General features: G+C 70.0%; 153 protein-coding genes, 1 tRNA gene, 1 pseudogene and 1 riboswitch. Of the genes and pseudogenes, 86 read left to right on the top strand and 69 right to left on the bottom strand.

Going from position 1 to position 161,544, the window contains the following annotated elements; genetic code table 11:
- Positions 1 to 159: 159 nt before the first annotated feature.
- On the bottom strand, positions 160 to 1,092 hold the full coding sequence (locus ACGFNP_RS55840) for a LysR family transcriptional regulator (protein ID WP_393332556.1): 933 nt from the start codon (positions 1,090 to 1,092) through the stop codon (positions 160 to 162).
- A gap of 97 nt (positions 1,093 to 1,189) precedes the next feature.
- Between ACGFNP_RS55840 and ACGFNP_RS55835 the strand changes: the two genes are divergently transcribed.
- Together ACGFNP_RS55835 and ACGFNP_RS55830 are read left to right on the top strand one after the other, a co-directional pair.
- A complete protein-coding gene (locus tag ACGFNP_RS55835) occupies positions 1,190 to 1,414 on the top strand; it encodes a DUF6158 family protein (RefSeq protein ID WP_219533279.1) in 225 nt (74 codons plus the stop codon).
- Positions 1,414 to 1,650: a hypothetical protein gene (locus tag ACGFNP_RS55830; protein WP_358318143.1), complete on the top strand. Its 237-nt coding sequence runs from the start codon at positions 1,414 to 1,416 to the stop codon at positions 1,648 to 1,650. Before ACGFNP_RS55835 ends, ACGFNP_RS55830 begins: the two co-directional genes overlap by 1 nt.
- 55 nt (positions 1,651 to 1,705) lie before the next feature.
- Here the strand turns inward: ACGFNP_RS55830 and ACGFNP_RS55825 are convergent, their stop codons facing one another.
- The gene (locus ACGFNP_RS55825; RefSeq protein ID WP_393332552.1) at positions 1,706 to 1,867 is read right to left on the bottom strand and encodes a hypothetical protein; all 162 of its coding nucleotides are present in this window, start codon (positions 1,865 to 1,867) and stop codon (positions 1,706 to 1,708) included.
- Complete coding sequence (locus ACGFNP_RS55820) at positions 1,864 to 3,495, bottom strand: sodium:solute symporter family protein (RefSeq protein WP_358318145.1); 1,632 nt, start codon at positions 3,493 to 3,495, stop codon at positions 1,864 to 1,866. The genes ACGFNP_RS55825 and ACGFNP_RS55820 overlap by 4 nt, the downstream gene beginning before the upstream one ends.
- A 75-nt stretch (positions 3,496 to 3,570) precedes the next feature.
- On the opposite strand from ACGFNP_RS55820, the gene ACGFNP_RS55815 reads away from it, so the two are divergent.
- The gene (locus tag ACGFNP_RS55815) at positions 3,571 to 4,350 is read left to right on the top strand and encodes a putative hydro-lyase (protein WP_393332549.1); all 780 of its coding nucleotides are present in this window, start codon (positions 3,571 to 3,573) and stop codon (positions 4,348 to 4,350) included.
- On the opposite strand, the gene ACGFNP_RS55810 is transcribed toward ACGFNP_RS55815, so the two are convergent.
- Positions 4,347 to 4,931: an AAA family ATPase gene (locus tag ACGFNP_RS55810; RefSeq protein ID WP_358318147.1), complete on the bottom strand. Its 585-nt coding sequence runs from the start codon at positions 4,929 to 4,931 to the stop codon at positions 4,347 to 4,349. The genes ACGFNP_RS55815 and ACGFNP_RS55810 overlap by 4 nt on opposite strands.
- Before the next feature lie 88 nt (positions 4,932 to 5,019).
- On the opposite strand from ACGFNP_RS55810, the gene secY reads away from it, so the two are divergent.
- Positions 5,020 to 6,309 (top strand): preprotein translocase subunit SecY, encoded by a 1,290-nt coding sequence (secY, locus tag ACGFNP_RS55805; RefSeq protein ID WP_358318148.1) that lies wholly within the window; start codon positions 5,020 to 5,022, stop codon positions 6,307 to 6,309.
- On the opposite strand, the gene ACGFNP_RS55800 is transcribed toward secY, so the two are convergent.
- From ACGFNP_RS55800 to ACGFNP_RS55785, 4 genes are all read right to left on the bottom strand, one after another.
- Positions 6,310 to 6,960 (bottom strand): response regulator transcription factor, encoded by a 651-nt coding sequence (locus tag ACGFNP_RS55800; RefSeq protein ID WP_214643784.1) that lies wholly within the window; start codon positions 6,958 to 6,960, stop codon positions 6,310 to 6,312.
- Between the two features lie 68 nt (positions 6,961 to 7,028).
- Complete coding sequence (locus ACGFNP_RS55795) at positions 7,029 to 8,558, bottom strand: sensor histidine kinase (protein ID WP_393332545.1); 1,530 nt, start codon at positions 8,556 to 8,558, stop codon at positions 7,029 to 7,031.
- 48 nt (positions 8,559 to 8,606) lie between these two features.
- Complete coding sequence (locus ACGFNP_RS55790; protein WP_358318150.1) at positions 8,607 to 8,996, bottom strand: PPOX class F420-dependent oxidoreductase; 390 nt, start codon at positions 8,994 to 8,996, stop codon at positions 8,607 to 8,609.
- 33 nt (positions 8,997 to 9,029) lie between these two features.
- Entirely contained in the window at positions 9,030 to 9,938 is a 909-nt protein-coding gene (locus ACGFNP_RS55785) for an aryldialkylphosphatase (protein ID WP_393332542.1), read from the bottom strand.
- 162 nt (positions 9,939 to 10,100) lie between these two features.
- On the opposite strand from ACGFNP_RS55785, the gene ACGFNP_RS55780 reads away from it, so the two are divergent.
- Together ACGFNP_RS55780 and ACGFNP_RS55775 are read left to right on the top strand one after the other, a co-directional pair.
- Positions 10,101 to 10,556, top strand: a complete 456-nt coding sequence (locus ACGFNP_RS55780) for a TIGR02611 family protein (RefSeq protein WP_393332539.1) — start codon at positions 10,101 to 10,103, stop codon at positions 10,554 to 10,556.
- A 54-nt stretch (positions 10,557 to 10,610) separates the two neighbouring features.
- A complete protein-coding gene (locus tag ACGFNP_RS55775; protein ID WP_393332536.1) occupies positions 10,611 to 11,630 on the top strand; it encodes a hypothetical protein in 1,020 nt (339 codons plus the stop codon).
- On the opposite strand, the gene ACGFNP_RS55770 is transcribed toward ACGFNP_RS55775, so the two are convergent.
- Together ACGFNP_RS55770 and ACGFNP_RS55765 are read right to left on the bottom strand one after the other, a co-directional pair.
- Entirely contained in the window at positions 11,627 to 11,920 is a 294-nt protein-coding gene (locus ACGFNP_RS55770) for a co-chaperone GroES (protein WP_214643809.1), read from the bottom strand. The genes ACGFNP_RS55775 and ACGFNP_RS55770 overlap by 4 nt on opposite strands.
- 76 nt (positions 11,921 to 11,996) lie before the next feature.
- Complete coding sequence (locus ACGFNP_RS55765; RefSeq protein ID WP_393332533.1) at positions 11,997 to 12,968, bottom strand: endonuclease/exonuclease/phosphatase family protein; 972 nt, start codon at positions 12,966 to 12,968, stop codon at positions 11,997 to 11,999.
- 66 nt (positions 12,969 to 13,034) lie between these two features.
- Here ACGFNP_RS55765 and ACGFNP_RS55760 point away from each other — a divergent pair, with 66 nt between their 5' ends.
- The gene (locus ACGFNP_RS55760; protein WP_358318155.1) at positions 13,035 to 14,288 is read left to right on the top strand and encodes an ArgE/DapE family deacylase; all 1,254 of its coding nucleotides are present in this window, start codon (positions 13,035 to 13,037) and stop codon (positions 14,286 to 14,288) included.
- Here ACGFNP_RS55760 and ACGFNP_RS55755 read toward each other — a convergent pair.
- A complete protein-coding gene (locus ACGFNP_RS55755; RefSeq protein WP_393332529.1) occupies positions 14,239 to 15,534 on the bottom strand; it encodes an FAD-dependent oxidoreductase in 1,296 nt (431 codons plus the stop codon). The two genes, ACGFNP_RS55760 and ACGFNP_RS55755, sit on opposite strands and share 50 nt — an antisense overlap.
- Before the next feature lie 96 nt (positions 15,535 to 15,630).
- Positions 15,631 to 15,945: a rhodanese-like domain-containing protein gene (locus tag ACGFNP_RS55750; RefSeq protein ID WP_393332526.1), complete on the bottom strand. Its 315-nt coding sequence runs from the start codon at positions 15,943 to 15,945 to the stop codon at positions 15,631 to 15,633.
- A gap of 93 nt (positions 15,946 to 16,038) precedes the next feature.
- Between ACGFNP_RS55750 and ACGFNP_RS55745 the strand changes: the two genes are divergently transcribed.
- Positions 16,039 to 16,614: a helix-turn-helix domain-containing protein gene (locus tag ACGFNP_RS55745; protein WP_358318158.1), complete on the top strand. Its 576-nt coding sequence runs from the start codon at positions 16,039 to 16,041 to the stop codon at positions 16,612 to 16,614.
- On the opposite strand, the gene ACGFNP_RS55740 is transcribed toward ACGFNP_RS55745, so the two are convergent.
- Positions 16,583 to 19,579, bottom strand: coding sequence for an AAA family ATPase (locus ACGFNP_RS55740; protein ID WP_393332576.1), 2,997 nt, complete (start codon positions 19,577 to 19,579; stop codon positions 16,583 to 16,585). The genes ACGFNP_RS55745 and ACGFNP_RS55740 overlap by 32 nt on opposite strands.
- A 248-nt stretch (positions 19,580 to 19,827) precedes the next feature.
- Here ACGFNP_RS55740 and ACGFNP_RS55735 point away from each other — a divergent pair, with 248 nt between their 5' ends.
- The gene (locus tag ACGFNP_RS55735; protein ID WP_358318159.1) at positions 19,828 to 20,349 is read left to right on the top strand and encodes an RICIN domain-containing protein; all 522 of its coding nucleotides are present in this window, start codon (positions 19,828 to 19,830) and stop codon (positions 20,347 to 20,349) included.
- A 27-nt stretch (positions 20,350 to 20,376) separates the two neighbouring features.
- On the opposite strand, the gene ACGFNP_RS55730 is transcribed toward ACGFNP_RS55735, so the two are convergent.
- Genes ACGFNP_RS55730 through ACGFNP_RS55720 form a run of 3 tightly spaced genes read right to left on the bottom strand, consistent with a single transcriptional unit; the run spans position 20,377 to position 23,200 of the window.
- Entirely contained in the window at positions 20,377 to 21,189 is an 813-nt protein-coding gene (locus ACGFNP_RS55730) for an ABC transporter ATP-binding protein (RefSeq protein ID WP_393332521.1), read from the bottom strand.
- Positions 21,189 to 22,196, bottom strand: coding sequence for an iron chelate uptake ABC transporter family permease subunit (locus ACGFNP_RS55725; RefSeq protein WP_358318161.1), 1,008 nt, complete (start codon positions 22,194 to 22,196; stop codon positions 21,189 to 21,191). The genes ACGFNP_RS55730 and ACGFNP_RS55725 overlap by 1 nt, the downstream gene beginning before the upstream one ends.
- Entirely contained in the window at positions 22,193 to 23,200 is a 1,008-nt protein-coding gene (locus ACGFNP_RS55720; protein ID WP_393332516.1) for a FecCD family ABC transporter permease, read from the bottom strand. The genes ACGFNP_RS55725 and ACGFNP_RS55720 overlap by 4 nt, the downstream gene beginning before the upstream one ends.
- A 134-nt stretch (positions 23,201 to 23,334) precedes the next feature.
- Here ACGFNP_RS55720 and ACGFNP_RS55715 point away from each other — a divergent pair, with 134 nt between their 5' ends.
- On the top strand, positions 23,335 to 24,333 hold the full coding sequence (locus ACGFNP_RS55715) for an ABC transporter substrate-binding protein (protein WP_393332513.1): 999 nt from the start codon (positions 23,335 to 23,337) through the stop codon (positions 24,331 to 24,333).
- Here ACGFNP_RS55715 and ACGFNP_RS55710 read toward each other — a convergent pair.
- Both ACGFNP_RS55710 and ACGFNP_RS55705 read right to left on the bottom strand, forming a co-directional pair.
- A complete protein-coding gene (locus ACGFNP_RS55710) occupies positions 24,317 to 26,740 on the bottom strand; it encodes a helicase-associated domain-containing protein (protein ID WP_393332510.1) in 2,424 nt (807 codons plus the stop codon). The genes ACGFNP_RS55715 and ACGFNP_RS55710 overlap by 17 nt on opposite strands.
- A gap of 79 nt (positions 26,741 to 26,819) precedes the next feature.
- Positions 26,820 to 27,326, bottom strand: a complete 507-nt coding sequence (locus ACGFNP_RS55705) for an ATP-binding protein (RefSeq protein WP_393332507.1) — start codon at positions 27,324 to 27,326, stop codon at positions 26,820 to 26,822.
- A gap of 221 nt (positions 27,327 to 27,547) precedes the next feature.
- Between ACGFNP_RS55705 and ACGFNP_RS55700 the strand changes: the two genes are divergently transcribed.
- The 6 genes from ACGFNP_RS55700 (at position 27,548) to ACGFNP_RS55675 (ending at position 30,932) form a co-directional block, all read left to right on the top strand.
- Entirely contained in the window at positions 27,548 to 28,369 is an 822-nt protein-coding gene (locus tag ACGFNP_RS55700) for a helix-turn-helix transcriptional regulator (protein ID WP_214643811.1), read from the top strand.
- The gene (locus ACGFNP_RS55695; protein WP_214643800.1) at positions 28,370 to 28,606 is read left to right on the top strand and encodes a DUF397 domain-containing protein; all 237 of its coding nucleotides are present in this window, start codon (positions 28,370 to 28,372) and stop codon (positions 28,604 to 28,606) included.
- Positions 28,607 to 28,693: 87 nt separating this feature from the next.
- A complete protein-coding gene (locus tag ACGFNP_RS55690; RefSeq protein WP_219533256.1) occupies positions 28,694 to 28,951 on the top strand; it encodes a hypothetical protein in 258 nt (85 codons plus the stop codon).
- A gap of 47 nt (positions 28,952 to 28,998) precedes the next feature.
- A complete protein-coding gene (locus ACGFNP_RS55685) occupies positions 28,999 to 29,757 on the top strand; it encodes a hypothetical protein (RefSeq protein ID WP_393332503.1) in 759 nt (252 codons plus the stop codon).
- 21 nt (positions 29,758 to 29,778) lie between these two features.
- Positions 29,779 to 30,666: a hypothetical protein gene (locus tag ACGFNP_RS55680; RefSeq protein WP_393332500.1), complete on the top strand. Its 888-nt coding sequence runs from the start codon at positions 29,779 to 29,781 to the stop codon at positions 30,664 to 30,666.
- Complete coding sequence (locus ACGFNP_RS55675) at positions 30,666 to 30,932, top strand: sigma factor (RefSeq protein WP_358318168.1); 267 nt, start codon at positions 30,666 to 30,668, stop codon at positions 30,930 to 30,932. The genes ACGFNP_RS55680 and ACGFNP_RS55675 overlap by 1 nt, the downstream gene beginning before the upstream one ends.
- Before the next feature lie 55 nt (positions 30,933 to 30,987).
- Here ACGFNP_RS55675 and ACGFNP_RS55670 read toward each other — a convergent pair whose 3' ends face one another.
- Positions 30,988 to 31,572 (bottom strand): histidine phosphatase family protein, encoded by a 585-nt coding sequence (locus ACGFNP_RS55670; RefSeq protein WP_393332497.1) that lies wholly within the window; start codon positions 31,570 to 31,572, stop codon positions 30,988 to 30,990.
- 59 nt (positions 31,573 to 31,631) lie between these two features.
- Here ACGFNP_RS55670 and ACGFNP_RS55665 point away from each other — a divergent pair, with 59 nt between their 5' ends.
- Positions 31,632 to 32,600 (top strand): zinc-binding dehydrogenase, encoded by a 969-nt coding sequence (locus ACGFNP_RS55665; protein WP_393332495.1) that lies wholly within the window; start codon positions 31,632 to 31,634, stop codon positions 32,598 to 32,600.
- Here ACGFNP_RS55665 and ACGFNP_RS55660 read toward each other — a convergent pair.
- Both ACGFNP_RS55660 and ACGFNP_RS55655 read right to left on the bottom strand, forming a co-directional pair.
- On the bottom strand, positions 32,590 to 33,501 hold the full coding sequence (locus tag ACGFNP_RS55660; RefSeq protein ID WP_393332492.1) for a TIGR03621 family F420-dependent LLM class oxidoreductase: 912 nt from the start codon (positions 33,499 to 33,501) through the stop codon (positions 32,590 to 32,592). The genes ACGFNP_RS55665 and ACGFNP_RS55660 overlap by 11 nt on opposite strands.
- A 1,062-nt stretch (positions 33,502 to 34,563) precedes the next feature.
- Positions 34,564 to 35,361 (bottom strand): hypothetical protein, encoded by a 798-nt coding sequence (locus tag ACGFNP_RS55655; RefSeq protein ID WP_393332490.1) that lies wholly within the window; start codon positions 35,359 to 35,361, stop codon positions 34,564 to 34,566.
- Positions 35,362 to 35,584: 223 nt separating this feature from the next.
- Between ACGFNP_RS55655 and ACGFNP_RS55650 the strand changes: the two genes are divergently transcribed.
- Positions 35,585 to 39,790, top strand: a complete 4,206-nt coding sequence (locus ACGFNP_RS55650; RefSeq protein ID WP_393332488.1) for an HAD-IC family P-type ATPase — start codon at positions 35,585 to 35,587, stop codon at positions 39,788 to 39,790.
- Positions 39,791 to 39,891: 101 nt separating this feature from the next.
- Positions 39,892 to 40,017 (top strand): hypothetical protein, encoded by a 126-nt coding sequence (locus ACGFNP_RS55645; protein ID WP_358318174.1) that lies wholly within the window; start codon positions 39,892 to 39,894, stop codon positions 40,015 to 40,017.
- Between the two features lie 9 nt (positions 40,018 to 40,026).
- Here ACGFNP_RS55645 and ACGFNP_RS55640 read toward each other — a convergent pair whose 3' ends face one another.
- The 4 genes from ACGFNP_RS55640 to ACGFNP_RS55625 all read right to left on the bottom strand — a co-directional run bounded on the left by ACGFNP_RS55640 (position 40,027) and on the right by ACGFNP_RS55625 (position 44,568).
- Positions 40,027 to 41,667 (bottom strand): hypothetical protein, encoded by a 1,641-nt coding sequence (locus tag ACGFNP_RS55640; RefSeq protein WP_393332485.1) that lies wholly within the window; start codon positions 41,665 to 41,667, stop codon positions 40,027 to 40,029.
- Positions 41,664 to 42,779 (bottom strand): exo-alpha-sialidase, encoded by a 1,116-nt coding sequence (locus ACGFNP_RS55635; RefSeq protein ID WP_393332482.1) that lies wholly within the window; start codon positions 42,777 to 42,779, stop codon positions 41,664 to 41,666. Before ACGFNP_RS55635 ends, ACGFNP_RS55640 begins: the two co-directional genes overlap by 4 nt.
- A 170-nt stretch (positions 42,780 to 42,949) precedes the next feature.
- Positions 42,950 to 43,843, bottom strand: a complete 894-nt coding sequence (locus ACGFNP_RS55630; RefSeq protein WP_393332479.1) for a dihydrodipicolinate synthase family protein — start codon at positions 43,841 to 43,843, stop codon at positions 42,950 to 42,952.
- 47 nt (positions 43,844 to 43,890) lie between these two features.
- Positions 43,891 to 44,568, bottom strand: a complete 678-nt coding sequence (locus ACGFNP_RS55625) for a GntR family transcriptional regulator (protein ID WP_358318178.1) — start codon at positions 44,566 to 44,568, stop codon at positions 43,891 to 43,893.
- A 167-nt stretch (positions 44,569 to 44,735) separates the two neighbouring features.
- On the opposite strand from ACGFNP_RS55625, the gene ACGFNP_RS55620 reads away from it, so the two are divergent.
- The 7 genes from ACGFNP_RS55620 to ACGFNP_RS55590 all read left to right on the top strand — a co-directional run bounded on the left by ACGFNP_RS55620 (position 44,736) and on the right by ACGFNP_RS55590 (position 52,259).
- A complete protein-coding gene (locus ACGFNP_RS55620) occupies positions 44,736 to 46,094 on the top strand; it encodes an MFS transporter (RefSeq protein ID WP_358318179.1) in 1,359 nt (452 codons plus the stop codon).
- A 132-nt stretch (positions 46,095 to 46,226) separates the two neighbouring features.
- Positions 46,227 to 47,105, top strand: a complete 879-nt coding sequence (locus ACGFNP_RS55615) for a hypothetical protein (RefSeq protein ID WP_358318180.1) — start codon at positions 46,227 to 46,229, stop codon at positions 47,103 to 47,105.
- Between the two features lies 1 nt (position 47,106).
- A complete protein-coding gene (locus ACGFNP_RS55610) occupies positions 47,107 to 48,819 on the top strand; it encodes a PQQ-binding-like beta-propeller repeat protein (RefSeq protein WP_393332475.1) in 1,713 nt (570 codons plus the stop codon).
- A 1-nt stretch (position 48,820) separates the two neighbouring features.
- Positions 48,821 to 49,045, top strand: coding sequence for a hypothetical protein (locus ACGFNP_RS55605; RefSeq protein WP_393332472.1), 225 nt, complete (start codon positions 48,821 to 48,823; stop codon positions 49,043 to 49,045).
- Between the two features lie 60 nt (positions 49,046 to 49,105).
- Positions 49,106 to 50,236: an acyl-CoA dehydrogenase family protein gene (locus ACGFNP_RS55600; RefSeq protein WP_393332469.1), complete on the top strand. Its 1,131-nt coding sequence runs from the start codon at positions 49,106 to 49,108 to the stop codon at positions 50,234 to 50,236.
- Complete coding sequence (locus tag ACGFNP_RS55595) at positions 50,233 to 51,066, top strand: PhnD/SsuA/transferrin family substrate-binding protein (RefSeq protein ID WP_358318183.1); 834 nt, start codon at positions 50,233 to 50,235, stop codon at positions 51,064 to 51,066. Before ACGFNP_RS55600 ends, ACGFNP_RS55595 begins: the two co-directional genes overlap by 4 nt.
- Complete coding sequence (locus ACGFNP_RS55590) at positions 51,063 to 52,259, top strand: hypothetical protein (protein ID WP_393332466.1); 1,197 nt, start codon at positions 51,063 to 51,065, stop codon at positions 52,257 to 52,259. The genes ACGFNP_RS55595 and ACGFNP_RS55590 overlap by 4 nt, the downstream gene beginning before the upstream one ends.
- Here ACGFNP_RS55590 and ACGFNP_RS55585 read toward each other — a convergent pair.
- The 4 genes from ACGFNP_RS55585 to ACGFNP_RS55570 form a co-directional block, all read right to left on the bottom strand.
- Positions 52,252 to 52,737, bottom strand: coding sequence for a rhodanese-like domain-containing protein (locus ACGFNP_RS55585; protein WP_358318185.1), 486 nt, complete (start codon positions 52,735 to 52,737; stop codon positions 52,252 to 52,254). The genes ACGFNP_RS55590 and ACGFNP_RS55585 overlap by 8 nt on opposite strands.
- Positions 52,676 to 54,409, bottom strand: coding sequence for a selenocysteine-specific translation elongation factor (selB, locus tag ACGFNP_RS55580; protein ID WP_393332462.1), 1,734 nt, complete (start codon positions 54,407 to 54,409; stop codon positions 52,676 to 52,678). The genes ACGFNP_RS55585 and selB overlap by 62 nt, the downstream gene beginning before the upstream one ends.
- The gene (gene selA, locus ACGFNP_RS55575) at positions 54,400 to 55,680 is read right to left on the bottom strand and encodes an L-seryl-tRNA(Sec) selenium transferase (RefSeq protein WP_393332459.1); all 1,281 of its coding nucleotides are present in this window, start codon (positions 55,678 to 55,680) and stop codon (positions 54,400 to 54,402) included. Before selA ends, selB begins: the two co-directional genes overlap by 10 nt.
- Positions 55,681 to 55,711: 31 nt before the next feature.
- A tRNA-Sec gene (locus ACGFNP_RS55570) sits at positions 55,712 to 55,805 on the bottom strand.
- Positions 55,806 to 55,823: 18 nt separating this feature from the next.
- Between ACGFNP_RS55570 and selD the strand changes: the two genes are divergently transcribed.
- From selD to ACGFNP_RS55510, 12 genes are all read left to right on the top strand, one after another.
- Positions 55,824 to 56,819: a selenide, water dikinase SelD gene (gene selD, locus ACGFNP_RS55565; RefSeq protein ID WP_393332456.1), complete on the top strand. Its 996-nt coding sequence runs from the start codon at positions 55,824 to 55,826 to the stop codon at positions 56,817 to 56,819.
- A 141-nt stretch (positions 56,820 to 56,960) separates the two neighbouring features.
- On the top strand, positions 56,961 to 57,509 hold the full coding sequence (locus ACGFNP_RS55560; RefSeq protein ID WP_393332453.1) for an RNA polymerase sigma factor: 549 nt from the start codon (positions 56,961 to 56,963) through the stop codon (positions 57,507 to 57,509).
- On the top strand, positions 57,502 to 58,608 hold the full coding sequence (locus tag ACGFNP_RS55555; RefSeq protein ID WP_393332450.1) for a hypothetical protein: 1,107 nt from the start codon (positions 57,502 to 57,504) through the stop codon (positions 58,606 to 58,608). The genes ACGFNP_RS55560 and ACGFNP_RS55555 overlap by 8 nt, the downstream gene beginning before the upstream one ends.
- A 45-nt stretch (positions 58,609 to 58,653) precedes the next feature.
- The gene (locus ACGFNP_RS55550) at positions 58,654 to 59,415 is read left to right on the top strand and encodes a phytanoyl-CoA dioxygenase family protein (protein ID WP_393332447.1); all 762 of its coding nucleotides are present in this window, start codon (positions 58,654 to 58,656) and stop codon (positions 59,413 to 59,415) included.
- A 15-nt stretch (positions 59,416 to 59,430) separates the two neighbouring features.
- On the top strand, positions 59,431 to 60,387 hold the full coding sequence (locus tag ACGFNP_RS55545; RefSeq protein ID WP_358318191.1) for a phosphotriesterase-related protein: 957 nt from the start codon (positions 59,431 to 59,433) through the stop codon (positions 60,385 to 60,387).
- Positions 60,384 to 61,586 carry a cytochrome P450 gene (locus ACGFNP_RS55540; protein WP_393332443.1) on the top strand — a complete coding sequence of 401 codons (1,203 nt, stop codon included), beginning with the start codon at positions 60,384 to 60,386 and terminating at the stop codon, positions 61,584 to 61,586. Before ACGFNP_RS55545 ends, ACGFNP_RS55540 begins: the two co-directional genes overlap by 4 nt.
- On the top strand, positions 61,583 to 62,398 hold the full coding sequence (locus ACGFNP_RS55535) for an SDR family NAD(P)-dependent oxidoreductase (protein WP_393332440.1): 816 nt from the start codon (positions 61,583 to 61,585) through the stop codon (positions 62,396 to 62,398). The genes ACGFNP_RS55540 and ACGFNP_RS55535 overlap by 4 nt, the downstream gene beginning before the upstream one ends.
- Before the next feature lie 35 nt (positions 62,399 to 62,433).
- Positions 62,434 to 63,294, top strand: a complete 861-nt coding sequence (locus tag ACGFNP_RS55530; RefSeq protein ID WP_358318194.1) for a Gfo/Idh/MocA family oxidoreductase — start codon at positions 62,434 to 62,436, stop codon at positions 63,292 to 63,294.
- Between the two features lie 7 nt (positions 63,295 to 63,301).
- Positions 63,302 to 63,422: riboswitch (cobalamin riboswitch) on the top strand.
- Positions 63,423 to 63,493: 71 nt separating this feature from the next.
- Entirely contained in the window at positions 63,494 to 64,441 is a 948-nt protein-coding gene (locus ACGFNP_RS55525) for an ABC transporter substrate-binding protein (RefSeq protein WP_393332436.1), read from the top strand.
- A 14-nt stretch (positions 64,442 to 64,455) separates the two neighbouring features.
- On the top strand, positions 64,456 to 65,454 hold the full coding sequence (locus tag ACGFNP_RS55520; protein WP_358318196.1) for an iron ABC transporter permease: 999 nt from the start codon (positions 64,456 to 64,458) through the stop codon (positions 65,452 to 65,454).
- Positions 65,451 to 66,365 carry an ABC transporter ATP-binding protein gene (locus ACGFNP_RS55515; protein WP_393332431.1) on the top strand — a complete coding sequence of 305 codons (915 nt, stop codon included), beginning with the start codon at positions 65,451 to 65,453 and terminating at the stop codon, positions 66,363 to 66,365. The genes ACGFNP_RS55520 and ACGFNP_RS55515 overlap by 4 nt, the downstream gene beginning before the upstream one ends.
- Positions 66,366 to 66,375: 10 nt before the next feature.
- The gene (locus ACGFNP_RS55510; protein WP_393332428.1) at positions 66,376 to 67,035 is read left to right on the top strand and encodes an adenosylcobinamide amidohydrolase; all 660 of its coding nucleotides are present in this window, start codon (positions 66,376 to 66,378) and stop codon (positions 67,033 to 67,035) included.
- A gap of 24 nt (positions 67,036 to 67,059) precedes the next feature.
- Here the strand turns inward: ACGFNP_RS55510 and ACGFNP_RS55505 are convergent, their stop codons facing one another.
- Complete coding sequence (locus ACGFNP_RS55505; RefSeq protein ID WP_393332425.1) at positions 67,060 to 68,931, bottom strand: hydantoinase B/oxoprolinase family protein; 1,872 nt, start codon at positions 68,929 to 68,931, stop codon at positions 67,060 to 67,062.
- On the bottom strand, positions 68,928 to 70,955 hold the full coding sequence (locus ACGFNP_RS55500) for a hydantoinase/oxoprolinase family protein (RefSeq protein WP_393332422.1): 2,028 nt from the start codon (positions 70,953 to 70,955) through the stop codon (positions 68,928 to 68,930). Before ACGFNP_RS55500 ends, ACGFNP_RS55505 begins: the two co-directional genes overlap by 4 nt.
- A gap of 106 nt (positions 70,956 to 71,061) precedes the next feature.
- Here ACGFNP_RS55500 and ACGFNP_RS55495 point away from each other — a divergent pair, with 106 nt between their 5' ends.
- From ACGFNP_RS55495 to ACGFNP_RS55475, 5 genes are all read left to right on the top strand, one after another.
- A complete protein-coding gene (locus ACGFNP_RS55495; protein WP_358318201.1) occupies positions 71,062 to 72,585 on the top strand; it encodes a hypothetical protein in 1,524 nt (507 codons plus the stop codon).
- The gene (locus tag ACGFNP_RS55490; protein WP_358318202.1) at positions 72,585 to 74,093 is read left to right on the top strand and encodes a serine/threonine-protein kinase; all 1,509 of its coding nucleotides are present in this window, start codon (positions 72,585 to 72,587) and stop codon (positions 74,091 to 74,093) included. Before ACGFNP_RS55495 ends, ACGFNP_RS55490 begins: the two co-directional genes overlap by 1 nt.
- Positions 74,094 to 74,181: 88 nt before the next feature.
- Positions 74,182 to 76,266 (top strand): DUF6421 family protein, encoded by a 2,085-nt coding sequence (locus ACGFNP_RS55485; RefSeq protein ID WP_358318203.1) that lies wholly within the window; start codon positions 74,182 to 74,184, stop codon positions 76,264 to 76,266.
- On the top strand, positions 76,263 to 76,892 hold the full coding sequence (locus ACGFNP_RS55480) for an SDR family NAD(P)-dependent oxidoreductase (protein WP_358318204.1): 630 nt from the start codon (positions 76,263 to 76,265) through the stop codon (positions 76,890 to 76,892). The genes ACGFNP_RS55485 and ACGFNP_RS55480 overlap by 4 nt, the downstream gene beginning before the upstream one ends.
- A complete protein-coding gene (locus tag ACGFNP_RS55475; RefSeq protein ID WP_393332419.1) occupies positions 76,889 to 77,935 on the top strand; it encodes a threonine aldolase family protein in 1,047 nt (348 codons plus the stop codon). Before ACGFNP_RS55480 ends, ACGFNP_RS55475 begins: the two co-directional genes overlap by 4 nt.
- 69 nt (positions 77,936 to 78,004) lie before the next feature.
- On the opposite strand, the gene ACGFNP_RS55470 is transcribed toward ACGFNP_RS55475, so the two are convergent.
- Together ACGFNP_RS55470 and ACGFNP_RS55465 are read right to left on the bottom strand one after the other, a co-directional pair.
- Positions 78,005 to 79,411 carry a phytoene desaturase family protein gene (locus ACGFNP_RS55470; protein WP_393332416.1) on the bottom strand — a complete coding sequence of 469 codons (1,407 nt, stop codon included), beginning with the start codon at positions 79,409 to 79,411 and terminating at the stop codon, positions 78,005 to 78,007.
- A gap of 140 nt (positions 79,412 to 79,551) precedes the next feature.
- Entirely contained in the window at positions 79,552 to 80,193 is a 642-nt protein-coding gene (locus ACGFNP_RS55465; protein WP_358318207.1) for a DUF305 domain-containing protein, read from the bottom strand.
- 121 nt (positions 80,194 to 80,314) lie between these two features.
- Between ACGFNP_RS55465 and ACGFNP_RS55460 the strand changes: the two genes are divergently transcribed.
- The 3 genes from ACGFNP_RS55460 to ACGFNP_RS55450 all read left to right on the top strand — a co-directional run bounded on the left by ACGFNP_RS55460 (position 80,315) and on the right by ACGFNP_RS55450 (position 82,739).
- Positions 80,315 to 81,028 carry a DUF3105 domain-containing protein gene (locus tag ACGFNP_RS55460; RefSeq protein ID WP_393332411.1) on the top strand — a complete coding sequence of 238 codons (714 nt, stop codon included), beginning with the start codon at positions 80,315 to 80,317 and terminating at the stop codon, positions 81,026 to 81,028.
- A gap of 379 nt (positions 81,029 to 81,407) precedes the next feature.
- Positions 81,408 to 81,629, top strand: a complete 222-nt coding sequence (locus ACGFNP_RS55455) for a hypothetical protein (protein WP_393332408.1) — start codon at positions 81,408 to 81,410, stop codon at positions 81,627 to 81,629.
- A gap of 870 nt (positions 81,630 to 82,499) precedes the next feature.
- Complete coding sequence (locus tag ACGFNP_RS55450) at positions 82,500 to 82,739, top strand: hypothetical protein (protein ID WP_393332405.1); 240 nt, start codon at positions 82,500 to 82,502, stop codon at positions 82,737 to 82,739.
- 18 nt (positions 82,740 to 82,757) lie between these two features.
- Here the strand turns inward: ACGFNP_RS55450 and ACGFNP_RS55445 are convergent, their stop codons facing one another.
- The 3 genes from ACGFNP_RS55445 to ACGFNP_RS55435 form a co-directional block, all read right to left on the bottom strand.
- Positions 82,758 to 83,633, bottom strand: a complete 876-nt coding sequence (locus tag ACGFNP_RS55445) for a recombinase family protein (RefSeq protein WP_393332402.1) — start codon at positions 83,631 to 83,633, stop codon at positions 82,758 to 82,760.
- A 282-nt stretch (positions 83,634 to 83,915) separates the two neighbouring features.
- Complete coding sequence (locus ACGFNP_RS55440; protein WP_393332399.1) at positions 83,916 to 84,476, bottom strand: RICIN domain-containing protein; 561 nt, start codon at positions 84,474 to 84,476, stop codon at positions 83,916 to 83,918.
- Between the two features lie 176 nt (positions 84,477 to 84,652).
- Entirely contained in the window at positions 84,653 to 84,970 is a 318-nt protein-coding gene (locus ACGFNP_RS55435; RefSeq protein WP_393332397.1) for a hypothetical protein, read from the bottom strand.
- Between the two features lie 155 nt (positions 84,971 to 85,125).
- Here ACGFNP_RS55435 and ACGFNP_RS55430 point away from each other — a divergent pair, with 155 nt between their 5' ends.
- Both ACGFNP_RS55430 and ACGFNP_RS55425 read left to right on the top strand, forming a co-directional pair.
- Positions 85,126 to 87,108 (top strand): histidine kinase, encoded by a 1,983-nt coding sequence (locus ACGFNP_RS55430; protein WP_393332394.1) that lies wholly within the window; start codon positions 85,126 to 85,128, stop codon positions 87,106 to 87,108.
- Positions 87,086 to 87,745, top strand: a complete 660-nt coding sequence (locus tag ACGFNP_RS55425) for a response regulator transcription factor (protein WP_393332391.1) — start codon at positions 87,086 to 87,088, stop codon at positions 87,743 to 87,745. The genes ACGFNP_RS55430 and ACGFNP_RS55425 overlap by 23 nt, the downstream gene beginning before the upstream one ends.
- 880 nt (positions 87,746 to 88,625) lie before the next feature.
- Here ACGFNP_RS55425 and ACGFNP_RS55420 read toward each other — a convergent pair.
- Positions 88,626 to 89,786 carry a lactonase family protein gene (locus tag ACGFNP_RS55420; RefSeq protein ID WP_393332389.1) on the bottom strand — a complete coding sequence of 387 codons (1,161 nt, stop codon included), beginning with the start codon at positions 89,784 to 89,786 and terminating at the stop codon, positions 88,626 to 88,628.
- 673 nt (positions 89,787 to 90,459) lie between these two features.
- On the opposite strand from ACGFNP_RS55420, the gene ACGFNP_RS55415 reads away from it, so the two are divergent.
- Positions 90,460 to 90,924 carry a dienelactone hydrolase family protein gene (locus tag ACGFNP_RS55415; protein WP_393332387.1) on the top strand — a complete coding sequence of 155 codons (465 nt, stop codon included), beginning with the start codon at positions 90,460 to 90,462 and terminating at the stop codon, positions 90,922 to 90,924.
- Between the two features lie 172 nt (positions 90,925 to 91,096).
- On the opposite strand, the gene ald is transcribed toward ACGFNP_RS55415, so the two are convergent.
- Positions 91,097 to 92,218, bottom strand: a complete 1,122-nt coding sequence (gene ald / locus ACGFNP_RS55410; RefSeq protein WP_393332384.1) for an alanine dehydrogenase — start codon at positions 92,216 to 92,218, stop codon at positions 91,097 to 91,099.
- 249 nt (positions 92,219 to 92,467) lie between these two features.
- On the opposite strand from ald, the gene ACGFNP_RS55405 reads away from it, so the two are divergent.
- Complete coding sequence (locus ACGFNP_RS55405) at positions 92,468 to 93,391, top strand: excalibur calcium-binding domain-containing protein (protein WP_393332381.1); 924 nt, start codon at positions 92,468 to 92,470, stop codon at positions 93,389 to 93,391.
- Between the two features lie 118 nt (positions 93,392 to 93,509).
- Here ACGFNP_RS55405 and ACGFNP_RS55400 read toward each other — a convergent pair whose 3' ends face one another.
- A complete protein-coding gene (locus ACGFNP_RS55400; protein ID WP_358318217.1) occupies positions 93,510 to 94,253 on the bottom strand; it encodes an NAD(P)H-binding protein in 744 nt (247 codons plus the stop codon).
- Between the two features lie 82 nt (positions 94,254 to 94,335).
- Between ACGFNP_RS55400 and ACGFNP_RS55395 the strand changes: the two genes are divergently transcribed.
- On the top strand, positions 94,336 to 94,827 hold the full coding sequence (locus ACGFNP_RS55395; protein WP_393332379.1) for an RrF2 family transcriptional regulator: 492 nt from the start codon (positions 94,336 to 94,338) through the stop codon (positions 94,825 to 94,827).
- Positions 94,828 to 94,848: 21 nt separating this feature from the next.
- Here the strand turns inward: ACGFNP_RS55395 and ACGFNP_RS55390 are convergent, their stop codons facing one another.
- The 3 genes from ACGFNP_RS55390 to ACGFNP_RS55380 all read right to left on the bottom strand — a co-directional run bounded on the left by ACGFNP_RS55390 (position 94,849) and on the right by ACGFNP_RS55380 (position 98,748).
- Entirely contained in the window at positions 94,849 to 96,234 is a 1,386-nt protein-coding gene (locus tag ACGFNP_RS55390) for an NCS2 family permease (protein WP_358318219.1), read from the bottom strand.
- Between the two features lie 88 nt (positions 96,235 to 96,322).
- Positions 96,323 to 96,553, bottom strand: a complete 231-nt coding sequence (locus tag ACGFNP_RS55385; RefSeq protein ID WP_358318220.1) for an EF-hand domain-containing protein — start codon at positions 96,551 to 96,553, stop codon at positions 96,323 to 96,325.
- A 29-nt stretch (positions 96,554 to 96,582) separates the two neighbouring features.
- Entirely contained in the window at positions 96,583 to 98,748 is a 2,166-nt protein-coding gene (locus ACGFNP_RS55380) for a molybdopterin cofactor-binding domain-containing protein (RefSeq protein ID WP_358318221.1), read from the bottom strand.
- Between the two features lie 93 nt (positions 98,749 to 98,841).
- On the opposite strand from ACGFNP_RS55380, the gene ACGFNP_RS55375 reads away from it, so the two are divergent.
- From ACGFNP_RS55375 to ACGFNP_RS55355, 5 genes are all read left to right on the top strand, one after another.
- The gene (locus tag ACGFNP_RS55375) at positions 98,842 to 100,341 is read left to right on the top strand and encodes a PucR family transcriptional regulator (RefSeq protein WP_393332375.1); all 1,500 of its coding nucleotides are present in this window, start codon (positions 98,842 to 98,844) and stop codon (positions 100,339 to 100,341) included.
- 334 nt (positions 100,342 to 100,675) lie between these two features.
- Positions 100,676 to 101,959 (top strand): helix-turn-helix transcriptional regulator, encoded by a 1,284-nt coding sequence (locus tag ACGFNP_RS55370; RefSeq protein ID WP_358318223.1) that lies wholly within the window; start codon positions 100,676 to 100,678, stop codon positions 101,957 to 101,959.
- A 44-nt stretch (positions 101,960 to 102,003) separates the two neighbouring features.
- Positions 102,004 to 102,618: a copper resistance protein CopC gene (locus ACGFNP_RS55365; RefSeq protein ID WP_393332372.1), complete on the top strand. Its 615-nt coding sequence runs from the start codon at positions 102,004 to 102,006 to the stop codon at positions 102,616 to 102,618.
- Positions 102,615 to 104,591 carry a bifunctional copper resistance protein CopD/cytochrome c oxidase assembly protein gene (locus ACGFNP_RS55360; RefSeq protein ID WP_358318225.1) on the top strand — a complete coding sequence of 659 codons (1,977 nt, stop codon included), beginning with the start codon at positions 102,615 to 102,617 and terminating at the stop codon, positions 104,589 to 104,591. Before ACGFNP_RS55365 ends, ACGFNP_RS55360 begins: the two co-directional genes overlap by 4 nt.
- A 205-nt stretch (positions 104,592 to 104,796) precedes the next feature.
- On the top strand, positions 104,797 to 105,186 hold the full coding sequence (locus tag ACGFNP_RS55355; protein ID WP_358318226.1) for a hypothetical protein: 390 nt from the start codon (positions 104,797 to 104,799) through the stop codon (positions 105,184 to 105,186).
- On the opposite strand, the gene map is transcribed toward ACGFNP_RS55355, so the two are convergent.
- The gene (gene map, locus ACGFNP_RS55350; protein ID WP_358318227.1) at positions 105,173 to 106,021 is read right to left on the bottom strand and encodes a type I methionyl aminopeptidase; all 849 of its coding nucleotides are present in this window, start codon (positions 106,019 to 106,021) and stop codon (positions 105,173 to 105,175) included. The two genes, ACGFNP_RS55355 and map, sit on opposite strands and share 14 nt — an antisense overlap.
- 32 nt (positions 106,022 to 106,053) lie before the next feature.
- On the opposite strand from map, the gene ACGFNP_RS55345 reads away from it, so the two are divergent.
- The 3 genes from ACGFNP_RS55345 (at position 106,054) to ACGFNP_RS55335 (ending at position 108,294) form a co-directional block, all read left to right on the top strand.
- Positions 106,054 to 106,230 (top strand): hypothetical protein, encoded by a 177-nt coding sequence (locus ACGFNP_RS55345; RefSeq protein WP_214637972.1) that lies wholly within the window; start codon positions 106,054 to 106,056, stop codon positions 106,228 to 106,230.
- 393 nt (positions 106,231 to 106,623) lie between these two features.
- Positions 106,624 to 106,974: a hypothetical protein gene (locus ACGFNP_RS55340; RefSeq protein WP_358318228.1), complete on the top strand. Its 351-nt coding sequence runs from the start codon at positions 106,624 to 106,626 to the stop codon at positions 106,972 to 106,974.
- Positions 106,975 to 107,292: 318 nt separating this feature from the next.
- Entirely contained in the window at positions 107,293 to 108,294 is a 1,002-nt protein-coding gene (locus tag ACGFNP_RS55335) for an NAD(P)-dependent alcohol dehydrogenase (protein ID WP_393332366.1), read from the top strand.
- Here ACGFNP_RS55335 and ACGFNP_RS55330 read toward each other — a convergent pair.
- Together ACGFNP_RS55330 and ACGFNP_RS55325 are read right to left on the bottom strand one after the other, a co-directional pair.
- Complete coding sequence (locus tag ACGFNP_RS55330; RefSeq protein ID WP_393332363.1) at positions 108,269 to 108,913, bottom strand: cyclase family protein; 645 nt, start codon at positions 108,911 to 108,913, stop codon at positions 108,269 to 108,271. The two genes, ACGFNP_RS55335 and ACGFNP_RS55330, sit on opposite strands and share 26 nt — an antisense overlap.
- Positions 108,910 to 109,161, bottom strand: coding sequence for a hypothetical protein (locus ACGFNP_RS55325; protein WP_358318231.1), 252 nt, complete (start codon positions 109,159 to 109,161; stop codon positions 108,910 to 108,912). The genes ACGFNP_RS55330 and ACGFNP_RS55325 overlap by 4 nt, the downstream gene beginning before the upstream one ends.
- Positions 109,162 to 109,233: 72 nt before the next feature.
- On the opposite strand from ACGFNP_RS55325, the gene ACGFNP_RS55320 reads away from it, so the two are divergent.
- Entirely contained in the window at positions 109,234 to 110,190 is a 957-nt protein-coding gene (locus ACGFNP_RS55320) for a LysR family transcriptional regulator (RefSeq protein ID WP_358318232.1), read from the top strand.
- 84 nt (positions 110,191 to 110,274) lie between these two features.
- Here ACGFNP_RS55320 and ACGFNP_RS55315 read toward each other — a convergent pair whose 3' ends face one another.
- Complete coding sequence (locus ACGFNP_RS55315; RefSeq protein ID WP_358318233.1) at positions 110,275 to 110,853, bottom strand: hypothetical protein; 579 nt, start codon at positions 110,851 to 110,853, stop codon at positions 110,275 to 110,277.
- 211 nt (positions 110,854 to 111,064) lie between these two features.
- Here ACGFNP_RS55315 and ACGFNP_RS55310 point away from each other — a divergent pair, with 211 nt between their 5' ends.
- A complete protein-coding gene (locus ACGFNP_RS55310) occupies positions 111,065 to 112,213 on the top strand; it encodes a lipase family protein (RefSeq protein ID WP_393332359.1) in 1,149 nt (382 codons plus the stop codon).
- On the opposite strand, the gene ACGFNP_RS55305 is transcribed toward ACGFNP_RS55310, so the two are convergent.
- Positions 112,210 to 113,175: a LysR family transcriptional regulator gene (locus ACGFNP_RS55305; protein ID WP_393332356.1), complete on the bottom strand. Its 966-nt coding sequence runs from the start codon at positions 113,173 to 113,175 to the stop codon at positions 112,210 to 112,212. The genes ACGFNP_RS55310 and ACGFNP_RS55305 overlap by 4 nt on opposite strands.
- A 93-nt stretch (positions 113,176 to 113,268) precedes the next feature.
- Between ACGFNP_RS55305 and ACGFNP_RS55300 the strand changes: the two genes are divergently transcribed.
- Positions 113,269 to 114,468, top strand: a complete 1,200-nt coding sequence (locus ACGFNP_RS55300; RefSeq protein WP_393332353.1) for a cysteine desulfurase-like protein — start codon at positions 113,269 to 113,271, stop codon at positions 114,466 to 114,468.
- 87 nt (positions 114,469 to 114,555) lie between these two features.
- On the opposite strand, the gene ACGFNP_RS55295 is transcribed toward ACGFNP_RS55300, so the two are convergent.
- Entirely contained in the window at positions 114,556 to 115,908 is a 1,353-nt protein-coding gene (locus ACGFNP_RS55295; RefSeq protein ID WP_393332352.1) for a cellulase family glycosylhydrolase, read from the bottom strand.
- Positions 115,909 to 116,104: 196 nt separating this feature from the next.
- Here ACGFNP_RS55295 and ACGFNP_RS55290 point away from each other — a divergent pair, with 196 nt between their 5' ends.
- From ACGFNP_RS55290 to ACGFNP_RS55270, 5 genes are all read left to right on the top strand, one after another.
- Positions 116,105 to 116,587, top strand: coding sequence for an RHS repeat-associated core domain-containing protein (locus tag ACGFNP_RS55290; protein WP_393332350.1), 483 nt, complete (start codon positions 116,105 to 116,107; stop codon positions 116,585 to 116,587).
- A gap of 646 nt (positions 116,588 to 117,233) precedes the next feature.
- Positions 117,234 to 117,731 (top strand): hypothetical protein, encoded by a 498-nt coding sequence (locus ACGFNP_RS55285; RefSeq protein WP_358318239.1) that lies wholly within the window; start codon positions 117,234 to 117,236, stop codon positions 117,729 to 117,731.
- 283 nt (positions 117,732 to 118,014) lie between these two features.
- Positions 118,015 to 118,563, top strand: a complete 549-nt coding sequence (locus ACGFNP_RS55280) for a hypothetical protein (protein ID WP_393332347.1) — start codon at positions 118,015 to 118,017, stop codon at positions 118,561 to 118,563.
- 39 nt (positions 118,564 to 118,602) lie between these two features.
- Positions 118,603 to 119,043 (top strand): hypothetical protein, encoded by a 441-nt coding sequence (locus ACGFNP_RS55275; RefSeq protein ID WP_393332344.1) that lies wholly within the window; start codon positions 118,603 to 118,605, stop codon positions 119,041 to 119,043.
- Positions 119,044 to 119,232: 189 nt separating this feature from the next.
- Positions 119,233 to 119,595 carry a hypothetical protein gene (locus ACGFNP_RS55270; protein ID WP_358318240.1) on the top strand — a complete coding sequence of 121 codons (363 nt, stop codon included), beginning with the start codon at positions 119,233 to 119,235 and terminating at the stop codon, positions 119,593 to 119,595.
- A gap of 91 nt (positions 119,596 to 119,686) precedes the next feature.
- Here the strand turns inward: ACGFNP_RS55270 and ACGFNP_RS55265 are convergent, their stop codons facing one another.
- Both ACGFNP_RS55265 and ACGFNP_RS55260 read right to left on the bottom strand, forming a co-directional pair.
- Positions 119,687 to 120,994: an FAD-binding oxidoreductase gene (locus ACGFNP_RS55265; RefSeq protein WP_393332341.1), complete on the bottom strand. Its 1,308-nt coding sequence runs from the start codon at positions 120,992 to 120,994 to the stop codon at positions 119,687 to 119,689.
- Between the two features lie 32 nt (positions 120,995 to 121,026).
- Positions 121,027 to 121,536 (bottom strand): nuclear transport factor 2 family protein, encoded by a 510-nt coding sequence (locus tag ACGFNP_RS55260; RefSeq protein WP_393332338.1) that lies wholly within the window; start codon positions 121,534 to 121,536, stop codon positions 121,027 to 121,029.
- Between the two features lie 125 nt (positions 121,537 to 121,661).
- Between ACGFNP_RS55260 and ACGFNP_RS55255 the strand changes: the two genes are divergently transcribed.
- On the top strand, positions 121,662 to 122,555 hold the full coding sequence (locus ACGFNP_RS55255; protein WP_393332335.1) for a LysR family transcriptional regulator: 894 nt from the start codon (positions 121,662 to 121,664) through the stop codon (positions 122,553 to 122,555).
- Positions 122,556 to 122,647: 92 nt separating this feature from the next.
- Here ACGFNP_RS55255 and ACGFNP_RS55250 read toward each other — a convergent pair whose 3' ends face one another.
- Positions 122,648 to 123,118, bottom strand: a complete 471-nt coding sequence (locus ACGFNP_RS55250; protein WP_393332332.1) for a DUF5946 family protein — start codon at positions 123,116 to 123,118, stop codon at positions 122,648 to 122,650.
- Positions 123,119 to 123,388: 270 nt separating this feature from the next.
- Here ACGFNP_RS55250 and ACGFNP_RS55245 point away from each other — a divergent pair, with 270 nt between their 5' ends.
- The 5 genes from ACGFNP_RS55245 (at position 123,389) to ACGFNP_RS55225 (ending at position 126,705) form a co-directional block, all read left to right on the top strand.
- A complete protein-coding gene (locus ACGFNP_RS55245; RefSeq protein ID WP_358318245.1) occupies positions 123,389 to 124,348 on the top strand; it encodes a DJ-1/PfpI family protein in 960 nt (319 codons plus the stop codon).
- Between the two features lie 23 nt (positions 124,349 to 124,371).
- On the top strand, positions 124,372 to 125,133 hold the full coding sequence (locus tag ACGFNP_RS55240; RefSeq protein ID WP_393332329.1) for a hypothetical protein: 762 nt from the start codon (positions 124,372 to 124,374) through the stop codon (positions 125,131 to 125,133).
- 224 nt (positions 125,134 to 125,357) lie between these two features.
- Positions 125,358 to 125,831, top strand: coding sequence for a hypothetical protein (locus tag ACGFNP_RS55235; protein ID WP_358318247.1), 474 nt, complete (start codon positions 125,358 to 125,360; stop codon positions 125,829 to 125,831).
- A gap of 6 nt (positions 125,832 to 125,837) precedes the next feature.
- Positions 125,838 to 126,101, top strand: coding sequence for a DUF3817 domain-containing protein (locus ACGFNP_RS55230; RefSeq protein ID WP_393332325.1), 264 nt, complete (start codon positions 125,838 to 125,840; stop codon positions 126,099 to 126,101).
- Positions 126,102 to 126,261: 160 nt separating this feature from the next.
- On the top strand, positions 126,262 to 126,705 hold the full coding sequence (locus ACGFNP_RS55225; RefSeq protein ID WP_358318249.1) for a hypothetical protein: 444 nt from the start codon (positions 126,262 to 126,264) through the stop codon (positions 126,703 to 126,705).
- Between the two features lie 50 nt (positions 126,706 to 126,755).
- Here the strand turns inward: ACGFNP_RS55225 and ACGFNP_RS55220 are convergent, their stop codons facing one another.
- The 4 genes and pseudogenes from ACGFNP_RS55220 to ACGFNP_RS55205 all read right to left on the bottom strand — a co-directional run bounded on the left by ACGFNP_RS55220 (position 126,756) and on the right by ACGFNP_RS55205 (position 132,736).
- Positions 126,756 to 128,171: a hypothetical protein gene (locus tag ACGFNP_RS55220; RefSeq protein ID WP_358318250.1), complete on the bottom strand. Its 1,416-nt coding sequence runs from the start codon at positions 128,169 to 128,171 to the stop codon at positions 126,756 to 126,758.
- Positions 128,172 to 128,276: 105 nt separating this feature from the next.
- The gene (locus ACGFNP_RS55215; protein ID WP_393332321.1) at positions 128,277 to 129,566 is read right to left on the bottom strand and encodes an RNA-guided endonuclease InsQ/TnpB family protein; all 1,290 of its coding nucleotides are present in this window, start codon (positions 129,564 to 129,566) and stop codon (positions 128,277 to 128,279) included.
- 6 nt (positions 129,567 to 129,572) lie between these two features.
- Positions 129,573 to 129,968 (bottom strand): annotated as a pseudogene (tnpA, locus tag ACGFNP_RS55210) (IS200/IS605 family transposase).
- 224 nt (positions 129,969 to 130,192) lie between these two features.
- Positions 130,193 to 132,736, bottom strand: a complete 2,544-nt coding sequence (locus ACGFNP_RS55205) for a M14 family zinc carboxypeptidase (RefSeq protein WP_393332318.1) — start codon at positions 132,734 to 132,736, stop codon at positions 130,193 to 130,195.
- 109 nt (positions 132,737 to 132,845) lie between these two features.
- Here ACGFNP_RS55205 and npdG point away from each other — a divergent pair, with 109 nt between their 5' ends.
- A complete protein-coding gene (gene npdG, locus ACGFNP_RS55200) occupies positions 132,846 to 133,496 on the top strand; it encodes an NADPH-dependent F420 reductase (RefSeq protein ID WP_358318253.1) in 651 nt (216 codons plus the stop codon).
- Between the two features lie 3 nt (positions 133,497 to 133,499).
- Here npdG and ACGFNP_RS55195 read toward each other — a convergent pair whose 3' ends face one another.
- Genes ACGFNP_RS55195 through ACGFNP_RS55170 form a run of 6 tightly spaced genes read right to left on the bottom strand, consistent with a single transcriptional unit; the run spans position 133,500 to position 139,030 of the window.
- Positions 133,500 to 134,108: a response regulator transcription factor gene (locus ACGFNP_RS55195; RefSeq protein ID WP_358318254.1), complete on the bottom strand. Its 609-nt coding sequence runs from the start codon at positions 134,106 to 134,108 to the stop codon at positions 133,500 to 133,502.
- Positions 134,105 to 135,187 (bottom strand): sensor histidine kinase, encoded by a 1,083-nt coding sequence (locus tag ACGFNP_RS55190; RefSeq protein ID WP_393332314.1) that lies wholly within the window; start codon positions 135,185 to 135,187, stop codon positions 134,105 to 134,107. Before ACGFNP_RS55190 ends, ACGFNP_RS55195 begins: the two co-directional genes overlap by 4 nt.
- Positions 135,188 to 135,197: 10 nt before the next feature.
- Positions 135,198 to 135,923 carry an ABC transporter permease gene (locus ACGFNP_RS55185; protein ID WP_358318257.1) on the bottom strand — a complete coding sequence of 242 codons (726 nt, stop codon included), beginning with the start codon at positions 135,921 to 135,923 and terminating at the stop codon, positions 135,198 to 135,200.
- On the bottom strand, positions 135,920 to 136,807 hold the full coding sequence (locus ACGFNP_RS55180; protein ID WP_393332311.1) for an ABC transporter ATP-binding protein: 888 nt from the start codon (positions 136,805 to 136,807) through the stop codon (positions 135,920 to 135,922). The genes ACGFNP_RS55185 and ACGFNP_RS55180 overlap by 4 nt, the downstream gene beginning before the upstream one ends.
- A gap of 45 nt (positions 136,808 to 136,852) precedes the next feature.
- The gene (locus tag ACGFNP_RS55175; RefSeq protein WP_393332308.1) at positions 136,853 to 137,539 is read right to left on the bottom strand and encodes an alpha/beta hydrolase; all 687 of its coding nucleotides are present in this window, start codon (positions 137,537 to 137,539) and stop codon (positions 136,853 to 136,855) included.
- Between the two features lie 57 nt (positions 137,540 to 137,596).
- Entirely contained in the window at positions 137,597 to 139,030 is a 1,434-nt protein-coding gene (locus ACGFNP_RS55170) for a PLP-dependent aminotransferase family protein (protein ID WP_393332305.1), read from the bottom strand.
- A gap of 60 nt (positions 139,031 to 139,090) precedes the next feature.
- Between ACGFNP_RS55170 and ACGFNP_RS55165 the strand changes: the two genes are divergently transcribed.
- Together ACGFNP_RS55165 and ACGFNP_RS55160 are read left to right on the top strand one after the other, a co-directional pair.
- Positions 139,091 to 140,266 carry an aminotransferase class I/II-fold pyridoxal phosphate-dependent enzyme gene (locus ACGFNP_RS55165; RefSeq protein ID WP_358318261.1) on the top strand — a complete coding sequence of 392 codons (1,176 nt, stop codon included), beginning with the start codon at positions 139,091 to 139,093 and terminating at the stop codon, positions 140,264 to 140,266.
- A 24-nt stretch (positions 140,267 to 140,290) separates the two neighbouring features.
- Positions 140,291 to 141,223 (top strand): serine/threonine dehydratase, encoded by a 933-nt coding sequence (locus ACGFNP_RS55160; protein WP_358318262.1) that lies wholly within the window; start codon positions 140,291 to 140,293, stop codon positions 141,221 to 141,223.
- A gap of 46 nt (positions 141,224 to 141,269) precedes the next feature.
- On the opposite strand, the gene ACGFNP_RS55155 is transcribed toward ACGFNP_RS55160, so the two are convergent.
- The 3 genes from ACGFNP_RS55155 to panB all read right to left on the bottom strand — a co-directional run bounded on the left by ACGFNP_RS55155 (position 141,270) and on the right by panB (position 144,707).
- On the bottom strand, positions 141,270 to 142,508 hold the full coding sequence (locus ACGFNP_RS55155; protein WP_358318263.1) for a S8 family serine peptidase: 1,239 nt from the start codon (positions 142,506 to 142,508) through the stop codon (positions 141,270 to 141,272).
- A 110-nt stretch (positions 142,509 to 142,618) separates the two neighbouring features.
- Positions 142,619 to 143,806 (bottom strand): AAA family ATPase, encoded by a 1,188-nt coding sequence (locus ACGFNP_RS55150; RefSeq protein ID WP_358318264.1) that lies wholly within the window; start codon positions 143,804 to 143,806, stop codon positions 142,619 to 142,621.
- A 70-nt stretch (positions 143,807 to 143,876) separates the two neighbouring features.
- Positions 143,877 to 144,707, bottom strand: coding sequence for a 3-methyl-2-oxobutanoate hydroxymethyltransferase (panB, locus tag ACGFNP_RS55145; protein WP_358318265.1), 831 nt, complete (start codon positions 144,705 to 144,707; stop codon positions 143,877 to 143,879).
- Positions 144,708 to 144,841: 134 nt separating this feature from the next.
- Between panB and ACGFNP_RS55140 the strand changes: the two genes are divergently transcribed.
- The 6 genes from ACGFNP_RS55140 to ACGFNP_RS55115 all read left to right on the top strand — a co-directional run bounded on the left by ACGFNP_RS55140 (position 144,842) and on the right by ACGFNP_RS55115 (position 152,209).
- Positions 144,842 to 146,065 carry an MFS transporter gene (locus ACGFNP_RS55140; protein WP_358318266.1) on the top strand — a complete coding sequence of 408 codons (1,224 nt, stop codon included), beginning with the start codon at positions 144,842 to 144,844 and terminating at the stop codon, positions 146,063 to 146,065.
- 90 nt (positions 146,066 to 146,155) lie between these two features.
- Positions 146,156 to 147,706 (top strand): MFS transporter, encoded by a 1,551-nt coding sequence (locus tag ACGFNP_RS55135; protein WP_358318267.1) that lies wholly within the window; start codon positions 146,156 to 146,158, stop codon positions 147,704 to 147,706.
- 7 nt (positions 147,707 to 147,713) lie between these two features.
- Entirely contained in the window at positions 147,714 to 148,322 is a 609-nt protein-coding gene (locus ACGFNP_RS55130) for a TetR/AcrR family transcriptional regulator (protein ID WP_393332296.1), read from the top strand.
- A gap of 82 nt (positions 148,323 to 148,404) precedes the next feature.
- Positions 148,405 to 150,510, top strand: coding sequence for a right-handed parallel beta-helix repeat-containing protein (locus ACGFNP_RS55125; RefSeq protein ID WP_393332294.1), 2,106 nt, complete (start codon positions 148,405 to 148,407; stop codon positions 150,508 to 150,510).
- 56 nt (positions 150,511 to 150,566) lie between these two features.
- Positions 150,567 to 150,944 (top strand): hypothetical protein, encoded by a 378-nt coding sequence (locus ACGFNP_RS55120; protein ID WP_393332291.1) that lies wholly within the window; start codon positions 150,567 to 150,569, stop codon positions 150,942 to 150,944.
- Positions 150,941 to 152,209, top strand: coding sequence for a hypothetical protein (locus ACGFNP_RS55115; protein WP_393332288.1), 1,269 nt, complete (start codon positions 150,941 to 150,943; stop codon positions 152,207 to 152,209). Before ACGFNP_RS55120 ends, ACGFNP_RS55115 begins: the two co-directional genes overlap by 4 nt.
- Positions 152,210 to 152,313: 104 nt before the next feature.
- On the opposite strand, the gene ACGFNP_RS55110 is transcribed toward ACGFNP_RS55115, so the two are convergent.
- The 3 genes from ACGFNP_RS55110 to ACGFNP_RS55100 form a co-directional block, all read right to left on the bottom strand.
- The gene (locus ACGFNP_RS55110) at positions 152,314 to 152,904 is read right to left on the bottom strand and encodes a TIGR03086 family metal-binding protein (RefSeq protein ID WP_393332285.1); all 591 of its coding nucleotides are present in this window, start codon (positions 152,902 to 152,904) and stop codon (positions 152,314 to 152,316) included.
- Positions 152,905 to 152,994: 90 nt separating this feature from the next.
- On the bottom strand, positions 152,995 to 154,767 hold the full coding sequence (locus ACGFNP_RS55105; protein ID WP_393332282.1) for an NAD+ synthase: 1,773 nt from the start codon (positions 154,765 to 154,767) through the stop codon (positions 152,995 to 152,997).
- A 57-nt stretch (positions 154,768 to 154,824) separates the two neighbouring features.
- Entirely contained in the window at positions 154,825 to 156,036 is a 1,212-nt protein-coding gene (locus ACGFNP_RS55100) for an MFS transporter (RefSeq protein WP_358318274.1), read from the bottom strand.
- A 60-nt stretch (positions 156,037 to 156,096) separates the two neighbouring features.
- On the opposite strand from ACGFNP_RS55100, the gene ACGFNP_RS55095 reads away from it, so the two are divergent.
- On the top strand, positions 156,097 to 157,068 hold the full coding sequence (locus tag ACGFNP_RS55095) for a DUF5937 family protein (RefSeq protein ID WP_358318275.1): 972 nt from the start codon (positions 156,097 to 156,099) through the stop codon (positions 157,066 to 157,068).
- A gap of 26 nt (positions 157,069 to 157,094) precedes the next feature.
- On the opposite strand, the gene ACGFNP_RS55090 is transcribed toward ACGFNP_RS55095, so the two are convergent.
- The gene (locus ACGFNP_RS55090) at positions 157,095 to 158,075 is read right to left on the bottom strand and encodes a terpene synthase family protein (protein WP_358318276.1); all 981 of its coding nucleotides are present in this window, start codon (positions 158,073 to 158,075) and stop codon (positions 157,095 to 157,097) included.
- Positions 158,072 to 158,617, bottom strand: a complete 546-nt coding sequence (locus ACGFNP_RS55085) for a hypothetical protein (RefSeq protein ID WP_358318277.1) — start codon at positions 158,615 to 158,617, stop codon at positions 158,072 to 158,074. Before ACGFNP_RS55085 ends, ACGFNP_RS55090 begins: the two co-directional genes overlap by 4 nt.
- 152 nt (positions 158,618 to 158,769) lie before the next feature.
- Here ACGFNP_RS55085 and glnA point away from each other — a divergent pair, with 152 nt between their 5' ends.
- The 3 genes from glnA to ACGFNP_RS55070 all read left to right on the top strand — a co-directional run bounded on the left by glnA (position 158,770) and on the right by ACGFNP_RS55070 (position 161,432).
- Positions 158,770 to 160,131 (top strand): type I glutamate--ammonia ligase, encoded by a 1,362-nt coding sequence (glnA, locus tag ACGFNP_RS55080; protein ID WP_358036185.1) that lies wholly within the window; start codon positions 158,770 to 158,772, stop codon positions 160,129 to 160,131.
- 368 nt (positions 160,132 to 160,499) lie between these two features.
- Positions 160,500 to 160,982, top strand: a complete 483-nt coding sequence (locus ACGFNP_RS55075; protein ID WP_393332277.1) for a hypothetical protein — start codon at positions 160,500 to 160,502, stop codon at positions 160,980 to 160,982.
- 60 nt (positions 160,983 to 161,042) lie between these two features.
- Positions 161,043 to 161,432 carry a hypothetical protein gene (locus ACGFNP_RS55070; protein ID WP_393332274.1) on the top strand — a complete coding sequence of 130 codons (390 nt, stop codon included), beginning with the start codon at positions 161,043 to 161,045 and terminating at the stop codon, positions 161,430 to 161,432.
- Positions 161,433 to 161,544 lie beyond the last annotated feature (112 nt).

Genomic DNA, 161,544 nt, shown 5'->3' with positions numbered 1-161,544 from the left:
GTTCCCATTCTGCGTTCGTTAAATCACCACGACCCATACACCAATCGTGACAACATCACCACAATTAGTCAGCAGATCTAAGAAACAGCTCTTAGCCGCTCGGGACCGGGAAGCGGGAGAGGGGAGCGGTTGGATGCGCTCCCCGGCCCTGTCCGTGCGCTAGGGAGTGGTGCCGAATCCGGTGTTCCGCACCAGCCAGTCCTGGTAGACGGGGCTTCGCCGTACCACCTCGGCGTGTGTCTGTTTGGCCTGTTCCATGACCCAGGTGGCGTCGGGGGCGGCGGGGTGGTGGCCGAGGAGTTGCCGCCAGCGCAGCGGCGCGCCGGCGAGCGGGATCATGGCCAGGCCGGGGGCGGCCTGGTGGGTGGCCTGGCAGAGCACCACGGCCCGGCCGACCCGCGCGAGGTGGGTGCAGGTCGCCACGTCGGTTTCGTAGATCGTTCCAGGGGTGAAGCCGGCGCGGGCGCAGGCCGTGGCGAAGCAGTCGGCGAAGCAGCCGTCGCCGGGGGTGACGGCCCAGCTTTCCGGGGCGAGTTCGGACAGTTCCAGCTCCTTCTCGCCGGCCAGCGGGTGGGTGTCGGCGACCAGGGTGAAGACCGGGTCGTAGCTGATCGTCTCCCAGCGCAGCGAGCCCATGGGCGTGCCGCCGTCGCCGCAGGCGCCGGTCAGCACGTAGTCGAGCCGGCCGAGCTCGGCCATGGTGGTGAGCTCGCCGGCCGACCATGAGGTGTACGTGCTCACCGTCCGTTCCGCGGCGAGCCGGTCGACGAGGCCGCCGAGTATCGGCCCGTTGGTGGCGCCGATGCGGAAGCCGGGGGAGGGGGCGTGAGCGAACCGTACGGCCTCATCCTGCAGTTCCTTGGCCGCCGGGAGGAGTACCCGGGCCCGGGCGAGCACCAGCTCGCCGAGCCGGGTGGGCCGGGCGCCGTGCCTGTCGCGCTCGAACAGGGTGCCGCCGAGCACCCTCTCGATGCGTTTGAGCTGTGCGGTGAGGGCCGGTTGCGCCAGCCCGAGCAGGGACGCGGCCTTGCTCACACTTCCCGCGTCCGCGACCGCGCGAACGATCCTGAGGTGCCTGAGCTCAAGGTCCATAACGGGAAGGTAAGGCGGTCATCTCCTTCCGACAATGCCCTTATGTCATGAAATGTGACAGATATTGTCGGGTGTCTTCTGGGGTAGGGGGTAGGCCATGACGACGATGGGAATCGATCCAGCGCAACTCGAGGACGACGACCTGCTGCGTGAGCTGCGGCAACTGCACGCGACACGTACCGACGCCCTGCTGCACGGCTCGGCCGCCGCGTTCGCCCGCCACACCTCGCGGACCAACGAACTGGAGACCGAGTATCTGCGCCGCTACCCGGAACGCGACGTCGACCCGGGCAGGCTCAGAGACGGGGCGAGGCGGCGCTGATGGCCGGAGAACACGACGTGCAGGCACTGTCCGACGTCGACATCCACGTGTACGAGGCGCTCGCCTCGCAGGCGGTCGAGTCCGGCGGCGCGGAGCTTCCGGCGCTCGTCCGCGCGACCGGCCTGGAGGAGGACGAGGTACGCCGGAGCCTGGCGATGCTGGTCGAGCAGGGGTACGTGGTGCCGAAAGGAGGGGGGTTCGGCCTGGGCGCCCATACGTTCGGGCTCGATTACTGAAAGTTTCACGACCGGGACAGGGGCGGCGGGCCATCGGGCCGGCCGCCCCCGGGCGTCAGACGCGCTTGACGCGGGCCCAGATCACGAAGGCGCCGCCGAAGATCGCCATGGCCAGCCCGGTCCACAGGTTGACCGCCGCCCCCACCACCCCGGCGACGATGAGGATCACCCCGTAGATCAGGAACAGCCCGCCGATCACCATTCTGATGTCACTCACAGGATCACTCCGTACAGCGCGGCGGCTATGACGATCGCGCCCGTCCCGAGGATCACGGGCGAGCGGTACCACTTCTTGTCACCGGCCAGGGCGTCGTCCGACAGGTCGGCCGCGCTGAGGCCGTACACCAGCCCGCGCAGCTCCTCCTCAGGCTTGGCCGTGGTCACCAGGGTGACCAGCACCGAGACGATCACGTCGACCACGAAGGCCACGCCCGCGCCCCAGAAGCTGGCGTTCAGTTCGGTGCCGAAGTCGAGGATCCCGGCCTTGTACGAGATGTACGAGGCGAACCCGGACCCGATCCCCGCGAGCAGGCCCCAGAAGCCGGCCCACGGCGTCATCCGTTTCCAGAACAGCCCGACGATGAAGGTCGCGAACAGCGGCGCGTTGAAGAACGAGAACAGCGCCTGCAGGTAGTTCATGATGTTGGAGTAGCCGGCCGCGATGAACGCGGTGCCGACGCCCAGCGCGACGCCCGCGACGGTGGCGATCCTGCCGACCCGCAGGTAGTAGTCGTCCGGGCGGTCCTTGGCCAGGTGCGCCTGCCAGATGTCGTTGGTGAACACCGTGTTGAACCCGCTGATGTTGGCCGCCATCCCGGCCATGAACGAGGCCAGCAGCCCGGTCACCGCCACCCCGAGCACCCCGTTGGGCAGCAGGCTCCCCATGAGCAGCGGGATCGCGTTGTTGTAGGCCTGGCCCTTACCTAAGTCCTTGAACAGGACAAGAGCGATCAACCCTGGCAACACGGTCACCAGCGGGATGAACAGCTTCGGGTAGGCCGCGATGATCGGGGTGAGCCGGGCGGCGTTGGTGTTCCTTGCGGATAAGGCCCGCTGCACCTCGGCGAAGTTCGTGGTCCAGTAGCCGAAGGACAGGATGAAGCCCAGGCCGAACACGATGCCGAGCCAGTGGGCCTCCATCGGGTTCTTGCCCGCGGTGTCGGCCCAGGTGTGCAGCCCGGCCTCGCCGAGCGCGCTCTGCCGTACCTTGTCGAACAGCCCGGAGACGCCGCCCACCTGGTTCAGCCCGAGGATGGTCAGCGGGATCAGCCCGGCCAGGATGACGAAGAACTGCAGGACCTCGTTGTAGATCGCCGACGACAGCCCGCCGAGCGTGATGTACGACAGCACGATCACCGCCGCCACCACCACCGACACCGGCAGCGGCCAGCCCAGCAGGGCCTCCATGACCAGCGCGAGCGCGTAGAGGTTGACCCCGGCGATGAGGATCTGGGCCACGGCGAAGGAGATCGCGTTCAGCAGCTGGGTGGCGCCGTTGAAGCGGCGCCCCAGGAACTCGGGGACGCTGCGTACCTTCGAGCGGTAGTAGAACGGCATCATCACGATGCCGAGGAACACCATCGCCGGCACGGCGCCGATCCAGTAGTAGTGCACGGTCATGGCGCCGTACTGGGCGCCGTTGGCGGCCATTCCCAGGATCTCGATCGCACCCAGGTTGGCCGAGACGAAGGCCAGACCGGTGATCCACGGCGGGAGTCCACGGCCGGCCAGGAAGAAGTCGAGGCTCGAACTGATCCGTCGCTTCGCGGCGAACCCGATGCCGAGCACGGTCGCGAAGTAGATCGCGATGAGCGCGTAGTCGAGGAGGTTCACATCAAGGCGCACGGCGTTCGTTACTACCCCGATAGATCGGATTATGCCGGAGATTGCGGCCCCGGTTTCCCGGCGTACTGTCGAAGCGTGGATGTCGCAGACCTGACCCCGGCGCAGGCGCGGGAGCGCTTCCGCGCGGGCGAGCGGGTGCCGACCGCGGGCTGGTGCGCCGGGTGGACGCAGGCCAACCTGATCGCCGTGCCCAGGGAGCTGGGGTACGAGCTGCTGCTGTTCGCGCACCGGAACGCGCAGGCGTGCCCGGTGCTGGACGTGGGGGAGCCGGGGGCGTGGTCCACCGCGCTGTTCCCCGGCGATCTGCGTACCGATCTGCCCGGGTACCGCCTCTATCGCGACGGTCAGGCCGTCGCTGACCTCGACGACGTGGTCGGCGAGTGGCGTGACGATCTCGTGGCGTTCCTCATCGGCTGCAGCTTCACCTTCGAGCAGGCGCTGCTGCGGTCCGGGGTGCCGATCAGGCATCTGGACATGGGGACGAACGTGCCGATGTACCGGACGAACGTGGCGTGCCAGCCGTCCGGCACGCTGTCCGGCCCGCTCGTCGTGTCGATGCGGCCGGTCCCGGCGGCGCTGGTGGACGTCGCGATCGAGGTCACCCGCCGCTATCCGCAGGTGCACGGGGGGCCCGTGCACGTGGGTGACCCGGCCGCGATCGGGATCGCCGACCTCGGCCGCCCCGACTTCGGCGATCCGGTGGAGGTGCGGCCCGGCGAGGTGCCGCTGTTCTGGGCGTGCGGCGTGACGCCGCAGGCGGTGATCATGGCCAGCGGCGTCGACTTCGCCATCGGCCATCTGCCGGGTCACATGGCGATCATCGACGCGCGTGACGACGATTATCGAGTGCCTTAAGTGGATATCGGCCGAGTTTGCGGCGGCAGGCCCGCCGCCGTGAGCTGCGCGCCGACCGGCGGCGCGCCACGCCGGTTGTCGATCTCCAGGTACGGTACGGCCGGCGGCTCGGACACCCGGATCGCCGCCAGGTAGGCGTCGAACGCCGCCAGCTTGCCCGCGTCCTTCTCGAACCCCCTGGCCACCAGGCGCTCGCGCAGGGTCGGCCCGTCGGAGCGGACCCAGATCAGCCTGATCGGGGGACCACCCAGCTCATCGGCCCACCTGTCCCACAGCTCCGCCGAGTGCACCTGCGTGGTGAACGGGCCGTCGAGCAGCACCGGGCAGCCGTGCTCGCGGATCTGCCTGGCCGTCCTGGTGAGGCCCGCGTACTCGTGCACCTTGATGTGCTCGTCGTACCACGGGCCCTCGCGCTCGCCGTGGTGGCGGCCGTACCCCTGGAGGATCTCGGCGGCGAAGCCGCCGTACACGGTGTCCTTGTCGAGCAGGGCGGGGGGTGGGTCGAGGCGGGCGAGCAGTTCCGCCGCGACGGTGGACTTGCCCGCCCCCGGCGGCCCGCTGATGACCCATAGCGTGCTCATGTGATCAGTCTCGCGTACGCGGATTTGCGTAGGCGGGTGCCGCTCCTCGGCGGACGACCTCCGGCGGGGGCGCCGACAGACTCGGCTCATGCTGACCGTGCTGTTCAGGGCGTTCCGGGTGCCGGATCTCCGTAAGAAGTTGCTGTTCACGCTGGCCGTCATCGGGCTGTTCCGGCTGGGGCAGATCATGCCGTCGCCGGGGGTGGACGTCGTGGCGGTCCAGCAGTGCCTGGGGACGGCGCGCGGCGGGTTGTTCGACATGGTTCAGCTGCTCAGCGGGGGCGCGATGCTGAAGCTGTCGGTCTTCGCGCTGGGCGTCATGCCGTACATCACCGCCAGCATCGTGATGCAGCTGCTGGCCGTCGTCGTGCCGCGACTCGAAACGCTCAGGAAGGAGGGGCAGTCGGGGCAGGCGAAGATCATCCAGTACACGCGGTACCTGACCGTGGGGCTGGCGGTGCTCAACGCCACCACGGTCGTCGCGCTGGCGCGCGGCGGGCAGCTGCTGCCGGGGTGCGCGCGGCCGCTGCTGCGCGACGAGAGCCTGCTGGGCGTCGCGGTGGTGGTGTTCACCATGGTCGCGGGCACCAGCATGGTGATGTGGCTGGGCGAGCTGGTGACCGACCGGGGGATCGGGAACGGGATGTCGATCCTGATGTTCACCCAGGTCGTGGCCTACTTCCCGTCGTACATGTCGACCATCTTCATGCTCAGCCCGTTCGCCTTCGTGGTGATGCTGGTGACCGGGGTGTTCCTGGTGGCGGCCGTGGTGTTCATGGAGCAGGCGCAGCGGCGCATCCCCGTGCAGTACGCCAAGCGGGCGGTGGGGCGGCGCGTGTACGGCGGGACCAGCACCTACATTCCGCTGAAGGTCAACCAGGCGGGCATCGCGCCGGTCATCTTCGCCACGTCGCTGCTGTACCTGCCGACGCTGCTCGCTCCGATGCTGGGTGACGAGGTCGGCGGGTGGCTGTCGCGGAACCTCACCGGCGGGACGCACCCGCTCTACATGATCGGATTTTTCCTGCTGATCGTGGGATTCGCGTACTTCTACGTGTCGATCACCTTCAATCCCGTCGAGGTGGCGGACAACATGAAGCGGTACAGCGGTTTCGTGCCCGGCTTGCGCCCGGGCAAGCCGACCTCGCGGTACCTGGCGTACGTGCTGTCGCGGCTGACCGCGCCCGGCGCCGTCTACCTGGGGGTGCTGGCGCTGCTGCCGCTGCTGGCCTTCGCGATCCTGCGGGATCCGGGTACGCAGCAGAACTTCCCGTTCGGGGGCACCAGCATCCTGATCATGGTGGGGGTGGGGCTCGACACGGTGAAACAGATCGAGGCACAGCTCCAGCAGCGCAACTACGAGGGCTTCCTCAGATAGTCACGTCGGTACGGCCAGCCCCGCTCTCATGGCGAACACCACCAACTGGGCGCGGTCGCGGGCGCGCAGCTTGACCATGGCCCGGCTGACGTGCGTACGGACGGTGTCGGGGCTGATCACCAGCTCCTTGGCGATCTCCTCGTTGGACCTGCCGGTGGCCACCCAGGCGACGAGTTCGCGTTCGCGGGGCGTGAGGGTCTCAAGACCCTCGACCGGCTCGGTGCCGTGCCGGCCGAACAGGCCGATGACCTTCCTGGTGATCGCGGGCGACAGCAGCGCCTCGCCCGCGGCCACCACCCGCACCGCGCCGGCCAGCTCGTCCGGGGCACTGTCCTTGAGCAGGAACCCGCTGGCGCCGGCCTGCAGCGCGGCGAAGACGTACTCGTCCACCGCGAACGTGGTCACCACCACGATCCTGGTACCGCTCAGCTCACGATCACCGGCGATGGCCCGCAGCGTCGCCAGGCCGTCCATGCCGGGCATGCGGATGTCGAGCAGCAGCACGTCCGGCCGGGTGCGGCGGATGAGCTGGAGCGCCGCCGCGCCGTCGGCCGCCTCACCGACGCACTCCAGCCCCGGCTCCCGCTCCAGCAGCGCCCTGAGCCCCATCCGCACGACGGCCTGATCATCGGCGACGGCCACCCGGATCACCGGGCCGCTGGTCTGTTCGGCCGGCGGGTCGGGTTCGGCGGGGGGTGGAGGAGCGGAGTAGGGCCCGGTCACGTCAGGTCTGCCGGGGAGTCGACGCTGTTCAGACGATCTGACGCGTCCTGGTGATCTACGGCGCCCTGGAGTGTGGCGCTTTGGGATGCGGCGCGCTGGGGCGTGGTGCTCTCGGGGAACGTGGCGAGGACCTGGAAGCCGCCGCCGTCCCGCGGGCCCGCGGTGAAGTGGCCGCCCGCCGCGGTCACCCTGGCCCGCATCCCGGCCAGCCCCCGGCCCTCGGCCGTCCCTGACCAGCCACGCCCGTCGGCCGAATCCGACCGGCCGCGCCCGTCGGCATCACCCGACCGGCCGACGCCACGGTCGGCGATCTCCAGGACGAGCCCGGCCGGGTCGCCGGACAGCCGTACGAGCGCTCTGGTCGGGCCGGCGTGGCGCAGCACGTTGGTGAGCGACTCGCGCACCACCCCGTACACGGTCGCGCTGAGGTGAGCGGGCACGGCGGCATCGGCGGGCTCCACGTCCACCGGCAGCCCCGCGGCCCGGACCCCGTCGATCAGGCTCGGCAGATCGTGGACACCGTTGCCAAGGCCGTGGGTGCTGTCGCGCGGGTCGAGGCGGTCGAGCGCCGCGCGTAGCTGGGTGAGCGCCGTCGTGCTGGTCTCCTTGATCGCCAGCAGCGAGGCACGCGCCTGCTCAGGGTCGTCGTCGAGCGTGATGAGCGCGAGCCCGGCCTGCATGGCGATGGCCGCCAGCCCGTGCCCGGCGGCATCGTGCACCTCCCCGGCGATCCGCGCCCGCTCAACGGCGAGCACATCCGCCGCCGCCCACCCGCTCGCCTGGTTCGCGCCTTCTTCGTACGGCCAGGAGGTCGCGTCTCCCTCATAGGGCGACGAGGTCGCGTCTCCCTCGTACAGCCAGGAGATGGCCGGAGCCGAGATGCCCTCGTCAAGCGCGCGGACCCCAGCCCCGTCGCAGGGTGCCCCGCCAGTCGTCGGTGGCACGACTTGTCCGTGGCACGGCCGACCGACAGCCACGTCCTCGTCGTGGAGCGGCTGTACGGCGGTGGCGGTGTCGTCGTGGAGCGACTGGACGGCGGTGGGGGCGTCTTTGCGGAGCGACCGGACGGCGGTGGGGGCGTCGTCATGGAGCGGCCAGACGGTGGAAACGGCGGCGCCGTCGTCGCAGGGCGCCCACCCGGGCTCGGCTGCCTGGCCCCCGTCACCCGGTGCGTCGTCACGGGAGGCACGGACCGTCCGGGGCGCCGGAGCGACGCTGTGGGCCGGGATGCCCCAGGCCATGGCGGGTGTCGCACTCCCGAGCGTGCCACCCCGTAAGACGTCGACGCTCGCGAGCACGCCGCCCCGTACGGCGTCGGAGGAGACGGCCGGTGGCGGTTCGGCCTCCGCGGCGGCGGCGGCAGCGGCCGCGCGAGCCTGGGCCAGGCCGCTGAACGACCACGGGACGGCCAGCCAACCGGCCCAGGCCAGCATGACCACGACCGGGATGTCACCCAGCCGGGCCATCCGGGACAGCGCTTTGAACGGCCTACGACGGCCACCACCGCTGTGCGTGTGCTCGGTCACCGTCCCCCCACCTGGCCAGGCTGGCTCAGCCCCTAATCCTAGCCAGTTTCAGGCCTTCCGGTTGGCGGGCGGACCGCCCAGGCCCCACGAGATGATCTTGTTGGGGGTGATCCGGATCAGCTCGGCGCTGAAGCCGGGGAACGGCGGCTGCTGGTCGGCGAGCGCCTGCGCCGTTCCCCTGATCTCGACCCCGCGTACCACCCACGGGTCGGTGGAGGCCAGCTCGTCCACGACGAAGGCGACCGTGCTGCCCGCCGCGATGTTCCGATATTTCTTGGACTTGCCGAGATTGTGGCCGCCGATCGTGATCGCGCCTGCTTCGGCGTCCACGAAAAAGCCGACGGGGCTGTTCTGTACCTGTCCCTCGGGCGAGATCGTGGCCAGCCGGCCGAGCCGCTGGGTGGCGAGGTAGTCCAGCTCTTCCTGGGTGAATGTCATGAGAGGAGAGTGCTACCTCAAGCGCGGTTCAGGTCAAGCTGATCCGCTGGTGAGCCAGCGCAGCGGGTTGGCGCGGGTGACCAGGTCGATCGTGTCCTCGCCGACCCCCGACTCGCGCAGGCGCGGCAGCAGCGTGTGGAAGAGGTGGGCGTAGCCGGGCCCGCCGTACCGGTTGACCTGCGCGATCCGGCTCACGCCGGTGCTGAGCAGGAGGCGGTCGGCGTGGCCGTCCTCGATGAGGTCGAGCGCGATCCTGGCCGACTGGTCCGGGCCGGAGCCGAGCGAGCCCAGGCTGACGTACGCGCCGGCCTCGGCGATCTTGCGGGCGATGACCGGGTCGGCGCCCGCGTAGCCGATGCTCACCCGGGCGCCGGGCAGGCCCTCGCCAAGGAGGATCTCCAGCATGGCCAGCCCGTTGTGCCCGTACGTGGCGACGGGCAGGCGCGAGGCCAGCGCGGCGCGGGCGGCGGCGATCAGGCCGCGTTCCTCGGCCGCGGTGGGCTCGGTGCCGCAGCAGCCGACCTGGCCGATCACGCCGGGGAACACGCCGACGCCGTCGAGACCGTCGGAGATCTCGCTCATCAGCCGTTTCGTGAGCGTCTCGACGTCCGCGTCAGGAGAACCGGTGAACGGTCCGGCGAACAGGCCGGTCGAGGCGATCACCGGGACCCGGCTGCCGACCGCGATCCGGGCCAGGGCGGCGGCGTCGCGGCCCATGCCCAGGCAGGTGAGGTCGACGACCAAACCGAGCTGGTCGGATTGGCGCAGCTCGAGGAGTTCGGCGGTGACGGTCTGATCCTCGTCGAGCCAGCGGTAGGGGTCGGAGTCGATGCCGACCGCCCAGCGCATGTCGGTGCGCAGGTGCTCACGGGATAGGACAGGACCGTCGATGGCGGTCGCGGGAACGGGACCGGTGACGGTACGAAGCAGGGCCTCGGGCATAGGAGACGTTAACCGATTTTTGCCCGAAGTCGCCGATAGAAGCACGAAATTTTACGTTTGTGGTGGTTTGTGGATAGGGCGGGTTGTGGGCTTGATATGGGAGCCTATAACGGGTTCTGGGGCCGTATTCTTGGGGGCACATCGACCATGCGGGGGAGTACGTTGCCGATCCAGGACTCCGAGACCGGAGACGCCGACGCGATCAAGGACGAGTCGGCCGACCGTTCCAGCATGCCCGAGCGCCGTTCGGGCATCCACGGCTGGCTGGACGGCGTCCGGTCCACCCGCGCCGGCCGGCTCACGCTGAAGATCGTCATCGGCACCATCGGCGCGATCATGGTGGTGGGCGGGCTGATCATGGTGCCGTTCCCCGGTCCGGGCTGGCTGATCGTGTTTGCGGGACTGGCCGTGCTGGCCACCGAGTTTCACTGGGCGCGCCGGGCGCTGGAGTTCGGCAAGCGGCTGCTGCACGACTGGACCGAATGGTACAAGCGGCAGGGCTGGCTGATCCGCGTCATCGTGCTCATCGTGACCGTGGCCGCGGCGGCCGTGATCGTCTATTTCGGGCTCAGGACGCTGGGCATCGATCTCATCGAACTGGCTCGGCGCATTATCTAGATCGGGTCGTTATCGCTGCCGGAAACGGCGCCGTGCGCGGCCTATCCTGCGGGCGTGATCGCCCACATCGCCGTCGCCCTGTCGCTCACCCTGCTCGCTCCGATCGCCGAGCCCCCGGCAGCCGCCGAGCCCCCGGCAGCCGCCGAGCCCCCGGCAGCCGCCGAGCTCCCAGCAGTCGCGAAGCTCCCGGCCGCCGAGCTCTCCACCGCCCAGGCGGACACACTGCCCCTCCCCGGCGTCAGTGTGAAATATCTGGAAAAAGCGGGTGATCCCGTACGGCTCAGCACCTACGGCCTGGGCACCAAGAGCACCTACCTCAGGGCCAGGACCGGCAACACATTCGCCCAGCAGCCGACCCTGTCGGAGGCGGCGGTCTCGCCCGACGCCGCCACGGTCGCCGGCGTCCCGAAGTCCTACCGAGCCGGCTACGACTCCCTGCTCCTCACCGACCGCGCGAGCGGCAAGGGCAAGCGGGTGCGCACGGTCAAGAAACCGCTGGCCGCCTCGTACATCTCCTGGTCGCGCGACAGCAAGCGGGTGGCGCTCACCGTCGAGCAGAAGGTCGGCGGGAAGTGGCGCGCCGTCGGCTTCACCGTCGTCGACGTGGTGACGGGCACCGCGCGCACGGTCCGTCCCGCCGGGCTCGACGGGGCAGCGGACTTCTGGTGGAGCCCCGGCGGCGACCTCGTCGCCAGGTTCGGTGACGGCCTGCGGACCTACCGGGCCAGTGACGGCGCGACGCTACGCACGTTCGCGGGCGTCGGGCTGCCGACCGGCCCGGAGGACGCCTATTCGCCGTCGGGCAGCCGCCTGACCACGTGGTGCCCGTCACGCTTCAAGGAGCAGCTCTGCCTGGTGAACCCGGCCACCGGCAAGATCGCGAGCCGGGTGGCCGTCAGTCCGGAGATGCTGTTCGGCTGGTGGGACGAGAGCCATGTCATCGCGGTCATGGCCCATCAGGGCGCCTACCGGTTGTCGGTGGTCGACCTGACGGGCAAGGTGACCCGGGTGCTGGCCGCCATCCCGTCCCAGACGTGGAAGGCGAACCTCTGGCTTACCTTCCGTCGGGGCTAGAGGTAGAGGCCGGTGCCGTGGTCGGTCTCCTGGGTGGCGACGGCGTGCAGATCGCGCTCGCGCATGACGAGGTAGACCTGCGAGTGCAGCTCCACCTCGAACTGGTCCTCCGGGTTGAGCAGCACCTTGTCGCCCACCTTGACCGCGCGCACGTTCGAGCCGACCCCGCAGACCTCGCCCCAGGCCAGCCGGTTGGCCATCTTGACCGTCGCGGGGATGACGATCCCGGAGCCGCTGCGCCGCTCCTCGGTCTCTTGCTCCAGCCGGATCATCACCCGGTCGTTCAGCATCTGTATCTCGAACTTGGGTGCTACCACGCGCCCAGTTTACGGTCAGCCGGGCCCCCGCTGCCCGGCAACTGGGCCGTCAGGGCAGCGTGAGCTCGGCGAAGACGGCCCGGTGGTCGGTGCGCTCCAGCCGCTCGACCGTGAACGCGCGCACCCCCATCCCGGCGGAGGCCAGCACGTGGTCGATCACCACGCCGGGAGCCCGCCCGCCCTTGGGCCAGTACGTCGCGGTGAGCCCCCGCCCGGTGACGTCCGCCGCGTCGCGGTAGCCGGCGGCCAGCAGGTCGCGCATCGGTACGTGGTCGAGCGTGGCGTTGAAGTCACCCGCGAGCACCCGCGTGACCCCGCCGCCGCGCGGCAGGGCGACCAGCCCCTGCCGCCAGCAGAGCGTCGGCCCGACGTACTGGGGCGCGCACGGGTGCACGGACACCACCTCGATCTTCGTCCCGCCCGGCGCCGTGAGCACCGCTCTGGCCTGCCCGAACGCGCCGAACTGGATGGCCGGCCCCGCCGTGAGCGGATAGAGCGAGTAGACGCCGGAACCGCCCACGCCGGGCAGCGCGCGGACCACGGCCTGCGGCAACACCTTGCGCAGCCCCGCCTGCTCCAGGGCCGCCGCGGCCTTCGGCGTGAGCTCCTGCAGCGTCAGCACGTCCGGCCGGAGCCTGGTGACCAGCTCCATCAGCCCTGCCGGGTCACCCGAGCCCACCATCAGGTTGGCCGCCAGCACCCGCAGCGTGCGCCCTCCCGCGACCGGCTCGCCGCTGCCGCTGCCGCTGCCGGTCGCGGTGGCGACCTCGGCGTCGGCGTCGGAGAACCAGCGAGGCAGTACGGCCAGCGCCAGCGCCGCCACGGTGACGAGCGCGACCGCTCCCGCCACCCGCCGCCGCAGCGCTCCGGCCAGGACGAGCCCAAGCACGGACGCCGCCGCCGCGTACGGCGTGTACGCCACGATCGGCACCCATGGCCACAACCCGTCGTACGGGCTCCACCGCAGCGCCGCCCATACCGCGAACGGAGCCACCACCAACCACACCAAAGCGCTTCGCACACGCACCTCCTCTCTTGTATTGCCACGAATAACTACCTGAGTTCACGTCATGAGATCGTGTGCTTCATGCGCGACGCGGAAGCCAGGGTCCTCCAGGCCATCGACGACACCGAGACCGTGAATCTGCTGGCCGAGACCGTCAGAGTGCCCAGCGTGACCGGGACCGACGCCGAATCCGATCTGCAGCACCGCCTCGCCCGCGTGCTCACCGAGGCGGATCTGGACGTGGACGTCTGGAAACTGGACCTCGACGCCCTCGGCCGCCGCACGGGCTTCCCCGGCACCGAGGCCCCCAGGACCGAGGGCTATGGCGTGGTGGCCGTGACCGGCGGCGAAGGCATCCCGGCACTGGCGCTGCAGGGCCACGTCGACGTGGTGCCCATCGGCGACCCGGCCAAGTGGGCGGGCAACGACCCGTTCGCCGCCCGGATCACCGGCGACACCCTGCACGGCCGCGGCGCCTGCGACATGAAGGCCGGGCTGGTGGCCAACCTCGCCGTCGTCCGCGCGCTCAAGAAGGCCGGCGTACGGCTGGCCAGGCCGCTCGCCGTGCACTGCGTGATCAGCGAGGAGGACGGCGGCCTCGGCGCGTTCGCCACGCTGGCCAGGGGCCACACGGCGGAGGCGGCGGTCATCACCGAGCCGACCGGCGGCGCCGTCATCACGGCCAACGCGGGGGCGCTGACGTTCCGGCTGGAGGTGGCCGGCCGGGCCGCGCACGGGGCCACCCGGTACGAGGGGGTCAACGCGGTCGAGGTGTTCTGGCCGGTGTTCGAGGCGATCCGGCGCCTGGAGGCCGAGCGCAACCGTGACGTGCCGGCCCTGTTCGACGGGAACGCGATGCCGTACCCGATCGAGATCGGCACCGTGCGGGCGGGTGACTGGGCGAGCAGCGTGCCCGACCTTCTCGTCGCGGAGGGCCGGATGGGGGTCAGGCTCGGCGAGGATCCGGCGGCGGCGCGGGCCGCGTTCGAGGCGGCGGTGCTGGCGGTCGCGCACCCGTGGCTGCGCGACCACCCGCCGGCGATCACCTGGCCGGGCGGGCAGTTCGCCAGCGGACGGCTGCCCGAGGCGCACCCGCTGCTGGCGGAGGTGGCCGGGGCCGTCGCCGACACGACGGGCACGCGGCCGATCGAGAAGGCCGCGCCGTACGGGAGCGACCTGCGGCTCTACGCCGCGGGCGGGATCCCGGCGCTGCACTACGGCCCTGGCGACGTGCGGTACGCGCACGCCCCCAGGGAGCAGGTCGAGCTGCGGGAGCTGCGCGAGGTCACACGAGCGCTGGCAACGCTCGTGGTGCGCCGTTGCGGAACACTCTGAGCAGCGCCCCCGGACTCATCAGCGACGGCGGCGCGTCCATCAGGTTCGCCACCCGGAGGAAGCGCCTGGCCAGGTCGGCGTCGTGTGCCGCCGCCGCGTGGAAGCGCTCCAGATAGGCGTTGACCATCCGGATCTTCGGTGTGAGCTCCCCTTCCACGCCGGGCAGCCGCAGGTCCCCGCCGACCACGATGTCCCAGGGCGCGTCGAGCACCTTGGTGATCCGCCTGAAGAACGGCAGCGGACGCAGGTCGGGGTCGAGCAGGGCCTTGGCCTCCAGCGCGGCGACCGACATGCCCTGGCCGTAGAACGGGTTGAACGCGCAGAGGGCGTCCCCGACGACCAGCAGGCCCTCCGGGAAGCGGGAGAGCCGCTCGTAGCGGTACCTGACGCTGGCCGGGGTGTGGTACGAGCGCGGCTCCCCGATCGGCTCCGCGACGGTGATCAGCCGGTGCAGGTCGGGGGCGGTCAGTGTCTCGGCGAAGGCGGCGAACTGCCGCAGCGGCAGCTCCGGTCCGGCGCCGCCGTATCCGGCCATGGTCACGACCCAGCGGTCGTCCTCCAGCGCCAGCGCCACCCCGCCGCGCGGGATCTCGGGCGTGGGCACCACCACGAGGACCAGATCGCCGTCGAGCTGGTCCGGCCGGCGACGGAACTCGCGCGTGCCGTACCTCAGATCGATCGTCACCCGCTCCTCGGCGGGCCGGTCGTAGCCGAGCTCGGACAGCCAGAACGGCGTGCGCGAGCCCCGCCCCGAGGCGTCGACGACCAGGTCGGCGGGCATCGGGTCGCCGTTCGCCAGCCGCACGCCGGTGACCCGGCCCTGCTGGGCGAGCAGGCTGGTGACGGCGCGGTCGTCCAGCACGCGCACGCCGGGCAGGGCGGTGACACGGCGGCGGATCTGGCCTTCGAGCAGCGTCCGGCTGAGCGACAGCCCGAGCAGACCGCTCTCCGCGCGGGCGAGCGGCTGCCCGCCGTGGATCCAGCGGGCCTGGCTCTGCAGGTCGCCCAGGAGCGCGCCCTGCGCGACGAGTTCGGCGGTGAGCCCGGGCAGCAGCTCGTCCATGACCTCACGGCCCCTGGCGAGCAGGCCGTGCGCGTGGCGGCTCTGGCCGACGCCCTTGCGATGGACGTCGACGGTGGGCAGCGTGTCGCGATCGATCACGGTGACCCTGGCGTACCTGCGGTGGAGCGCGGCGGCGGACAGCAGGCCCGCCATGCTCGCGCCGATGACGACGGCGTGGTCCATGGTTGATTCCCCCTGAAGAAAGATCTGGCTTTCCAGAGGGTCACCCAGGCCGCAGGTCCGGTTCCACGTCCTTTGGCACGCTCCAAGAACGATGTTCTACGAGGATTCCACGGGCAGGCCCGCCCCGACCCAGTCCTCGATCCCCTCGACGTACCTGCGCACGTTCGTGTAGCCGAGCGCGGTCAGGCGGCGAGCGACGGCCTTGCTGTTGTTGCAAGCCGGATTCGAGCAGTACGTGATGATCGGCGCGTCCTTGTCGGGCAGCAACGCGGGAGCCCGCTCGGCGACCTCGCTCTCGACCAGCGCGATGGCGCCGGGCAGATGCTGCTGGGCGTAGTAGCCGCCGCCCAGCGTGTCGAGCACGGTGACCGTGCCGAGTGCCGCATGGAGCTCTTCACGGGTTATGGTCATTGTGGCCTCCGGTTCAAATGGACTACAGTCCGGTTTGTGGATCGCTCGAAAGCTAACGGACCGCGGTCCGGTTCGTCAAGGCAGCCGCTGGAAATGCTCCACGGCCGTCAGGTCAACGAACGCGCGGACGCGGCGCGCAACAGGGGGAAGATCTTGTCCGCCGCGGCCAGGCTGTTCGCCGAGAAGGGGGTCGAAGCGGTCTCCATGGACGCGATCGCCGCCGAGGCAGGGGTGGGGAAGGGGACCTTGTTCCGCAGATTCGGTGACAAGTCCGGGCTCGCGGTGGCGCTGCTCGACGAGCGCGAACGGGTGCTGCAGGAACGCATCCTGTCCGGCCCGCCGCCGCTGGGTCCCGGCGCGCCCGCCCGCGACCGGCTCACCGCCTTCGTCGACGCCTATCTGGACTATCTGTTCGCCCACCTCGACCTGGTACGCATGTCCGAGACGGCCAGTCCGGGCGCCCGCTACCGGATCGGGGCCTATCGCTTCTGGCACCGCCACACGGCCATCCTGCTGGCGGCGTCGCGTCCGGGGTCCGACGCCGACGTGCTGTCGCACGCGCTGCTCGCGGCCACCGCGGCCGAGGTGGCGGGCGTGCTCAGGCAGGAGTACGGCGAGGCTCGCGCACGCGACGCGATCACCGCCCTGGTCGGGGCCCTGGTGGGATGAGCGCAGGATGAGACGGGGCGAGCCGGTGGACCAGGGCGGCGGCCTCGACCCGGCCGGTCACGCCCAGCTTGGCGAGGATGTTGGACACGTGCACGCTCGCCGTTTTGGGACTGATGAACAGCTCCGCCGCTATCTGGGAGTTGGACCGTCCGGCGGCGAGCAGGCCGAGGACCTCGCGCTCACGCTCGGTCAGGCCGAACTGCGCCATCGGATCCGGTGAGGTGGGCGCCGGCTCCTCGGAGACCTCGTCGCTGAGCACCAGCCGGGCCCGCCTGGCCAGGGCGTCGATCTCGGCGGACAGCGGTTCGGCGCCCAGCCTCGCGGCCAGCCGGGACGCCTCGGCGGCCGCCCGCACCGCTTCGCCCCGATCACTCGTGGCGCACTGCCGCTCCGCCAGCCGGAACAGGCAGTAGGCCAGCATGTACGGCTCGTCCGCGGCCCGCCAGGCCGTGACGGCGCCATGCCACTCCTGGCTGGACGGGGGACCAGCCGTTGGGAGCCGGGTCTGCTCGGCCGCGATCATCAGGGCGTACCCCTGGTCGGCGGGGGTGATCACGGGAAAGTCGCCGACCATGGCGACCAGCTGTTCGACGATCTCGTCGGATGGGCCGGCCTTTCGCCTGTCGCGGGCAAGGATGGCCCGGTCGATCCCGATCCTGGTGCCCAGCCAGATGAGCGGCAGGGAGAAGCGGGCCAGATGGGCGTGGCCGGGATGCCGGAGCGCCTCGGTGATCGTCGCGAGGGCGGCGTCCAGGTCACCGGCCAGGCGCTGCGCCTCGGCCAGGTCACCGGCCAGCGGGTGCAGGAACTGGGGCTCGTTGGAGTCGATCACCATAGCCCTGGCCTGGCCGGCGATCCGGGCGGCCTCCTCGCCCCGCCCGCTCAGCACGGCGATCTGCGCCGCTCTTTCGAGCAGCGCCGCGGAGAACAGCCCTTCCGGCTCGCTGCGCAGTGCCTGCGCGATCGCCCGCCGCGCCTCCTGCCAGTGTCCGAGGTGCACCATGGACTCGATCATGTTCCCGGCCAGGTAGGCGCCGTGAGTGCGGACGCTGCCGGTGCGCCGGGCCAGCTCCAGGCCCGCGTTCGCGCTGTCGATGGCCTCCTGGTGGCGGCCGAACATCTCCAGCGCGTCACTGGAGTTGGTCCAGCCGCGCATCGCCGTCTCCACCGCGCCGATCTGCTCGGCCAGCCGCAGTCCGTCCATCAGCGTGGCGATGCCGGCCTCGGCCTCGCCGAGGAACGCCCGCACCCAGCCCAGGGTGATCAGGGCCTCGGCCTGCTCGGTGTGCGCACCCACCGCCGTGGCCACGGCTACAGCGCGTTCGGCGACGGTCGCCGCCTCCTGCATGGAACCGTCGCGCATGTACGTTGCGGCGAGCGGGGTCAGCAGCGCGGCGTGGGCGTACTCCAGCGGCTCGGCGGGCAGTAGGTCGAGCGCCGCCCGCAGGATCGAGATGCTCTCGTCATGCTGTCCGAGGTCGAGCAGCGTGCGCCCGCGGCGCCACATGAGCAGAGCCCGCCGGGAGACCGAGCCGTTCTCGCCCAGCTCGGCCAGCGCCTGGCCCACCAGGGAGCGTGACCGGTCCACCGATCCGGCCCGGTAGGCGGCGTCCCCGGCCTCCGTCAGCACCTCGATCAGGTCGGTGCCGGTCAGCGCGGCGGCGTCCGGCACCCGGGGCCAGATCTCCAGAGCCCGTTCCAGGTGCGTGAGCTGCTCGGCCGGCGCGTACATCGCCGACGTCTTGGCCGCTGCCAGCAGCGCGGGGAGCGCCGCGGGCAGGTCGAGCGCGGCCAGCCAGTGATGAGCCAGCGCCGCGGGCGCTCCCGCCTGATCGGCGGCAAGATCGGGATTGGACGACAGCGCCTGCGCGTACGCCACGTGCCAGCCGGCCCGTTCGCCGGGCAGCATGTCGTGATAGACCGCGTCCCTGGCCAGGGCGTGCCGGAAGGCGTACCCCTGGCCGCCCTCGTCCACCAGCAGCAGATGGTTCTCCACGAGTTCGCGCAGCGCCTCGAACAGCGCCGCCGGCTCCCCTCCGGCCACCGCCGCCAGCAGCCGCTCGGGCACCTGCCGTCCGGCCGCCGACGTCGCACGGAGTAACCGCTGGGCCGCCGCCGAGCGAGCCTCGGCGCGGATCAGCAGCAGGTCGCGCAGCGTCGGGGACAGCCCGGCGGCATCGCCGCCGCCGTCGCGTACCACCTCGACCATCTCCTCGACCAGGAAGGCGTTCCCCTCGGAACGATCCAGTACCAGGTCGAGCGTGCCGGGGTCGGCGGGCCGGCCGAGGATGGCCGCGACCTGGGCGGCCACCTCGTCGCGGCGGAACCTGACCAGTTCCAGGCGGCGCGCCTGGCGCATCCGCTCCCAGCCGCTCAGCAGCGGGCGCAGCGGGTGCCTGCGGTGGATCTCGTCGGACCGGTAGGTCCCCACCATCAGCACGGGGGCCTCGCGCAGAGTTCGTATCAGGTACGTGAGCAGGTTCAGCGTGCTCTGGTCGGCCCAGTGCAGGTCCTCCAGGACCAGCATCAGCGGCCGGTCCGCGCTGAGCCGTTCGATCATCCCCAGCACCAGCTCGGGAAGGTGCGCGCCCTGATCGGCAGCCGTGCCGGGAATCGGCTCCAGGCTGGGCAGCACGTGGGCCAGCGGACCCCGGGCGGGCCCCAGCCACGCGTCCACCTGCTCCGGCGAGGCCGACCGGCTCAGCGTCCGCAACGCCTCGGCCAGCGGCGCCAGCGGCAGCCCTTCCGGGCCGAGCTCCACGCAGCGGCCGGTGAGGGCACGAAGGCCGGACGTCTCGGCCAGCCGGGTGGCCTCATCGACCAGGCGTGTCTTACCGATGCCCGCCTCGCCACCGACCAGGACAAAACAGGCACGTCCCGTTTGTACCTTGGACAGCTCACTCGCCAGGGTCGCGAGCTCCTCGTGTCGTCCCACGAAGACCGGGCTGACCACCATCCCGCGCATGACCGACACACTCGCACCTGCCGACAATCTTGTACAGATCCGACGTACGGCAGACGCCGTAGGCAGGCTGCCGCCCGAAGCGCGGCCGATGCTCTGGAACCTCGCAGCTAGGGAGAGCCCCCGCACATCTAAGGTACGGCGTGGATCGCGAATAAGGTTGTTGCCCGAAGTGCGGCCGGCTCCTTAGCGAATAACGTTCATTTCGCCACCCGGTATTTCGACCGGAGGAAATTCGATAGGAGCATAAAATGTTCAGGACCTCGCTCAAGAAAGCGAAGACCATCGCGGCGATCGGCGCCGTTTCCGCAGCGGCAATGCTGGCCGGCACCGGCACCGCCAACGCCGCCAGCGGCTTCACCGTCCGTCTCTCTCCGGTGTCCAACGCGTTCCTGTTCGTGGACGTCGAAGGGGGCGCCACGGGAGACGGCGCCAGAATCATCCAGTGGCCCTTATCGGGCGACAACCAGATCTGGCAGTTCCAGCCGGTCGGATCGCACTTCCAGATCGTCAACCGGCACAGCGGTAAGTGCATCACCAGCGACGGCGGCGTCGCCCACCAGCTCTACCAGTGGCGCTGCAAGGGCACTGACCTCCAGCTCTGGGACACCACCCTCACCCCGGGCAACGCGTTCGCTTACCCGATCAAGAACGTGGCCAGCGGCCTGTTCATGGAAGTCCTCGGCGCGAGCGGCGCCCAGGGCGCGGCCATCGACACCTGGTATTACCACAATGGCCTCAACCAGGCTTTCCTCGGCACCTCGGCGGACTAGAACGCCATATTCGCGCGTGTGCCGGGATCAGGCCGTCGTCCGCACCCGGCGGCGCGCCTCGGGGATGATGAGCGGGGTGCCCGACTGGGGATCCGCGATGATCTCGCATCGCAGGTCGAACACCTGGGCCACCAGCTCGGGCGTGACGATCCCGGCCGGCTCGCCCTCGGCCACGATGCCGCCGTCGCGCATGACGATGAGGTGGGTGGCGTAACGGCACGCCTGGTTGAGGTCGTGCAGGACCGCCACCATCGTGCGTCCGGCCTCGTGCAGGTCGGCGCAGAGGTCCAGCACCTCGATCTGGTGGGAGATGTCGAGGAACGTCGTCGGCTCGTCGAGCAGCAGAATCGGCGTCTCCTGCGCCAGCGCCATCGCCAGCCACACCCGCTGCCGCTGGCCGCCGGACAGCTCGTCCACGATCCGGTCGGCCAGTTCGGCCACGTCGGTGGCGCGCATCGCCTCGGTCACCGCGGCCTCGTCCGCGCGCGACCACTGCCGCATCAGCTTCTGGTGCGGGTAGCGGCCACGGGCCACCAGGTCCGTCACGGTGATCCCGTCGGGCACGATCGAGCTCTGCGGCAGCAGCCCGAGCCGCCTGGCCACCTCCTTCGACGGCAGTGAGGTGATCACGCTGCCGTCGAGGTGGACCGCGCCCTTCCTGGGCTTGAGCATTCTGGCCAGGGCGCGCAGGAGGGTGGACTTGCCGCAGGCGTTCGGCCCGATGATCACGGTGAACGACTCGTCGGGGATCGTCACGTCCAGCTCGGCCGCCACGACGCGCTGGTCGTAGGCGAGGGTGAGGTCGCTGCCCGACAGCCGGGCGGACCGGGGGAGTGCCATCAGTAACGGTCCTTCCGCAGGAGCAGGGCGAGGTACGCGCCGCCGATCGCGGCGGTGAGCACGCCGACGGGCAGCTGGGTGGGGGCGAGCACGCGCTGGGCGGCCAGATCGGCGCCCGTCAGCAGCACGGCGCCCATGAGCGCGGACGCGACCATCGTCACCCCGGGCGAGCGGGTGAGCCGCCTGGCCAGTTGCGGCGCCGACAGGGCGACGAAGATGACCGGCCCGGCGGCGGCCGTGGCGACCGCGCACAGCAGCACGCCCACGGCGATGGCCGTGGCCCGCACGGCCTCGACCCGGATGCCCATGGCCTTCGCCGCGTCGTCGCCCATCTCGATCATCCGCATAGGCCGCGACACGAACGCGCAGACCGGCAGCAGCACCGCGAGCGCCACCGCCACCGGGATCGCGTGGTCCCAGCCGCGCCCGCTGAGGCTGCCCGTGAGCCACGCGCCCGCGGTCGCGGCGTCGTTGATGTTGGCCCTGGTCAGGAGGTAGGAGTTGGCGGACAGGAGCAGCGCGTTCGCGCCGATCCCGACGAGCACCAGCCGGTACCCCTGCACGCCCCCACGATGAGCCAGCGCGTAGACCAGCACGGCGGTGCCGACGCAGCCCGCCAGCGCGCCGCCCGCGATCTGCAGCGCCGTGCCGCCCGCGATCACGCCGAGGATGCCGCCGGTCGAGGCGCCGGCGGTGAAGCCGATGAAGTCGGGGCTGCCGAGCGGGTTCCTGGTCAGGCTCTGGAAGATCGCCCCGCTCACCCCGAACGCCGCGCCCACCAGCAGCCCGGTGACCACCCTGGGCGCGCGCAGCTTGCCCACGATCAGCTCGGCGACGGGCGTGCCGTGGCCGAACAGCGCGGTCAGCACATCGGGTACGGGCACGGTGAACTCGCCGGTCGAGATCGCCGCCACGGCCACGGCGAACGCGACCAGAACGAGGACCAGGCCGACGACGAGGGCCCGCGGCGCCAGCCGTACGGACCAGGGGCCGAAACGCAGACTCATAGCGCGGCCAGCCTCCTGCGCCTGGCCATCAGGATGAAGATCGGCGCGCCGACCACGGCGCACATGATGCCCACCTGCACCTCGCCGGGCCGGGCGATGAGCCGCCCCGCCACGTCCGCCGCCAGCAGCAGCACGGGCGCGGCCAGCATCGTGTACGGCAGCACCCACCGCTGATCCTGACCCACCACGGCGCGTACGGCGTGCGGCACGGCCAGCCCGACGAACCACAGCGGCCCGGCCGCGGCCGTGGCCGAGCCGCAGAGCAGCGTGACCGAAACGGCCGTGAGGACCCGCGTGCGGGTGACGGCCACGCCCAGCGCTTTGCCGGCGTCGTCGCCCAGCGCGAGCATGTTCAGCGGCCTGGCCAGCAGCAGCCCCACCACCAGGCCGATGACCATGAAGGGCGCGAGCCGCAGCAGCACGTCGGAGGTCTGCCCGGCCAGGGAACCGGTCAGCCAGAACCGCATCCGGTCGAACGTCTGGGAGTCCATGCGCAGGATGGCCGAGGCCACCGCCGTGAAGACCATGCCGACGGCGATGCCGGCCAGCGCCAGCCGTACCGGACCGGCGCCGGAGCGGCCGGACGAGCCCAGCGCGTAGACGACGACGGAGGCCAGGGCGGCGCCGCCGAACGCGAACCACACGTAGACGGCCGGGTCCGAGAGCCCGAACAGCCCCAACGCGAGGGTGACGCCCAGCGCGGCGCCCTCGTTGATGCCGAGCAGGCCGGGGTCGGCCAGGGGGTTGCGGGTCAGGCTCTGCATCAGCGCCCCCGCCAGCCCGAGCGCGGCACCCACGCCGATGCCCAGCAGGGTCCGCGGGACGCGCAGCTCGCGGATGACCGTGTGGTCACTCGACCCGTTGGGGGCGGTCAGCGCGTCCAGCACCGTGGACAGCGGCACCGACCGCGCCCCCAGCGCCACGCTCGCCATCGCCACCAGCACCAGCACGCCGAACGCGACCACCAGCCCACCGGCCAGCGCGGCCGGACGTCCCCGGGACACCACAGGCTCGTCCGCGACCAACGTTGTGACCTGCTCACCCACAGGCAACCCCACCCCCTTTCGTCCCAGCCGAATTTACGCGAGGCTAATGTAAAGCCTCGGTAGCAAGGCAAGCCTAACCTTAGGAGATTGACATGTCGGGACCGATACTGCCACGCAGGGGGTTCCTCGCGGCCACGGCAGGTTTCGCGGCGGCCCTGACGCTGGCGGCCTGCGGTGACGAGGGCACCCCCACCCAGGCGGCCCCGACGGGAGCGGCGGGCGGGTGGACGTTCACCGACGACCGCGACAAGAAGCTGAGCCTGCCCAAGCGCCCTGCCCGGGTGGTCGCCCAGGTCGGCTCCGCGGCGGCGTTGTGGGACTTCGGCGTGCGCCCGGTCGGCGTCTTCGGCCCGCACAAGCTCAAGGACGGCACCAGAGACCCCCAGGTGGGCAACGTCGACATCACCAAGGTCCAGGGACTGGGCAACGTCTGGGACGAGTTCAACGTCGAGCAGTACATCGCGCTCCAACCCGACCTGCTGGTCAGCAGCATGTACATCAAGGGCACGCTCTGGTACGTGCCGGAGAAGTCGAAGGCCACGATCGAGCAGGTCGCCCCGACGGCCGGCATCATGCTCACCGGGCGCAGCGCCATGCAGGTGATCGGCAAGTACGAGGAGCTGGCCAAGTCGCTGGGCGCGGACCTGCAGGGGGTGCCGGAGGCCAAGGCCCGGCTGGAGGCGGCCAGCAAGGAGCTGGCGGCGTTCAAGGACCTCAAGATCCTCATGATGTCGGCGGGCCCCGACTCCATGTGGGTGGTGAACCCGCCCGAGTACCCGGACATCGTGCACCTCACCCAGAACGGCCTGAACGTGGTCACGCCCGCCAAGGTCGACGAGGGCGGCTTCTTCCAGACACTGAGCTGGGAGAACGCCGACACCTACGACGCCGACGTCATCCTGTACGACACCCGCACCCAGTCGCTCAAACCCGCGGAGATGATGAAGAAGCCCACCTTCGCCAAGCTGCCCGCGGTCAAGGCCGGGCAGCTCTTCCCGTGGAGCGCCGAGGCCCCCTACAGCTATCAGGGCTACGCCGACTTCGTGGAGGGCCTGGTCGCCAACCTGAAGAAGGCTAATAAGCTCCCGTGACCTCGACGATCTCGGCCAGCGGGAACTCCAGGTAATCGCCGGCCTCTTCGCACCAGGCGTCGAGGGCGCCGCCCTTGAGCTCGCCGTGGCTGATCGTCGCGGTCAGGCCGTCGGTCAGCGTGATGCCCGCGCGTACGCCCCGGTCGACGACGAAGCCGAGCAGTGACTGCTGCGCCGTCGGCAGCCTGGTCGCCATCCGGCCGATGACGGCCCAGGTGCGCCCGCTGCGCTCGCTAGCCGCGCGGTCGGCGGCGATCAGGCGGGCGGCGTGCTCGTGCGGGTCGGGGATCGGTTCGGCGATGTTGTGCGGCATCGCCTCGAACTCCGCCATCGCCTCGAACTCCGACAGCTCGGCCACCTGACCGCCGGGCAGCAGGATGAGCTTGCCGTTCGGCGGCTCCTCGACACGGGTGCGGCGGATCGTGATCTCGCCGCCACCGTCGACGACCGGGACGGGTGAGTAGCCGGCCTCGCGCAGCGCGCCGAGCGTCCGTTCGGGGCCCGCCGAGCTCACCAGCACGGTGGGGGCGAGCAGCCGCAGGCCGAGCCGGGTCAGCCGCCGGTGACCGGCGATCTCGGCCAGCAGGGCCGGGTCGGAGGCCTGCACCACGCAGCCCACCATGGTCACCGTCACCTCGCCGTGCCTGCGGGCGACGTCGCGTACGAGGTATTCGAGAGGCTGCGGGATGGTGCCGACGCCGGACAGCTCCGTCAGCAGTTCGTCGGCCTCGTAGCCGTGGTCCAGCGCGCGGCGCACGCTCTCGGTGGTGAACCGCCACACCGAGGCCGCGCCCCGCGACTCCCGCTCGGCCACCCGGTCGAGCAGCGCGGCCAGCTCGGCGGACGGCGGTCCCGTCACCACCGCGGTCAGGTCGGGCCCGAACAGCGCGCTCCTGCGGACGCTGGCCAGCGCCCTGGTCGACGCCTCCATGAGCATCGGGTCGTGCTCGACCAGCGGCACCGCGTCGTCGCTCTCGTCGCCCGCCTTGGCGGCCAGCCCGGCCAGCGCCCGGCCCAGGTCGGTGAGCGAGTCGTTGGCCAGCAGGCCGAGCAGCCGCGCCTCGTCGAGCACCGCGGACGTGCACTCGGCCAGCAGCGCCTGGTCGAGCAGCGGAGAGTGCCAGTGGACGTTGCGGACCAGACCGGCGCGGTCGGCGAAGGCCGTGCCGGACGGCAGATGGGACAGGACCGACAGCACCGCCCGGCGCACGCGCGCCACGGCGGCGCCCGACTGGTCGTCGCCCAGCACGGTGCCGTACTTGCCGTCGATCTTGCGCAGCGACGAGCGCTCCATGCGCCGCCAGGCCGACAGCAGCACCCGCAGCCTGGCCGAGCCCTCGTCGAGCCGCCAGCGGTCGAACCGCTCGGTGGGGATCATGCCGCCGGACGCCTCGTCCCAGGCCAGCAGCCTGGCCACGGTGCAGACCTCCAGCAGCAGCCGGGTCTCGTCCTCGTCGCAGCCGGTCTCCTTGGCCACCCTGCGTACCTCGCGCACGCCCACGCCGCCGGTCTTCAGCAGTGGCAGCGGCGCCTTGGAGGTGTTGTCGAGCAGCGCCGCGCACCGTTCGACCACGTGCGGGGCGGCCAGTGTCATCAGGTGATCGACCTCTTCCGGGTCGATCGGGATCGTGACCACCTCGGGCGGCTCGGGGGTGAACGGCGGGTGGTAGCCGGGCCCGCGCAGGCCGAGCGCCACCTCGCGCGGCATCTCGGCGACGTGCCAGCTCGGCCGGTAGAGGAGGCCGTGGTCGGCGGACCACTTCTCCGGCGTGCCGGGTATGACGAACCGGCCGCCGTCGACGTCGCGTACGGGGCCGTCCCAGGCGAAGCCGTCGAGCAGCTTGACCGTGCCCTCGGGGGCGTGGCACAGCAACGCGTCGAGCCGCGCGCGGTCGCCGAGCACCTCGCTCGCCCGGCTGATCGTGCGGCGCTTGTTGCCGTGGGGCGGGAGCCCCAGGTTTCGGGCGAGCGAACGCAGCGTGTCGGCGCTGATCGTCCAGGAGTTGAGGTAGTGGTCGAGCGGCTCGCCCAGGCCGAGTGGCGCGGTCCACCACCGGGACACGCCCTCGGCCAGGCGGATGACGCCCTCGCCGTCGGGCCAGGCAAGTGCGTGATCATGGAGGAGGTCGAGCCAGGGGGTCATCTCCTCGGCCGGCACGCCGAGGAAGGCCGCCAGCCGCTCGGGAGTGGCGTGCCGGACGACCAGGCACGCCTGAGCCAGCTCAAGGCAGGGAAGAGGCAGGCCGCGCAGGGCCTCCATCACGGCGAATCCGTTGCCGAGCCGTTGGGCCAGGGTGTCGAGCCGCCGCGGCCAGGGCGCCGCGATGGCGTCGGGCCGGGTCGCCAGGATGCGTCCCAGCCTGTCTTCGTCAAGTGTTCGTAGCCAGCCGAGCAGGTGATCATCCATCTGTCAGCACTCTCATGGGGTCGCACGCAGGGACTCACCGTGAGCCATGAGCATCCACGGTAATGCAGATCACCCCCGGTCAGGAGAGGACTGCCCAGACGATCTTCCCGTGGGGCGCGAGTGCGGACCAGCCCCATCGATGGCTGAGCGATTCGACGATGTGGAGTCCGAGGCCGCCGGTGTCGAGAGGGCCAGGGTATCTCAGCGTGGGCACCGATGAGCCTGGATCGGTGAAGGCGCTGGTGACCAGTGGGCCGCGGCGCACCAGGGACATGTGGACCGGGCGCCGGCAACGGCCCTCGGCCAGGTGTAACCCGTGCCGCAGCGCGTTGGTCGCCAACTCGGAGACCACCAGCTCCATGTTCTCGATCAGCTCGCCGAGCCCCCACGCCGTCAGGGTGCCGTTGGTGTAGCTGCGGACGGCGTGGATCGAGGACGGCGTGGGCGGGAGCACGAACGTGGCGCTCATGGCCGGCCCTGGAACCAGCAGGTCACGCGCGGCCTCCGGCCACCACCCGACCGGGGGCCACCAGTCGAACGTGGTCCACTGGCCCTGCGTCGCCGTGGTGGTTTGCACATTGATCATTCTGGAGCAAACTCTCGTGCAGGTGCAAGAGCGAATGCACGTGCAGACACCCCGTGCAACCGCTACCTTTGCCTCAAAAGGTCAATCGGTGGGAAAGGGGATCTTGTCCGCGGCATATGATCTTTCGGCCGTGGAGTGACAGACTGTGTGCTAAGGAAACGACCAAGGAGCAGCACGTGTCCCTCGATCCGCCCGGTTCAGGTTCGACCGTTCGGCGCATCATGCTTGGCGCCAGTTTGCGGCGGCTGCGTGAAGCCAGCGAGCTCACCCGCGACCAGGCCGGATTCCACATCCGGGCGTCCGAGTCCAAGATCAGCCGTATGGAACTCGGTCGCGTCGGATTCAAGACACGCGATGTGGAGGACCTGCTCACCCTGTACGGCGTCGTCGACGACGCCGAGCGCCGTGCTCTGCTGGAGATGGTCCGCGAAGCCAACACCCCCGGGTGGTGGCACAAGTATTCAGCCGTTCTGCCCGCGTGGTTCACCACGTACGTGGGGTTGGAGGAAGCAGCCAGCGTGATCCGTACCTATGAGGTGCAGTTCGTGCCTGGCCTGTTGCAGACGGCTGCATACGCACGCGCGGTATACCGACTCGGCAACCCCGATGAGACCCCTGGGCAGATCGAGCGCCGCGTGCATCTGCGCATGCAGCGACAAGAGCGCTTCACGCAGAAGGACGGCCCACGACTGTGGGCGGTCATCGACGAAGCGACCCTCAAGAGGACCATCGGCGGGCGGGAGGTCATGTCCGAGCAGCTTCAGCATCTGCTGGAAGTCGCCGCCCTTCCCAACATCACCATTCAGGTGATGCCCTTCAGGTACGGCATGCATGCCGCTGAAGGTGGCGCTTTCAGCATCTTGCGATTTCCCGAGTCCGACTTGTCGGACGTTGTCTATGTCGAGCAGCTCTGGGGTGCCCTGTACCTGGACAAGCGTGAGGACATCGATCCATATCTCACGGCTATGGAGCAGTTATGCGTGGAGAGCACCACGCCAGGGGGCACAGTCGAGCTCATCGGCGGTCTTCTCAGAAAGATGTAGATGAAGCAGACCTATAACGGCATGCCCGCGGCCGACCTCAAGCAGGTCGCCTGGCGCAAGAGCCGCTACAGCAACTCACAGGGGAACTGCGTCGAACTCGCGAAGCTCCCCGACGGCGGGGTGGCGGTGCGAAACTCACGCTTCCCCGATGGCCCGGCCCTGATCTACACCCGCGACGAGATCCGGGCCCTCGTGCTCGGAGTGAAGGATGGGGAGTTCGACGGCCTGCTGGTGTAACAGGCTGTTAACCTCCGGCGCGGCTCCTTAACGGAGGCGCGCCGGAGGCGTAACCGCCCTGCCTCCTCCGGCCTCCATGATCGAGACATGCTCGACCAAATGACCCTCTATCCGATCGCCGACGACGTGCTCTTCGCACCCGGCGGCAAGGTCGTGATACGCACCTACGGCGTCGCGCCCGCGGCCTCCGGCGGTGCCGTCTCCTATCGCACCTGGGTCACGGGCGTCCGTGACCAACCGCGTTACTGGCACTGGGGACACTTCGAGGATGCCGCCTCCGGGCATCGCAGGGTGCTGGAGTGGCTGACGGGGAGGGGGCCGCAGCCTACCCAAGCGGTCGCTTGATCGGCTAGGGTGAAGGCCGAGCAATCGCTTGGTCAAAGGAGCCCTGGATGCGGCGTGGGATCTACCTTCTCGAAGAGGTCGACTTCCGGCCCATGAACTCGCGCCGGCCGATGGAGTACCTGACCTGGCTGACCCGCTACAAGCGCGAGGACGAGGCCCGCCAGGCGCCCACGCTGACCTCCGGCATGTCCATCAGATCCCGCGAGATCGACCTGGCCGGCGCCTTCTACGCCGTGGGCATCACCGGCCACCCGCAGTTCAAGGCGGTCACGCTGTGGGACTGTCACGGCGGCTGGGACGGCGGCTGGCGCCAGATGATGGAGATCTACCAGGGCGTGGACGAACGCCTGTTCCTCTCCGACATCGACGACCTGCGCTTCTCCGCGTTCTCCCGTCCGCTCGGCGCCGTGCCGGGCTGCCCGGACCTGAGCGAGGTGGACACCGCCGAGTTCTACGTGTTCGAGAGCGCCCGCGTACGACCCGGCGCCGCCCTCGACTACCTGGAGGCGGTCCGCACCGAACGCGCCCCGCTGCTGGCCGAGCACGGCCACCACCTGGTCGGCCTGTACGAGGTCCTGTTCTGCGACACCGAGGCCGTCACGGTCTGGGGCGTGTCGCTCGACGACCACCTGAGGACGCAGCGGGCCCGTGACGCCGCCCTCGGCCTCGACGACGAGGTGCCGCCCGACAAGCGCCTGCTCGACTGGTCCAGGCGGGCCCGCGACTTCCTCGACGGGCCGTGGCGCGAGACCCTCCTGTCACCCTTCCCCGGCAGCCGTCTGGCGCCCGGAGGCGCATCGAGTTAGCGTCGTGCTGCGGAGGTAGCCATGACGGACTCGTGCCTCTCTAACGGGCAGAGCTCCGACGACCACGTCGCCTCGTGTCCCGACTGCAGCGCGGCCATCGCGCTCCTCGACGCGCCGGGTGAGGCGGTCGCCCCACCTCCCAGGCTGCGCGACGCGATGCTGTCCAAGGCGCGGCTGCGGCGCAGCCCCGCCGAGACCGCGGTCGCGGCCGTGGCCGTTCCCTACGCCCAGCAGGTGGCGCTCATGGACGAACTGCTGGGCGAGCTGAGCGTGGCGCAGTGGGAGGCGCCGCTGGCCAAGCACGGCACCGTACGCGGCATGGTCGAGCACCTGGCCGCCAACGACGCCAGAGTCGCGGCCTTCATGGGCCTACCGGCCGTCGCCGGCCTGCCGGTCCACCGGCGCTGGCGCGCGCAGGCCGGTTCCCTGCTCGAACGCGTCTCCGGCAGCTCCGGCGTGCTGCTCGGCGTCGAGGTGGAACTGGCCGGGACCGGTACCCGCCCGGTGCGCGGGCCGCTGCGGCACGCGATGATCCAGCGGACGTTCGAGACCTGGACGCACGCCGACGACATCAGGAGCGCCACCGCCAGGTCCTCGGCGCCCCCGGCCGACGAGCACGTGCGCATGATCGCCGAGTTCGGGCTGGCCCTGCTGCCCAAGGCCGTCAAGGGACCGCGCCGCGACGTGGCCGCCACCGTCATGCTGACGGGTGCCGGCGGCGGCACGTGGACGGTCCCGCTCTCGCCGACGCCGGACCGCGTCGCCGTGCTGGTGTCGGCGGACGCGGTCCACTTCTGCAAGCTGCTGGCCAACCGGTGGCCGCCGGGCTCCTTCCCGTACGCGGCCGAGGGAGATCCCGCGCTCGCCCGCGAGCTGATGCGGGCCGCGGCCACGCTGGGGTGTGACTGATGGCCGGCGACCTGGACCTGCACGCCCGCCTGGTCGCGGGCGACCTCGACGCGCTCGCCGCCGCCTATGACGAGCACAGCCCGTTCGTGTACGGGGTGGCGGTCAAGGTCACGGGGAGCCGGGCGTTCGCCGAGGAGATCACCCAGGACGTGTTCGTCGCGCTGTGGGAACGGCCGCTGTCGTACGAGCCCCGGTACGGCTCGCTGCGCGGCTGGCTGGTGAGCAAGGCGCTGCACGCGTCGGCCGTACGGGCTGAGGTCGGCTGACCGGCGCGTACGGGTTGGGTCAGGTGACCTGGGTGTCGGCGCGGGTGCGCTGAGGTCAGGTGACCGGGGCGTTCCAGGTCGTCACCACGGGTTCGGCGTGTTCGAAGCCGAGCCGTGAGTACGTGCCGGTGTCGAGCTTGAGCAGGCGGCCGTCGGCGGGTGGCAGGCCCAGCCAGCGGGCCGCCAGCACGCGCAGGAAGTGCCCGTGCGCCACCAGCGCCACCCGTCCCTCGGCCGCTTTCGCCCTGGCGATCACCCGGTCGGCCCGCGCTCCGACGTCGGCCGCGCTCTCCCCAGGGTGCTCGGCGTCGCCGGGGATCACGCCGTCACGCCATAGGTACCAGCCCGGATGGGTCTCCCGGATCTTCGGCGTGGTGATGCCCTCGTAGCCGCCGTAGTCCCACTCCCACAGATCCGCATCCACCTCGTACGCCTCCAGCCCGGCCAGCTCCGCCGTGCGGCGGGCCCGCTGGGCGGGGGACACCAGCACCAGATCGAACGGCACCTCCTTGACCAGCGGCGCCAGCGCCCGAGCCTGCTCCTCGCCGGCGGGCGTCAACGGCACGTCGGTGCGGCCCGTGTGCTTGCCCGCCGTGCTCCACTCTGTCGCGCCGTGCCTGAGCAACACCATCTCATCCATGCCTCCCATCATCCGGCACGGTTGACCTCAACCATGGTTCAGGTAGCAGGCTGGGAGGCATGCACACGATAAGGCTCCATTCTTTCGGTCCCGCCGAGAACCTCCGCTATGAGTCCGCCCCCGACCCCTCCCCAGGGGTCGGCGAGGTCCGCATCGCCGTACACGCCATCGGGGTGCACTTCATCGAGACGCTGTTCAGACGGGGCATGCCCGTCGGCCCGCACCCCGCGCCCGACCTGCCCACGACGTTCGGTCAGGAGGTGGCGGGAGTGGTCGAGTCGGTAGGTGGCGGCGTCGACGCCGGCCTGGTGGGCAGCCGTGTGGTGACCGGCGAGGTGACGTCGGGCGGCTACGCCTCCCTCGCCATCGCGCCCGCTTCCGGTCTCGTGGTGCTGCCCGACCGGCTGGAGTACGGTGCGGCGGTCGCCATGCACACGACCGGCGCCACCACGCTGGGAGTGCTGGAGCTCGCCCCCGTGACCGCCTCGGACGTGGTGCTGGTCATGGCCGCCGCCGGCGGGATCGGCACGCTGCTCGTCCAGCACGCCCGCCGGGTGGGCGCGACGGTCGTCGGAGCCGCGGGCGGTCCCGCGAAGGCGGCCCGGGTCCGCTCGCTGGGTGCCGAGCTGGCGGTCGACTACGACGCGCCCGACTGGGCCGACGTGGTGCGGGAGTCGATCGGCGACGTCACGATCGTCTTCGACGGGGTGGGCGGCAAGCTCGGCCGGGCCGCGTTCGAACTCCTCAGCGAAGGTGGGCGGCAGGTCGTGTTCGGGCAGGCGTCGGGGGAGTGGTTCCACCCGGAGGAGGCCGAGTTGAAGGCCCGCGGCGTGACCTCGTACGACGGCATCGGCTACCTGCTCAGCCGCGAGGGCGGCCGCACCGACCTGCGGGACCGGGCCCTGGAGGCGGCGGCGAACGGCGAACTCACGCCCGCCGTCCAGTCCTTCCCGCTGGCGGAGGCCGCCGCCGCCCACGCGGCCCTGGAGACTAGGAACACCATGGGCAAGGTGATCCTCATCCCGTAGCGAGCTCCTCGACGATCGGGGTGAAGGCATCGAGGTCGCGCTCATGATGCACCACGAAATACGAAATATCGTGCTCATCCCGCCAGTAGCGGAGCTTGTCGACTATGTCGCGATGGGTTCCGAGGAGTACCTGGGGCGTCTCGTCCAGCTGTGAGGTGTCGGCGGCGCTCCAGGTCTCCTCCGGCTTGCGCACGCCCACCTGGACCACGCTCGTGCCCAGTTCCAGCCGGTCGTAGCGGTCGCCGGCGGCCGCGCGCACCGTCTGGAGCTTGTCCATGAACGCCTGCCGCCCGCCGTCGCTCCCATCGGGGCCGGAGCCGTCGGCGCGTACCCGCATCCCCAGGTTCACCACGTCGGCCTCCCGCGCGGCCAGTCGCAGCATCCGCGGCCCGCCCCCGCCGAGCAGCAGTCGCGGATGGGGCCGCTGCACGGGCTTGGGCTGCTGGTCGAGCGCCCGTATCTGGTAATGCTTCCCGTCGAAGCTGAACGGCCCGTCGCCCCACAGCCCCTTGAGCACGGCCACGGCCTCACCCAGCCGTTCCACCCGCACCCCGGGCGACTCGAACCGCAGACCCGCCTGCTGGTAGTCGTCCGCCATCCAGCCGGTCCCGAGCCCGACGTCGAGCCGCCCGTCGGACAGCACGTCGAGGGTCGCCGTCTCCTTGGCCAGCACCGCCGGATGCCGGAAGTCGTTCGCGAACACGAGGGTCCCCATCCGCAGGCGCGTCGTGGCGCTCGCGGCGGCGGCCAGTGCCGCCACGGGGGCGAATCGCGGCCCGACCAGGTGGTCGGGCACGAGCAGCACCTCGAACCCGGCGCTCTCCAGCCGCCTGGCCTTGTCCGCCCACGCCTTGCCCGACTCCGCCTGCCGCACCACCGCCCCAAACCTGAACCGCCGCACGGGCCACCTCATTTTCTGATTTGAGCAAGCGCTTGTCTGCTCCGTTAGCTTAAAGGCGATCGCCCCACATGGCACCACCCGCCGCTCTTCACGTCCGTCCGCGTCAGCCCGCGTCATCCGTCCGCGTTAGTCATCCATGTTCGCCGTCCGCGCCCGCCGCCCGCCGTCCGCGTCTGCTGTCCGTATGTGCTGCCCTTGCCCGCAACTCGCGTCTGACCCGCGTTAGTCATCCGTGTCCGCTGCCCGCGTCTGCTGTCCGTGTGCGCTGCCCTTGCCCGCAACTCGCGTCTGACCCGCGTCTGTCGTCCGCGTCCGGTGTCGGGGCCATCGTGTTGGTCCGTGCCTGTCGACCGCGCCCGTGGCTGTTCGCCGTTCGCGCCCTGTCGTGCCTGTTGTTCGTGCTCGCCATGCGTGCTCTGTTCAGGCTCGCGTGCCTACCTGCGGGCTTTTCTTTTCTCTTCTTTACGGCACGGCCGGGTTGGCCGCCACCCGCCGTTCGCGGCTGGGGGCCTCCAGGAAAACGGCCGCTGAACCCGCACGTGGCCGGGCGCCGTTACGTGCGCATTGTTGACCGTCTCCGGGGTTTGGTGCCGAGCGTTACCTCGTTGAGGGCTGTTGCCCCGGTCTTCCGGTTGAGGGTGCTCTGTGAAGCCGTGCCGTCTAAAGCGGATGGAGTGCCACGAAGCGGATATATGACCATAAAAGTAGGCACGGGGCTCTTGTTTGTCGGATGCGGCTTCGCGAAGGATCGAAGGATGAAGGTTGTCTAGGTGCTCGTGGTGCGTCGGTGGGGGCCGGAGCGTGCCAGGGGCGTCTGACGTCCTCAAATGGGGGAGGAATCATGGCCGTTGCCCAGTCTCGAGCGAGCTCGTCCAAAGAGCTCTCGCTTGACATGCCGCTGTTGAGCATCAAGGTCCGTCCTTCGGATCTGCGGATGCCGCATGTCGGGATGCCACATGTCGGGATGCCGCATCTGGAAATGCCGCGCATTTCCCGGCAGGAGGTTGGCCATGCCGTGGACGTGGCCCGGACGCTCCTTCCTCCGCCTGAGCGCATCGCCTACTACGGCGCGCTCGGCGTGCTCGCGGCCTTCGGGGTGCTCGAGTGGCCGGTGGCCGCCGCCATCGGCGCCGGGACGCTGATCGCGCGGCGCGGATGGCAAGGGGAGAGCGGGTCACCCGCCCGCAGGGCGCAGGGATCCCCGACCGCCGAGCGACCCAGCACCGCGACCACCGCGACCACGGCACCCAAGCGCACTGCCGCGCCGAAGCGCGCCGCTGCGTCGGCCGCCTCGTCGAGGCGTGCCACCGCGACCGCCGCGTCGAAGGGCGCCACCGCGACCGCTGCGCCGAGGCGCACTGCCGCGTCGAAGAGTTCCACGACGACCGCCGCGTCGAGGCGCACGGCCGCGTCGAAGGGTGTCACCTCTTCCACCGCCGCGCCGAAGGGCGCCACCGCGACCGCTGCGCCGAGGCGCTCTGCCGCGTCGAAGAGTTCCACGACGACCGCCGCATCGAGGCGCGCTGCCGCGTCGAAGGGTGTCACCTCTTCCACCGCCGCGCCGAAGAGTTCCACGACGACCGCCGAGCCGAGCCGCACTGCCGCGTCGAAGAGTTCCACCGCGACCGCCGCATCGAGGCGCGCTGCCGCGTCGAAGAGTTCCACCGCGACCGCCGCATCGAGGCGCACGGCTGCGTCGAAGGGTGTCACCGCCTCCACCGCCGCGCCGAAGCGTGCCAGCTCGTCGAAGCGCGCCGCCGCGGCGAAGGGTGCCACCTCCTCGGCCGCCGCGTCGAGGCGTGCCGCCGCGGGCGCCGGCAGCTCTACGAGGGCCTCCTCTCGGCGGACGTCCGAATCCACCACGTCACGAGGTGGTCGAAAGAGCACCGCCGGGCGTGCGCGGTCGGGCGGGTGAGGCCCGGGTTGCCCCCCGTTCTGAGCAGCCTGCCCGACTGGACGGTTCCGTCGAGGGGGCGGCATGTGGCCGTTCTCCGTTGACACCGTCCTGAGCATGCTCCCCGAACCGGTCCGGAGCATGCTCCCGCGCCCACGCCGGATACAGAAGTGCGCGGGCGGAGTCCGCGTGGAACTGCGGCACATCGGCGGCCCCGGCACGGACCGGGTCGCGCGGGCCCTCGAAGACCGGATGCGCGCGGTCGGCATGGACCGGGCCGAGGTGAACGGCGCGCTCGGCTGCGTGTTCGTGGGCTGCGACGCGGCCACAGCCGATCTGGACAAGCTGGTGGCCATCGTCGATGAATTCGATGTGGACGGCGGTCAAGCCGGTGGCCCACTGGCGCTCGACGGCGTGGAGCAGCAGGCCCGTGCCGCGGTGAGTCTCAGCCTGCACCTCGTCGGCACCGGGCTCGCTCTGGCCGGGCAGGTCGCCCGTCTGCCGAAGCTGTCGCCGGCCGTGCCCGCCGTACTGTCGCTGGCCGAGCACGCCCCGCGGATCCGCCGGGAGCTGGAGCGGCACATGGGCAGGCCCGCCGCGGACGCGCTGGTCGCGTCGTCGCGCGTCGTCACCCAGACGCTGGCCATGCGGCCCTTGTCGATGCTCGTCGACTCCGTCGCCGCGGCCGGCCGCTACATCGACTCGTGCGCCGGGCGCCGGGCCTGGGAGCTGCGTGAAGAGGAGTTCGCCGACGCCGACGGGGCCTACCGTCACACCCGGGTCGCCGGGCGGCCTCGTCCCGTTCCGCTGCCGCACGGGCCCATCGAGCGGTACGCCGACGCCGCGAGCGCGGTCACGCTGGCGACGGACGCCGTCGTCACCTTGGTGAGCCGCGATCACCAGCGCGGGCTCTCCACGCTCGTCACAGGGATCCCGAAGGCCGCGCATGTCGGCAGGGACGCTTTCAGCGGCGCCTTCATGCGTGCCCTGGCCAAACGCGGCGGAATGGTGCTCGACCGCCACGCGCTGCGCCGCATGGATCGCGTCGACACTGTCATCCTCGACGCCACCGCCTTGGCCACAGGCGCGTGGACGATCGATGGTGTCATCCCGCTGGACACGGACCAGGACCTGGACGAGTTGCACGCGCGGCTCTACACACTGGTCGACCTCACCGATCCCGCGGCTGCGCGCGAGCGTGACGGATGGGCGGTCAGACCGTACTCGGCGCCGCGCGAATCCCCGGAAGTACGGAAGTGGCGCCGGCAGGGAGTACGGCCGGTCAGCGTCTCGCGGCAGGGCGTCCCGATCGCGCTGGTCGGGCTGGCGCCTGAGCCCCACCCGCTGGCCGAAGCCGTGGCCGCCGCCGCGAAAGGCGCGGGCACCGTGATCCTGGCCGGCGGGGAGACGGGCCTTGCCTTGCGACTCGGTGTCGACCGGGTCGTCGACGGCGGCTCTCGGCTGGCCACCTCGGTGCGGGCGCTGCAGTCCGAAGGGCACGTCGTGGCCGTGGTGTCCCGTACGTCGAGGCGTGCCCTGCGTCAGGCCGACCTGGGCATCGGCGTGCTCAGGGGAGCGCGGCGCGTGCCGTGGGACGCCGACGTGATCAGCGATCTCGACGGGGTCCACTTGCTGCTGCGCTGCGTGCCGTACGCGAAGAGCGCGAGCAGGCGCAGCGTACGGCTGGCCGCGGCGGCGGGGGTCGTCGGCGCGGGCCTGGCCGTTCTCGGGCCGGCCGGGACAGCGGTCGCGCGGGCGCACCTGATACGCGACTGCACCTCGGTGGCCGCCCTGGTCACCGGGGAGTGGGCGGGGCGCGACGTCAGGCGGACGGCGCCGCCGGTGGACGCCGACCGTACGCCATGGCATGCGATGGCGGTGCCTGACGTCCTCGACCTGCTGCGTACGTCGCCGCACGGGCTGACCGAGAAGGAGGCCGCGCGCCGCAGGACGAAGCCGGCGCGGCCGGATTCCACCGGGCCCACCTCCTTGGTCATGGCGTCGGTGGAAGAGCTCGCCAACCCGTTGACGCCGGTCCTGGCCGCGGGCGCGGGCCTGTCGGCCGCGGTCGGTTCGGCCCTGGACGCCGTGCTGATCGGCGGCGTGATGGTGGTCGACGCCGTCATCGGCGGGGCGCAACGGCGCGGCGCCGACAGGGAACTGCACCGCCTCACCGAGATCACCGCCGTGCGGGTACGGCTGCGCAGGCCCGGCGGCGGCGTCTCCGGCGTCGCCGACGACCTGGTGAAGGGGGACGTGATCGAGCTGCGTGCCGGCGACGCCGTACCGGCCGACGGCAGGCTGATCGAGGCGGTCGGCCTGGAGATCGACGAGTCCACCTTGACCGGCGAGTCGCAGCTCGTGGCCAAGACAGAGACGCCCACCGCCGCTGCCGCCATCGCGGACCGCCGATCGATGGTGTTCGAGGGCACCACCGTCGCGGCCGGTCACGGTCTGGCAGTGGTGGTGGCGACAGGGGAGGAGACCCAGGCGGGCAGGACCGCCAGACTGGCCCCCGACGGGCCGCTGGTGAGCGGCGTGGAGCTGAGGCTCCGCAGACTGAGCCGCAGGATCCTGCCCGCCGCGATCGGGTCGGGCGCCTTCCTGATGGTGCTGAACCTGCTGCGCGGCTCACCCCTGTCCGCGGCTGTCGCCCCCGCGGTGAGCCTGGCCGTCGCCGCGGTGCCCGAAGGGCTGCCGTTCATCGCCACCGTGGCCGAGCTCGCTTCGAGCAGACGGCTGTCCAAGCGCAACACGCTGGTCCGCAACCCGTCGACGATCGAGGCCCTGGGCCGGGTCGACGTGCTCTGCTTCGACAAGACGGGGACCCTGACCGAAGGCCGCATCAGCCTGTGCCAGGTGTCCGACGGAAACCACGCCCGGCCGGTCGAGACACTGACGCCGGAGCTGAGGGAGATCGTCGGCGCGGCGCTCCGGGCGGGGCCCCGCTTCGAGGGCGGGCGGGCCATCCCCCATCCCACGGACCGCGCCGTCGTGGAGGGCGCCGCCCGGTTGCACATCGCGCCCAAGGACGGCCTGCGGGAGTGGCACCGGGTCGACGAGCTGCCCTTCGAACCCGCGCGTGGCTACCACGCGGTGCTCGGCTTGTCGGAGTCGGGCCATCTGCTGAGCGTCAAGGGAGCGCCCGAGGTGGTGCTCGACCGCTGCACCGAACTGATCCGCGGCGGCCGGCCGGTCCTCATGGGCGCGAAGAGCAGGCGCGAGCTGGAGAAGGAGGTTGACAGGCTCGCGTTGCAGGGATTCCGGGTGCTCGCCGTCGCCGAGCGCCAGGCGTCCAGCCGCGCCGATCTGGACGAGTCCCGCATCGAGCGCCTGTGTTTCCTGGGGTTCCTCTGCCTGGCCGACCCCGTCCGGCCGACGGCGAAGCGGAGCGTCGAGGGACTGATGCGAGCCGGCGTACGGGTCGTCATGATCACTGGCGACCATCCGAGCACGGCCGAGGCCATCGCCGCCGAGATCCACGTTCTGAACGGCCAGCGGGTGATGACGGGACCCGAGCTGGAGCGGCTGGACGACGACGCCTTGATCGCGGTGCTGCCCGAGGTGGCGGTGTTCGCGCGCACCACGCCCGAGCACAAGGCCCGCCTCGTCTCGTGCCTGCGGCGCGCGGGCAAGGTGGTGGCCGTCACCGGTGACGGGGCCAACGACGTCCCCGCGATCCGGCTCGCCGACGTCGGCATCGCCCTCGGACCCCTGGCCACCCCCGCCGCCCGGGCCGCCGCCGACATCGTCGTGATCGACGATCGCATCGAGACGATCATCGACGCGATCTCCGAGGGCCGGGCGATGTGGGGCTCCGTCCGCGACTCGCTCGGCATCCTGCTGGGCGGGAACGTCGGAGAGATCGCCTTCACGGTCGGCTCCAGCCTGCTGTCCAGGCGCGGCGCGCTGAACGCCCGCCAACTGCTCCTGGTCAACCTGCTCACCGACATGCTGCCCGCCATGGCCGTGGCCGTGCGCCCACCGGACACCGAGAGCCCGGAGCGGCTGCTCGCCGAGGGGCCGGAGGTCTCGCTCGGCACCGCCCTGACCCGCGACATCTACGTACGCGCCGTCACCACCGCCGCGGCGGCGACCGCGGCGTGGCTGCTCGGCCGGATGACCGGCACACAGGGTCGCGCCTCCACCGTCGGGCTCATCGGCCTGGTGGGAGCGCAACTGCTGCAGACGCTGACGGTGGGGGGCCGGGACCGGACGGTGTTCCTCGCGTCGGTGTCGTCGCTGGCCGCCCTCATGGTGATCGTCTCTGTCCCCGGCCTCAGCCAGGTCTTCGGCTGCCGTCCGGTCGGCCCGTTCGGCTGGGTCATCGGCCTGGGCTGCGCCGTCGTGGCGGCGTGGGTCGCGACGCTGATGGAACGGGCGAGCGCGGGGTAGTCACCAACGGTTCACCAAACGGACACCATGCCGACCGTCGAAATGTAACATTTGTGGCGAATTATCTCGCTAACGGTAGATTTAGTGATGTGAGGTATTCGGTGTCCGAATTTCTGGCCTCTGTGCTCGCGAAGGCGGCCATGATGCTCCTGCAAGCGTTGATCACTCGTATCGTCCAGGCCCTCGTCACGTCCCTCATCGGCCGCGCCGCCTTCTCCCCGGCCTGAGCCCCTGCCCTAGAGGTTGACGTCGCCGCACAGGTGCACCTCGACGCCCAGGCGGTGGAAGAACGCCGCCTTCGCGAGGAGCGCCTTGTCGGCCGTGGCGGCGTCGGGGGCGTAGGCGATCTGGACGTGGTTGGCCTTGTGGCGGGCCATGAACTGGTCGCGGGTGACCCCGTGGTGGACGACGTGCGCGATCGGCCACTCCGGGTTGGTCGCCGCCCACCGCCGCTCGGTCTCCTCCTCGGGCAGCTCCACGACGGAAGCGCGGCCGATGTCGAGCTGGAGGCGGGCTTCGGCGATGTAGAGGCGGGACCAGACGATCTCCCCGGGCCTGCTCACTCCCTTGATCGTGCCGCCGCCCGCCGGGAAGTACATCGGGTTCTGCCGATGGCTCACCGCGCCCGCGTATCCGCCCGTCAGATGGGACGGCGGGACGGAGCCGGAGATCTCGTAGACCCAGACGAAGTCTTCACCGTACCGCTCGCCCCAGCGGACGTCGTGCAGCGTGGTCGCCGGGTCGAGGCCCATGGCGGTCCACACCCGGTTGGTCACCAGCGCGTCCGCGGCCACGCCCTCGTCCGCCTCGTTGAAGTGCGGCAGCGGGGCGTCGTCGTAGAGCACCCGGGTGCCGTCACGGCTGGTCACCGGCGGGCGTACGACGTTGTTGAGCAGCCCTTCCGCCAGGTCGGATGCCGGGGTGAGATCCTTCAGCCCCTGCTGGTACTGGATCCCGACGGCGTCCAGGCCGAAGTCGTCGGCGATCCGCAGCGCGGCGACGTACATCTTGCACTGCTCACGCAGCTGCCGGTCGGTGAGCTCCGTGGCCTCGTCCGTGCCGGTGGCGAACCGCATCCCGGCGGCGGAGAGCCAGTCGCGCACGGCCGTCGCCTCGGCGTCCTGCACCTTGAGCATCTCGGCGTACAGGGCGCTCTGGGACAGCCGCTCCTTGTAGATGCCGAGGGGGTTGAGCAGCTCATCGTCGATGATCGCGTTGTACATGCCCATGCAGCCCTCGTCGAAGACGCCGATGATGGCCTTGTCGCGCAGCAGTTCCTCGGCCAGCGCGACGCCGAGCTCGGCTTCCGGGCCGGGCGGCAGCGGTGGCAGCGGGCGGACGTGCGAGGCGTCGTGGTCGATGTGGCCGGCCTGCACCCAGCTCGCGATGCCGTCCAGGAAGTAGCGGTCGGAGAAGTCGACCGACCAGATCGTCGAGTACGGGCGGCTCATCTTGGTCAGTCCGGCGTTGAGGCCGAGCAGCCCGACCAGGCCGGGCCAGGTCCCGTCGAAGTTGGCGACGGTGAGGATCGGGCCTTCGTGGGTGCGGAGGCCGGCCAGCACGTGGTGGCTGTACTGCCATACGGCCTCGGCGACGATGAGCGGCGCGTCGGCCGGGATGGTCTTGAAGACCTCCAGGCCCATCCGCTGGCTGTCGATGAAGCCGTGCCCCTTGGCGGGATCCACCTCGTTCGCGCGGACCACGCTCCATCCGAGGTCATCGAAGGCCGAGGCGACCGCCTTTTCGAGGGCTTCCTGGGCGGGCCAGCCGGCGACGTTTGCCGCCAGGCGCAGGTCGCCGCTGGCGATCAGGTAGGCGGTGCGCGGCGCGGCGGAGCGCTCCGGGCGGGCGACAGGCTGGCGGTACGGGCTGGTCATGGCGTGTTCGGCTCCAGGTCGGCGAGAGGTAGCCGGGCGAGGACGATTCCCCGGCGCTGCCAGGTGTAGGTGACGAGCAGGTGTTCGGAGGTGACGATCGCGGCCGGATAGCTGTACTCGGCGACGCCGCTGGTGACGACCCCGGCGTCACCCGGCGCGAAGCCTGTGCCGGAGGCAGTGCCGGAGCCTGTGCCGGGGGCGGTGCCGGAGCTTGTGGTGGGAGTGGTGCCCGTGCCGGGGGCGGTGCCGGGGTTCAGGAGTCGTGGGACGGCCGGATCGATGGAGACGGCGCCGTCGTCCACGATCGGTCCCGCGTGCCAGGTCAGTCCGTCGTCGTCCGACAGTGAGACGACGAGCGGGCAGCGGCTGCCCCACGACTCGGTGGCCGGGTTGTGCACGCAGGCCACCCGGCCTGACGGCAGTGTGACCGCGGTGAGGCCGCTGTTGTTGTTCGGCAGGCCCGTGGGCTCGGCGAGTGTCCAGGTGCGCCCGCCGTCGGCGGAGACCGAGCGATACGCCCGGCCCTCGGTGCTGCGCATCAGGGCGACAGGACCGCCTGCTCCCCACCACAGCGTGGGCTGGATGTGCCCGGCGCCGGTCAAGGCGGCGTGCTCGACGGGAATCGGGCACCGCGTCCAGCTCAGCCCGCCGTCATCGGACACGTCGACGAACGGATCCCAGCGGGGTTGCTCGCCCCACTGCTCTGTTGAGCCCGGCGCCAGCCAGCGCAGGCCGCCGGGAGCGAGCAGCGGCGGGTTCTTGACCGGCCCGCGGCCGCCGGACCGGTCTCCCGGGACGAGTTCGCGGACCGGCTCCCACGTGGCGCCGCCGTCGTACGACCGGGTGACCAGCGTGACCCACTCGGAGATGCGCGCACCCGCCTTGCAGAACAGCCACAGGGCACCGTCCGGCCCCACCGCCAGCACCGGGTTCCAGTGCGCGACGGCCCTGCCGGTGTCCAGGGTGCGTATCCGGCCGTCCCGGGCGATCCGGATACGGTTGTCGGGCGTCCCCTCCCTGGTCCCGGCGAACCACGCGACCACGGGAACGCCGTCCACCACCGCGAGCGTGGACGCATGGCACTGCGTCCAGCGCGGATCATCAACGGTCACGAACTCCCGGCGAATCCCTGCGACCTCTCCGAGGCTCCCCGCCTCTTCGCGATGGGTCCGCACGTCGTCCGGGAGGGTCCCTGCGTCTTCGCGCCGGAGCTCCGCGGCTTCGCGAGGGGTCCCTGCGGCGCCGGCCGAGCTCACGTGATCATGGTCCATGGAGGCGCGGTTCATTCCGCGTGGGATGCCGACGCCGTCTCGGCCAGGCGTGCGATGTGCTGTCGCTGGTCGGGGCCGATCTCGGGGGCGGGCATGCGGAGGGCGCCGGTTCCGCGACCCAGGTGGCTCAGCGCCAGCTTGATGCCTTCCACGGTGCCGCCCAGCGCGGCCAGCACCTCGTCCACCCGCGCCTGGGCGGAGCGTTCCACTGCGGCGTCGTCGCCGGTCACGGCGTCGGCGAGCATCGCGAACGGCTCGGGGAAGGCCGCCGACAGCCCGGAGACGACTCCGGCGCCGCCGTGGCGGACGACCTCGGCGAGCTTGGTGTCCGCGCCCGACCACAGCCGAGCCTGCGGCGGGAGCGCGGCGCGGTACTCCTCGAACCGCTCGGCCGCCAGGCCGCTCAGCTTGGCGCCGGCCAGCCCGGTCTCGGCGGCGATCATGGCGAACTCGGCGGGCTCGACGACCACGCCCGAGCGCTCGCTGAACAGGTAGCCATAGACGGCGGCCGGGCCCGCGGCCGCCGTCACCGCGGCGAAGTGCCGGAGGACGGCGCCGGTGTCGGCGGGCAGGTAGTACGGAGTCAGCGTGGCCAGCCTGCGCGCCCCCAGGGCGACGGCGTCGCGGGTCACTGCCACCGCCTCTCGGGTGGCCGCGGCGCCGACGTGCACCACGACCCGGTCAGGGCCGAACACGGCCAGCGCGGTCTCGGCCAGCGTACGGCGCTCCGCCCGGTCCAGCGCCGGGAACTCGCCGGTGGTGCCGCAGACGAAGACCCCGTCGACGTGACGCGCGAGATCGGTGAAGTGCGCCTTGGTGGTGGCGTGGTCGAGCTCGCCCGCCTCGTCGAAGAAGGTGGGAACGGCGGCGAGGACCTCCGCCCGGCGTCGGGTATTTTCTGGCATGGCAAAGCCTCGGTTCGTCATGGATGGCGGGCGGACGGTGACTGGGGTCAGAAGGCGGGCTGCGGGCGCGGTCGCCCGCTCAGCGTCGCGCGGATCCGGCTGCAGGAGCCGTCGAGATGAGCGGTGAGCGCGGTGAGCGCGGCGTCGACGTCGCCCGAGCGGATGACGTCCCTCAGGTAGACGTGGTCGTCGGCGACGGGAACCAGATCCCGGTCGGTGTTGGTGATCTCCAACACCGTCGCGAACAGCGGCCGGTGCAGCGCCCAGGTGGCGGTGAGCCAGCGGTTGTCGCCGAGCGTGTAGAACCCGCTGTGGAAATCGAGGTCGGCCGCGGCGAACTTGGCGGCGTCGGCGGCCACGGCCGCGGACTGCATCTGGTCGAGCGCCTCGTCGATCGGGGTCCAGTCGGCGGCGTCGAGGCGCGCGATGGCCTCCCGGACGGCCAGGCTCTCCAGCGCGCCGCGCAGCGAGTAAAGCTCCAGGAGATCCTTGTCGGACAGCCCGCGTACGGAGACGCCCCGCTTGCGCGTCTCGACCAGCCCCTCGATCTCCAGCTGGCGAAGCGCGTCGCGGACCGGCCCGCGGCTCACCCCGTAGCGCTCCGCGATCTTGCCCTCGACCAGATGGGTGCCCACGCTCAGCTCGCCGCGCACGATGAGCGAGCGGAGCTGGACGAGCAGCTGATCTCCGAGCGGTGGATTGCGCAACGGATTGATGATCGTCACCAGCTCTCCTCCCGTGTTGTCCGCCCACGGTATCTCTGCTTACTGCAGACGGTCAACGTTAACCGATAACAGGTGACCGTTGACGGTTAACCGTTTCCCAAGACATAGTGTGCGACAACCGAATCCCTGCGGAAATGTGCAAAGCCGCTGGCAGAAAGGGAGACGCCATGGTTGCGACCCTTCCGAAGACAGACCGCCGCTACACCTGGAAGGTCACGGCATCCAGCTTCCTCGGCAACACGCTGGAGTACTACGACTTCCTCGTCTACGGGACGGCGGCCGCCGTCGTCTTCCCCAAGGTGTTCTTCCCCGACGCCAGCGGCTTCGTTGGCACGCTCTCGGCCTTCGGCACGTTCGCGGTCGGCTTCCTGGCCCGGCCGCTGGGCGGGCTCTTCTTCGGCAGTCGCGGGGACCGGCACGGCCGCAAGTCCACCCTGATGATCACCCTCACCGTCATGGGGCTCAGCACCATCCTCATCGGACTGCTGCCGTCCTACGGGGCGATCGGGATCTGGGCCCCGATCCTGCTGGTGGTGCTGCGGCTGCTCCAGGGATTCGCGGTGGGCGGTGAGTGGGGCGGCTCCATGATCATCGTGCTGGAGTCGGCGCCACCGAACCGCCGAGGTTTCTTCAGCGCCTGGCCCAACACCGGCGGATTCTCGGCGCAGATCCTCATCACGCTCGTCTTCGCCTACGTCTACACGCTCCCCGATGACCAACTGCAGGCCTGGGGATGGCGGATCCCGTTCCTGCTGTCGGCGGCCGTCCTCGTCGTGACGTTCTGGATGCGGCGCAGCCTGCGCGAGACCCCGGTCTTCACCGAGGCCGTCGCCGCCGCGCCGGCGGCGGGTGACGTGGCCGAGGCGGCCGCGAAGCCGGACCGCCCGGCTCATGGTCCGATCCGTTCGATCTTCGTCGACGACTGGCGCAACCTGCTGCTGATCATCGGGCTGCGGTTCGCCGAGGCTCTGCCGTACTTCCTGCTCACGGTGTTCGCGCTGTCGTACGGCACGGGCACGCTCGGCCTGCAGAAGGGCCAGCTGAACAACGCGATCCTCGTCGCGGCCGTGCTCTCCTTCGTCAGCCATGGGGTGTTCGCCGCGATCTCCGACCGGATCGGGCGGCGGCCGGTCTACTTCTTCGGCGCGGTCGTGGTGTTCGTGATGGCGTTCCCGTTCTTCTTCATGCTGCGCAGCGGGTCGATGGTGCTGATCGTGCTCGGGTACGTGCTGGTGCTCAACCTCGGGCACAACGCCATCAATGCCATCCAGCCCGCGTTCTTCGCCGAGTTGTTCCCGGCGGATCGCCGCTACACCGGCGCCGCGGCGGGCCGTGAGATCGCCTCGATCTTCGCCGGCGGGCTGACCCCGTTCGTGGCCACGGCGCTGGCCGGGTCCGACGGCAGCCGGTGGCCGCTGGTCGCCGCGTACGTCATGGTCGGTGCGGTGATCACGATGGTGGCCGTGTACAAGGCGCCGGAGTCCTTCCGCCGCGACCTCAGCGCCACGGGCACGACGGTCCGCTGACGGCGGGTGCTCGGCCGGCCGCGAAAGCGGCGGCGCGGTCGAGTTCCGCGGGAGCGGGACAGAAGACGACCTGAAACGCGATGATGGGCTCGGACGTTTCCCGGCTTTTCCCCAGGCTGGAGAGGGCGGCCTATGCCCAGAGCTCGTCGTACGAAGCGGGGCAATTCCCCCGCGAGTGGTAAGAAGTCCCCCGAGCAGAAGCCGAGCGAGCCGGTCGAGGAAGGCGCGGGTGGGGCGAGACCGGGTCGAGCCGTGCTGGCGTGGGTGGCCGGGGTCGTCGGTGCGGTGATCGTCGCGGCGGCCGGCGCCGTGTTCACCGGCTGGTTCGGCTCGCTCGGGCCCGGTGCCTTCGATGAGATCAGCCGAGAGGCGCCCGTCACGGCCGCCTATGTGATGATCGGCACCGATGACCCCGACCTCGCTCTGCGCGAGCCGGTGACCGCCGCGCAGGACCGGGCGATCCTGCTGGGCAGGCCGGACGCGGCGCAACATGAGGCTTTTCTGGAGCGCTACCGCGCCGCCCCGGTCGGGCGGACGAGGGCCATAGTCGTCCTGAACGGCAACCGCGCCAGCCTGCGGATCGCCGACATCAGACCGCGCATCCTGACCCGCGAGCCGGTGCCCGACGGCGCGCTGCTGAGCCCCGCCCATGCCGGCGAGCAGGGCACCATCGAGGTCGCGGCCGATCTCGACCGGCCGACGCCGTGGTTCACCTCGGTCAAGGATCGCGACACCCCGTACTTCGAGACCAAGCAGATCGATCTGGTCCGGGACGAACGGGTGACCTTCATCATGACGCTCACCGCCTGCAAGGCGTACTACGAGTTCGAACTCGTGGCCACGGTCGTCAGCAACGGCCGCGCCGAGCAGGTGGTGATCCGCAGACCGGGCGGGCTCCCGTTCCGGCTGACCGGTCCCGCACGGGCTTACCGCACCGTGTACGACCAGTCCTCGATGGGTGCCTGGAGCGTCCGGAGCAAGCCGGGCAAGTACCGCATCGAGGGGTGCTGACGTGCGACGACTGGTCGGTGTACCGCTGCTGGCGCTGATGACCTGCTTGGCCCTCATGTCCGACGCCCCGGCCGTCGTGCGGAAGGCGGTGGGCTGGCGGGCCGTATGGTCGGCGGCGTTCGACAACCGTTCGTTCGGATTGACCGAGGACGCCATCGTCTACAGCCACACTCTCGTGGCGTCCGAGCGTGCCCTCGCGGTGGCGGCGCGCATAGGCCGGATCCTCATCCTCGACCCGGTCACGGGGCGCGTCCTGAGCACCGTGCCGGCCGAACCCCGGCTCGGGGACGTACGTGAGCTGTGGGTCGCCGACGAAGCCCTTGTCGTCCTACGAGAGCAGCCCGGACGCACGGGAGCCGAGTTCGAGGGTGTGCTCACCGGCTACGACCTGGCCACGGGACAGCGGCTGTGGGGCTGGAGACTCGCCCGTGAGGCCGTGGTGACCCGGCGAGCCGTGGCGGCACTGACGGCGTCGGACGTCCAACTGCTCGACGCCAGGACCGGGGCGACCAGAGCGGTCATGCCCGTTCTGCAGGGCTGCACCGCGGCCGCGGCGGCCGCCGACGAGTTGGTCGCCGTGCTCGAACTCTGCGCGAACGACCGCGTCCACCTCGCCGCCGTGGATCCGGAAACCGGCTGCCCTTACTGGACCCGTGACCTGACGTACCGTCGGCCACAGCAGTGGCCACCGGCCGAGGGGGCGGACCCGCGGACAGACATGGGCGTGGCGACCGCCGCGGACGGAACCGTCCTTGTCCACCTCTCCGACACCCCCTACCTGTACGCATCGGACGGCAGGCGGCTGCCCGCCGGCATCCACGGCGAGGCCACCCGGTCGCCGATCATCACGGGGGAGGGCGTTGTAATAAACACATCGATCCCGGACGGAGGAGGCTACGTTCAGGGAATCGATCCGGCCACCGGCGCCATCCGCTGGACCCGGGGGGTAACGGGGTCGACGTCGTTCATCGCGACCGGGGACCTGTTCGTGACGAAGAGCAGGAACTACCCGGGTTTGGAACCCTGGCCGCTGAACGCCTACCTGCTGGCCATCGACGCCGCCACAGGTGAGGCGAGCGAGCTCCCGTTGCCCGCCACCGGCGGCGCCACCTTCCTGGAGGGAGGCGCCGGGGGCCTGGTCTTCGTGAGCACCCCGACGCGGGACGACGACAGCGCCGGTGTCAAGAACGGCACCCGGATCACCGCCTACCGCCTTGTCCGTGCCAACCGGGCCCCGGCGAACCCGCCCGGCGTCGCCCCGGCGGCAGACTGGCCGGAAGCCTGCGGCCTGCTCACCGACCGCGACCTGAGCCTGCTGGCCCCGGGCTACCTCGCCTACCCGCACGCGCGCACGCTGGCGGGCAGCCCGCTGCCCAAACCCGCCGTCTGCGACTGGATCCCGCCGACCGACAAGGGCGACGTCGTCTCCGTGTCCGTCACCTGGACGGCGCCCTCGACGTCCGAGGCGCGGCGCCTGGCGGCCGAGGAGGTCCGCTACGGGCTCGACACCACCATCAAGGGCCGCGATGGGCCGGACATCATGTACTACCAGTTGGGCCATCCCGCCGGTGACCAGTACGGGGCTCTGGTCAGCGTGGGTCCGGTCGTCACCAAGCTCGTAGCCTCCACACCGGAGACGGTGCGGCGGCTCGCGCCCAGATTGCGAGACAACCTGCGGACTTCTGCCGGCCCTCGTCATGGTCACCGCTCATGAGGTGGACGACCTGCTCGGCCGGCCCTGCCGGGTTCTGCCCTCGAACCGGTTCAAGAGGCTTCTCGTTCGAAGCGGGTCGTGCGATCATGGTCCGGTCGTGGTCCGGCTCTTTAATGCGGCCGGCTGGAATCATGCCTTCGCGGCCTGGGAAAACGTCAACCTCGCCGGGTGCCGGCTCAATATGACCTGCATGCTCGCTGCCGGCGTCATGCCCGGAATGTCATAGGGGAGCGGATGCTGATGACCCTGGGCTCCATCGCGCCTGATGATCATATGAAAGGGATACATGCTTGAGGCTGAGCTGGAGACGGTGATCGCCGATGTGATCGGGCCCGCGGCCGTCGAGACCGACCGCGGCGGAGTCTTTCCCGCCGCGGGCATCGAAGCGCTGGGCAAAGCGGGATTCCTGGGCCTGGTCAGCGCGACCGAGGTAGGGGGCGCGGGCCAGGGGCTGCGCGAGGCGGCTCAGGTCATCACCTCGCTGGCCGCGGCCTGCGGATCCACCGCCATGATCGTGCTCATGCACTTCGCCGCCACCGCGGTGATCGAGGCGCACGGCCCGGCGGAGACCCGCCGGGCTGTGGCCGAAGGCCGTTACCTCACCACCCTGGCCTTCTCCGAGACGGGTTCGCGCAGCCACTTCTGGGCTCCTGTGGGCACCGCGGCGGAAGCGGAGAACGGCGAGGTCGCGCTTGACACGCGCAAGAGCTTCGTCACCGCGGCCGGACACGCCGATGGGTATGTGTGGTCCAGCCGGCCGCTCGCGAGCACGGGGCCGATGACATTGTGGCTGGTGCCCGGCGACACGCCGGGCCTGACCGTCACAGGCGCGTTCGACGGGCTTGGTCTGCGTGGTAACGCGTCCAGTCTCATGGCCGCGGACGGGGCTCGGGTGCCTATGAGCGCGATGCTGGGTGCGGACGGGCAAGGATTGGACCTCGCGCTGGCCACAGCGCTGCCCGGCTTCCTCGTGCTCAATGCGGCCTGCTCGATCGGCATCGCACAGGCGCTGGCTGACGAAGCCGGGGAACACGTCTCTCGCACGGTTCTGACGCATCTGGGGCAGCGGCTGGCCGATCAGGACGCCCCTCGATCCGCCTTCGCCCGCATCCTCACCAGAGTCCACCAGACCCGCGCTTTCCTGGACGACACGCTGACTGCGCTGGAGTCCGGCCGCGAGGACGCCATGCTCCGCGTGCTCCAGGTCAAGGCGGTCGCGGCGGAGGCCGCGGCTGAGGTCGCCGATGACGTCATGCGGTTGTGCGGCGGCTCCGCCTTCCGCCGGGACCTGAGTATCGAGCGTCACTTCCGCGACGCGCTGGCCGCCCGGGTCATGGCTCCGACCACCGAGGCGCTGCTGGACTTCGTCGGGCGAGCCTCGCTCGGGCTCCCGCTGTTCGATGAGGCGGCGCGATGACGCTGCTCATGGGAGCCGTGGCGTACGACCCGAAGGTGGTGACGATCTGGTCGGGGTTCCGCGCCTGGCTCGTGCGCCAGGGTCTGCCGTACGACTTCGTCCTGTACTCGAACTACGAGCGGCAGGCCGAGGATCTGGTCGCCGGCCGGATCCACGCGGCCTGGCACTCTCCGCTGGCCTGGATCCGCTCCCGGCGGATGGCCGAGGCGCTCGGACGTACGGTGCGACCGCTGGTGATGCGGGACACCGATCGAGATCTGCGGTCGGTGGTGGTGGTACGTGCGGACTCCGGCATCCAGACGGTGGACGACCTCGCCGGCCGGGTCGTGGCCTGTGGTGCCATCGACTCGCCGCAGGCCACGCTGCTGCCGCTGGACCACCTGCGTCAAGCCGGCGTGAAGGTCGACGTCCGGCGCTTCGACATCGGAGTCGGCCTGCACGGCGACCACATCGGCGGGGAGCGCGAGGCGGCCCGCTCGCTGATGTCCGGGGAGGCGGCCGCGGCGTGCATGATCGATGCCAACCACCTCCTCTTCGGGCGGGAGGGGACGCTGCCGGCCGGCTCCACCCGGATCCTCACCGCCACCGAACCCTATGATCACTGCGTCATGGCCGTCTCCGACACCGCTCCGGAAGAGCACGTCCGGCATTTCGCCGAGCTGCTGCTCGGCATGTCCTACGCCGATCCCGAGGTTCGCCCCCTCCTGGACCTCGAAGGGCTGACCGCCTGGAACGAGGGCCGCACGAGCGGGTACGGCGCGCTGGAGGTCGCGGTGAGCGGCTTCTACGACGGACAGGGAGGTCTGGTCGCGGAGGACTACCAGCCGTGACGGATCGGGTCGTCGACCTGGGTGACGTCGGGTTCGACCGAGGCGCTCACATCCTGCTCGCCGGCGAACTGGCGATGATGCCGGTGGGCGGACGGCTGGGCGTCACGGGTACGGACGCGGCGCTCACCCTCCACCTGGCCGCCTGGTGCCGCTCGCAGGGGCATCGGGTCGAGACCCCGGCGGATACCGCCGGGGTGCGGGCGTGGGTGGTGTGCGGCCGCGGCGTTCACGATCGGTGGGCGGGTGCGGAGCGCGCGGGCGCGGCCGGATCCGCCGCCGCGGTGCTACGGCCGGCCGCGCACTGGGGTCTGGCCGCTCGCGGCGCCCTGGTCGAGGCCGGCGGACCCGTCTTGTCCTTCGACCTCGACCGCAAGGAACTGGTGTGGGCCGACCTGGCGCCGAAGCTGTACGCGCAGGCGGCGGCCAGGCAGTGGGACCCGGCGACCGCGATCGGCTGGGACACTCCCTTCGACCTGCCCGCTGAGATCGAGCGCGCGGTCGTTCAGGTGATGACCTACCTGATCGAGAACGAGCAGGCCGCCCTGGTCATCCCCGCCCGGCTGCTGGCCCGGGTTCACCCGCACTTTCGTGAGGTGCTCCAGCTGCTCGCCGTACAGGCGGCCGACGAAGCCCGGCACGTCGAGGTGTTCACCCGCAGGGCGCTGCTCAAGGGCCACGACCTGGGCACCTCCTCCGTCTCCGGGCGTAGCTCCCTGTCGTCACTGCTGGCCGAACCGGACTTCTCGCTCGCCTTGTTCCTGCTGTCAGTGCTGGGCGAGGGCACCTTCCTCAACCTGTTGTCCTTCCTGGCCGAGCACGCCCCCGATCCGGTCACCCGCCAGGTCGTGACGCTGGTGCACCAGGACGAAGCCCGGCACGTGGCCTTCGGCATGGGGCATCTGCGGGAGCAGTCCAGACGCGACCCCGCGTTCACCGCGCGGCTGAGAGGGGCCATCGAGCGCCGTCACGATGCCCTGCTCAGCACCGCGGGCATCAATCAGGACGTGCTGGACGCGCTGACCGTGCTGGCCGCGGGGGAATGGACCGCGCCCGCGATCGCCCGTGGACACGCCGCCGTTGAACGCCTGCACCTGGACATGTACGACGGGCGGAGAAACCGGCTGATCCGCCTGGGTTTCCCAGCCGAGGAGGCAGCCGAACTCTCCGCTCTGCACACACGCAACTTCATGTGACCTCGTGTTCGCCTTCTTTCGGGCCGCGCGGCACCGTGGGCCGAGCAGGGCGGACTGTCGGCAGGCCGGCCTCCACCCATGCCTCGAACCCACCGACGACATCGGTGGCGTTGGACAACCCGAGCTCCCGCAGCGCCGCCGCGGCCAGCGAGGAGGAGTATCCCTCGGCGCAGATCACGATCCACTGGATGTCATGGGAGCCGGCCTCGGGAATGCGGGACTCACACGTGGGGTCGAGCCGCCACTCCAGATGGTTGCGTTCGATGACGACGGCTCCGGGTATCTCGCCCGCGGCCCGGCGCTGAGACTCGGGACGAGTGTCGGCGATCTTCCCGCCGCTGCGCACGGCTGCCCAGGCCTCGGCGGGACTCAGGCGATGGAGCCCCGTGCGGGCCTGGGCCAGCAGCCGGTCGACGTCAGTCGCGGGGGCGGCATACTCGCCGGTCGTTATCGGTACGCCGGGTGATTCCACGGGCATCGAGGCACTCCAGGAGAGGTAGGGCGACGCGGCGGGTCGTCGCCAGGGCGACCCGCGCATCGCTGACTGTGAAGGGTGAGGGAAGCCGCGCGAGAGTGTCCGCCGCCTTGTCCAGCGCGTCGGGCAGCAGGATGACGTTCTTCCCGATCGACGTCACCGCGCCCGAGCGGAGCGCGGCCGCCAGTGACTTCCCCGTCAGGCCGAGCTCTTCCAGGCGCTCGGCGGTGGGGGCGTCGAAGGGATGCTCGGCGAGGCCGGCGGCCAGCTCCGCGACCGCCCTGGCGATCGCGGGAGGCAGAGACCGGCCGGCGACAAGGATCCGCCCGGCTTTAACTACCAGAGGCGGTGCGACGAGCGCCTCGGCCAGTCGCCGATCAGGCAGGCCGAGCAGCTGAGCGGCGGCGCCCACGGTGATCCCCGGATCGAGCGGGGGCCGTCGCGAGACCTGGTCGGCGAGACGGTGTCCCAGCGACGACCAGTGTCCGGGATCGGCGTACCAGTCGCCGGCCACGGGCGAACCGCTGGGCGGGCAGCCCATCGCCGTCATCTCGTTTCCCGTCAGCAGGCCGTGCCAGCGCAGCAGGGTAGCGGAGTCGGGCAGGTCGACTTCGTCGAGCGCGGCCGCCCTGGCGGCTGCGGCACCCCGGCGCCGCAGTTCGACGGGACGGATGTCCAGCACTCGGAGTCCGGCGACGATCTCCCGCCTGCCGGAGTCGCGGAGCAGGCCCCGGTCGCCCGTCCTGAGCGGCAGGGAACGGCCGAGGGTGAGCCTGGCGGTGTCGGCGCCCAGCAGGCGGAGCCGGACGGGAACGGCGGCCGACCCGATGTGGAGGACCGCGTCCCCCCGCTGGTCCATGCCGGAATCCAGCCGTACGTCGATGACCTGGGTCGGTATCCAGGCGCCCGGTGTCACCAGCGCCATGCCACGAGACAGGTCGTCACGGTCGACACCGCGCAGGTTGATGGCGACGCGGGCGGTCGCCGAGACCTGCTCGGCTTTCTCGCCGAGGGTTTGGAGTCCGCGAACCCTGACCTGATGCCCGCCTGCGTCCAGCTCGTCGCCCACGCGCAGGGTGCCCCTGGTCAGCGTTCCGGTGACGACGGTCCCGGCGCCCGTGACGGTGAAGACCCGGTCGATCCACAACCGGACCGCACCTTCCGTGTCCGTCTCGGGCAGCGCGGCGGCGAGCCGGGCCAGGGCGGCCTCCAGCTCGGCGAATCCCTGCCGGGTCCGTCCGCTGACGACGACGCTGTCGATCCCCGCCAGGCTGGTCTTTTCGAGGTGGCCGTGAGCCTGCCTCAGAGCAGGCTCCGGATCGGCGAGGTCGGCCCGGGTGATGACCGCGAGGCCGTGCCGGACGCCCAGGGCGTCGAGCGCGGCCAGGTGCTCGGCCGACTGGGCCTGCCAGCCTTCGTCCGCCGCGACGACGATCATCACCGCCGGACACGGCCCGACTCCGGCCAGCATGTTGGTGACGAACCGTTCGTGCCCGGGAACGTCGACGAACGCGATCCGTTCACCCGATCGGAGCGTGGTCCAGGCGAACCCGAGGTCGATGGTCATGCCGCGGCGGCGTTCCTCGGCCCAGCGGTCGGGCTCCATCCCGGTCAGCGCCCGGACCAGCGTCGACTTGCCGTGGTCCACGTGCCCGGCCGTGGCGATCACATGCACGCATGCTCCACCGCGGCGGCGATGACCTCGTCCTGATCGGGCTCGACCGCGCGCAGGTCGAGCACCAGCCGCCCGTCGGTGATCCGGCCGATCACAGGAGGATCGTAGGAGCGCAGCCGCAGGGTCAGCTTCTTGTCCACGGCGATTCCCGCGCTGGGCAGCTCCACTCCCGGTGCGCCCCCGCCACCGACCCTGGCGATGGTCGGCACCGCCTCCGCCCGGCCGCCGAGCCGCCGCGCGAGGCGTTCCGCGCGTTCCATGAGCTCGGTGGTGCTCGCGTGGAGCGATCGGTGCACCGGCGGTCGCGGGCCGCGCAGGGTCGCTTCGAGCGCGGCCAGGGTGAGCTTGTCCACCCGCAACGCACGGGCGAGGGGATGGCGGCGCAGCCGTTCCACGAGGTGCTCGTCACCGAGCAGGAGACCCGCCTGCGGGCCGCCGAGGAGTTTGTCGCCGCTGGCGGTGACCAGCGCCGCTCCCTGGAGCAGCGCGCCGGCCGCGTCCGGTTCGCCGGGCAGCAGCGGTTCCGGGCGCAGCAGCCCGGAGCCGATGTCGGCGACCACGGGCGGCCCGATCGTGGCGAGCTCCTCGATGGAGACCTCGGAGGTGAATCCCTCGATCCGGTAGTTGGACGGGTGCACCTTGAGGATGAAGCCGGTTTCCGGGCCGCAGGCGTTCTGGTAGTCGCGCAGGGCGGTCCGGTTCGTGGTGCCGACCTCGCGGAGCCGGCAACCGGCGGACTCCAGCAGCTCGGGCAGACGGAATCCGTCGCCGATCTCCACCAGCTCACCGCGGCTGATGACGATCTCCCTGCCCTGCGCGAGCACCGTGGCGGCGAGTACGAGTGCGGCCGCGTTGTTGTTGACCACGTGCACGGCCCGCGCCTCGGGGACCGCCTGCGCCAGCGCGGCGAGAGCCGTACGGCCACGGCGGGCGCGCCGCCCGTCGGCGAGGTCGAACTCGACGTCGGTGTAGCCGGCGGCCGCGGTGACCGCCGCGATGGCGGCGGGTGAGAGCGGAGCCCGGCCCAGATTGGTGTGCACGAGCACACCGGTGGCGTTGACGACGTGCTGGAGACCGCCGGCGGTCGCCGGCAGGAGGGCGAGCGCGGCGTCCAGGGCGCCCTCGGGGTCGGTGAAGCCCTCGCGGACACGTTGCTGGGCGTTCGCCACCGCGGCCTTGACGAGGCTACGGCCGAGCGTCTCCTGCGCGGCGGCCAACCGGGGGTCGGCCAGCATGACGTCGGTCCGCGGTACAGAACTCCGTCGATCCACTCACGACCATCCCCGGACTCGCTGATCATCAGCGGAGGCGGACGGGAATCGAACCCGCCGCGCCGAGATGCTCGGCGCCACTGGTTTTGAAGACCAGGAGGGCCACCAGACACCTAAACGCCTCCGAAGTGGATCATAGACCCATGAACAACATCAGGCTCACGCAATACGGCAACGGAGGCGGCTGCAGCTGCAAGATCCCTCCAGACGAGCTGGAGGAGCTGGTCGCCGGACTCTTACCGACCTCTTCTCCATCGACAGGCCGGCTGCTGCTGGGTATCGACCAGGGTGACGACGCGGCGGTGCTCCAGGTGGAAGGCGAGACCCGGGCCATCGTCGCGACGACGGATTTCTTCACCCCTGTCGTCGACGATCCGTACGACTTCGGCCGGATCGCCGCCACCAACGCCCTCTCCGACGTCTACGCCGTCGGCGGCGGACCCGTCATAGCTCTGAACCTGCTCGGCTGGCCCCGCGGCGTCCTGCCCCTCGAGCTCGCTCGCGAGGTGCTGCGCGGCGGTTCCGCGATGACGCAGGCGGCGGGCTGTCATCTCGCGGGAGGCCACAGCATCGATGACCCCCATCCCAAATACGGGCTGGCCGTCACCGGCCTCGCCGATCCCGACCGGCTGCTGCGCGTGGACGCGGGCAAGCCCGGCATCCCCCTCACCTTGACCAAACCTCTCGGCATCGGGGTGCTGAACACGCGGCACAAGGCGACCGGGGAGGTCTTCCCCGAGGCGGTTGCCGCCATGACGACGCTCAACCGCGACGCCTCCCGGATGGCGCTGGCCGCGGGGGTTCTCTGCGCCACCGACGTCACAGGTTTCGGCCTCCTTGGCCATCTCTACAAGCTGGTCAGGGCGAGCGGCGTCTCCGCCGTCGTCGACAGCGCCGCCGTGCCTTACCTGGAGGGAGCCCGAGAGGCCATCCGTGATGGATACATCAGCGGCGGATCCCGCCGGAACCTCGACTGGATCGCCCCTCATTGCGACTTCGGCGACCTGCCGGAGAACGAGCGGCTTCTCCTCGCCGACGCGCAGACCTCGGGCGGCCTGCTCGTCGCGGGTGAGATCCCCGGCTTTCCGGTGATAGGCGAACTCGTCCCTCGTGGGGAACACCTGCTCATGGCGAAGTAGACGCCAGCTGTGGGCAACCCGCGCCACAGAGCCGGGCGGGTTGCCCACAGCTGGGGGCGGAGGACGGGGCCGGCTTCACGGGTGGTGGGAACCCGTGCGCGTGAAAGCATTCTCGCCGCCGCGGCAAGAATGGGTGTGATCGTGTACAAGACGCGTAGCGGGAGAGATCAGCCGGCGGTTCCGGCCGATCTCTTCGACCGCTACTTCGCCGAGATCCACCGCTACATCGCCCGTCGCCTGCCCGTGGACGACGCCGAAGACCTGGCCGTCGAGGTCTTCGTCGCGGCACTGCGCGGCGGATACGACCCGGCCGTGGGGGAGGTCAGGCCCTGGCTGTACGGCATCGCCACCAACCTGGTCGCGCGGCACCGCCGTACCGAGACCACGCGGTGGAAGGCGCTCAGCCGCGCGGCGGAGCGCGAGTGGGACGGCCACGAGGACTCCGCACTGGATCGGGTGCTCGATCGGGTGGACGCCGCGCGCTTCACCGGCCCGCTCGCGGGGGCGCTGGCCGGGCTGAAGCAGCGCGACCGTGACGTGGTGCTGCTGATCGTGTTCGGCGGTCTGAGCCACGCCGAGGTCGCCGCCGCCTTGGACATTCCCTATGGAACCGTCGCGTCCCGGCTTAACAGGGCACGCAAGCATCTGCGCGCGGCGCTCGGCGCGCTGAAGGAGGACCTCGATGGATGAGCTCGAACTGCTCGCCCGGGCGCTGCCCGACGCGCCCCCGCTCTCGCCCGAGGCGGTCTCGCGGGCTCGCGCCCGGTTCGTCGCCGACGGCGCGCGCGTCCGCCCCGCCACCGGCCGTTCCCGCCCGCGTGTGTGGGCATGGACGCTGAGCGCGGGCGTGGCCACCGCCGCGATGGTCATAGCGGTCACGTTGGTGGCCAACCTGGTTTCCGCGCCTGCTCAGGTGCTGGTGCAGCCACGGAACAACGAGCTGCTCGAGCTGGCCGACCGGGTCGAGCGCCTGCCTGAACAAAGGGGCGCCTACTGGCGGGAGGTGATCATCACCGGTTCACGGTTTTCCGCGGGCGGCTACGACCTGTTCGCGCGGCAGCGCCTCGAGCGAACGGCGCCGCTGGACACCGCGGAGAGATCCATACTGCAGACCTCCACGTCGAGCGCGTTTCCGGCCTCCGCAGTCGACGAACGCGCATGGCGGGCGGCGGGAGCGCCGACCCGGATCAAGCTGCCCTGCTCCAAGAAGGGCGCCCCCGCCGCCAAGTGCGAACAGATGCGAGTCACCGACCAGCTCCATGTCTGCGGATGGCGCGACGGGGACGACGCTCAGGTAGGGAACAGCTCCGTCGCGGCTCTCACCCTCGCCGATCTGGCCGCCATCCCCGCCGACCGCGACGGCCTGCTCGCCAAGCTCCGCGACTATCACCGCATCTGGGAGAGACGAGGGTTCAAGCAGCCGTTCGCGGACTTCGTCCCTCAAGCGGGCAATCTTCTGTCCATGCCGATCCGACCGCAGCTCCGTGCCGCGATCCTGCGCCTGCTGGCGGAGCTTCCCGGTACCAAGGTGTACGGCACGGCGACCGACCCGCTGGGCCGGCCGGCGTTGTCGGTCACTTTCACCCGTGACACCGGGCAGCCTCAGACTCCGGGACCGAAGTCGCCCCGCGCACGCACCTTCCTGGACATGGCGACCGGCGCCGCGCTGGCCCAGACCAGCTGGGGCGGTTCCGGAGGCGACATCCTGACCTACTACAGCGCGCAGGCGCCCGGGACGGGGTGGATCGCGAACCGCCCCACCCCGCCGAAGTCCTGCAAGGCCAAGTAATCAAGGCACTTACCAAGCGCTTGCTCAAGATGCCAGACTGGGGGCATGGAGATCCCCGTGCGCGCCGCGTCGGACGACGAGGCGGGCTTCTTTCAGGAACACGGATGGGTGCGGCTGCCCGCCCTGGTGCCCCCCGACACCGTGGCCGAGCTCAGGCAGCGGGCGACCGGCTACCTCGCGGCGCGCGAGAAGCAGCGGCGGACACTGGTGGACCAGGCGTTCGGGCAGTCGCGTGACATCGCCGAGAGCGACGAGGCGTTCCGCGCGCTGGCGCTGAGCCCGGCCATGGGCGCCAACGCGACCCGGCTGCTGCGCGGCGTGGAAGCCGTGCGCGTGCAGGTCACGAACCTGCTCGTCAAGGAGCCGGGGGAGCACGCGGCGACCGAGTTCCACCAGGACTTCCCCTGGATGCCGATGGACCGCTCGGCGATGCTGACGGTCTGGCTGGCGCTGGTGGACGTGCCGGCGGACATGGGCTCGCTGCGCTTCTTCAATGGTTCGCACCGGTACGGCGTTCTTGGGCGGAGCTTCACCCGGGCGGGCGACGACCAGCTCAGCCAGCATCCGTGGATCAAGGAACTGGAGCTGTCGCCGCCCCTCGACCTCGTGGCGGGCGACGCGACCGTGCATCACACCCTGACCGTGCACGGAGCGCCCGCCAACCACCGCGACCAGCCGCGCCTGTCGTTCACCGTCACGTACTTCGACGCCGCCTCCCTTTACACCGGCACCCCGTACCAGCAGACGGACGGGCTCGGCCTAGAGGTGAACCGGCCGTTCGACCACCCGAGGTTCCCGTGCGTGTGACCGTGGAAGAGGGCCATGCCTGAGACCGTAAGAGGGCCGGTGGGCGAGCTGGGCGCCACGCTCATGCATGAGCACGTGTTCGGGCTCAGTCCGGAGATTCTCTGGAACTGGCCGGACATCCCGGAGAACTGGGACCTTGAGCAGCGGGCGAGGGAGGCGGCGGCCAAACTGGACGACCTGCGGGCCGAGGGCATCGACACGATCGTGGACCTGACCGTCATCGGGCTCGGCAGGTACGTCCCCGCCGTCCAGCGGGTGGCCGAGCTGACCAGTGTGAACATCGTCGCCGCCACCGGCCTCTACACCTACGACGCCCTGCCTCCATACTTCGGCAACCGGGGTCCGGGCTCGCTGTTCGGCGGGCCCGACCGGCTGGCGGAGTTCTTCGTCCGGGACATCGTTCACGGCATCGGCAGGACCGGGGTCAAGGCGGGCATGCTCAAGTGCGCCACCGACCATCTCGGAATGACCAAGGGCACCGAACGGGTGTTCCGGGCGGTCGCCGAGGCGCACCTGGAGACCGGCGTGCCCATCACCACCCACTCCCACAGCGCCTCCCAGGGCGGCCTGGCGCAGCAGCGGCTGCTCGGCGAGCTCGGCGTCGACCTCACCAAGGTCGTCATCGGCCACGCGGGCGACTCCACCGACGTCGCCTACCTGGAGGAACTCGCCGCCAACGGCTCCTACCTGGGCATGGACCGGTTCGGCATCGAGACGATCTCGCCGTTCGAGGACCGGGTGTCGATCGTGGCGGCGATGTGCGAGCGCGGCCACGCCCGACAAATGGTGCTAAGTCACGATTCCTACTGCTTTAACGACCGGTTTGATGCCGACGTCGTACGACAGCGGCACCCGAACTACCACCTCCTGCACATCTCCCGCGACGTCCTGCCCGAACTGCGCAAGAGGGGCGTCACCGAGGAGCAGATCCACCAGATGCTCGTCGACAACCCCCGGAGGATCTTCTCGTGAGCAACGGCATGATCGAGGACTTCGACGTCGGCTCGGACTGGCACGTCGCCGCGCCGTACGAGTTCCTCGCCGGGCTGCGCCGGGACCGGCCGGTGTTCCACAGCGAGCACCTCGGCGCCTACGTGCTGACCCGGCACGCCGACGTGCGCGCGGCGTACGGCGACCCGAGGCGGTTCTCCTCGGAGGGCTCGCTGACCATCTCCCGCAGCCTCACCCGCGAGACGCGCGACAAGCTGGGCGAGCACGGCTCGTTCCTGTCGAGCTTCGTGGCCAACGTCGATCCGCCCGACCACACCAGGCTGCGGCGCTCGGTGTCGAAGGCGTTCACGCCACGGGCGGTCTCGGCCATGGAGCAGCACTTCCGGCAACTCAACGAGGACCTGCTCGACCGCGTGGCGCCGAAGGGCGCGGCCGACTTCGTCTCCGAGATCGGGCATGAGCCGTCGGTCAAGCTGACCGCCCGGTTCATCGGGGTGCCCGAGGCGGACGAGGCGTTCGTGCAGGCGCACGTGAAGGACTGGTTCCAGCTCTTCCTGTCGCCGCAGCCGCCCGACCGGCAGCTCGAACTCGCCGACAGTTTCCTGGCCTATCTGGACTTCGTGGATCGGCTGGTCGCGTCCCGTGCCAAGGAGCCGCGCGACGACTTCACCTCGCTCATGACCTCGCTGATCGGCTCCGAGCTCAGCCACCGCGAGGTGGTGGAGCTGATCTCCACGATCCTGCTCGGCGGCAACGACACCGTCCCGAACCAGCTCGCCAACAGCGTCCTGCGCCTGCTGCGCGAGGACGCCTGGCCGGTCCCGCCGCCGCTGATCCAGAACGCGGTCGAGGAGTGCATGCGCATCGACGGCGCCGCTCTCGGATCGTTCCGGTACGCCACGACGGATATTTCGCTACATGACGTGATAATTCCGGAAAAGTCGTTGGTGCTGCTCTCCATCGACTCCGCCGCCCACGACGAGACCGTCTTCCCCGACCCGGAGCGGTTCGTCATCGACCGGCCCAACGCCGACGCCCACATGGTGTTCGGCTACGGCATCCACTTCTGCGTGGGCGCCGCGCTCGGCCGGCTGCAACTCCGCACCGCGCTCGACGTGCTCGGCCGCCGCCTGCCCGGTCTCAGACTCGCGGACGAGCCCATCGTCTACCGCAAGTCGATCGTGGGACGGGGACTGACGGCCCTGAGGGTGACGTGGTGAGCGCCGCGCCGGGCCGGTTCGACGGGCGGGTCGCCCTGGTGACGGGCGCGGGTTCGGGCATCGGCGCGGCGTGCGCGGCGCGCCTGGCCGCCGAGGGCGCCTGCGTGGGCGTCCTGGACGTGCACGCGGCCGGCGCCAAGTCGGTCGCCACCACGATCCGCGCCAGAGGCGGCACGGCCACGGCGCTCACCTGCGACGTGTCGGACGAGAAGCAGGTGGCCGGGGCGATCGGCGACCTGATCGCCTCGTTCGGCCGCCTGGACGTCGTCCACTCGAACGCGGCCGCGCTCGGCCCCGGCACCTACGGCCGCGACCAGGACCTCGAGTCGCTCGACGTGGAGGTCTGGGACCGCACGATGGCGGTGAACCTGCGCGGCGCCCTGCTCATGGTCAAGCACGCGGCCCCCGTGATGGCCGACGGCGGCGCCTTCGTCCTCACCTCGTCGGTCTCGGGCCTCCTGGGCGACGTGGCGCACGTCGCCTACGGCACCTCCAAGGCGGCGCTGACCGGTTTCGTGCGCTACGTGGCCACCAAGTACGGCTCGCGCGGCATCCGCTGCAACGCCGTCGCCCCCGCCCTGGTCCTGACCGACGTGGCCGCGCAGGCCCTCGGCCGGGACCGGCTGGCCGACAAGGCGGCCGAGCGCCTGCTGCCCTGGGCCTGCACCCCGGAGGACGTGGCCGACCTCGTCGCCTTCCTCACCTCGGGCGAGTCGCGGTGCATCACGGGACAGACCATCGTCATCGACTCCGGCACCCTCGCCCACCGCCCCGAGCATGCCCTGCGCCAATGGCGCGACGCCGCTGAATGACTCTAGGGTTCTTCAAGCGGATCAAAGGGGGATGTATGGAGCCGGTGTCGGTCGGTTTGATCGGAGCGGGGCCGTGGGCGGAGCGCGCGCACGCGCCGATGCTGGTCAAGAGTCCGTATCTCCGTTTCGCCGGGGTATGGGCGCGCCGTCCGGAGGCCGCCGCCGGGCTGGGGGCGCCGGTGTTCGAGCGGATCGAGGAGCTGTTCGACGCGTGCGAGGCCGTGGCGTTCTGCGTGCCGCCGGGCGTACAGGCCGAGTTGGGGGTGCGCGCCGCGCGGGCCGGGAAGGCGCTGCTGCTGGAGAAGCCGCTCGCCGACTCACTGGAGAACGCGCGGCGCCTCGCGGACGCCGTGCGCGAGGCCGGGGTGGCCTCGCAGCTCGTCCTCACCATGCGCTACACCACGCAGGTCAGAGAGTTCCTGGCGCGCTGCGCCGGCATCGAGGCGTTCGGCGGCCACGCCGCGAACATCTCCAACGTCCTGCTGGGCGGCCACCCCTTCGGCACCCCGTGGCGGCTCCAGCGCGGCGCGCTCCTGGACGTCGGGCCGCACGTGATCGACCTGCTCGACGCCGCGCTCGGCCCGGTGACCGGCGTACGCGCGCACGGGAACCCGCTCGGCTGGACCGGCCTGCTGCTCGACCACGAGGGCGGCGCGGTCAGCGAGGCGTCGCTGAGCATGGCCGCCGCCGGCGACCTGCCGCCATCGAGCATCGCGGTGTACGGCAGAACGGGCAACGCGGTGCTGCTGCCCGGCGACGACGATCCGTTCGCGACCATCGCCGAGGAGTTCGCGCGGACCGTACGCCAGGGCGGCGGACACCCGCTGGACGCGGCCCACGGGCTCCGGCTGCAGCGGATCATCGCCGAGGCGGAGACCCAGTTGGCCACCCCTTGACTTAGCTTCCATCCGGAGCATTGATAGCGTCTGTCCGACGCGCAGAGTTGCAGCGAAGTCCGGTGCGAGTCCGGCGCTGTCCCGCAACTGTCATAGCCAGGTCGCCTGCCTCCGCGCTGACGTCATCAACCCTCGTGGAAAAGGGTGATCCGTCGCTCTCAGCGGGTCTCTCGGTTCCGACAGTGTGAAAGGACTTCTCGTGAGGCCCGTACGCACGGCCTTCGCGGGCGCGCTGCTGGGAACGCTCGTTCTGACCGGATGCGGCCAGAACAGCACTACCACCACCCCGTCACCCGCGAGCTCAACCGGCTCGACCGGCTCCACCGCCTACCCCGTAACGGTCGAGGCGGCCAACGGCAAGGTCACCATCGCCAAGAAGCCGGAGCGGATCGTCTCGCTCTCCGCCAGCCACACCGAGACGCTCTTCGCCATCGGCGCGGGCCCCCAGGTCATCGCGGTGGACGACCAGTCCAACTACCCGGCCGGCGTCCCCAAGACCGACCTGTCCGGCTTCAAGCCGAACGTCGAGGCCATCGTCGCCCAGAAGCCCGACCTGGTCGTCGTCTCCAACGACATCGACAAGGTGGTCGCCGAGCTGGGCAAGCTGAACGTGCCGGTCCTCCTGGAACCGGCCGCCACCAAGCTCGACGAGGCGTACGACGAGATCACCGACCTCGGCGCCGCCACTGGCAACACCGACAAGGCCGGACAAGTCGTGACAGGCATGAAGACGGCCCTGGACAAGCTCGCGGCGAACGCCCCCAAGGGCAAAAAACTCACCTACTACCACGAACTCGACCAGACCCCCTACGCTGCGACGTCGAGCACGTTCATCGGGCAGATCTACGGCATGTTCGGCCTCACCAACATCGCCGACAAGGCGCCGGACCCGGCGGGCGGTTATCCCAAGCTGTCGGCGGAGTTCGTCGCCCAGGCCGACCCCGACCTGATCTTCCTGGCGGACGTGAAGTGCTGCCAGCAGAGCAGGGACACGCTGGCCAAGCGGCCCGGCTGGAAGGGACTGTCGGCCATCAAGAGCGACCAGGTGATCCAGCTCGACGACGACCTCGCCTCGCGCTGGGGCCCGCGGGTCGTCGACCTGGCCCAGTCCATCAGTGACGCGGTCGCCAAGGCGGCCACCCGCTAGTGAGGTCCAGCCTGATGTGGACGGTGGGTGCGCTGGGCGTGCTCGCCGTCTCCATGGTGGCCGGGCTGCTCGGCGGGGCCGCCGACATCTCGCCGTGGCAGGTGGTGCTCCAGGCGGTCGACTGGCTGCCGTACGTGCACGTGGACTCGGGGCTGGCGCCCGTGGAACAGGGGCTGCTGTTCGAGCTGCGGCTGCCCAGAGTGCTGGTGGCGGCCGTGGTCGGCGGGCTGCTGGCCATCGCGGGGGCCGGCTACCAGGGGGTGTTCCGCAACCCGCTGGCCGACCCGTACCTGCTCGGCGCCGCCGCCGGAGCCGGGCTGACCACCACCGTGGTCATCGTGCTCGTGCCGACCCCCGTGGTCGGCATCCCGGTGGCCGCCTTCGTGGGGGCCGTGGGCGGGGTGTTCCTGGCGTACGTGCTCGGGAACACCGCCGGCCGCGCGGGCGGCACCGCCACGCTGGTGCTCGCCGGGGTGGCCGTCACCTCGTTCCTCACCGCGATCCAGACGTTCATCCAGCAGTTCAAGGTCGAGGAGTTGCAGCGCATCTACTCCTGGATCCTGGGCGACGTGGGCGGCGGGTGGGACCAGTTCTGGCTGGTGCTGCCGTACGCCGTCGTCTCTTCGGTGCTGCTGCTCGCGCACGGGCGGATGCTCGACGTGCTCTCGGTGGGGGACGAGGAGGCCACCAGCCTGGGCGTGCGGGCCGGTCGGGTCCGGCTGGCGGTCCTGCTGGCCGCGTCCCTGGCCACCGCGGCGGCCGTGGCGGTGAGCGGTCTCATCGGGTTCGTCGGCATTGTCATCCCGCATGTGGTCAGGCGGCTGGCGGGCGGCTCGTACCGGATCGTGCTGCCGCTGTCGCTGATCGGCGGCGCCGCCTTCCTCGTGCTCGCCGACCTGATCGCGCGCACCGTCATCGCCCCCGCCGAGCTGCCCATCGGGGTGGTCACCATGTTCGTCGGCGCGCCGTTCTTCGTGGCCATCCTCCGCATGACCCGGCAGACCGCCACATGACCGGCACTTCTGACCGGGCGGATGGTCACCCGACCGGCACCACTGACCGGGCGGACGGTCACCCGACCGGCACCACTGACCAGGCGGACGGTCACCCGACCGGTGCCACTGACTCGGCAGCGGCCCTGCCGGGGCGGATGATCGAGACCAGCGCTCTCTCGGTTCGGCTCGGCGAGCGCGAGGTGCTCACCGACGTCGATCTGTCGGTCCGGCGCGGCGAATGGCTGGCGATCATCGGCCCGAACGGCGCCGGAAAGTCCACCCTGCTCAAGGCCGTCATGGGCGTCGTCGCCCACCGGGGCGACGTCACAGTCGGCGGCCGGGCCGCGCGCACGCTCCGGCCGAGAGACAGAGCCAGGCTGGTCGCCTACGCGCCCCAGACGCCCTCGTTGCCGCCCGACATGACCGTGTACGACTACGCCCTGCTCGGCCGCACCCCGTACATCCCCTACCTCGGCAGGGAGAGCCGCCACGACCGGGAGGTCACCGGGTCGGTGCTCGAACGGCTCGACCTCGCCGAGTTCGCCGAACGCCGGCTGGGGGAGCTGTCCGGCGGCGAACGGCAGCGCGTGGTCCTGGCCCGGGCGCTGGCCCAGCAGGCGCCCGCGCTCCTGCTCGACGAGCCCACGACCGCGCTCGACCTCGGACACCAGCAGCAGGTCCTGGAACTGGTCGACCGGCTCAGGCTCGCCGACGAGCTGACCGTGGTGACGACGCTGCACGACCTGACCCTCGCCGGGCAGTACGCCGATAGGCTCCTGCTGCTCGCCGGCGGCCGGGCCGTCGCCGCCGGGCAGCCGGGACAGGTGCTCACGGAGGCGCTGGTCGGCACGCACTTCGACGCCCGGGTGGAGATCTCACTCGGTCCCGGCGGGCGGCCCGTCGTGCACCTGGTCAGAGGCGGCTCGTGAGGGGGATCTGGTGAAGCTGGCGTATCGGGTCGAGGACGGGGTGCGGCTCGGGTCGCTGCTGTGGGAGTTCGGGCCTGGGTGGCGGATGATCTCCTCGGCGCTCCTGGGCGGGGGGATCGGGGAGCGTACGTGGGTGCTGAACGCGCAGGTCGTGGCAGGTTACTCGCGGATGGACCCGGTTGATCACCTCCGCGAGCTCGGTCCTGACGGCCTCGGGGTGGGCATGATGACGGCGGCCTCGGTGGAGCGGTACACGCGGGCGGTGGACGGGGAGGTGGAGGTCGTGGCGACGGTCGGATTACGCGTCCCCACTTGGGCCGCCGCCCCCGAAGGCGCCCCCGACCCCGAACTGGCCCCGATGCTCGCCGAGCCTGCCGCCGCCGGGCCGCCCGTGGGGACGATCAACCTGATGGCCGTGGTGCCGGTCGCGATGACCGATGCCGCCCTGGTCAACGCCGTGATGACGATGACGGAGGCCAAATCGCAGGCGCTGATCGAGGCGGGCTTCCCGTGCACCGGCACCGCCTCGGATGCCCTCTGCCTGGCCGTACGCGCTGACGGTCCGGAGGAACTCTTCGGCGGCCCACGCTCGACCTGGGGCGCCCGCCTGGCCCGCGCCGTCCACTCCGCCGTCCACCGGGGCGCGGCCTCCTGGCACCCCCGCACCTAGCTCCCCGGGTTTGGCTCACCGCGCCTACCTCACCGGGTCTTGCCGGCGTGTCAGGCCGTAGTCCTCCTGGGCGCCCCGCTCTGTGACGTGGCCTGCGGCGAGGTCGGCGAGTACCGCCTCAAGGTCTCGCTCGTGCGGGGAGCCCATTCCGCCCCCGCCCGTCGTCTCCACCACGAACGCCTCACCCGCGGCGAACCGCACATTGTTCACCTTCGACGCGAGCCGCTCGACCGTCCCGTCCAGGTGCCGTTTGAAGAAGCCGCCGAGCCGTCCCGGCAGCCCGCCGTCGCGTCCCGGCGGGGCCAGGCGCAGCCGGTCGCCGCGCGTCGTGACATGGCAGTCCGCCAGGAACCGGTACACGGTCCGCGACCCCAGCCCCCCACGATGCCGCCCGGGGCCGCCGGAGTCGGGGATGGTCTCGATCGACTCGACGACCAGCGGGCAGCGGCTCTCCACCGGCTCGACCTGCGGCACCGAGTTCCGGCCGATGCCGAAGTGCACGCCTGTCGCGTCCGGCCCGTCGAGCCCCTGTCGCGCGCCGACACCGCCGAAGTCGTACGAGAGATGGATCCAGTACGGCGCCCCGACGGCCGCGATGGAGAACGGCTGGAGGATGCCGCTGGGCGCGATGGCCCGCTCCGGAACGGCGTCCGACAGCGCCTGGAAGATGGCCTCCATGGCCGCGTAGATCGGCACGTACCGCCCACCGCACGGGTAGGGGGAGCGGGCGTTGAGCAGCGACCCCTCCGGCAGCCGAACCTCGATCGCGCGCAGGCAGCCGTCGTTCATCGGAATGGTCGGATCGAGGAAGCACCGCACCGCGAACACCGCCGCGGCCAGCGACTGTGACGCGGACGCGTTGACCGCCGCCGGCACCTGCGGCCCGGTCCCAGCGAAATCCACCACAACCCCCACCTCGGGAACCCGGGGGACCCGCATCCTGGGATCCCCGGGAACCCGCGTCTCGGGAACTCGGGCAATCCCGGGACCTTCGGCAACCCCGGGACTCTCGAGACCTTGCGTCTCGGGCAGCCCGGCGATCACCTCGGGGGCCTGCGGTCCGATGTCCCCCGAGTCGTGCCGTCCGGTGCCATCGGAGGGGTGGTTTTCGAGGGTGAGAGCGACCCGGATGTAGTGGGATTTTTCCTGATCGATCCCGTCGTCGTCGATCGGGTAGGACGCCTCGAAGCGGCCCTCGGGCAGGTCGGCCAGCGCGGTCCGCGTCCTGGCCTCCGTGTAGTCGAGGTAGTCATCGATCCCCGCCGCCAGCCCGTCGGCGCCGTACTCCGAGACCAGCGCGCCGACCCGGGCGGCCGCCACCGCCGTGCCCGCCACGAGCGCCCGCACGTCGCCCATGACCTTGTCCGGGGTACGGCTGTTGGCCCGGAGAATGGCCTCCACCGCCGGTTCGAGCCCGCCGGACGTCGCCAGCCGTACGGGAGGAAGCTGCAGCCCTTCGAGGAAGATGTCGGTGGCCAGCGGCGCCATGCCACCGGCGGACAGCCCGCCCAGGTCCGACACGTGGATCATGGTCGCGGCGAAGTACGCGGGCCGATCCCCGACGAAGACGGGCCGATAGACGAGCAGGTCGTTGGTGTGCACGCCGCCCCGGTAGGCGTCGTTGAGCACGTACACGTCACCGGGACGCATCGTCTCCAGGGGCACGTCCCGGATGAGCTCGGGCAGGGCGACCTTGAGCGCCATGCTGTTCATGAGCGTGGTGGCCATGGAGTGCGCGATCAGCCGCCCGCGCGCGTCCAGGACGGCGGCGGACGCGTCGGACCCCTCGACGATGAACGTCGAGTACGCCGACCGCACCACGACGATGCTGGCCTCCTCGGCGGCGACCACCAGCGCGTTCCGCAGCACCTCGGCGGTCAGCACGTCACTGCTCATGCGGCTCCTCGGTCAGGCGTCCGGCCCGTGCCGGCCGAGTTCGTCAGGTGGACGGCCCGCGCCGGGCCGAGCGCGGCGGTCCATCCGGGTGGCACCACGATCGTGGACTCGGCGTCCTCGATGATCCCCGGGCCGGACAGCACCGCCAGCGTGTCCCGGGTGTGCACCGGCACCTCGGCATACCCGCCCAGCTCGGCGAAGTACGCGAGCCGCGTCCCGACCGGCTCGGAGGAGGTCGCGGGGACCTGAGCGACCGCCGGGCCGTCGGTGGCGGGCAGGGTGACCCGGACCCGGTAGCTGACGATCTCCACCTCGCCCCGCTGCGCGATCCCGTACACCTGCTCGTACCTCTCGAAGAACCGCGCCTCCAGCTCCGCGCGCGCCGGACTCCACGCCACGGTCAGATCATGCGACTGCCCCTTGAACCGCACGTCCACCGACCGGGAGACCCGCACCCCGGGATCCGACGGCGACACCCCGAGATCCGCCGCCGCCGACGCGGCCAGCGCCCCGAACACCTCCGCGGGATCCGTCGCGTCCAGCCGCGACAGCACCCGGTCCGTCGACAGGTCGGCCACCAGCAGCCCGGCCGCCGACGCGACCCCGCAGTGGGCGGGCACCACCACGGTCCCGATCCCGAACCGCTCCGCCACCCGCGCCGCGTGCATCGGCCCCGCCCCGCCGAACGCCACCAGCGCGTACCCACGCGGATCGATCCCTCGCTGCACGGTCACCACGTGCACGGCCGACGCCATCGAGGCGCTGACGATCTCGTGTACGGCATGCGCCGCCGCTGCCCTGGACACCCCGAGCGGCCCCGCCAGCCGGTCCAGCGCCTTGTCGGCGAGCGGCGCGGAGAGCGGGATCGAGGCCGATGACAGGTAGCCGAGCACCAGGTTCGCGTCCGTCACCGTCGGCTCGGAGCCGCCCAGGCCATAGCAGGCAGGCCCGGGGTCGGAGCCCGCCGAGTGCGGGCCGACGCGCAGCGCGCCCGCGGCGTCGAGCCAGGCGATGCTGCCGCCGCCCGCGCCCACCTCCGCCAGGTCGATGGCCGGGGTCTTGATCGGCACCCCGGTCCCGGCCCGCCGCCCGCCGAAGCTGCCCTTGCCACCCACGTGGAACTCGTGCGTGATCTCCGGCCGCCCGTCCCGCACCACGCAGGTCTTGGCCGTGGTCCCGCCCATGTCGAACGAGATGACGTTCGCGAACCCGCTGCCCGCGGCCGCGAGCACCCCCGCCGCCGGGCCGGATTCGATCATGGCGACCGCCCGCCTGGCCGCCAGCTCGGCGGAGATCACGCCGCCGCTCGACTCCATGACGTGGACGGGCGCGCGCACGCCCAGAGAGGCCAGCCGTTCGCTCAGCCTGGAGAGGTACGAGGCCATGATCGGCCCGATATAGGCGGACATGATGGTTGTGGTGGCCCGCTCGTACTCGCGGATCTCCGGCCACACGTCGGAGGAGGTGACCACGTTCTCGATGGATTCGCGCAGGATCGCGGCCACCTGCCGCTCATGTGCGGGGTTGGCGTAGGAATGCAGCAGGCACACCGCCGCCGACGTGATGCCCCGCCGCGCGATCTCGGCCGCCGCCCGCCGTACCGAGTCGAGGTCGAGGGGCGTCAGTACGACCCCGCGCGCCGACACCCGCTCCACCACCTCGAAGCAGTCGCCAGCGGCCACCGGCGGGGGCGGCGGGGTGAAGCGCAGGTCGTAGCGGTCCTCCTCGACCCGGGCGTACCGGCCCAGCGGGATGACCGAGCGGAAGCCCTGGGTGGTGACATAGGCCACCCGAACGCCCTTGCGTTCGAGCACGGCGTTGGTGGCCAGCGTGGTGGCGTGCACGACCCGGGTGACCAGCGCGGGGTCCACGCCCGCGAGTACTCGTGTAACACCGTTCGTGATTCCGGCGATGGGGTCGTAGGGGGTGCTCAAACACTTGGCTACCGTTATCTCGCCCAAAGGACCGCGCAGGACCACGTCAGTGAAGGTTCCGCCCACGTCGACGCCGATCGCGTAGCCCATTCAGGTACCGTAGACGTCCAAGCAAGCGCTTGTCTACGAGCTCATCTATTGACTTCCGGTGGGTGATTGGGACCCTTATTTCTATAACTGTGGAATGGGAGCGGAGATGGCGCGTCTCACAGCTCTGGCCGGGGGTGTCGCGGGGACACTCATGCTGCTCGCACTGCCCGCGGCAGCGCACGAGCACCCCAGCGGGATCACCGACCTGGTGACTCCGGCAGTGGTGCGCGTGGAAGCCTCCTCTCACGTTGAAATCACTCTGCTCGATCACGTGGGCGAGCTGTTGCATGTGGAACGGTCCTACGACATCCCCATAGGCGTGGGTACGGGCATCGTGGTCAACCCCGAGGGTGCCGTCGTCACGCTCACCCGCGTGGTCAAGACCGACAAGGACGTGGCGGTGTACGCCGCCAACAAGATCTACGCCGAGCACCACAAGGTGAAGATCCCGCTCGACTACCAGCGGCACAAGCTCAAGGACCCGCTGCTCCAGCATCACCTGAAAGAGTGCTACCCGCCCAAGACCAGCGTGTCGACCTGCATCATCAACGTCACCACCAACGTCACGATATTTCCGAACGTCTCCCCGGCCGACCCCAAGGGCCTCAAGGCCGACATCGTCAAGGTCGGCTCGCAGCCCGACAGTCCGGCCGTGCTGGTCCCCTCGGGCCGGGTCGTCGGCAGCGTCGGCATGCCCACCGCTCCGCTCGCCGACAAGGTGCCCGACCAGCAGGGCTCGCCCACCAACGTGGCCGGGTTCACCGACCGGCCCGGCGTGAACGTCAAGGAGACGGTGGAGATCGCGCACCTGGGCAAGGGCGGCGGCGGCCAGGACACCGGCCGGCAGTTCTCCGACCCGGAGAAGAAGGTCGACGAGCCCGTGAAGCTCGGCGCTCTGGCCGACCGCGGCCTGCTCGGCGCGCCGGTCATCGGTGACAAGGACGGCCACGTCATCGGCATGCTCATCGGCGGGGGCAAGGACGCCAGGATGATCGGCGTCAGGGAGATCCTCGCCGCGCTGGCCAAGGCCGGGGTCGCGCCGCGCCGTGGCGCCATCGACGCCGCGTTCGAGGCGGCTTTGACCCGCTATCACACCAAGTACTACACCGAGGCCGCGCCGGGCTTCCAGCGCGTCCTGGAGCTCTACCCGGGCAACGTGGTGGCGGCGAACCTGCTGAAGACCTCCCTGCAGAAGCGCGGCGGCCCGGAGGACGCGGGCAGCAAGCAGGCCGTGGCGCCGGCGCCCCGGAGCATGCCGCTCTGGCCGTTCATCGTCACCGCCGCGGTGCTGTTCGTGGCCGCGGGCGCGGGGGCGTTCCTGCTGTGGCGGCGCCGCCGTACCCCTGAGGAGAAACCGGACCAGCCACCACCCCTCGTCGCGGCGGCGGCAGCTGCGGCGGCAGCGTCGGCCACATCGTCGGCGCCGACCTCGCCACCACTGCCGCTCGACGAGGGCGCGAACCAGACCGTCGTGGTCCGCAGGTCGCAGCCCTTCCAGGTGATCCCGAAGCAGCAGCAGGTGCTCACCGCGCAGGACCAGCCGTCGGTCAAATACTGCACCGCGTGCGGAATGCGGCTGGGGGCCGCGCATCGCTTCTGCGGTTACTGCGGCCACCCCATCGAGACGTGATGCCGGTGAATGACAGATCGCTCGTGGGCCAGGAGGTGGCCGGGTACTACATCGAGGACATCGTCGGTAAGGGCGGCATGGCCGTCGTCTACCTGGCGCTCGATCCGAGGCTGAGCCGCCGGGTGGCGTTGAAGATCCTCAACCCGGTGCTCAGCGTCGATGACCGGTTCAGGCAGCGGTTCATCCTGGAGTCCAGGACGGTCGCCAGCATCGAACACCCCAACATCATCCCGATCTACGAGGCGAACGCCGACGTCGACGGCGTGCTCTACATCGCGATGCGTTACGTCGACGGGCTCGACCTGCGCCGCCTCATCTACGACCGGGGAGCGCTGCCGATCGGGCAGGCGAACCAGATCGTCGCCCAGGTGGCCGCCGCGCTCGACGCCGCGCACGCGCACGACCTGATCCACCGCGACGTGAAACCGGCCAACATCCTGCTGGCCGGCGACCACGTCTACCTGACCGACTTCGGCATCACCAAGCACCGTACGTCCATCTCCGGGCTCACCCAGACCGACCAGTTCATCGGGACGCCCCGCTACATGGCGCCCGAGCAGATCAACAAGGAGCACATCGACGGCAGGTGCGACCAGTACGCGCTGGCCTGCGTCGCCTACGAGGCGCTGTCGGGGCGGCTGCCGTTCCCGCGTGACAACGACATCGCGCTGCTCTGGGCGCACCTGGCCGAGCAGCCCACGCCGCTGTCGCAGGTCAGGCCGGAGCTGCCGGTCGAGGTCGACGGCGTGATGATGCGGGCGTTGGCCAAGTCGCCCGAGCAGCGCTACCCGTCGTGCACCGCGTTCGTCACCGCGCTGCGCGACGCGATCAGCGGCCAGCCCGGGGTGCCCCTTCCCACGCAGCCGTCGGCCGTACGCAAGAGCCGGAAAGCCGGCTCCACCGGCCCGAGCCGGCTGCCACTCGTGGTGGCCACGCTGGTCGCGGCCATCGCGGCGCTGACGCTGGTCGTCTTACTCGTCATGACCCAGAAGGGCGACTCCTGGGCCCGCTACCAGAGCACGACCGCCGCCCCGCTCACCTTCGAGTACCCGGCCGACTGGACCGTCAAGACACACGGCGACCTGTTCGCGGTGGCCTCGCCGCATGCCTCCGAGTTCGAGGGGATGTTCGTCTCCGGCGCGGCCGCGGACTGGACCGCGGTGAACCAGGTCATCACCGGCGACACCGACAACGCCGTGGGCGTCTACGTGCAGGTCTCCGACGCGCTCAGCGCCAGCGCGACCGCCGCCCAGATGAAGGCCATGCTCGAAGGGCTGCTGCCCGGCGAGATCGTGGTGGACCAGCCCGTCCCCGACCGGGCGGGCGACAGCGACGCCACGCGGTACGACGGCTCCCTGCGCGACCGCAACAGCGGCAACCGGCTCGGCTTCGTCAGCTACGTCATCGATCGCCGGCCCAAGCCGGTGCTGGTCCTCTACTTCTGCGCCAAGAACCGCTGCGACGACGCCACCGAGGGCCGCGTCCGGCAGAGCGTCCACCTCTCCTGATATCTCACCATGCGGACATGATTGTCGGTTTTGGGCTGGGCTGTATGTATATTTTCCGCTAGAAGACGGTTATGGCGGGAGATATTTCATGCAGGCGTTCCCCAGGGTGCTCTTCGACGAGGCCCACAGCGAGTCGTGGACCATCCGGCGTGACGTCGCGGAGGCCATCAACCCCGCGCACCCCGACGACAACAGCTACGCCCGCGCGGCCGAGCTGCTGCGGCGCCTCGGGCATACGGTGACGGCCCGGCTGGCGGGCCCGCTCGACGCGGGAACGCTCCAGGAGCAGGACGTCCTGGTCATCGCGCATCCGTCGGGGGAGCGGTGGGAGCGCACCACGGGCCAGGGGAGTCCCATGTTCTCGGCCGCCGAGATCGACGCCGTGGAGGCGTTCGTGGCGGGTGGCGGCGGGCTGGTGGTGCTGGCCGAGGAGGAGCAGGACAAGTACGGCAACAACCTGGCCGAGCTGCTGGGACGGTTCGGGGTGGGCGTCGAGCACGCCACCGTGCGGGACCCCGGCCACGCGCATCGCGGGGTGGCCACCTGGGTGCTCGGCGAGCGGGCCACGAGCGACGGGCTGCTGGCGGGCGTCAAGGCCGCCTGCTTCTACCGCTCCGGCGTGCTGACCCTCACTGCCCCGGCCTCCGACGGCGGGGATGCCACCGTGTTGTTCGCCAGCTCGGCGAGCGCGGATCCGGCCGGTGCGGCGCTGGCCGTCGCGGTACGGCACGGGCGGGGCCGGGTGGTGGTGTTCGCCGACTCGGACCTGTTCGGTGACGACTCGATCGACGACTACGACCACCGCGCATTGTGGGGGAACGTGGTGACCTGGGCGGCCCGCGTGCCGGACGACAACGCCGCCGCCTCCCGGGACGAGCGCAAGGCGAGCCTGTTCGCCGACCTCAAGGCGACGGTCGAGGAACTGCGGCCGCTCCAGGTCAAGGACGGCTCTGTGCCCGCCTCCGCCGACAAGCCCCGGGCCAAGGAGCTGGTGGCCACGATCGGCGGCAAGCTGGCCGAGATCTCGCCGTACTTCCCCCAGGACGCCGCCTACCTGGCCGCGGTCCGCGACGATCTGGCCAAGTGGAGTGCCCAGGACCTGGGCGTACCGGACTTCCTGGACTCCCTGCAGCTGTTCCACCCCGACACCCAGCGGGTGGACGGCCTGGAGCACCTGGTCGTCTTCCCCATGTACACCCAGAACGGCAACCCGGACCGCAACCTGGAGGCCGTCTGGCTCCGCACGATCTGGCCGGACTGGCTGGCCGAGCTGGAGTCGTCCGGCTACGACAACCCGATGTTCGTGCCGATCGCCTTCGAGGACTTCACCTCCGGCTACGACACCCACTCGGCGGTGCTCTTCCCCGAGACCGTCGCCGTACGGCAGGCGCCGGAGCGGTTCACCTGGGGCGGCATCTTCGCCGACCGGGAGGCGGCCAGGTTCCGGCGGGTCGCCACGGCCGCCACCGCGACGCTCAAGCTCGACCTGCCGCCCGACGCGGCCCGGCTGCTGGAGTCGCAGCGGCTGGCCCAGGACACCTTCGTCATGTGGGACCTGATCCACGACCGTACCCACAGCCACGGTGACCTGCCGTTCGACCCGTTCATGATCAAGCAGCGCATGCCGTACTGGCTGTACTCGCTCGAAGAGCTGCGCTGCGACCTGACCGCGTTCGGTGAGGCCGTACGGCTGGAGGAGAAGGGCGTGCCGCACGCGCGGTACGTTCAGCACGCGATCCTGTTCGACCGGTTGTTCCGCTTCCCGATCACCGGGGCGCGGGTGCGTAACTACGACGGGCTCGGCGGGCAGTTGCTCTTCGCGTACCTGCACCGCAACGACGTGGTGCGGTGGACCGACAACCGGCTCACGATCGACTGGGCGCGCGTGGCGGGCGGCGTGGCCGACCTGCGGGGCGAGGTCGAGAAGCTGTACCGGGACAGCATCGACCGGTCCAAGCTGGCGCACTGGCTGGCGGCGTACGAGCTGGTGAGCGGGTACGTCGAGCCGAACCCCGGATCGACCTGGGCCAAGGGGATCCAGGCGCTGCCGGAGGAGCAGAAGGCCAAGGTGGACGCGGTGCTGGCGGACGAGTTCCCGCTGAGCATGTTCTACGAGGCACTGCGCCGTAAGCTGGGCGAAGTGGTCGAATCGACTAGGGGGATCCGGGCATGATCATTCTGGTTACGGGTGCCGGCGGGCCCACCGGCCAGGCCGTTTCCGGATTTTTCCGGAAAAATGGGCACACTGTGATCGGGGTCGGCAGGGGCGACGTCGACCTCCTCGACCGCGCGGCCGTACAGGCACTCGCGGACCGGATCTCCGCCGAGCACGGTCACGTCGACGGGGTGGTGCACCTGGTCGGCGGCTGGCGCGGCGCGAAGTCGTTCGCCGAGACCGACCTCGACGACTGGGACGCCCTGCACGACCTGCTGATCCGCACGCTCCAGCACGTCTCGCTGGCCTTCGAGCCGCTGCTGCGCAAGAGCCAGAACGGCCGGTTCGTGATCGTCTCCGCCAAGGCGGCCCAGCACCCCACGGCGGGCGGCGCCCCCTACGCCGCCGCCAAGGCGGCCTCGGAGGCGTGGACGCTCGCCCTCGCCGACGCCCTGAAGGACACCGGCAGCGCGGCGGTCATCCTGGTCGTCAAGGCCCTGGTGAACGACGCCATGCGCGCCGCTAAGCCGGACGCCCGTTTTGCCGGGTTCACCGACGTCAATACGCTGGCTGAGACGATCGGCGACCTCTACGACCGGCCCGCCGCCCAGCTCAACGGCACCCGATTGGACCTCACTCAGTGATCTCCCGGCACGACCCTCAGCTCAGAAGCTTCGCCAGCGACAACTACGCGGGGGTGCACCCGGAGATCCTGCGCGCCATCGCCGACGCCAACGGCGGCCACCAGATCGCCTACGGTGACGACGTCTACACCGAGGCCCTGCGCGAGGTCTTCCAGCGGCACTTCGGCGAGCGGGCGCAGGCGTGGCCGGTGTTCAACGGCACCGCCGCGAACGTCGTCTCGCTCCGCGCCATGACCGCCCAATGGGAGGCGGTCATCTGCCCCGAGACCGCCCACATCCACACCGACGAGGGCGGCGCGCCGGAGGTCGTGGGCGGCATCAAGCTGCTGACCGTACCCACGCCCGACGGCAAGCTCACCCCCGAGCTGATCGACCGCCAGGCCTGGGGCTTCGGCGACGTCCACCGCGCGCAGCCGCGCGTGGTGTCCATCTCCAACACCACCGAACTCGGCACCCTCTACACCCCCGAGGAGATCGCGGCCGTCTGCGCCCACGCGCACGACCGGGGGCTCCTTGTCCACCTCGACGGCTCCCGCCTCACGAACGCCGCCGCCGCCCTCGACGTCCCGATGCGGGCGCTGACCACCGACGCGGGCGTCGACGTCCTCTCCTTCGGCGGCACCAAGATCGGCCTGCTGTACGGCGAGGCGGTCGTGGTGCTCAACCCCGAGGCGGCCACCGGCGTCGACTACCTCCGCAAGACGTTCATGCAGCTGTCGTCGAAGATGCGGTTCGTGTCCGCCCAGTTCGAGGCGCTGCTCTCCGGCGACCTGTGGCTGCGCAACGCCCGCCAGGCCAACGCCATGGGGCGGCGGCTGGCGGCGGCGGTCCGCGACATCCCCGGTGTCGAGGTGCCGCGGCCGGTGGAGGCGAACGCGGTGTTCGCGGTGCTGCCGCGTGAGGTGACGGAGCGGCTGCAGAAGCGGTTCCGGTTCTACACCTGGAACGAGGCGACGGGGGAGGTGCGGTGGATGTGCGCCTTCGACACCACGGAAGCGGATGTGGACGCCTTCGCGGCCGCCATCCGGGAGGAGATGCGCTGACGCGCTCTGTGCCTGACGCGCTCTGTTCCTGAGGGGCTCAGCAGGTGAGGGGCTCAGCGGTTGAGGGGCTCAGCGGTTGAGTGCGAGGCGGGCGGCCTGCCAGCCGCCCATGCCGTGTACCGCGGCCCCGGGCGGCGTGGACGACGAGCAGAGGAACACCCCCGGCAGCGGCGTCCGCCAGGGCGCCACCGACCACACCGGCCGTCGGACGAACTGCCCCAGACTGGCCAGCCCGCCCCCGATGTCGCCACCCACCAGGTTGGGATTGCCCGCCTCCAACTCGGCGGGCCCCATCGCGTGCCTGGCCAGCACCCGATCACGGAACCCGGGCGCGAACCGCTCGATCTGCCCCTCGATGGCGTCCGTCATGTCGACTCGAGACCCGTTCGGCACATGACAGTAGGCCCACAACGTATGCCCGCCCCGGCTGTCATCGGCCGCATACGGCTGTACGAGCAGCACGTACGGGCGCGGCGAGTGCCGCCCGCGCGCCATCTCGGCCTCGCTGAGCGCGATCTCCTCCAGCGTCCCCCCGAGATGCACCGTGCCGGCCGCCGCCACCGCCGGATCCCGCCAGGGCACCGGCCCGTCGAGCGCCCAGTCCAGCTTGAACACCCCTGGCCCGTACCGATAGCGCTCCAGCCCTCTGCGATACCCCGCCGGCAGCTCCGCCATCCGCAGGAACTGCCTGGGGGTCACATCCAGCACCACCGTCTCCGCGTCCAGCTCCCTCAGCCGGCGTACCCGGTGCCCGCTGACCGCCTCCCCACCCAACGCCCTGAACCTGGCCACCAGCGCGTCGGCCAGCACCTGCGACCCGCCTTTCACCATCGGCCACCCCACCAGATGAGCCAGGGCGCCCAGGAGCAGGCCGTACCCGCTCGTGATGGGCGAGCGCAGGTCGAGCATCGAATGAGCGGCCATGCCCGCGAGCACCGCCCGCCCCTCGACGGTCCTGAACGCCCGCCGGGCGAGCGTCGTGACGGGCAGCACCGCCGCCGCCCCGAACCTGGCCGCCTGCGCGAACGCCCGCGGCCGCGGCTCCCACGGCCCGAGCGGCTTGAGCATCAGATCCACCAGCGGCAACCCGGCCCGCGCCGCCGCCCCCACCGTCGCCTGCCACACCGCCGCGTCCCGGCCCAGCCCGGCCGCGGTACGGCGGGCGTCGCGGTGCACGAGTACGGCGGGGCGATCGTCGAGCGGATGAGCGGCGACCACCTCGGGATGGACGAACTCGACCGCCCCGAACCCGTTGATGCCGAGCTCCCGGAAGGCAGGTGAGGCCAGCGCCATCGCCATCACGGTCGCACCCATGTCGTGCACCCGCCCAGGCAGTGTCAGCTCCGCCGACCGCAGCCCGCCCCCGAACTGATCGGCCGCCTCCAGCAGCGTCACCTCGCGCCCCGCCTGCGCCAGCAGAATGGCCGCGACGAGCCCGTTCGGCCCGGACCCCACCACCACCGCGTCGCCACTCACCTCGGCCCCGCCCCTGCTTCGCGCGCCGTCGCACTCACCGCAGCACTGAACCCGTCGCGCGCCCTCGCGCGCTCACAGCAGTCCTGCCCCCGCGCGCTCATTCCAGCCCGCCCTCGCCCGCGTCGCGCGCTGTCGCGCGATCACTTCAGGATCGTCGGGTACGGCTGCGCGCCGCGCTGCTTGAGCATCTCGGTCATGAGCTTGATCTCGCCGGTCTGCCCGCTGATGATCTTCTGGGCCATGCTGACCACCTCGTCCCGCGTGGACAGCTTCAGCAGCCCCCCGGCCATCTGCACACCGCCCTCGTGGTGGCGGATCATCAGCTGCAGATAGAGCACTTCGGCCGCCGTGCCCTGCAACTCCTTGAGCTTGGTCAGCTCGTCCGGCGTGGCCATGCCCGGCATCAGCCCGCCGGCGGCGACAGCCACCGTGCCGGTCCCGCCGTGACCATGCTCGGCCATCCACGCCATCGGCGGCCGGTCGGTGGCCTGATCGAGCCCCCACTGTTGCAACCACCCGATGAACATGCCCCGCTGGTTGGACTGGGTGGTGATGATGTCGTAGGCCAGGTTGCGGACGTCCTTGGACTGCGTCTTGTCCCTGATCGTGAACGACATGTCGACGGCCTGCGCGTGATGCGTGGCCATGTCGCGAGCGAACCCGGCCTCCGCCGAGGTGTCGCCGGGCGTGCCACCGCGGCCCCACACGAGGAAGATCGCCGCTGCGGCGAGGACCAACACGGCGCAAGCGACGAGCAGCGAATTTTTCGCGGGCTTTTCCATGGCTTGTCCAGCGTACCCATCCCTTAGCCGAGGCCGGTACGCGCACTTAGGTCGCTCTTATTCTCCGCATACTGCCCAAGGGCATAGGGTGACCCGGAGTTGGCACGCCGATGGAGGAACGATGACGAAGGAGAAGGCGCAGGCGCGCCGCGAGCATCTGCAGAAGATGCGAGCGCAGCAGAAGAGCAAGGAGCGCCGCGCCGCGCTGCTGATGTGGGGGGCAGGCGGACTCGTCATCGTGCTGCTCGTCGGAGTGGTCGGTTTCTACTTGGTCAAGCAGGCCAAGGAGACGTCACTTGGTGCTGTGGCCAATTACAAGTACGACGCGGGCCAGCACGTCTGGAACGCGGTCACGTACAAGGAGACCCCGCCGGTCGGTGGCGAGCACAACAACTACTGGCAGCAGTGCGCGATCTATGACAAGCCCATCCACAACGAGCACGCCGTCCACTCGCTGGAGCACGGCGCCCTGTGGATCACGTACCGCCCCGACCTGCCGAAGGCGCAGATCGACGCGCTGAAGAAGACGGCCTCCTCGACGGGCCAGCAGGACTACATGCTGGTCAGCCCGTACCCGAACCTGCCCGCCCCGGTCGTGGCATCATCCTGGGGCCACCAGCTCAAGCTGGACAAGGCCGACGACCCGAAGCTCGCGGCGTTCATCAAGAAGTACCAGAACGGCCCGGACACCCCTGAAGCCGGCGCCAGCTGCGGCGGCGCCGACGCCATCACCACCACTGCAGACCAGGCCCCCCTCCCGCCCGAGCCCAAGGGCACCCAGTCCCAGCCCCCGATGGAAACCATCAGCCCCAGCGCCAGCCCCACCAACAAATAACCCCCAAAGCCCTCCCTGACGGTCGGACTGCGCTTCCCAGGGGGCTCCGCCCCCTTCGACCCCTCGAAAAGCATGGTCTTCGCTTTCGCTCAGGCTGCCTTCTCGGGGGCTTCGCCTTTGAGCGGGGGCCTGCCGGCCCCCGCCGCCCCCGGACGCGATCCCGTTGTAATCGGCAGGACGGGGTTTCGCTATTGCCGCTGGTTACCTATGCCGTTTCGGGACGGCAATCGAGATAAGTGTCAGTTTCCCAAGTCGTCTGCACGGCTGTCCTGGGCTTTCGGGCGTCTGTGCAGAGGACTGTGGAGCACCGGCTTGTCCGTGTTCTCTGCGCTACGGTGCAGTTGTTCCCTACTCGCGTGCGCGATGGTGAGGTCCCGGCATGGATGGCGGGCGGGCGCAGATCATTGAGCGGGGCGTGCTGACCGCCCCGGATGAGGCGTCGGACGTGGCGGTAGGCCAGGCGGAGGTGATCGGACGGCTGGCCGCCGAGCCGCGGGTGGGATTGGCGGCCGCGGACGCGGCGGCGGCCGAGCTGGGGATCTCGCGGCGCCAGGTGTACGTGCTGCTGGGACGGTGGCGCGCGGGTGAGGGCGTCGTCTAGGACCTGCTGCCCCGGCGCTCCAGCGGCGGCTGGGGGCGAGGCCGGTTGCCGGCGGCGGTCGAGGCGGTCCTGCGAGAGGTCATCGACGCGCGGTATCTGAACCGGCAGCGGCGATCGGTGGCGGCGGCGGTCTACCGGGAGGTCGTACGCCGGTGCCGGGCCGGCCGTCTGTCAGTGTCGGCGCGCAGAACGCTGGCGCGGCGGATCGAAGCGCTGGATCCGGCCGTCTCGCCGGGCTGTACCATCCGTCGGTCGAGCAGCTGCTGACTCACAACCTCGGCCCGGCGTCTGCACAGTTCGACCGCGGCGCAGACCTGGACTACCAGACGCCCCCCGATCATCGTGCACGCGCTCGCCGCCCGGACCGGCATCGAAGTGGGCCGGCTGCGCCGGATGACGATCACCGGATGCGTGCCGTGGCTGGCAGACACCCTGAATCCCGCCGACGGCTGGCAGGCCTTCTCTGCCTATGTCCGGCAGAACTCGGTGCTACTGCCGCCGGGCCGGGCCGGGCCGGATATCACGTCGCCAAACGCTGGGTGCCCTGGCTGCCCGTGCGCGGCCGCCCGTGGCGGACGGCACGACGGGTCTGCCCCACTTGCTCAGCCGACCGTGGCATCCACCTGCTCGCCGCGCTCACCCTCATGATCAGCTGCGCGGAACACGGATGCCGCCTGGAAAGAATCCATGAGGTTCGCCTGGCCCACCGCTACGGCGAGCCGATGACCCCCGCCCGGTCCCGGACGCCGTCACCGCGCTGGACCGGCTCACCTTCGAAGGCATCGCCACCGGGAGCGTCACACTGCCCTCGCGCACGGTGCACGTCGGGAATGGCTGCGGCTGCTGCGGACGCTGCTGGACGAGGTCGGCATGGTCGCTTCCTGGGCCGGTCCCGGTTCGGCCGCCGTCCTGCACCAGGTCTGGGACGCCGCGGGCTTGCCGTTCCGGGCGGGCCTGTCCTTCTGGCGGCCGTACGAGCGGCTGAGCCCAGCGTGTCAGGAAGCGATGCTGCAGGCGGCGGCCACCGCGGTGCAACTGGCTGCGGACGGGAGGATCATGCCCTGCGGCACGCTCGGCCCGGCGCTGCACCCCGCTACATATCGGCGGTAAGGCAGCGCGTGGGGAGGTTCAGCCCGTGGCAGGCGCCGCTGCCGCGTTGGCGTCGTGTTCGCGCAGCATCCGCAGCACGGTGGCCGGGGACGGGTGCCGGCCCTTCTTCCTGCCCTTGGTGATGACGAGCCGGGCGGCGATATCGCGCAGGCTGAGGTCCTGCTCGCGCAGGTGCAGGGCCATGGACAGCATGGCGTCGTCGGTGACGGCGGCCCCGCCGATGGTCTTGCCGCGGCTGCGGGCGGATTCGTGGCCTTCCAGGGTGCGGTCGCGGATGTACTCGCGTTCCATTCCTGACAAGGCCGCGAGCACGGTGAACACCACGCCCGAGGGGTCGTGGCTGCCTTGCAGCTCGCCGGTGAGGAATTCCAGGCCGATGCCGGCGGCGCGCAGCTGCTCGGCGAGGGCGGCCAGGTCGAGGCCGCGGCCGAGCCGCTTGTGCTCGTGCACCACGAGGGTGACCGCGATGCCCGCCGATCGCAGTTCGCGGGCCAGGGTGACGGCCTTGTGGAGTTCGGGGCGGGTGGTGGCGCGGGTGGAGATCTTCTCGGCGAAGACGCGGGTGACGCCGGCGGCCTGGAGCGCGTCGAACTGGGTGTCCAGGGACTGGCGGACGGTGGAGGCGCGGGCGTAGCCGATGCGTACGTGCCCGGCCGGTTCGGCGCCCGCCGTGGCCGGGCGGGGCAGCTCGATCCAGGCCGTGCCTGGCTTGCGGACGGCCGGGGTGGCCACGGTGAGCGCCTTGGCGAGCGCGGGCACGAGCCGGAAGCGGGCGGTGTGGTACTGGACGGCAACCTTGCCCTTGCCCGTCCGGCAGGGCGAGCCGGCCGGGGCGGCGCAGGAGGTCATCGGGCAGGCGTGGGCTTCCACACGGAGGTAGTCGTCGTCGCGCACCCCGGAAGTGTTTCATAGGAGCGTTTCAACCGACTACCTGTTTGCACCGACCTATGAAACACGCGTCCATCGGTGGTGCGCCCGGTCCACGTGCCACCCGAACCCAACCCCACCGACCGAACGGTCCTGGGCGGGCCGTGAACCGCCCAGGCGGATTCGGTGGTACGAGCGGAGTGCGCCAAATGGCCATTGACAGTGGGAAACGCCGTCGGGTGGCCCCGCGTAAAGCCGGGCCGCCGACGGCGTTGTCGTTGGTGGATTGGTGGGACCCGGTCCCTGCTGTTACCGGGTTGGGGTTCGCATGCGCCAGACCTGGTTGGAGCGGGGGTGGGTCGGGTCCGAGCAGGTCGCTTGCAGGACGTGAGCGCCGTGGGCGCGGCTGGCGTCCTGGACGTCCAAGCACAGGCCGCTGTGCCGGGCGACGAGCTGGAAGGGATACCCGGTGCCAGACCACTTCGGTCCCGGCACCTGCCGGAGCTTCCATTGCTGGTTGTAGCCGGGATTCCAGCAGGTGGCCTGCAGGACGTAGGCGCCGTGGGCGCGGCTGGCGTCCTGGACGTCCAGGCACTTGTCGCTACTGTGCTTGGGGACGAGTTTGAAGTAGTCGTTGATGTTTCCCACGATGGTCCACTGCTGGTTGTAGCCGGGATTCCAGCAGGTGGCCTGCAGGACGTAGGCGCCGTGGGCGCGGCTGGCGTCCTGGACGTCCAGGCACAGGCCGCTGTGTTGGGCGACGAGCTTGTGGTAGGTCGGGGGCTCCGCCGCGGCCGGGGATGCGGGCAGCGGAGTAACCAGGGTGATTGCGGTGGCCATGAGGAGCAGACCGCGGTTCATGATGTGCATGGGATCACCTTCGGTTGAGCGTTGTGATGATGGCGGTGGAGCCGGCGATGCGGAGGGCGGTGATGGGAACGGCCAGAGCACAAGGGGATGCCGAGGAGCATGGTGGCGGAGAACAGGCCGCCAGTCCGATGGCTTGCGGCCCATAAGAGGACGACACGAGCGCCACAGGACGACGGTCAGGTCCTGCCGGGGACAGCGAGGTCGACCCCGTCGGAGCGCCGGGCCTGGCGTGCGCGCAGCCAGGATCCCAAGGCGACCAGGCCGAGCCCGGTGGCGTAGATGACGAGGTTGACGACGGCGTAGGCCCATTCGGGCTGGTTGGGATCCTTGGCGAAGGCGTCGTAGTCCCCACCGGCCCAGGCCTTGAAGAGCGTCATGGTCTGGAAGGTGAAGACGAAGGAGTGCGCGCCGATGTACGCGAGGTATGCAGCCACCTTCGGCCGGAGGAAGTAGCCCAGCGGCAGGGGGAGCAAGAGCATGACGATGAGTTCCACGGTCGGTCCTTTCCGGCACCGGTTGTTGGTGTGCACCGATCGTGGCCGGGCGGCGAGGTGGGGCACATCCGGGCCAGCGCCGGATTCGTCAGGAGGCGGCCACGCACGTGCTGGCACGGATGTCCCGCGCCTCCCGGTCGCGGCATCATGGCGAGATGAGCGTCCAAGAACCGTCGCGCCGGCCGATGGTGGCACCGGTAGGCGTGTTCGCGGCGGCCGCCTCCCTGCAGGTGGCGTTGTCGGTCTCGGCAGGGCTGGATGATCGGCTGGGCGAGCTGGCGGTGACGCTGACGGCGCTGGCGGTCCCGGTGCTGATCGGCTGCCTGGTCGGATGGCGGGCACCGCAGGTGCCCGTGGGTGCCGCACTGGCATGGGTGGGCGCGGCGCCGGCTGCGGTGTTCGCATTGGGGATGTGGGGGGAAAGCGCGCTGACGCCGCACCCGTGGCCGGGCGCCGGCGTCGTGTATGTGGTGCAGCTCGGCGCCTGGGTGTGGAATCTGGCCGGGTTCGCCGCGCTGTGCCTGGTCTTCCCGTCCGGGATGCTTCCCGGACGGTGGTGGCGGCGGGTGGCGTGGGGCGCGGTGGCGACCGGGGTGCTGGCTCATGCCGCGATCTCTTGGCTGCGTACCGACGACGGACACGCCTGGCTGGTCGGCCTGCCGGGCCCGGCGCAGACCGCCGTCACTGTGCTGCTGTTCGGGGTGCTGCTGGCGGTCCTGGCCGCGGTGCTGTCCAGTCTGTTCGTACGGTACCGGCGAGGCGATGAGATGACCCGGTTGCAGCTGCGGTGGCCGTTGCTGGGCGCCGCGACGGTGCCGGTGCTGCTGGGCGGCGGCTGGGTGGCGGAGGCGTACGGCGCGCCGGTCATCGTCGCCTACACAGGGTTCTTACTGGCGATGCTGGTCGCCATTCCAGCCGCCGTCGCCGTGGCGGTGCTGCGGCACGAGCTGTTCGACGTCGATCGTCTGCTCGGCTCGTCCCTGGCCTGGCTGCTCACATCGTTGCTGTCGGCGGCCGTGTTCGCCGCCATCGTGTACAGCGTGGCCGAGGCGGTCGGGGCGGCCGCCAGCGGTCTCGGGACGACCGCGGCGGCATTCGTGACGGCGCTGGTGCTGTTGCCGCTGCACCGCCGCGTCAACGCACTGGTCGGCCGGATAACCGACAGAGAGCGATACTTGGTGGACGCCCGGGTCCAGCGCTTCGTCGCCCAGGTACGAGACGGTACGGCCGAACCCGAGGGCGTCCTGGATGTGCTGCGTGAGGCACTGGCCGATCCTCGCCTCCAATTCCTGATCAGGCTCCCGAACAGCGGCCCGGGCGAGTACGTCGACCTGGCCGACGTCTCCGCCGTTCCCATGCCGGGTGGGGCCCGCGTCCCGCTGCGTACTGGCGATACCGAAGTCGGCATGATCGTCCTTGGCACGTCGTCGCTCCGGCGGCTGCGCCTGGCCAAGGACGTGTCCAGGCAGGCCCGGCTGCCGATCGAGGTGACCCGATTACGACTGGAGGTGCGTACCGCACTCGAGGAGGTCCGCCAGAGCCGCGCCCGCCTGGCCGTGGCGGCCGTGGAGGAGCGGCGGCAACTGGAACGCGACCTGCACGATGGCGCCCAGCAGCACATTGTCGCCGCTGGCATGCGCCTGCGCTCCCTACAGCGCCGCCTGCCCGCCACGGCCGGCGAGCATGCGGATCTGGACGCCGTGGTGGAGACTTTGGAAGGCGCGATCGCCGAACTGCGGCGCCTGGCCCACGGAATCAGGCCCAACCGGCTCGACGACGGCCTGGCCGCCGCACTCCAGACTCTGGTCGCCGATGCACCGATTCCCGTACGGTTGACCGTCGCCGACGTAGCGGTGCCCGAAGTCCTGGCGACGACGCTGTATTTCGTGGTAGCCGAGGCCTACGCCAACGCGCTCAAGCATGCCAAAGCGTCCACGGTGTCCATCGACGTGGCGGAAACAGCAGAGGGGACGCTGCGCGTGCAGGTAGCCGACGACGGAATAGGCGGCGCCACCGAGCCGACCTCCGCGCGCGACCGGGTCGCTTCCGTCGGTGGCGAGATACACGTGCACAGCCCGCATGGGGGCGGCACCCGGTTGGAGGTGGTGATCGCTGATGCGCATCGTGGTGGCCGATGACTCGGTGCTATTCCGGGAAGGGCTGATCCGGCTGCTCACCGAAGCCGGGCACGAGGTCGTCGCGGGTGTGGGTGACAGCGACGCGCTGGATGGCGCGGTGGCCGCGCACCTGCCCGACCTGGCCGTCATCGATGTGCGCATGCCGCCCTCGATGACCGATGACGGAGCCCGCGCCGCGCGCCGCCTCCGGCAGACCTACCCCGACCTGCCAATGATCCTGCTATCCCAGCACATCGAAATCCGCCACACGGTTCCCCTCGTCGCCTCCGGAGGCTTCGGCTATCTCCTCAAGGACAGAGTGCTGCGGGTCGACGACTTCCTCGACACGCTCCGCCGGGTCGCCGGCGGTGGCTCGGCCCTCGACCCCGAGGTTGTCGCCGCGATCCTGGCCCCCACCCGGCACCAAGGCGCACTCGCCGCACTCACCCAGCGCGAACACGACGTGCTCACACTGGTGGCCGAAGGCCACAGCAACGCGGGCATAGCCGCCAGGCTGTCCCTGGCCGAACGCACCATCGAGACCCATATGCGTAGCATCTTCCAGAAGCTGGACATCGCCGAGCACGGAGATCGCCACCGCCGCGTCCTCGCTGTCCTCACCTACATCACCCATCGACCCCCCTCAGCGCCTGTGTAACGAGCATGACGAGCACTCCGGCCCTTCGCACGGCGTTTCGTTACACGCCTGAGCTTCGGCGGGGGAGTGTCGTTACGGGCGTCGAACAGGACGTTGGTGGCGTTCAGCGGCCGGGTGGACCAAAGCACCTCGTTCCGGTGCTCGTGGGTGCCTCCCTGGCTGGTGGCGGCTACCAGGGTGTAGCGGTGCCAACCGACATGCAGGTTGGTGTCGTACAGGTGGTCGGCGTAGCCGTCGCGGTGCGCGTCCTGTCTCCCATCTCGTGCCGGACAGTTGGATAAGAAGCGTGTCATGAGCCCTAAACCGCATTGATCTTTCTCGTTCATCGCCACACTGCTGGGGCGACCCCTTCAGCCGCTCGACGTCCAGCACGAGCGCGATCACCCCCACCGCACCTGCACACCTCAGCCGCACATCACCAGATGGTCTGCACGCTGCGGGCGTGCAGACCACTTCGCGCATCCATGCAGACGACTTCGGAAACTGACAATCCTCATCCGCATGCTTCGGACGAGACAAAGGATTGCGGGGCTGTCCGGGGGGTGGTTCGCGGCGCAGACCTGACACGTGCACGACCAGAGCCGCGTACTTGCCGAGGGTCCACGCGCGGCGACGCTCGGCACGGTGGTGGGTGGCACGTTCCTGAAGATGGCGAACTTCCTTGGCCCACCGCAGGTGCTGCTCTCACCGGGCATGCTGTGGCGGGTCTGGAAAGGGCGCCGCACGGCACACCGACCGCGAGCGTGGCTTCGACTCTCGGCGGACCACAGCTGGATGTCGCCCGGAATGCGTCGCCCGACCGGGCACGAGCCTCAGCGGCCCGACCGTGATGCGCAGATCGCCGCTAGCGGCGATCTGCGCATCACGGTCGGGCTGATCCCTACTGCGGGGTGGTTGCGGGAACCGGGCGTACGGCGAGTGACTGGCTCAGCGGGTGCTTACCACCGGTGGGGAACGGCGATCCGGGGGCCTGCTTCAGCGTGCCGCCGGATCCGATCGCGAACGCGACCACCTTGCTCGTGTCCTGGATGTTGGCGAAGATGTCCCGGCCGTCCGGTGTGATCGCGACCGCCGAGGTGCCATCAGTGGGGGCGGGCGAGTCGGTGGTCGGCGTGAGCGAGCCGTCCGCGTGGATCGTGAAGCCGAGCAGCCCGCCGGGGGGCGAGCCGGCGTCGAAGTTGGCGCAGACGTACAGGTGTTGCCCGTCGGGCGTGACCTTGAGACCGACCGGGTCCCGCACGGAGACCGGCAACCCGGGCACGGGTTTCAGCGAGCCATCCTTACCGACCCGGAACCCCCACACATTTTGCGCGACGTTCGAGGTCACGTACAACAGGCCGCCGTCCGGGCTCATCGTGATCCCGTAGTTGGCCGGCCCGGCCTTCGCCACGTCCTGCGGGGGTCCGAGCGAGCCGTCCGGCAGCACGGTGTATCTGGTGATGACCCGCGACGGGCTGTCTTCGGTCTCGTCCGCGTCCGCGTACGACAGGTAGAGGAAGCGGCCGTCGGGGGACAGCACCGTCTGCTTGGGATGGTCCGAGGTGGTCTTGAAGTCGCCGATTTTGGTGGGCGTCCCGTCCGGGCCGATCCGGTACGCCGAGATCGTCGCGTCGCCGACGCCGGTGTTGGTCACGTACAGGGTGCGGCCGTTCGGGGAGATGGTCGCCCCCCACGGCTCGTCGCCGGTCTTGACGATCCGCGGGTCCGGCTGGAGCGCGCCCTGCGCCCCCACCCGGAACACCGAGAGCGTGTCGGAGTCGCTGTTGACGACGTACGCGGTGGCTCCGTCCGGGGTGAGGGCGATGCCTCGGGGGGTCTGGCCGCCAGTGGACACGGGCTTGCCGAGGAGCTTGAGTGCGGCCCCCGGGCCGATCGCCAGGGAGGAAACGTTGCCGGAGCCCGCGTTCGTGACGTAGAGCACGCCGCCGGACGGCGGCAGGACTGGTCCCGCGGCGGCCTGGGCCAGGGCGGGAGATGGGACGGCGAGCAGCGCGGCGGCGGCCAGGACGGCAGCACCCGCTCTCATGAATACGGATGACACGAATGTCTCCTTAGCACTCCTTGAACCTGATTTGGCGACACCCTCATAGGCGTTCCTCCCGGTGCCATACCGTTCCATGGGCTCGTTCCGCCGTCCCCGCTGAGGTAGCGGTCAACGGCACGCTCAGCTCCGCAAGATGGTTCCGCACGCCGCCGGCGGCAGTACGGAGGGCCAGTCATGACGCCCGTCGTCTCAGAGCCGGCCGACCGTGCCGAGATCACCAGCCTGGGGTGCAGAGTGTCTGTGGTACGTTCGCTGTCGCCATGCAGCAGCTGTGTGCTGAAGCCAGCTGCGTACTGAAGGAGGTGAGACCGATCAACGTTGTGACAGGTCGGGGCTCCCTCCCTCGCATGGGGTAGGGAGCGCCCGCGGAAGGCATCCCGAAAGGCTTCGAAACGCTATGCGCTTCGCTCCCGTTTCCCAGACGTCGTCGGACGGCGTCACTGAAGAACTGTTCACCGTCGGTGAGATTCCTGGTGTGCTGTGGACACCGGAACACGCCACGGGCCCCCGCCCCCTGATTCTGGTAGGGCACGGCGGCGGGCAGCACAAGAAGGCCCTTGATATCCCGGCTCGCGCGGGCCGTCTCGTTGGCGAGAGCGGTTTCGCTGTCGCCGCGATCGACGCGCCTAACCACGGAGACCGGCCGAAAGACGAGGAGTTCGTCCGGTTCGTGACCGAGAATCGGGGCCGGATCGGCGCCGGTGAGGACACAGCCGCGGTGGTCGCCGCCTTGCACGAGCTCATCGCCGGCCAAGCTGTCGCCGATTGGCAGGCGGTCATCACCGCGGTACAGGAACTCGACCACGTCGGGGCCGGTCCGGTCGGCTATTGGGGCATGTCGATGGGCTGCGGGCTCGGTGTGCCGCTGCTCGCCGCGGAACCGCGGATCCGCGCCGCGGTACTGGGACTGCTCGGCGTGCACGGGCTGGCCGAGGCCGCTGCTCGGGTCACGGTCCCGGTGCGGTTCCTGCTCCAGTGGGACGATGACCTGGTGCCGCGGGACCAGGGGCTGGCGCTTTTCGACGCTCTGGCGTCGGCCGAGAAGACGCTGCACGCCAACCCCGGCAAGCACGGGGAGATCCCCGGGTTCGAGATGGACAGCTCCCTGCGGTTCCTCGCCCGGCACCTCGGTTAGGGCCGCTGCCACGTAGTTCGCGATGCGCCGGTCGGGGCTTCGTTCCCGGCCGGCGCGTTCGCGCCAAGGGCCCTGTCTCCGGCTCGCGCCGAGGACCGTGCCACCGGCCCCCGCCAACGACCACGTCACCGGCCCGCGCCAACGCCAACGCCAAGGGAAGGCGAGACAGCTGTCAGGCTCGACCCAGCACGTCGTCCAATGGCGTCCACTCGAACCCGTGCGCCTCGGCCACCGGTTCGCTGGTCAGGCGTCCCTCATGTGTGCTCAGCCCCAGCGCGAGCGCGCGGTCCTCGCGCATGGCCCGCGCCCAGCCCTGGTCGGCGATCGCCAGTGCGTACGGCAGCGTCACATTGGTCAGGGCGAACGTCGAGGTGTGCGGCACCGCGCCCGGCATGTTGGCCACGCAGTAGAAGATCGAGTCGTGCACCCGGTACGTCGGCTCCGCGTGGGTGGTGGGGCGGGAGTCCTCGAAGCAGCCGCCCTGGTCGATCGAGATGTCGACCAGTACGGAGCCGGGCTTCATCCGGCTGACCAGTTGGTTGGTCACCAGCTTGGGCGCCTTCGCGCCGGGTATCAGGACCGCGCCGATGACCAGGTCGGCCTCGCGTACGGCCCTGTTGATCTCCAGGGTGTTGGAGGCGACCGTCTGGCAGTGGCCCTGGTAGATCATGTCGGCCTGGCGGAGTTTGTCGATGTTCCGGTCGAGGAGGACTACCTCGGCCTGCATACCGAGGGCGATGGCCGCCGCGTTCATGCCCGACACGCCGGCGCCGATCACCACGACGTGGGCCGCGCGCACGCCCGACACGCCGCCCATCAGCACGCCCCGGCCGCCTTGCGAGCGCATCAGGTGGTACGCGCCGACCTGCGGCGCGAGCCGTCCCGCGACCTCCGACATGGGGGCGAGCAGTGGGAGCGCGCCGTTCGGCGTCTGTACGGTCTCGTAGGCGACCCCGGTGACACCCGAGTCGAGCATCGCCCGGGTGCAGGCCCGGGAGGCGGCCAGGTGCAGGTAGGTGAACAGGATCTGGCCCTTGCGCATCCGGTGGTATTCCTCGGCGATCGGCTCCTTCACCTTCAGCACCAGGTCGGACCCGGCCCAGACGTCGTCGGCCCGGGCGACGATGACGGCGCCGGCCGATACGAAGTCGGCGTCGGGGATCGAGGAGCCGAGGCCCGCCTCGTGCTCGATATAGACCTGGTGGCCGTGCCGTACCAACTCGTGGACGCCCGCGGGGGTGAGTGCGACGCGGTGCTCGTTGTCCTTGACTTCGCGGGGAACGCCGACCTTCATGATTTCACCTTCTTCCGGACGGCCGGGAGGATCCATCGACAATCTGTAACGCTTCCTTCAATCTTCCCTGCTTTTTGCGGGAAGCTGAGGATTATTCGGCTGATTACCCCGCTCCCGCCTGTCCTCGATAGGCTCACCCGCAGCCCGAACGTCAGGATGGGGTCGCCAACGATGGAGATGCCGGAAGAGCCGCCACCCGCGGAGCCCGGAGAGCCCGGAGAACCCAAGGCCAGCAGATTAACCACCATCGTGTTGATCGTCTCGCTGGTCGTCTTCGTGCTCATCGCCGGAGTGCTGGGCACGGTCGCCGTCCTGATGACCAAAAGTCCCGACTCGCCGTTTCTGGGCGCCGTGCCGCCGCAGCGGCTGGCGACGCCGATCCACTTCGCGCCGGTCAGGGAGACCAAGCCGGCGCCGTGCCCGGGTGACACGGCCGTGCTCGACAAGGAGCAGACCACCTGTTACCTGCTGGAGGACGGGGTCACGGTCAACGCCGTGCAGCGGATCGAGGCGGTACGCGAGAAGGACGGCACCTACTCGGTGCGCATCGCGATCGCGCCCGCGTTCAAGCAGAAGGTGTCGGACCTCATCGACGAGCTGGTGACCGACCAGCGGCAGGTGGCGGTCGTCCTGGTGCCCAAGACCGTCCTGGCGGCGCCGATCGTCACGCAGCCCATGGACGGTGACAGCCTGAGCATCGCGGGCTTCGGCAAGGAGGAGGCCGAAGCGCTGGCCGCCAGCCTGCTCAGCACCTCACCGACCGCCGGAGCACCGGCCGATGGGGCACCGACCTCCGCCGCGCCAACGAATGGGGCGCCGACCGGTGGGGCGCCGACGGGTGGAGCGCCGACCGGTGGAGCGCCGACGGGTGGAGCGCCGACGGGTGGAGCGCCGACCTCGGACCCGGCCGGCACCGGGGTGCCGAACACGGGCACCACCACTACGAGTTCGCCCAACGCGGGGGCTCCGACCTCGACCTCCTCCGCCACGGACGGCCGTGCCACCTCTCCCGTCCGCGGCACCCAGAAACCCCTGGACCCGCACTACCGCAGCTGCAAGGAGGCCGTCGCCGCCGGCGACGGCCCCTACTACAAGGGCCGTCACCCCGAGTACGCCTGGTACCCCGACGTCGACAAGAACGACGTGGCCTGCAACACCGCCGACATCCGCTAGCGCTGCATTCCGCAAGTAGCAGGTCGGCCGCCATCGGCCTGCCGCGCCCCTCTCCATAGGACCATCACCCAAGTGCGGGAGAAGCGCGAGCCAGTTGCGGTGACGTGCGGAAAAGGCTCTAGCGCTGTCCCACGAGCCACTCGTCGAAGGTGGTCGGCGCGATGCGGGCACCATCGCCGGGCAGCAGTATGTTGCCCGCCATCGACGGCCCGAACAACCCCGACCACGTCGGCACGAGTTTCACCTCCAGCCCGCGCGCCTGGTTGGTGCGCCGGGCCATGTCGACGAGGTCTTGCGGCTCGGGCCCCGCGACGTCCACATAGCGCCCTCTCGGCGCGCCCACCGTGATCTCGGCCAATACGTCGGCCACGTCCGCCGGCGCGATCGGCTGAACGAGCAGTGGCGCGATGGTGGCGACGCCGTCCTGCTCGGTCCAGCTCGCCACCATCGCGGCGAAGTCGTGGAACTGCGTGGCCGGGACGATCGTCCACGGCACCGGTCCGGCGGCCACCAGGCGTTCCTGCTCCCGCTTGCCGGCATAGTGCGCGTTGCCCTCGATCTGGTCGATCCCGACGATCGAGAGCAGCACGTGGTGCCGGACGCCGGCTCGCTCCTCGGCGGCGAGCAGGTTGCGTGTGGTGGCGGTGAAGTACGCCACCGTTTCGTCCCGGTCGGCCGCGGGGCCGTTGGTGACGTCGATGAGCGCCTCCACCCCGGTGAGGGTGTCGTCGAGCCCGTCACCGGTTACGAGGTCCACGCCGAGCGAGCGGCTGATGGGTATGACATCGTGTCCCTCCCGGTCGAGGGCGGCGACGGTCAGGGAACCGATGTTCCCGGTCGCGCCGGCGACTGCGATCCGCATGGTGAGCTCTCCTTCATTCCGATACGCGCCGACCATATCTCGGACTAAACAGATCCTCAATATCCGGGTTATGCTGGGTCTCGTGAAGCTGCCAGTGAGCACCGAATGGCTGTTGCACTGCGCCACGACGCTGGCGCAGCTCGAGCCTGGGGCTACCGCGTCGGCCGCGCAGCTCGCGGATTACTACGACCTTCCCGCGCCCTATCTCGCCAAGCAGTTGCAGGCGCTCGTCAAGGCTGGGGTGTTGTCGGCGTCGACGGGCCCGCGTGGCGGGTTCCGGCTCGGGCGGCCGGCTTCCGAGATCACGCTGCTACAGATCGTGGAGGCGGTCGACGGCGCGTCCTCACCGTACGAGTGCCGCGAGATCCGCCAGCAGGGATGGGGTGCGTTGTCGCCCGAGGAGTGCCAGCGCGTCTGCATCCTCTCCGCGAAGATGCGCGAGGCGCACGACGCGTGGCGGCGCAGCCTCGACGGGGTCTCGCTGGCCGACATCCTCACCACGCTGCCCCCGACGGCGCCGGCCCGTACCCGATCACGCCTGGCGAGCACGACGCGCCCTGCGCCCTCGCGCTAGTGCCCTGGTTTTCACGTGTGGCTAGCCGAACAGCTCCTCCAGCGCGGTGATCCCGAAATAGGCCACGAAGATCAGCGAGACCACCCACAGCAGCCACGGGATCTCGTGGAACTTCCCCCGAGCCGCCTTGAGCAGCGTGTAGGAGATCACCCCGGCCCCGACCCCGTTCGTGATCGAGTACGTGAACGGCATCAGCGCGATCGTCAGGAACGCGGGTACGGCCAGCTCCGGATCGCCCCAGGGCACGTTCCTGCTCTGCGTCATCATCAGCGCCCCGACCAGCACCAGCGCGGGCGCCGCCGCGGCCGCGGGCACCATCCCGGCCAGCGGCGTGAACAGCAGGGCCAGACCCAGCAGCGCCCCGGTCACCACGCTGGCCAGCCCGGTCCGCGCACCCTCGCCCACGCCGGCGGCCGACTCCACGAAGACGGTGTTCGCCGACGCGCTGACCGTCCCGCCGACCATGCCGGCGACGCCGTCCACGGTCAGGATCGCGCCCAGGCGCGGCACCCGCCCCTGGTCGTCCACCAGCCCGGCCTCGTCGCTGACGCCGATGATCGTGCCCATCGCGTCGAAGAACCCGGACAGCACCAGCGTGAACAGCACCACGCTCGCCGTCAGCGCCCCCGCGCTCACGAATCCCCCGAACACATCGAACCGCCCCACCAGCCCGAAGTCGGGCGCGGCGACCAGTGACGCCGGCATCCGGGGGACCACCACGCCCCACGTCTTGGGGTCAATGGTGGCCAGCGAGTTCACCACGACGGCCAGCACGGCGGTCACCGCGATGCTGATGAGGATGGCCGCCGGGGTCCTGCGGACGTACAGGACGATCATCAGGAGCAGCCCGAAGCAGAACACCGTGACCGGCCAGCCCGACAGGTGCCCGGTCGCGCCGAGCTGCACGGGAGTGCCGGAGCCCGGCGCCACGAAGCCCGCGTCGACCAGCCCGATCAGCGCGATGAACAGTCCGATCCCCACGCTGATCGCGTGTTTGAGCGCCAGCGGGATCGCGTTCATGATCAGGGTGCGCAGGCCCGTCACGGCCAGGATGATGATCGCGAGACCTTCGAGGACGACCAGGCCCATCGCCTGGGCCCAGGTCATGAACGGTGCGGCCTGGTAGGCCACCACCGCGTTCAGGCCGAGCCCGGCCGCCAGCCCGAACGGCGCGTTGCCGATGAACGCCATGAGCAGCGTCGAGATGGCCGCCGCCAGCGCGGTCGAGGTGGTGAGCTGGACGATGGAGAGCCTGGCGCCGGTGATGTCATGGGCTCCGGCCAGGATGATCGGGTTGAGCAGGATGATGTAGGCCATCGCCATGAACGTGGTGACCCCGCCGCGCACCTCGCGGCCGACCGTCGTCGACCGGCCGGAGAGCTCGAAGAACCTGTCGAGCACGGCCATCCCCCCTCGCGATCAAGGGGGGATCAAGGGGGATCGCCGGATGCCCTACCCGGCCCGGAACGTGATCACGCCTCGGGCCGCCGGTACGTCATGCTTCGTGCTTGCCGCCGCCCAGCAGGGCGACGAACTCCTCCAGGCCGATCCGGCCGTCGCCGTCCTTGTCGGCGGCGTCGATGAACGCGCTGATCTCACCGTCGTCGACGCCGTGCCCGCCGAGGGCCGCGTTGACCTGCCTGATCTCGCTGGTCGACAGCAGACCGTCGCCATCGGTGTCGAACCGCTCGAACTCCGCCCGGGCGGCGTCATGTGCGCTGGTCATCGGATTCCTCCCCGTAGTCAATCCGGCTGTTACAGGGCGATATCTTCGGGTCTGATGGGAACGCGCGTCAACCGCCGCCCGGTCGCCGCCCGCACCGCCGCCGCGATGGCGGGCGTGGACGAGAGCGTCGGCGGCTCACCCGCGCCACGCAGGCCGTATGGCGCGGCGGGGTCGGGATTTTCGAGGATTTTCAGCGCCATGGGCGGCATGTCGAGGATGGTGGGGATCAGGTAGTCCGTGAACGACGGGTTCAGCAGCCGCCCGTCACGCAGCTGGATCTCCTCCATCAGCGCCAGCCCGAGCCCCTGCGCCGAGCCGCCGTGGATCTGCCCCTCCAGCGCCTGCGGGTTCAGGATCCGCCCGACATCCTGTACGGCCGCCAGCTCGACCACCTTGACCAGGCCCAGCTCGACGTCCACGTCCACCACGGCCCGGTGCACGCACAGGGCGAGCTGGGTGTGCGAGTCGCCCTGCCCGGTCTCGGGGTCCATCGGGAACGTGGGCCGGTGCCGGTACTCCCGCGTCTCCTCGATCGGCCCGTACTTCTCCAGCGCCTCCCTGGCGGGCAGCCCCTCGAAGCGCGCCCGGACCGCCTCGCAGGCCGCCTTCACCGCCCCGCCGGTGACGTACGACTGCCGCGAGGCCGAGGACGAGCCCGCCGAGCCCACCGTCGTGTCGGCCGTGGCCACGGTCACATCCTCGACGCCCAGCTCGGTCCTGGCGATCTGGGCCTGGATCGTCACCAGGCCCTGGCCCACCTCGGCCGCCGCGGTGTGCACGGTGACGTGCGGCTCGCCGCCGATCAGCTCGGCCCGGACCCTGGCCGTCGAGTAGTCGTCGAAGCCTTCGGAGAAGCAGATGTTCTTGATGCCGACGCCGTACCCGACGCCGCGTCGTACGGACTCGCCGTGGGTGGTCTGTGAGACGCCGCCCGGCAGTGCGCGCAGATCGGTTCCCCGGGAAGGCGGCAGGGGCATCGCGGCGAGTTCGCGGAGCATGCCGGCCAGCGGTGCGGGCGAGTCGATGATCTGGCCGGTGACCAGCGACGAGCCTTGCGACACCGCGTTGCGTACCCGGATCTCGATGGGTGACAGGCCGCAGGCCTCGGCCAGGAGATCCATCTGCGATTCGTAGGCGTAGCACGCCTGCACCGCGCCGAACCCGCGCATCGCCCCGCATGGCGGGTTGTTGGTGTAGACGCCGGTGGCGTCGATCCGGACGTTCGGCACCTCGTACGGGCCGGCGCCGAGCGAGGCGGCGTTGCCGACCACGGCGGGGGAGGAGGAGCAGTACGCGCCGCCGTCGAGCAGGATGTCGGCCTTGACGTAGACGAGCTTGCCGTCGCGGGTGGCGCCGTGCTCGTAGCGCATCCAGGCGGGGTGGCGGTGTACGTGGCCGTAGAACGACTCCTCCCGGCTGTAGACGATCTTCACGGGGCGGTTCAGCCGGAGCGCCAGCATGCAGGCGTGGGCCTGCATCGACAGGTCCTCGCGGGCGCCGAACGCGCCGCCGACGCCCGACAGCGTCAGCCGTACCTTCTCCGGCGGCAGGCCCAGGCAGGGAGCGAGCTGGTCGCGGTCCACGTGCAGCCACTGGGTGGCGATGTACAGGTCCACGCCGCCGTCCTCGGCGGGGACGGCCAGGCCGGACTCGGGACCGAGGAACGCCTGGTCCTGCATGCCGACCTCGTATTCGGCCGTCACCACGACGTCCGCCTCGAAGGTGTCACCCACCCGCACCGGCTGGCGCCGGACGAAATCCCGGGACTCACGCGGGTCCGTCACGGCGGGGCGGGGCTCGTACTCGACCACGATCGCCGCGGCGGCCCTGCGCGCGGTCTCGGGGTGGTCGGCGCCCACCAGCGCGACCGGTTCGCCCTGGTAGCGGACCTGGTCGATGGCGAGCACGGGCTGGTCCTTCAGCTCCAGGCCGTAGAACTTCTCGCCGGGCACGTCCTCGTGCGTCAGCACCGTGAACACCCCGGGGATCGCCAGCGCGGGCCCGACGTCGATCGACCGGATCCACGCCGAGGCGTGCGGGCTGCGCAGTGTCGCGCCCCACACCATGCCGTCGAGCCACAGGTCGGAGGCGTACGCGAACTCGCCCGTCACCTTCAGCGTCGCGTCGGGCCGCCGGGCGCTCTCGCCCACGCCCAGGGACCCGAGCTGCCGCGTCAGGCTGTCCGTTTCGGTCATCCTCCGAGTAGAGCACCGGCGTGCGGGCGGTCCTATGCGTGTGACGTTAAATCGAGGTCAGAGCTTGCCCGATCGACTTGTATATTCCTCCAAGTGCGCATCAGTGACCTGCTGGCCATCGGCGAGCTGCGTCTCAGACTCCTGACCGGCGACCCGGCCACGGAGTTCACCGGCGTGCACATCACCGACCTGCCCGAGCCCGGACGTTACCTGTCGGGCGGGGAGCTGGTGCTGACGGGGATGATGTGGCGTGGCACACCGGATGACGCGGCCCGCTTCGTCGCCGCGCTGGTCGAGGCCGGGGTGGCCGCGCTCGGGGCGGGCCAGGCGTGGCTCGGCCACATTCCGGCCGATGTCGTGGCGGCGTGCGCGGCGGCCGGGCTGACGCTCATCGAGGTGCCCACCGAGGTCTCCTTCCGTACCGTCGCGGAGCTCGTCGTGCCCCGCCTGTCCGGCGACGTGCGCGACGCGCTCGGCCGCCACCGCCGGCTGCTCGCCGCCGTCGCCGAGGGCGCCGCGTTGCCGGAGCTGTTCGCGCTGACCGCGGCCGAGCTCGGCGTCACGGGCTCCGTCGTCTCCGCCGCCGGCCAGGTGATCGTGGGTTCCATCGAGGATCCGGTACGGCCGGCCCGTGCGTACTTGACGGCGTCTCGGCTGCCCTGTCTCGTCGGCGAGCACACGATCTTCGGCGTCGGGCGCGGCGACCGGGCCGCGGGCTGGGTGCTGGTCTGCGACGGCGACCTGCTGGACCGGCCCGACCTCGGCTACGAGCTGGCGGACTGCGTCGCGGTCGAGCGCAGCCGGATGGAGGAGGGCCGCCGGGTCGAACGGCGGCTGACCGCGCAGCTTCTCACGGCCGCGCTGGCGGAGGCGGGGCTGGCCGAGCTGGACGCCAGGCTCCGCACCTGCGGGCTGGACGCCGCCGAGCCGTACGCGATCGTGAACGTGACCGTCCTGCCGGCGGGCAGGCCGGGCGAGCCGGACCCGGTGGGCGGGACGGACGCGGCGGAGCTGGGCGGGCAGGTGGTGGAGGAGCTGCTGGGCCGCGAGGTCGTCGCGGCGGTACGGCCGGACGGCGCGGTGGCGCTGGTGCCGTTGCGGGGCTCGACGGTGAGCGGGGTGGCCGGGCGGTTGCGCGCCGGGGTGGAGGTGCTCTCCGCGCTGCCCGGCACGCGGGTCTGCGTCGGATTGAGCGGTGCGCTCACCGGTGCGGCGGCCGTGAAGGGCGGGGCCGGGGAGGCCGGGCACGCCAGGCGGCTGGCGGAGGCGCGGGGTGGCGGCGTGGTGACCAGCGACGAGATCTACACCCACGCCCTGCTGCTGGCCACCACCCCTGGCGATGTGCGGCGCTCGTTCGCCGACCGGCTGCTCGCCCCACTGCTCGACTATGACGGGCGGCACCAGTCCGAGCTGGTGCGGACGCTCAGCACGTTCCTCGACTGCGCGGGCTCGTGGAACGCGTGCGCCGAGCGGATGCACGTGCACGTCAACACGGTGCGCTATCGGATCAGACGGGTGGAGGACCTGACCGGCCGCGATCTGTCGACGATGACAGACCGGGTCGACTTCTTCCTGGCGCTCAGGGCTGGTTGACGATCGGACGCCCTGCGTGGGGGGTGGGCGCGCTCGGGCGGGGAGTTCCAGGTGCTGCGGACGTGGCGATCACGACGAGCGGCAGCGGCGTGAGACGCGGCGGCGCAGTGACGATGTGCTGCGATCACGTGGTCGGCGTCGACCTAGCAACAATCGATGACACCGTAGGGGCTGTTAGGAGACGTACTGGCATCTGCGGTCGTAGCATTAGTGGTTGCGACCAGTACGGTCGCAATCAGGGCAGCAAGTGCTGACAAGATAAGACGCGTGCGCATCTAGGGCTCCCTCGCCAATATGTGTTATGCGTTTGTCATCATCCCAAGGAGCGGCAACTGTGACCACATCGGACCTGGTCGGACTCCGTATTAAGACAGTTCGGCGACAGCGTGGCCTGTCACAGGCGCAGCTCGCGCACCCTGAGCTATCGGACAGTTACGTCTCCTTGATCGAGAGTGGCAAGCGTACCCCGACTCCCGCCGTTCTTGAGCTGCTGGCTCAGAAGCTGGACTGCTCGCTCTCCTATCTGGTCAATGGTGTGACCGCCGAACAGATGGAGGACATCGAGCTCGCTCTCGGCTATGCCCGGCTGGCCCTGGAGAACGGTGAGGTCTCTGAGGCGCGTACACGCTTCGCCGAGCTTATGGCGAACAATAACCTGACAGGTCTCACGTCGCTCCGTCAAGACACCGAATTCGGACTGGCCCTGGCCACCGAGGCCTGCGGCGACCACGCCGGGGCCATCGCCCTCCTCGACCGGCTGAACGGCGAGGACATCTCGCCCGACCGTCGCATCGAGGTGTCCATCGCGCTGTGCCGGGTCTATAAGACGAGCGACAGGCTGACCGAGGCCGTCAAGATCGGGGAAGGCATCCTGAGCGGGCCGACCCGGCCGGCCTGGTCCGATCTGATCATCGAGCTGGGCGCCTCTCTGCTGGGTGCCTACGTGGGGCGCGGCGACCTGCTGCGCGCCCGCCAGTTCGCCGCCGAACTGCTGAACGCGGCCGACCTGCTCGGCACACCGAGGTCGATGGTCGCCGCGTGCTGGAACGCCGCCATCGTGGCCGAGACCACCGGGCACGGCGAGGAGGCTCTCGGCTTCGCGGAGCGCGCTCTCGCCGTCCAGTCCGAGACCGGCCAGCCGCGCAATCTCGCCAGAATGCGCCAGGCGTACGCGGCACTGATGCTCAGGGCCCGGCCGTCGGCCGCCAAGGAGGCCCGCCAACTGCTCATCAAGGCGGACCAGGAGCTGGCCCAGTCCTCCTCCAGCACGGCCGACCGCGCCAGCTGCCTGGTGGAGCTGGCCCGCGCCGAGATCCTCGACGGAAACTACGAGCAGGCGCTCAGGTACGCGCGGACCGGTGCCGAACTGCAGCCCGAGACCGCCAAGACCCTCGGCGCCGAGCTGCGCCTCGTGCTCAGCCGCACCTACGGCGGCCTCGCCAGATTCGGCGAGGCGCGGCACGAGGTCGACATCGTGCGCCGGTGGATCAGCCCGCTGCCGGACTCGCGCAGCGTCGCCGCCACCTGGTACGCCGCCGCCGAGACCATGGAGCAGCTGGGCGACTCCGACGGTGCCGTGGAGGCCTACCAGCGAGCCCTGGCCTGCGCCGGCCTGTAGCGAGGTCGGGACCGGGCGGCGACCTCGGTAGCCTTGGGGGTGTCATGAAGAGATCCCCGTTCGCGGCTCTTACCGCGCTTCTCGCCGCCCTGGTCCTGCTGGGCACCGCAGGACCGGCTCTGGCCCACGACGCTCTGAAGAGCAGCGACCCGGCCAAGGACGCCACGGTCGAGTCCATCGACAAGGTCAGGCTCGAGTTCACCTCCCCCGTACGCATACCGGTCGTGATCGTGCGCGGCCCCGGCGGCACCGCGTACCAGAGCGGCGATCCCCACGCCGGCGGCAAGGTGGTGACGCAGGAGCTGAAGGGCACGCTGCCCAACGGGAAGTACACGATCGCCTACCGCGTCGTCTCCTCCGACGGTCACCCGATCGAGGGGGAGATCCCGTTCACGGTCAAGGGGGCGCCGTCGCCTTCCGCGAGCGCGGAGTCGCAGGCGCCCGTCACCCAGGCGCCGGCTTCCGCGGCGCCTTCCCAAGCGGCCTCGCAGGCCCCGGCCTCGCAGGCGTCGGCCGACCGTGCGGTGGCCGTGGAGTCCGCGACCTCGGCGTCGTTCCCCGTGTGGCTGCTCATCGTGGTCGGCGCGCTCGTCGGCGTCGGCATCGGCTTCCTGTTCAGCGCGCGGAAGAAGCCGCCCGCGGACAAGAAGAAGCCGTGACCAGGGCCGCGCGCCTAGCGCTCGCGGCGGTGGGGGCGGCGCTCGTCGCCCTGGTGATCGCCATGGTCGCCGGCGGCGCGGCGTTCCCCCGGATCATCCCCGGCCTGCCCGACGCCGGCCCGATCACCCGATGGGGGCTGCCGGTCTCCAAGCTGTGGATGGACGCGGCGGGCGTGGTCACCATCGGCCTGCTGCTGGCCGCGGCCGCGCTGCTGCCCAACGACAAGGGCCTGCTCGGCAAGACCGCGCTCGGCTACGTCAAGGCCGCCTCCTGGAGCGCGCTGTCCTGGGCCGCCGCCGCGTTCGCCGCGATCGTGTTCGGGGCGGCCGACTTCTTCGCCCGCCCGGTCACCGAGGTCTTCGAGTCCAACTACCTGACCGGCTTCGCCACCCAGTACAGCCAGGGCATCTCGCTCACGCTCGTGGTGCTGTTCGGGGTGGCCATCGCGCTGTTCTCGCGGGGCGCCATCACCGCCGGGGCCGCGGCGGGCCTGCTGGTGCTCGCACTGGCCACACTGCTGCCCCCGGCGCTCACCGGTCACTCCTCCTCCTCGCCCAACCACGACCTGGCCACCTCGGGGCTGTCGCTGCACCTGCTCGCGCTGTCGCTGTGGGTGGGCGGCCTCGCCGTGGTGGCGCTGCACGCCGTACGGAAGCTGCCGCAGCTGGAGATCGCCGCGGCCAGGTTCTCCAGGCTCGCCCTGTGGTGCTACATCGGGGTCGGCGTGTCCGGGGTGTTCAGCGTGCTGGCCCGGCTGACCGCCGTCTCCGACCTCTGGACGTCGGCGTACGGCGTGCTCATCGTGGCGAAGATCATCGCGTTCGTCCTGCTCGGCTACGTGGGCTGGTGGCACCGGCAGCGCACCCTGGGCGGGCTCGCCGCGGGCCGCCACGGCGCGTTCACCCGGCTGGCCGGTGGCGAGCTCCTGCTCATGTCCGCCACCATGGGCCTGGCCGTCGTGCTCTCGCGCACCGCGCCGCCGCCGGTCAGCCTGCCCGCCGACCGGGCCTTCGACCTGCTCGGCTTCCCGATGCCGCCGCCGATCACGCTCGGCAACCTGGCCTCGCTCTGGTGGCTCGACCTGTTCTTCGCGGTGGTCGCCGCCGCCCTGGCCGGCCTCTACGCGGCCGGGGTCATCAGGCTGATGCGGCGCGGCGACCACTGGTCGTGGGGCCGCACCTCCGCCTGGTTCAGCGGGGTGGCGCTGCTGGTCGTGGCCACCCAGAGCGGTGTGGCCCGCTACGCCAAGGTCATGTTCGACGTGCACATGGTCGAGCACATGACGCTGTCCATGGTCGTGCCCATCCTGCTGGTCCTCGGCGGTCCCGTCACGCTGGCGCTGCGCGCGCTCAGGCCGGCCGCCAAGCGCGGCGACCGGGGGCCGCGTGAGTGGCTGACGACGATTCTGCACAGCGGGTTCGTCAAGGTGGTCGGCCATCCGGCCATCGCGACGGCCATCTTCATCGCCTCGACGTACGCGCTGTACTTCACGCCGCTGTTCGAGTCGGCCATGGAGGAGCATCTCGGGCACATCTTCATGACCCTGCACTTCCTGCTCAGCGGCTCGCTGTTCTTCTGGACGATCATCGGCGTCGACCCGGCTCCGCACCGCCTGCCGTACGTGGGCAAGTTGCTGGTGCTCTTCGTCACGATGCCCTTCCACGCGTTCTTCGGCATCGCGCTGATGATGACCGGCACCGTGATGGCCTCCGGCTGGTACGACCAGCTCGGCCGTACGTGGGGCGGGCCGCTGCTGGAGGATCAGCAGAACGGCGGCGCGATCGCGTGGGGGTTCGGCGAGATCCCGACCCTGATGGTGCTGCTGGCGATAGCCCTGCAGTGGTACCAGGACGACGAGCGGCAGGCGCGGCGGGCCGACCGCAAGGCCGATCGCACCGGCAAGGGCGACCCCGAACTCGACTCCTACAACGACTACCTCGCCAAGCTCAATCGTGGTGACAGCGGCTCATAGCCGTTCGGCCATGGCCTTCTATCCTCACCCGCACGTAACCGAACCGCCGGGTAGCCTTGCTCGCAGGGGAGACGGGCATAACCTCATGAGCTGTGTGCGTAAGCCTGGAGGGGGATTGCGCGCACGCGCATGGGACATCGGCATGGGGGCCGATGAGGCGCCCATGCGCTCAGAGAGGCGATAAGAGTTGTCGAAAGAGACGCGCATGCGCGGGGGGCAAAGCCTGGCGGAGGCGCTGGAGACCTACTTGGCGGAGTGGTCGGAGCGCACGGGCATCGCCGTCGAGACCTGGGCGCTGCCCTCGACCGACGTGCCGTCGCGCATCGCGGCGGGCGTCCTGGCCGCCACGCGCGAGGCACTCAGCAACGTCGAGACCCACAGCGGCGCGAGACTCGTCTCCGTAGCGGTGACCTCGGGCGCGAGCGGCCTGCGGATGACGATCCGAGACCACGGCGAGGGCTTCGCCACGCTCAGGGCGGGTCGTGGGATCGCGCGGATGCGGGCCACGTTCACCGAACTGGGCGGCAGCCTGTCGGTCACCGGCACGCAGGGGGAGGGCACCACCGTCAGCGGCGTGGTGCCTAGGCGAGGGTGAGGATCTCGCTGCCCGTGTCGGTCACCACGAGCGTGTGCTCGAACTGGGCCGTGCGCTTGCGGTCCTTGGTCACCGCGGTCCACTTGTCGGGCCAGATGTCGTAGTCGATCGTGCCCAGCGTCAGCATCGGCTCGATCGTGAACGTCATGCCCGGCACCAGCTCGACCTTCAGCGACGGGTCGTCGTAGTGCGGCACCATCAGGCCCGAGTGGAAGGTGGTGCCGATGCCGTGCCCGGTGAAGTCGCGCACCACGCCGTAGCCGAACCGCTTGGCGTACGCTTCGATGACCCGCCCCACCACGTTGAGCTGCCGGCCCGGCGCGACCGCCTTGATCGCCCGCATCATCGCCTCGCGCGTGCGCTCGACCAGCAGCCGCGACTCCTCGTCGACGTCGCCCACCAGGTAGGTCGCGTCGGTGTCGCCGTGGACGCCGCCGATGTAGGCGGTGATGTCGACGTTGACGATGTCGCCGTCACGCAGCACGGTGTCGTCGGGGATGCCGTGGCAGATCACCTCGTTGATCGAGGTGCACAGTGACTTGGGGTAGCCCTTGTAGCCGAGCGTGCTCGGGTAGGCGCCGTGGTCGACGAGGAACTCGTGGCCGATCCGGTCCAGCTCGTCGGTCGTGACACCGGGCTGAGCGTGCTTGCCGACCTCCTCGAGCGCCTGCGCCGCGATCCGGCCGGCCACCCTCATCCGCTCGATCGTCTCCGGGGTCTTGACGTCGGACTCGCCGGTCTGGGGGCGCTTCTTGCCGACGTACTCCGGCCGCTGGATGTGCGCGGGAACCTTTCGGATGGGCGAAACTCGCCCTGGCTGGAGCAATGTCGTCATGAAAGGCAAGTCTACGGGGCAGGATTGATCCTGTGAGCGATGGCCAGTGGTGGTTCTGCCTCAAGCACATGCGCGTCGAGCCCGACCAGGGCTGCCCGAACAAGGACCGCATGGGCCCCTACGAGAGCGAGCAGGAGGCAGCCGGCGCCCTGAAGCGCGCCTCCGACCGCAACAAGGCGTGGGACGAGGCCGACGGGGACGACGACTAGGCTGACGATCTCCGCAGCTCCTGGCATCGGTGGACCTGAGGGCCGATGTCAAGCTTTGTGCTGCCCGCTTCCGGTCGGCTGAGACCGATTCCCTGTGACTCCAATTCGTTTGCATCGGACAAACGCGCCCAAAATAAACCAGCCCTTTAACGGACAAATGCTTATGCAGCCCGCATAAGGCCATGGCTTAAAACGCCGACGGCGATTAGCCGAAAATTCTGGACTGGCCATCGGCGGAGAGCGTGAGATATAAAGTCCAAGGCAACGAAAGGGGGGCACGGCTCCGATGTAAAAATTGAATTGTTTTCGCATCGCCGGCCGGCGGTCCGGAGCTCCAGATGGGGATGGCAATGGACCGCGGTGAAAACCACAAAAAGAGGGATGGCTAATTCCATGAAGACGAACACGCGAGTGGCCTCGGTCGCACTCATGCTCGGCCTCTTCGGCTCCGCGCTGGTGGGTGGCGCCTCCATGGCGCAGGCCACCGGCGGCTACTCCTGCTCCAACGGCCTCGCCAACGTCGTCACCTGCAACAACACGGTCGCCGGGATCCCAGTGAAGCTCAACATCACCGGCAACCGGGCTCTCGACGGCAACGAGATCGGCATCCTCCAGAACAACCTCAACAAGACCACGGTGAACTTCGCGGTCATCAAGGACTCGGTGTTCAACACCTACTCCACGTTCAGCCCGACGGTCATCATCAAGAAGATAAACATCTGTATCGCGTCCACCTGCAAATAACTCACGACCGGGCTCGGATGGGAGCCCGGAAGTGATGGGGCGCAGAGAATAGTAAGGCTACGGCGGGCCGCTGACCGGGCGGCGGCTCGCCGTAGTCTGCTTTTCAGGTCATTCTTTATTGCCGAGCCTTTCTTAATAGACGTTTCGGCGTCTACCTGTTGGTCCAGGCCCCGTGCGGCCACCGCATGATCTTCAGCGGTGGCCGTCCCTGCGTTGGCGGGCCCTCCAAGGCGATCGATGTAAAAGTTTCTAGACATAAGGTCAAAGATTTGCTACCTTCGAGATGTCAAAGATTCTGTACATCGAGGAGGCTTCATCATGAAGGCGATCGCCCAGGACGTCTACGGCTCGGCCGAGGTCCTCCAGTTACGCGAGGTGGACCAGCCGTCGATCGGAGCGGACCAGGTGCTGGTCCAGGTGCGTGCCGCCGGGGTGGACCCAGGCGTGTGGATCTGCATGACCGGCCGACCCTACGGGGCGCGGGTCGCGTTCGGGCTGACCAAGCCCAAGGTGGCGGTGCGCGGCCGGGCGCTGGCCGGGGTGGTGGTGGCGGTCGGCTCCGGCGTGCGGCGGTTCCAGCCCGGTGACGAGGTGTACGGCACCAGCTCGGCCGGCACGTTCGCCGAATACGCCGCCGCCGTGAGCGGGCGGCTCGCGCCCAAGCCGCCCAGACTGTCGTTCGAGCAGGCCGCGGCGGTGCCCATCTCCGGGGTGACCGCGCTGGAGTGCGTCCGCGACGGCGGCCGGGTGCGGGCGGGGCAGAAGGTGATGGTCATCGGCGCGGCCGGCGGCATCGGGTCGTTCGCGGTGCAGATCGCCAAGGCGGCCGGCGCGAGGGTGACCGGCGTGTGCGGCGCCGGCAAGGTGGACCTGGTGCGCTCGCTCGGCGCCGACGAGGTCATCGACTACACCCGCGAGGAGGTCGACCGCGACGGGCCGAGCCACGACGTGATCATCGACCTCGCCGGGTGCCGCTCGCTGTCGCTGCTGCGGCGCGCCCTGACCCCGCGCGGGACGCTGGTGCTGGCCGGCGGCGGGCATGACGCCGGCGGACTGCTCGGTGGCTACACCCGCCAGTTGCGCGCGCCCCTGGTCTCGATGTTCACCAGTCAGCACCTGCGCGGCCTGGCCTCCAAGGAACGCGCCCAGGAGCTGGAGGAGCTCGCGCAGCTGATCGAGTCCGGCGCGGTCACCCCGGTGATCGGCCGCACCTACCCCCTCGCCGACGCCGCGGACGCGATCCGTTACCTCGCCGAAGGCCACCCCACCGGGAAGATCGTCATCACCATGGACCCTAAGGGAGCACCGCGTACGCCCTGACCGGGAACGTCCCCATGCCCGCCACCATCGGCGGCGCGGCGTGGAAGCGGAAGCCCTCATCCGGCAGCGCCGCGAGACCGGTCAGGTGCTCGACCAGCGGGATGCCCGCCCGGAGCAGCACCGAGTGGGCCGGACGCGGGCCGCGCGACGGGGTGTCGTCGATGTTCAGCGAGTCGATGCCGACCAGCGCCGCGCCCTGCTCGGCCAGCCAGGCCGCCGACTCGGGCGCGAGATAGGGGTGCCGGTGCTGATACTTGTCGGTGCCGAAGTGCCGGTCCCACCCGGTCTGGATCAGCACGGCCCGGCCGCGTACGTCCAGCCCCTCGTCGAGGACGACCTGCCTGACCCCCTCGGCGCGCACCACCAGTCCCGGCAGGTCGGCGAGCTTGCTCAGCGGGACCTGTGACAGGTCCTGGCCGTCGGCGTAGCGGTGGTGCGGGGTGTCCAGATAGGTGCCGGTGTTGGCGGCCAGCGTGATCATCCCGATGTGGAACTCGGTGCCCGGCTCGTAGACCTCGCGCGAGGCCTCCCTGCTGAGGTGCGTGCCGACCACCGGCCCAGGGATGCCCGGGTACGTCACCATGCCGTCGGTGATGCGGTGGCTGAGTTCGACGATCATTTGGCTATTCCGATCTTGACGAGCTTGTAGAGGGCCATGGCGCCGATCAGGGCCCAGACCAGGTTCAGGCCGGCCGAGGGCCAGGCGGCGTTGCAGGCGCTGTTGACCATCAGGCCGATCGAGCCGGCCAGGTTGACGAGCTGGTAGGGGGTGCCGTCACTGGACATCCGGGCCGCGGTGATCATGGCGTACCCGAACAGGAGTAACCCGGCGCCCAGCCAGCCGATCACGTCAACGAGGAAGCTCATGCCGCAATTCTCCGGATTTATTGCGCTGAAGCGCAAATAAAGATTGCTAAAGGTTGGCGTAAGCTGATCTGCATGGACATCGACCCCCGCCGGCTGCGTGTCCTGCATGAGGTCGCCCGCCGGGGCGGCGTCATGCGCGCGGCCGAGGCCCTGTTCCTGACGCCGTCGGCCGTCTCCCAGCAACTCGCCCAGCTCGAACGCGAGGTGGGCCTCGCCCTCATCGACCGCTCGCAGCGCCGCGTCTCGCTCACCCCGGCGGGCCGGGTGCTCGCCGGATACGCCGAACGCGTCGAGGACGAGCTGGCGGAGGCCCGGCGCGAGCTCACCCGCTTCACCGAACGGCTGGCCGGACCGGTGCGGATCGCCGCCTTCGCGACGGCGATCAAGCACCTGCTGCTGCCCGCCATGCGCGACCTCGCCGTCCGCCACCCCAAGATCGCCCCGGTCATCCACGAGGTGTTCGGGCCGCCCGCGCTGCAGGAGCTGCGGCTGGGGGCCGTGGACGTGCTGATCACCGAGCAGGACATGAGCCTGCCGGTGCTGGCGCAGCCGTCGCTGGCCACTCGCGCCCTGTACGTGGACGAGTACCGCATCGTGATACCACCTGACTGGCCCGAACCGCGCACGATCGCCGACCTGGCGGAGTTGCCGTGGGTGGCGAGCGAGCCCGAGCAGGCGTGTGGCCAGGCGCTCGACCGGCTCGCCGGGCTGCATGGGTTCGAGCCGCGCAAGGTGCACGTCATCACCGAGTACGACCCCACGCTGGCGCTGGTGGCGGGCGGGTACGGGGTGGCGATCGTGCCGTCGCTCGCCCTGCTGGACCTGCCGGAGGGGGAGGTGCGGGTCAGCGAAATACGGGATGTGGGGTCGCGGCGGTTGGATGCCGTCACGCGGGTCAGCCGTACGAGATCGGGGGAGCCGGACCCGGTGCTGGCGGTCGTGATCGGCGCGATCGAGGACGCTACGGCCGCGCTCGACGCCAACCTGGTCGGCCACCTCCAGAGCACCGCCCAGCCGCTCGACTCGTAGCGACCTCGGCCGCCGACTTGTCTTCGGCCGTAGCGGCCCGGTCGGCTGACTTGTCTTTGGCCGTAGCGGTCCGGTCGGCCGTCGTCAGTCGGCGACCTGCGGGCCGTTGACCCTCTCCAGCAGGCGGGCCAGGCGCTCGCGCAGCCCCGGACGTTGCGGCAGCTCGCCCGCGGCCATGCTGACCAGGTGCTGGGCGCCGTCGAAGGTGATCGGCCCGAGCCGCGGCACGGCGATCGCGTCGTGCGCCAGCCCCTTCAGCGCCGTGTCACCCCCCTCCAACGCCAAGATCGTCGCTCCCGTACGGCGGGCGTCGTCGACCCGTTCGAGCAGCGGCTCGGGCGCGTCCTGCTCGGCCACCACGAACAGCGTCTCGCCCCGCCCCGCCTGCTGGATCCGGTCGAGCCCGACCCGCAGGTGGGCCGGGCCGTCGGCGCGCGGCGCCCAGCGGACCAGCGTGGGGGCGAGCTGCGGCAGATCGGACAACCGGGCCTCGTCGGAGAGGTGCGCGGTGAGATGCCACGGCTCGTCGTCAGGCGTGCCCACCAGCAGCAGACCGCCGGGCGAGCGCGTGGTCCGCAGTGCCAGGCCGAGCTCGCGGGTGCGCTCCACCCAGCCGGTTTCGGCGAGGAGTTCGCGCAGAAAGGTCACCGAGCCAGCATCCATCCGTCCATGGTGCCCGACGCTCGCGGTCGAGTTCACCGTTTCCCGGCGGCCCGGTGATGCGGTGGTGGCCAGTGTTATGTGGCGTGGGAGGCAGTCTGAGCCCGACTCGGGTTAGCCGTTTTTTCGGGCCTTGACATGGGGTTACTGACGGGTAACGATCGGCTCGCGGCGCCGACTTCCCATGAGTGAACCCCACGGAGAGGGGTGGCACATGAGGTTACGTGTTCGCGCCAGCATGTCCCTGATCATCGTACTGATCGCGTCCTTCGTCGCGACCCAGCCGGCCCGCGCGGCCGCGGCCGGGGACGTGGTCACCGCCCAGCCCACCACCGTCTACCTGCTGCCGGGCAAACTGCTCGAAGTCCCGGTGAACGCCTGGCACCTGCTCTACCGCTCGACCTCCGCCACCGGCTCGCTGAACGCCGTGTCCGGCACCCTGCTCGTACCCAAAGCGGGCTACGCGCTGGGCAAGCGCCCGATCATCGGATACGCGACCGGCACCCACGGCCTCGGCGACCAGTGCGCCCCCTCGGTCAGCATGAGCAAGGGCGGTGAGGCCGAGCTCGCGCTGGTCAGCCTGTTCCTGCTCAAGGGGTTCGCGGTGGCCATCACCGACTACGAGGGCCTCGGCACGCCCGGCGTGCACACGTACATGGCCGGGATCTCGCAGGGCCACGCCGTACTGGACTCGATCAGGGCCGCCACACGGGTGTCGGGCTCGGGCCTGTCCGCCGGCGGGCCGGTCGCGGTGATGGGCTACTCGCAGGGCGGCGCGTCGGCCGCGTGGGCCGCCCAGCTCCAGCCGTCGTACGCGTCGGAGCTGAAGCTCAAGGGCGTGGCCGCGGGCGGAGTCCCCGCCGACCTGCGCGCGGTGGCGACCCACCTCGACGGCGATGCCAACTTCGGCCTGGCCGCCGCGGCCGGGATCGGCCTGGACGCCGCCTATCCGGAGCTCAACATTCAGGCCGACCTCAACGACCGCGGGCGCGCGCTGCTCGCGGACGCCGCCGATGACTGTGTGGGCGACCTGGAGAGCAAGCTGGCCGGTCTTCGGTTCTCCGACCTGAGTCCCGTGGATCTGATGAACCAGCCCAAGTGGCTGGCCCGGCTCGCCGAGAACCGGCTTGGCTCGGTCGCGCCGCGGGTGCCGATGTTCATCTACCACGCTCAGGGGGACGAGATCATTCCGCAGGCGATCTCCGCCACGTTGCGCTCCGAGTACTGCCGGGCTGGGGTCAACGTGCGGTGGGTGTCTCTGCCGGCGCCCAGTCATGTGACGGGGGCCATTGAGGGTGGGCCGTTGGCCATCGAGTGGCTCGGGCTCCGGGTCCTCGGGCTGCCGGCGTTCGGCAACTGCTAGATCCCACCGGGCTCGGCGCGTACCCCTCCATCCTGCGCCGGGCCCGGTGCCCCTTCCACGGCACCGGTAAGGAGTGTGACCAGCTCGTTGACGATCGGGGGGCGGGCACCGGGTCTGCTGACGGCGAGGATCTCCCGGTGGAGCGGAGCGACCCCGGGCGGCAGAAGCACCCTCTCGATTCCGGCGTCGTGTCCCGCGCCGAGGAGCGTGGCCGGGATCAGGCCCACCGCCAGGCCGGCTCGGATCATGGCGAGCATGCTGTGCAGGTCCTCGGTCTCCAGTGTCACCTGGGGCGCGATCCCGAGCTCTCCGGCCCAGCGGAGCAGCAGCCGCCGGTCGGGATTGTGCGCGTGGCCGGAGACCCACTCCCGTTCCAGGCATTCGCCCAGTTCCACCGGGCGTCGGCGCCCCGGCTCGGCACCCGTGACCAGGACCAGCGGTTCGCGCCCCAGAACGGTGATCGTCAACGCCTCGGACGGGGCCGGTGGGTCCTCGGGCAGGTAGCGGTAGGCGACGAGCAGATCCATGTCCCCTGACTTGACCCTCGGCACCCCCTCATTCGTCTCCACGACGATGAGCCGGATCCGGGGACCCGGGCGGCGAGCCCTGAGCGTGGACAGGATCTCCGGGAGCAGGTAGGTCATGGCGCTGGGGTAGGTCCCGACGCGCAGTTCGGCGATCTCGCGGTTCGCGATGCCGTTGGCGGTGTCCTGGAACCGCGCGGTCGCATCGAAAAGCGTCTCGGTCGCCTGGGCGAGGGAACGGCCGGCCGCGGTGAGGATCAGCCGGCTGCCGGGGCGGCGGACGATCAGTTCGATGCCCATGTCGCGTTCCAGCGCGGCGATGTGCTGGGACACCGCCGAGGGCACGTAGCCGAGCGCCGCCGCGGCCTCGGCCATCGAGCCCTGGCGCACCACGGCCAGGAAGGTGGCCAGGAGCTTCAGATCCGGCTGAGACTTCATGGATCATGAACTTTCTCTTCGAGATCCATCGCTTTACGTGGTCGCGAGGTCGACACCAGAGTAAAGGCACCCGCCTGACAGAAAGCCGAGACCATGGCCATCGACCTCACCGCTCTCCGGGCCCACTTCCCCTCCCTCGAGACCGGCCTCGCCTACTTCGACGGGCCGGCCGGAACGCAGACCCCCCGCCCCGTCGCGGACGCCATCGCCGCGACGCTGACCGGCCCCCTGTCCAACCGGGGAACCATCAGCCCGTCGGAGCTCAACGCCGAGCGCGCCGTCGCGGACTTCCGCGCCGCCTACGCCGACCTGCTCCACCTGCCCGCGAACGGCATCGTCCACGGCCGCAGCGCCACCCAGCTCACCTACGACTTCTCCCGCCACCTGGCCAAGGGCTGGAAAGCGGGCGACGAGATCATCCTCAGCCGCCTGGACCACGACGCCAACGTCCGCCCCTGGATCCAGGCGGCCGAGCGCGCCGGAGTGACGGTCCGCTGGATCGAGATCGACGCCGACACCACGGAACTGGACCTCGGCTCCTACGATCGGGCCCTCTCACCGCGTACCCGGCTGGTCGCGGTCACGGCGGCCTCCAACGTGCTGGGCACCAAGCCACCCGTCCGCCGGATCGCCGACCGGGCCCACGAAGCCGGCGCCCTGGTGTACGTGGACGGGGTCCACTACGCCGCGCACCACCTCGTGGACGTGCCCGCTCTCGGAGCCGATCTGTTCGTCTGCTCGCCGTACAAGTTCCTGGGACCGCACTGCGGCGTACTTGCGGCAGCACCTGAGTTCCTCGAAACCCTGCGCCCGGACAAGCTCCTGCCGTCCCCTGACACCGTGCCGGAACGTTTCGAGTTCGGCACGCTCCCCTACGAGATCCTGGCAGGCGCCACCGCCGCCGTCGACTTCCTGGCGGCGATGGACCCGGGTACGGAGACCTCGCGCAGGGAGCGGCTGACGCGATCGCTGGGCTCCATGCATGAGCACGAGCAGTCGCTGCGGACGAGACTGCAGGAGGGTCTGCGGGCCTTCGGCGACGCGGTCACCCTGCACTCGAACGCCCCCGACCGTACCCCGACGCTCCTCATGACCCTCGAGGACCGCGACGCACGCGAGGCCCAGGCACACTTGGCCGCGCGCGACGTGGTGGCAATGGCCGGGTCGTTCTACGCCCACGAGCCCTTCACCGCGCTGAAGCTCAAGGACCCCGCACTGCGAGTGGGTCTGGCCCCGTACAACACCACCGATGACGTGGACCGGCTCCTCGATGGCCTCGCCGCCTTCCTCTGACTCCGAAGACCTCAGTCAGGCAGGCCCCAGAAGGATCCGTGCAGGCCGACCTCGTACCTGGGCGGCACGGCATGGATCGATGAGGGGTCATGCCACCTGGCAGGCGGCTCCGTTGAGAGTGAAAGAGGTGGGGGCGGCGGTGTTGCCGGTGTGAGTGGCCTGGAAGCCGATGGTGGTGGAGCCGCCCGGCGCGAGGTTGCCGTTCCAGGCGGCGTTGGTGGCGGTGACCTGGCCGCTGGCCGGTGCGTATGACGCGCTCCAGCCGTTGGTGATGGTCTGGCCGCTGGGCAGGCTGAACACCAGCCGCCAGCCGTTGGTCGCCGAGCTGCCGGTGTTGGTGATCGTGATATTGGTGGTGAATCCGGTGTTCCAGGTGTTCATCACGTACGCCACGCGGCACGAGCCTGACGGTGTGGGCGTGATCGTCGGGGTGACGGTTGGAGTGGAGCCGCCGTAGATGGTGGCCTGCTTGGCCGTGGCCTTGATGCCGTTGGCGCCGTTGAAGATCCGCTGGCCCCAAGTGGTGAGCTGGTTGGGGTCGAAGCCGGTCGCCATGTCCAGGATCGGGTCGGTGTTGCCGCTCCAGGACCAGCCGAGATAGCCGAGGCCTCGGGAGACCGCCTCGGACAGCAATGTTTCGTGATCGACCTCGCCGGCGCTGAACCGCCAGCCGAACTCGCCGATGACCAGCGGCCACCCGTTGGTCTGGAACCGGTTGAGGTAGTCGGTGATCGCCGCGGCGCTGTTGAACACGGCGTACATGTGGATCGACAGGACAGTGTTGTGCTGGCTGTCAGCGTTCAGGATGATCTGGGCGTTGTCTCGCATGACGTACTGCCAGTCCTGGCCCCAGTTCGGCGCGTCGACCATGAGCAGGTGCTCGAAACCATTGCCGCGCATCTTCTGGATAGCGGCGGTGGTCGCGCTGGTCCACTGGCCGGCGTCGGTGTTGCCGATCGGCTCGTTGCCGATGTTGATGACGACGTAGCTCTCCTGGCCCACGAGCGCGCTCTTCTGGCTGATCCAGTAGTTGACCGCCTCGTCCAGGGTCGCGGCCGCGCCATCCTCTCCGTATCCGGTGGTGTCGTGCACCTCCAGGACACAGATCAGCCGATTCTGCTTGCACAGGGAGATAACGTTGGCGACGTCGGTGGACGGGCCCCACCGCTTGCCACTGCCCAGCACCACCCGCACGGTGTTGGCGCCGAGAGCCTTGATGTTGGCGAACGAGCTGGTCTGGTTCGTGTACCAGACGTGTGGGTGGTTGACCCCGCGCATGATGAACTTCTGGCCGTTGGCCTCGACGATGCTCGTGCCGCTGACGTGGAGCCCCACCGCCGCGTGCGCGGGCTGGATGGCGGTGAACATGACGGCGCACAACGACACGGCTACGGCGACGAACGCCGCGCCGACCGAGACAAGCCACGGCATCGATCTCATCGCGAATCTCCTCGCGGTCGGCAACTCAGGGGCCTGCTGAAACGCACCCAGAATGTACGCAGAGCCGCTGCACCCGTACAGCCGCTGCCACACCGCCCCGCCAAGGCCCATAAGGCCCGGCCCAGCTCCCTAATCGCTAAGCGGCCTCAAGCTGGTCAAACCTGCCTAAGACGCTCTCGCCGGGACTCACGTGACCATGAAAGTTCCACACCCGACAGGCGGCGTGACCTGGCTGCTCGCAGGCCAGCACGGCAGCACCCAACTGGCCATCAACGCGGCCACCGGCACTGTCAACCGCGAACGCTACCTGCCGTACGGTCAGCGCCGCGGCGGCGACGACCTGCCCATTACCGACCGCGGCTTCCTCGGCAAGATCGAAGACACCTCCACCGGCCTGGACTACCTCGGCGCCCGCTACTACGACCCCGCCATCGCCAAATTCATCTCCACCGACCCCGAACTCGACCTCCGCACCCCCGAATGGGCTAACCCCTACTCCTACGCCGCCAACGACCCCATCACCCAATCCGACCCCGACGGCCGCCGCGTCGACAGCAACGCCAAATCCGACAACACATTCGCCGCAACCCACCACGCCAGCGGCAAGAAGAGACTGCCCGCGAAAGAACGATTCACCGGCAGCGGCAGCGGCAGCGGCAGTACGAGCGGGACCGCATAAGGGAGCAGCGCAACCGAAGCCGGGACGCTCAAATTCGCGACAAGAAGACTGCACAACAAAAATTCAAGATTCGGGAAAATATCAGGAAGCACGGCTGCTCGGAGCCGCCGTGCGACGCGGGCCCCGCGGAGCGGGCTGGTCTCATCGGCGAGGGCGAAGGCACGATCGAAACTGCAATAGCAGCAGAGCTCGGCGTTGGGGCCGTGACTGGGGTTGTCCGTGGAGCGCGTGCAGTGGCCGGGTTCAGCAAAGCACGTGCTGCGCGTGATGTGGGGTTAGCTGAACTGGGTAAGCTGTCAAAGACTCAGCGAAGCAAGGTCGGGGCAGTTACGGGCGGCTAAAATAAGAAGACCGGCCAGTCGGCGTGGGGATGTTCATCGAAGGGCAAGTGCGCAGAGGACGATGTCGTTGAAAGACTCGGCAACAACAAGGAGGGCATTCTTTTTAGCAAAGCAATACGTCCTCGCACGGGCGAACAGCAACCAATTTGCACTGTTTGCCAGCCGATCTATGGCAAACGTCCTTATCCATTCGGCCCCTTTCCTTGGGGGACTATATTCGGCAAGACGTCGAATAGGAGCAAATGATGCCCGGAGTCCCGGAGCCCGTCTCATGGCGAGATAGCTGGGTATCGCATCCACAGTACGTGGAAGAAATGCCCTTATATTTGCACACGCTGCAGACCTCCGGTAAAGCAAGAGATCTCGACAATGCACGTTTCGGAATCGATCAGGCTGTCGCCCGGGGGCATCAGCTCTATATAGGTGCATATCACGTCATTCCAGCACTGCTTGAATTGCTGAGACTTCGTACACTAGAAATAAGGATAGGAATCTACCATATTCTGACAGAGATCGCGCTGTCTGAACCGTCCGAGCCGGAACCGCAGGTTATCGACGACATAAGCGGCGCTGAGGTTCCGCTGGCCTCTGGCTGTCATGGTCGACTAAAGGCAGCACTACCGCAGGCGTGGGAGGATGTTGTCAGCACAGATGAAGACATGATCTTTATGGCGATGGACTTTATCGGCTTCATGAATGAAGATAAAGATCGATTCATCGATCATCTCCGGGCTTCTCTTCCTCAATATGGCGACAGGTGCCGCGAGAACGCGCAAGAGTGGCTTGACGAGTACAATAACTAAAAATGTTTCATCGTAGAATGATATTAAAGAAAGTTGCGACCAGGGGCTCCGGCAAGGGGAGCGAGGGTTGTAAAAGCTGCAACCACGATGGGGAAGATCGCAGGACCGCGCCCCAAGACGGACGGCAAGTGGTTCCCGAATCGGAAGCTGCCGCGCGATAAACATGGCAATCCGAAACCTGAGTCTGACTCTCCCCAAACGCAGCTAGGATGGAAGAAGGGGAGGCGCGATAGCTACCCGCAGGCTCGAGAGTTCGGAGATAATGGTGAGGTGATGCGAGACTATGACTTCACCAATCATGGGCGACTCGATGTTCCGGGCCATGTTATCCACATCAGCATTGATGCACAGAAAATCCGACGGTGGAACAAGCAGCGCGGACCAGCAGAGTCATGGGCATGATGACATGTCGACTGTCGTGATACCCATGCATAAATCTTCCGAAGAAACTGTTAGGCTCATTCAGATTCTCGGTACCCTCCCTGAGAATACGTGGGCATGGAGCATGCTGGAGCTATGGGGAACCGGTATCGCGCCCCAGGGAATGACGATGCAGTCATTCGAAGACTACGTCTCATCCTCTGATGCCGGATATCAATTGGGTTGGCGCGAGCTGGTAAGCACTGCTTCCAGCTTGGATCAAGTTCATGACTGTCTAATCGCGGCCACTAGATCCCCCTTTGCCCTTACGCGCCCAAGCCTCGATCAGGCTTCTAACCCAGAACTTCTCGTAGTGATTGAAGCTTTAGATAGCACTGAGTGGGGCATCCGAATCGGCGATCACCTCGATGATGCTAGAGAAATAAAAGAGCGACTTGCGTCATTGAGATGATGCGAGCGAGTTGCCGGTAAGTAGTCGGGCCCAAAATGGGTGAGGACAAGCGCCGATGCCGCCAGGGTTGATGGTGATGTGCTGGAGGGTCCGCCTACGACCCTTGAACAGGGCGAAGCTGGCTCTTCGCCTCTGGAGGGGGATGTCACCATCAAAGGCGAAAAGCCCTCAATTACTCCCCCCGCTGAACTGTCATCACGGAGAGCGGTAGTAGCGATGAATCTAAGCATTGAAGTTCCAGAATACCGGGCTGGCGAAGGGCTAGGTTTTGCTTGGGACGAAAATTTTGAAATTGAATTGACGGTCAGGTCGACGGAGGTTGTCATCAAGGCAAATCATGCCGGATTAACCTCGCTGGCACGTCACCTGTTGACCCTTGCTCAGGTAGGTGTGCACGAAGGTTCTCATATTCACTTAACGGCAGATCAAGAAATCGAATCCGACTTCGATCTAATTCTCGAGCGGATGGAGAAAGGATAATGTACGTCGTATGTCGTTGACGGCGACGTCGGGGAACTTTGCTGGCCGAGCTTGGCACGGCGCACGCACAAGCGGTGGAATCGAGCGTCTGCATCACATCCGACGCCGCCTCCGAAGCGAAGATATCGACGAAGCCCCGCTAGGAGATTCCGCGATAGAGCGGGCTGAGTATTTCGGAAAGCGGTAACGGTGAGTTTTGATCTTGCCTTTTGGTGTCAGAGGTCGATTCCGACCCCAGAGGAGGCGGCTCAGGTTTACGACCAGTTGACGGACGGGCTTGCAGGTATCGTCGAAGAAAGTTCAGCTATTGATGATTTCTGCCAGGCCGTGATCTCTGTATTTCCGAATCTCACTGAGGATAATGTGAATGAGTCGCCGTGGGCCTCTCCTCTCTACGTCACCAGTGAGTGTGTAATGGCGGCTATCTCCTGGTCGCGTTCCAGCGAAACCTCCTCGGTTCTACTTGATTTGGCGGCAAGGTATGGGCTAACCGCTTATGACCCGCAGGAGCAAGTGGTTTACGGAATTACTGGAGAGGCTTCAAACTGCTGATGCCGTAGGAGAGAAGTGGGCAACGTCCGCGGACGAAGGCTGTCCCCGTCGCCGCTCCGGTCGATGGCGTCTCGCTGGATGGATGGATGCGCTAGCTGAGGATGGGGAAGTTGGCACGGAAGGTGTTGTACGGGTCGTGGTGGCGTTTGAGGTCGCGCAAGCGATCCAATGCGGCAGGCGTGAAGGCGTCGGCCGGTGTCTCGCCAGGGCTGAGGAAGGTGAAGGGTTTGCGTCCGCTGACGGGGAGGGCGTCGGTGAGTGCGCGTTGCCTGGCGGTGATGGCCTCGGCGGTCGTCGGGTCGGTTGGCACGCCGAACAGGTAGAGCGCGTAGGGCTCGGTCAGCGGGCCATGGGGAGTCTCGGACGGGAGGGCGAAAGCACCGCCGAGGTGGCGTATCTGCACGCTCATCAGCGGGGCGATGGGGTCGGCCAGCAGGGTCTTCGCCACCCTGTCATCCAGGTCGGTGAGCAGTTCGCCGCGTGAGGAGCCCGCGCCGGGGTCGGTGGGTTCGGCGGTGATGGTGCCGAGTTCGGTGATCGACATGGGGCGTCTGCTGTCGGTGAGGGGGTGGGGCAGGTGGTCCAGGGGGCTGAGCAGGGCGCGGGCCGTGGCGGCGTGGCCGAGATAGGTGGCGTCGATGGCGATCATGGGTGCGGAACCGGGGAAGTGCAGCAGGTCCAGCCAGAGGGTGAGGTCGTCGGGGGCGGTGGCGGTGATCTGGCGGTAGGCGTCCATCACGTCCGGGGCGTGCTGGGCGGCCCATGACATGCGCCCTCCGTACAGGTGCGGAGCGGGGTGGAGGGCGAGTTCGAGGGCGGTGACGATGGCGAAGGAGCCGCCACCGCCGCGCAGGGCCCAGAACAGGTCGGGGTCGGTGTCGGCGGTGAGCCGTCGCTGCCGGCCTTCTGCGTCCACGATGTCGAAGGCGGTGACGTGGTCGGCGACCCAGCCGTGTTTGCGGCCGAACCAGCTCAGGCCGCCGCCGAGAGCGACGCCGGCGACGCTGACGACCGGGGAACTGCCGGGCAGGCCGGTCAGGCCATGCGGCGCGGCGGCGGCTTGGAGGCTACCCGAGGACACGCCCGCGCCGACGCGGGCATGCCGGGCGGTGGGGTCGATCTCCAGGGTGTTCAGCCGCCGGGTGCGCAGCAGGATGGCGCCGTCGAGGTCCGGGGTGGCGCCGTGACCGTTGGGTTGGGCCGCGACGGCCAGGCCGTGGGCGTGGGCAAAGCGGACCACGGCCGCGACGTCGGCGGCGTCGGCCACTTCCACCACGGCGGGAACCGACTGTTCGATGGCCAGGTTCCAGGGGCGCCGGGCCTGGTCGAAGCCGTCGTCTCCGGGGAGCAGGACGCGTCCTCGGACGAGAGCGCGCAGGTCGTTCAGCTTGTTGCTCATTCTTCCTCCGAACTCGGTGGCAGGGGTGCTCGTCAGACGCCGAAGATCGCGGTGGGGTCGCCGGTGTACCAGGCGTTGTCGATGCGCAGGCGGCGGATGACCCAGCGGTCGCCATCACGGACCAGATCGGCGTCGTAGGGGTTCTTCAGCAGGGCGAAGACAGCGTGGTCGGCGGCGAGCAGATGCTGGGCCTCCACCAGGGCGGTCAGCCGCGCGGTGTCCCCGTCTATGGCGATGCGGGGGTTGGTGACCTGGTGGGTGGTGTCCACCCGGCCGGTGAACATGGCCAGGATGGTGTCGGTGATCGTGTCCCGTCCGGACATCACCGGTGGCCGGCCGCCCCACTTGGCGGCGGCGGGGCGGAAGTCGAGTTCCGCTTCGACGGCGAAGGCGGAGGCGAACAGTGCCTTGTCCTTGAGGTCCTGGCCCAGGCCGAAACGGTACAACGCGTCCAGGATCTCGACGCGGTCCCGCAGTTCCCGGACGAGGGCGTTCGCGTCGTTCGGCAGGGCGGAGAGGGCCTGTTCAGCGGTGACGTACATGGCTTGCTCCCATGCGGCTCAGAGAGGAGGTGGCTGGTGCGGACCACTTTCGTCTGGCGCGAGGGGCCGATCAACGCGGCCCTGTGGAAGGATCGTGAAGCAGCGGTTAACGATCTGGGGGTGAGATGCTCGAGCGGCATGAGCTGGAGGCGTTCCTGACCTTGGCCGAGGAGCTGCACTTCGGCCGTACCGCTGAGCGGCTGCGCGTGTCGACCGCCCGGATCAGCCAGACGATCGCCAAGCTGGAGCGCCGGACCGGGGTGCCGTTGTTCACCCGTACCAGCCGTCGCGTGGAGCTGACCAGGGCGGGGCGCCAGCTGTATGAGGAGGTTCGGCCCGCCTGGGACCAGATCGCCGCCGCATTCGCGCGGGCGATCGACACCGGCCGCGGCCTGACCGGCACCTTGCGGGTGGCCTTCGTCGGTGCGGCGGGCGGGCAACTGCTCGCCGGGGCCGCCGAGCTGTTCCGCCGGCGACTGCCGGACTGTGAGGTCCAGCTTCGTGAAGCGCAGATGGTCGATCTCATGCCCTGGCTGCGTGACGGCCAGATCGACCTTGCGCTGGGGACGTTCCCCATCGAGGAGCCGGGCATCGTCACCGGTCCGGTGCTGGTGTCCGAGGCGCGCATGCTGGCTGTGCCGTCTCAGCATGCGTTCGCCCGCCGTACGTCGATCTCGCTCGACGATCTGGCCAGGGTGAAGCTGCTCCAACTGCCGGACACCCTGCCTGTCTCGTTGCGACAGGACCGTACCCCGCGTACTACCCCCAACGGACGACCGATCGAGCCGGGACCCGCGGCCTCCACGTTCAACGAGATGCTCACCCTCATCGGCGCCGGGCACGGCGCCTTCCCCGTCGGAGCCCAGGCCAGGCGCTACTACGCGCGCCCTGACGTCGCCTACGTCCGCATCAGCGATGCCCCGCCGCTGCGATGGGGGCTGCTGTGGCGGGCCGATGGCGCCACCGCACGCGTCCGCGCCTTCGCCGAGGCCGCTCACGACCTGGTCACTTCTTCATGAACGGCCGTTGCCAGCGGGTGCTCGTGCCGGAGACGGACAAGGTGCGCCGCTGGAGCAGTAGGCGCGGATAATGTCGCGCGAGTTTTTGCGCATCAGGCTTGAGCGGATCTCCAGGACTCCACAGTCGCTTCGGCGATGGTTTCGATGCGGTGTCCGTATGCCAGATGCCCATCAGACACGAAGCTGCCGTCCCTGAACGGCAACTCGCAGAACGTAGCGCGGAAATGCCCAGGAGGTCGACCCGGCGGGAGCGGCGCGTACGCCGCCAACGGCGCCATGTCGTAGCCCGACTGCGCCCCGTGCCTGTTGCGCGCCACCTGATGAGCCGCCACGCGAAGCAGCGCGTCGATGCCCTTGTTCACGTAGAGCTGTAGTTGGCGGAACTGACCGTCAAGGTACTTCTCATGAGCTCTGGAAGGATGCTGAAGGAGATACGCGCAGACCACAGGCGCGTGCCACCTGTACATCTGAGGATCGGCCTGCTCTTCGGCCAGGATTCCGTGGTAATAGTCCACGCACACGCCCAGCGGACCGGCAATCGCACCGCAGTCGCACTGACTCATGCTGGAGCTATCTATCATGGTCTGCAACATAGGCGGCCGACCACAGCGTTGTCGACAGGATTTCGGCGTCGGGCCGGCGACTTCTCGGTCGTTTACTGCTTGTACGAAGACTTGAAACTCGGTGTCAGTGAATTTGTGTGGGGAGCCGTTGGATGAGACTTTAATGACTCCCTGATATTCCAGAATAAATAATTTGAACGCACCCGCAATGTCCGGATCTGTGGGCTAGTCGTCCTTGTGGACTTTTCCGGGGGCGGCGAGGCTGGTGGGGTGGGAGATGTGGTTGTGGCCGTCTATGACGGGGTGGTGCTGCTGGACGTAGCCGGACCAGTGCAAGTTCTGCACGGGTCCGGCGGCTACCAGATACGGCTTGCTTCCGTAGATGGGCGGCCCGTACGCACGGACATCGGTGTGCCTTTGGGGGCGGACCTAGCTCTGGGCGATGTCGAGGGGCCGGTCGACACGTTGCTGGTGCCGGGATACGCGCCCCCCGACGGTGACCGCCCTGACGCGGCGTACCTGAGTCTGCTGCGGGAGATCGGTCATCGCGCGCGTCGGGTGGCCTCGGTGTGCACGGGTGCGTTGCTGCTGGCGGAGGCGGGGCTGCTCGATGGGCGGCGGGCCACGACGCACTGGGCCGCCTGTGCTGATCTGGCGTCCCGGTTTCCGCAGGTCACCGTGGAGCCCGATGCGATCTACGTTCGTGATGGGCCCGTGGTGACCTCGGCCGGGGTCACCGCCGGGATCGATCTGGCGCTCGCCCTGGTCGAGGAGGACCACGGTTCGGACATCGCGCGGGCGGTGGCGAAATACATGGTCGTGTTCCTGCAACGCCCTGGCGGCCAGTCGCAGTTCAGCGTTCGTCAGGCTGTCGCTACGCCACGCCACCCCGCGTTGCGGCGACTCCTTGACGCGGTCGCGGTCGAACCGGCGGCGAACCACAGCCTCGCCGCGATGGCGGCCCGTGCCGCGGTGAGCGAGCGTCATCTGACCCGGTTGTTCCGTCGTGAGGTCGGGCTCACCCCCGGTCAGTACGTCGAGCGGGTCCGGGTGGAGGCGGCGCAGGTCCTTCTGGAGACCAGCGCCGTCGGGGTGGCCTCGGTCGCCCGTAGCTGTGGTTTCGGGTCCGATGAGTCGATGCGCCGGGCGTTCCTGCACGTGCTCGGCACGACCCCGACCGAGTATCGCCAACGCTTCCGCACCTCCCGCGCCATCTCATTCATCAAATGACATGACTGTCTCAAGGAGACCGTATGAGCTCTTTCCTGCCCCGCCGCACGTTACTGGGAGCCGGTCTCGCCGGCCTGGCGGGTCTGACGGTCGGTATGCCTGGTGCTTCCGCCGCCGACGCCGGGGATCAGAACGCTGACCTGTCCTTTCCCGCCACCCGTATCGCCCAGGCGGCCCACCGGCTGATGACGGACGCGCAGGAGCCGTACCTGCGCAATCACAGCCTGCGCAGCTTCCTGTTCGGCCGAGCGGCCGCCGCGCAGTCCGGTCTTCGGCCGGGCCACGACTACAACGCCGAAGTCATGTTCCTCATCTGCGTGCTGCACGACATGGGACTGACCGAACGCGCCGACACCGGCCAGCGGTTCGAGATCGACGGTGCCGACTTCGCCGCCCGGTTCCTGGAGGAGCAAGGCATCACCGACCGGCGCATCGACACCGTCTGGGACGGTATCGCTTTGCACACCTCCAGCGGGTTCCACCAGTCGCCCGTGTTCGCCCGCCGGCGTCCGCCGGAGATCACGGTCGCCCAGAACGGCATCGGGCTGGACCTGACCGGCGGCCCCGAGGAGCTGCCCGCCGGATATGCCGATCGCGTACACGCCGTCTACCCCCGCCACGGTGGCGCCCGCGTCCTGACCGACGCCATCATCGCGCAGGGCCTCGCCGATCCGCGCAAGGCGCCGCCCATGACCCTGCCCGGCGAGATCCTGCACCAGCGGCATCCCGAGGCTCCGTACATCACCTGGCAGGGCTTCCTCGACGCCAGCGGCTGGGACGACTGACGGCGCGTCTCAGCACGGCTCATTGAGCCGCTGCCCCTTGTCCGAGCCCATGAACATATGTGGCTGATTCAGATCGACGTTATCATACGTCATATGTCAGATGATCTGCACAATTTTCCGGAGAGCGAGCAACCAGGCTCGCACTTCGCTACCTAGACCTCGATCAGGGCGCCTGATGCTTGCGTGCTGAGCACCAGGCGCCCTGAACCAGAGAGAGACAACCCATGGAACATTTGTTGCTGTCGGTGCATGTCCTGGCCGGCATCGTGTTCGTCGGAGGCTCGGCGGTCGCGACGAGCCTGTTTCCCCGCTATCTCCCGGTCGTCGCCGACGTCACAGTCGGCGCGCCTGTGCCGGAAGCAGCGCAAGAGCGCAATCGCGCTGTGTCCGTCGCGCTGCACCGCATCACCCGTGGCTATAGCGCGTTCGGTTTGATCGTGCCGGCCGCCGGTATCGTCCTGGCCTTCGTCCAGGGCCGCAGTGGCGAGATCTGGATCACCGTCGCCATTGCCCTCACCGCCGCCGCGGGCGTCCTGCTGGCGCTGCAGATCTATCCGCGCCAGCGCGACGCGCTCGCCGGATCCGGCGACCCCGACCGGCTGCGCACGCTGTCCATGCACGCCGGCATCTACAACCTGCTGTGGGCGGTCGTCGTCGTTTTGATGATCGTACGTCCCGGCGCGGCCCCGGGAGCGTGACCTGACATGCGCACACTGCGGATCGCGGCCGGCGTTGAGACCGCCTCCTTGCTGGTTCTGCTGGTCAACCTGTTCACCACGCACAGCAAAGCGATCACCTCCCTCGTCGGCCCGCTGCACGGCACGGCCTACCTCGTCGTCATCTCAGCCGCCCTGCTGGCCCCGGCCACCGCCTCATCCGGCGCCCGCCGGTGCGCCGCCATCCCCGCCATCGGTGGACTGCTCGCGCTGTGGCAACTCCGTGAGCGTTCCCGAGCAAGCATTCTCTGACCGGCCTGGCGGTGCCGGAGACCTGCCGCGCCCACGCCGGCGGCGAGTCAGGGATCTTCAGCGCGAGGCCGAGTCCGGCAGAGACATCAGGTTCCACTGCGCAGCGCACGCCTCGTCAGCGCAGTGAAGACAGTACTTCTCGAGCATGGGAGAGACGCGGATGAACACGGGCGAAATCGTGCTGCTGGGGACGCTGACCGTGGCGATGTTCAACGTCGGGGTCATCTGGCTCACGCAGGTCGTGGTCTATCCCGTCTGGGCGCTGGTCAGTGAATCGGACTGGAGCGCCTACCACGAGGCCCACAAGCGGCGCCTGCCGGGCACGGCGTTCGTCCCGCACGGCCTCGCCCTCCTGGGCGCGGTGTTGCTCATCGTCCTGCGGCCGTCATACGTGCCGGGCTGGGCCGTCTGGCTCGCGTTCGCCGTCGAGGCGGCCATGCTGGCCGCGACCGCGACGTACTGGGCGCCGCTCCAGATCCGCCTCAGCCGTCGAAATGACCACCGGCTGCTGCGCGTGCTGCTCGCCACGCACTGGATCCGGGTCGGGTTGGTCACCGCGTTCGGTGCGCTGCTGTGCTGGATGGTGACGCTCGCCTTCATCTAGCGTGCGATCCAGCAGGCGGGCGCCGACCGGCGCCCGCCACGCAAGTGGGGTCAGCGGTGCCAGAGTACGGCTGAGGTGGTGGTGCTGTTGAGGGTGACGTCGCCGTTCCAGGTCAGGAACGACTGCTGGGGGAGATAGTTCTGGCCGAGGAGGAAGCCGCGCTTGATCGCGGTGACGTGCACGGTGGCGCCGGTGTCGGTGCCGACCACGACGCGGTGGGCGGTCACCTCGGCGATGTCGTCAGCCGTCGTGCCCGCGGGCAGTTCGACCGTGGTCGCCGCCGGGTCGTCGCGCTGGATCGACCAGGTCGGATCCACATGGTTGGACAGATAGACGGTGTCGCCGCTGACCAGGCGTACGCCGAGCGAGACGCCGACCCAGGATGAGCCCGCGTTGGCCGGCTGCGTGGTCTTCTTGACCACCGCGTACAGGTAGTTACGCTGGTCGCTCACCTCAGGCGTGGCCGGTGTGGTGGCCGAGGGGGCCTCGATCTTGCCCTCGCGGAGCATCTCCTTGGCCATGATCTCGTACGTCCAGGGGTTGGCGTCCATGAGGTATTCGCGGGCCTGGTCGGCCGGCAGCGTCGGCAGGTACGACAGGAAGAACCGCATGGGGTCGTCCACGGTGTCGCACATGTTGTTGTTCGACGTACAGGTCTGCAGGAGGGCGTGGTCGTTCTCGTAGCGGCCGGTGAAGTGCAGGGTCTGGTGGGTGGGGGCCTGGTAGGTGTCGCTGCCCTCGACGCGGTCGCCGTTCTGGTCGACTTCGACGCTGTAGATCCACTCGATGTCGGTCGTGCGGCCCCAGCGGGCCATCAGCGCGGGCGTGTTCGTGCCGCCGTCCTCGTTGCTCCACACCACCGAGTACGTGAGCTTCGTGTGGCCGGGTGTGGTGGCCGGTGCCGACTCGTGCCAGGCGATGAGCGGGGTGTCGGTGGTCGCGTTCTGGTACGGGTTTCCGAGGGTGGCGATGTTGCGGCCATAGACGACGGGCACGTACCGCAGCACGAGGTATTCGGGACTGCCCTTGGCGTAGGTTGAGACCCGCAGCGTGTCCAGCACGACGGATCTGCTCGTCGCGGCGGAGCGCTCGACGGCGAAGTGCAGGCGCAGTTGGTGCACCCCCGCGGTGAGTCGGCCCAGCGCGAGCTGGCGGTGAAGGGGCTGGCCGCCGGAGACCACGAGGTCGGCGGCATATCGGTTGTCGACTGAGATGGACACGACGGCCGATTCGGCGCCCGCCTTCGCCCAGTCCGTGCCTGGCGCGGATGCGTTCAGGTCGATGAGTGCCTCGCCGGACTTCCGCACTACGACGGGTACCCGGGTGTCCGGGTGGTTGCGGCGGACCTCGATGGACCGCGTGTGGGCGGTATCGGCGGGTGTGGCCTGTGCCGTGGCCGGGGTGATCAAACCGGTCAACCCGGCCAGGATGGCGACCGTCGTGGTCAACAGGGGGACAACTCGCATCAGGGGGATTCCTCCGCTGCATGGACTGCGCCGCGGGCGGGATGAATCGCGCCCGTGAGCAGGTCCGATCAGATGCCAGATCTAATGTTGAAGCGCTCTCCACGACTAAAGTCGGGGGATTCCAGCCAGCTCGGGCTCCGTCTGCGCGGTGGCCTGGGCTGCTGTTGCTTGGCGGTTCGCCTTGCGGCCCACGCGGTTGCGTGGTTTGCGCGCCCCAGTCCGTACACCCGGTCTGGGCTGCACGAACTCCGCCCTCCCGGCGGTGAGGATGTTCTTGGCGGCGTTCACGTCGGCGTGCTCGGTGTGTCCGCACGAGGTGCACCGGAAGGCCGCTTGGCTCTCGCGGGACTTGCGATCCACCACCATGCACACGTTGCACGTCTGACTCGTATACGCCGGATTGACAGTGATTACACAGGTGCCCGTGTAGCGGGCCTTACTGCGGGTGGCCAACTCGATCCGATGCCAGCCCTTGTCCAGGATGGACCGGTTCAAGCCAGACTTTCCCGCACCCCCGTTAGGCAGGAACGCGCCCAGCCGTTCGGGGTCGGGCCGGGGTGCGACACGGGCGGTCATGTTCCTGGTCGCCAGCGCCTCGAACACCACCAGCTCAAAGCTCGTGGCCAGGGCGCAGGCGGTCTTGGCGGCGAAGTCCTCCCGGCGTCGGCGGATCTTCCGCACCAGGTTGGCGACCCGTGCGGCGGCTTTGTTTCGCCGGGCCGATCCCTTCGTGGTCCGGGCGAAGTCCCGCTGGAGCTTCTTGGTGTGCCCGACCTCCCGGTCCCGGGCGAACACCTGATGGTGGAAACGTCCATCCGAGCGGGTGACGACCTTGACCACGCCCCGGTCGATACCGACCGCACCGCCGGGATGGGCATGCCGCTCAGGCTTGATCAGGCTGTCCTCGATGAGGAAGCTGATGTACCAGTGCTTGTCGTCCCGCCTGATGGTGGCGTTCTTGACCGTCCCGCCCAGCGGGCGGGTGACGCGGAAGCGGACCCAGCCGAGCTTGGGCAGTTTCGCCCGCGCCCAGCGCCGGTTCAACCGCTCGATGGCGATCTTCCCGCCCTCAGGAAACCGGAAGGACGGCGGATTCTTGACCTTGGACTTCCAACGGACCCCCCACGTGCCGTGCCGGGAACACGCCTGGTCCAGGTCGATGAGCGTCTGCTGAAGGCAGTGGCCGGGCACCTCGCACAGCCACGCGAATTCCCGCTTGGCTTCGGCGAGCTGGCCGGCCTGTTCGTGGTAGCCGATGAACGCACCGCGTCGCCGGTACTCGCGGCGCTGCTCTAGCGCGGTGTTCCACACGCTGCGGCAGGCCCCGCCGATCCGCTCGGCGAACACCACCTGGCCGGGAGTCAGATTCAGACGGTACTTACGTCCGGTCAGCATCCGCGATCACCGGCTCTGCTTCTCGACGTACCACGTGGCGACGTCCAGGGGCGCCCCGCCCACCGTGGCCACGAAGGAGGAGTTGGCCCACAGCGTCGGCAGCTTCGACCTCAAGCTCGGGAACTCCTGACGCAGGATGCGCAAGGAGCGACCCTTGACGGCCTTGACCAGCTTGTGGATCCCGAACCGCGGACCCACCTCGACCAGCAGGTGAACGTGGTCGGGCATGACCTCCATCTCCACCAGCCACGCCCCCTTTCTCCTCGTTCACCTCGCGGATCAGCTCTTTCAGCCGGGTCTCGATCCGTTCGCCCAGCACCGCCTGCGGTATGTGAGGCACCACACCACGTGAAAGGCGCGCTGGCAGGCGATGTTGCTGTTCGTCCGCAAGGTCACGGCCACACGGATCAAGATAAGGCGTTGATCTATCTACCGCTCAAAGATTCGACAGAAGGGCTTACCCCCATGGCTGAAGCCAGGGGTCCGCGCCTAGGTTTCCGATCGAAACTAACCGGCCGGACAACGCCGGGAAAGCGGTCGTTGAAGAACGGGACAACCTAGGAGGCCCGGCCGCGTGCGAGCCCACAGGTCGCTGTGGGCTCGCTTCGCGTGGCGACCTGAAGGGATCAGGGCGTGGTGACGGCCGCGCCCGTGACGGACGCCGACCAGTACAGCGCCCTGGCCACCTGCGGGAACAGGCCCTTGGGGTGGTTGCGGAACATCGGCTCGGTGCCGAACAGCACCACGGCCGCGCCCCGCTCGTCACGGCCGCTGACCACGGCCGCCTGGCCTCTGGCCGCGTCCTGGCCGCCGGTCCCGGCGGGGTTGGGGCGCCAGTGGCCGGAGACGAGCGGTCCCTCGGCCGCGTACGTCTGCTCGACCGTGACCTCGGGGCCGAGCCCGGTGAACCAGCGCGGCGAGTACACGAACGAGTAGCCGGGCGAGCCACTGCCCACAGGACCGGTCGAGGAGACCACGCGAGCGACGCCGTTGGCATCGCCGCGCCCGGCGACGGACGTGGCGGTGAGCAGTCCGGCGGCCGTGTTGAAGGCGGCGCCGGTGCTGCCTCGGGTGACCACGCCGCCCGAGGCGAGGAACGCGTCGAGTGCCGCCTTGGCCGCCGGGTTGAGTGCCGCGTAGCTCAGCCCGCTGGAGACGAAGAGCACATCGGTCCCGCTCCAGTCGAAGCCGCCGTTGAGGATGGCCGTGGAGATCGGGGTGACGGGGAAGCCCAGCTCACGCAGCGTGAACAGCTCGTCCGCCGAGGTGGCCGCCGCGATCCGCACCTGGGACAGCGGCGTACTCGTTACAGAACCTGCTGGGGTGAACGTCACGCCGTACCGGTCGGACATGGTGCGCGCGGCCTGCCGCGCGGTCGCCGGGATGATCGCGGTGCCGTCGTTCGCCCAGGTCACCGCGACGCCCTGGGCCAGCAGCGCATTCAGCGCCATGACCTCCTTGACGTCGATCACCTTCAGCGCGAGCGGGCCTTGCCCCCTCGGGACCGAGCCCGTCGGGGCTGCGGCCTTGACCGGCTCCGCCTGCGCCTGGAGGGAGGTGACGCCGTCCACGGTGGCGCCCCAGAGCAGGGCGTGGCTCCAGCCGGAGATGTCGTACATGGCATCCACCCTGGGTGAGATGTCGGCGCCCGCCTCCAGCATCACGTTGGCCAGGCCGCGCTTGGGCTGGCGCATGTCGACGACGTACGAGCCCGCCGGGTACGTTCTGCCGTCCGTCCGGAACGAGCGCTTGGTCTGCCCCACCTCGACGTCGTTCGCGATGAGGTGGTCCACCAGCCGGGCCGCGGCCGTGGCGGATCGCTGCCCGCCGCCCGCCGGGATCACGTACGCCCGGGGGAAGGTGGTGTTGTAGACGTCCTCGGGGCCGAAGCCGGGCACGATGCCGAGCGGCACGGTCCGGGATGGCTCGCCCGCGGCGCCTCGGCGGAAGACCTCGATCTGGTCGGCGATCAGCTGGTCGTGCCTGGCCCGCACGAAGCCGTACGTCGCCCGGATCGCGGCGGCGGCGATGGCGGTGTTGATCCCGGAACGGCGGCGCAGCTCGTCGACGGGCAGATTGGTGTAGTCGGAGCCGTTGACGCGCAGCGGGATCTCGACGGTGTGCGAGGCCACCGCGCCATGGAACGGCGCGTACTGCGGGCTGAAGATCGGCGGCCAGTCGTCCCAGCCCTCCGCGGAGTCGCGGAACGGGATCTGCGGCGGGTACACGCCGTCGGCCTCGGGCGTGTGACCCAGGGCCTTGATGGCGGCCTCCATGCCGAGCCCGTTGGCGTAGGTGTTCTTGATGAACAGGTCGTACTCGTAGTTGGCTCCGTGCGGCGGCGTGGTGGGCTCGATGAGCGTGCCGTTGACGTAGCCGTGCAGGTCGATCATGGTGACCGGCTGGGTGTCGATCATCACCTGGCGCATCGCGCGCACCTCGGGCTGCGAGGCGGTGACGAAGTCGCGGTTGAGGTCGAAGCCCGCGCCGTTGACGCGTACCCCGTTGACGCGGCCGTCGGGGTTTGCGGTCACGTTGAAGTACAGCCGAGTGTGGCTGAGCAGGTCGGCGACCTGGGGATCCGTGCTGGTGGCGAGCTCCTCGATCACGCGCAGAGCGGCGTCGGTGCCCTCCCACTCGTTGCCGTGGATGTTGTTGTTGACGAACAGCGGCGCCTTGTACTTCCTGGGCAGCCCCCGGTCGCGGGCCGCCGCTGCCGCATCGTGCTGGATGCGGTCACGGATCCTGCTCTGCTCGCGCGCCTCGTCGCGGCTCTCCGGTGCGGTGACGGTGACGAGGTAGAGGTCGCGGCCCTGGTACGAGCGGCCGATGATCTCGGCGCTCACCCGTTTGCTCCGCTTCTGCAGGTCGTTCAGCCTGGGTGCGATGCCGTGGTACGGCACGAGGCCCAGCTTGATGGAGGCGTCGGCGGGGTTCTCGGCGGGGATCGGGAGCTGGTTCTGCCTGGGGTAGCCGCGGTCCCGCTCGTGGAACAGCTCCTCAGCGGGGGCGCGGAGGGTCTCGGCGGAGTCGTCTGCCGCCTGCTCGTTCCGCTCGGGACCGTTGCCGAAGTCCCGTACGGCCGGCGGGGGCGGCTCGACGGCGTGGGCCGTCGCGGCCGTGGGAGTGAGGAGAATGGCGATGCTCAAGAGGGCGATGGATAAACGCAAGGAAGACCTCCCTGGTACGGAAGTGATCTCGCCGGATCCGTACCACGAAGCGAGTCCACGCACCAGCCCCGGCGTTCTCAGCCGTGAAACGGGCTGATAAGAATGCGGAATGACTGTGAACGGTGTTTCGATCGGGATCCTCGGCGGGACCGGAGACCAGGGGAAGGGGCTCGCGCGGCGGTTCGCGCTGGCCGGGCACCCGGTGCTGATCGGTTCGCGGAGCGCGGGGCGGGCTCAGGAGGCGGCCGAGTCGATCGGCTCCGGCGCTCGGGGGGCCGAGAACGCGGTGGTCGCCACCGAGGCCGACCTGGTGATCGTCGCGGTGCCGTACGACGGGCACAAGGCGCTGCTGGAGTCGCTGCGTACCGAGCTGGCCGGCAAGATCGTGGTCGACTGCGTCAATCCGCTGGGGTTCGACAAGCAGGGCGCCTACGCGCTGCCCGTCGAGGAGGGGAGTGCCGCCCAGCAGGCCGCGGCGGTGCTGCCGGACAGCCGGGTGGTGGCGGCGTTCCACCACGTGTCGGCCGTGGTGTTGCTGGACCCGGCGGTGGACAAGGTCGATCTGGACGTTCTGGTGCTCGGTGACGACCGCGAGGCCACCGATACGGTACAGGCGCTCGCGGCGGTCATCCCCGGGGTGCGCGGTGTCTATGGTGGCCGGCTGCGCAACGCCTTCCAGGTCGAGGCGCTGACGGCGAACCTGATCTCCATCAACCGCCGCTACAAGGCCCACGCCGGAGTACGCGTCACCGACGTCTGACCGTCAGAGGAGCCAGCCCGCGTCTTCGGCGATGCGGATGGCGTCGATCTTGTTGCGGGCGCCCGTCTTCGTGATCGCCCCCGTGAGGTAGTTGCGGACGGTGCCCGCCGACAGGTGGAGGCGGGCGGCGATCTCCTCGGCCGACGCGCCCCTGGCGGCCTGCCTCAGCACGGTGGTCTCCCGCTGGGTGAGGGGGCTCTCGCCGTACTCCATCGCCGATGCCACCAGCTCCGCGTCCAGCACGCGGAGTCCGGCGGCGGTGCGTCTGATGGCGTCGGCGAGGCGGTCGCCGGGCGCGTCCTTGACCAGGAACGCCTCGATGCCCGCGGCGAGCGCCCGGCGTACCTGGCCGGGCTGGCCCATCGCCGTGAGGATCAGGACACGGCACGACGGGAGCCGTTCGCGTAGCTCGGCGGCGGCGGTGATGCCGTCGATCACCGGCAGGTCGATGTCCACGATCGCCACGTCGGGGCGGGTCTTCAGCGCGGCGGGTACGATCTCGTCGCCGCGCGTCACCTCGGCCGCCACCTCGATGTCCGGCTCCAGGCGGAGCAGGGCGGTGAGGGCCGCCCTGATCATGTGCATGTCCTCGGCCAGCAGGACCCGGATCACGCGGGCACCTCCATCGTCAGGCGGAACCCGCCGGTGCCGGTCGCGGACGCTTCGGCCGTCCCGCCCGCCTGGGCAGCCCGCCCCGCCAGCCCCGTCAGTCCACCGCCGGGGTCGTAGGCGGCTGGGGCGCCGTCGTTGACCACTTCCAGCCGGAGTCGGCCCTCTTTCAAGGACGTACTGATCGTGCAGGTGGTGGCGCGACTGTGCCGCAGGACGTTGGTGACCGCCTCCCGCACGCCCCACGCCAGCGCCGCCTCCGACTGCCTCGGCAGCGCGGCGTCTGCCAGGTGCGCCTGGCAACCGACCCCCGACGTCTCCAGCAGCGCCACCGCCCGATCCACCTCGCTCACCAGCGACAACTCCCGATAGCCCCGCGCCACCTGCCGTACGTCCTGCGCCGCCTCCCTGGCCACCTGCACCAGTTCGCCCACCTCGCCACGCGCCGCGGCGGGGTCGCGGTCCATCAGGCGGCCGGCCAGGTCGCCCTTGAGGGCGATCGCCGTCAGGCTGCGGCCGAGCCCGTCGTGCAGGTCACGGGAGATGCGGAGCCGTTCCTTCAGGACGGCGGCCTCGGCGAGTTCGGCGCGGGCGTGTTCGAGGTCGACGGTCACGCGGACGAACCGGACCATGGCGTAGATCATCGTGCCGGTGGTGGCCACGGACAGGCCGTAGAACAGGGCGATCACCGGGTTGGCGGACCAGACGAAGATCGAGCCGCCGGTCCACAGTGTCATCGCGCCGACCAGCGGACCGCTCCAGCGCAGCGGCAGGAAGACCAGCAGGCTCCCGGCCAGCATCGGCGCCGACACGGCCGACCAGCCGGACGGCAGCAGGAAGTCGGGCACGTACGTGGCGACCGCCTGCAGCACCAGCGTGAGCGGGAACAGAGGTGGCCGCTCGCCCCGCAACCCCGCCCGCATGTTCAGGTAATGGGTCACGACGACGCCGATCACGGCCGCGCTCGCCACGAACCCGTTACGCGGGCCGCTGGTGAAGTAGATGAGCCCGATCAGCGAGTACGCGACCGAGACGGTCGTGATCAGGACACGGGCGAGCCGCTGCGCGGAGGACGAGTTCATGACCGGCTCATTATGACCGCCGGGGTTCCCACCGGAACCAGAGCCGGATCGCCACGACGCCGACCACCGCCCACACGGCCAGGTTCAGCGCGGGCAGCGCCGCCTCGCCGGTCCTGATGGCGTGCACCACGGCGGAGGTGGGCAGCAGGTCGAGTGCGGAGCCCACCCAGGCGGGCAGGACGTCGCGGATCGGACCCATCACGCCGGTGGCGATCGCGGCCAGCAGGAAGACGGGCATCGTGGCGGCGGCCGCCAGTTCGGTGCGCGGGATCACGGCGGTGTAGGCGACGCCGAGCGTGGCCAGGACGACGGAGCCCGCGACGACGGCGCCCGCGAAGACCAGCGGGTTCGCCGGGAACGGCACGTCGGCGAGCAGGCGCACCGCCACCGTGCACACCGCGATCAGAATCATGGTCTGCGTGGCGGTGCTGGCGATCTGGCCGGCGAGGATCTGCCCGTCGGTCAGGCCGGTGGCGCGCAGCCGCTTGAGCACCAGCTGGTCGCGGCGGGTCGTCAGCGCCACGGCGACGTTCATGAACGCGGTGATCGACAGCAGGATCGAGGTCGTGCCCTGGGACAGCTGGGTGGCGTCGGCCACCCCGTCGGCCGTCACGTGCCGCATGAGCACCGGCAGGCCGACGCTCAGCCCCACGGGCGTGATCACCGAGGCGAACAGCATCGCCCGGTCCCGCCAGAACAGGCTGGTACCGAGCCGGTAGGTGGCGGCGTAGCTCATCGGTGGCTCCCGGACAGGTCGAGGAAGAGGTCTTCGAGGGTGGCGGTGCGGACCTCCAGGCCCGCCAGCCGCAGGCCGCGTTCGGCGGCCCAGCTCAGCAGCGTCTGCGCGGCCAGGTCGGGGTCGGCCGCCCGGCACACGGCCGTCTCGCCCTCCAGGGTCACCGGGAGCGGCAGGTCAGCCGGTGAGGTCCCCGGAGGCAGCCGGAACGCCACCCGCCCGCTCCGCGCGGCGAGCGTCTCCGCCATCCCGCCGGACGCGACGATCTCGCCTTCGTCCATGACGGCCATCGAGCCGGCCAGCCGCTGCGCCTCGTCCAGGTAGTGGGTGGTCAGCAGGATCGTGGTGCCCTGCCCGGCCAACTCGCGTACGACGTCCCAGGTGTTCCTGCGGGCCTCGGGATCCATCCCGGTGGTCGGCTCGTCCAGGAACAGGACGTCGGGACGGCCCAGCAGGGCCAGCGCCAGGTCGAGCCGCCGCTTCTCGCCGCCGGAGAGCTGGCGCACCCGGGTGCCCGCCTTCGGCAGCAGGCCCGCCAGCTCCAGCGCCTCGTCGCGGGGCCGTGGCGCGGCGGTGAAGTCACGCCAGGTGTCGACGGTCCGCGCCACCGTCAGGTCCTGGAAGAACCCGGCCTCCTGCAGCATGATGCCGGTGCGCCGCCTGACGGCCGCCCGGTCCCGGGCCGGGTCGAGGCCGAGCACCCGGCAGGCGCCCCCGTCCGGCTGCTGGAACCCGGCCAGCAGCTCGATCGTCGTGGTCTTGCCCGCGCCGTTCCTGCCCAGGAGCGCGAAGATCTCCCCGTCGGCCACCTCGAACGAGATGCCCTTCACCGCCGCGAAGTCCCCGTAGCTCTTCCTGAGCTCTTCCACCCGAATCGCTGTCATGCCTACGACTATTTCGGGATATGAGGATGGGCCCCAGTGAAGAATTCACGACTTCCGGGAGAGCTTCAGCAGCGCGTCGGTCACCCCCTCGGGATCGACGACCTGCTGAAGGTGCTCGCCGGGGGTCCGTAGCACGGGCCAGCCCCGGCCATGCGCCTCCTCGGCGATCTTGTCGTAGGGCGGGCAGTACCAGAGGTAGGCGCATCTGACCTCGTCCCAACCGGCGGGGACGGGAATGGGGTCGGTGTAGTAGCCGAGCGGCAGGCGCGGCTGCTCCTCGACCACCACGGCCCGGACCCGCGGATCGGGCAGTAGGGCGGCCACGTCGTCGTCGCTCCACCAGTCGGTCCAGCGCGGCAGCACGCCGTCCGCGTCCGCCAGATCACGCAGGAACGGCAGGAACTCCTCCTGCGCCGCCCGCACCAGCCCGTCACGGGGCGGCAGATGCGCGTCGGCGAACACGCACGACACCACCCGATCGCCCAGCCCCTCCTTGATCACCGGCACGAAGAGGCCCGCGTTGCTGTGCGGGACCAGCACGATCGGCGTCTCGGGCGCCGCCGCGCGCACCGCCTCCACCACCCGCGGCCAGTACGGCGCGCCGCGCCGCGCCACCTCGGTCAGGTCGGGCACCACGGCGGCGTATCCCCGGCGCTCCAGGGCCCGGGCCACCGGCGTCCAGGTCGAAGGCCCCACTGACGGGCTGTGCACGAGCACGAACGTCACGTTCATACGTCTACTTTCCCGCAGGCGGCGGCCCGGTCACCCCGTTGTCAGCTGATGGCGGACTCAGACGATCAGCGTGTGGCGGGCGGAGGGCTCGCGGACGCCGTCATAGGAACGCCAGGCCCGCGCCAGAGCGGCGACCGCCTGCGACAGCTCCTCCTCGGGGAACAGGAAGTGCAGCCGCATGTACTCGGCGTGCCCGCCGAGCGGGTCGAACGAGCGCCCCGGCGGCACCGCGACGCCGTGTCTGAGCGCCACCTGGGCGAACGAGTCGGCCTCGCCGCGTGGCAGCCGTACCCAGATCGTCTGGCCGCCGAGTGCGGGTTCGAACTCCCACGTGGGCAGGTGTTCGCGCAGTTCGGCGCAGAGGTGGTCGTGACGCGCCCGCAGCGTCCGTACGCGCGCCCGCCTGATCTCGTCGAGCCGCCCGAGCAGCGTGGCGGCGGCGAGCTGCCCGAGGACCTCACCCCCCAGATCGTGTACGGCCCGCAGCCGGGCCAGCCGCGACACCAGCGGCGCGGCCGCCCGGATCCAGCCCACCCGCAGCCCGCCCCAGACCAGCTTGCTCAGCGAGGCGATCGTGATCACCTGTTCGGCGGAGCGGTAGGCGGCCAGCGGTGGCGGGGTCACGCCCGAGAAGCAGAGCTCGGCGCAGACCTCGTCGTCGATCACCGGCACGTCGTGCTCGGCGGCGAGCTCGGCCAGGCGCCGCCGATCGGCCGATTCCATGATCGAGCCGCTCGGGTTGCTGGCGGTCGGCACGGCGTACACGAGGGCCGGCCGTTCGCGCATCGCCTCGGCCGGGACCGGGTCCAGCTGCACCGGCCGGACGGCCGCGGCGGCGTGCCTGAACACCTCCACCGCGCCCGGGTACGTCGGCGACTCCGTCAGCACGGTGTCGCCCGGCGCCACCAGCAGCCCGGCCAGCAGCGTCAGCGCCTGCTGGGCGCCGTTCGTCACCAGGATCTCCGCGGCGGTGGTGGGCACGCCGCGTTCGCGGTAGTAGGCGGCGACGGCCTCGCGCAGGACGGGGCTCCCGGCCGGCTGGTAGCCCAGGTCGCGCAGGCCGACGAGGCGGGTGGCCGCCTCCTGGTACGCCTCGACCAGCTCGTACGGCGGGAGGTCGGGGGCGGCGCAGGTCAGCAGTTGCACGCCGTCCGGGGGATTGAGGATGTGCATGAGCAGCGGGTTCGCGACGACGCCGTCCGTGGAACGGGTGGAAGGCAGGTCGCAGTGCGCGACGCGGGTGCCGCTGCCCTGGCGGCGCACCACCCGGCCCTCCTGCTGGAGCAGGTCGTAGGCGGCGACCACGGTGCCCCGGCCGACCGCCAGCCGGCCGGCCAGCACCCGGTCGGGCGGCAACTGCTCACCGGGCGGCAGCACGCCGTCGTCGATGAGCGCCCGCAGGCGGCCGGTGAGCAGCAGGTAGAGGGGCCCGCGTCCGGACGCCCAGCGGCCCAGCAGGTCAACGAGATCATCGAGATTGGCCCCATTCATGGACCAATTCTCCACCATTGGATCTGACAATGAGCCAGCTCTCGGTACATCCTGAGGGACATGAGCGAACTGCACCCCGAGACCCGAGCCGTGCATCTGCCCCAGCCGTCCATCGAGGGCAGCCGTCCGATCACCATGCCCATCTACCAGACCTCCGGCTTCGTCTTCGACGACCCGGCGGTGATGGCCGACGCGATGGGCCGCCCCGACGGCCCGTTCGTGTACGGGCGCTACACCAACCCCACCGTCCGCTCGCTGGAAATGGCCGTCTCCGGCCTCGAAGGCGGGGTCGCCGCCCTGGCCACCGGCTCCGGCATGGGCGCCATCAACACCGTCCTGCTCGGCCTGCTCAAGCCGGGCGACCACCTGATCGCCCAGAAGGCCCTGTACGGCGGCACGGCCGCGATGATCAACGACCTGGTCGGCAGGTTCGGCATCGAGGTCAGCTACGTGCCCGAGGACGACCCCGAGGCCCTGCGCGCCGCCGTACGCCCCGAGACCAAGCTGGTCTACCTGGAGACCATCGCCAACCCGATCGCCCAGGTCGCCGACCTGCCCGGAATGTGCGCCGTCGCCCGGGAGCTCGGCCTCGTGTCGGTCGTGGACAACACCTTCGCCACGCCCATGCTGTGCCGCCCCCTCGAACACGGCGCCGACATCGTCGTCCACTCCACGACCAAGTACCTGTCCGGGCACACGGATGTGGTGGGCGGCATGGCGGTCTTCGCCGACGACGAGCTGTACAAGAAGGCGTGGCACTTCGCGATCGAGCTGGGCGCCTCCGCGGACCCGTTCGCCGCCTGGCTCACGCTGCGCGGAATCCAGACGCTGGCGCTACGCATGGAACGCCACTGCGCCAACGCCCGGCTGCTCGCCACCCGGCTCGCCGAGCATCCGGCGGTCGCCGCCGTGCACTGGCCGGGGCTGCCGTCGCATCCCTCGTACGAGCTCGCGGCCAAGCTCCTGCCCGACTTCGGCGGCGTGTTCTCCTTCGACCTGGCCGGTGGCCGCGCCGCGGGGGAGAAGTTCATGAGCTCGATCCGGCTGGCGCTGCTGGCTCCCTCGCTGGGCGGTGTCGAGACCCTCGTCCTGCACCCGGCGTCCACGTCGCACCGCGCGCTCAGTGCCGACGAACTGGCCAGGCATGGGATCGGCGAGGGCACCGTACGCATCGCCGTGGGCATCGAGCACCCCGAGGACCTGTGGGCGGACATCTCGCAGGCGTTGACAGAGTGATTAGGCATTTAGGAAACTTCCTAAATGCCTACGATTACGGTGACCTACGATGACGTGGCGAGCGCGGCCGAGCGGATCGGCGGGCACGTGCTGCGTACGCCGGTGCTCGAGGTCTCTCCCGGGCTGTTCCTCAAGCTGGAGCAGCTGCAGCACTCAGGGTCGTTCAAGGTGCGGGGGGCGTTCAACCGCATCCTGGCGGCCGGTGCGCTGCCGCCGAGCGGGGTGATCGCGGCCAGTGGCGGCAACCACGGACTCGCCGTCGCCTACGCCGCGAAGGCGCTGGGCGTCCGGGCGGAGATCTTCGTACCGGAGGTGAGCAGCCCGGTGAAGGTGGCGGGGCTGCGGACACTGGGCGCGGAGGTCAACCAGGTCGGGGCCATCTACGCGGAGGCGGCCGAGGCGGCGGGCAAGCGGGCGGCGGAGACCGGAGCGCTTCAGGTGCACGCCTATGACCAGCCGGAGGTCGTGGCGGGACAGGGGACCACGGGGCTGGAGCTGATGGCGCAGACCGGAGGCGTGGACACGGTGGTGGTGGCCGTCGGCGGCGGCGGGTTCGCCGCGGGCATCACGGTGGGCGCCGGAACCGCCGGCGGGAACGGGCCGCGGATCGTCGCCGTCGAACCCCTGCTGTGCCCGACCCTGCATGAGGCGCTGCGGGCGGGCCACCCGGTGCCGGTGCGGGTGAGCGGCGTGGGAGCGGACGCGCTGGGTGCCAGCCGGCTCGGCGGCATCGCCTACGACATCCTCTCCCGGGCGGACGTCCAGAGCGTGCTGGTGGCCGACGACGCGATCGTGGCCGCCCGCCGCGCCCTCTGGACGGAGCACCGAATGGTCACCGAACACGCGGGCGCGGCCGCGTACGCCGCGCTGCTGTCGGGGGCGTACGTCCCGGCGGACGGCGAGCGGGTCGCGGTGGTGGTGTGCGGCTCGAACACCGACCCCGCCACGCTGGCCTGACAGGCCGGTCCGGGTGCCCGGCACGCCGGGCACCCGGACATAGGGCTTAGTACTGCGTCGCGTCGTGTACGTCGAGCAGCGGCTCCTTGACGCCGTCGCCCGAGTCGTCGGTCCAGCCGGAGTTGCCGGTGGAGATCAGCTTGGTCCGTACGGCCAGCGCCCCGGCTCGGGTCGTCGGCTTGCGGGTGCCCGCGGTGAGGATGCCCGCCGCGCCCGCCACGTGCGGACTGGCCATCGAGGTGCCGCTGATCGTGTTGTAGCCGCCGCCCATCCACGTCGAGTAGATGCAGGTGCCGGGTGCGGTGATCTCGATCGTCGAGCCGAAGTTCGAGTAGAACGCCGAGGTGTCGTCCGCGTCGGTCTCGCTGCGGCACGACAGCGTGCTGCCGCCGAGGCCGCCCGCCAGCCCGTCGTTGTCGGTCAGCGCCGAGACGGTGACCACGTCAGGGTGGTTGGCCGGGAAGAACGTCGAGGCGTTCGAGTGGTTGTTGCCCGCCGCGACGACGACCACGATGCCGGCGTTGGTGGCGTTCGTGATCGCGGTGCTGATCGCACTGCTCGTACATCCGTTGCAGCCGAGGCTCAGGTTGATGACCTCGATGGTGGAGGCACGGGCCACGACCCAGTTGAGTCCGGCGGCGATGCCCGCCAGGGTGCCCGAGCCGGCCGAGTTGAGCACCTTCACGCCGTGGATGCGGGCGGCCGGGGCCACGCCGACGGAGCCGATCGTGTTGTCACGCGCGCCGATGATGCCCGCGACATGCGAGCCGTGGCCGTTGTCGTCGGTGCCCGAGTTGTTGACGCAGACGCCGGTCACGCAGTTGGCGCGGGCCACCACGTTCAGGTCGGGATGGGTGTTGTCCACCCCGGTGTCCACGACGGCCACGTCCGTGTTGATCTGCACGTCGTCCACGCCGTCGATGTCCAGGTTCGGGTTGGACGGGCCGAAGATCCGCCTGACGCCCGTCGGGACCGTCTGCGCGAACGCCGTGACGACGGCGTCCGGCTCGACGGTGAGCACGTTCGGGGTCTGCCTCAGCTTCTCGGCCGCCTCCGCGGTCAGGGTGGCGGTGTAGCCCTTGAAGGCGGACTCGTAGACGCCGATCAGGTGGCCGCCGTACTTGCTGACCTGTTCCTCGGCGGCGCTCGTGGCGGCGCGGATGTTGGGGTTGAGCTGGACGATGTACGTGCTGGTCTCCGGCGCCGCGGCCGAGACGGGGAGGGGCGCGGCCGACAGAGCCAGCGCGCCGACGAGTGATGCGAGCATCAGGGTGCGTGGTCGCATGACAGGTGTGAGCCCTTCCTGGGGTATTGGACGGGGATCACTGAAACATGAGACAGAATCGGGCTCGCGGCCATACGTGGAGCACACGTAATGCGACTACGTAGGGTGATTTAGGTCGTCCCGATGCTGAGCTGCCTGCGCGAGGTGAGACCCAGCTTGCGCAGCGCGTTGGCGATGTGCACCTCGACCGTGCGCGGTGACAGGAACAGGCTCTCGGCGATCTCCTTGTTGGTGAGGCCGTCGGCGGCCAGCCTGGCCACCTCCTCCTCCCGAGGCGACAGCGTGCCCTGGGGTTCGGCCGGGCCGGCGATCCTGCGGCGTAGCCGGCGACCTGCCGCCGGGGTGATCGTCTCGGAGACGGCCTGCCTGGTCAGCGGCTGGCGCAGGCCGTACCTGCCGGGTGTCCACTCGCGCAGCAGGCCGCACCGCACCGCCTCGGAGAGCCCGCGTTCGCCCTGCTCGGGAGGTACGCCCGCGACGCCCGTCAGCACGTCCTCGCACACCGGATGCTCGACCTGGGAGGCCGCCTGCACGATGTGGCGCGCCGCGCGCGGCAGCGCGGCCAGCTTCACCAGCACGGCGTCGCGCAGCGCGGGCGGCGTGCCCGGCTCCTGGCCGTCGGCCAGCATGCGGGTCAGCTCCTCGACGGCGCGCGGCACGCCCCCGGTGAGCGGCCACAGGTCGGCCGAGCCCGGCAGCAGGTGCTTGACCAGGAGCGCGGTCTCCTCGGCGGTGAGCGGGCCGAGCGCGATCTCGGCGTGGTCGATGCGCGGTGGCAGGTGCCCGAGCAGCTCGGTCACGGGATGGCTCAGGTCCTCCGCGCGGTACGTGACGACCAGGTTGACCCCGTCCGGAAGACAGCGCGCCAGGAACGCCAGCAGCTCCCTGGTGCCCGGATCGACCCAGTGCACGTCCTCGACCGCCAGCGTGATCGGCCGCAGCGAGCCCAGGAGCGACAGCACCGCCCTGAACAGCCGGTGCCGCTCCACCATCGCGTCCTGGAGCGGGGGAGGGGTGGGCGGCAGCAGGTGGCCGCACTCCGGCAGGAACGGGCGTAACGCCCCGGTGATCGGGTTGAGGTCGCGCATGGGGCGGACGTCACGCAACGCCTCCACGACCGGCCCGTACGGGAACCGCATGGGATGGCAGCTCCCGACGAGCATCGGGTGGCCGGTGAGCTCATGCAGCAGCCGGGTCTTGCCGACACCCGCCTCGCCCTCGATCAGGAGCACGAGAGGAGGGCGGCTCAGTGTGTCTGCCAGTTGCCGGAGTTCGCGCTCTCGTCCCACGAAAGGCATGACGCACCTCAGTCGGCCCGACTATAAGCTGTTGATAAAGTTTTCACCATATGTCGGGATGTGTCCATACTCATTCATACGTGTGGCCGGCTTCCGGGAAGGCCCCCGAGACCACGTCTGCCGCGTAGGCGCGCACGGCGCGGTCCATCTCCGTGGCCAGATCCGCGTACTGCTTGACGAACCTGGCCGGGCGCTGGGTGAGCCCCATGAGGTCCTGCCAGACCAGCACCTGCGCGTCCGTGGCCGGGCCCGCTCCGATGCCGATCGTCGGGATGGCGATCGAGGCGGTCACCCGTTCGGCCAGCTCGGCGGGCACGCATTCGAGCACCACCGAGAAGGCCCCCGCCCGTTCGAGGTCCTTGGCGTCCGACATGAGCTCGTCGCCCGACTGCCCGCGGCCCTGGACGCGGTAGCCGCCGAGGACGTTCACCGACTGCGGGGTGAGGCCGAGGTGGGCCATGACCGGGATGCCCGCCGAGACCAGCAGCTCGACCTGCGGCAGGACGCGGCGGCCGCCCTCCAGCTTGACCGCGTGCGCGCCCGCCTCCTTCATGAAGCGCGCCGCCGACTCCAGTGCCTGCTGGGGTGAGCCCTGGTAGGAGCCGAACGGCAGGTCGGCGACCACGAGGGCGCGCGCGGACCCGCGGACGACGGCGGCCGTCAGCGGCAGCAGGTCATCGACCGTGACGGGCAGCGTGGAATCGTAGCCGTAGACGACCATGGCCGCCGAGTCGCCGACCAGCAGGACCGGGATGCCCGCCTGGTCGAACACCCGGGCGGTCATCGCGTCGTAGGCGGTGATCATGGGCCACCGCTCTCCGCGCTCCTTGGCCGCGATCAGGTCGCGGACGGTGACCCTGCGCCCGGCGGCACCGCCGTACAGCGTGGTGGAAGAGGACATGACAAACCCTCCGGTGAAGTCTCGAGTCGCCCCAGTGGCGTACCCGGACTCCTCCGATGATGGCACGCGCGGCAAACCGGTGGCGGAACTGTCGGTGCCGCTTGCCACAATGGATCTGGAGGTAAGCAATAAACATGGCACTCGACCCTTACAAACAGCTGTTCCGGCTCCCCGGCGTGCGGACGTTACTCCTGGTGGGCCTGATCGCCCGCATCCCGACCACCGCGACGGGGATGGCGTTGACGTTGCACGTCGTCAACGGCCTGGAGCTCGGCTTCGGAAGGGCGGGGCTGGTCACCATGGCCAGCACGGTCGGCATGGCCATCGGGTCGCCGCTGACCGGCCGGTTCGTCGACAAGCACGGTCTGCGGCCGGTCCTGACCGTCACCACCTGCGCGCAGGCCGCGTTCTGGGCGAGCGCGTGGGCGCTGCCCTACGCGGCGCTGGTCGTGGCGGCGGTGGTGGCGGGGCTGCTGGCGCTGCCGGTGTTCAGCGTGATCAGGCAGTGCCTGGCGGCCATCGTGCCCGTCGAGCACCGCAGGGCCGGCTTCTCGCTCGACTCGATGCTGGTCGAGCTCTCCTACATGGTCGGCCCGGCGCTGGCCGTGGCCGGGATGACGACGCTCGGCAGCGGGCCGACACTGACGATCATCGCGGTCGGCCTGACCGGCTCGGGTGTGGCGCTGGTCGTGCTCAATCCGCCGACCCGGTCGGCCGAGGAGTTGCGGGCGCCTGCGGCGAAAGTGCCGCGGCGGCGGTGGCTCACGCCCGCCTTCGTTGCGCTGCTGGGCACGGTGGCCTCGGCCACGTTCGTGCTCACCGCGACCGAGCTCGCCCTGGTCGGCACCATGGAGCACACCGGGCAGACCGCGTGGATCGGGGTCGCGGTCGGCATCTGGTGCGTTTACTCGCTGCTGGGCGGCTTCGTGTACGGTGGGCTGTCGCGCGGCTTCTCGCCCCTGGCCCTCATCGCGGGCATGGGCCTGCTGACCACGCTGGCCTCGCTGGCCGGTGGCGACTGGCGGTGGCTCATGCTGGCCCTGCTGCCCGCCGGGGTGCTCTGCGCCCCCTCACTGTCCTCCACCGTCGACACCGTCAGCCGCTGGGTGCCCGCCGGCGCCAGGGGTGAGGCGATGGGCTTCCACGGCACCGCCCTGCTGGTCGGCGGCGCGATCTCCGCGCCGATCGCCGGGGCGATCATCGACGCGCACGGGCCCGCCTGGGCGTTCGTGGTGGCCGGGCTCGCGGGCGTGGTGATGGTCCTGGTCGCGCTGCCGTTCTGGCGGCGGCGGCCACAGCCGGCGGTGGCTGACGACGCGCCGGTCGCGCCGACGGAGACAGTCGTCGCCACGAGTTAACCTTTACGAAACGAAACCGTTGCGTATCGGAATAAGCTTGCGATACGGTAGCGTTGCGAAACTCGTCCGTATCGAAATTAAGGTGCTTTCATGGAAGCGAACACAGGGCATCCACGCCGCTGGGGCATCCTCGGCGTGCTGGTGTTCAGCCTGCTGGCGGTCGTGCTCGACAACACGATCCTCAACGTGGCGATGAAGACCATCGCCGACCCCAATCTGGGTCTGGGCGCGACGCAGAGCGAGCTGGAGTGGGCGATCAACTCCTACACGCTGGTGTTCGCCGGGTTGCTGTTCACCTTCGGTGTGATCGGTGACCGCACGGGCCGCAAGCGAATGCTGTTCATCGGCATGTTGATGTTCGGCCTGGCCTCGCTGGCCAGTGCCTACGCCCAAGATCCGATGCAGCTGATCCTGGCCAGGGCGGCGATGGGCATCGGCGGCGCGGCCATCATGCCCGCGACCTTGGCCATCATCTCCAACGTCTTCCCGCCGAGTGAGCGTGGCAAGGCCATCGGCGTCTGGGCCGGTGGCGTGGGCTTGGCGGTGGCGATCGGCCCGATCACCGGAGGTCTGCTGATCGAGCACTTCTGGTGGGGCTCGGTCTTCCTGGTCAACGTGCCGATCGTGATCGTCAGCATGATCCTCATCGGCACGATCGTGCCGGAGTCGCGTGACCCCAAGCCGTCGAAGCTCGACCCGATCGGCGTGCTGCTGTCCATCATCGGCCTGGTCTCCATCGTCTACGGCATCATCCGCGGCGGCGAGCTGGCCACCGTGGCCTCCGCCGAGGTGCTCGTGCCCACGCTGTTCGGTGTGGCGGTGCTGGCGGCCTTCGTCTGGTGGGAGCGGCGTACCGACCACCCCGCCTTCGACGTGCGTAACTTCGGCAACGTCCGGTTCTCCTCCGCCATCGGCATGATGGGCATCGTCTTCTTCGCGATGATGGGCGGGATGTTCTTCCTGACCTTCTACATGCAGATCGTGCTGGGCTTCAGCCCGATCCAGGCAGGCGCGCTGATGATCCCGTTCGCCGCGGCGCAGCTCATCTTCGCGCCGCTCAGCCAGCGGGTGAACCAGCGGTTCGGGGCCAAGGTCTCCTCCGCCGTCAGCATGCTGGTGGTCACCGCGGCGCTCACCAGCTATGCCTTCCTGGACCAGAGCACGCCGATCATCATGATCGAGATCATCTTCTTCGTGCAGGGTGCGGCGATGGCCAACATCATGCCGCCGGCGACCACCGCCATCATGGAGGCGCTGCCCAGGGAGAAGGCCGGTGTCGGCTCGGCCATGAGCAACACCGTCCGCCAGATCGCCGGCGCGCTCGGCGTGGCCGTGCTCGGCTCGGTGCTGTCCTCCAGCTACCGGGGCGAGATCGCGCCCGCTCTGTCCGGTCTCCCGGCCGGCGCCCAGCACGCCGCCGGTGAGTCGATCATGGCGACGGTCGGCGCCGCGCACGCGCTCGGCGAGCGGGGGCAGGCGCTGCTCCAGCCCGCTTACGACGCCTTCCTCCACGGCATGCACATCACGGCCCTGGTCTCCGCGGTGATCGCGCTGCTGGGCGTGCTGGTGGTGCTGAAGTGGATGCCGGGCAAGGTACGCCCGGTGCAGCAGGCGGAAAAGAAAGAACCAGCGGTAGTGTGAGTCCGCGATGACCATCCAGGAATCCACGACGGCCCGTCCGGCGGGCCGTCCGCGCAGCGAAAAAGCCGAGAAGGCGATCATCGAGGCGACGCTCGACCTGATCGCCGAGGGCATGGGCGTGTCGGAGCTGACCATCGAGGCGATCGCGTCGAAGGCGGGCGTCGGCAAGACGACCATCTACCGGCGCTGGTCCAACAAGGAGGACCTGGTCGTCGACGCGCTGGCCACGCTCAAGGCGCCGCTGCCGCCGCTGGCCGGAGAGTCGGTGCGCGACGACCTGATCGTCCTGCTCGACGTGATGCGCACCGAGGCGGGCCAGTCCCGCTCCCGGTGCGTGATGAACATCGCGATGAGTGATGCCGACCGCTACCCGCGGCTGATGGAGCGCTTCATGAAGCGCGCCGTCGAGCCGCGCAAGCAGGCCATGCGCAGCACGCTGGAGCGGGGCGTCGTCTCGGGGGAGCTGCGGCCGGACCTCGACATCGACCTGGCGATGGCGATGCTGTCCGGGACCATGATGCACAACACCAAGTGGGCACCCGCCGGCGATCTGCCCGCCGACCTGGCCGAACGGATCGTCGACGCGGCCATGACCGGGATAGGGCCGCAAGGCTGAGACGCGGATGGCCGGGAGATTCTCCCGGCCATTTCGATCTTGACCCTAGGCAGAACATGAGTGGTGTTCTAGCCTCGCGGCCATGCCCCCCATGCGCAGGTTCGCCGCCGTCGTCGCCCTGAGCTCGTCCCTGTTGCTCCTGCTCGCCGCCCCCGCGCTGGCGCACGAGGAGCGTCCGATCACGCTGCCCGACGGTTCGGGCAGCTTACCCGTCTTACGCGGGGCGGAGCCCGATCTGCTGGTCTGCAAAACAGACGCGGACGACTTCGCCCGAAGAATCGCAGCCTTCCCGGACCCCCTCAAGCAGCGCAACCTCTCCCTTTTCGCGAAATGTCAGCAAAAAGGGGTGAGGGATCTGCAGGAGGCCGTCGACAAGGTCGACCGGCCGGGCATGACCATCGCCCTGCTCCCCGGCCTCTACCAGGAAGAGCCCAGCCAGGCCGCCCCGACCGGCGACTGCGCCCACCTCCCGGCCCGCTGGTCCACCTGGGGCTACCAGATCCTCTCCTTCGAACAGCAGCAACGCTGCCCGCACAACCAGAACCTGGTCGCCATCCTCGGCAAGAAGAACCTCCAGATCGAGGGCACCGGAGCGTCTCCCCTCGACGTGATCGTCGACGCCCAGTACCGCAAGCTGAACGCCATCCGCGCCGACCGCACCGACGGCGTCTACTTCAGGAACCTCACCGCCCAGCGCACGACGTTCAACTCCCTGTACATCCTGGAGACCGACGGCTTCGTCATCGACCAGGTGCTCACCCGCTGGAACGACGAGTACGGCTTCCTGACCTTCGCCAGCGACCACGGCCTCTACACCGACTGCGAGGCGTACGGCAACGGCGACGGCGGCCTCTATCCCGGCAGCGCGTCCAACATCAACGACGGCCGAGGGCACGAGGTCCCGCGCTACGCCATCGAGATCCGCCGGTGCAAGAGCCACGACAACGCGCTCGGCTACTCGGGCACCGCGGGCGACTCGATGTGGGTGCACGACAACGAGTTCTACGACAACATGGTCGGCGCCACGATGGACAGCCTCTGGCCCAGCCACCCCGGCCTGCCGCAGAACCACGCCAAGTTCGAGCAGAACAAGATCCACGACAACAACAAGGACTACTACGAGTACACGCGCAACGGCACCTGCGCCAAGCCGCCGGCGCAGCGCGGCTACGAGCAGGGCGTGGTCTGCTCCCAGACGGGCGCCCCGCCCGGCACCGGCGTCCTGGTCGCCGGCGGCAACTACAACGTCTTCCGGAACAACCAGATCTGGGGCCACAACCGCGCGGCCTTCGGGCTCTTCGGCGTCCCCGCGTTCATCAGGGGCGAGAACGACCTGGCCAAGCAGGCCGACACGTCCAACTACAACCGCTACGAGGGCAATGTCTTCGGGGTGAGCCCCACAGGCGAACGGCGGCCCAACGCTTTGGACGTCTGGTGGGACGGCCAGGGGACCGGCAACTGCTGGCAGGCCGACGTGAGCAGGTCCTCGCCCGCGACGCTGCCGGTCTGCGCGGCCAAGGCGCCCGAACTGTCCGGTGGCTCCAGTCGCTGGCTGGCCGAGCCCGTGAAGCTCACCAAGCTCTACCTGTGCGCCGACTACAGCGCCGCGCAGGCGCGGCTGCCCGCGGGCTGCGACTGGTTCGGCGCCAGTGGCTTCGGCAAGGTGGAGACCCAGCTCGCCCTGGGCGGCTCGGTGGTGCTCGGGCTGATCGCGGCCCTGTTCTGCCGGCGGGCCGGTCAGGCCGTACGGCTGCGCAAGGGCGATCCGTCGAGCAACGGGGTGGCCCCGGCGGTGGCCGCGCGCAGTGAGCACCGGCAGCGGCTGATCGTGGCCGGGAGCCTGTGCGGGTTCGTGGGGCTGGCGCTCGACGTGGTCGCCGCCGCCGCCGAGAGCACGTTGCTGGCGGCGCTCGCGTTGCTGCTCATGGCGGCCTGGTGGCTCTGTCTCGGCGCGGCGCTGCGGCGGGGGCGGGCGGTTTTCGGCTGGTTCACGATCGTGCTGGGGTTGCTGGCCGGGGTGGACGCGTTCGACCGGGTGGTCTATCTGATCCCGGGGATCCCGTTGGGGCCCGGCTGGAGTCGTGGGCTGCTCACCGGGTTCTGGGTGCTGTGCGCGGTGGTCGTCCTCGCGCCCCGGCGCCGCCGTACGGTGGATGAGACACCGCTCCAGGCCGAGGTGCCCGCGTGAGGCGAGCGGTGGGTGTGGTGGCGCCTGTGGGGCGAGCGGTGGGTGTGGTGGCGCGCGTGAGACGGGCAGCGGTCGTGGTGGCCTGCGCGCTGGTTGCGGGGTGTGGGCCGCTGTCGCAGACCCACCACGTTCCCGGCAACAGCCACGAAGTGTCCACGGGATCGCCCAGCGCGCGGCCGAACGCGGAGATCACCATCGCCGGGGGCAAGGTGAGCCCGCCGTCGGGGTGGCTGGAGGTGGCCAAGGGGCGGCCGGTGAGCATCACGGTGACCAGCGACGTCGCTGACGAGGTGCATGTGCACGGCTACGACATCGAGGCCGAGTTGCGGCCCGGCGTGCCGGTGACCGTGCGGTTCACCGCGGACCTGACCGGCGTGTTCGAGGTGGAGACACACCGGAGCAAGCTCGTGCTTACCCAGGTGGCGGTGCGATGACAGGCGTGGCTCAGCCGGCGAATGTGGCTTCGTCGGCGTTCGCGCCGGTGAGCGGCGTGCTCGCGCATGGGGTTGGGAGCCGTAGTGATCTGCCGATTCCGCTTTTCTACGCCTATGCCGGGGCGTTCGCGGCGCTTGTGGTGTCCTTTCTGGCGCTCGGCCTGCTCTGGGCGGACTCCCGGTTCCGGGGCGATCGGGCGGGACGGGTGATCCCGTTGCGGTTGCCCGCCCGGCCGTTGCGGGCGCTCACGCTGCTGGCAGTCGCGTACACGCTGGGCTGGCTCGTGGCCGGCCCCGCCGACGGGAACGCCGGGCCGTACCTGGTGTACGTGCTCTTCTGGGTGGGCCTGGTGCCTGCTTCGCTGCTGTTCGGGCCGGTCTGGCGGGTGCTGAACCCGTTTCGGCTGCTGCCCGACCGGCCGCGCGGGCCGCTGCCGCTCCGGCTCGGCTACTGGCCCGCCGCCATCGGCCTGCTCGCCTTCACCTGGATGGAGCTGGTCGCGCCCGAGCCCGCCGCGCCGGCCACGCTGCTGGTCTTCTGCGTCCTGTACGGCACGGCACAGTTGGCCGGAACCCTGGTGTACGGCCACGCGTGGTTGTCCAGAGGCGACCCGTTCGAGGTGTACTCGACGCTGATCGGCCGCCTGTCACCCCTCGGCAGGCGGGCCGACGGACGACTGGTGCTGCGCAACCCGTTCGACGGCCTCGACGCGCTCGAACCGGCCCCCGGCCTGGTGGCCACCGTCTGCGTGCTGCTCGGCGGCACCGGCTACGACGGCTTCTCCTCGGCACCCGCCTGGGTGAACGCCCTGCAGTCCGGGCCCCTGGGCAGGGCCGGGCTGGGCACGCTGGGCCTGCTGGCCGCCATCGCCGGGGTGGCGGTGTTGTACGGCGTCTGCCTGGGGCTGGCCGGGCTGATCGGCGGGACCAAGGGCCTGGCGCCGCGCTTCGCCCACTCGCTGGTGCCGATCGCGATCGGCTATCTGATCGCGCACTACTTCTCACTGCTCGTCATCGAGGGTCAGCGCGCGATCATCCTGTCGCTCGGCCTCGACGCCACGGTGGACCAGAACGCCGTCAGCCCGGCGACGATCGCCACCGTCCAGGTGCTGGCCATCGTGATCGGGCACGTGGCGGGCGTGGTGGCCGCCCATGACCGGTCGGTCCGCCTGCTGCGGCCCGACCGGGCGGTGGCGGGGCAGATCCCGCTGTTCGTCCTGATGATCTGCTACACGATCGGCGGCCTTACCCTGCTCTTCGCCTGACGGCCTGACGAGCATCCGGCCCGCCGGCCTGACGAGCATCCTGCCCGCCGGGCTGGTCCGTGGCGCTGGCCCGCCGGGCTGATCTGCGGCGCCGGCCCGCCGAGCTAGTCCGTGGCGGTGGTCACCGGACGGCCGAGGAAGGCGGCGAGCCGGTCGAGCGCCGGAGCGTCGTCCGGCACCGGTGTCGGGGCCCCGAACGGGCTCCGGTCCGGGGGGACGTCCGCGAGCCTGTCGCGGGTGAACGCCAACGCCTGCTCGACGAGATCGTCCGGGAACCGCACGGTCTGGCCCGTCGCGCGAGCGAGATCCCAGCCGTGCACGAGCCCTTCGACGATGCGCAGCTGGAGCGCCACGATGCCGGGGACGGTGCCGATCGGCATGCTGATCTTCTTGTCCAGCACGCCGGGCTCCTCGAACGCCGCGAGCATGTCGCGGCTGGAGTCACGGAAGGCGGCCAAGGGATCGTCGCCGAGCACGTCGGTGACCGGTGGGCGCGGCCCGCTGCTCGGGGGAGCCGCGCCGCGCAGGACGCCGGTGAACCGGCGGTTGCCGACGACGAGGTGGTTGACCAGGTCGCGGACGTTCCACTCGGTGCACGGGGTGGGGGCGGCCCACTGCTCGTCCCGCACCTCCGCGATCAGCCGCTCGGTGGCGTCGCAGATCTCGACGAGCTGCTGGACGGCGGTGGATGTCATCGCCCGAACCTCCTGAAGCAATCGCAGGGCCTCAGGTTAGATGACGGCACCGACGCTTTCGGTGGCGGACGCCGGTGCCGGTCGACATCGTCAGGTGGTCGTCTCGCGCCACCGGCTGGTGATCGGGAGGCGCCGGTCCCGGCCGAAGTTCTTCGGGGTGATCTTCGGGCCGGGCGGGTACTGGCGGCGCTTGTACTCGGCCAGGTCGACCAGCCGGATGATGCGCGCCACCAGCTCCGGGTCGTGGCCGGCCGCGATGAGCTCCTGCGAGCCCAGGTCCTTCTCGACATAGTCGTCGAGCAGCCGGTCCAGCACCTCGTACGGCGGCAGCGAGTCGGTGTCGCGCTGGCCGGGCCGCAGCTCGGCGCTCGGCTCCTTGGTGATCGAGTTCTCCGGGATGGGCCGCTCGGCGTCGAGGCGGAACGACGGGTCGCCGTGGGCGTTGCGCCAGCGGGACAGCTCCCACACCATCGTCTTCGGTACGTCCTTGATCGGCGCGAAGCCGCCCGCCGAGTCGCCGTACAGCGTGGAGTAGCCGGTCGCCAGCTCGCTCTTGTTACCGGTCGTCAGCACCAGGTGGCCGTGCTCGTTCGACAGGCCCATGAGGATCATGCCGCGGACGCGGGCCTGGAGGTTCTCGGCGGCCAGCCCGGACAGGCTGATCTCCTTCTCGAAGGCGTCGACGATGTCGGCGATCGGCACCACCTGGGCGTTGACGCCCTGCCTGCGCACGAGGTCCTCGGCGTCGCCGAGGGAGTGGTCCGAGGAGTAGCGCGAGGGCATCAGCACCACGTGCACCCGCTCGGGCCCGATCGCGTCGGAGGCGATGGTCGCGGTCAGCGCCGAGTCGATGCCGCCGGACAGGCCCAGGATCACCGACTGGAAGCCGTTCTTGGCCACGTAGTCGCGTACCGCGAGCACCAGCGCCGCGTAGACCTCCGCGTGCAGGTCGAGTCGCTCCGCCACCGGCGCGGGCAGCGGCTCGCGCGGCTCGACCGGTTCGGACGACAGCACCAGGCGGTCCACGGTGATCGTGGAGCCGTCGCCGACGTCGTGCGGGAACGCCCCGGTCTCGGCGGTGGAGACAGGGAGGTCCAGGTCCACCACGAGCAGCTCCTCGCGGAACTGCCCGGCCCGCGCCACCAGCTCGCCCGCCGCGTCCACCACGATCGAGTCGCCGTCGAAGACCAGCTCGTCCTGCCCGCCGACCTGGTTCACGTAGACGAGCGCGCACCCGGCCTCACGCGCCCTGCGCGCGCACAGCTCCAGGCGTACGTCGTCTTTCTCCTTCTCGTACGGCGAGGCGTTCGGCACCACCAGCAGACCGGCTCCCGCCTGGCCCACCACGGCCACCGGGCCGCCCTCCTGCCACAGGTCCTCGCAGACCGCGATCGCCACGTCCACCCCGTGCAGCCGGAAGATCGGCAGCCGGTCGCCGCGCACGAAGTAGCGGTATTCGTCGAACACGCCGTAGTTGGGCAGGTGGTGCTTGGCCGTGCGGATGACCACCTCGCCCTGGTAGAGCACGGCGGCGGCGTCGAGCGAGGCGCCCTTGGGCTGGCCGGCGCGCGGCGCGAGCCCCGTCCGGTCGACGTAGCCGACGACCACGGGCAGGTCGCCCAGCCCCTCTTCCCGCAGCCGGACCGCGACCTCCCCCAGCGTCCTGATGCTGGCGTCCACGAAGGACGTACGCAGCACCAGGTCCTCCACCGGATAGCCGGTGAGGAACATCTCGGTGAAGACGACCAGGTGCGCGCCGCGCTCGGCGGCGTCGCGCGTCCACGTGAGCAGCCGGTCGGCGTTGGCGGAGAGGTCGCCTACGGTTGGGTTTGTCTGTGCCAAGGCAATGCGCAGTTGGGCCACATGGTCAGCCTAGTACGACGGCGTTTTTATCGTCCAAGTGATGAAAAGTGCGTTCTGTCACAGGGCCGGTTCGAGGGCGCGCCGCCTGATCGCCGGGCCGAGCGCCAGCATGGCCACCGCCGACAGCAGCCCGATGCCGCCCACCGTGAACCACAGGGCTTTGGGGCCGACGTCCAGCAGCGCCCCGCCGGCCAGCGGCGCGAGCACCGCGGCGGCCGACCACGCGAACCCGAACAGCCCCGAGTACCGCCCCCGCAGGTGCGCGGGCGCCAGCGCGGCGACGAGAGTGCCCGCGATGCCGGCCGTGACGATCTCGCCCGCCGTCCAGACGGCGATGGTGACGCCCAGCCAGACCGCGTCGGTGACGAAGGCGGTGAGCGCGAACCCGGCCCCCGTGACGGCCAGGCCGAGCGCGAACGTCCTGGCCGCGTCCAGACGGCCGAACCAGTCGGACACCAGCGGCTGCACCACGACGATCAGCACCCCGTTCAGCGCCATCGCCGCCCCGAACTCGCCGGTGGACAGCCCCGCCTGCTTGACCATCGCGACCGGCAGCATGGTGACCGTCTGCAGGTAGACCAGCGCCTGCCCCAGGACGACGAGGGTGAAGGCGACCATCACCCGGTCGCGCAGCACCACGCCGAACCCGCCCGCCGACGTCCTCTCGGGCGCGCGGGTCTCGGGGACCGCCCGCCAGACCAGTACGGCGAAGACCACGCTGCTGACGGCGTCGATCCAGAACAGCCAGCCGAACCCGAGCTGGGCCAGCCACCCGCCCACCGTCATCCCGACCGCGTAGCCGAGGTTGATGGCCCAGAACAGCAGCCCGTACGCCCTGGGCCGCTCCACCGGCGAGACCAGGTCCGCCACCAGGGCGTTGGACGCGGGCCGGTAGACGTCGATCACCAGCCCGAGCACGAACATCGAGCCGATGATCGCGGCCAGGGACGTGCTGTATCCCAGCGCCAGCATCGCGCCCGCGGTGGCGAGCATGCCGCCGGACAGTGTGGCCCGTCGTCCGATCCTGTCGGTCAGCCACCCGCCGAGCAGCTGCGAGATCAGCGACCCCGCGCCGTACACGGCCATCACGAGCCCCGCGCCCGCCACCGACACGCCTCTGGCCTGCGTCAGGTAGACGCCGGTGAACGGCATCACCATGGTGCCCAGGCGGTTCACCAGTGTGCCGCTCCACAGGGCCCAGAACGGCCGGGGCAGCCCGCCCACCTTGGATTTCAGGAACGACGGCTTCTCAACGACGCTGCTAGTCACAGACAAAGAGTGATATTGCACCTTTGGTGAGGGCGAACGATTTAGGGCACACTAAAAGGTATGCCGGTGACTTGGGTGATGCGGCCGGAGGACGTCGCGCGGATCAGGTTCGCGTTCTCCCCGATGTGGGAGCTGGTGGCCAGCCTGCGTACGCTGCAGGACCCGGCCAGGCAGTCGATCCACCTGCCGTGGATCAAGTGTGTACGCCCCCGGCTGGCGGGGCTGGACATGACCGAGTTGCTGGCCCTGGTCCCGCCGAGCGGGTATCTGGCGGACTTCATCACCCCGCCGCCCGACACGCCGCTGCCGGACTTCGCGGCCGAGCTCGATCGCGTACGGCTCACCTCGCCGGAGCGGGCCCACGCCGAGGCGGCCATGGTGCGCGGAGCGGACCCGGCGGTGATCGAACGGTTCATGGCCGATCCGGCGGCGGGCGTGGCCCGGGTGGCCGACGCGCTGCGGGCCTACTGGGAGACGTGTTTCGCCGAGTTCTGGCCCCGCGTGTACGGGCTGCTGGAGCGCGACGTGCTGCGCAGGTCACGGCAACTGGCCCAGGGGGGCGCCCGCGAGCTGTTCGCCGGGCTCGATCCGGCGGTGGTGTGGACGGGGGAGCGGCTGCACATCAACCGGCCGTGGCGCTCGCACGGCGGGCTGCACGGCGACGGGCTGGTGCTGGTGCCGAGCGCGTTCTACTGGCCGTCGGTGGCCGTGATGTCGGCCCCGTACCAGTCGATGCTGGTCTATCCGGTGCTGGGCGTCGGGACGCTGTGGGAGCAGGGTCCGCCGCCCGCGCCCGAGGCGCTGGCGGCGCTCATCGGGCGCAGCCGGGCGCGGATCCTGCTCGCGCTGGCCGAGCCCAGCACGACCTCGGCGCTGGCCGGGCGCATGGCGCTCACGCCCGGCGCGGTCAGCCAGCACCTCGGCGTGCTCAGCGGCGGCGGGCTGACGGTCGGGATGCGCGTCGGCAAGCAGGTCGTGTACCGCCGCACGCCGGCGGGCGACACCCTGGCCGCGAGCACGCCCGCCCGGTAGCCCTCGGGAGTCGCCGCCGGTCGGCGTCAGGTGTAGCGGGTGGACTCCAGGAGCCAGTCGAGGTGGGCGCGTGGCGCGGCGAGGTAGGCGCACGCCACCTTGCTCACATCGCGCGCCAGCTTGGGCGTGAGCGTGTCGAGCGGCAGGAGCCGGGCGGCCTCGTGCATGTCCTGGCAGCGCTCGGCGATCCGGTCGAGCACCCAGGCCGTGGCCTCCGGCTGGTCCAGGCCGAGCTGGTGCATCACGACCACGACGAGATTGTGCCCGTCGCCACGCTCCTTGGGCAGGGACGCCACGTCGTTGCACCAGGCGGTGACGTCGATGCAGGCGTCGACGAGCTGCTGCCACGGCTCGCAGCCGTGCACCCACGCGGGCACCTCCACCCGCAGGCACGGCTCGACGAGGTCGTAGAGGTACGGGCCGACGGTCCCCCTGCGGAGCGCCGGATACTGCTCCAGGGTCGGGATGCGGCCGGTGGCGCGGTTCTCGGCCTCGATGCGGCAGGCGTCGTGCTGGCGCCGCAGGTTGGCCGCGAACCTGGTCCGCCACAGGTCGCTCATCCGGGCACTGGTCACCCGCCACAGGTCGGCGAAGGCGGCCTCCAGCGGGTGGGCCGCCCCGCCCGCCAGCAGGCCCTGGAAGACCTCCAACCGGCCCGGCCCCTCGTCGAGCTCGTCGTCGAGGTTGAACAGCCAGGTCAGCCACTGCGCGAACAGCGCCGCCGCGGCCGCGTCGAACTCGGCGAACGCGCGGCCCGCCATGCGGTGGAACCCCGCACCGGGGTCGGCGCGGAGCTCCGTTCGCCGCGCCCAGTCGATGACCGCCGCCTCGATCGCGTACACGGCCGGATGCATGCGGCACGGCGCCGCCATGGCGGGCACCCGCTCGGTGAGCACCATCAGCGTGGCGGCGGCGGGCGCCCCTCTGCGCGGCCCGGGCGCCAGCGGTTTCCACTGGAGCATGGACCGCAGCGCCGTCCGCACCGAGGTGATCACATCGGTACTCATAGGGGCCCAAAGAGCCAGTTGCCCGCGGCGCTCGGATCGTCGCTGACGTAGTACTGCCAGGCGGCCACGATCAGCTCGTCCACGGTCAGCGCGCCCCTGGCGGCCCGGTCGAGCCGGTCGAACGCCTCGTCCACGTCGTCATAGGCGGTGCCGAAGGCGCTCAGCAGCGTACGGAACTCGCGGGGCCCGATCAGCCCGTCACCGTCGTCGTCGCAGAGGTCGGCCACGGCCACCGTGGCGGGCCGGAACACCGTGTCGTAGTGGTCGCCCTCGACGAACGCCGCCGTCATGCCGGAACGGAACTCCTCCCGCGAGATCCGGGAGTCGGCGTCCCGGCCGAGCGCGCCGGACAGGGCCGACCAGATCCCGTCGAAGCCGTCGACAAGACTGCTGCCGGTGACCGAGGTTGGGGACTCGCCGAATCCCACCAGGAGTCGTGCACCCAACCCCAGCAGGTCCTCACGCTCGATGACGCCCTCACCGCCCGCGTCGATGTGGTCGAAAGCCCGATCAAACTTGTGATTGAGCAGGTCGATAGCCACCAATGCCTCCCCCGAGACTGACTGCGTGATCACGATAGGTCGGGCCGGGCTCTTTGTCAGCGAGGCTCGCACCGACGCCCCACGTAACGTGTGCGAAACACGGACACGGCATCCTGATAGGGAACTCAGTACTGTCTTCGCTAGGGGATGCTTTGGACCGCCAGCAGGAGTTCGTGCTCCGCACGCTCGAGGAACGCGACATCCGGTTCATCCGGCTCTGGTTCACCGACGTTCTCGGCTTCCTCAAGTCGGTGGCCATAGCCCCGGCCGAGCTCGAAGGCGCCTTCGCCGAGGGCATCGGGTTCGACGGCTCGGCCATCGAGGGTTTCGCCCGGGTCTACGAGGCCGACATGCTCGCCAAGCCGGATCCGGCGACGTTCCAGATCCTGCCGTGGCGCAGTGAGACGCCGGGGGCGGGCCGCATCTTCTGCGACATCCTCATGCCGGACGGCTCGCCGTCGCACGCAGACCCGCGCTGGGTGCTCAAGCGCACGCTCGCCAAGTGCGCCGACATGGGCTTCACCTTCTACACGCACCCGGAGATCGAGTTCTTCCTGCTGAAGAACCGGCCCGAGCCGGGCCAGCGCCCGGAGCCGATCGACTCCGGCGGCTACTTCGACCACACCCCGCACAGCTCGGGCCACGACTTCAGGCGCCAGGCGATCATGATGCTGGAGTCGATGGGCATCTCGGTCGAGTTCAGCCACCACGAGGGCGCGCCCGGTCAGCAGGAGATCGACCTGCGCTACGCCGACGCGCTCACCACGGCCGACAACATCATGACCTTCCGGCTGGTGATGAAGGAGGTCGCGCTGGAGCAGGGCATCTGGGCGTCCTTCATGCCCAAGCCGTTCACCGAGCACCCCGGCTCCGGCATGCACACCCACATGTCGCTGTTCGAGGGCGACCGCAACGCCTTCTACGAGGCCGGCGCCGACTACCAGCTCTCCAAGATCGGCCGCTCGTTCATCGCCGGGCTGCTCAAGCACGCCGCCGAGATCACGGCCATCACCAACCAGTGGGTCAACTCCTACAAGCGGCTCTGGGGCGGCGCGGAGGCCATCGCGGGCCAGGGCGGCGAGGCGCCGTCCTACGTCTGCTGGGGGCACAACAACCGGTCCGCGCTGGTGCGGGTGCCGATGTACAAGCCGCACAAGGGCGGCTCGACGCGCATCGAGTTCCGCTCGCTCGACTCGGCCTGCAACCCCTACCTGGCCTTCGCGCTGATCCTCGCGGCCGGCCTGAAGGGCATCGAGGAGGGCTACGAGCTCCCGGCCGCGGCCGAGGACAACGTGTGGACCCTCACCAGCGCCGAGCGCCGCGCCCTGGGCATCCAGCCGCTGCCGCAGTCGCTGGACGAGGCCATCGCGGTCATGGAGCGGAGCGAGCTGGTGGCCGAGACGCTGGGCGAGCACGTCTTCGACTTCTTCCTGCGCAACAAGCGGTCGGAGTGGCGCGAGTTCCGCCGCCAGGTGACCGAGTTCGAACTGGGCCGCTACTTGCCCGTGCTCTGACCCGTTCAAGGCGCCCTGCCGCTGAGATTCCACTCAGTGGCGGGGCGCCTTTTTGCATATCAAGAAATTCCCATGCGCAGCCCTTGAATTCGATGATTATTGGGAATTCTATTCGGGTGCCCGCCGTCGACCGCAAAAGCGGCAAGGGACGGTCATCATTGCGCCTCTGGCGGCTTGTTGCCGACCGGCTGCGATCTATTGGACCGGAATCATGGCAGGTAGGTGAGGGTCGAAAGGCTCATGTCTTTATATGGACAAGGGTTTCTTGAAGCTTTCTTTGTGAATACATTTCATGGGCCTCGGGTATCGGGACGATGTATCCCGCACACCAACCTGATGCGCTATATCGGCGCATGAAAGGACATTCCATGACCGCTACCGCAGAGGCTCAGCGTACCGAGACGACCGAGGGCGAAGGACGCCCTCTGGAAGCCCTGCTGCTCGCCGCGCTGGCCGCACGCCGCGAACAAGGCGAGGAGAGCGGTATCGAACACCCGCTGCTGCTCGCGATGCTGATGCGTCGTCGCGGGGAGGGTGAGGAGGAGATGGGTATCGACCACCCGCTTCTGCTCGCCGCGCTCATGCGTCGTCGCAGGGGAGGCGAGGAGAGCGGTATCAGCCACCCGCTGCTGCTCGCGATGCTGATGCGCCGCCGTAGGGAGGGTGAGGAGGAGGGCGGTATCGACCACCCGCTGCTGCTCGCCATGCTCATGCGTCGTCGCAGGGGAGGCGAGGAGAGCGGTATCAATCACCCGCTGCTGCTCGCGATGCTGATGCGCCGCCGCGGGGAGGGTGAGGAGGAGGGCGGTATCGACCACCCGCTGCTGCTCGCCGCCCTCGCGAACCGGTAATGGCGCGACTCCCGATCACCGGCAGAAAGACAGATCACATCGACCGCAGAGGAGCAACTCATGGCGTCAGAGGAAGCCGCCGGACCGACCGGACATGATCCGGTGGAGTCGCTGATCGACGACGTCATTCGCGACATCCTCAACGAGGCCAGCCAGTCCACCAAGGTTCTGGCCCGCGGCGGGGATTCCATGGCCACCCTGATCGAAACGGCCCTTACTTCAGCGCCGCGCGCGATGCTGAAGTCCTCGGCCATCGAAAGGGTCCTGCTCGCACAGGTTCTGGCCTCCGCTCTGGCGGACGCCCTCGCGCCCGCACTGGCAGAGGCGCTGACTCCCGAGATCATGAAGGTCCTGGATCAGTACACCGTCAACGCCAAGGCCGGCGGCGCGAAGCCCGCGAGGACGACCACCGCCACAGCCAGGGGGGCCAGCAGCAGAAAGAAGACGTGAGACGTCCGCAGCTCGGGTGGGGGGGGGGGGGGGGGGGGGGGGGGGGGGGGGGGGGGGGGGGGGGCGGCGGCGGGGGGGGGGGGGGGGGGCGGGGACGCAGACGCCAGACAGC

Source organism: Nonomuraea sp. NPDC049269, assembly GCF_043197155.1.
In the GTDB taxonomy this organism is placed as follows: Bacteria; Actinomycetota; Actinomycetes; order Streptosporangiales; family Streptosporangiaceae; genus Nonomuraea.
Note: the sequence above shows the minus strand (reverse complement) of the source record. Positions and strands in the feature narration are given on the sequence as shown.

Excerpts from the sequence above, each read along its gene's own strand:
- ACGFNP_RS55840 (WP_393332556.1), bottom strand. The coding sequence starts at position 1,092 with ATGGACCTTGAGCTCAGGCACCTCAGGATCGTTCGCGCGGTCGCGGAC.
- ACGFNP_RS55835 (WP_219533279.1), top strand. The coding sequence starts at position 1,190 with ATGACGACGATGGGAATCGATCCAGCGCAACTCGAGGACGACGACCTG.
- ACGFNP_RS55830 (WP_358318143.1), top strand. The coding sequence starts at position 1,414 with ATGGCCGGAGAACACGACGTGCAGGCACTGTCCGACGTCGACATCCAC.
- ACGFNP_RS55810 (WP_358318147.1), bottom strand. The coding sequence starts at position 4,931 with ATGAGCACGCTATGGGTCATCAGCGGGCCGCCGGGGGCGGGCAAGTCC.
- secY (WP_358318148.1), top strand. The coding sequence starts at position 5,020 with ATGCTGACCGTGCTGTTCAGGGCGTTCCGGGTGCCGGATCTCCGTAAG.
- ACGFNP_RS55790 (WP_358318150.1), bottom strand. The coding sequence starts at position 8,996 with ATGACATTCACCCAGGAAGAGCTGGACTACCTCGCCACCCAGCGGCTC.
- ACGFNP_RS55785 (WP_393332542.1), bottom strand. The coding sequence starts at position 9,938 with ATGCCCGAGGCCCTGCTTCGTACCGTCACCGGTCCCGTTCCCGCGACC.
- ACGFNP_RS55770 (WP_214643809.1), bottom strand. The coding sequence starts at position 11,920 with ATGCTGAACGACCGGGTGATGATCCGGCTGGAGCAAGAGACCGAGGAG.
- ACGFNP_RS55760 (WP_358318155.1), top strand. The coding sequence starts at position 13,035 with ATGCGCGACGCGGAAGCCAGGGTCCTCCAGGCCATCGACGACACCGAG.
- ACGFNP_RS55755 (WP_393332529.1), bottom strand. The coding sequence starts at position 15,534 with ATGGACCACGCCGTCGTCATCGGCGCGAGCATGGCGGGCCTGCTGTCC.
- ACGFNP_RS55750 (WP_393332526.1), bottom strand. The coding sequence starts at position 15,945 with ATGACCATAACCCGTGAAGAGCTCCATGCGGCACTCGGCACGGTCACC.
- ACGFNP_RS55745 (WP_358318158.1), top strand. The coding sequence starts at position 16,039 with ATGCTCCACGGCCGTCAGGTCAACGAACGCGCGGACGCGGCGCGCAAC.
- ACGFNP_RS55740 (WP_393332576.1), bottom strand. The coding sequence starts at position 19,579 with ATGCGCGGGATGGTGGTCAGCCCGGTCTTCGTGGGACGACACGAGGAG.
- ACGFNP_RS55735 (WP_358318159.1), top strand. The coding sequence starts at position 19,828 with ATGTTCAGGACCTCGCTCAAGAAAGCGAAGACCATCGCGGCGATCGGC.
- ACGFNP_RS55730 (WP_393332521.1), bottom strand. The coding sequence starts at position 21,189 with ATGGCACTCCCCCGGTCCGCCCGGCTGTCGGGCAGCGACCTCACCCTC.
- ACGFNP_RS55725 (WP_358318161.1), bottom strand. The coding sequence starts at position 22,196 with ATGAGTCTGCGTTTCGGCCCCTGGTCCGTACGGCTGGCGCCGCGGGCC.
- ACGFNP_RS55715 (WP_393332513.1), top strand. The coding sequence starts at position 23,335 with ATGTCGGGACCGATACTGCCACGCAGGGGGTTCCTCGCGGCCACGGCA.
- ACGFNP_RS55710 (WP_393332510.1), bottom strand. The coding sequence starts at position 26,740 with ATGGATGATCACCTGCTCGGCTGGCTACGAACACTTGACGAAGACAGG.
- ACGFNP_RS55705 (WP_393332507.1), bottom strand. The coding sequence starts at position 27,326 with ATGATCAATGTGCAAACCACCACGGCGACGCAGGGCCAGTGGACCACG.
- ACGFNP_RS55700 (WP_214643811.1), top strand. The coding sequence starts at position 27,548 with ATGCTTGGCGCCAGTTTGCGGCGGCTGCGTGAAGCCAGCGAGCTCACC.
- ACGFNP_RS55695 (WP_214643800.1), top strand. The coding sequence starts at position 28,370 with ATGAAGCAGACCTATAACGGCATGCCCGCGGCCGACCTCAAGCAGGTC.
- ACGFNP_RS55690 (WP_219533256.1), top strand. The coding sequence starts at position 28,694 with ATGCTCGACCAAATGACCCTCTATCCGATCGCCGACGACGTGCTCTTC.
- ACGFNP_RS55685 (WP_393332503.1), top strand. The coding sequence starts at position 28,999 with ATGCGGCGTGGGATCTACCTTCTCGAAGAGGTCGACTTCCGGCCCATG.
- ACGFNP_RS55680 (WP_393332500.1), top strand. The coding sequence starts at position 29,779 with ATGACGGACTCGTGCCTCTCTAACGGGCAGAGCTCCGACGACCACGTC.
- ACGFNP_RS55675 (WP_358318168.1), top strand. The coding sequence starts at position 30,666 with ATGGCCGGCGACCTGGACCTGCACGCCCGCCTGGTCGCGGGCGACCTC.
- ACGFNP_RS55670 (WP_393332497.1), bottom strand. The coding sequence starts at position 31,572 with ATGGATGAGATGGTGTTGCTCAGGCACGGCGCGACAGAGTGGAGCACG.
- ACGFNP_RS55665 (WP_393332495.1), top strand. The coding sequence starts at position 31,632 with ATGCACACGATAAGGCTCCATTCTTTCGGTCCCGCCGAGAACCTCCGC.
- ACGFNP_RS55640 (WP_393332485.1), bottom strand. The coding sequence starts at position 41,667 with ATGACCAGCCCGTACCGCCAGCCTGTCGCCCGCCCGGAGCGCTCCGCC.
- ACGFNP_RS55630 (WP_393332479.1), bottom strand. The coding sequence starts at position 43,843 with ATGCCAGAAAATACCCGACGCCGGGCGGAGGTCCTCGCCGCCGTTCCC.
- ACGFNP_RS55620 (WP_358318179.1), top strand. The coding sequence starts at position 44,736 with ATGGTTGCGACCCTTCCGAAGACAGACCGCCGCTACACCTGGAAGGTC.
- ACGFNP_RS55615 (WP_358318180.1), top strand. The coding sequence starts at position 46,227 with ATGCCCAGAGCTCGTCGTACGAAGCGGGGCAATTCCCCCGCGAGTGGT.
- ACGFNP_RS55600 (WP_393332469.1), top strand. The coding sequence starts at position 49,106 with ATGCTTGAGGCTGAGCTGGAGACGGTGATCGCCGATGTGATCGGGCCC.
- ACGFNP_RS55595 (WP_358318183.1), top strand. The coding sequence starts at position 50,233 with ATGACGCTGCTCATGGGAGCCGTGGCGTACGACCCGAAGGTGGTGACG.
- ACGFNP_RS55585 (WP_358318185.1), bottom strand. The coding sequence starts at position 52,737 with ATGCCCGTGGAATCACCCGGCGTACCGATAACGACCGGCGAGTATGCC.
- selD (WP_393332456.1), top strand. The coding sequence starts at position 55,824 with ATGAACAACATCAGGCTCACGCAATACGGCAACGGAGGCGGCTGCAGC.
- ACGFNP_RS55555 (WP_393332450.1), top strand. The coding sequence starts at position 57,502 with ATGGATGAGCTCGAACTGCTCGCCCGGGCGCTGCCCGACGCGCCCCCG.
- ACGFNP_RS55550 (WP_393332447.1), top strand. The coding sequence starts at position 58,654 with ATGGAGATCCCCGTGCGCGCCGCGTCGGACGACGAGGCGGGCTTCTTT.
- ACGFNP_RS55545 (WP_358318191.1), top strand. The coding sequence starts at position 59,431 with ATGCCTGAGACCGTAAGAGGGCCGGTGGGCGAGCTGGGCGCCACGCTC.
- ACGFNP_RS55530 (WP_358318194.1), top strand. The coding sequence starts at position 62,434 with ATGGAGCCGGTGTCGGTCGGTTTGATCGGAGCGGGGCCGTGGGCGGAG.
- ACGFNP_RS55520 (WP_358318196.1), top strand. The coding sequence starts at position 64,456 with ATGTGGACGGTGGGTGCGCTGGGCGTGCTCGCCGTCTCCATGGTGGCC.
- ACGFNP_RS55515 (WP_393332431.1), top strand. The coding sequence starts at position 65,451 with ATGACCGGCACTTCTGACCGGGCGGATGGTCACCCGACCGGCACCACT.
- ACGFNP_RS55505 (WP_393332425.1), bottom strand. The coding sequence starts at position 68,931 with ATGAGCAGTGACGTGCTGACCGCCGAGGTGCTGCGGAACGCGCTGGTG.
- ACGFNP_RS55500 (WP_393332422.1), bottom strand. The coding sequence starts at position 70,955 with ATGGGCTACGCGATCGGCGTCGACGTGGGCGGAACCTTCACTGACGTG.
- ACGFNP_RS55495 (WP_358318201.1), top strand. The coding sequence starts at position 71,062 with ATGGCGCGTCTCACAGCTCTGGCCGGGGGTGTCGCGGGGACACTCATG.
- ACGFNP_RS55490 (WP_358318202.1), top strand. The coding sequence starts at position 72,585 with ATGCCGGTGAATGACAGATCGCTCGTGGGCCAGGAGGTGGCCGGGTAC.
- ACGFNP_RS55485 (WP_358318203.1), top strand. The coding sequence starts at position 74,182 with ATGCAGGCGTTCCCCAGGGTGCTCTTCGACGAGGCCCACAGCGAGTCG.
- ACGFNP_RS55480 (WP_358318204.1), top strand. The coding sequence starts at position 76,263 with ATGATCATTCTGGTTACGGGTGCCGGCGGGCCCACCGGCCAGGCCGTT.
- ACGFNP_RS55465 (WP_358318207.1), bottom strand. The coding sequence starts at position 80,193 with ATGGAAAAGCCCGCGAAAAATTCGCTGCTCGTCGCTTGCGCCGTGTTG.
- ACGFNP_RS55460 (WP_393332411.1), top strand. The coding sequence starts at position 80,315 with ATGACGAAGGAGAAGGCGCAGGCGCGCCGCGAGCATCTGCAGAAGATG.
- ACGFNP_RS55455 (WP_393332408.1), top strand. The coding sequence starts at position 81,408 with ATGGATGGCGGGCGGGCGCAGATCATTGAGCGGGGCGTGCTGACCGCC.
- ACGFNP_RS55450 (WP_393332405.1), top strand. The coding sequence starts at position 82,500 with ATGGTCGCTTCCTGGGCCGGTCCCGGTTCGGCCGCCGTCCTGCACCAG.
- ACGFNP_RS55440 (WP_393332399.1), bottom strand. The coding sequence starts at position 84,476 with ATGCACATCATGAACCGCGGTCTGCTCCTCATGGCCACCGCAATCACC.
- ACGFNP_RS55430 (WP_393332394.1), top strand. The coding sequence starts at position 85,126 with ATGAGCGTCCAAGAACCGTCGCGCCGGCCGATGGTGGCACCGGTAGGC.
- ACGFNP_RS55425 (WP_393332391.1), top strand. The coding sequence starts at position 87,086 with ATGCGCATCGTGGTGGCCGATGACTCGGTGCTATTCCGGGAAGGGCTG.
- ald (WP_393332384.1), bottom strand. The coding sequence starts at position 92,218 with ATGAAGGTCGGCGTTCCCCGCGAAGTCAAGGACAACGAGCACCGCGTC.
- ACGFNP_RS55400 (WP_358318217.1), bottom strand. The coding sequence starts at position 94,253 with ATGCGGATCGCAGTCGCCGGCGCGACCGGGAACATCGGTTCCCTGACC.
- ACGFNP_RS55390 (WP_358318219.1), bottom strand. The coding sequence starts at position 96,234 with ATGGCCGTGCTCGACAGGTTCTTCGAGCTCTCCGGCCGGTCGACGACG.
- ACGFNP_RS55385 (WP_358318220.1), bottom strand. The coding sequence starts at position 96,553 with ATGACCAGCGCACATGACGCCGCCCGGGCGGAGTTCGAGCGGTTCGAC.
- ACGFNP_RS55380 (WP_358318221.1), bottom strand. The coding sequence starts at position 98,748 with ATGACCGAAACGGACAGCCTGACGCGGCAGCTCGGGTCCCTGGGCGTG.
- ACGFNP_RS55365 (WP_393332372.1), top strand. The coding sequence starts at position 102,004 with ATGAAGAGATCCCCGTTCGCGGCTCTTACCGCGCTTCTCGCCGCCCTG.
- ACGFNP_RS55355 (WP_358318226.1), top strand. The coding sequence starts at position 104,797 with ATGCGCGGGGGGCAAAGCCTGGCGGAGGCGCTGGAGACCTACTTGGCG.
- map (WP_358318227.1), bottom strand. The coding sequence starts at position 106,021 with ATGACGACATTGCTCCAGCCAGGGCGAGTTTCGCCCATCCGAAAGGTT.
- ACGFNP_RS55340 (WP_358318228.1), top strand. The coding sequence starts at position 106,624 with ATGAAGACGAACACGCGAGTGGCCTCGGTCGCACTCATGCTCGGCCTC.
- ACGFNP_RS55335 (WP_393332366.1), top strand. The coding sequence starts at position 107,293 with ATGAAGGCGATCGCCCAGGACGTCTACGGCTCGGCCGAGGTCCTCCAG.
- ACGFNP_RS55330 (WP_393332363.1), bottom strand. The coding sequence starts at position 108,913 with ATGATCGTCGAACTCAGCCACCGCATCACCGACGGCATGGTGACGTAC.
- ACGFNP_RS55325 (WP_358318231.1), bottom strand. The coding sequence starts at position 109,161 with ATGAGCTTCCTCGTTGACGTGATCGGCTGGCTGGGCGCCGGGTTACTC.
- ACGFNP_RS55320 (WP_358318232.1), top strand. The coding sequence starts at position 109,234 with ATGGACATCGACCCCCGCCGGCTGCGTGTCCTGCATGAGGTCGCCCGC.
- ACGFNP_RS55315 (WP_358318233.1), bottom strand. The coding sequence starts at position 110,853 with ATGGATGCTGGCTCGGTGACCTTTCTGCGCGAACTCCTCGCCGAAACC.
- ACGFNP_RS55310 (WP_393332359.1), top strand. The coding sequence starts at position 111,065 with ATGAGGTTACGTGTTCGCGCCAGCATGTCCCTGATCATCGTACTGATC.
- ACGFNP_RS55305 (WP_393332356.1), bottom strand. The coding sequence starts at position 113,175 with ATGAAGTCTCAGCCGGATCTGAAGCTCCTGGCCACCTTCCTGGCCGTG.
- ACGFNP_RS55300 (WP_393332353.1), top strand. The coding sequence starts at position 113,269 with ATGGCCATCGACCTCACCGCTCTCCGGGCCCACTTCCCCTCCCTCGAG.
- ACGFNP_RS55295 (WP_393332352.1), bottom strand. The coding sequence starts at position 115,908 with ATGAGATCGATGCCGTGGCTTGTCTCGGTCGGCGCGGCGTTCGTCGCC.
- ACGFNP_RS55290 (WP_393332350.1), top strand. The coding sequence starts at position 116,105 with ATGAAAGTTCCACACCCGACAGGCGGCGTGACCTGGCTGCTCGCAGGC.
- ACGFNP_RS55280 (WP_393332347.1), top strand. The coding sequence starts at position 118,015 with ATGACTTCACCAATCATGGGCGACTCGATGTTCCGGGCCATGTTATCC.
- ACGFNP_RS55265 (WP_393332341.1), bottom strand. The coding sequence starts at position 120,994 with ATGAGCAACAAGCTGAACGACCTGCGCGCTCTCGTCCGAGGACGCGTC.
- ACGFNP_RS55260 (WP_393332338.1), bottom strand. The coding sequence starts at position 121,536 with ATGTACGTCACCGCTGAACAGGCCCTCTCCGCCCTGCCGAACGACGCG.
- ACGFNP_RS55255 (WP_393332335.1), top strand. The coding sequence starts at position 121,662 with ATGCTCGAGCGGCATGAGCTGGAGGCGTTCCTGACCTTGGCCGAGGAG.
- ACGFNP_RS55250 (WP_393332332.1), bottom strand. The coding sequence starts at position 123,118 with ATGAGTCAGTGCGACTGCGGTGCGATTGCCGGTCCGCTGGGCGTGTGC.
- ACGFNP_RS55240 (WP_393332329.1), top strand. The coding sequence starts at position 124,372 with ATGAGCTCTTTCCTGCCCCGCCGCACGTTACTGGGAGCCGGTCTCGCC.
- ACGFNP_RS55235 (WP_358318247.1), top strand. The coding sequence starts at position 125,358 with ATGGAACATTTGTTGCTGTCGGTGCATGTCCTGGCCGGCATCGTGTTC.
- ACGFNP_RS55230 (WP_393332325.1), top strand. The coding sequence starts at position 125,838 with ATGCGCACACTGCGGATCGCGGCCGGCGTTGAGACCGCCTCCTTGCTG.
- ACGFNP_RS55225 (WP_358318249.1), top strand. The coding sequence starts at position 126,262 with ATGAACACGGGCGAAATCGTGCTGCTGGGGACGCTGACCGTGGCGATG.
- ACGFNP_RS55220 (WP_358318250.1), bottom strand. The coding sequence starts at position 128,171 with ATGCGAGTTGTCCCCCTGTTGACCACGACGGTCGCCATCCTGGCCGGG.
- ACGFNP_RS55215 (WP_393332321.1), bottom strand. The coding sequence starts at position 129,566 with ATGCTGACCGGACGTAAGTACCGTCTGAATCTGACTCCCGGCCAGGTG.
- npdG (WP_358318253.1), top strand. The coding sequence starts at position 132,846 with ATGACTGTGAACGGTGTTTCGATCGGGATCCTCGGCGGGACCGGAGAC.
- ACGFNP_RS55190 (WP_393332314.1), bottom strand. The coding sequence starts at position 135,187 with ATGAACTCGTCCTCCGCGCAGCGGCTCGCCCGTGTCCTGATCACGACC.
- ACGFNP_RS55185 (WP_358318257.1), bottom strand. The coding sequence starts at position 135,923 with ATGAGCTACGCCGCCACCTACCGGCTCGGTACCAGCCTGTTCTGGCGG.
- ACGFNP_RS55180 (WP_393332311.1), bottom strand. The coding sequence starts at position 136,807 with ATGACAGCGATTCGGGTGGAAGAGCTCAGGAAGAGCTACGGGGACTTC.
- ACGFNP_RS55175 (WP_393332308.1), bottom strand. The coding sequence starts at position 137,539 with ATGAACGTGACGTTCGTGCTCGTGCACAGCCCGTCAGTGGGGCCTTCG.
- ACGFNP_RS55170 (WP_393332305.1), bottom strand. The coding sequence starts at position 139,030 with ATGAATGGGGCCAATCTCGATGATCTCGTTGACCTGCTGGGCCGCTGG.
- ACGFNP_RS55165 (WP_358318261.1), top strand. The coding sequence starts at position 139,091 with ATGAGCGAACTGCACCCCGAGACCCGAGCCGTGCATCTGCCCCAGCCG.
- ACGFNP_RS55160 (WP_358318262.1), top strand. The coding sequence starts at position 140,291 with ATGCCTACGATTACGGTGACCTACGATGACGTGGCGAGCGCGGCCGAG.
- ACGFNP_RS55155 (WP_358318263.1), bottom strand. The coding sequence starts at position 142,508 with ATGCGACCACGCACCCTGATGCTCGCATCACTCGTCGGCGCGCTGGCT.
- ACGFNP_RS55150 (WP_358318264.1), bottom strand. The coding sequence starts at position 143,806 with ATGCCTTTCGTGGGACGAGAGCGCGAACTCCGGCAACTGGCAGACACA.
- panB (WP_358318265.1), bottom strand. The coding sequence starts at position 144,707 with ATGTCCTCTTCCACCACGCTGTACGGCGGTGCCGCCGGGCGCAGGGTC.
- ACGFNP_RS55140 (WP_358318266.1), top strand. The coding sequence starts at position 144,842 with ATGGCACTCGACCCTTACAAACAGCTGTTCCGGCTCCCCGGCGTGCGG.
- ACGFNP_RS55135 (WP_358318267.1), top strand. The coding sequence starts at position 146,156 with ATGGAAGCGAACACAGGGCATCCACGCCGCTGGGGCATCCTCGGCGTG.
- ACGFNP_RS55130 (WP_393332296.1), top strand. The coding sequence starts at position 147,714 with ATGACCATCCAGGAATCCACGACGGCCCGTCCGGCGGGCCGTCCGCGC.
- ACGFNP_RS55125 (WP_393332294.1), top strand. The coding sequence starts at position 148,405 with ATGCCCCCCATGCGCAGGTTCGCCGCCGTCGTCGCCCTGAGCTCGTCC.
- ACGFNP_RS55115 (WP_393332288.1), top strand. The coding sequence starts at position 150,941 with ATGACAGGCGTGGCTCAGCCGGCGAATGTGGCTTCGTCGGCGTTCGCG.
- ACGFNP_RS55110 (WP_393332285.1), bottom strand. The coding sequence starts at position 152,904 with ATGACATCCACCGCCGTCCAGCAGCTCGTCGAGATCTGCGACGCCACC.
- ACGFNP_RS55095 (WP_358318275.1), top strand. The coding sequence starts at position 156,097 with ATGCCGGTGACTTGGGTGATGCGGCCGGAGGACGTCGCGCGGATCAGG.
- ACGFNP_RS55090 (WP_358318276.1), bottom strand. The coding sequence starts at position 158,075 with ATGAGTACCGATGTGATCACCTCGGTGCGGACGGCGCTGCGGTCCATG.
- ACGFNP_RS55075 (WP_393332277.1), top strand. The coding sequence starts at position 160,500 with ATGACCGCTACCGCAGAGGCTCAGCGTACCGAGACGACCGAGGGCGAA.
- ACGFNP_RS55070 (WP_393332274.1), top strand. The coding sequence starts at position 161,043 with ATGGCGTCAGAGGAAGCCGCCGGACCGACCGGACATGATCCGGTGGAG.